This is a genomic window from Acanthopleuribacter pedis, assembly GCF_017377855.1.
GTDB lineage: Bacteria > Acidobacteriota > Holophagae > Acanthopleuribacterales > Acanthopleuribacteraceae > Acanthopleuribacter > Acanthopleuribacter pedis.
In genome coordinates this window covers 173,014-403,699 of the sequence record NZ_JAFREP010000004.1, presented here as the reverse complement: position 1 = coordinate 403,699, position 230,686 = coordinate 173,014, and the positions used below count along the sequence as shown (strand labels likewise).

160 protein-coding genes (2 of these 160 running past the window's edge) are annotated in these 230,686 nt (G+C 57.1%); 79 read left to right on the top strand and 81 right to left on the bottom strand.

What is annotated here, in order from left to right; all coding sequences use genetic code 11:
- The 5 genes in view from cmr5 to cmr1 are tightly spaced (each overlapping or abutting the next) and all read right to left on the bottom strand, a layout consistent with a single transcriptional unit that may run on beyond the window.
- Window positions 1-23, bottom strand: partial view of a type III-B CRISPR module-associated protein Cmr5 gene (cmr5, locus tag J3U88_RS06380; RefSeq protein WP_207857666.1) — the 5' portion only. It extends 406 nt beyond the left edge of the window; the window shows 23 of its 429 coding nt (coding positions 1-23); the start codon lies at window positions 21-23; its stop codon lies beyond the left edge, outside the window.
- Window positions 20-865 carry a type III-B CRISPR module RAMP protein Cmr4 gene (cmr4, locus tag J3U88_RS06375; RefSeq protein WP_207857665.1) on the bottom strand — a complete coding sequence of 282 codons (846 nt, stop codon included), beginning with the start codon at window positions 863-865 and terminating at the stop codon, window positions 20-22. The genes cmr5 and cmr4 overlap by 4 nt, the downstream gene beginning before the upstream one ends.
- Window positions 862-1,977, bottom strand: a complete 1,116-nt coding sequence (locus tag J3U88_RS06370) for a type III-B CRISPR module-associated Cmr3 family protein (protein WP_207857664.1) — start codon at window positions 1,975-1,977, stop codon at window positions 862-864. The genes cmr4 and J3U88_RS06370 overlap by 4 nt, the downstream gene beginning before the upstream one ends.
- Complete coding sequence (gene cas10, locus J3U88_RS06365) at window positions 1,974-3,941, bottom strand: type III-B CRISPR-associated protein Cas10/Cmr2 (protein ID WP_207857663.1); 1,968 nt, start codon at window positions 3,939-3,941, stop codon at window positions 1,974-1,976. The genes J3U88_RS06370 and cas10 overlap by 4 nt, the downstream gene beginning before the upstream one ends.
- Window positions 3,938-5,143: a type III-B CRISPR module RAMP protein Cmr1 gene (gene cmr1 / locus J3U88_RS06360; protein ID WP_207857662.1), complete on the bottom strand. Its 1,206-nt coding sequence runs from the start codon at window positions 5,141-5,143 to the stop codon at window positions 3,938-3,940. The genes cas10 and cmr1 overlap by 4 nt, the downstream gene beginning before the upstream one ends.
- Window positions 5,144-5,632: 489 nt before the next feature.
- On the opposite strand from cmr1, the gene J3U88_RS06355 reads away from it, so the two are divergent.
- A complete protein-coding gene (locus tag J3U88_RS06355; protein WP_207857661.1) occupies window positions 5,633-7,507 on the top strand; it encodes a CHAT domain-containing protein in 1,875 nt (624 codons plus the stop codon).
- Here J3U88_RS06355 and J3U88_RS06350 read toward each other — a convergent pair.
- Together J3U88_RS06350 and J3U88_RS06345 are read right to left on the bottom strand one after the other, a co-directional pair.
- A complete protein-coding gene (locus J3U88_RS06350) occupies window positions 7,504-8,205 on the bottom strand; it encodes a LytR/AlgR family response regulator transcription factor (RefSeq protein WP_207857660.1) in 702 nt (233 codons plus the stop codon). The genes J3U88_RS06355 and J3U88_RS06350 overlap by 4 nt on opposite strands.
- On the bottom strand, window positions 8,183-9,844 hold the full coding sequence (locus J3U88_RS06345) for a histidine kinase (RefSeq protein WP_207857658.1): 1,662 nt from the start codon (window positions 9,842-9,844) through the stop codon (window positions 8,183-8,185). The genes J3U88_RS06350 and J3U88_RS06345 overlap by 23 nt, the downstream gene beginning before the upstream one ends.
- Window positions 9,845-10,040: 196 nt before the next feature.
- On the opposite strand from J3U88_RS06345, the gene J3U88_RS06340 reads away from it, so the two are divergent.
- Window positions 10,041-12,140 carry an alpha/beta hydrolase gene (locus J3U88_RS06340; protein WP_207857657.1) on the top strand — a complete coding sequence of 700 codons (2,100 nt, stop codon included), beginning with the start codon at window positions 10,041-10,043 and terminating at the stop codon, window positions 12,138-12,140.
- Window positions 12,141-12,425: 285 nt separating this feature from the next.
- Window positions 12,426-13,328, top strand: coding sequence for an SDR family NAD(P)-dependent oxidoreductase (locus J3U88_RS06335; RefSeq protein WP_207857656.1), 903 nt, complete (start codon window positions 12,426-12,428; stop codon window positions 13,326-13,328).
- Window positions 13,329-13,583: 255 nt separating this feature from the next.
- On the opposite strand, the gene J3U88_RS06330 is transcribed toward J3U88_RS06335, so the two are convergent.
- Window positions 13,584-15,023, bottom strand: coding sequence for a sphingomyelin phosphodiesterase (locus J3U88_RS06330; RefSeq protein ID WP_207857655.1), 1,440 nt, complete (start codon window positions 15,021-15,023; stop codon window positions 13,584-13,586).
- A 743-nt stretch (window positions 15,024-15,766) separates the two neighbouring features.
- On the opposite strand from J3U88_RS06330, the gene J3U88_RS06325 reads away from it, so the two are divergent.
- Window positions 15,767-17,524, top strand: a complete 1,758-nt coding sequence (locus J3U88_RS06325) for a hypothetical protein (protein WP_207857654.1) — start codon at window positions 15,767-15,769, stop codon at window positions 17,522-17,524.
- Between the two features lie 52 nt (window positions 17,525-17,576).
- Here the strand turns inward: J3U88_RS06325 and J3U88_RS06320 are convergent, their stop codons facing one another.
- The 4 genes from J3U88_RS06320 to J3U88_RS06305 form a co-directional block, all read right to left on the bottom strand.
- Entirely contained in the window at window positions 17,577-19,403 is a 1,827-nt protein-coding gene (locus J3U88_RS06320; protein WP_207857653.1) for a cytochrome-c peroxidase, read from the bottom strand.
- A gap of 802 nt (window positions 19,404-20,205) precedes the next feature.
- Window positions 20,206-21,363, bottom strand: a complete 1,158-nt coding sequence (locus J3U88_RS06315) for a MupA/Atu3671 family FMN-dependent luciferase-like monooxygenase (protein ID WP_207857652.1) — start codon at window positions 21,361-21,363, stop codon at window positions 20,206-20,208.
- Between the two features lie 12 nt (window positions 21,364-21,375).
- Window positions 21,376-25,890 carry a type I polyketide synthase gene (locus J3U88_RS06310; RefSeq protein ID WP_207857650.1) on the bottom strand — a complete coding sequence of 1,505 codons (4,515 nt, stop codon included), beginning with the start codon at window positions 25,888-25,890 and terminating at the stop codon, window positions 21,376-21,378.
- 162 nt (window positions 25,891-26,052) lie between these two features.
- Entirely contained in the window at window positions 26,053-28,713 is a 2,661-nt protein-coding gene (locus J3U88_RS06305) for a serine/threonine protein kinase (RefSeq protein ID WP_207857648.1), read from the bottom strand.
- A gap of 1,019 nt (window positions 28,714-29,732) precedes the next feature.
- On the opposite strand from J3U88_RS06305, the gene J3U88_RS06300 reads away from it, so the two are divergent.
- Both J3U88_RS06300 and J3U88_RS34950 read left to right on the top strand, forming a co-directional pair.
- Window positions 29,733-31,538, top strand: a complete 1,806-nt coding sequence (locus J3U88_RS06300; protein WP_207857646.1) for an EAL domain-containing protein — start codon at window positions 29,733-29,735, stop codon at window positions 31,536-31,538.
- Between the two features lie 5 nt (window positions 31,539-31,543).
- The gene (locus J3U88_RS34950) at window positions 31,544-32,506 is read left to right on the top strand and encodes a glycosyltransferase (RefSeq protein WP_207857644.1); all 963 of its coding nucleotides are present in this window, start codon (window positions 31,544-31,546) and stop codon (window positions 32,504-32,506) included.
- A gap of 6 nt (window positions 32,507-32,512) precedes the next feature.
- On the opposite strand, the gene J3U88_RS06290 is transcribed toward J3U88_RS34950, so the two are convergent.
- Window positions 32,513-33,229 carry a pyridoxamine 5'-phosphate oxidase family protein gene (locus J3U88_RS06290; protein ID WP_207857642.1) on the bottom strand — a complete coding sequence of 239 codons (717 nt, stop codon included), beginning with the start codon at window positions 33,227-33,229 and terminating at the stop codon, window positions 32,513-32,515.
- Window positions 33,230-33,323: 94 nt separating this feature from the next.
- On the opposite strand from J3U88_RS06290, the gene pdxR reads away from it, so the two are divergent.
- Window positions 33,324-34,826, top strand: coding sequence for a MocR-like pyridoxine biosynthesis transcription factor PdxR (gene pdxR / locus J3U88_RS06285; RefSeq protein WP_207857640.1), 1,503 nt, complete (start codon window positions 33,324-33,326; stop codon window positions 34,824-34,826).
- Here pdxR and J3U88_RS06280 read toward each other — a convergent pair.
- Window positions 34,823-35,221: a MarR family winged helix-turn-helix transcriptional regulator gene (locus J3U88_RS06280; RefSeq protein ID WP_207857639.1), complete on the bottom strand. Its 399-nt coding sequence runs from the start codon at window positions 35,219-35,221 to the stop codon at window positions 34,823-34,825. The genes pdxR and J3U88_RS06280 overlap by 4 nt on opposite strands.
- A gap of 789 nt (window positions 35,222-36,010) precedes the next feature.
- On the opposite strand from J3U88_RS06280, the gene J3U88_RS06275 reads away from it, so the two are divergent.
- On the top strand, window positions 36,011-37,003 hold the full coding sequence (locus J3U88_RS06275) for a heme-binding protein (RefSeq protein ID WP_207857637.1): 993 nt from the start codon (window positions 36,011-36,013) through the stop codon (window positions 37,001-37,003).
- A gap of 22 nt (window positions 37,004-37,025) precedes the next feature.
- On the opposite strand, the gene J3U88_RS06270 is transcribed toward J3U88_RS06275, so the two are convergent.
- The 4 genes from J3U88_RS06270 to J3U88_RS06255 form a co-directional block, all read right to left on the bottom strand.
- Entirely contained in the window at window positions 37,026-39,107 is a 2,082-nt protein-coding gene (locus tag J3U88_RS06270; protein WP_207857636.1) for a low temperature requirement protein A, read from the bottom strand.
- A 213-nt stretch (window positions 39,108-39,320) separates the two neighbouring features.
- Window positions 39,321-39,950: a response regulator gene (locus J3U88_RS06265; RefSeq protein WP_207857634.1), complete on the bottom strand. Its 630-nt coding sequence runs from the start codon at window positions 39,948-39,950 to the stop codon at window positions 39,321-39,323.
- Window positions 39,951-39,953: 3 nt separating this feature from the next.
- Window positions 39,954-43,076: a sensor histidine kinase gene (locus J3U88_RS06260; RefSeq protein WP_207857632.1), complete on the bottom strand. Its 3,123-nt coding sequence runs from the start codon at window positions 43,074-43,076 to the stop codon at window positions 39,954-39,956.
- Window positions 43,077-43,137: 61 nt separating this feature from the next.
- Window positions 43,138-47,898 (bottom strand): glycoside hydrolase, encoded by a 4,761-nt coding sequence (locus tag J3U88_RS06255; protein ID WP_207857630.1) that lies wholly within the window; start codon window positions 47,896-47,898, stop codon window positions 43,138-43,140.
- Window positions 47,899-48,423: 525 nt separating this feature from the next.
- Between J3U88_RS06255 and J3U88_RS06250 the strand changes: the two genes are divergently transcribed.
- Entirely contained in the window at window positions 48,424-48,939 is a 516-nt protein-coding gene (locus tag J3U88_RS06250) for an RDD family protein (RefSeq protein ID WP_207857628.1), read from the top strand.
- On the opposite strand, the gene J3U88_RS06245 is transcribed toward J3U88_RS06250, so the two are convergent.
- Window positions 48,936-49,346 (bottom strand): GFA family protein, encoded by a 411-nt coding sequence (locus J3U88_RS06245; protein ID WP_207857626.1) that lies wholly within the window; start codon window positions 49,344-49,346, stop codon window positions 48,936-48,938. The two genes, J3U88_RS06250 and J3U88_RS06245, sit on opposite strands and share 4 nt — an antisense overlap.
- Window positions 49,347-49,387: 41 nt before the next feature.
- Window positions 49,388-51,283 (bottom strand): tetratricopeptide repeat protein, encoded by a 1,896-nt coding sequence (locus J3U88_RS06240; protein ID WP_207857625.1) that lies wholly within the window; start codon window positions 51,281-51,283, stop codon window positions 49,388-49,390.
- A gap of 255 nt (window positions 51,284-51,538) precedes the next feature.
- On the opposite strand from J3U88_RS06240, the gene J3U88_RS06235 reads away from it, so the two are divergent.
- On the top strand, window positions 51,539-53,668 hold the full coding sequence (locus J3U88_RS06235) for a prolyl oligopeptidase family serine peptidase (RefSeq protein WP_207857623.1): 2,130 nt from the start codon (window positions 51,539-51,541) through the stop codon (window positions 53,666-53,668).
- A gap of 71 nt (window positions 53,669-53,739) precedes the next feature.
- Here J3U88_RS06235 and J3U88_RS06230 read toward each other — a convergent pair whose 3' ends face one another.
- From J3U88_RS06230 to J3U88_RS06220, 3 genes are all read right to left on the bottom strand, one after another.
- Complete coding sequence (locus J3U88_RS06230; protein ID WP_207857622.1) at window positions 53,740-55,758, bottom strand: methyl-accepting chemotaxis protein; 2,019 nt, start codon at window positions 55,756-55,758, stop codon at window positions 53,740-53,742.
- A 361-nt stretch (window positions 55,759-56,119) separates the two neighbouring features.
- Window positions 56,120-58,477, bottom strand: a complete 2,358-nt coding sequence (locus tag J3U88_RS06225; RefSeq protein WP_207857620.1) for a hypothetical protein — start codon at window positions 58,475-58,477, stop codon at window positions 56,120-56,122.
- A gap of 3 nt (window positions 58,478-58,480) precedes the next feature.
- Window positions 58,481-59,497 carry an ROK family protein gene (locus J3U88_RS06220; RefSeq protein ID WP_207857618.1) on the bottom strand — a complete coding sequence of 339 codons (1,017 nt, stop codon included), beginning with the start codon at window positions 59,495-59,497 and terminating at the stop codon, window positions 58,481-58,483.
- Between the two features lie 268 nt (window positions 59,498-59,765).
- On the opposite strand from J3U88_RS06220, the gene J3U88_RS06215 reads away from it, so the two are divergent.
- The 3 genes from J3U88_RS06215 to J3U88_RS06205 all read left to right on the top strand — a co-directional run bounded on the left by J3U88_RS06215 (window position 59,766) and on the right by J3U88_RS06205 (window position 63,037).
- Entirely contained in the window at window positions 59,766-61,349 is a 1,584-nt protein-coding gene (locus J3U88_RS06215; protein ID WP_207857616.1) for a sodium:solute symporter family protein, read from the top strand.
- Between the two features lies 1 nt (window position 61,350).
- The gene (locus tag J3U88_RS06210) at window positions 61,351-61,521 is read left to right on the top strand and encodes a hypothetical protein (RefSeq protein WP_207857614.1); all 171 of its coding nucleotides are present in this window, start codon (window positions 61,351-61,353) and stop codon (window positions 61,519-61,521) included.
- Window positions 61,522-62,596: 1,075 nt separating this feature from the next.
- The gene (locus J3U88_RS06205; protein ID WP_207857613.1) at window positions 62,597-63,037 is read left to right on the top strand and encodes a thioredoxin family protein; all 441 of its coding nucleotides are present in this window, start codon (window positions 62,597-62,599) and stop codon (window positions 63,035-63,037) included.
- A gap of 59 nt (window positions 63,038-63,096) precedes the next feature.
- Here the strand turns inward: J3U88_RS06205 and J3U88_RS06200 are convergent, their stop codons facing one another.
- The 3 genes from J3U88_RS06200 to J3U88_RS06190 all read right to left on the bottom strand — a co-directional run bounded on the left by J3U88_RS06200 (window position 63,097) and on the right by J3U88_RS06190 (window position 66,381).
- Window positions 63,097-63,864: an enoyl-ACP reductase FabI gene (locus J3U88_RS06200; protein ID WP_207857612.1), complete on the bottom strand. Its 768-nt coding sequence runs from the start codon at window positions 63,862-63,864 to the stop codon at window positions 63,097-63,099.
- A gap of 552 nt (window positions 63,865-64,416) precedes the next feature.
- Complete coding sequence (locus J3U88_RS06195) at window positions 64,417-65,550, bottom strand: DapH/DapD/GlmU-related protein (protein WP_207857611.1); 1,134 nt, start codon at window positions 65,548-65,550, stop codon at window positions 64,417-64,419.
- A gap of 348 nt (window positions 65,551-65,898) precedes the next feature.
- On the bottom strand, window positions 65,899-66,381 hold the full coding sequence (locus J3U88_RS06190) for a hypothetical protein (RefSeq protein ID WP_207857610.1): 483 nt from the start codon (window positions 66,379-66,381) through the stop codon (window positions 65,899-65,901).
- Between the two features lie 406 nt (window positions 66,382-66,787).
- Between J3U88_RS06190 and J3U88_RS06185 the strand changes: the two genes are divergently transcribed.
- The 5 genes from J3U88_RS06185 to rfbH all read left to right on the top strand — a co-directional run bounded on the left by J3U88_RS06185 (window position 66,788) and on the right by rfbH (window position 71,942).
- Window positions 66,788-67,657, top strand: a complete 870-nt coding sequence (locus J3U88_RS06185) for an Hsp33 family molecular chaperone HslO (protein ID WP_207857609.1) — start codon at window positions 66,788-66,790, stop codon at window positions 67,655-67,657.
- Window positions 67,658-67,819: 162 nt separating this feature from the next.
- On the top strand, window positions 67,820-68,593 hold the full coding sequence (rfbF, locus tag J3U88_RS06180) for a glucose-1-phosphate cytidylyltransferase (RefSeq protein ID WP_207857608.1): 774 nt from the start codon (window positions 67,820-67,822) through the stop codon (window positions 68,591-68,593).
- Window positions 68,590-69,552 carry an NAD-dependent epimerase/dehydratase family protein gene (locus J3U88_RS06175; protein WP_207857607.1) on the top strand — a complete coding sequence of 321 codons (963 nt, stop codon included), beginning with the start codon at window positions 68,590-68,592 and terminating at the stop codon, window positions 69,550-69,552. Before rfbF ends, J3U88_RS06175 begins: the two co-directional genes overlap by 4 nt.
- Window positions 69,549-70,625, top strand: a complete 1,077-nt coding sequence (gene rfbG / locus J3U88_RS06170) for a CDP-glucose 4,6-dehydratase (RefSeq protein WP_207857606.1) — start codon at window positions 69,549-69,551, stop codon at window positions 70,623-70,625. The genes J3U88_RS06175 and rfbG overlap by 4 nt, the downstream gene beginning before the upstream one ends.
- 12 nt (window positions 70,626-70,637) lie before the next feature.
- A complete protein-coding gene (gene rfbH / locus J3U88_RS06165; protein WP_243435805.1) occupies window positions 70,638-71,942 on the top strand; it encodes a lipopolysaccharide biosynthesis protein RfbH in 1,305 nt (434 codons plus the stop codon).
- Here the strand turns inward: rfbH and J3U88_RS06160 are convergent.
- From J3U88_RS06160 to aspS, 3 genes are all read right to left on the bottom strand, one after another.
- A complete protein-coding gene (locus J3U88_RS06160; RefSeq protein WP_207857605.1) occupies window positions 71,939-72,454 on the bottom strand; it encodes a nucleoside-diphosphate sugar epimerase/dehydratase in 516 nt (171 codons plus the stop codon). The genes rfbH and J3U88_RS06160 overlap by 4 nt on opposite strands.
- A gap of 30 nt (window positions 72,455-72,484) precedes the next feature.
- A complete protein-coding gene (locus J3U88_RS06155; RefSeq protein WP_207857603.1) occupies window positions 72,485-73,663 on the bottom strand; it encodes a glycosyltransferase in 1,179 nt (392 codons plus the stop codon).
- Between the two features lie 221 nt (window positions 73,664-73,884).
- Window positions 73,885-75,684: an aspartate--tRNA ligase gene (gene aspS, locus J3U88_RS06150; RefSeq protein WP_207857602.1), complete on the bottom strand. Its 1,800-nt coding sequence runs from the start codon at window positions 75,682-75,684 to the stop codon at window positions 73,885-73,887.
- A 424-nt stretch (window positions 75,685-76,108) separates the two neighbouring features.
- On the opposite strand from aspS, the gene J3U88_RS06145 reads away from it, so the two are divergent.
- The 7 genes from J3U88_RS06145 (at window position 76,109) to J3U88_RS06115 (ending at window position 83,483) form a co-directional block, all read left to right on the top strand.
- The gene (locus J3U88_RS06145; protein ID WP_207857600.1) at window positions 76,109-77,419 is read left to right on the top strand and encodes an OmpP1/FadL family transporter; all 1,311 of its coding nucleotides are present in this window, start codon (window positions 76,109-76,111) and stop codon (window positions 77,417-77,419) included.
- Window positions 77,420-77,561: 142 nt separating this feature from the next.
- Window positions 77,562-78,455, top strand: coding sequence for a transketolase (locus J3U88_RS06140; RefSeq protein WP_207857597.1), 894 nt, complete (start codon window positions 77,562-77,564; stop codon window positions 78,453-78,455).
- Window positions 78,452-79,414: a transketolase family protein gene (locus tag J3U88_RS06135; RefSeq protein ID WP_207857596.1), complete on the top strand. Its 963-nt coding sequence runs from the start codon at window positions 78,452-78,454 to the stop codon at window positions 79,412-79,414. The genes J3U88_RS06140 and J3U88_RS06135 overlap by 4 nt, the downstream gene beginning before the upstream one ends.
- A gap of 21 nt (window positions 79,415-79,435) precedes the next feature.
- Window positions 79,436-80,176 carry an SDR family NAD(P)-dependent oxidoreductase gene (locus J3U88_RS06130; protein WP_207857594.1) on the top strand — a complete coding sequence of 247 codons (741 nt, stop codon included), beginning with the start codon at window positions 79,436-79,438 and terminating at the stop codon, window positions 80,174-80,176.
- A gap of 25 nt (window positions 80,177-80,201) precedes the next feature.
- Window positions 80,202-81,437: an ATP-grasp domain-containing protein gene (locus tag J3U88_RS06125; RefSeq protein ID WP_207857593.1), complete on the top strand. Its 1,236-nt coding sequence runs from the start codon at window positions 80,202-80,204 to the stop codon at window positions 81,435-81,437.
- A gap of 324 nt (window positions 81,438-81,761) precedes the next feature.
- Complete coding sequence (locus J3U88_RS06120) at window positions 81,762-82,763, top strand: 2-hydroxyacid dehydrogenase (RefSeq protein ID WP_207857592.1); 1,002 nt, start codon at window positions 81,762-81,764, stop codon at window positions 82,761-82,763.
- Window positions 82,764-82,865: 102 nt separating this feature from the next.
- Window positions 82,866-83,483, top strand: coding sequence for a YigZ family protein (locus J3U88_RS06115; RefSeq protein WP_207857591.1), 618 nt, complete (start codon window positions 82,866-82,868; stop codon window positions 83,481-83,483).
- A gap of 11 nt (window positions 83,484-83,494) precedes the next feature.
- On the opposite strand, the gene J3U88_RS06110 is transcribed toward J3U88_RS06115, so the two are convergent.
- Entirely contained in the window at window positions 83,495-84,262 is a 768-nt protein-coding gene (locus J3U88_RS06110) for a hypothetical protein (RefSeq protein WP_207857590.1), read from the bottom strand.
- A gap of 296 nt (window positions 84,263-84,558) precedes the next feature.
- Window positions 84,559-84,987, bottom strand: a complete 429-nt coding sequence (locus J3U88_RS06105) for an Rrf2 family transcriptional regulator (protein ID WP_207857589.1) — start codon at window positions 84,985-84,987, stop codon at window positions 84,559-84,561.
- 1,191 nt (window positions 84,988-86,178) lie between these two features.
- On the opposite strand from J3U88_RS06105, the gene J3U88_RS06100 reads away from it, so the two are divergent.
- The 5 genes from J3U88_RS06100 to J3U88_RS06080 all read left to right on the top strand — a co-directional run bounded on the left by J3U88_RS06100 (window position 86,179) and on the right by J3U88_RS06080 (window position 92,291).
- Window positions 86,179-87,138, top strand: coding sequence for a glycosyltransferase family 2 protein (locus tag J3U88_RS06100; protein ID WP_207857588.1), 960 nt, complete (start codon window positions 86,179-86,181; stop codon window positions 87,136-87,138).
- Complete coding sequence (locus J3U88_RS06095; RefSeq protein WP_207857587.1) at window positions 87,135-89,516, top strand: hypothetical protein; 2,382 nt, start codon at window positions 87,135-87,137, stop codon at window positions 89,514-89,516. Before J3U88_RS06100 ends, J3U88_RS06095 begins: the two co-directional genes overlap by 4 nt.
- Before the next feature lie 85 nt (window positions 89,517-89,601).
- Complete coding sequence (locus J3U88_RS06090; RefSeq protein ID WP_207857586.1) at window positions 89,602-90,084, top strand: DUF1203 domain-containing protein; 483 nt, start codon at window positions 89,602-89,604, stop codon at window positions 90,082-90,084.
- Entirely contained in the window at window positions 90,069-91,241 is a 1,173-nt protein-coding gene (gene ada, locus J3U88_RS06085) for a bifunctional DNA-binding transcriptional regulator/O6-methylguanine-DNA methyltransferase Ada (protein WP_207857584.1), read from the top strand. The genes J3U88_RS06090 and ada overlap by 16 nt, the downstream gene beginning before the upstream one ends.
- A gap of 60 nt (window positions 91,242-91,301) precedes the next feature.
- Window positions 91,302-92,291: a protein phosphatase 2C domain-containing protein gene (locus J3U88_RS06080; RefSeq protein ID WP_207857582.1), complete on the top strand. Its 990-nt coding sequence runs from the start codon at window positions 91,302-91,304 to the stop codon at window positions 92,289-92,291.
- On the opposite strand, the gene J3U88_RS06075 is transcribed toward J3U88_RS06080, so the two are convergent.
- Entirely contained in the window at window positions 92,278-92,871 is a 594-nt protein-coding gene (locus J3U88_RS06075; protein ID WP_207857580.1) for a hypothetical protein, read from the bottom strand. The genes J3U88_RS06080 and J3U88_RS06075 overlap by 14 nt on opposite strands.
- Window positions 92,868-93,491 carry a class I SAM-dependent methyltransferase gene (locus J3U88_RS06070; RefSeq protein ID WP_207857578.1) on the bottom strand — a complete coding sequence of 208 codons (624 nt, stop codon included), beginning with the start codon at window positions 93,489-93,491 and terminating at the stop codon, window positions 92,868-92,870. Before J3U88_RS06070 ends, J3U88_RS06075 begins: the two co-directional genes overlap by 4 nt.
- A gap of 188 nt (window positions 93,492-93,679) precedes the next feature.
- On the opposite strand from J3U88_RS06070, the gene J3U88_RS06065 reads away from it, so the two are divergent.
- The 5 genes from J3U88_RS06065 (at window position 93,680) to J3U88_RS06045 (ending at window position 99,180) form a co-directional block, all read left to right on the top strand.
- Window positions 93,680-94,516: a phytanoyl-CoA dioxygenase family protein gene (locus J3U88_RS06065; protein ID WP_207857576.1), complete on the top strand. Its 837-nt coding sequence runs from the start codon at window positions 93,680-93,682 to the stop codon at window positions 94,514-94,516.
- A 173-nt stretch (window positions 94,517-94,689) separates the two neighbouring features.
- Entirely contained in the window at window positions 94,690-95,790 is a 1,101-nt protein-coding gene (locus J3U88_RS06060; protein WP_207857575.1) for a DegT/DnrJ/EryC1/StrS family aminotransferase, read from the top strand.
- Between the two features lie 59 nt (window positions 95,791-95,849).
- Window positions 95,850-96,398: a WbuC family cupin fold metalloprotein gene (locus J3U88_RS06055; RefSeq protein ID WP_207857574.1), complete on the top strand. Its 549-nt coding sequence runs from the start codon at window positions 95,850-95,852 to the stop codon at window positions 96,396-96,398.
- 25 nt (window positions 96,399-96,423) lie between these two features.
- Window positions 96,424-98,118 (top strand): TIGR04372 family glycosyltransferase, encoded by a 1,695-nt coding sequence (locus J3U88_RS34945; protein ID WP_207857573.1) that lies wholly within the window; start codon window positions 96,424-96,426, stop codon window positions 98,116-98,118.
- Between the two features lie 150 nt (window positions 98,119-98,268).
- Window positions 98,269-99,180, top strand: a complete 912-nt coding sequence (locus tag J3U88_RS06045; RefSeq protein ID WP_207857572.1) for an RpnC/YadD family protein — start codon at window positions 98,269-98,271, stop codon at window positions 99,178-99,180.
- A gap of 11 nt (window positions 99,181-99,191) precedes the next feature.
- Here the strand turns inward: J3U88_RS06045 and J3U88_RS06040 are convergent, their stop codons facing one another.
- Window positions 99,192-101,624, bottom strand: a complete 2,433-nt coding sequence (locus J3U88_RS06040; RefSeq protein WP_207857571.1) for an endonuclease MutS2 — start codon at window positions 101,622-101,624, stop codon at window positions 99,192-99,194.
- A 324-nt stretch (window positions 101,625-101,948) separates the two neighbouring features.
- On the opposite strand from J3U88_RS06040, the gene J3U88_RS06035 reads away from it, so the two are divergent.
- The 3 genes from J3U88_RS06035 to J3U88_RS06025 all read left to right on the top strand — a co-directional run bounded on the left by J3U88_RS06035 (window position 101,949) and on the right by J3U88_RS06025 (window position 104,107).
- The gene (locus tag J3U88_RS06035) at window positions 101,949-102,341 is read left to right on the top strand and encodes an OPT/YSL family transporter (protein ID WP_207857570.1); all 393 of its coding nucleotides are present in this window, start codon (window positions 101,949-101,951) and stop codon (window positions 102,339-102,341) included.
- A 29-nt stretch (window positions 102,342-102,370) separates the two neighbouring features.
- Window positions 102,371-103,516, top strand: coding sequence for a UDP-N-acetylglucosamine 2-epimerase (gene neuC, locus J3U88_RS06030; RefSeq protein WP_207857569.1), 1,146 nt, complete (start codon window positions 102,371-102,373; stop codon window positions 103,514-103,516).
- A gap of 156 nt (window positions 103,517-103,672) precedes the next feature.
- Window positions 103,673-104,107, top strand: a complete 435-nt coding sequence (locus J3U88_RS06025; RefSeq protein ID WP_207857567.1) for a hypothetical protein — start codon at window positions 103,673-103,675, stop codon at window positions 104,105-104,107.
- Window positions 104,108-104,174: 67 nt separating this feature from the next.
- Here the strand turns inward: J3U88_RS06025 and J3U88_RS06020 are convergent, their stop codons facing one another.
- Window positions 104,175-105,206: an N-acetylneuraminate synthase family protein gene (locus tag J3U88_RS06020; RefSeq protein WP_243435803.1), complete on the bottom strand. Its 1,032-nt coding sequence runs from the start codon at window positions 105,204-105,206 to the stop codon at window positions 104,175-104,177.
- Window positions 105,207-105,246: 40 nt separating this feature from the next.
- A complete protein-coding gene (locus J3U88_RS06015) occupies window positions 105,247-108,078 on the bottom strand; it encodes an NHL repeat-containing protein (RefSeq protein ID WP_207857563.1) in 2,832 nt (943 codons plus the stop codon).
- A gap of 388 nt (window positions 108,079-108,466) precedes the next feature.
- On the opposite strand from J3U88_RS06015, the gene J3U88_RS06010 reads away from it, so the two are divergent.
- On the top strand, window positions 108,467-109,360 hold the full coding sequence (locus J3U88_RS06010) for an SDR family oxidoreductase (RefSeq protein WP_207857561.1): 894 nt from the start codon (window positions 108,467-108,469) through the stop codon (window positions 109,358-109,360).
- A 21-nt stretch (window positions 109,361-109,381) separates the two neighbouring features.
- Entirely contained in the window at window positions 109,382-110,056 is a 675-nt protein-coding gene (locus J3U88_RS06005) for a TylF/MycF/NovP-related O-methyltransferase (RefSeq protein WP_207857559.1), read from the top strand.
- A 215-nt stretch (window positions 110,057-110,271) separates the two neighbouring features.
- On the opposite strand, the gene J3U88_RS06000 is transcribed toward J3U88_RS06005, so the two are convergent.
- From J3U88_RS06000 to J3U88_RS05990, 3 genes are read right to left on the bottom strand one after another with little or no spacing between them, the layout of a single operon-like run.
- Complete coding sequence (locus J3U88_RS06000) at window positions 110,272-110,973, bottom strand: acetyltransferase (protein WP_207857557.1); 702 nt, start codon at window positions 110,971-110,973, stop codon at window positions 110,272-110,274.
- Entirely contained in the window at window positions 110,964-112,061 is a 1,098-nt protein-coding gene (locus J3U88_RS05995; protein WP_207857555.1) for a DegT/DnrJ/EryC1/StrS family aminotransferase, read from the bottom strand. Before J3U88_RS05995 ends, J3U88_RS06000 begins: the two co-directional genes overlap by 10 nt.
- A gap of 9 nt (window positions 112,062-112,070) precedes the next feature.
- A complete protein-coding gene (locus tag J3U88_RS05990) occupies window positions 112,071-113,093 on the bottom strand; it encodes a radical SAM protein (protein WP_207857553.1) in 1,023 nt (340 codons plus the stop codon).
- 351 nt (window positions 113,094-113,444) lie between these two features.
- Here J3U88_RS05990 and J3U88_RS05985 point away from each other — a divergent pair, with 351 nt between their 5' ends.
- From J3U88_RS05985 to J3U88_RS05970, 4 genes are all read left to right on the top strand, one after another.
- Window positions 113,445-114,446, top strand: coding sequence for a radical SAM/SPASM domain-containing protein (locus tag J3U88_RS05985; protein WP_207857551.1), 1,002 nt, complete (start codon window positions 113,445-113,447; stop codon window positions 114,444-114,446).
- Complete coding sequence (locus J3U88_RS05980) at window positions 114,443-115,327, top strand: thiamine pyrophosphate-dependent enzyme (protein ID WP_207857549.1); 885 nt, start codon at window positions 114,443-114,445, stop codon at window positions 115,325-115,327. Before J3U88_RS05985 ends, J3U88_RS05980 begins: the two co-directional genes overlap by 4 nt.
- On the top strand, window positions 115,324-116,349 hold the full coding sequence (locus tag J3U88_RS05975) for an alpha-ketoacid dehydrogenase subunit beta (RefSeq protein ID WP_207857547.1): 1,026 nt from the start codon (window positions 115,324-115,326) through the stop codon (window positions 116,347-116,349). Before J3U88_RS05980 ends, J3U88_RS05975 begins: the two co-directional genes overlap by 4 nt.
- A gap of 291 nt (window positions 116,350-116,640) precedes the next feature.
- Window positions 116,641-117,756, top strand: a complete 1,116-nt coding sequence (locus J3U88_RS05970; protein ID WP_207857545.1) for a biotin/lipoyl-containing protein — start codon at window positions 116,641-116,643, stop codon at window positions 117,754-117,756.
- Here J3U88_RS05970 and J3U88_RS05965 read toward each other — a convergent pair.
- The 14 genes from J3U88_RS05965 to J3U88_RS05900 all read right to left on the bottom strand — a co-directional run bounded on the left by J3U88_RS05965 (window position 117,753) and on the right by J3U88_RS05900 (window position 133,366).
- Entirely contained in the window at window positions 117,753-118,433 is a 681-nt protein-coding gene (locus tag J3U88_RS05965) for an acylneuraminate cytidylyltransferase family protein (RefSeq protein WP_207857543.1), read from the bottom strand. The two genes, J3U88_RS05970 and J3U88_RS05965, sit on opposite strands and share 4 nt — an antisense overlap.
- A gap of 10 nt (window positions 118,434-118,443) precedes the next feature.
- On the bottom strand, window positions 118,444-119,112 hold the full coding sequence (locus J3U88_RS05960; RefSeq protein WP_207857541.1) for a class I SAM-dependent methyltransferase: 669 nt from the start codon (window positions 119,110-119,112) through the stop codon (window positions 118,444-118,446).
- 44 nt (window positions 119,113-119,156) lie between these two features.
- Entirely contained in the window at window positions 119,157-119,579 is a 423-nt protein-coding gene (locus J3U88_RS05955; protein ID WP_207857540.1) for an LIC12192 family sporadic carbohydrate cluster protein, read from the bottom strand.
- A complete protein-coding gene (locus J3U88_RS05950) occupies window positions 119,580-120,392 on the bottom strand; it encodes a sporadic carbohydrate cluster 2OG-Fe(II) oxygenase (protein ID WP_207857538.1) in 813 nt (270 codons plus the stop codon).
- Window positions 120,393-120,409: 17 nt separating this feature from the next.
- Window positions 120,410-121,378 carry a transketolase family protein gene (locus J3U88_RS05945; RefSeq protein WP_207857537.1) on the bottom strand — a complete coding sequence of 323 codons (969 nt, stop codon included), beginning with the start codon at window positions 121,376-121,378 and terminating at the stop codon, window positions 120,410-120,412.
- Window positions 121,371-122,216, bottom strand: coding sequence for a transketolase (locus J3U88_RS05940; RefSeq protein ID WP_207857535.1), 846 nt, complete (start codon window positions 122,214-122,216; stop codon window positions 121,371-121,373). The genes J3U88_RS05945 and J3U88_RS05940 overlap by 8 nt, the downstream gene beginning before the upstream one ends.
- A 34-nt stretch (window positions 122,217-122,250) precedes the next feature.
- Window positions 122,251-123,915, bottom strand: coding sequence for a hypothetical protein (locus J3U88_RS05935; protein WP_207857533.1), 1,665 nt, complete (start codon window positions 123,913-123,915; stop codon window positions 122,251-122,253).
- A gap of 7 nt (window positions 123,916-123,922) precedes the next feature.
- Window positions 123,923-125,446: a PfkB family carbohydrate kinase gene (locus tag J3U88_RS05930; RefSeq protein WP_207857532.1), complete on the bottom strand. Its 1,524-nt coding sequence runs from the start codon at window positions 125,444-125,446 to the stop codon at window positions 123,923-123,925.
- Window positions 125,443-126,036 (bottom strand): D-sedoheptulose-7-phosphate isomerase, encoded by a 594-nt coding sequence (locus J3U88_RS05925; RefSeq protein ID WP_207857530.1) that lies wholly within the window; start codon window positions 126,034-126,036, stop codon window positions 125,443-125,445. Before J3U88_RS05925 ends, J3U88_RS05930 begins: the two co-directional genes overlap by 4 nt.
- Window positions 126,033-127,025, bottom strand: a complete 993-nt coding sequence (locus tag J3U88_RS05920) for an SDR family oxidoreductase (RefSeq protein ID WP_207857528.1) — start codon at window positions 127,023-127,025, stop codon at window positions 126,033-126,035. Before J3U88_RS05920 ends, J3U88_RS05925 begins: the two co-directional genes overlap by 4 nt.
- Window positions 127,026-127,455: 430 nt before the next feature.
- A complete protein-coding gene (locus tag J3U88_RS05915; RefSeq protein ID WP_207857527.1) occupies window positions 127,456-129,204 on the bottom strand; it encodes a cytidylyltransferase domain-containing protein in 1,749 nt (582 codons plus the stop codon).
- 125 nt (window positions 129,205-129,329) lie between these two features.
- Complete coding sequence (locus tag J3U88_RS05910; RefSeq protein WP_207857526.1) at window positions 129,330-131,336, bottom strand: hypothetical protein; 2,007 nt, start codon at window positions 131,334-131,336, stop codon at window positions 129,330-129,332.
- A gap of 5 nt (window positions 131,337-131,341) precedes the next feature.
- A complete protein-coding gene (locus tag J3U88_RS05905) occupies window positions 131,342-132,196 on the bottom strand; it encodes an N-acetylneuraminate synthase family protein (RefSeq protein WP_207857525.1) in 855 nt (284 codons plus the stop codon).
- Between the two features lie 135 nt (window positions 132,197-132,331).
- A complete protein-coding gene (locus J3U88_RS05900) occupies window positions 132,332-133,366 on the bottom strand; it encodes a class I SAM-dependent methyltransferase (RefSeq protein ID WP_207857524.1) in 1,035 nt (344 codons plus the stop codon).
- Window positions 133,367-133,537: 171 nt separating this feature from the next.
- On the opposite strand from J3U88_RS05900, the gene J3U88_RS05895 reads away from it, so the two are divergent.
- Together J3U88_RS05895 and J3U88_RS05890 are read left to right on the top strand one after the other, a co-directional pair.
- The gene (locus J3U88_RS05895) at window positions 133,538-134,776 is read left to right on the top strand and encodes a class I SAM-dependent methyltransferase (RefSeq protein WP_207857523.1); all 1,239 of its coding nucleotides are present in this window, start codon (window positions 133,538-133,540) and stop codon (window positions 134,774-134,776) included.
- A 15-nt stretch (window positions 134,777-134,791) separates the two neighbouring features.
- On the top strand, window positions 134,792-136,399 hold the full coding sequence (locus tag J3U88_RS05890) for a hypothetical protein (protein ID WP_207857522.1): 1,608 nt from the start codon (window positions 134,792-134,794) through the stop codon (window positions 136,397-136,399).
- Window positions 136,400-136,494: 95 nt separating this feature from the next.
- Here J3U88_RS05890 and J3U88_RS05885 read toward each other — a convergent pair whose 3' ends face one another.
- The 5 genes from J3U88_RS05885 to J3U88_RS05865 all read right to left on the bottom strand — a co-directional run bounded on the left by J3U88_RS05885 (window position 136,495) and on the right by J3U88_RS05865 (window position 147,493).
- Window positions 136,495-136,848, bottom strand: a complete 354-nt coding sequence (locus J3U88_RS05885; RefSeq protein ID WP_207857521.1) for a hypothetical protein — start codon at window positions 136,846-136,848, stop codon at window positions 136,495-136,497.
- A 533-nt stretch (window positions 136,849-137,381) separates the two neighbouring features.
- The gene (locus tag J3U88_RS05880; protein WP_207857520.1) at window positions 137,382-137,642 is read right to left on the bottom strand and encodes a hypothetical protein; all 261 of its coding nucleotides are present in this window, start codon (window positions 137,640-137,642) and stop codon (window positions 137,382-137,384) included.
- Window positions 137,643-137,707: 65 nt separating this feature from the next.
- On the bottom strand, window positions 137,708-143,224 hold the full coding sequence (locus tag J3U88_RS05875; RefSeq protein ID WP_207857519.1) for a polymorphic toxin-type HINT domain-containing protein: 5,517 nt from the start codon (window positions 143,222-143,224) through the stop codon (window positions 137,708-137,710).
- Between the two features lie 4 nt (window positions 143,225-143,228).
- Window positions 143,229-144,416 carry a hypothetical protein gene (locus J3U88_RS05870; protein WP_207857517.1) on the bottom strand — a complete coding sequence of 396 codons (1,188 nt, stop codon included), beginning with the start codon at window positions 144,414-144,416 and terminating at the stop codon, window positions 143,229-143,231.
- The gene (locus tag J3U88_RS05865; RefSeq protein WP_207857515.1) at window positions 144,413-147,493 is read right to left on the bottom strand and encodes a YVTN family beta-propeller repeat protein; all 3,081 of its coding nucleotides are present in this window, start codon (window positions 147,491-147,493) and stop codon (window positions 144,413-144,415) included. The genes J3U88_RS05870 and J3U88_RS05865 overlap by 4 nt, the downstream gene beginning before the upstream one ends.
- 972 nt (window positions 147,494-148,465) lie before the next feature.
- On the opposite strand from J3U88_RS05865, the gene J3U88_RS05860 reads away from it, so the two are divergent.
- The 5 genes from J3U88_RS05860 (at window position 148,466) to J3U88_RS05840 (ending at window position 159,149) form a co-directional block, all read left to right on the top strand.
- On the top strand, window positions 148,466-148,834 hold the full coding sequence (locus J3U88_RS05860) for an Imm51 family immunity protein (RefSeq protein WP_207857513.1): 369 nt from the start codon (window positions 148,466-148,468) through the stop codon (window positions 148,832-148,834).
- 514 nt (window positions 148,835-149,348) lie between these two features.
- The gene (locus J3U88_RS05855) at window positions 149,349-150,455 is read left to right on the top strand and encodes an efflux RND transporter periplasmic adaptor subunit (RefSeq protein WP_207857511.1); all 1,107 of its coding nucleotides are present in this window, start codon (window positions 149,349-149,351) and stop codon (window positions 150,453-150,455) included.
- Between the two features lie 32 nt (window positions 150,456-150,487).
- Window positions 150,488-153,985: an efflux RND transporter permease subunit gene (locus tag J3U88_RS05850; RefSeq protein ID WP_207857510.1), complete on the top strand. Its 3,498-nt coding sequence runs from the start codon at window positions 150,488-150,490 to the stop codon at window positions 153,983-153,985.
- Window positions 153,985-157,218: an efflux RND transporter permease subunit gene (locus J3U88_RS05845; RefSeq protein ID WP_207857508.1), complete on the top strand. Its 3,234-nt coding sequence runs from the start codon at window positions 153,985-153,987 to the stop codon at window positions 157,216-157,218. The genes J3U88_RS05850 and J3U88_RS05845 overlap by 1 nt, the downstream gene beginning before the upstream one ends.
- Window positions 157,219-157,310: 92 nt before the next feature.
- The gene (locus J3U88_RS05840; RefSeq protein ID WP_207857506.1) at window positions 157,311-159,149 is read left to right on the top strand and encodes a motility associated factor glycosyltransferase family protein; all 1,839 of its coding nucleotides are present in this window, start codon (window positions 157,311-157,313) and stop codon (window positions 159,147-159,149) included.
- A gap of 76 nt (window positions 159,150-159,225) precedes the next feature.
- Here the strand turns inward: J3U88_RS05840 and J3U88_RS05835 are convergent, their stop codons facing one another.
- Together J3U88_RS05835 and J3U88_RS05830 are read right to left on the bottom strand one after the other, a co-directional pair.
- Complete coding sequence (locus J3U88_RS05835) at window positions 159,226-159,648, bottom strand: hypothetical protein (protein ID WP_207857504.1); 423 nt, start codon at window positions 159,646-159,648, stop codon at window positions 159,226-159,228.
- Window positions 159,645-160,388 carry a hypothetical protein gene (locus J3U88_RS05830; RefSeq protein ID WP_207857502.1) on the bottom strand — a complete coding sequence of 248 codons (744 nt, stop codon included), beginning with the start codon at window positions 160,386-160,388 and terminating at the stop codon, window positions 159,645-159,647. Before J3U88_RS05830 ends, J3U88_RS05835 begins: the two co-directional genes overlap by 4 nt.
- A gap of 865 nt (window positions 160,389-161,253) precedes the next feature.
- Here J3U88_RS05830 and J3U88_RS05825 point away from each other — a divergent pair.
- Window positions 161,254-164,505 (top strand): ligand-binding sensor domain-containing protein, encoded by a 3,252-nt coding sequence (locus tag J3U88_RS05825; protein ID WP_207857500.1) that lies wholly within the window; start codon window positions 161,254-161,256, stop codon window positions 164,503-164,505.
- A gap of 8 nt (window positions 164,506-164,513) precedes the next feature.
- On the opposite strand, the gene J3U88_RS05820 is transcribed toward J3U88_RS05825, so the two are convergent.
- Entirely contained in the window at window positions 164,514-165,719 is a 1,206-nt protein-coding gene (locus J3U88_RS05820; RefSeq protein WP_207857498.1) for a nucleotidyltransferase domain-containing protein, read from the bottom strand.
- A 290-nt stretch (window positions 165,720-166,009) separates the two neighbouring features.
- On the opposite strand from J3U88_RS05820, the gene J3U88_RS05815 reads away from it, so the two are divergent.
- The 3 genes from J3U88_RS05815 to J3U88_RS05805 are packed head-to-tail and all read left to right on the top strand — an operon-like array spanning window position 166,010 to window position 168,704.
- Window positions 166,010-166,552, top strand: coding sequence for a hypothetical protein (locus tag J3U88_RS05815; RefSeq protein ID WP_207857496.1), 543 nt, complete (start codon window positions 166,010-166,012; stop codon window positions 166,550-166,552).
- Window positions 166,528-167,331 (top strand): hypothetical protein, encoded by an 804-nt coding sequence (locus J3U88_RS05810; RefSeq protein WP_207857495.1) that lies wholly within the window; start codon window positions 166,528-166,530, stop codon window positions 167,329-167,331. The genes J3U88_RS05815 and J3U88_RS05810 overlap by 25 nt, the downstream gene beginning before the upstream one ends.
- A 2-nt stretch (window positions 167,332-167,333) precedes the next feature.
- Window positions 167,334-168,704, top strand: a complete 1,371-nt coding sequence (locus J3U88_RS05805) for a serine/threonine protein kinase (protein WP_207857494.1) — start codon at window positions 167,334-167,336, stop codon at window positions 168,702-168,704.
- A gap of 126 nt (window positions 168,705-168,830) precedes the next feature.
- Here the strand turns inward: J3U88_RS05805 and J3U88_RS05800 are convergent, their stop codons facing one another.
- The 4 genes from J3U88_RS05800 to J3U88_RS05785 all read right to left on the bottom strand — a co-directional run bounded on the left by J3U88_RS05800 (window position 168,831) and on the right by J3U88_RS05785 (window position 172,497).
- Window positions 168,831-169,730, bottom strand: coding sequence for a hypothetical protein (locus J3U88_RS05800; RefSeq protein WP_207857493.1), 900 nt, complete (start codon window positions 169,728-169,730; stop codon window positions 168,831-168,833).
- Between the two features lie 65 nt (window positions 169,731-169,795).
- Window positions 169,796-169,990, bottom strand: coding sequence for a hypothetical protein (locus tag J3U88_RS05795; protein ID WP_207857492.1), 195 nt, complete (start codon window positions 169,988-169,990; stop codon window positions 169,796-169,798).
- A gap of 730 nt (window positions 169,991-170,720) precedes the next feature.
- Window positions 170,721-170,945 carry a hypothetical protein gene (locus J3U88_RS05790; RefSeq protein WP_207857491.1) on the bottom strand — a complete coding sequence of 75 codons (225 nt, stop codon included), beginning with the start codon at window positions 170,943-170,945 and terminating at the stop codon, window positions 170,721-170,723.
- Window positions 170,926-172,497, bottom strand: coding sequence for a tetratricopeptide repeat protein (locus J3U88_RS05785; RefSeq protein WP_207857490.1), 1,572 nt, complete (start codon window positions 172,495-172,497; stop codon window positions 170,926-170,928). Before J3U88_RS05785 ends, J3U88_RS05790 begins: the two co-directional genes overlap by 20 nt.
- Before the next feature lie 1,301 nt (window positions 172,498-173,798).
- On the opposite strand from J3U88_RS05785, the gene J3U88_RS05780 reads away from it, so the two are divergent.
- Both J3U88_RS05780 and J3U88_RS05775 read left to right on the top strand, forming a co-directional pair.
- On the top strand, window positions 173,799-174,320 hold the full coding sequence (locus tag J3U88_RS05780; protein ID WP_207857488.1) for a hypothetical protein: 522 nt from the start codon (window positions 173,799-173,801) through the stop codon (window positions 174,318-174,320).
- 67 nt (window positions 174,321-174,387) lie between these two features.
- The gene (locus J3U88_RS05775; protein ID WP_207857486.1) at window positions 174,388-174,657 is read left to right on the top strand and encodes a hypothetical protein; all 270 of its coding nucleotides are present in this window, start codon (window positions 174,388-174,390) and stop codon (window positions 174,655-174,657) included.
- A gap of 272 nt (window positions 174,658-174,929) precedes the next feature.
- Here the strand turns inward: J3U88_RS05775 and J3U88_RS05770 are convergent, their stop codons facing one another.
- Window positions 174,930-180,263 (bottom strand): DUF5719 family protein, encoded by a 5,334-nt coding sequence (locus tag J3U88_RS05770; RefSeq protein ID WP_207857485.1) that lies wholly within the window; start codon window positions 180,261-180,263, stop codon window positions 174,930-174,932.
- A gap of 953 nt (window positions 180,264-181,216) precedes the next feature.
- Entirely contained in the window at window positions 181,217-181,645 is a 429-nt protein-coding gene (locus tag J3U88_RS05765) for a hypothetical protein (RefSeq protein WP_207857483.1), read from the bottom strand.
- A 1,109-nt stretch (window positions 181,646-182,754) separates the two neighbouring features.
- Here J3U88_RS05765 and J3U88_RS05760 point away from each other — a divergent pair.
- From J3U88_RS05760 to J3U88_RS05745, 4 genes are all read left to right on the top strand, one after another.
- A complete protein-coding gene (locus J3U88_RS05760) occupies window positions 182,755-184,302 on the top strand; it encodes a long-chain-fatty-acid--CoA ligase (protein ID WP_207857481.1) in 1,548 nt (515 codons plus the stop codon).
- 137 nt (window positions 184,303-184,439) lie between these two features.
- Window positions 184,440-184,706 carry a type 1 glutamine amidotransferase family protein gene (locus J3U88_RS05755; protein WP_207857479.1) on the top strand — a complete coding sequence of 89 codons (267 nt, stop codon included), beginning with the start codon at window positions 184,440-184,442 and terminating at the stop codon, window positions 184,704-184,706.
- A 32-nt stretch (window positions 184,707-184,738) separates the two neighbouring features.
- Window positions 184,739-185,986 (top strand): sensor histidine kinase, encoded by a 1,248-nt coding sequence (locus J3U88_RS05750; RefSeq protein ID WP_207857478.1) that lies wholly within the window; start codon window positions 184,739-184,741, stop codon window positions 185,984-185,986.
- Between the two features lies 1 nt (window position 185,987).
- Window positions 185,988-186,545 carry a response regulator transcription factor gene (locus tag J3U88_RS05745; protein ID WP_207857476.1) on the top strand — a complete coding sequence of 186 codons (558 nt, stop codon included), beginning with the start codon at window positions 185,988-185,990 and terminating at the stop codon, window positions 186,543-186,545.
- A gap of 83 nt (window positions 186,546-186,628) precedes the next feature.
- Here the strand turns inward: J3U88_RS05745 and J3U88_RS05740 are convergent, their stop codons facing one another.
- The 3 genes from J3U88_RS05740 to J3U88_RS05730 form a co-directional block, all read right to left on the bottom strand.
- A complete protein-coding gene (locus J3U88_RS05740) occupies window positions 186,629-189,235 on the bottom strand; it encodes a purple acid phosphatase family protein (RefSeq protein ID WP_207857474.1) in 2,607 nt (868 codons plus the stop codon).
- Between the two features lie 407 nt (window positions 189,236-189,642).
- Window positions 189,643-190,677 carry a hypothetical protein gene (locus J3U88_RS05735; RefSeq protein ID WP_207857473.1) on the bottom strand — a complete coding sequence of 345 codons (1,035 nt, stop codon included), beginning with the start codon at window positions 190,675-190,677 and terminating at the stop codon, window positions 189,643-189,645.
- A complete protein-coding gene (locus tag J3U88_RS05730) occupies window positions 190,674-191,705 on the bottom strand; it encodes a DUF2169 family type VI secretion system accessory protein (protein WP_207857471.1) in 1,032 nt (343 codons plus the stop codon). The genes J3U88_RS05735 and J3U88_RS05730 overlap by 4 nt, the downstream gene beginning before the upstream one ends.
- A gap of 411 nt (window positions 191,706-192,116) precedes the next feature.
- Here J3U88_RS05730 and J3U88_RS05725 point away from each other — a divergent pair, with 411 nt between their 5' ends.
- The 3 genes from J3U88_RS05725 to J3U88_RS05715 all read left to right on the top strand — a co-directional run bounded on the left by J3U88_RS05725 (window position 192,117) and on the right by J3U88_RS05715 (window position 196,179).
- Window positions 192,117-193,619 carry a HEAT repeat domain-containing protein gene (locus J3U88_RS05725; RefSeq protein ID WP_207857469.1) on the top strand — a complete coding sequence of 501 codons (1,503 nt, stop codon included), beginning with the start codon at window positions 192,117-192,119 and terminating at the stop codon, window positions 193,617-193,619.
- Between the two features lie 285 nt (window positions 193,620-193,904).
- Window positions 193,905-195,338, top strand: coding sequence for a DUF4150 domain-containing protein (locus J3U88_RS05720; protein WP_207857468.1), 1,434 nt, complete (start codon window positions 193,905-193,907; stop codon window positions 195,336-195,338).
- Between the two features lie 76 nt (window positions 195,339-195,414).
- Window positions 195,415-196,179 carry a hypothetical protein gene (locus tag J3U88_RS05715; protein ID WP_207857467.1) on the top strand — a complete coding sequence of 255 codons (765 nt, stop codon included), beginning with the start codon at window positions 195,415-195,417 and terminating at the stop codon, window positions 196,177-196,179.
- A gap of 77 nt (window positions 196,180-196,256) precedes the next feature.
- On the opposite strand, the gene J3U88_RS05710 is transcribed toward J3U88_RS05715, so the two are convergent.
- The 4 genes from J3U88_RS05710 to J3U88_RS05695 form a co-directional block, all read right to left on the bottom strand.
- Window positions 196,257-199,331: an efflux RND transporter permease subunit gene (locus tag J3U88_RS05710; RefSeq protein WP_207857466.1), complete on the bottom strand. Its 3,075-nt coding sequence runs from the start codon at window positions 199,329-199,331 to the stop codon at window positions 196,257-196,259.
- Entirely contained in the window at window positions 199,331-201,136 is a 1,806-nt protein-coding gene (locus J3U88_RS05705; protein WP_207857465.1) for an efflux RND transporter periplasmic adaptor subunit, read from the bottom strand. The genes J3U88_RS05710 and J3U88_RS05705 overlap by 1 nt, the downstream gene beginning before the upstream one ends.
- Before the next feature lie 90 nt (window positions 201,137-201,226).
- Window positions 201,227-201,715, bottom strand: a complete 489-nt coding sequence (locus tag J3U88_RS05700; protein ID WP_207857464.1) for a hypothetical protein — start codon at window positions 201,713-201,715, stop codon at window positions 201,227-201,229.
- 121 nt (window positions 201,716-201,836) lie between these two features.
- The gene (locus tag J3U88_RS05695) at window positions 201,837-202,430 is read right to left on the bottom strand and encodes a hypothetical protein (RefSeq protein WP_207857463.1); all 594 of its coding nucleotides are present in this window, start codon (window positions 202,428-202,430) and stop codon (window positions 201,837-201,839) included.
- 969 nt (window positions 202,431-203,399) lie between these two features.
- Here J3U88_RS05695 and J3U88_RS05690 point away from each other — a divergent pair.
- The 4 genes from J3U88_RS05690 to J3U88_RS05675 all read left to right on the top strand — a co-directional run bounded on the left by J3U88_RS05690 (window position 203,400) and on the right by J3U88_RS05675 (window position 209,429).
- Complete coding sequence (locus tag J3U88_RS05690) at window positions 203,400-205,595, top strand: TonB-dependent receptor plug domain-containing protein (protein ID WP_207857462.1); 2,196 nt, start codon at window positions 203,400-203,402, stop codon at window positions 205,593-205,595.
- A 486-nt stretch (window positions 205,596-206,081) separates the two neighbouring features.
- Window positions 206,082-206,993 carry a serine/threonine protein kinase gene (locus tag J3U88_RS05685; protein ID WP_207857460.1) on the top strand — a complete coding sequence of 304 codons (912 nt, stop codon included), beginning with the start codon at window positions 206,082-206,084 and terminating at the stop codon, window positions 206,991-206,993.
- Window positions 206,994-207,004: 11 nt separating this feature from the next.
- Window positions 207,005-208,198: a hypothetical protein gene (locus tag J3U88_RS05680; RefSeq protein ID WP_207857459.1), complete on the top strand. Its 1,194-nt coding sequence runs from the start codon at window positions 207,005-207,007 to the stop codon at window positions 208,196-208,198.
- A 328-nt stretch (window positions 208,199-208,526) separates the two neighbouring features.
- The gene (locus tag J3U88_RS05675) at window positions 208,527-209,429 is read left to right on the top strand and encodes a DUF4097 family beta strand repeat-containing protein (RefSeq protein WP_207857458.1); all 903 of its coding nucleotides are present in this window, start codon (window positions 208,527-208,529) and stop codon (window positions 209,427-209,429) included.
- A gap of 81 nt (window positions 209,430-209,510) precedes the next feature.
- Here J3U88_RS05675 and J3U88_RS05670 read toward each other — a convergent pair whose 3' ends face one another.
- On the bottom strand, window positions 209,511-210,149 hold the full coding sequence (locus tag J3U88_RS05670; RefSeq protein ID WP_207857457.1) for a hypothetical protein: 639 nt from the start codon (window positions 210,147-210,149) through the stop codon (window positions 209,511-209,513).
- Between the two features lie 281 nt (window positions 210,150-210,430).
- Here J3U88_RS05670 and J3U88_RS05665 point away from each other — a divergent pair, with 281 nt between their 5' ends.
- The 3 genes from J3U88_RS05665 (at window position 210,431) to J3U88_RS05655 (ending at window position 214,107) form a co-directional block, all read left to right on the top strand.
- Entirely contained in the window at window positions 210,431-211,183 is a 753-nt protein-coding gene (locus J3U88_RS05665; protein WP_207857456.1) for a hypothetical protein, read from the top strand.
- Between the two features lie 50 nt (window positions 211,184-211,233).
- Window positions 211,234-211,605 carry a hypothetical protein gene (locus J3U88_RS05660; protein WP_207857455.1) on the top strand — a complete coding sequence of 124 codons (372 nt, stop codon included), beginning with the start codon at window positions 211,234-211,236 and terminating at the stop codon, window positions 211,603-211,605.
- Between the two features lie 426 nt (window positions 211,606-212,031).
- A complete protein-coding gene (locus tag J3U88_RS05655) occupies window positions 212,032-214,107 on the top strand; it encodes a bifunctional serine/threonine-protein kinase/formylglycine-generating enzyme family protein (RefSeq protein WP_207857454.1) in 2,076 nt (691 codons plus the stop codon).
- A gap of 278 nt (window positions 214,108-214,385) precedes the next feature.
- Here the strand turns inward: J3U88_RS05655 and J3U88_RS34590 are convergent, their stop codons facing one another.
- The gene (locus J3U88_RS34590) at window positions 214,386-216,998 is read right to left on the bottom strand and encodes a TonB-dependent receptor (RefSeq protein WP_207857452.1); all 2,613 of its coding nucleotides are present in this window, start codon (window positions 216,996-216,998) and stop codon (window positions 214,386-214,388) included.
- Window positions 216,999-217,182: 184 nt separating this feature from the next.
- Between J3U88_RS34590 and J3U88_RS05645 the strand changes: the two genes are divergently transcribed.
- The 6 genes from J3U88_RS05645 (at window position 217,183) to J3U88_RS05620 (ending at window position 223,494) form a co-directional block, all read left to right on the top strand.
- Window positions 217,183-217,359, top strand: coding sequence for a hypothetical protein (locus J3U88_RS05645; protein WP_207857451.1), 177 nt, complete (start codon window positions 217,183-217,185; stop codon window positions 217,357-217,359).
- Between the two features lie 765 nt (window positions 217,360-218,124).
- Complete coding sequence (gene msrB, locus J3U88_RS05640; RefSeq protein WP_207857449.1) at window positions 218,125-218,529, top strand: peptide-methionine (R)-S-oxide reductase MsrB; 405 nt, start codon at window positions 218,125-218,127, stop codon at window positions 218,527-218,529.
- 312 nt (window positions 218,530-218,841) lie between these two features.
- Window positions 218,842-219,258, top strand: a complete 417-nt coding sequence (locus J3U88_RS05635) for an Hsp20/alpha crystallin family protein (protein ID WP_207857448.1) — start codon at window positions 218,842-218,844, stop codon at window positions 219,256-219,258.
- A gap of 21 nt (window positions 219,259-219,279) precedes the next feature.
- Complete coding sequence (locus tag J3U88_RS05630; protein WP_207857447.1) at window positions 219,280-219,699, top strand: Hsp20/alpha crystallin family protein; 420 nt, start codon at window positions 219,280-219,282, stop codon at window positions 219,697-219,699.
- A gap of 300 nt (window positions 219,700-219,999) precedes the next feature.
- Complete coding sequence (locus tag J3U88_RS05625) at window positions 220,000-220,506, top strand: TrmH family RNA methyltransferase (RefSeq protein WP_207857446.1); 507 nt, start codon at window positions 220,000-220,002, stop codon at window positions 220,504-220,506.
- Window positions 220,507-220,854: 348 nt separating this feature from the next.
- Entirely contained in the window at window positions 220,855-223,494 is a 2,640-nt protein-coding gene (locus J3U88_RS05620) for a tetratricopeptide repeat protein (RefSeq protein ID WP_207857445.1), read from the top strand.
- A gap of 214 nt (window positions 223,495-223,708) precedes the next feature.
- On the opposite strand, the gene gatA is transcribed toward J3U88_RS05620, so the two are convergent.
- The 5 genes from gatA to J3U88_RS05595 form a co-directional block, all read right to left on the bottom strand.
- On the bottom strand, window positions 223,709-225,142 hold the full coding sequence (gene gatA / locus J3U88_RS05615; protein ID WP_207857444.1) for an Asp-tRNA(Asn)/Glu-tRNA(Gln) amidotransferase subunit GatA: 1,434 nt from the start codon (window positions 225,140-225,142) through the stop codon (window positions 223,709-223,711).
- Window positions 225,143-225,186: 44 nt separating this feature from the next.
- Window positions 225,187-225,483: an Asp-tRNA(Asn)/Glu-tRNA(Gln) amidotransferase subunit GatC gene (gene gatC, locus J3U88_RS05610; protein WP_207857443.1), complete on the bottom strand. Its 297-nt coding sequence runs from the start codon at window positions 225,481-225,483 to the stop codon at window positions 225,187-225,189.
- Between the two features lie 276 nt (window positions 225,484-225,759).
- A complete protein-coding gene (locus J3U88_RS05605; RefSeq protein WP_207857442.1) occupies window positions 225,760-226,236 on the bottom strand; it encodes a hypothetical protein in 477 nt (158 codons plus the stop codon).
- 313 nt (window positions 226,237-226,549) lie between these two features.
- Window positions 226,550-226,768 carry a hypothetical protein gene (locus J3U88_RS05600; RefSeq protein WP_207857440.1) on the bottom strand — a complete coding sequence of 73 codons (219 nt, stop codon included), beginning with the start codon at window positions 226,766-226,768 and terminating at the stop codon, window positions 226,550-226,552.
- Window positions 226,769-226,874: 106 nt separating this feature from the next.
- Window positions 226,875-227,333, bottom strand: a complete 459-nt coding sequence (locus tag J3U88_RS05595) for a hypothetical protein (protein WP_207857438.1) — start codon at window positions 227,331-227,333, stop codon at window positions 226,875-226,877.
- Between the two features lie 876 nt (window positions 227,334-228,209).
- Between J3U88_RS05595 and glpK the strand changes: the two genes are divergently transcribed.
- A complete protein-coding gene (gene glpK / locus J3U88_RS05590) occupies window positions 228,210-229,691 on the top strand; it encodes a glycerol kinase GlpK (protein WP_207857436.1) in 1,482 nt (493 codons plus the stop codon).
- 193 nt (window positions 229,692-229,884) lie between these two features.
- A protein-coding gene (locus tag J3U88_RS05585) for a TerD family protein (protein WP_207857434.1) crosses the window boundary here: on the top strand, window positions 229,885-230,686 show its beginning. The gene runs 1,364 nt beyond the window's last position; the window shows 802 of its 2,166 coding nt (coding positions 1-802); its start codon is at window positions 229,885-229,887; the stop codon falls past the right edge of the window.

The following is a 230,686-nucleotide window of genomic DNA, read 5'->3' as shown; positions in this document are numbered from 1 at the left end:
CGGTCTTGTGCCAAGGTTTTCATGCGCCACCTCCTTGGGCGGGGTAAGGCGCCACGGCAAACCAACCCTGACCAACTGTTTCGTTGCCACCGACCTGCAGGTAGGGCCGCGACTCGGGGAACCATGTTTCGGCAGCGGCGCCGGCCGCCCCCGCACGATCAAACAACATGGTATACATCAGCGTGTCGGGTGGCAGTGTTTCCTCGTACCACAGACTTTTGCTTTGTTTGGTTTTGGCCTCCAATTGGTTGCGCGCCTGAACAGTGAGGCCGTAACGCGCGAACCAAGCAAAGTCCTTATCAGTAAGGATCACCATGGTTTTTGCCAAGCGCTCCCGGGTGAGCTGATGCCGAATGAGCGGGGCGACGGCGGCAATCCATTCCTCGGGTACAGACCCCGCCCCCTGAAACAAGCGCTCTTCCAGAAAAAGCTTGCCTACGTTGCACCCAAGAACCTCACCGTCCTTCACGTCCGGCAGGGCATGGTTCAACTTCACGCCAATCCGGCCCAAATCCCGCGTCAAACGTTCCAGTAATTGCGGGCAGGTCGCCCAACGAACGGCGCCGGTCAAACTGCGAACGGGCAAGAGCAACAACCGGCCCTCGGTGATCAAAAACCCACCGGCGCATTCGCGGCTCCCAAACCAGTCCTCAAGCCGCTTCTCACGTTTTTCTTCATGTCCCTCGCTTTCCGGCAGACACTTCGTCGCATGATCGCGCAAGGCGCCTTTGAGACTGGATCCCACCAGCACCGGGTAATCGGTGCCCGCCTCGCGTGCAACCGGTAAATCAATCACGCCGTCGCCGCGGCCGCTGCCGGGGTGAATCGGTGTTTCGGCCAATAAGCCCATCATCATACCTTTCATCGTTGACCCTCCTCGGTCCATGTTCCCAAAGCGACGGCACCGTAACCCAGGTTGCGGCGTCGTCCGATTTGCAGTCGGCCGGCTTGATTGGTGCGCATCGGCCCGAGCTTTTCTTTCTCAGGCAGCTCGCAAAAAAGCACGCTTCCCGCCGGCAACAAACACCGACTGCCCAGGGGTTTGCGGTTACGGGCATCCCAGCCGCCGACCCGTTGCGCCCGGTTCAGGCACGCCGAAACCACGCGGACGCCGCCCAAAGTAGTTAGGGTGCGGCCGATCAACGGCGTTTTCTCTTCCAAATCCAGCGCGGTCAGTGCCGTCACGGTCAAGCGTCCGTTTTGGGGCGGCTTTTCCGGTAGCGGGCAAAAGGCCGGCGCGTCCCAAGCTTCGCAGGTCACCAAACGACGTTCGCCGCCCAGGATCATCGCGGTGCCTACAGGGATCCGCCAATCCGCGGGCAATCCGAAACACTGAACCCCAAGCGAAACCTCGGGTTTGAGGCGGATGTGGCGCGCGCTGTAGAGTTTGCGCCGCTCCGCGGTGCGGGTTTCAGGATCACGGGCAATGCCGACCCGCCGTTCCTCCAACCAGAGTTTGTCGCGCGGGATCAAGGATTTGGGATCGGGCAGTTGTCCGTTGAGCACGGGGCCGAGGTGGCGTGCGCGAATCCAAACGCCTTCGGCTGCCTTGAGCTTGGGTCCTTCTTGACGCGGCCAAGCCGGCAGGCGCACCGCCGACCCCAAATCACAGGTAACTGCTTCGCCGGGTTGTGCCACGACCTTCGGTTGCCATGTGTCCTTTTCCATGCAGCCGAGCACATGACGCGGCAGCGGGAAAACGGGTTCATTTTTGAACAGTAAATAGGGACCGGCGACGTGCAGGGCGCCCAACTTTTTAGGGCCGTCACCCAGCACGGCGCTGATCTCACTCGGCCATTTACGAGAACCACACCACCCGTTTTCACGGGCGAGGCAGGCGCGAATCGCCCCCGCCATCGTGGTCGGATAGGGTGGAAACAGGCCGCCCGGCTCGGATTGCGCGGCGGTCCCGGTTGAAAACGGGGTGTTGTCGCTGAAGAACAAAACGTCGTGGGGTATCAATTTGAGACTGATCACGGTGCCACCTCCTGAAATTCGGGAAAAGCCAGGAAACAGGCCGTCATCAACCCGTCCAGGCCGACCTTTTGCGGCGCCGCCGTCTCGGTCTGAGCAGGCGCGGGCGCCAGGCAACGGACGATCAGGTCGGTCAAATACCCCGCGCTGTTTTGATCCACGTCTTCACCGCGAATGGTGAACCCGCGCACGATTTCCGCGTAGAGGAATCCGTGGAGATCGGTGCCTTCCGGCAAGTCAACCCAATCGCCGGGATGCCAGGTCGCCCCCGCGCACAACACCGTTAAGGTTTGGCGCAAACGGTAAACCAGCGACGTAGAGAGTTCGCCACGCCGATCCGTTTGCCCGTCGGCCGCGCCCAAGGCAACCGCCAATTCTTGGATCAAAGCAACAGCCCCCTCACAAGAACCGTCAGCGCGCAATCGCTGCCAAGTACTGACCCAGAGGGCACGGGTACCGCCCCGTTTGGCAACGGAAACCGCGAGGGAATTGCGGCCGTTACGGTTTTTGGCAACATCGTCGAGACAACGATGGGCCTCGTCCAAAGCCATGGTGATCGGCTGGCGGAGATGGGCAAACACCACCGCGGCGGAAAGCGTTGGGTTGATTTTGAGATCTACGCCTTCTTTATTACAAACGGCTGAAAATGCAGCACGATAGGCTTCGGCCAAGGCAGCCGCACAGGCAAGCGCCTTCGGAACCGGCAACATGGCCAAAACATCGTCACCACCGGCGTAAATCGCCTGACCGCCATGGTTAGCTACAGTTTCTTCCACCCCCTGGGTGAATTTCTGTAACGCGGTACCAATTTCTTTTGCCGACAAGCGTGCGGCGAGTGTTCCCAATTGATCGCCGTCAGCCAGCAAAATCGCGTAGGCGTTGGGCGGCGTGCCGGCCGCGATACCCGAAGGCCCCGGCGTCGCCTGGAGCCGATTGAGTTGTTCAGCCCAGTATTGGCGCCGCTTTTTATCCGCATCCTCACCAATGGTCGCCTGGTCCTTCAAGGGGCATAATTCGGCATCCTGAAGCGAGTCCTCGTAGAGGTAATTGGGATCGAGATCTTCGAGAACGCCGGTCGTGGCTTTGCGCCCGACACGGAGGGCCTGATCTGCCGAGGCCTCGCGGATGTGTTTGCGGAAAACAAGCGCTTCCTCGGGCGCGGTTTGGTTGATTCGCGCCAGCCAAGGTTTGAGGGCCAGGTCAACCGTGGACGGGTATTTGTTGGGATCGAGCCGCCAACCCACGGCTTTCTCGGCCACCAAGGGAAACAACCGTTTGACCGCGGCAATAGCACACAGGCGTTCGTCCGGGCGCAAGGTCCCGCGGGGCAAGCGCTCCCGAACCCGTTCCCAGAACACATCTTGTGCTTTTCTTTCTTCTTTTTTGGTGGCGCGAACCAAACCGGACAGTTCCTGGTAGTCGTACATCATGGTGCACTTGGTACCCTGCTCGGGAGCCAGCAAACGGGCCGCCCATTGTTTACGGCGGCTCCGCTTTTCGGCCAATTCGGCTGGATCGGTGCCCGCCTCACCGGCAACCCAGGAAATATCCCAGAAGGTTTCAACCTGCCGCCGCCAAATAGCAGGGCCGTCCCAGCCCGCCATTACCTCAGGTGCAAAGGCTCGTTGCCAAACAGCATTACAGATTCGACGCCAAGCGCCGTTCACGGCCCGAATGCAGGCCTCGGCTACCTCGGCCGCGGGTGCTTCGACCTTTACCGTGAAATGGTTGGGCACCGAACCAATCGCGGGCGGTTCACCTTCCCGTTCGCCGCAAACCCAGTCGTACAACCGGTCACCCTTCACCACGGGTTTGATAATTTTCCCATTCCGATCAAGCGCGGCTTTGATCGCGTGCGCGGAGAGGTAGGCGAGCAGGTAGGAACTGCCCCAAAGGTCACCGGTCCGCCGCGACTGAGCCACAAACTGCTGAACCGGGCCGATGGAAACATCCAATATTTCGGTCATGTCAGCACCTCCAAGGCTTCACCAAAAGGCTCCTGTCGTGCTTTCCCGGTTACCAAGCGATCCAGAAACCGAACCACCGGTTTGTAGATTTGGTCCTCTTGTTCAAGTCGATGCTTGCGACCCCCGACGGAAATCATCCGAGCATGTTTCGGGAGAAAAACGCTCGGTAAAAACGAGAGGATCGCGACAACGCGGCCGGCCAGGGGATGAACGTGAATCAATAACGGGCTCGCACGACGATCCAACCGAGGATCCGCCGGCCCAACTTCATCCTTTTTTTCCGCACCATAGTTATGCGGCAACCCAAATGCGATGCGCTCCGGGTAGGTGTCGCGCGGACCAATGCGCATGATGTCGTGATCCTGTTGGAAGTTTTTTTCGCTCGGGATTTTGTTGAGAATGAGGCCGTTTTTTCCATAACTTCGATAGCGAACCATTTCCCGGCCGACGAGGTTCAACAAACCGAGGGGAGAAAGTTGCTTGCCGGCGGTGATCAACACAATCCTGGCTTGGTTGGAAAAAGCGGTTATTTCGGGATAAGCGTCCCCCGTCATGGGCTGAAGCACATCGCGGAGACAGTGTTTCAGCGAGACGAGGTCGGCCGGCGGCGTCCAGATCGTTTCCGTTTCTCGCGCTAGCAGAGACATAGCTAAGGAACCGTAGCCTTTGCGACTCTTGGCACCCATGCCTCCAAGCAAACCGACAAGTTTCAAGGCAGCGATGACCGAATCTTCCTCGGCGGTCTCTAAATCGCGACACCGAAGGTGAACGGTCATCGTCGGCAATTGCGGAGCAGATGCCGCGAAACAACCACGCGTCAACTGTCCCGCCTTGGTTCCTTTGTTGTTACTGCCGAACGCCTCCATGACCCCGTAACCAAGGTAACGGGCGCCGTCACCCACCACCTCGCGGGTTTGGGAATCCTCAAGAACGGTTCCGGGCGCAACGGTTGCAAGCGGTTCGGTTTCTTCTCCCCATCGCAGCAACACACGGCCTTGCCCGCCGGCGGCACTTCCAAACAATTCATCTTCGAGTCGTTTTAATTCATTCAGATCACCGCCGCAACGGGACCAGTACCAAGCGCGCCACCAGTAACGCAGCACCCCTTTAAAGCTCGGCAACCGCAATTCGGGTGCTCCGTCCGCGCCGCCGCAGAACATCGGCGTCACCACCCGATAAGTCGCCTTGAAATTTACGATCATTCACCAACCTCCCGAGCGGGGTTGGCAAGCACACTTTGATGCATCATGCATTGCTCCTTTCGTGGAAAAAGCTCGGCTGAAATCCTCCGGGGTATGCCATCGCCACCCCGGGTTTCAATTCCGGCCTGCCAGGTGAAAGGGAAAAAGCGAGATTTTTTTCGGTGTTGTGCCCATTTTTTTTAGAAAAAATCTAACCCACACTTCTCACCACAAGCCTCCATCTTGCATTTAAATACCTGATATTAATTAGCTTGATCGACCACCCCGTTGAAAAACAATGGTAGAACAGCCTCGACTTAGCACTGCTAAGCCGAGGGTCGGCCCCGCTACGTTTGCATTTGGTCGTAACTTGTTTTTTCACAGTGATTTCAAAGCCTCACGACGAATACTGGTGAGAAATAGGGGCTAAAACCAAAGAAGCAGCAGCAATGAACCCAACACCAAAAAGGGTTTTTTCAAGATCAAACCCACTGATCGAAGGAACACCCCATGGAACAGACGACCCAAAATTTTGTCCTGGCCTTAAGTTGGCAAAACCCATCCTGGCAAGCCCAGGTTCTCGAAAGCCCCGCCGGCGAAGCGCGCGCACGCTTTGAGTTGCCGTTTAGTTTTCACGCGCTCATGCACTGGGCGAACAACCATACCGATCTAGAAATGCTGGTCGAGCCCACCGAGACGGAACAGGACCACCAACTTCACAACTTAAGCGCCACCGATATCGGCGTCCTGCTCTACAAAACCCTGTTCACCGGCCGTGTGAAGGAAGTGTTCGATAAAACACGTACTTTTTGCGAGGAAAACGGCCAAAACCTGCGCATCGTACTGCGTTTTGACACCCATTCAGAAAAACATCTCATCCTCTCCAGCATGCCCTGGGAAATGTTATGTGACCCCAGTACGAATGTGTTCTTTTGCCATGAAAAACACGTCACGCTCGTGAGGCACCTGGAGCAAGCCCACCACGAGGTCGGCCCACCCTTGCCGGCGCCGCTCAAAGTTTTGGCCGTCATTCCCAACCCAACGGGCGACAAGGAACTACAGGTCAATACGTTTGACAGAAATGAACACCTCGCGTTACTGCAAAAAATTTCCGAGGAAGAACCCTTTAGCCTCCACATTCTCGAAAAACCGACCCTGGAAGCCCTTTACCTTCACCTTTTGGATCACGAATATGATGTGCTCCATTTCACCGGGCACGGTGGTTTTTACAAGGACAATGCCGTCCTATTGTTTGAAGACGAAAACGGTCGCTGTGATCCTGTTGCGGACCGACGATTTGTTAGCGTGGTGCGGAGTTGTCCACGCCTGCGTTTGGTTCATCTGGTCTCATGCCAGACCGCGAACACCGCTTCCGGCAAACGCTTTAGCCCGTTTCACGGCTTGACCCACGCCTTAATTGGGGCCAAAATTCCCGCCGTCGTCGCCATGCAGTTTCTCATCAACGTTCAAGATGCCTATGACTATGTGACGACGTTTTATGATCGAATCGCCAAGGGCGAACCCTTGGATAAAGCGGTTGACGACGCCCGCATTCGTTTGTGGGTGAAACGCAACAACAACCTCACCTGGGCCACACCGGTTGTTTTTCTGCGCAACAGGGACGCGCGCCTTTACACCCTACCGGAATCCCAACGCCTTCACATTAACGCTTTCGAATTGTTGCACCCAAAGGATCAGCGCGCCATGCGATCTCAGCAAATTGAGTATTGCAACCTCACCCCTTTTTTCACCCAAGGCGACGGGGCGCGCACACGGCGCATCGTCCATCCAGACAATTGGGCCTCCGTCAAATCCGAACTCAAATATTGGCGCAGAACCCTCAGTACGGCATCACCGGTTCATTTTGAGGGAAAATGCCCGCTCTCGGTTTGGTTTACCGTGGGTTACATCTTTCAACAATCCACCCGATTCATCATTGCCTACCAACAATTCAACCAAAGAACCAAGAAACTGGAATGGTGGCATCCCAATCCCCAGGCCAAGCCGATGGCGATTGAAGCATCTTGGCCAGGCAACCGACATGGCGATGAAATGGTGGTCTCGGTGAATTCGGTTGACCCCCATATGGAACAAAATGTCGGCGTCTATTTAGCCGAAATCCGCCACGATCACCTCCCGTGGCTGCAGCTCAGCATCGCGGATGCCGACCGCCGCATCTTTAAAGATGGACAGCAAGCCAATGGTTTTTGCAATGCCGTCATCCAAAAAATCACCGCGCTGAGAGCGCAAAAAATCCACCTGTTCCTCGCGGTCCCCTCCGCTGTCGCACTTTTTATCGCGAGGGAGTTACACGTGGGCAAACAATTCGAGATCTACGAGTATCAAAACCCCGGCTACACCAAAGCTTTTTCCTTGGGTAGCTAACCAGGTTCGGTCACGCGCCGCTGGACCTCGGGCCAGCGGCCGCGGCCGATGGGGATTTCGGTCCCGTTTTTCAGCACCGCGCCGTAACGGCCGCCGCCCGGTCGTTTGAGGCTCTTTATTTCACCAAGACAGACGATGTAGGACTTGTGCACCCGCAGGTAGGTTTCGGGAAGGACGCGCGACAGTTGCTCCAAACTTTTGGCGTGTAACAGGGTTTCCCCATCGCGGGTCCAGAGTTCGGCGTAATTGCCTTCGCTTTTAACAGCTACCACGTCGGCGATGTCGACCAGTTGAATGCGGCCGTGCTTTTTGATGGTCAGGGTGCGCACCGATTGTTCGCGCCGCTGTTTGACCCGGCCGAGGGCTGTCGCCAACCGCGCCTGATCGAAGGGTTTGGCCACAAAATCCACCACGCCCAACTCAAAGGCTTCCAAGGCACGTGCCGTGTTGGCGGAAATAACGATGGTTTCAAAAGCACCCGCGGTGCCGCGTTTGAGCAGGTCAAAACCATCCTCACCGGCCAGGTTCAAATCGAGCAGCAACACCTCCACCGGGTTTTCGGCCAAATAATGTTCCGCCTGCTCGAAGTCCTCACACCATGGGATCGCCTCGGGCGTGACGTCCAAAATCGCGGCGACGAAACGGCGAATGCGTTTGGCCACCATGGGGTAATCTTCAACGACGAGGATGTTTAACATCTTCGGGAACCTCCAGCAGGGTCGTCCAGGTTTGATCCGAGACCGCGGTTTCCAAGTGCCACCCCTCGCCGAACACCTGGCGCAGGCGCGCTTCGATGTAGCGCGTGCCGGTGCCGATACGCGGCGACGCGGTCCCGTTCTTCAGCAGCGATACCACGTGGTAGCGGGCCGAGCCGTTTAACGGCTCGCGACGTACCGACACAAAGGGCCGCGCGACATCGTACCGGCCGTGGGTGATCGCGTTCTCCAGCAAGGTCAAGAAAACGCCCGGCGGCATCGGTCGGCTAGGGTCCAGATTCTGTGTTTCCAAGCGCATGGCCCGGTCGGTCACAAAGTTCATCGTGGCCAGGTGCGCCTGACAGAGTTCAATTTCTTGCGCCACCGTCACCACCTCGCGATCACAGAGATCCAACATCAGCCGGAAGGCGGCGCTCAAGGCGTCAACCATGACCACACCTTGTCGCGGGTTCTCTTCCATATACTCCATGGCGGTGGTGAGCGAGTTCATCAGGAAGTGGGGGTGAATCTGTTTGCGCAGCAGTTCGCCCTTGAGTTGTTCGGCCTGAAGCCGGGCCTGGAGCACTTCTTCGTTTTTGGCACGAAAGCGATGGATCAACAAACCCATCACGGTGATGATCAGCCCCAGCAGACTGAGAAAAAAGGTGTTGTCGTGAAATACGCTGTTGGCGAGGATGAAACTGACGAGAACGGTCGCCAAACCCAGGGCCATGACACGGGCGCCGACCATACGCCGCTTCATCCCTTTGAAGGACAACACCAGGGAAGCGATCAGCGCCAGAATCACGGCGATGGTGCCCTTGGCGTCGTAGTAGGGTTCGATCCAGGCGATGAACAAGGTAGCCGCGATAAAACCGCCGTAGTACCGCGGCGATAAACGCAATCGGTAGAGCAGGGTAAAAAACAACGGCAGCAGCCAAGCCAGAGCCAGGGTGACCACCACAATCGCCTGGAGACGGGTGAAGTGCCAATCGTAGGTGTAGTTGATCAGGAACTTGCTGAACTCGAGCAGCAACAGGATGGGAAAAAGGAGCGCGATCCCGCTGAAAATCAAGTATTCCCAGCGTCGTTCTACCCACACGAACAGACCCAGGAACAGGAGCGCGGCGGGGAGCGACCCACTGAGCAGGCTCATGTAAAACACGGTTTGGGGTACATCCGCCCGCGCCAAACGGCGGCTGTCGCCCGCATCAAAATCGAGGAATTGTTTGCCGGGCGGTGCGTGGAAGCTGGAAATTTTGGCGCTGAGAAAATGCTCGCCGGGTGTGAGCAGGTGCGGTGGCACGACGAAGGTATAACGCAGGCGACCCGGTTGCTCGCCACGCCGGTCATTACCGGGTAGACCGTTGCGGGCAATCAGCACGCCGTCCCAGTAAACCTCGTAGGCGCCCAACAAGGACAGGTAAACGCCAAGCGGTTCTACCGGCGTGGTTTCGGCTTCGCCCACGGCAATCCGACAGCCCCAAACCCAAGTCGCCGAGGTGCGCGGCAGATCGTGGGACCAGCTCGCCCAATCCGGCGGCGGGGCCGCGAGCGAAGCGGGCGGGGCGGTGGTCGTCCGTTGTTCGATCACCCCGAATGGGGGCACCGCGAACCAAGTCAGCAAACACAACCAAAACACGGCTTACCGCCGCCAGGGGTGCAAAGAAAAGCGCATTGGAACCGCCGTCAAAAGAGAATGGCTCATTATAACGTGGCGTGGGTGACGATCATCCCGCGCTGGGTGACGTTCGTCATTTGTCGCCGGCATGGGCCGCGGCCGGCCGGTAACTTAAAGTGCGACGGGAATCTTCCCGGTTTTTCAGGAGGCGAACCCCATGTTCCGTTATTTTATGCTTGCGCTGCTTTTCACCTTCACCTGCACCGCCCAAACCCGGTTCATCCCCCACGTGACCCGCGCGGGCGGCGGCTTTGATACCCATATTTCGATCAACAATGTGGCGACCGGACCGCGCGCCTACACCCTAACGGCGTTCGACCAGAGTGGCCTAGCAACGATGGTGGTATCCGGTAACCTGGCCGCGGGCCAAAGCCTGCAACGGGACCGCACCGAACTGTTTAACGGGTTCCCGGTATCGCATCTGTCGGTGTCGGGCGTCGACATTCACGTCGGTGTGGCCTACCGATCTACCGCGGCCCAAGGGACCCCGGCCGAGGTCTTTGAAACCACGGGCACCTCAACCCATTGGCGCCTCATTCCCGGCAACGTCAACCATGCCTGGGACGGGATCGCCCTCGTCAACACGGGCACCGTCCCAACAGCGGTGGAAATCGTGCAGGTCGACGGGCGCGGCGCGGTGGTCCACCGCACCACACCCGACACGTTGCAAGCGGTCGCCCCCAACAGCAAGGGCCTCTACCTGTTCGAAACCGATTTCGCCCCCGTCGAGCAGGGTTGGTTCGAGATCTTGAGCGAGGTCCCGCTGGCAATCACGGCCCTGCGCGGTAGCCGAGACGGCGCGGTGCTATGGCAAAGTGAAGCGGTGGATCTGCAAACGGCGGATCTGGCCAACCCGGTGGACCTGACCACCAAACCGGTGATCTTCACACCCGATTTCGGCGAACCCATCGACGCCGAACTGGGCACCTTCCATGTCAAAGAAAACCGGGACAACCCGAATTCCCGTTTGATCCCGATTCATTTTGTGCGCCTGCCGGCCACCACGTCCCAACCGGGCCCACCGATTGTTTACCTTGCCGGGGGACCGGGTGGTTCGGCGGTCGCGGCGGCGTCCGGCGTGCGTTATGAAACCTTTGACCGCATGCGCGCCGCGGCCGATGTGATTCTGTTCGAGCAACGGGGCACGGGTCGCTCCGACAGCATCCCAACCTTTACCGGCTGGTACCAAACCCCGACGGATCAACCCACCACCGAGGCATTGCTTACTGAAACGGTGGGCGCCTTCGCCGAAGCGGCACGGGCCTTTTGGGAAAGCAAGGGTGTGGATTTACAAGGTTACACCAGTGTGCAGAGCGCCCACGATTTGGATGCGATGCGCCGCGCCCTCGGGGTGGAGCAATTGACCCTGTGGGGCATTAGCTACGGCACGCACCTGGCCATGACGACGGCGCGTTTGTACCCGAACCGCATTCACCGCATGATTCTGGCGGGCGCGGAAGGCCCCGACGACACGCTAAAACGGCCCCTCGACGCGGACACGGTGCTGGAGCACATCCAAACCTTGATCGCGGCCGATCCCCTGGCAGCGCAACAGTTTCCCGATTTTCGTGCCGACCTGCGCCGGGTTCTGGCCGAACTGGCGACGACTCCCGTCAGCATCGCGGCAACCAATCCCCATAGCGGCGCGGATGAAACCATCGTCGTCGGCCCCTACGACCTGCAACTGTTGCTAGCGGGTGCGCTTTCCCAAGGGGACACGGTGCGTTTGGTGCCCCAAATCGTTGCGGCCGCGGCGGCCGGACAATACACGCTGCTGGGTCGCTTTTTCCAAGAAGCCCGCACCGGTACCTTGCACGCGATGGGTTTGGCGACGGATCTGGCCGCGGGTGCCTCCAAAACACAAAGGGCCCGTGTTGATCGAGAGGCGGCCTACAGCTTGCTCGGCAACGCGCCCAACGTCTGGATGCAAGGTGCACTCGCCGAAAAATGGCTGCCGGCCCTGCCTTTTGAAAACCGCTCGCCATTGCAAAGCGACATTCCCACCTTATTTATCGGCGGTACCTTGGACGGCCGCACCCCAATTTCACAGCAGGAAGCGTTGGCCGAGGGTTTTGCCAATGCCTATCACCTGATCCTCGAAAACGGCGGGCACGGCGACGATTTGATCAGCGGCGATCCAGGCATCGCCACGACCATGATCGAATTTCTCGCGGGCCAAACGGAGCCGACCCAAACCATCGTCTTACCAGCCCCGGATTTCCTGAGCCCCCCGAACAAATCGGTCGCAGGTCGCTAACCCGCATTTCTCACAAGGAATTCTGCTACGAAGCCGAAAGCCATGCGATTACGAGGGGGCGGCCTTCCGCGTTACTCGGTCGAGCCGCCTTCGCCTCAGCTGCTACGCCGAAGGGTCGGCCCCGCGAAAGGTCGGACCCCTGTGCCGTCTCTCGGTCGCAATCTTCGTACTCACAAGGCTTTCTGCTTCTCGCGACGGATCTTTGTGAGAAATGCGGGCTAAAGCAGCTTTTTGATTGTCCCGATAACGGCCGTACCAGCACAGGTTACCAAGTCGGGGCGAACGATGCCGTCACAGCAACCAAAATCTAAGGTGGTCCTCGTCACCGGCGCCGCCGGCGGGATCGGTTTGTCGATTGCGCATGCGCTGCTGGCGACAGATCACCGCCTGGTCCTGACGGCCCGGGCCGCATCCCTGCCCCGTTTCGCCGAGGCGGGCATCGCGGAAAACGAACGGGTGCGTCTGCGCGCGCTCGACCTGCTGGTCCCGGAAGAAGCGGACAGCTTGGTGGCGGAGATCCAGCGCGATTGGGGCGGTGTCGACGTGCTGATCAACAACGCGGGCATCTGCTACCGCGCGGTGATCGAGCACCTAACCGACCGCGACGAACAGCACCAATTCGCGGTTAACTTTTTCGGCGCCATGCATTTAACCCGCTTGGTGTTGCCTGGCATGCGTCGGCGGAGACGGGGGCACATTATTAATTTGTCGTCGGTGGGCGGCATGATGGCGATGCCGACCATGGGCGCCTACAGCGCCTCAAAGTTCGCGCTGGAAGGGGCCTCGGAGGCGTTGTGGTACGAAATGCGGCCCTGGGGCGTGTCGGTCTCACTGGTGGAGCCGGGGTTTGTACGCAGCAGTTCCTTCGAAAACGCCTTGTTCACAGAAAAAAGCCGCGCGGCCTACGCGGACCCGAAGCGGGTTTACCATCCCTACTACGCCAACATGATCGGCATGATTGCCAAATTGATGTACGGGTCATTCACCACCCCGGAACACATCGCGCGACGCATCGTGCGTTTGATCAATCGCCGTCATCCGCCCTTGCGCGTGGCGGTTACCTTCGACGCACACCTGTTCGACCTGATGCGCCGCCTGCTGCCAAAACGGCTGTACCACCGCATCCTGTGGTGGGGCCTGCCACACCACCGCGACTGGACCACCCCCGGCGAGGACCCCAAGATTTAACCGTCGCGTTAAGGCGATCACCTTTTCGAGAGAGCAAGGAGCAATTATTTAAAAGACGAAACAAGAACACCTGCAATGGCCGGCCAAGGAGCTTCTCAGTGAAAACCCAATGGCCGCCGCTTTGGCTACTTTTCAATGTCGAACAACATGAACACCTTTTTGCACATTAAGGAATGAATCGCCCAGGGGCTCTGGGAAAAACCGGGGCTCGGACCCTGTCTTGCGGCGAGCCCCGGTCGTTTGTGGCCGGAAACGTTAGTTGCTGAAATCGAAGTAGGCGAACACCGGGTAGTGGTCCGAGTAATTGCCCATGACGTCCATGTCCTGGCGGCGTTGGCCCTCGCTGGTCGCCATCATGGCCGGCGCGCTGGAGCGCAACACCAAAACCGCGGTTTCGCCGTAACTCGGTTGCGGACCGAGCTTGTCAACCAACACGTAATCCAAGAGTTGCGGGGTTGCACCGGCGGCGAAGCTGTTGGTACGTCCGTCCAAGGAATAGGCAACCCCATGGTTTTCCGTTTCGTAATCATTCGCCTCGAGGCGGTTCAGCATGTCCGCGTATTCGCCCGTATCACGATCCACGTTGAAATCGCCCGCCAGAATCACGGGTTCGTCGTCGGCTATGGCCTGTTGGTCGATGAAACGGCGCATTTCGTCGAACTGGGAACGGCGCACGTGGCTGTTGTTGTCGTTGTCGTAATCGGCTTGTAGGTGGCTGCCAAATACATGGTACACCCTGCTTTGGCTGCCGACCTGTTTTTCAACCGCGGCGTACATCACCCCTTTTTCGGACAAACAATCACTCGCGGCACACACGGATTCATCGTAAACCAAGTCGTTCCACGTGATGATCGGCCAGCGGCTGACAATAAACACACCGCCGTCCTGCTCCAAGCCCTCGTCCTTGCCGACGATGTCGGTTCGGTAGGGATACAAAGCGCGCACCAGTTGCCACAAGCTGTTGCCGTCGGAAAGATCGCCCTGTTCGTCGAAGCCGCGCACGTCGTCGGCAAACGCCTCGCTAAACACAATGACATCAAAACCGGCCAAAGCTTCGGCCACGTGGCGGGCCCGCAAGCGTTGATCGGTGTTGCTGATGCTGGTTGGCAAAAGCTGCAGGTTGTAGGCGAGCAAGGAGAGTTCATCGACGCTTCCCGCCAAGCCACGCAAATCGTCGTAGACGTTTTGTTGATGAACGACGTACACCAGATCGTCGTACCAGCCGGTGTAGGCCGATTTAAACGAGGTCAAGATCCCGGAACTTGATTGACTTTGGTGAACGGCGCGATCTCCATGCCAGCCGAGCCCGTCGGCGGTATGGGACAGGCTGGAACCAATCCAGTTACCGCGAAGCTTTTGGTGCAGGGTCGCAATGAGGCGACCGGACTGGAAAACGCGGGTTTCGAAATAAAAGGTACGCCGCCAGGTGATGCCTTCGTCGCGGTTGAACCAAAGGTAAGGGGTTGATTTTTGCCAGGGCTCGAGCCGGACCACCGTTTGGTTCCAGTGACGGCCTTTGCTGAGGCCGCCGTTGACGGAGACCTCCAGGGTCAGCGGTTCGGGGGTATCGTTTTGCAGGTATACATAGGTTTCCGCCTGAACCACAACGGGCGCGGGGAACCAAAAAACAAGAAACAAGGTGGTTTTGAACAGGGCGGTCAGGACCGAAATGGACAGAAAACGCAGGGCAACCATGAACGCACTCCTTCCCATCACCCGAGGGATGGGTCTGTGTAATTGGGCATAGCGCGGCCTCGCGCCGAAAAGCACAAGCCTCATGAGATCCAACAACTTGGAGAAAACCAAAACGCTGTTAACAGGGTGTGAGCAGGCGGTGCCGCGACGGAGAAGGACGCGAATTTCGAAAGAGGCCAAGGATGGGTAATTTACTGATGCTTTACATTCTACAAGAAATAACGTGACAATCAATCACGTTTTACCCCGGAACAAAAAAAGCCCGTACCCAAGTTCGGTTGATTCAAGAGCGATCCACGGGAAAGCGAGGCACCGGGCCGGGTTACTTCGCGCAGTCCAACTGGAGACTTAATCCGCATTGCGCACAAGGGCACCCATCAAGACAACCTGTAACGCGCGGGGTGACACCTGTATCTGCAAGCGGTACGGGCATGCAAACCGGGCGGTCGCCACCTTTGGCCGCTAACCCTTCACAATCAAGGTGATACAGGTCACAGACCATGCCGCGACCGACGCAGCTTCGGCCGGCATCAATTTCGCTCTATGTCCGCTAAGGTTCCGCGCCGACACTCCCGTTTCATTGCCACCCACGGGCCACCTCTTAACCACTATTGGCGCGGCGTCTTTCCCGCCCCCCGCCGGATTACCCGCACCGGTTCGTTTATGGCTCGCCTCTCTCTCTTCGAACCGCCGGCTATGTCTTTTCTCCTTTGGCTTAAACCCATTTCTCAAAGGAGTGTTCCATGAATATCACCGAAGAGGTTCGCCTCTTTGCCCAGGCCTTGCACGAACGAGACCCCGATCTCGGCCGCATGTTCACCCACGGCGACTGGGCCGGCTTGAATCAAAGCGAAAAGCCGGCGGCCGTTCGCCTGCGCCGCATCCTGAAATACAATTTCAAACAAGAATACAATCGATCCATTTTTCGCGAGGTAAGCAGTTCGTCCACCGCGGTATTCAAAAAATTTTTTGTGGACCCGGATGGACACAGTGCCCAAATCAACACCCACTACGCGGACCGGCTTATCCGAGAAAAACGAGGGGCCTTGCTCCTCTGTCAACGCATGATGGTTCCCTGGGATTTGCCCGGCAACAAAAGCAGTCTGGCCACGATGCGCGCCAATATGGCGGGCTTCATCAGCGGCCAACTTTTCCTGCCGGCGGTTAGATACCTCGAAACCGCGGTCCAAATCACCACCAACCTAACCCAATCCGTGGAGCGCGCGGAGGAACGGGTCAACAGTGTCTGGAGCCAAAACTGCGCCAAGATTGACGCGAAAAAAGGTATAGCCCGCGCGCTCGCGGTCGGTGTCGTCAAAACCTTTCTTCCCGCCTTTCTAACCACCCCGATGGCGCAGTTCATCAACACCTATCTGTCCCACTGGGCCGATGTGGCGGGTGCCAATGCGCTGGAGGAACAACCCAGCGCGGCCGTTACCTATGATCAAGCCCAACAGTTCGCCGGCCTACAACCCGGCCAAACCCTCGCCGTCAATTTCTCCAAGGGCCCCAACAAAAGGTTTTACGGCGGCAACTGGAACAAAGACGGTGATGATGCAATTAACGGTGCTACACAATGGTTTATGGAAGGACTGGTCAACGCCGGCAACAACTTCTTCGGCCAATGCAGCGACGGCGCCAAGGATTGGTTGATCAAAAAAATTCAAACGGTGCAAACCCCCAACAAAAACACCGAACTCGGCATTTCTACACTGGTCCAGCGTTTGACCGAGGTGTTATGCGGCATGTCGGATGAGTTCAAGAGGATTCAAGACATCACCAAAAACGACCTTTGGTTGATCCGAAAATTGACCCATTACGCCGTGTTTGAATCGCGCGGCATTTGGCAAGGTGTGTCGGTTCCCCGCGCCGGCGCCCACCTTTTCGATATTCTCAACAATGCACAAGATCAACAGCCGGAACAGTTTCTGCCAAAACTGCCGCACTTGCCCCGCTGGACACAGCAAATGGGCACCATCGTTGAAACCAACTTAACCCGGCTGCTGCTCCGCGAACGCATGGCAAGGAACCATCCGTATTACGTGCAACCCGTGGCCGCGCGGGGCATTCAAATCACCAACCCCACCCAAGTCGACCTAAGCCGGTTTGACACCAAATGCTTGGATCACAAGCACGATATCAATGATGCCTTGATTCAAGCCTTGGTTGCTCTAAACGTGCTCACCATCGACAAAAGCGTCAAACAAGCCGACCGCGACAAGATCATGCATCACAACTTCGCCGAAGGTGAAATGTACTTCGGTAAAAAATGCCGCGCGCACAACACGAAACTGCTGTTCAAGGATTGGGTCTTCAGCCAGGCCGTTGAGGAACAGTATTTGGCAGCCCTGCATACCGGCTTAATGGGGCAACAGCCGCCACCCCGTCCCCCGTTGGTATTCAACGAATCCCGGCAAGCAGGTGCCGCCGGGGTCGTACCCCGTCGGCAACCGGCGATGCACGGCGGGCCCCCGGCCCGTCCCAGCCAATCAGCTTGGTAAAAAAAAGACCGGTGAACGCCGCAAGCGCCACCGGTCTTTTTTCAACCAAAGATCAGTCACAGGCGTTCCAGCGAGGCACGGCGATGGTGAAATCGGCCGTATCGTTGGCGCCGCTCGCGTTCAAATCGCCCTGACACGGCACGGGACAATCGCCGCGGCTGTTCATCAGGGAAACCAAATCGCGAACGTCGCTGTAGCCGTCGCTATCAAGGTCCAAACCGCACCAATCTTCCGAGGCGGGCCGCAACGCTTGGAAACGGATCAGCTTACTGACCGCCACACCGCCACTCGCCACCGGATCACGCACGTACCAACGGCCGTAATAAAAACCCTGGCTGGGCGAGGCGGTGGGCGCGATGGCAACATTGACCGAACCGTAACCCTGACCCGCACCGGAACCCTGCAAGGTGATCTCTTCCACATGGTAAGCGGCGCCGGCTGGGATGGTGCTCGTTACACCGGGATCCTGATTGTCGATGACCAATACGGCGCCGGAACCGCCGAGACCGCCTTTGACACCCACGGTGAAGGCGGTGGTGCCGGCGAGGGGCGGTTCCATGGCAATGGGTTCGGGTGCCAAACCACCGGAGCCGGAACGGCCGCTACCTTCAATCGACGGCACACGGTTTGAGTTCGCATACAGATCCACGGAATCAAAAGGCGCCAAGCCGCCACGCACACGGGGATCGGTCAACGGTCTTTTGAGGAACGCAACCAAGTCGATTTTGTCCTGCTCGGGACGGTTGGGCCGGTCGCGAATGAACAACGGTTTGTTGTCGCCGTCGAAATCGCCGCCTCGGAAGTAAAAATCAACGACTTCGTCCAAGGTGTCGAAGGCGCCGACGTGGAAAAAGGGCGGTCGCAGTTCGACGTTGCGCAACATGGGAATACGGAAAGAACCCAGGTTTTGGGTATCGCCGGATTCGTTAAAACGCCCAAAATCGTCGTTTTGGTCGCGCACGCCGATGAACCGGAAACCGTGCAGCGACATGTGCTCACCGCCGTGGCAAGCATCGCAGGCGGTGGTGTCAAACACGGCCAAGCCACGCAACTCTTGTTCGGTCAGCGCGGTTTCGTCGCCGCGCAGGTAATTGTCGAGCGGGGTCTGGTCCGAGAACAACACCCGTTCGTAGGTGGCAATCGCATAGGCGATGTGAATCGCGCTCACCTCTCGGGTCCCAAAGGCTTCCTCGAAGAGGTCGGGATAGGAACGGCCACCAATCCAGGTGGCAAGGCGAACGGGTACTTTTTGGGCCAGCGCCAAGGGTTTGGCGATGGTGAGTTCGGCCTCAATTTCATCCCAAGTCCGGCCGAGAAAACCCATTTCCACCTCATTCACGGGTGGTCCAAGTACCTGGCTTTCAAGGGCCGCGCCGGCGGCGATCAAGACGCGGTTGGTATCGGGATCACGGAAACGACCACTGGCACGGCCGTCCCAAAACAAGCTGCCAGGGTAACCGGCGTCGATGGTGGGCGGGGTTTTGCGGCTGGTTACCTGAACGTCGAAACCAAAGTAATCAACCGTATCCAGGGAACCGTCGTCGCCGTGGGCGGCAACACCGGCGGAACCGACAATGTCGTCGGCGGAACCGTATTCACCATCGGGCCCGGGGTGGACCAAACGATTTTGTGGGTCCAGCACACGGGGATCGGAACCGCCGGCGGTGGGGAGGTGGCAGGTGCCGCAAGCGACCGTTCCGGTCGACGAAAGTTGCTCATCCCAAAACAACACCTTGCCTAGGAACGCCTTGGCCGGGGTGACCGGGTTTTCAGCGGGCGCGACGGGTGGGTTTAAGGGCGCGGGTGGATCAAATTGTTGTGCGGGAAACAGGATGGTGAACCCACAAAAGAAAAACAGACAGACGCTAGCACGGGCCATGAAAACACTCCAATCGAAAAATCTGTCCTTCGATGGTTCTTCGGAGTGTCGTTAAATGAATTAAAAGAAATCAAACTTCAACCAGAGTAGTTAACCACAGCAGGACCCGCCTTCGCGGTGACTCCTATCAAGAAAACAAACACGGGTCCAAACCGCGCTTTTTCGAGCCGATTGGGGGGCGAATGAGAGAACCCCGGCGCCAAAGCCGGGGTTTCTTATTTAAGGTTCGGGGTCGCCTGGGGAAATAATCGGCCGACAATGATCGTTTTCATCTCGGCTGTAGAGAAGGAACTCGTTGCCGCGATCATCCTCGCCCTCAATAAACGCAACTGCGCTGGGCCCAGCAGTCGAAGCCCGGCCCCAAAAGGCTACGGGCGCGGGTGTGATTGGCGTCCTTACCACCACGCTCATCGCGCTTGTAGACATATTGGCCGTTTACACTAACGCGAACAACAAGTGAGCCTTCGCCACTATAGGGGCTTTGGTAGCGGATGGGAGGTCGTGCGGTGGAAGTGAGATTTTCGCGCGCATCAAATACTGGCCGGTCCAATTCTCTGTTGGCCGATCCAGCCCCTTTCCGAATGGTTGGCCAAGGTCAAGCGCATCTTGTTGGGGGGCGGATCTCGCAACCGCTCCCACAAGCCAAAAGGAGGGGGGCACCCCGTCACCCTTCACGGCAACCAACCCGCCGCAAGCGGAACCGGACCCGCACACCAAAAAAGCAAGCCTGGGAAAAGCACTTCGAACCGCCTTTCCCGCGGAAGACCTCCCCGAATAAGCAAAAACCAAGACGCGGGATGGGTTATACCGCGGCGGGCTGGACCTTTTTCCCGGCGCGCGTTGCAAACCGTGAACGCACCGCGTTTAACGCTTCCAAACCCGCGAGCACCCTGGTGTCGTCGAGGCCGAAATCGAGCAGGCACGCGATTTCATTGACGCCGGCGGCGTGCATGCGGCGCACCATGGCGGCGCAATCGGCGCGGGTTCCCAGGAGCGCGCGGTCGCGGAAGTAACGCTCGAACGCAAATTCGAGCAGGGTTTCCTCGTCGTGGTCGGCCTCGCCAAAGGCACCCATGGCGCGGAACTGGTCGAGGTATTGCGCCAAGTAACGCTTCATCGGCGCCCGCACGAGCTGACGCACCGCCTCGCGATCCTCGCCAACGTAGGTGTGCAGCATCAAGGAAACGACACCGGTGCGCGGGTCGTGCCCGTTTTTCGCGCGCGCCTCACGGTACAAGGCGACGCGTTCCGCCAACTGATTCGGTTCGAGCGCGATCAGGGCGGTTAAGATGTTGGCCCCGACGGCGCCGGCACGTTCCCAGGTAGTTGGCGATGTGGCGGTAATCCACACGGGTAATTCGGCTTGACGCGGGCGCGGCAGGGTGGCCACCCGCGTGGTTTCGCCGTCGACGCCCGGCAGTGAGACGGTTTCCCCGGCCCACAAGCGGCGAACCAAGGCGATGTTGCGAAACATGGCGGCGTTGCGGTCGTGGAATTGGTCCGGGTTAATGACGTAGTCGTCCCGGTGCCAGCCGGTCGCGAACGAGACCGCGGCCCGACCGCCGGAGAGGTTGTCGATCACGGACCAGTCCTCGGCAACACGGACCGGGTGGTGCAACGGCAAGACGAGGCTGCCGGCGCGCAGTTGCAGGTTTTGGGTCACCATCGCCAGCGCGGCGGCGAGGACGGTGGGGTTCGGGTACAAGCCGCCAAAGTCACCAAAATGGCGTTCCGGCGTCCAAATCGCTGAAAAACCATGGGCATCGCCGAAACGCGCGGTTTCCATCAGCAAATCGTAGGGGGTTTTGCCGGCATCGCGCCCGTCGGCGGCGAAGAAAAACAGCGAAAAATCCATTTGAACCGAATCGGCATGGGTTTCTTGATTTTTCGCTTCCAGTTTGGCCGACAAACGGCGCTGTTGCTCCGGCGACAATCGGCGCAGGCGTTCTTGTAAATCCATGATCGTTACCTCTTAAACGTCTTCAACCTCGGCCAGCATCGCCTCAATTTCTTCGGGAGATAACCCTTCGATTTGATCCAGCAAGGAGGCGGTCAAGGCGGCGTCTTCCACCTGAAGGCTGTCACCGGTCACGATTTTGGCCATGGCGGCGATGGTTGGGTTGGCAAACAACAACTCCAGGCTGATGGTCATTGAAAAGACCTTGCTCATGCCGGCGAGTAAATCGACAGCAAGCAGTGAATGGCCGCCGAGTTCGAAGAAATCGTCGTGGATGCCGATGGGTTGGATCGCAAACGCGGTTTCCCAAAGTTCGACGAGCAATCGCTGCACATCGTCGCCGGCCGGGAGATAACCGGTGGTCAGGTCGGGACGAGATCCGCTCGAAACCGGGCCGGCTTGTTGTTTGAAGTAGGTGGTGGTGAAGACGCGGCGCTGAGCCAAGACCGCGGGGTAATCGCGGGTACAGACTATGGTTTCGGGCCAATCGGTACCGAGCACACGCTGCAAGACGGTCAAGCGATCGGCCGAATCCAAGCCGAAGCGCGCCTGCTTTTCAGCGAGCTGTCCGCCAAGCCCGGGCTCGGCCCCCTGTTCGTGTTCATCGGCGGCCCGCCCCCAGGAAATAACCTGACAGCGACGTGCGATTTCCGGGGACACACCGCGCAACGCAGCATGAAGCCAAGCGTAGGCCGCGGCGAGTTCGGACTGGCCGATGCCGCCGGCGTCGTCGGCGTTGGTGGTGAACACCACCAAGTGTTCCAAGTCGCGAAAGGCATGGGTGACCGCGAGTAATTCGGTTCCTTTTTCGCGAAGCACGGGTGCCATATCGCCCGCGGATTTGGCAAGCACCAGACCGGCGCGAGCCGGACGGTCGAGGAGGAACACGCCGTCGAGACGTCCCTGCTCAGCACGCACGGCATGGGCGAGCTGGGCCAGGGCGCCGTGGTCGCTGGTATCGGCGGTGTGCACGCGGAGGTCGGGGCCGAGCGCGTCAAGCTGGGTGATCACCGCCGAGGTCCAATCGTCGGCGCCCTGTTCTTGTTGCCAAGTAGGCCATTCATCGCGTGACGGAAGGAAGGCGCGATCAACAAGAATGGGGAGGGCACCTTCATCCTGGAGCAGGCGGTAAAGATCGTAACCAAAGGATTGGAAACCGTTGAGGATGAGGTACACGCCGCCCCTGGTTACGCCGGCGGGTACGGGCGCGGGCACGCGGGTGATGTCGCGATGCCAGTGAAGGCCGTGGGCGGCAACGGTGGTTTCATCACGCCAATCGCCGTGGAAGCGGCCGAGCACATCGCCCACGGCGGTTGCTTCCTGTTGATCCCCAATATCGAGGCAGCAGGTTTTGAGGAATTCACATTCGAGCGGCAGCACGGACAGTGCACCTTCCAAGGTAGCTTGCCAGGCCGCCCCCGGCCGCGCGCCGTCACCCACCGAATGCATGCCGCGGGTGACCACCGTTAGCCGGGTTTCCGCCGCATGCGCCTCGGCCAAAGCTTGGGCCAGATGCACCAGATTCGCGTAACCTACCGCCACGGCGGGCGCAACCGCATCGGGATGCGTGACCGGCGCTTGGGCAAGCGACCAACCGTGGATGATGTGGGTCGGCAGCCGGTCCATGCGGGCCAGGTGCCGAATCAAGGCGGTGGTATCCTCGCCGCGACACGGATCGATGGTGAAGTGGTCCGGCGACATTTCGGCAAAAGCGCCGCCCCGCACGGCGGTAATCACGCGGAAACCCCCATCAGCCAGCGCTTGCCGGATGTTTTGCAGCAACAAACCGTCGTCCATCAGGAGCAGCCACACGGCCCCCGGCGATTGCACCGCGAGTTGGGCGGCGTCGGCGCGTTGGTTGACGATTTGACGCCAAACCGGACGGTAAAACCAATGCTCCGGTGGTTGCCGGGTTTCCAGCAGGGCACGCGCGGACGCCGCATCAACCGCCTCGGCCTCCACCCAAAACCGCCGCCGTTGGAACGGGTAGGCGGGCAGGGTGACTTTGCGGGCGGGCGCATGGGCGAACCAGGCGGACCAAGTTACGCCAACGCCCGCCGTCCAAAGCGCACCCAGTGCCTCGGCAAATGCGCGCGGTCCCGGTTGTTTGGGCGGCGCGGTAGCGTAGGCGGGCCGGTCGAGATTGCGCTGGATCAGACGGGTGAGGGTGTGGCCCGGTCCAATCTCCAGAAAAATCGTGTCGTCCAGGGACGCGGCGGCAACCGCGGCGTCGTGGAACCGAACGGGTTCGGTGATTTGCCGCGCCCAATAGGCGGGGTCGGTCGTCGCGTCCCCCCTCAGCCAAGAACCGGTCACGGTGGAGGCAAAAGGAAGCGTCGGCGCTTTGGCAAAAATCCGGCCGGTATGGCTCTCAAGCGCGGCCCGGACCGGCAGCATCATCGGTGAATGAAAGGCGTGGGTGGTGGTGATCGGGATCGGGTTGATTTGGGCGGCGCGGGCACGTTCCGTCAGCTCGGCGATTGCCGCCTCGGCGCCTGAAAACACGCATAAGTTGGGCCCGTTAATTGCCGCCAGGGAAATCGAATCATCCATCCAGTGGGTGGCCTCGGCCGCCGGAATCGGCAACGCGATCATCGCGCCACCGGGTAAGGCCTCCGTTGCCAGGGCGCGGGTCGCCACCAACAAGGCGGCATCCTCAAGGGAAAGCATTCCCGCAACCACCGCCGCGGCGAACTCGCCCAAGCTGTGCCCGAGCACGGCGGCGGGTTGAACACCCATCGCCCGCCACAGGGACGCACCGGCGTAACCCAAGACGAAGAGTGCCGGCTGGTAACGACACGGCCGTACCAAGTCAGGTTCCACATGGAACATCTCCGCGGCAAGGTCAAAACCGAGGTGGGGTGTTAAGGCGTCACAGGCGGCGTCCGCGGCGGCGCGAAAGACCGGCTGCTCACGATAGAGCGCGGCCCCCCAATCGCCGCCGGCCACACCTTGACCGGTAAAACAAAACACCACCTTGGCGGTTTCGGTCACGGTCGCCGCGGTCGGTGGTTCGTTCTGCAGCCGGCGCAAGGCACGCACGGCATCGTCGCGATCCTCGGCGGCCACCCAGGCGCGCATCGCAAACGCCTTGCGCGCACCGGTCAGCGAAACGGCCGCCTCGGCCAAACTCGGGGCCGCATCCCCGGCCAACGCGTCGGCGAGGTTGCCGGCGTGCCGCGCCAAGGCCGCCGATGACTGAGCCGAAAGGGTGAGCAGGTGCGCGGCGCGCGGCACCTCGGCGACGGGATGATTCCCCGCCGGCGCCGGCGCCAGTAGCACGTGGCAATTGGTGCCGCCGATGCCGAAGGAGCTAACCCCCGCAAAAGGCAAGGCGGCGGGCCATGGGCGCAGCGCGGTGTTGACGTAAAATGGAGAACCTTCCAGGCCGAGTTTGGGATTGGGTGTTTTGAAATGGAGCGTCGGTACCAGGGTGTTGTGCCACCGGCAGAGCACGGTTTTAATCAGGCCCGCGATACCGGAAGCGGCGCCCGCGTGGCCGATGTTGCTTTTCACCGCGCCCAAGGCACATTGACCGCTGGGCAACGGCCCGAACGCTTGCCGCAGGGCCTCGATTTCGATGGGGTCGCCCAAGCGGGTACCGGTCCCATGGGTTTCAACGCTCCCGATCTGTGCAGGGTCAAGGTCCGCCACGGCAAGGGCTTCTTCGATCACATCCCGCTGACCCGCCACGCTGGGTGCGGTAAAACCCACCTTGCGCGCGCCGTCGTTGTTGACCGCGGTTGCGGTAATCACGGCCAACACACGGTCGCCGTCCTGTACCGCATCTTCCAAACGTTTTAACAGCACCAAACCGACCCCGCTGCCTGGCACGGTCCCGCTTGCTTCAGCGTCGAAACCGCGGCAGAAACCGTCGGCGGCGTAAATATCATCCTCACGGTAGGCATAACCACCCGCTTCCAGATAAGGAATCGCGCTCCCACCGGCAAGCGCCGTGTCACACTCGCGGCTCAGCAAGCTTTGGCAGGCGAAATGGACGGCAACCAAGGACCCGGAACAGGCGGTTTGAACGGGAACACTCGGCCCGCGCAAGTTAAGTAAATAGGATAGGCGCGGTGCTGAATAATCTTTTTCATTGCCAATTTCGAGCTGCAACATGCCGGCCGATTCACGTACGGCGGCATTCTGCCACAGGCGTTGCGCGTAGGCACCGCCGCCGACCGCGGTAAACACCCCGGTCGCGGCACCTACCTGATCGGGGTCCAAGCCCGCATGGTCGAAGGTGTGTAAGGCCGTTTCCAAAAGCAGCCGTTGCTGCGGGTCCATCAGCAAGGCGTCGCGCGCGCTCATGGAGAAGGCGTCGGCATCGAACGATTCGATATCGTCGAGAATGCCCCGCGCCGGAACGAAGTTGTCACGCGCGGGTTCTTCCGGGAAAAAAGTAATGCCGTTTTCCGCGGCGCACAAATTGCGCCAAAAGGTTTCGAGATCGGGGGCGCCGGGAAATCGGCAAGCCATCCCAATGACGGCAATGCCGCCCTCGACATCGCAAGCGGGCTCATGGCTCATGGATCAGCTCCAAAGAGAAAAGGTGAGAAATGCGGGCTATAGAAAAAGCGCCCCATTATAACAGGACGCACGCGGGAGAAAACCAAGGCACTCCGGAAATTTAAAACCTGAGCGTTCGGCGTTTCCCGGAGAATATGGCGTTTGTTTGGCGGCAAAACCTGCCTAAACAGCCTTGGCGGAGTTATCCGGGTTTCCTCTCAAGATTTTGACCGCGCGTTCTTCCTCGGCGGTTTCGGCGCCCAATTGGCGCAACTCACCCAGGTAGTATTCGCAACCTTCTAAGGCATGGTTCTGGAAGGCACGCAAAAACTCGCAGCGGAATTGATCGATCATTTTGCTTTTCAGTTTTTCCTGGAGATCCAAGTCGGCTTCGCTATTTTTCCGTTGGCGCAGGGAAGCCCGTAACTTGGCCAACAGCCTGGTTTCCTCGCGAACCTCGGCCCCAAATTCCTTGAGCACCCGCAGGTAGTGGTCACATTGGTCCACGTCGTTCTTGTCCAAACCCGTCGCGAATTTAACCCGAGCCTGTTCAATCATTTTTTGGTGTAACTCGGCCTCCGCTTGAAGCCGGCTTTCCAATTTCCGCAAAGCCTGCTTTTCGTTGCGGGTATTCACATCCAGGGACACCAATTCTTTGAAGTAGTAACGCGCCGAATCCAGGTTCTTGGCGGTCACCGCTTTTTTGAAATCCTGGCGAAGATGGGCCGCCATGTTGCGCTTGAGTTTGAGCGCCTCGGCCTCTTGGAACCGCTGCCGCAACAACTTGACCGCTTGTTCCTCCGCGCTGTTGTCGCCGGCGTACTGACGCAACTCGCGCAGCGCCTTCTCGGCATCCGTTAGGTTCTGCTCGGTAAGCGCCTGGGCCAATCGCTCGCGGACGCGGTGTTTGATGGATTCGCGAAGCTGCTGCTCTTCTTTGTCACGAACCTGCTGCAGCAACACTTCGAGCGCCTTGGTCTCGCTTGCCACGGGCTGCCCCAATTGTTGCAACTCCTGGATGTGCTGCTTGCAGGCGCGAACATTTTCGCGGCTCAACGCGGTCACGAACAACTTTTTGATTTCACCGGCGCGCTGCTGCTTGACTTGGCCGGCCTGCTCTGCCCGGAGCTCCTCTTCCAAAGCCTGTAAGTCGCGCACTTCCTTGGTGACATTGACCTGGAGATCGTTTTCCAATTCGTAAATAAGCCGTCGGCAGGTTTCGACGTCGGCTTTTTTGAGGGCGTTGAAAAAACCCAGCCGTGCTTGGTGGATCCGCACCCGCACCTGTTCTTCCTGACTTTTGATGGCTTTTTCCAGGGCCGCCAGCGCCTTGGTTTCCTCGGTCACATCGGCTTGCAATTGCTTCAGCGTTTCCAAGTGACGCGCCGCCGCTTCCGTTTTTCGGTTGTCCATGGCGGTTTTAAACAGCTTACGTGCCTGTTCTGTTTTCTGGCGGGCCAAACTGCGTGCCTGCTCGACCTCCTGCAATCGGGCTTCCAACGATTTCAGCGCACGCTCTTCTTTGTCCACGGAAGCGCCCAGCTTGCGCAACTCCTCGAGGCAAAAACGGGTCGACGCAAGATTCGCTGCCTTGTAGGCAATCAAAAACTCTTGGCGCGCTTTATTGATGTGGCGGTCTAGGTTGGCTTCTCGGGTCTTAACTTCTTTTTGTTCAATCTCTTGGCGGAGTTTATGGTAGTGGCGGCTTTCCTCGGTAATATCGACACCCAGGTCGGTGAGTTCCTTGAGGCAATAACGCACGGAAGACAAATTGCCGGTGTGGAACGCCTGGGAAAATTGCTCGCGCGCCTGGCGAACCTTGCGCTCCTCCGCGTTTTCCGCCTGGGCGAGCGGGGAGGGGTTGCTGTCGGACAACTTCGGTCGCGGCTTAGCGGGGGATGCCTTGGGATCAGCTTTTTTGGGTGCGGCCTTTTTGTTTTTGGCGGGTGCACGCTTTTTCTTTTTACCCTTCGGCTCACCCAACAGCTTGAGCATGTCGAGCGATTTGATCGGTCCGAGCAGATCGGAAAGGTCCTCCGCGAATTCCCCCGCGCTTTGGTAACGAGAATCCAGGTCCTTGGCGAAAACACGCGCAAAAACCTCGGTCACAGCGGGAATGTCAAGGATGTCGCGGTAAGGATCAAACGCGAGTTTGGGCGGCTCGTTGGCGATTTGGTAAAGAATGGCGTGCAGACTGTCGGCGTCGAACGGAAGCTTACCGGTCAGCAGTTCGTACATGACGGTACCGAACGAATAAACATCGGAGCGATGGTCAATCCGACCGGAAATGATTTGTTCGGGACTGGAATAGCTGGGTGTCCCAAGGAATAACCCGGTTTGGGTGAGCTTGGAATCCTGCAGTTTGGCGAGCCCGAAATCGACAATTTTGGCGCGGCGCTTGTGGTTGATGAGGATGTTGCCGGGTTTGATGTCGCGGTGGATGATGCCCTCTTCATGGGCGTAATCCAGACCGTCGGCAATTTGGTGCAGCAGCTTGTTGAGAATTTTGCCCAAATCCTGCAAATGATGCCGCACGAAGGCGTCAAGCGGCATCCCTTTGATGTATTCCATGACCAGGAACGGCTTATCGATCTCAATGCCGACATCAAAAACCGAGACAATGTTGGGATGATTAAGGCGCGCGTAAACCTTGGATTCTTGAAAAAAACGCTCTTTAAAATCATTGAGTTGGTCGTCTTCGCCACCACCTAAGTTCTTCATGGTTTTAATGGCGACATGTCGTTCCAAGTGAGGGTCAAAGCCACGATACACGCTACCCATGGCGCCTTCGCCGAGAATATCTTTAATGATATAGCGTGAAAATCGTTTTTCTTCTGAAGTCATGGCGCTGAGGAAGCTCCCATTGGATTGGATTCAATGAATAAAGCTATGGTTTTAAATGGGGTGCGTGGGATTGGTATCAATCAATTATTCGGACATCTCATCAATGGTGACAAACGAGTTGGGGGTAACGTTACATTGTACCTAGGAAGACTTTAAATGAGAAGTAAGAGTGTCGACAGGCCCGGAGAAAGGAAAACCCACCGCGATCTGCGACGCGGAGGGGACTTGCCAAAAGCGGTGTCGGCCCCCGCTTCAACCCGGTGTGTCGCCAAATCCTTGACACCCACTGCACCGTTTTCCGACTCGCAAAGGCGTGGTTCAGCCTAAAAGGGGTCATCAATTAAGTGAAGATGATCCACCAAAAGTTTTGCTCCAGCTAAGAAAAGGTCGTAAAAAGGGGGCGAACCCGGTCGCCGACAGCACCGAAATAGCGCATTTCTTCAGGCGAGGGGCAAAGGGTAACGGTGGCCGATTCCCCGAACTGAAAGGCCTGAAAATAGGTTGCTTACCGCGAAGACCGCGCACGGAAAAAAAATACACGGAACAGGCCGCCTCAGGCACCCAAAGCCCAGAATCCCATATACTTAACGCGCTTTGTCCCGCCCAAACCGAAACCAGGTTTTTCCCCTTGCCGGGCGCCTGAAGCAACGGCGGCAACTCATGTTCCTCGTCAGCAGGCCGATGGAGAGGATACCGGGAAAAAACCGGCCGCGCAGGGTCGTTTATCCCGGATCCATGGCGGTTGCTATCCCAGGTAGACTCAATGCTTGATAAAAATTTGGGGGCCCTGCTATGATGTTTTGTACGTCCCACAGCAGTACAGCTTCGAGCTTGGTAACGCGCAGATGGTTTTCTCTAAAGGGCTTATGCTCAAAGAGATGCTTTTTGTGCCTCGTGTAAGGTGTTTTTGAATGGGCTGGGTCAACCGCCGGATCCTCATCGTCGACGACAATGCGGACATCCACAAAGATTTCCGGAAAATTCTCGGTTCTTCACAGAAGAAATCGAGGCGTTCGCATTTGGACGCCATTGAACAACAACTGTTCGCCGACGAACAGGACGAATCTGACGAAGCACCCAAGACCGATTACAACCATCCCGGTATCTACGACGTCGAATACGAAATCGATTCGGCCTACCAGGGCGAAGACGCGGTGACTATGGTTGCCGAGGCCAACGCACAAGCGCGCCCCTACGCGCTCATTTTTATGGACGTGCGCATGCCGCCGGGCATCGACGGCATCGAAACCATTTATCGTATTTGGGCCGAAAACCCCAATGTCGAGGTGGTCATCTGTACCGCCTACTCCGATTACAGCTTCGAAGAGATTCTCCAAAAGCTGGGCACCACCGACCGACTGCTCTTCCTCAACAAACCCTTCGACAGCATCGTGGTCAAACAAATGGCCCTGTCGCTAACGCGCAAATGGACCCTGCACGAGGAAGCACGCCAACACGTACGCCGGCTCAAAACCGAAATCGACCAACGTCGCGAATCGGAAACCCGCCTCAACCACATGATCAATCACGACGATTTGACCGGACTCGCCAACCGCAACCAGCTCCAAATCGAGCTGGCCAAGGCGATTGAAGAAGCGCGGCGCCAAAACACGCGTTTCGCCTTGTTTTTTGTCGACCTCGACCGGTTTAAGGAAGTCAACGACACCCTCGGCTACCAAAACGGCGACAAACTACTCGCCAAAGTCGCCTCGCGCCTGCAAGCCACCTTCGGGGAAATCGGCACCGTGTTTCGCCAGGGTGGCGATGAGTTCGCCATTTTGCTGCCGCGCATTACCTCCATGGCGCAAACCTCCAAAATCGCCCACCATCTGCAACGCGTGTTCGAGCCCCACTTTGATTTGGGCGATCTCAGCATTGAAATCCATCCCAGCATCGGCATCGTGATTTACCCCGACCACGGCTGCAACATGGACATGTTGATGCGCCACGCCGACATGACGCTGATTAGCGCCAAAAGCACCGAGCAGGGTTTCCGCTTTTACCGCGACAACATGAACCTGTTCACCCCGCAACGCCTGCTGCTCCTTAGCGAATTACGTCGCGCGATCTCCTCGGACGAGCTCATGCTGTACTTCCAGCCCAAGATCAACCTGGTGGACGGCTGCGTGGAAGGCGTCGAGGCGCTCACGCGCTGGCCCCACCCCAGCCACGGCTTTATTCCGCCAAGCGAATTCATCCCGCTCGCCGAACGTTGCGGCATCATTCGCCACCTCACCGCTTGGGTCCTCAAAGAAGTCCCTCGCCAATGGCGCCTGTGGAACGATCAGGGCATCGACTTAGCCGTTTCGATTAACCTCACCGCCCAAGACGTGCTCGACCCGCAACTGCCCAGTAAGGTCCGCGACGTCTTGACCGAATACCAAATGCCCCCCTCGCGGCTGGGTTTCGAGGTCTCGGAACGCGGCGTGATGGAGGACCCGGCCCAAGCCATTCAAAGCCTGCTCACCATTTCCCAAATGGGCATCTCCATTTCCATCGACAACTTCGGCACGGGTTACTCATCCCTGGCCTACCTCAAAACCATGCCGGTCAGCCAAATCAAAATCGACCAATCCTTCGTCGAGGAAATGGGCCACAACCTCAACGACATCGCCATCGTTCGGTCCATGATCGACCTCGGCCACAACCTCGGCCTCAAGGTCATGGCCGAAGGCGTCAGCTCCCGAGAATCCTACAACATGCTCAAAGAGTTTGGCTGCGACGCCATGCAGGGTGCTTACGTCAACCATCCCGTTCCCGCGGGTGAACTGTTATTGTGGCTGGAATCGTCGGAGTGGATGGTTGCAACCACGGCCGCCGAGTAAAACCCGTGACACCACCCCGCATCATTTCGTTTTGCGCCCACCAGCCCTACCTTTTCCAGTTTAAAGCGCTCGATTGGCAGCTCGACTTGGTGGAAATCAGCGGTCATCAGCGTTTTCTACAGAACTGGTCCGATTCCGTGCGTCCTCTGCCGGAGGGCTGGCGATTGATCTCGTGGGATGAAGGCAAGGCCGGCCTGGAAGCCGGTGCCTACCAACTGGCGATTGCCCACAACATCAGTGATTTCATTGATTTCCTTCCTTACCCGGTCAAGCGCATCCTCGTCATGCACACCAGCCTTCACAGCCGTTTCACCGAGGATGAATCCGACATGACCCCCGACCAGTACCGCATGCAATTCGCCGAGCTGGTTTTTCGTGGGCAAGGCGAGATGGTGTTTATTTCGGAACACAAAATGGTGGATTGGAACCTGCGTGGGCACCTCATCAAAACCTACGTGGACCTGGATGACTACCAGGACTGGCGCGGGGAAAACGCCGCGGTCTTACGGGTTGCCAATCACCTGGTCGAACGGGGTGAAATCCTCGATTACCCCGCCCACCAAACCCTCACCGAGGGTTTCCCGGCGACCCTAATCGGACACAATCCCTCGCTACCCGAGGCCCGCACCGCCGCGTCCTGGGACGACCTGCGCCAAGCCTATCGCGATCATCGCGTGTACCTCCACACGGCCAAGGTCGGTCTGGAGGACGGGTTTAATTTCGCCATGCTCGAGGCCATGGCGACCGGGATGCCGGTGGTCGCCACCGCGCACCCCAGTTCACCCATCCAAGACGGCGTCAACGGTTTCATCAGCGCGGACTTGGGTCTGTTGCGGGAACGCATCAAGCTGTTGCTTGACAATCCCGAGCTCGCCCGGGAAATGGGCAAAATGGCGCGGCGCACGGTAAAAACCCTGTTCCCCAAACAACGCTACATCATGGCTTGGCAATCGCTGTTGCCTCAATAACCCGGGTTAGTGAGCCGACTCGGTCCCGACGGCGTCGCGCTGGTAGTTGCGCGTGTACGCCGGCGGGGCGCTGACCAACGAATCCTCGGCCGTAACGGGTTCACCCGCGGTGAGCTTGAGGGGAATGGTGCCGGCCCAGACATCCAAACCCATATCGGCGCTATCGTCCTTGGGTTCGCCGCGACGAATTTTCGCCGAAACCTCGAGCAGATCAAATTCAATCAAACGGGTTGCTTTTAACTCGGTTGGGTTGGCGGGGCGCACGTCGGCCCCACGTCCGGGAATCACGTGTTCCACAAAACGCGCCAGCACATTCTCTTTTTTGGCGGGATCCTCAACCGAGCGACCACACCCAAAGATCACCACGGAACGGTAATTCATGGAATGGTGAAAGGCGGAACGGGCCAACACCAAACCATCCACCAGGGCCACGGAAATGCAGGCCGGAATGCCACTTGCCAGATGCTGCATCAAGCGGCTTTTGGACGCGCCGTGCAGGTAGAGGTGGTTGTCGATGCGCCAGTGAATGGTGGGAATGAGCGCCGGTGCCTCATTCCAGGTAAAGGCAACATGGCACAGCAGGGCCTCGTCGAGAATTTGGTAGACGGTTTCTTTGTCGTAAACCGCCCGTTGCGGCGCGCGTTTGATGCGGGTTTTGTCGGTGACCGAAAAGGCCTCGGTTTGCGATTTTTCGCTCTGACTAAAAGGTAGTTGGTTGTTCATAATCTCCCCATGTAAAGCAGATATGCTTGATCCTACCGACAAATTGGATCTAAAGTTAGATCCACTTCCGTTATTTGATTGGAACCAATTTGCCATGAAAAACAAGCGCCTCCCCATCGCCGAGCTACACGATTTTGATTTGGATTCAGGCCTCGATAAACCCCTGTACCTGCAACTCGCCGACGCCATTCGCACGCGTATTTTAAGTGGCCGGTTCCCCGCACATTGCCATCTTCCGCCGACGCGGACCATGGCGGGCATGCTGGCGCTGGGCCGCAACACGGTCAACAATGCTTACGAAGTCTTGCGTTCCGAGGGACTTCTAGAAGCTCGTCAGGGTTCGGGTTTTTATGTGAGCGCCAACTTGGACCCTATTTTGGTACCCAGCGGCAAAAGGGCGACGAGCACAGAGCCGACCCCGATGAAAGCGTCCCCCAAGGTCTTGGACATCGACCAGCGCCCCACGCCGCGTGAAATAAAACCCTTCACACCGGGTATTCCCGATCTTGACGCCTTCCCCCTCGATTTATGGGCCAGGCTGTCGGCCAAGCAGTGGCGCCAGGCCAGCCGAGCGATGTTAACCTATGCAAGTCCAACCGGTTACCAGCCGTTACGCGAGGCAATCGCCGCCTACCTCAAAGCCTGCCGCGGAGTCGTTTGCGACCCGGATCAGGTGTTGGTGGTCAGTGGTTCCCAGCAGGGACTGGATTTGACCTGCCGGCTCCTGTTGGCGCCTTACGACGCGGTCTGGGTGGAAAACCCTTGTTACCAAGGTTTTCTGGGGACCCTTCGTCAATGCCAAGCCCATGTGATTCCCGTCGAGTTAGACGGCGAAGGTTTGGATGTGCGGGCAGGCCAACGGATTCACGGCAACCCCAAGTTGGTTTTTGTCACCCCGGCACACCAATACCCAACCGGCACCGAAATGACGATGCCGCGACGGCTTGAGTTACTGAACTTTGCCCAAAAAAGCGGTTCTTGGATTTTGGAAGACGACTACGACAGTGAGTTTCGCTACGACGGACCGCCTTTGGCCGCCATTCAGGGATTGGCACCGGAAAGCCGCGTGATTTACACCGGCACCTTTAGCAAAGTCCTTTTCCCCGCGCTACGCATTGGCTACTTGGTGGTTCCCAAAAGATTGGTGGGCGCGCTCAGCGAGTTACGCTACTTGGTCGACAACTCATCGCCGACGATCAACCAGGCGGTTTTGGCCGATTTCATCGATCAAGGTCATTTTGCCTCGCACCTGCGTCGCATGCGCCAGCGCTACCGCGCGCGTCGCGATCAGGTTTGCGAGTGGCTGAGGCATAACCAAGCGCACCATTTCGAAACCGGACCGCATTCCGGTGGGATGCATGTCACCTTGTTTGCCAAGGTTCCTTTTGACGATACGGCCTTCGCGGAGACGGCGGTTCATTGCAACTTGGAAATCCGACCGCTGTCGCCTTATTACCGCGGCAAACGAAAAAGTTCGGGTTTGGTGCTGGGTTTCGCCGGCTTCGACGAAACCCGCATCAAGCAGGCACTGGGCCGTCTGGACCAGTGCCTGAATCATTACTTTGCGACGCCCCAAGCCTCCTACATGGTGCGTTAACGGCGACATTCGCCGAGACAGGCACGGAAAAGTTCAATGTCGTCCATGCCGCGTTGGTTAATGGGTAGCGACATGAGTGTATCGCGCAAAACCCCTTGGGTATCGTCCAATAAGGTACGACCGCCGGTGGTTAACACGGCGCGGCTTTGTCGGGCGTCCCGACCTCCTTTTTCGGTGGTGACATAGCCTAGTTTTTCGAGGGGTTTAAGCGCACGGGTTACGGCGGAAGGGGTGAGCCCGACCGCGCGGGCCAGATCGATCCGGGGCGCACCGCCGGAATAGACATTGGCCAAAGCGCGCAAAATTCGGTACTCGCTAAAGCTGATCCCACGAGCAAGCGAAAGGGCGTTGTCCAAATCGCGCTGCAAGGCGTGGGCGGTTTCGAGGAATTGCAAAACAGTTGCTTCGGTGTGGTTTGAAAGTTCTTGATGTGACATGCGTGCATGTTACTTGATCACTCACGCATCGCGCAAGCTTTTTCTCCTGCCCCTTTCAATAAATCCAATCGAAGCGCGCTCGACCCAACCCATACACGCATTGCCCACAAGGCTTCAGCTTCTCGCGACGAATCCTCGTGAGAATTCCACCTAAGAAGCGCGATAACTCGCGGTGATTTTGGCTAAACCTCTGGGCTGCAACGGTCTGTGAAAATGCCCACCGCACCCAATGGGTGCGCTTCCGCTTTTCCCAAACCATTTCGCTCCAGATCTTTAGCCAAAATCCCTCGCTCTTATCGCGCTTCTTAGGTTCCAGGCTAAACGCGAGACGAAACAAACAAAAGATAACCACAAAACAAAAAAACACTATTAACATACACATAATCGTCACAACCCTTCTATCACTAATAAAAACCACCAAACTCAGACACTTACCACAACCAAAACAACATCCTCTTGGCATCATTTTTCCATTGATGTACATTGTAAGCAATCACGGCTCCAACCCCTTAAATCCGCCCATCCCCACGTCAAGGTTATTTCGCCTGTTCACCCGCCTGGGTCCCGAACACATAAACCTTTCACGTTTATAGCCATTATTTCCAGCGGTTTCAGGAACCCCTCAGCCGTTAAAACAAATTTAATACCCGTTCTTGAACCAATTCCGCGATGAATCTTGCTTTGTTTTATGAGTGCAAGATTCTGTCTTTTTTTGCACCAACAGCCCCTAAGCGAGGAGCATTTAAAATGGTTGCTAAAGATTTTGAAAAATTAAAGAATAAAAACCGTTCTATTGTAGATCCTAAAGGTCACACACCGGAGGGCTTGGGTCCCCTCGAAGATTTGGTCGGTGTTTGGAATAACGAGGAACTGCCCGGTCGCGGCTGGAACATGATCGCCCTCCCGTTCCACGCCCCACCCAAGGACAAATTCCCTTTTAATTACCGTCTGCTGCTGAACCAGTACAACGAACAGCTTGTCTTTTCCACGGTTGACGGCCCCATCCCCAACCGCGGCATCAAACCATTGCCCCCACAAACGCCCAAGGCCAACAATGATCAGTTTTTGATGGCCTTGAGCTACGAACAAAATATTAAACAAATCGCCGCCGCCGATTTCCCCGACAGCGGTCTTGCCGGTCCCAAAAACCTGGATATCCACCACGAGCCCGGTTTGTTTCTTCGCATCTTGAACGAAGAAACCAACGAACTGGACATCTGCCGCCTGGCCACGATCCCCCACGGTGATTCGGTGTTGGCGATGGGTCGTTCCAGTGAGGAAAAAGGCAAACCGACCATTCCGGTTACCAGTGGTTTGCCTACCGGCGTCAACGACGACTTCGAACGCAATCCCTACCTGGAACCCTACAAACACTTTCACAACAACCTCTTCGAGGGGTTGTTCGACCCCACGGCGCCTCAGGCTCTACTGGACGCGGCCAACCAAGGTGTGGACATCATTGAATCAACGGTATTGACCTTCGATTCCACCCTCGAAACCGGGGGCATCAAAAACATCCCCTTCGTCGTCCGCCAAGCAAACGCGGCCTCGATGAAATCCACTTTCTGGATTCAAAAGGTGAAAGACGGCGACACAATCAAGCTGCGCCTGCAATACCTGCAAGTGGTGATGCTGGACTTCTTCGGTCGTCGCGACGGTCTGCCCGGCCTGATCGGCTGGCCGCACGTCTCCATCAACACCATGACCAAGTTAACCAACGTCCATTCCGACCGCTTTTAGGCAAACCCGGTCCCCAGCCGACTCATTCGGGGGGGGACCCTTTGACGGGCTGGGTTTGGTGGAAGCGATGGTAATCAACCACCACCCGGCCGTCATCCAAACTCGAGAGAACGTCCACAAAGGTATGGTCGGCCTTCACATCCTCCGGGTAATAGGTATGACGCGCATAAACCGATTGGCTGTAGGTTCCATCGTGGCCTACGATCACGGCGCAAAAAGCGGACACCCGCGCCGCTATTTGATCAGGTCCCAACCCGAACAAGGGACTGTCCTCGTCAACCGGATGGATGACCAGCCAGGTCATCGAAAAAAAGGGCGTGCTTGAGCGGGTTAGTTTCAGGTCTTTGACCGCGCGCAGGTGGTTGCCCTCGTCGGTGACCTCGTCGATCAAAACGGTCAGGTTAAGCGACGCATCAATAATGTCATTGCCGCGGGCGTTACCAACGCGAAACATCAGAACCGGTTGGCTGTTGTGTCGGGTCAAAAGGATGGGTTCACTAAACAGCACGGCGTGTCTGGGGCGCGAGGCCTTGGCAAAAATGAGTCCGGTGACCAGGGCGACACAAATCCAACTCACACCGGCCTCAATGGTCGCAATGATATGGCCGTAATCCGAGGTGGGCGTCAAGGTGCCGTAACCAATGGTCGACATGGTTTGCACGCTGAAATAAAAAGCGTCGGCAAAGGAATCGGGGCGTGCGTTGGCGATGGTGTCGGGAACCATGAGATAGAGGGCGGCAAACAAAACATTGAGCAGGAAAAAGAACACGGCAATAGTGATAAACAATGCAATCCAAGAAGCTTGCATGAAGTAGGTGAACAGGTCTTGCCGTAAATTCGACGGCGCTCCTCGCGAAACAGAATGACCCGAGCCAACGGTTCTTCCCGGTTTAGGCGCGGGTGCCGGTGGGTGCTCGCCACCGTGGTGCTTGAGCAAATTTCGCTCGTCAAAGGGCGCGGTCATCATGTCGAACCCAACTTGGATCAAACAGGCGCCGGCGAGGAGCACCAAAAACCACAGTGAGGGCATGGTCGCGGCCGCGGCGGGCAGCACCACCATCAAGAATCCGAAAAGTAAACGCACATAGACGCGCAGTTGATCGCTCAGCACGGCGTTTTTGCGCTCGGTCACCGATTCAACCAGCGCGGTGGCGAAAAAAACCAAAGCCAAGGCACCGCACAACAGCCAGCGGTATTTGGGATCGCCGGGCGCCCAAAGATCAAAATAAATGACCTTCTGTAAACCAACCCCAACAGCAATGGTGCCGCAATGGAGAGGAAGGTGACCAAACAACCACAAGGGATAAGCAAAGGGAAAGCGACGCAAACGGCTGTCGGCGATGTCGTCAAAGTAAATCCACCACAAGGCACAGGTGACGATAAGGGCGAAACTCGCGTGGGCCAGGGCCGGAAGACTGGGTTCATTGGCGACCAAACCACCCAACATTTTCACGAAGGACTCGCCCAGAACGATAATCGTCATCAAACCATAGCGTTCGCTAAGGTGTTCCAAGTCAACGGGGTAACGCATTTCAAAGGCGCGGACACTGCGGCGCAGCGGCGATCCAATAACCAACAGCAACCCCAACACCCAGGCCCCATAGGCGTACGGGGTGGGCAACCAGGCGGAGATCAACCACAGCAGGGTGCCGGCCAACCAAACAAGCGCCCAATGGGTGGTGGTTTCACGGCCCTCCTTTTGGTGAAAACGACAACGCAGGTACATCAAGAAAATGCAGAACTGCGCGCCGGCGTAGGCGTAGGCAAAGAGCTGGTGCTCGCCGCGTAAAGCCTGAGGTACGGTGACAGCCATGGCACCCACGGCAAACATTTGGCAGTAGACAATGGAGCGGTGCAGGAAGTCGTCCACATCGAAGCGGTTGGCAAAATGGGTGAAGCCGTACCAAACGATCCAAATAGGCGTAAAGAGGGCGATGAACCCGAAAAAGCGTTCGATGGACACGTATTCGCTGAGTGTATTACCGAGCTGGATAAAAGACGCAACGAAAATCAGGTCGTAGAACAGCTCGAGCCAGCCAACCCGTTTTTCCATATTGCTTTGGATGGTGTGGAACTTTGGGATATGAAACCAGCGACTGCGCATCGCAACTCCTCATCAAGCAACCCTTGCATCAGAGCTATTCTTTCATGAATTGGGAGAAAGCGCGGGCGAAGGGGCTGAAGTTTGTCGCCCATGTTTCGCGAAGAAAAGGAGCAGCGGCAAGCTTAATGAGAGGCCGACAAACAGGATCCCGATGATCACCCAGCGGTTGCCCTAGACGGGCACGGTGCGGGCCACATACCCATTTAAATGGGGTTACAACTCGGCGCGATGGTCGAGGGCGAAGTGCAGCAAGCTGTTGTGCCCGGTTAGTTCCAATTTGCGACACATGTTGGTGCGGTGGTTTTGCACGGTGCGGTAGCTGATGCACAAGGCATCGGCGATTTCTTTGCTGGTCTTCTTTTGGGCGATCAGCTTGAGGACGGCGGTTTCTGAAGGGGTTAATTGCGCCAAAGGTTTAGGTCCCGCGGTGCCCTGGATCAGGTAACCACTGAGCGCGGGGCTGATGTAACATTCGCCGCGCACCACCGCATGGAGGCAGGCTGGCAAATCGGCGACGGCACTGTCTTTGAGCAAATAACCTTTAATGCCCAGCGCCATCGCTTCATCAAAATACTCACGGTCGCGGTACATGGTAAGCATAATCGGGACACAGGTTAATTGCTGGGCGCGCATCGCCTTGGCGACCTCTAGTCCGTTGCGTTTCGGCATCGCAATATCGAGCACGGCAATATCGGGCTGGTACGCTTGGATGAGGGCCAACGCTTCATCACCGTTGTCCGCCTCGGCCACCACCGCAAAGGTATCGTCCCGCTCGATAATGCGAATAAATCCCTGGCGAACGATCGGGTGATCGTCGGCCAGAACGATTGTCGTTTTCGCCATGGTTCACCTCACCGTAGAAACCGTAAGCGTCAGCCGGGTACCGCCGCCGGGTTGTGATTCGAGTTTCAGGATGCCGCCCATGAGATCGGCCCGTTCAGCCATGGTGCGCAAACCCATGCCTTTCCCCAAACGTTCGGCGGCTTTGACATCAAAACCGCGGCCGTTGTCGGTCAGCACCATGGTCAAACGATCCGCCGCGTGGGTCAGGTGCAATTCGATCTGATCGGCTCCCGCGTGCCGCACCATATTATGCAGGCCTTCCTGCACAATTCGGAACAAATGGGTTTCGCGTTCTTTGTCCAGCAAACCCTCAATGTCATCCAAAACGAGCTTCAGTTGAAGATTGCCACCGCGGGTCAGCAGGTTGGCCATGGAACGAATCGCACGTTTGAGGCCCAGCCGATCCAATTGATGGGGACGCAGGTTGTAGGCGATGCGGCGCACTTCTTCGACGGCATCAACCACCCAATGGGACATTTGCATCAGATCTTCTTGGAGCGCCGCCGCGTGTGGCATTTGGGCCTGGAGTTGCAGTTCATTATTAATGACCAACAGATTTTGGCCCAAGCTGTCGTGGAGCTCGTCGGCAATCCGTGCACGGTCCCGCTCCTGGGCCTCAATTAAACCGCGCGCAAAGTCACGGCGCCGTTGCTGCTCCCGTTGCAAGGTATCGAAACGCCACCAAATCACGCCGCCAATCATCAATCCCACGGCCAAGAGCAAACTCGCCCGGAACAACCAGGTTTGGTGGAAAGCCGGTTCAATGGTCAACGCCAGGCGCAGTTCACGCCCACTCAGGTCACCCTCACGATTGAGCGTGTAGGCACGCAACACGTAAGATCCAGGATCCAAATTACTGTATTGCAAAGAGTTTCGATCCTCGGCCTGATGCCATTCGGCATCCACACCGTCCAAACGATAGGCGTAATGATTGCGGCCGGGCGCGGCGAAATTAAGCGAGGTAAAGGCAAAACCAATCATTCGGGTTTCCGGGCCGAAGCTTAGCTCGGAAAGCTGGTGCAGCGGTTTTTCAAAACGACGGGAGCGGCCGTTCACAAACACATCGCTGAGCACCACATCGCCGGCATCGATGGGTTCGTTCATGGTGCTTGGATCAAAAAGGTTAAATCCATTAATCCCACCCATGACCATCCAACCGGCGCGCCCTTTGAAAAAAGCACCGCGGTTGAACTCCTGGCTTTGGAGCCCGTCGTGTACGGCGTAACGGCGTATGGTGCGCCGTCCCGGATCGTCGGCATCAGCAATACAGGCAATACCGTGGTTGGTGCTGACCCAAAGGTCATCGCCATGAACCAGGATCCCGTAAACGGTGTTGTCCGGCAAACCGTCGCGGGTGGTTATCGCGGTGAAGCGGCCGGTGGCCGGATCCAACGCATTAAGGCCGCCGCCATAAGTGGCCACCCAAATCCGATTGCCGCGAGCGCTCTGAGCCAGGGCGGTGATGGTATCCTCACTGAGGCGGTCAGGCCCAACCCCACTTCGAAAGGTGGTGAAGGTACCCTCGCGCTCATCCATGCGATTGAGCCCATTTCGCCAAGTACCCACCCACAATTGCCCCAAACGGTCGCGGAATGCACAGCGGGTCAAATGACTGCTCAGCGAACCGGGTTTTCCAGTTTGTGTAAATCGCTGGAAGCGATGACTGTCGCCACCGATTTGGGTACGCAACAAGCCGGCCCCAAAGGTGGTCACCCACATGGTGTCGCCATCTTCAAAGAAACCACTGACATGGGCGAATCGACCTAAATCACGGGCATGATAGCGGCGAAAATTGCGGAACCCGATGGTTCCGGCAAGGGGATCAAAATCGGCGGGGGTCACCACGAGCAGTTGACGGTCGCCGCCGATCCATAAATCACCCCGTTGATCGACGTGGAGCGCAACCACGCGGTGATTCTGCAAAATAGTGTCCAAGGCGGGATCACCCACGAGTCGCAGGAACCGGCGCGCCGAAACCTGAAACGCGGAAAGCCCGGGCCGGGATCCAATCCACAATACATCGGTGGGTCCCTCGCTGAACGAATTGACGAAACCACCCTTTAGGGTCGCCTCAAGAAACGGATTGGGTTTGAAATGCTCGAAAACAGGCTTGTGGGGCACGTATTTGTTGAGACCACCCAAGAGGGAACCGATCCAAACGGTACCCTGACGATCCTGAAACACAAAATGGGTGGTGTCGGTGGAGAGCGAACCTGGCTTTTTTGGATCGTGATAAGCGCGGGTCCAAGCCATGGTTTTGGGTTCAATCAGCAACACCCCGGCAGAGGTCGCCAACCAAAAAAGACCGTCTCGATCCTGGATACCGTCGTGCACCACCAACCGCCGGATGTTGATCATTAAGGGTTGGCTTTCGGAAACATCCTCGGGAATGAGCACCATACCGACCCCGGGAAAGGCGGCCCACAAATCGCCGGCGGCATCGTGAAACAAACTGGTCACATGGTTGATGGGCATGAAGGTATCGGTCCGGCAACGCCTGCCATACAGCCCAAACAGGGTAATGGGTTGCCGCGCGACATCAAACATCACCATCCCGTGAACGGTGGCAACCCAAAGACGCCCCCAGCGATCCTCGGCCAATCCGGTAATTTGGTAGTGGGGCACGGAAAACCGTTCAAAATCATCATGCGCCTCACGGTAACGGTGCAACATACCGCGGCTCGCCACCCAAATGTCACCGCGGTGATCTTGTAAAACATGGGTGATGTCGTCCCCGAACAACGCGTTTTCATCGTCTGGATTCACGGGAAACCTGTGAAAACGGGGTGCCGAGGTATCGCGACCATCGTAACGGCAGAGACCACCCATGGTGGCGATCCATAACCGGCCGCGGTGGTCTTCCATCAGTGCGTTGACATGGTTGGAAGGAAGCGATTGAGGATTAGCGGGATCATGGCGAAAGGTTTCGAAGCGGTAGCCGTCGTAGCGGTTCAACCCGATAAAGGTACCAATCCACAAATAGCCGGCTTGATCTTGAATCATGGTCTGAGCCGTGCTCTGCGACAAGCCGTGTTCCACGCTAATGTGCTCGAAACGAAGGCGCTCCGGCAAAACCGGTTCCCCGGCACCATCCCAAACCATCAACCACAACAAAGCATGCAACATGTTGCCACCGTCCCAGAACCCAATGGCGCGGGAATAGCGCTCCCCGCGCCACGGTTCTCAACTAGTCAATCACGTTGACATTGCCGATGGCCGGTTCGTTGCCGCCGTTGAAGACAAAGGCAACCCCGGTGATCGGGCCGCCGGAAGATCGGGCCGTCATCTGGACGTCCTGATTCAAACCGGCAATGAGTTGTTGGACCACCACCGCATAGGGTTGGTTGGGACCCAGGTTTTCCAAGGTTTGCGTGAACAACACCTCGCCGACTCGGTTGGTAAAGGTCAAGGTGACATTCACCGGTTGGTCGTGCAGGTTCACCACAACCGGGGCGGAGAAAAAGCCGTTCTGTCCTGGCAGATAACCAAACAACACGACTTCACCGGAGCGTTGACGCGGACCGTCGCCGGCACGGGGCACCTCAACGGCGATCCCTTGTGCCGGTGACTGACCGGAGGCGGCCTTGAGGTTGTTGGTCACCCAAGCCCCGTAGAGGTTCCCGGTCGCGGCGGTCAAGGTCACGGTGTAACCGGGACCCTTGCCAAGCGTGGGAAACAACGAGGAAGCTTGTTCGGCAAGGAAACCGCCCGCGCCGATTGTGCGAGAGACGCTTTCCTCCGAACCATCGGCGCGACGCGCGGTCAAGGTAACTTGCGCGGCCGTTTCGGCCAGGTTGTTGGCCACCACCACACTTTCGAAGTCATCGCTGTTGGAGACCCAGGCATAAACCAAATCACGCGGCCGATCAGCGGCCCCGAGGGTCGCCGCGGCGTTGCCGATCGCGGTTTCGCCTTGCTCGTTAAAAACAAAGGTCACCCCGGTGATCGGTTCCCCACTGGATTCAGCCACCAGGGTCACATCGCGGCCCCCGCTGTCGAGCAAATCGCCGACCACCCGTGCAAAGGGTTGGTTGGGCTGCAAACCCTGCAAGCTTTGGGTATCACGCAGCAGCAAGCTGCCGTCGGCGGCGTAGAAAGACAGGGTCACATCGGTGGGATTGTTACCGACATTCACCACCACCGGCGCCGAGGTCATGCCCGCGCTTTGCGGTAAGTAGTTGAAGATAATGCGGGTTCCCGCCTGCTCCGAGTTACCACCCTGGAGCGCATTGAGATCGACACCCACCCCTTGGGACGGGGAAGCGCCGGTCGCCGCGCTCAGGTTGTTGGTGACCCAACGACCGCGCAACGCGTCCGATTCAGCCGACAGACGAATGCTGAGGCCGGTCCCGTTGTTGATGCTGGGGAAGAGTTCGGCGGGTGTTGCCGCGGTGAATGCGCCGGGTGCCAAGGTGGTCAGCGCGGTGCGTTCACCACTACCGCCCTCGCGTAAGGCGGTTAACTGGTAACGAACGGGCTGATCGGAGGGGTTGTTGATGACCAGCACACTTTCAAACACCTCGTTTTGGGAGACCCAGGGGAACAGGGTGTCGTTGCCAAGCGTGGCGGGGGTGCTCCCCGGAAAAATGGTCAAGTTGTCGATGAGCCAACCCACCCCGGTCACCCCGGCGTCGCTGTGGAGCCGAAACCGAATTTGGATTTGCTCCCCAGCCGAAAAGGTATCGAGCACGTTGATTTCACGAGACTTATAGAGGTCGACCGACACACTGCTCCCGTTGTTGTAGGCGGCCAGCCAATCGGCGTGCGCCCGCGCATCGTAACCCGGTGCCAGCGCTTTCCATTCCGCACCGTCCGAACTACCTTCCACGACCACATAATCCCAAAACTGGGGATCGCCAAAAACGCCGGAACCGGTACCCGGTTCGACCAGTGCAATTTCGTCGAACCGTATCACCGCGTTGCTGCTCGGCACAATCAGGGGCGTGGCCAAGGTGGCGGTCAAATCGTTGTTGGTGGGGTAGGGCGTGACTGTGCTCAACAGGGACGAATCAAACCCGGCGGGGATGTTCGCGATAAAACCGTTGAGCAGGAAATCGCCGAAATCGCCGCCCGTGTCAAAGGTGGTGCTAAAGGTGGTCACCGGCGCGCGGGCCACCACATTCACCTGTTTGGTGGGGGATTGATAAACACGGCCGTCCTTGGTTGCGACCACCCGCGCGGTGACGGTTCCGTCCGTGTCACGCGGGAACAATACCAAATCGCTGAAGGGTGCTGCATTGGCGGCAAACCGTAATTGCGCCTCACCGTTGATCAGCAGTTCAACCTGATCGTAAGCCGAACGCGCGTCAAAGCCGATTTGCACGTTGCCGCGCGCATCGAGCGCGAGCGTGCTGAGCCGCGGCGACAGGGTTGCCTCGGGATATTGGTAGTCGGCCATTTCCGGCACTCGGGCGGTCCAAATGCCGCGACCTTGGGTCGAAGCCAGAATTTGCTCTTCTTGGATTTTTAGCTCGAAAATCGCCACATGGGGCAGGCCGGGATCAAAGGCCCAAGTGGCGCCGTCGTCCTCGCTAACGAACAAACCGATTTCCGTGGCCGCCCACAGGATGTTGCGATCAAAAGGCATCACCTGCAAGTCAAACACGGCAACATCGGGGAAGCCGCGATCCGCGCCCTCGGCAAAACCGGACAGGTCGGTCCAGGTTTGCCCCAAGTCATGGGTACGCATGACTTTGGCACGGCCGGGCGCAGAGAACAGAATGTAACAGGTTTGGGGATCAACCGGGTCCGGGGCCAAACCCGAGGGTTCGGTGAGGTCGCTTGGCAAATTGGCGGAGATTTCGGTAAAGGTCAAACCGCTGTCGGTCGAGACGTGTACCCCGCCGCGGGCGCCGCCCGCGGGATCCACATCCAAGCGCGAGGAAATCCAGACCACTTGCGGATCGGCCTCGGAAACCTCGACGTTGTCAAAGGGTCGGTAACCCAACCAGTTGCCATTCACCGGGGAAAGCGTCCACGTTTTGCCGAAATCGTCGGAGCGACTGACGCCGTTGGTGCTGACCGCAAAAATCAAATCGGGATCGGTATTGCCGTAGCCGATTTTGGTGATGAAGGGGCCGAAACCGGCACCGGTCGGCCGGGCGGGCACGAAACTCAATCCGGCATTTTCGGAGCGGGCGATGCCGTTAAATTGCGAGTTGCCCAAAACCAAATTGGGATTGGCCGCATGCCAAACCGCCTCGAACCCATCGCCGCCAACCACCGCGCGCCAGGAAGAATTGATGTCGGGATCCGAACCGGAAACCCAAGTACCGTTGTCTTGCGCGCCGGCGATGTACACGTTTTCGCCGGGTTTCTTGGCGGCCCCGTAAAACTGGCTGGTCCGCATGCCGCGAAATTCGGTCCAACTCACGCCGCCGTCGTCGGAAAGCGCGACCCCGCCGTCGTTGCCGTTGAGGATGCGAATCCCGTTGGGATCGGTAGGATGCGGCAAGATTTCCAGCCAGTGGTGGTCGGCGTGAACATTGTCGACCCCGAAATTGTTGACCAGCCAATAGGCGGACAAGGTGCTGGTGCGGTTGGCCGCATCGGGATTAATGATCAGTCGATAGATGTTCACACCACCGACAAACACCATGTCGGGATTGGTGGGGTGAACCGCGATGCAGTTGTCAAACCAACCGGCGGTATAACCGGCGGCGCCGCTCTGGCCGAAGGCGTTAAACCAGTTGGGATCGTTGCCGGTATCTTCGACCAACACCCAAGAATCCCCGCCGTCGCGTGACATGTACAGATCAGCGATCCCGCGTGGCCGTTCCACCGCGGCGTAAAGGCGGTTGGGGTCGGAAGGCGCCACGGCCATCTCAACCCGGACTGAAATGCCGGCCAAGCCGAACCCATTGCCCGAGGGTACGCCCACATCGGAAGGGTCGGCGAAATGGTCGGCAGAAATCGACCAGGTTTGCCCGGCGTCGTTGGAGCGGACCACGCCGACCTCGTTCACGGTGGCGTAGAGCCGGTTGAAATTGGTGGGATCGGCCACAATTTGCTGCACGCGGTTGTCGGTGGTCGTCCCTAGGACAGCGTCCGCGTCGAAGGTTTGCGTCCAGCTCATGCCGCCGTCGGTAGAACGGAAAATACCGGATTTGCGTTCGCCGCCCTTGGGACCCATGTGACTGAAGCCGTCGTTGCTGCACACAATCACCAGGTTTTCGTTGTTGGGATCTACCACGATACGGTTAATCGCTTCCAGGAGTTGACCCTCGGCGGTGGACGCCAACTGGGTCCAGCTCTCGCCGCGATCCGTGGATTTCCAAATACCGCTGCCGATCAAATCCACCACGCGCCCGTAACCCATGCCGGTCCCGGCATAAAGGACGTTGGGATTGGAACGGGACTGCACCAAGGTGGTGATGCAAAGCGTGCCCAAATCAGCCGTGAGATGACGCCAGGAAGCACCACCGTCGCTGGTTTTCCACACACCGCCGCCAATGGATGCCACGAACCAGGTATTCATCGTCGGATCGTCGGGGTCAACCACTACGGTGCGGATGCGACCGCTGACGTTACCGGGTCCAATTTCAGTCCAATCGGCCCGTTTCTTGGCAACCACCCCACGCGTGCGTACTTCCTTGACGGCCTCGATGCGATAACCCGCTTGGTAACCTTGGCCGTTGATGTCTGTTTTGAGTTGGGCAAAGGCTTCGATTAACATGCCCGGGTTTTCGGGTCGCGCCGTCTGCCGCATTTTCATTTTTACTTTTTTGATCAGGCGCGCGTAGTTCATTGCCTCGGGTGAACCCGGTTCGGCGGCGGCCATTTGCCGCGACAAATAAGCGGTTAATGCGTGAGGATCGATGATGGTCGGCGTTGGCGCCGACCCTTGCGAAAGGCCGGCCGCCCCCGGTGGCGGCGGCCATACCGACAGCATTGAAATCAAAAACAAGGCCGCGAGGGCCGAAACATACAAAACACGACGAACGATCATAGAGCCTCCATCAAGACACGGGTTGACCCGCCCGCGAGACAATAGGGCCGGGAGGCTTACCGCGGGTGTTCACGGGCAGGACGGAACACGGACGAGCATTCCGGGCCGGCGCCGCGGAAGGAATAAAGGTGAAGCAGCAGGACAAACATGAATGCGTGTGATAAGCCTAGCGCCCCACGGCTCAAGTCACAATGGAGGCGGCTACTCAATTTAAAAAAGCCCAACTAAGTACAACTACCTAGCCAGAAAAGCAGAGAAGCCTTTCAGCGTTTTGGTTGCGCCAAGGCGCCAAGCGATTGGATCGGCCGGAAACCACATGCAAACCCTCGCAAAGACCCAAAATCACCTCTTTTTCATTTTTCTTTCACCAGATTTGCGCCAAAACCGCGCGAAAGATTGGTGAGCAGGCAAATCCAACGTTTGCCGACCCGCGTTGAGAACGCGGAGAATCCAGAGAAAAGCGATCGCCGGGCCAATGGGTTTGGCCAAGTTGTCCCGCTTTTCTCCTTTTTGAGGTATCGACCCATGGAAAATCCCTATATTGCCGACAATCTAAACGCCACGCCCTCCGACTATGCCCAAGGCAGCGGTATTGACGCCGACCTTTTGATCTCGGCATCATTGGGCCGTCGTTTCTGTAACAACTTACTCGACATCCTTGTGAGCCAAGTTTTAATCACTGCCTTTTTCTTTGTTTCCGGCATGGTCGTCGCGGCAGCGGCGGGCCCTGAATCCGCCGCTTTTCAGAGCTATTTCAGCCTGGTTGACCAATTTGCGTTCCCCATCACCCTTTTAATGACCGTGGCTTATTACGTTTTCTTCGAAACGCTATTCCAGCGTTCACCGGCAAAATGGCTGACCGGGACCATGGTCGTCACGCAAGACGGGGACAAACCCTCCTTCGGTCAAATCGTGGGTCGTAGCTTCGCCCGCAACATTCCTTTCGACCACCTTTCCATTCTCTTTTCCGATGAGATCCGTGCTTGGCATGACAGCCTCTCGAAAACCAAGGTCGTCATGGTCGCCAAAATTGCACCTTAATCCATTCCAGGAAAGGTGTTGAAACGCGGGCATTGTGACAGCGTTTCCTCCCACGCGGCTTTGTCGGCGGTAAAGATGTGGCCGTCCGGCTGTTTGGTGATCGGACTATCCAAAGAACCCGCGGGGACCATCAACACCGCGTCATTCGAAATGCGCTGTGGCATCGCGGAACCGCAGATCTCACAAAAACTTCGGGTGTGACGGGTTTCGGGTAGGTGGAAATCACGAACCCGATCCTCACCGCGCCGCCATATCAGCGTGGCCGAGGAAGAAAACAAGTTTGCACCATGGGCCGAGCCGGAATTCTTGCGGCACCGGCTGCAGTGACACAGGAAAAATTGTTCAAAATCACCCTCGATTTCAAATGAAACAGCACCGCACAGACAAGATCCCTGATGATTACCCATAAGCCACCTCGGTTTGAAAATAAGTGCTCATTCTAGCAAGGTTAAGGGTCGATTCCGATGCGTTCGCACCAGGACACAAAACGGGGATCGGGGCGCAGACCGTCGAAACGCGGATCAACCCGGAGAAAAATCAGCCAGGTATTGTCGGGCGTGCCTTCCAGCCAGGCAAAGGCTTCGTCGAGACGGCCGAGTTGGGCCAGGGTCATGACCGCATCAAGGGGGCGTACCCCCGAGGCCGGAGCCTCGGGCGTCCCGAATTGGGTCGCCCGTTGTTCGAGCCAGGCGCGCCAAGCCGCATCGGGATCGGAACCGTCGAGATAGGCCGTCTCCGTGGGCGACATCCCGTTAAGATGCAAGTCGTTGCGCAAGGTGAATACCGCTTGTTTGGCCAGGCCCAAGCGCCGATAGGCAACCGCCAAGCCGTGCATCGCCCATCCGTAATCGGGGTTCAACGCCAGGGTCGCTTTAAAGGCTTCCACCGCCGCCTCGTCGCGATCCGCGAACAGGTAATACCAGCCCAAATCGGAGGCCACACTGAGTGAAACCGGGTCGAGGGTTAAGGCTTGTTTCATGGCGGAAAGTGCCTCGTCGTGCCGTTCGCGCGCTGATAACAAGCCGGCGTACCAATGATGGGCCATGGCATAACCGGGATTGAGATCAAGTGCGGTGCGAAAATGGCGTTCGGCCTCGGTAAAGTCACGGTCGTGGTACAGCAACACAAAGGCCAGCGCGTTGTGGGCCTCGGCTGAATCGGGATCGAACCGCAAGGCCTGGAGCGCGGCCTTTTTGGCCTTGGCAAAGGCTTCCGCTTGGGGAAGGTGATCGGTAAACGCCAGCAAATTGTAGGTGTCGGCCAAACCCGCGTGGACCACGGCCGCCTCCGGCGCCACGCTTAGGGCTTCCTGGAAATGGGCCTCGGCGCGTAGGTAGGCCTCGCGGTTAAAGGAAAACCAGGCGTGTCGACCGCGTAAGTAAGCGCGATAGGCGCGGGTATCGCTCAGTTCCGCGCGCGCCACGGCCGGCATGGCACCTTCCAACAGTTCAAGGGCCATGGTTTTGGCAACCTTCACCGCAATGCGGTCTTGGACCGCCAACCAATCGCTGTCGTCAAAGTCATAGTGTTCCGACCAGAGTTGGGTTTGATCCTCTATTTGAATGAGTTGAAGGTTGATCCGACCGCCGGCGCGACCGCGTCGCAAGGCACCCTCCAACACAAAGTCCACTTGGAGTGCACGCGCGATCTCGGCAACAGACGTTTCGCTGTCGCGGTAGGTCATCGCGGAGGTCCGGGAGATCACCCCGAGTCGCGCGGGCTGTAATCGGCCCAAATGATTGATGAGTTCTTCGGTCAAGCCGTCAACAAAAACCCCTTGCCCCGGGTCGCCCGTGGTGTTTTGCAAAGGCAATACCGCGAGCATTATTTTTCCAGTGGGCAAACGCGCCGTGCGCTCGGCCTGGAAGGCCACCAGCACCCAGGTAAAGGTCAACACCAACAAGGAAACCGCGAGCGCCTGCCACCAAGCCGGCTGGGCAGGAAACGGGGCTGACGCGGTTGGGACGTTCTTGGTTTCCGGCGGCTTGGGAGCAACCGGTTGGGATGGTGCGACAACACGGCGCTCCGCGGTCACCAAAAAACGGTACCCCTTGCGCGGCAGCGTTTCGATGTAGGTTGGCTCGGCGGCGCGATCACCCAAGGCGTCGCGCAAACGCTTGACCGCCGCGTTGAGGTTGTTGGCGAAATCGACATGGGTCTCGTCCGGCCACAACCGTCCCTGCAGGGTTTTGCGCGAAACCACATCGCCGCCCGCCTCGACCAGGGTTTCTAAAACCAAGGCGGGCTTTTCGTGCAGGCGTTGCGTCCCCGCCGGGCCGACAAGGTTACCCGTGGCGGGATCGTAAGAAAAGACACCGAAGTGCCAGGTAAAACGCGGGCTCATTGGGGTTGATCCTCCGCGGCCACGGCCGTGTTTGGTTGGTTTTCCGACCCCATTCTAACCGAAAAACTGAGGATTCAAGAATCACAGCCTGCCACCACAAGGAAAGCATAAATCATTTAAATTAAAATACTTACGCCAAAGCCATCGCTATTTAAGCGCCGTTTAAGCTTCATTTAAGCCGCGATTGATGGTCGCAGCGCCACCAACCCCTTAGGCTGCGATTCAGCACCACCCATTCAGACACGGAGGATTTTCATGATGCATCGCGCTGTCCTTTTTCTCATCGGCGTTTTGACAAGCGTTTCTTTTTTACCGGCATTTACCGATCTCAAACAGCCGGTTGCCCCACGCAAGCCGGTCACCCAGCACTATCACGGAACCGAGGTAGTGGACCCTTACCAGTGGTTGGAAGCCATGGACACCCGTGAAGTGCGTACCTGGGCCATGGAGCAAGACGCTTATGCCCGCCGATGGAACCAAGCCGTCCCCACGCGCGACGCCTTGCGCGCCCGGCTGAAAACCATTAATGATGTGGACCGCCTCGGTTCCGCGACCTTAATCGGCGACCGCCTGTTTTTTGCCAAATCAAGGCCCGACTCCGGCATGCTGGGCATCTGGATGCAGGACGGTACCAATGAACCACGCCGCCTGCCGGCCGACCGTTTTCCCGAGGGCCACACCCTCAAAGGTTTTGTTCCCAGTCCCAACGGCAACTTTTTGGCTTATTACCACGGACACCCAGCGGGCCGCTGGGTCACGGTGAATATTTTGGATATCGCCACCGGCAAACACTTACCAGACCAATTAACCGGACTCAACACCCGTGTCAGCACCATCCACTGGTCTCGCGACAATCAATCCTTTTTCTATGAACGCTACCAAACCCCGAAACCCGGCGCCGAGCAAACCGAAACCTTCACGTTCCTGGGTTTTTACCGCCACCAACTGCGCGGCCCCCAAAACCGCGATTCCCGAATCCAAACCCCAACCCCAAGTGACAGGGCATACGCCGCCAAAACCCTGGCGGGTGAACAACGCTATTTGGTCGTCCTCTACCGCGAAGACCAAAAACACAGGTTTCTCGTCGCCGACGCGCGCCGCCCCGATACACCGGCACGCCCCCTGTTCACCATCGACCAAAACACGGTGTACCTGGGCGACTGGCAAGGACGGCTCTACTTTCGCACCCATCACGCGGCACCGCTCGGCCGGGTGGTCGCCGTCGATCCCCAACAACCCCAACCCGAACATTGGCGCGATGTGGTGGCGGAGGGCGAACACAGCCTCGTCGGTGCCGCCCTCGAACAAGGTGTGGTGCTGCTCTCCTATCGTGAACACGCCCGCCCCGTCCTCCGTCTGCAACGCATTAACGGAACCCAACGCCGCGTCGCCTTGCCCAACGGGGGTTTGTTCGCGCTGCAGCCAGGCCGTTTCGGCGACGGCACGGCCACCGTTTCCGTATCCAGCCTCATCGAACCGGGCACCATCTACCGCATCGACCTCAACACCGCCAAAATAACCGTCGCGGCCCGGGCAAATTGGACCCTCGATCCCAACGATTTTACAATCGACCAAACCTTTTACCAGAGCTACGACGGCACCAAAATTCCGATGTTCATTGTCGCAAAACGAAACCTACCGAAGAACCAACCGGCACCCATGCTGCTCTATGGCTACGGTGCGGGCAATTGGTCGGCTTATCCCTGGTACCAACCCCATCTGGTCGCCTGGCTGGAAATAGGCGGCCGTTACGCGATCCCCGGCATCCGCGGCGGCGGTGAGTACGGTCAGCCCTGGCATCAAGCAGGAATTAAACACAACAAAACCAACAGCATCAACGATTTCTTGGCGGCGATTAAGTATGTGGTCGATGCGGGTTACACCACCCCCCGACAACTCGCCGTCAACGGCGGCAGCGCAAGCGGTCCACTCGTCGCGGCGGCCCTGATCCAACAACCGCGGTCATTCGGCGCCTGCCTCATCGAATGGCCGATGATCGATATGCTCCGTTTCAAGGATTATCCAGGCGGCAAATACTGGGTCTGGGGCAACGGTGATCCCGATAACGCCGCCGATTTCGCGGTCCTGTACCGCTGGTCGCCCTACCACAACCTCGGCCAAACCCAATGTTTTCCGCCCACGATGTTGCTCCTCGGCGAAAAAGACGAGTCCACCGCGGCCTCGCACGGCTACAAATTCCAAGCAGCGCTCCAACACGCGCAGCGCTGCGAGGCACCCATCCTAACCCGTATCATCTGGGACGGCGGCCATTACCAGTACGGCAACAACAACCACCAAACCCTCGACTCATGGACCGACGTCCTGTGTTTCCTCATCCGCACCCTCGACCTGAACCCCAAAATCCCCGGCAATAAAGCTTCATAGCCCGCGGGCCTAACCCGTATTTCTCACAAGGCTTTCAGCTTCTCGCGATGAATCCTCGTGAGCAATGGGGGCTAAGCCGCGCCGCGGTTGCGGTCGATTTGCTCCAGAAAGCTACCGACCTCGTCCTGGAGGTCCTGAGATTCGCGGCGTAGCAGCTCGGTGGCTTCCAACAACTCCGCGCTAATTTCACCCATGGTTTCGGCACGTTGGCGGGCCTGGTCAAAATTGCTCACAATCTGAACCACGGCCGCCGATGCTTCCTGCACGTTCTCCGCGATCAAACGATTGGTTTCGCCTTGGCGGGTAATGCTCCCCGCCATGGTCTCGGTAATTTCGTCCAGGTCACCAATGATGGTATCGACTTTGCTAATGGCGGTCACCGCGTGGTCGGTTTTCTCCTGCACGCTGTGGACCTGTTCGGTAATTTGGTCCAGGGCCGCCGAGGTTTGCAGCGACAGATTCTTGATTTCGGTGGCCACCACCTCAAAACCCTTGCCCGCCGCGCCCGCGCGCGCCGCTTCAATGGTTGCATTCAGCGCCAACAGGTTGGTTTGACCGGCAATTTTGTGGATCATGCCGACCACATCCCCAATCTTCAGCGCTGCTTCGGCCAAATGTTCGATGATGGTGGTGGTGGTACGCGCTTCCTCCACGGCCTCACGGGCAACATCGGCACTGCGGTGGACTTGCGTGGCAACCTCCTCAATCGAGGTTGCCATGGCATGGACCGAATCAGAAGCCTCGGCGACCTTGTCCTGGGTAACCTTGGAGGCTTCGCCCACCACGCGGTTTTGTTTGCGGGCCAGATCGGCGGTTCCAGTCGTGGTTTCCGCGAGCTGCTGGAGATGCTGAAATTGCGTTCGAAAATCATTGAGGATCGCACTGACCCGTTGCTGAAAAGCTTCAACAAGCTGATGGGTCTGCTGATGTTGTGTCGCGGCGGCGGCATGGCGTTTTTCGCGCTCCTCAGCCTCAGCCGCCTCACGGATACGCTCTTCCTCGCGCATATCGACCATTTCAACCGCGGTTTTCTGGAAGGTCTCGGTGGCACGCGCCATACGTCCGATTTCATCGGCCCGTTCCGTGCCCTGAACTTCGACATCCAAACGGCCCTCGGCCAGATCACCCATGGTACGCGCCAAATTCGTAATAGTACGACGCATGTCGAACCCAATCGCACGGGCAATCAGGCTGGTGGCAATCACAATAAAACCAAAGGAAACCCAGATCGCGGTTTGACTGGAACGACGCACTGATTGGTAGCGATTCCTGGCTTGTTCGTACGCCGCCTGGATATCAGCACCTAATTGGTTAAGCGTCACCGGAAGCCCGTTAAACAAGGCATCCAGCTTATCGTCCTGATCACGAATCAACAGCCAACCCTCGGCCATTTTTTTGAAGTCGGCGTGGTAGGTATCCATCAAGGTGGTTATTTCCGCGACATCAGAACTTCGGAGGCGGGATTTCCCCAACAAATCTTTGAATTCAGCCAAACGCTCGTCCATGCGCGCGACATATTTCTCGTCCAAACGCATCAGAAAATCTTTTTCGTGGCGGCGCATCATCAACATCAAGTAACCAAGACGCGGTTTATCGAATTCGTTGAGCTTGGTTTCCACCGAACGAACCGAAGCCCGCAACGACCCCTGCAAGCCGGAGTTCTCATCCAAACCGACTGAAACATAGGTATCTGCGATGGCGTTGAATTGGTCCACGTAGGCGCGATAGGTTTGTCCCAAACCCGTCACTTGATCCTTCTGTTTCCCATCGGTAACCAAATGATCCAGGGCACTGAGCTCAGCAAGAATTCGCCCATGTAACCTATCGCGAAATTCAGCCAGTGACGCTTGGGTCCGGCGCAACTGAAATTCTTTTTCGAGGCGACGCGCCTCGAGTAAAAGCATATGCAGCCGCCCAAGTGAGGCACTCTTCTCGAGCTGAGCTACCTCGCGGAAGCGCGCCTGATCCTCAAGGGTTCGAAACCCAAAAAAAACCAGGCCGATTAGGGAACAACCTCCGAGGGTCATCCCAATCATGATCCACATTTTGCGTCGAATCGGAATCCGGGAAAGCAACTTCTGAAAAACCAAAACACGCTCCTTCCGAAAAGAACATGAAAACCCGGCAACCTAAGTTCAGGCACAAAGCGCCAAGGCATGCTGAAAATACTGTTTACATGGATTGATCAGAGCCTAGCAGATCCACGCATCCTTGATAACCCCATGGCAACAACCCACTGCACTTTCGTAGCCGGCAGGTGGAAGGAGCAACAAAAAAAGCCGCTGAACCTCTAGGAGAACGAGGTTCAGCGGCAAGCCTGCACGAAAAATCAAGCGAGGAAAATGAACAAAGAAAGAAGGATTCACCCATATTGCTCGCCCGGTTTCGACGCGGCGGTAGAAGGCCGGACGAGCACGATGGGTTAGGACAAGGTCTTGGTCGGAAAGGGTTTTAGCCGATGGAGCGTTTGAGAGCGCGGGTTTTGCCGAAAAAGGTATCCAGGTCCATTTCGACCAAATACTGGAAACCACGCGCCGCGCGGACGCGGGGATCGGGGTGGTTTTGAAGCCACTCGGCCCCTAGCAGTTGTTTTACGTGTTCGTATTGTTCGACCAAAATTTGGGCCGCCAACTCCGAAAACGGACCCTGGTAGGCGTAGCTGGGGAATGAGGCTTCCCGTTGTGAGGCGAACGCGTTCATAAACAGGGTGTTGAGTTCGGCGATTTGGCCGAGGCTTACCGGCACGATCAGGTCGGTTTCCTCCGCGTGGAAGCGGTACCACACATTGCGGTAACCCCAAACGCGGATTTGGTTGTCGCCGGTTTCGTCGCGGTAGCGTCGCAACGCCTCCGCGACGGCCTGCATCACCTTGTAGTGGGTGTCGGGGCCACTCCCCTCGGGATCAAAGGCCACGGTGACCACGGTTGGTTTTTCACGGCGTAACCGCTCCAACAAGGGTTTGACATCGCGATTCACCTCGGGCTCCTCGGTAAAAATGTCGCCTTTGTAGAACCCCAGGCGCTCGTGGCGCACATGACCGAGCCCAAACCCAAGATGACCCCACAACACCTCTGCTTCCCATTCGCGCAAGGCCCCCTTGAGTTTTTGGATCGGGGCGGCGTCTTTTTTGCCGGGATAGGTGGTCTTGAAGATAGTTTCCAGGGCATCGAGTTGATCGCGAACCGGGGTAAGATCGTCGGCCACCCCCCAGCTATCCCCAAAAATCTCTTGGACCAGATGCAGGAACCGCAAGCCCACCTGGGTTTCACACAAGGTTTCGTCCTGATTGGCCAAGCCGTCGAGGTAGCGCTGAACCTGAACCTGACGTACACCTTGGTCCGCGGCGGCGTCACCCAGATGCAACCAAGTCGCGGCCGGTTCGGTCACCAAGGCGCGACGGGCCCAGCGGCAACGCGTCGCCATAAAGTCATTGGTCACCGCGTTGAAACCACTGGTTAGGTAGTTAAAGCTGTGGCTGTTGGCGGGGTCGTGAATGAACTGCAACAGGTAGGGCAGGTAACCCAGCATGATGTCGTCATGGTGGGGCGCGGTGTGAAAAATGCGTTCACCGGTCGGATTGGTCAAACCTCTGCGAATTTTTTCCTGAAGCCGGAGCTGGACCGCCTCGCGAGACACCTCAAAATCGGTTCCGAGTTTCTCCAGGAGGAGTGGGCCGGAACGCAACCGCGCGGTTTCCTCGCGGGTCACCCGTGCCACCGTCTTGTGACTTTGCAGGGCGGCGTCGATAAGAATGCGCCCGTGTTCAGCAGGGTCCTCGGCGTTGGCGGCAAACTCGCGATGACGGCGCTCCGTCAAGCTCTTGGCGGCGCCGGTCGTGATGAAAAAGCAGGCGTTTTTGAGGGGCTGCAAGGCGGAAGCGGGAACTTGGTTGCCGGCTTCGCTTTCAATCGCGGTTTTTACAATCGGCGCCTTGGCCTCCCCGGCCGCGATGATGAGCGCGGCCGCCTCCGGGTTGTAGGTGATGGTGCCGAGCCCGATGGTAATGACCAAGCGTTTGCCGGACACCTCAATGCCGCCCAGATCACCCGCGGCCGCGGCTTGGGTTTCATAGTTGGTTTCGCACAAGCGGGTTGTGGAATAGTGGTCGGATCCACGCACATTAAAACCAATGTGTCCGTCGGGCCCGATCCCGCCGAGGAAGAAACCAATCCCGCCCAAGGCGCGAATGCGGCTTTCGTAATCGCTGCAAAAATCGTCAACCTCGGCCAGCAGGCGTTGGCGCCGCTGCTCGGCGGCGTTGCGAGGCGCCCGGGTGCGTAGCGAAAGGTCGACCCCGTCTTCGCCCCAAACCGATTCCAAGGTTTCACCCTCGCGCAGGCCGATTTCATCGGGATTGATCAGCAAGGCTTTGTTGGGATCGAAGCCAAAGGGGGTCAGATAGTATTTATTGACGTAATGAAAGAAGCTGTTGGTTTGCCAACCGTGAATCGGATAAAACTCGTCAATTTGGACGAAATGCAAACCGTCGAGGCGCGGCTTGAGCCCCGGCTCAATGCCGTAGGTTTCCAGCAGAGACCGCGTTTCGGGGCGCTCCCAGGTTTCGAGTAGGTGTTGGGTCCATTTGATAAAGTGTTCCGGTGTTTTACCGGTCGGAAGGGCAACACTGCCCTCGGGATGACCCTGAACCCATTCCAAAAATCGCAGCGCGGTGACCTTGCCGAGCGCGGGAAAGTTCTCGACCACCAAGGTGCGCAGTTTCTCAGCCGGCGCGTAGCGGTCCTTTTGACCGTAGTGTTCTTGGAGCGCGCGCTCCACAACCGAACCGGTTGACGCGAGACAAACATCCATGGCTCAAACCTCCTGAATCTGGTGGAGAAATTCTGATATGTGACAGGCCCCTAACACGGCGGCTTCGCCGTGGGGCACACCGGACAAGACCACGGGAATCGGATCCCGAAGAAAGTTGGAGAGGGCTTTTTGGAAGCTGCGCTGAACGGGATCGAGCAGAAATTCGCCGGCTCGGGTGAGGCCGCCAAACAGAATAAAAGCCTCGGGATCGAGCACGGTGGCCCAATCGGCCATTTTCTTGCCGAGCACCGCGCCGGTTTTTTCAAATGCTTCCAAGGCGAGAATGTCGCCGTCGGCGGCGGCGACCCCAACGCGTTCGGCGCTGAGTTGGTGAAAATCGAGGTGGGCCAGGGCACCCGCGCTTTGTCCGTATTTGGCAATAAGTTCCATCACCGTGCGGCGCAGACCCGTGGCCGAAACATAAGTTTCCAAACAACCCATTTGACCACAGCCACACAGGCGGCTTTCGTCGGAAATACGGGTATGGCCCAGCTCACCGCCAAAACCGGAGCGGCCCAGCAGCAGGTTCCCGTCGACAAAAATGCCGGCGCCAAGCCCGGTGCCGAGGGTGAGCAACACGAAGTTGTCCATATCCTTGGCGGCCCCATATTTTTTCTCGCCGAGCGCGGCGGCGTTGGCATCGTTGGTGACATAGATCGGAAAAGGAAGGTAACGGCCGAAGGCCTCGGTTAAATCAACGTCGGGCCAACCCAGGTTGGATGGGTCGCTAACCCGACCGTTGCGCGAATTGGCACCGGGAGCGGCAATCCCCATGGCGACACATTGATAGGTGGGAAGTTGCCGCAGTTGCTCGCGAATCAAACGCAGGGCCGCATCGCGAAACCCCTCGAAGGCGGTGCCGTTTTGGGTTGGTAGTGAAAGGTGTTGCAAACAGGTACCATGTTGATTGACAAAACCAATATCACAATTAGTCCCCCCGATATCCATACCGATGGTAATCGTGTTTTTATTGGAATCAACGGGGGAAGAACCCGTCTTTTTGAGGGAGGGGGAAAACATGTGCTACCTCGTAGTTTGTTTTTTCATTTAACAAACAAGATGTCGCATTGTAACCAGGCCACATCACCTTGACAAGGAAAAAATCAAGGCTTTGGGGGGGCGTGACCTCAAAAGCGCGACAAAAAGGCCAATTATTCGGCAAAAAAGCAAAACCTAGCAGCCGTAACTTTATTCAGACACGAAAGATCAAAAAACCGCAACAATCGGACCTTGACGAGCGAGAACCATTTTTGTATTTTCAATTAACTAATTCGCTAAGGAAGTTACGATGCAGGACTCCACCGTCGCCGTTCTCGGCCAAACCAACTTCACCCCCCTTGATTGGGGCATCGTCCTCGTTTATCTCAGTATTTCCCTGGTCATCGGGCTCTTCGTTCGTAAATACGTCGTCGACATGACCAATTACATTGGGGCCGGCCGAGCCATCGGCACCTGCCTCGGTATCGCCACCATGACCGGCACCGAGATGGGGTTGGTGACGGTCATGTACAGCGCCCAAAAGGGGTTCACCGGCGGTTTCGCCGCCTTCCACATCGCCCTGGTCGCGGGAATTGTCACCTTCTTGGTGGGCATCTCCGGGTTTATTGTCGCCAAGCTACGCGATACCGAGGTCCTCACCATTCCTGAATATTATGAAAAACGGTTCGACCGCAAAACGCGGGTGCTGGGCGGGATCATGCTGGCCCTGGGCGGCATTCTCAACATGGGTTTGTTTCTCAAGGTCGGTTCTATTTTTATCGTCGGCGTTACCGGCCTTTCGGCCCAGGGCTGGGCGCTCCCACTGGTCATGACCACCTTGCTGATTCTGGTTTTGGTCTACACCACCCTTGGCGGCATGTTCTCGGTCGTCGTCACCGATTACATTCAATTCGTGGTGCTTTCGGTGGGTTTGCTGGTCGCCACGGCTTTGGCGATTCAGTTTATCGGCTGGGACAACCTGTTTAACACGGTCGCCGCCGAAATGGGCCCGGCCGGCTTCGACCCCTTCGCGGCGGAAGGTAATTTTGGGCTGGAATACGTGCTGTGGATGGCCTTCACGGCGGGCCTGGTGAGTTGCGCGATTTGGCCGACGGCGGTCGCCCGTGCGCTCGCGGCCAAAGATTCCCAAACCGTTCGCAAACAATATATGTTCTCGTCCATTTCCTTTATGGTTCGCTTCCTGGTCCCCAACTTTCTGGGTATCGCGGCCTTTGTGTACATTGCAAGCCAGGCACCGGAACTCAAAGCAGCCTTTTTCCCAGCAGCGGGCGGTGAGGCGGTCAACAACCTTTATGCGATGCCGATCCTGCTGGGCCGCATGATTCCGGCCGGCCTCCTGGGTTTGATTTCAGCAGCGATGATCGCGGCGTTTATGTCCACCCACGACTCCTACCTGCTGGCCTGGTCTTCCGTCATCACCCAAGACATCATCGCCCCCTTGCGCCGCGAGGACATGAGCGCGGCCGCTCGCATCAAATGCACGCGCATTGCCATCGTCGCCATCGGCGTATACATCCTCTACTGGGGTTTGGCCTACAAGGGTCGCGATGATATTTGGGATTACATGGCGGTAACAGGGGCGATTTATTTCACCGGCTCCTTCGCGGTGCTGGTCGGCGGCCTCTACTGGAAACGCGCCAGCTCAACCGGCGCCTTCATGGCTTTGCTGAGCGGCATCTTCGCCATCACCGGCCTGGGCCCGGTTCAGGAGATGTTGGGCTGGAATGTTTCCGGTGAACGCATCGGCCTGATGACGGTCCTGTTTTCGATGATCGTGATGGTGGTTGGATCGCTGCTGTTCCCAGACCGCGCCGAATCCACCCAAGCCCTACAAGAAACCAACCTGTACCGACAAACCGCCGAGGAGGTCTAAGATGGAAAGCTGGATGTTGTTTTGGAAGGTCATTTTTTTCATAGTACTGGCGCTCTTCGCGATCCTTTCGGTATGGGTCACCATCGGCGGCTTCCGCGACCTTCAATACCTGTTCCGCAAGATGGAGGAAGAGCAACAAGAGGCGGCCAAAAAACAAGCGTCACAAACCTAAGTCCACATTTATCACGAGGATTCGTCGCGAGAAGCCGAAAAGCTGGTGAGTACGAAGGTGACGACCAAGCGCAAACGGGCCGACCTTTCGGCGCAGCTGCGCGACGTCGCGTATAGCTCGACTGAGTAAAGCGGATGGCCGCCCCGCGGCTGTGGCCGCGCCGTAAACGATCCACGGTTTTTCTGAGCAAACCAAAAATCGGGCACGGGGAAAACAACCTCAGGCGTTTCCCCAAGGCACCCAAATTCATCCTCAACCTAAAATCTCGATAGAGGTTCCCAAAAAGCGAGGGCATGCCGCGACGGACGACCGCCGCGCGGCATGCCCATTTGACGTCACAAAGGCAGAAAGACACCAACCGAACCACGGTTCATTACACCCAAAAAGACGATTAAGCGACCCTTACCTCGCCCCTTAGCGACGACAAACCTGTCAGCAGCGTTTTTCAGCGCACACAGCGACAATCCCCCTTTCGACGACCCTCTCGAAGTCCCTCATGCGTGTTAAGTTCTTTACTACCACGGGGCGATTCATCAAGAGGATTGCCTCCACCTCGTTGATCAGCGGCCATTTTTTTGGGCTAAGAATCGGGACACGATGGGACGATCTCAGCGAATCCATGTTTTTCCGATTTTTTTGGAAAAGAGGACTTCCAACAGCACCCGATCCGTGCGATTATTTGTCGGCTGCCGTCACGAGTCATCGTATCTTTCACAAGAACGCGTGCCTCAGCTTTATCCCAAAGCGACGGCAAAACAACAGAATCTTAATCCATAGAAGTTCGGATTACATAAGGCTCGGGGCTGCTCCCCCGAGCTTTATTTATTTAGGAAGCTTTTTAAGCGTGGCACGGGTCCTGCTTAAGTTAGCCGGCGTGGGATTTGCGCGGACCACCGTATGCGCCGAACCTTTTTTTCGGGATTTTGGAAGATCATGTACAATATGGGTGTTTAAGATGGGAACCACCACGGGTTCACCCTCGTCAATCGCCCGGCCGGCATGGTTTTCCGCCCAAAGGCGAACGAGCAACCCACCCGGAGCCGCGGCTCGGGTTCACCATCAACGGGAGAAGCTTATGAAACGAATTTGGAAAGCCCTCTTGCCGGCATTGCTTTTTTTGGGCGCTTCCGCCGTCGCCGGCGACGATGCCTGGATTACCGACTACAACCAAGCCTTGGAAATCGCGAAACGCGAAAATAAGGTTATTTTAATCAACTTCACCGGCAGTGACTGGTGCGGCTGGTGCAAACGCCTCGACCGCGAGGTCTTCTCCAAGGACACCTTTGACGATTACGCCGAAGAAAAGCTGGTCTTGCTCAAGGTCGACTTCCCCAAATACAGCAAATTGCCCCAAGAACAGATGGTCCAGAACGACAAATTGGCCAGCCGCTACCGCATTCGCGGTTTTCCCACGATCCTGATGATCGACGCCAAGGAACAGGTCCTCCTGACCACCGGCTATCGCCCCGGCGGCCCACTGGATTATGTCCAGCACTTGGATGAAAAAATTAAATAATCGAACCTGAATCAAATCACAGAAACCCCGGCAATCGCCGGGGTTTTTTGTTTTCCAAGCTACATTCCAAGGATGTGATAACCCGCATCAACGTGAATGGTTTCACCGGTCACCGCGCTCGCAAAATCACTCAACAAGAAGGCGCTGACGTTACCCACATCGTTGGGGTCGACATTGCGCTTCAATGGGTTGCGTTCTTTCACCTCGTCGAGAATGGAGCGGAACCCGGCAATCCCCGAGGCCGCCAAGGTTTTAATGGGACCCGGCGACACGATGTTGACACGAATGTTGTGCTCACCCATACTCGCCGCCAAATATTTGGCCGACATTTCCAGAGAAGCCTTGGCAACACCCATCACGTTGTAATTGGTCACCACACGCTCGCCACCCAGATAACTCATACAAAGAATGCTGCCACCCCGTTCCGCCATAAGCGGCTTGGCATGGTTGGCCAACAACGGCAATGAATAGGCCGAAACATTGTGCGCCAACAGGAAACCGTCCCGGCTGGTCTCTTCAAAGGAACCTTTTAAGTCGTTTTGATCCGCGAAGGCAATGGAATGGACCAAACCGTCCAAATGACCCCATTCCTCCTTAATGCGATCAAACAAAGCGACCACCTGATCGTCTTGGTTGACATCACAAGGCAACAATAAAGGGTTTTCAAAGTCGGTGGCAATTTTTTCAACAGACTTCAAAAAACGATCATTGAGATAAGTGAGGGCAAGCTGTGCGCCTTGGGCGGCACAGACCTTGGCAATACCTGCCGCGATGGAGCGGTGATTGGCAATACCTAAAATTAAAATCTTCTTCCCTTTCAGCAACATAAATCCTCCGTTATTTCCCGCCGCCTTCAGCACGAACGCCGCCCAAGCGTCGCACCAACCCACCGAACGCAACCTTCGGTTTCGCAAGGCGCTCTTCCCGCGGCACCCGCGAGAAAAGAGCTAAAGGCGCCGCCCACCATCGTGTAACACACGGGATGAAGCAATTTCATTCGCGACGATTCTGCCGCAAAAACAAGCGTGCAGCGACCCCGATGAGGGGTCCACCCACAAGCCCTGGAAAACAAACCCCGCGGTACCGGCAAAAGAACCCTAACATGTTCTCGCGGCACGACTAACCCGCATTTCTCACCAAAAGCTCTGCTCCGGCGCTGAAAGAACTGCGATTACTTAGGTTACTTGGTTGCACCCTTGCAAAGCAACGGTGGGGCAGCCTCGACGTAGCGCTGCTACGCCGAAAGGTCGGCCCCGCGATAGGTCGGCCCCGCGATAGGTCGGCCCCGCTGCGTTTTCCTTCGGTCGCAACCTGTGCACTCACAGTAATTTCAAAGCCTCGCGACGAATTCTGGTGAGAAATGCGGGCGAAGCACGGGGTTATTCGCTATCCGTTCGCGCTGCTTTTTTGCGCGCCATGCGGCGAATGGTTTCAGCACGGTCTTCTTTATTGGCCTGCTTGGAACGGGCAACGGCCAAGGCATTGGCGGGAACATCATGGGTAACGGCACTGCCCGCGGCGACATAACTGCCGTCCCCCAGCGTGACCGGCGCCACCAGCTGGCTGCCGGAGCCGATGAACACGCCCTCTCCCAGCTCGGTTTGATGCTTGCTGAACCCATCGTAGTTGCACGTAATCGTGCCCGCGCCGATATTGCAATGCCGACCAATCACAGCGTCCCCTAAATAGGTCAAGTGGCTCGCCTTGCTGCCGGCTCCCAACGTCGCTTTTTTGGTTTCCACGAAGTTGCCTACCTTGACATCCTCGCCCAAGTCAGTGCCCTCTCGCAAATGTGCAAAGGGACCCACGGCGGCACCTGCCCCCACCTTGCACTTTTCCAACACACAGTAGGGCTTAACCTGTGCACCGAAGGCAACCACGGCGTCGCGCAAGACAGAACCCATCTCAACCCGAGCGCCCGTGGCCAAGTAAGTCGTCCCACCAAGGTACACATTGGGTGCGATAACGGCACCAGCCTCAACCGTGACAGTCTCCTCAATAAAGACCTGATGGGGCACGGGAATAATGGCGCCCTCGCGGAGGACCTGGGCCATCTTCCGGTCAAAAGCATACTGATTAACGCTGCTCAGGGAAACGGGCCCGGTTACCTCTTGCAAACAATGCTGGTTGTCGATATCGGCCAAATCGAACAGACGATCTAAAAAGGCGGGAAACGAATCGGCCTCGACCGGGGCGTGGTTAGCGGGTAAAAAAGCAACACCTGCATTTTGGTTTTTATCAGGGAAGGCAACCCGGGGCTCGCCATACTTTTTGCCCTCGCAAAGCTGCAGGAGCAAACCCCTACTGAGAAAAGGAAAAGCACCGCCCAGGATAAGGTAATCGCTGTGATCGGTGCAGGAAATCGGGGTATCGGGCTCCACGAAGGCAATGGGTGCCTCGCTGAAAGATTGCAAGACACGGGTGAGCCGCTCACGCAGGGTCAAACCTGCAATCGGCCAGGCGAGCCATTCTTCGGTGACACGCACTTGAATCTTGAGGTTAGTGATATGCATGGGGGATCCTCGCTACTGAAACAAAATCGGCCCCGGCGGCGATTTGGAAACAGAACGCGATCCAAACCAGAAACGGCCCGGATAAGGGTCGTATGTGCTGAGATGCGCGGTGAAAGCATTCGCCAACCAGGAAGGAAAGGTCATCTTCACCAATTAAAGGCAAGGGGTCAAGCAGGAGGCGGCAAAAGCGAAAAAATAAAACGGCACCGACCTGATGCCACCGAGCAGACAGGGGGCGTCGCTCGGTCGCTTTCCAACCGAACGAACCCAATAAAAAGTTGATACCCGCGGCCAAAAACAGCCAAGCGGCGGAGCCGACGCATCAAAGACGGACCGCACGCGACACGATTAATCTTCTTGCGGTTGCTCTTCCCCGCCCTGGCGCAAAAATTCGAACTCGGGCTGGTTGACGACGGCGGCAAAAACCGGCGAGTTTAAAGCATAACCACGGTTGTCGGTGGAGATCTCAATCGCTTTCTCCAACAGAGAAACCGCTTCTTCCAACTGCTCCTCTTCCACGGCCATCTCAGCGAGCAAGGTCAACTTGGCGCCTTCGTCAATAGAACTGGAATTGTTGAGGATTTCACGAGCGCGGTCGCGCTCACCCATGTTCATGTGGTAGGACACCAATTTCATATCACTGGCTTCATCGTCGGCGGAGGAACCGTTGAGCTTGCGATCAACAATCACCTGGTATTGACGGATGCGGTGTTTAATCTGGTTGGTAACCGATTCATCTGCCAAAAGCTCGTTAAACGCCTTGGCGGCCTGCTCCCAATTCTTTTTGTTAAATTGCTGAACCGCTGAGTCAAGTGTTTTGTTTTCTGTCATATGTCGAAAAACCCCGTGACACTAAGGTCTTATTTGTCAAGAACAGATGATTCTATTACAGATTGAAACGAGGATAAAGGTAAAAAATGGCTTGGCACGAACGGCGCCCTTGAACCCAAGAAGCGCGATAGCTCGCGGTATCTTAGCTAAACCTTTGCGTTGCAACAGCCTGCAAAAATCCTCCCCCGCACCTGCCGGGTGCGGTCGTGCGCCTCCGCTTTTTTCGAGCCATTTCACTCAAGATCTTTCGCCAAAAACCCATCCCTCGGTACTTCTTTTGGCTGAAGCGCATGGACAAAGATCCCGAAAACCAAGATAATGTTGGGCCGCCGGACGGCGCAAAAGGGCTGACACAGGCCCCCATCGCGCGATTTATCGCGCGTCAAAGACCGAAGGAATGGGAACCATGACGGAAAAAATCAGACGCTACATGCACGAAGACGGAACCTTTAAGGTGGTGCTGGTGGAAAGCACCCTGATCGGCCGCGCGGCATACGACCGCCTCGCCTGCTCCCCAATTACCCTCACCTTGCTCACCCAAGCAATGACCGGCGCCTTGCTGCTTATTTCCGACCTCAAGGTGGAAACCACCACGCAACTCAAATTTGAAGGCGACGGCCCCATGGGTTACCTGGTCGCCGAGGCCAACAGCCTCGGCGAGGTACGCGGCACGGCCAAAGACCCCGCCACCGCCTTTGACCCCAAACCCGACGTGGGCTTATTTCAACAAGCCGTCGGCAACGGCCTACTTCAAGTGACCCGCCGCATCAAAGGCGTTGACGACCTGTACAACAGCGTGGTCCACATCGAAGGGGAAGTCGCCCAAACCCTGTCCCGTTATTTCCTGGACAGCCAACAGATCCCCACCGGCATTCGCCTCGGCTGCAAATTAGATCCCGAGATCGGTGTCAAAGGCGCGGGCGGCCTAATGATTCAAGCCATGCCGGGCGCCAACGAAAACCTGCTGTTTGTGCTTGAGAACCGGCTGATGGAATTGGGCGATTTGGGCGAATTGTTCGCGGCGGGGAACGGCGAGGAAGCGATTATGGATTTCCTCTTTGAGGATATGCCCATCAAACACCTCGCCGATACCGAAACCCGTTTCCACTGTGGCTGCAGCATGGAGCGCATGGTGCGGGTCGTCGCCGCCTTACCCAAGGACGAGCTGGAAGATCTGGCCAAAGATCCGGCCGGCATTACCATTAATTGCAACTTCTGCCGTACCCCGTTCCAAATAGACCGCGACACCTTGCTGGTGCTCCGCGACGAAAAATAGCCAACGATTCACGAAGGGGTTTAGAACGCACCATTGTCACTGCTGCATTTCCGGCACTAACTTGATAAAATCCATCAAGTTCCAGTAATGCATCATTCGATGACCCATTGCTTCAGCGCCATATGCATGGCCTGCCACGCAAACCCCTTTTAAGGAAACGCCATGAAAGTCGTGATCCTGGCTGGTGGTTTTGGGACGCGCCTGTCCGAAGAAACCCAATTTCGTCCCAAACCCATGGTGGAGATCGGTGGAAAGCCGATCCTATGGCACATTATGAAAATTTATGCCGCTTTTGGGTTTCGCGACTTTGTCATCTGCCTCGGCTACAAAGGCGCACTCATCAAAGACTACTTCCTCAACTACCACTATTTACAGAGCGATATCACGGTTGAACCCGCCAAAGGTGCGGTCACCTGCCACCAAAAAGAAGTGGAGGACTGGCGCGTCACCCTGGTCGATACCGGCTTGGAAACCCAAACAGGCGGCCGCCTCCTGCGCGCCGCATCCTACCTCGAAGGCCAACCCTTTATGATGACTTATGGCGACGGCGTCGCCAATGTCGACATCGGCAAACTCGTCGCCTTCCACCAACAGCACGGCTTGCTTGCCACGGTCACCGCCGGCCACGCGCCCGGTCGCTTCGGCGCCCTCACCCTTGGCGAAACCGACCGTGTCGAACAATTCCGCGAGAAAGTGGTGTCCGAGGGCGCATGGGTCAACGCAGGTTTTTTCGTGCTTGACCCCAAGGTTCTGTCCTACATCGGAGGCGACCAAGAGCCTTTTGAATTCAAGCCTTTAACCGCACTGGCCAAGGACCGGCAACTCGCAGCCTTCCGTCACCCCGGTTTCTGGCAACCCATGGACACCCTACGTGAAAAAAATCAGTTGGAAACACTATGGCGCGGTGACCATCCACCCTGGAAGGTGTGGTCGTGACCGCGACGGCCACGTTTTACCGTGGAAAACGCTTTCTGGTGACCGGCGCAACCGGCTTTATCGGCGGACACCTGGTTAACCGCCTGCTGGAATACGGCGCCACGGTGCGCGTCACCATTCATCAACGCGGTTGGTCGGGCAGTATCCAGGGTGTCGAAGTCGTTCCCGGCGATTTAAAAGAAACCGACATACGCCTTTGGGAAGACGCCTGCATGGGATGTAACGGTATTTTCCACCTTGCCGCCGCGGGTGTTACCGAGGATGCCAAGGCCGCCGCGCTGCTACAACAGCACGTGGTCGGCCCGGCGGCGATGCTCGAGGGCGCCGCGAATGTCGGCGTCAAGGGACTGGTCCACACCAGTTCTTGTTTCGTTTACGGAAAACGCGAAACACCGGCCGACCGCTTCGCCCACACCAACCCGCTCAGCCCTTATGCAGCATCTAAATTGGCGGCCGAAACCTGGCTGGCGGGCCTCGGCCGCGCCCTAAAGGTCCCGGTCGCCTGCGCCCGGCTGTTTCACGTCTACGGGCCGGGCGAACACGCACAACGTCTGATCCCCTATGTCCTGCACAACTTAAGCCGCGGAACCCCGCTGGAACTGACCTCTGGGAACCAGATCCGCGATTTTCTTTACGTTGCCGACGCGGTAGAAGACTTGCTTCTCCTGGGCGCCGCCCTGGAACAACACGCCGGAACCGTGATCAATCTAGGCACCGGCCAAGGCACCTCGGTCCGCGATCTGGTCAGCGCGGCCCAAGCGCTGTTTCAAACACCGGGCCAAGCTCGCTTCGGCGCGCGGCCCGACCGCCCCGACAGCTTGCCGTTCTTGGTCGCCGACGCCGCCGAAACCGAACGCTTGCTGGGCAGGCGGGCGCGCTTTTCGCTCGCCGCGGGTTTAAGAGCAACCGCGCATGCCTTGGTCCCGGCGGCAACCCATAAAACGGAGGCGAACCGATGAGCCGATTGGAAAACCTTCGCGGTCGCCGTGTTTTGGTCACCGGACACACCGGCTTCAAAGGCGCTTGGCTCAGTTTATGGCTTCACCTGCTGGGCGCCGAGGTGATCGGCTTCTCCAAATACGGCCATCCCAACGACACCGTCTACCGCGGTATTTTTGACTGTATCGACGAGGAAGCGTACGGCGATGTCGCCGACTTCAGCATACTGCAAGCGGCTGTCAACCGTTTCAAACCCGAACTCATCTTCCACCTCGCTGCTCAGTCATTGGTGCAAACCGGTTACCAACAACCGTTTCTTACCTTTTCCTCCAATGTCACCGGCACCCTCAACTTGCTAGAAGCGGCCAGACGCCAAACATCCGTCAAAGGCGTGGTGGTGGTGACCAGCGATAAGTGCTACCGCAACCTGGGCAAAACCCATGCGTTTGTGGAAAACGACCCGCTGGGCGGTAAAGATCCCTACTCGGCCGGCAAAGCATGCGCGGCCTTGATGACCCATTGCTACCGCGACTTGGCCGCACAACGCCCCCAACCTCTGCTGATTGCGGAAGCGCGCGCGGGCAATGTGATCGGCGGCGGGGACGATTCAGCCTTCCGCCTGATTCCCGATATGGTGCGTGCGCTACAAGAAGGAAAACCCATCGGCATTCGCAATCCCGACCATATCCGACCGTGGCAACACTGTCTCGATCCACTTTACGGTTATTTGCTGCTGGGAACCGCGCTGCTCGCAGGCAATCACAAGGCGGCCGACGCCTGGAACTTCGGACCCACGCCGGAGAGCTGCGTTTCGGTACAGGAACTGGTCAACCGCTGGCTCGCATTGTGGGGATCGGGAACCTTTGAGGTCGTGGGCCGACAGCAAGGCCAAGGCGCCGAGGCCCAAGTACTGCAACTCAACAGTCAAAAGGCGGAACAACACCTCGGCCGGCGTCCAATCTGGTCGCTAGCATCGGCGCTATCACACACGGCCGATTGGTACCGAAACCCCAAAAATCGAAGTATCCGAGAACGTTGCGAACAAGATATCGCCGACTTCGAGGCCGACTTGCAACAACAAGTTCCCACGTGAGGTAAACCCGCCTTGGAAAATCCCGAACTGATCCGACAGGAAATCATGGCGTTGGTCGCCAAATACCACCGTGCCCGCTTCGGCGGGGAGGCGGCGATCAAACGGGTTCCCGTATCCGGCAAGGTGTTTGATGAAAAAGAGTTGCAGTACGGTGTCGGCGCGGTCCTCGACGGCTGGTGGACCGAGGGAAAAATCAGCCGGCGCTTTGAAAAGAGCTTGTCGCGGTTTTTGGGCCTCAAACATTGTTTGGTCGTTAACTCGGGCTCATCGGCCAACTTACTGGCGCTCACCGCGTTAACCTCCCACGTTTTGGGCGAACGCCGCATCCAACCCGGCGACGAGGTCATCACCGTGGCCGCCGGTTTTCCCACCACGGTAAATCCCATTTTGCAGGTGGGCTGTGTACCCGTTTTCTGTGACGTGTTACCCGCAACCCATAACCTCGACCCGTCTCAATTGAACGCGGCGCTCTCCTCGAAAACCAAGGCGGTTTTCTTGGCACATACCTTGGGCAACCCTTTTGATTTAAAAGCGGTACGCGCCTTTTGCGACCAGCACGATTTGTGGCTGATTGAGGACAACTGCGACGCGCTTGGTTCCCGCTATAACAACCGGTTCACCGGAACCTTCGGCGACCTCGCCACGGTGAGTTTTTATCCCGCGCACCACATCACCATGGGTGAGGGCGGCGTGGTGCTAACCCAGGACGATACCTTGGCCAAAATAGTCCGCGCCCTACGTGACTGGGGTCGCGATTGCTATTGCCCGACCGGCAAAGACAATACCTGTGGCAAACGTTTTGGTTGGAAACTGGGCGATCTACCCGAGGGGTACGACCACAAATACATCTACGCGGAGCTTGGTTACAACCTCAAAAACACCGATCTCAACGTGGCGCTTGGTCTGGCTCAACTCGATAAACTGCAAGGCTTTATCGAGAAACGCAAAGCGAACTTCGCCGCCCTTTCAGCACTTTTTGAGCCTTGGTCTGATCGCTTCGAATTACCCCAGGCAACCCCAAACAGCGATCCTGCCTGGTTTGGCTTCCCACTTTCGTTGCGCGCGGATTGCGGTTTCAGCCGCAACGCGGTAATCAACCACCTGGAGGGCGACGGCATCGCGACCCGACTCGTTTTTGCCGGAAACCTGACCCGCCAGCCCTATTTCGCCCGCGGCGAATACAGCTATCGCGTGGCGACCACGCTCACGCAAACGGACCGCGTCATGAACGACGCCTTTTGGATCGGCGTTTACCCTGGTCTGGATCAACGGCATTTCGAAATCGTGGCCGAAAGCCTGCGCCGTTTTTTCAATTAGCCCGCGTTTTCCAGCAGGGCCGCACCAATTAAATCGCGCAAACAAAACACCTTGGCGGGCAAACCCAAATCTTCCAATCGGCGTTTCATGGTTTTGTCGCCGTCGTTCATGAGGGCAACCACAATCCCGTCGCCATAATCGTCGCGTGGGTACATCCCCATCACCAACAAGCCGTCGATTTCGCGTTCCTGTACATTGGGATTGCGATCAATAAAATAGGCCAATTCCATTTTGCCTTTCAGCTCCTTGGCCAACAAACGGCCGGCCGTGTCGGCGCTGTAAATGCTGAGTTGGGTCACCCCGAGCTGTTTCAAGGTCACGGCTATATCAAAACCTTGCAGCTTGGCCTGGTGCCAACGCAACAAATCCTCGCTCAAAACGCGTTCCTTTTCGAGCGCCTGAAGCTGTTCCGCACCTTGCAATTGCTCGCGCTGCACCGCCATGTACATGTAAAAGGCCAAGATCAAAACGATCAGCGAGACAATACTTTGCAAGACAATGGCGAAAATCATAGCGGGATTCCTTGTTTTCGATGCAGGTCGTCAGATGCGTTCACCACGCAGACGTTGCCCCATCCAACTTTTGGCCGAGTATTTCAGCATCTGAAATTGATTGCTTTTCTGGGCAAAACCCTGGATGTTGGCAGCCAACACACGGCGGCCGGCCGCGCCCCGGGTCAGGTCAAAATACAGCTTTAACAAGATATCGAGCAACCGCCGCGGCAACAACCAACACAACAAAAACACCGAAGCCGTCTGGAGAAATCGTTTAAAGGTAAAACCACGCAACAAGCGCAGGAGAAAATGAAACGGCCGGTGGCAACTAAATTTCCCGACCATTTTATTACCGATCATGACCCATAAAAAACCGAGGTAGCCGCTGTCGCTAATTTGCTGGAGCAAGCCGGCGGCCTTGTCGAAACCCTGCGCCTTTGCCAAACGGACCATCCGGCGATAAAACACCATGTTGCCAAGGTAGGACAGGTCGAAAAACTGGTCGACCGGGTTATAGCCACGATCCACCTTAACCATGAGAATGATGTTGCGGTTCATCACGCGGCAGCGCATATGGGGAAAATGGAGCGCGACCAAACCTTGTAGCCAGGCGTGCATGTAGAGCAAGCCAACGCCTTGGGCGACTTGGTCTTGGTGGTGTTCGAGCACATGCCACAGTTTCTCACGGTTAAAAATCGAATCGTTCATCCCGCGCATGTTGATCCGCACCGAGAGCATGTCCTCGGCGGGCACGTCGAAGGCGAGCGGGCGGTTGGGGAAAATAGTGTAAACCGAGACATCGTGGTTCCCAAAACGGTCGGGGGGATGGAATTCGATCCCACGCGGCGCCACCCAAGCGTAAACCTCGGGATCGGTTTCTTGTAAAACCTCACAGACCTGGCGAATCGCGTCGGGAAAAAGACGATTGTAGTCACCGCAAGTCCAAACCCAAGGGGTCTCCGCCCCTTTCAGGGCCTGCACCACGTTCCGGTCAAAACCAAGGTTGGTTTCATTGCGATGGTAAAGCAGCGGACAAGGCGCCGTTTGTTGCATCTCGGCGATACGTTGCGGTGTTTCATCAGTCGAAGCATTGTCGGTAATTGAAATGGCGACTTTCTCGGTTAGGTCGCCCGAGGTAATTTGATCGAAAAAAAATTGAATGGTGCCGGTGAGCAGATCCACGCGGTTGTAGGTCGGAATACAGATGGTCAGGAGACGTTGTTGCATAATCCGCTTCTTTGGGCAACGACGGGAAACCGCCCATATGGTCAATGCTTCTGGAAAATTCTGAAATCATGAAACTTAGACTCAGCCTAGCAAAGCCAAATATGATTGGCAAGCGACGCGATAGCGGCGGGCCGACCAAACCCAAACCCAAAAAATAAAAAACGGGGCTGTTGTCTTTTTCAGACAACAGCCCCGCCTCGGTTGTTCCGTAAAACGAACGATTAGCTTTCTTTTTTCGGTGCGTGCAAGACGGTTACACCCAGATCAACCAGCTGATCCACGGCCACCCGCGACGGGGATTCCGTCATCAAGCAATAAGCCGAAGTGGTTTTGGGGAAGGCGATGACCTCACGCAAGCTCTTCTCGCCGGACATCAACATGCAGATGCGGTCGAAACCCAGCGCGATCCCCCCGTGGGGCGGCGCACCATAGCTGAGCGCGTTGAGCAGGAACCCAAACTTTTCTTCCGCTTCCTCCGGGGACAAACCCAGGGCCGCGAACATCGCGTCCTGAACATCGCGACGGTGGATCCGAATAGAACCGCCGCCAATCTCAAAACCGTTAAGGACCAAGTCGTAGGCTTTGGCGCGCACTTTACCGGGCTCGTCCTTGAGAAGGTTCATGTCTTCGTCGTTGGGCGAGGTGAAGGGGTGGTGCAAGGCAACATAGCGACTGGCTTGGTCGTCGAACTCGACCAGCGGGAAGTCGGTAACCCACAAGAATTCGAAGGTGTTTTCGGGAATGAGGTCGAGCATTTCGGCCAAGCGACAGCGCAAGGCGCCCAAGGCTTGGTTGGCTTTTTCGCGGGTATCGGCAACAAAAAACATAATGTCGCCCTGACCGCCGCCCGCCTGTTCGAACAGCTTGACGCAGAGTTCCTCGCCGAGGAATTTTTTGATGGGGCCGGTTACACCGTTTTCACCATACTTGAGCCAGGCCAAACCGCGAATCCCGTAATCTTGCTTGAGCCAAGACTCTAAACTGTCGATTTCTTTGCGCGACTTGGAGGCGGCGCCGGGGGCGCAAACCGCCTTGACCACGCCGTTGTTGGCGACACAATCGGCGAACACACCGAAATTACAACCGGCGACGGCCTCGGACAAATCCTTCAATTCCATCGCGTAACGGGTGTCGGGTTTGTCGCTGCCGAAACGGTCCATCGCATCGGCGTAAGGCAGGCGCGGGAACGGCGTTTGCACATCATGGTTGAGCAACTTCAACACTTCAACCATCATGCCTTCCAACAGGTTAAACACATCGTCGGGCTGGACAAAGGACATTTCCATGTCGATTTGGGTGAACTCGGGCTGACGGTCGGCGCGCAGGTCTTCATCGCGGAAGCAACGCGTGATCTGGAAATAGCGCTCAAAACCGCTGACCATAAACAACTGTTTGAAGATTTGTGGCGACTGGGGCAAGGCGTAAAAAGAACCCTTGTGGACGCGGCTGGGCACCAAGTAATCGCGGGCACCCTCGGGCGTCGACTTGGTCAGCATGGGCGTTTCGAGTTCCAAGAAGTCTTTGGCATTGAGGTAATTGCGTACGGTCAACCCAATCTGGTGGCGCAGGATGAAATTCTTTTGCAGCGCGGGACGACGCAAATCCAAGTAGCGGTGCTTGAGGCGTAATTCTTCGCCGACGTCGTCGATATCGTCTTTAACCGGGAAAGGCGTGGTCTGGGCGTTGTTCAGAATAAAAAGCTCTTGGACGAAGACTTCGACTTCGCCCGTCGCCAATTTATTATTGACGGTTTTGGCGTCGCGGGCGCGGACCTCACCGATCACACCAAGCACGTATTCCGTGCGCACGGACTTGGCTTTGGCGTGGCTTTCGGCTTGGTATTCGGGATCGAGCACCAACTGGGTCAAACCCCAGCGGTCGCGGATGTCGATGAAGGTCAAACTCCCCAGATCGCGACGTTTGGCGACCCAGCCTAACAGTGTTACTTTTTCGCCCACCTGCTCAGAACGCAGTTCTCCGCAGTGATGGGTCCGTTTCAAATCGCCTAAATGATCGAGCATGGCAAACCTCTTTGGAAGGCGAACACCTTCCCATAACGATGGATTGGGGGGAACAGGACCGAAACCCGGGTTGCGGGGTCTGATCCCAAACCGTAGCGAAACGCGATCCGGCGGTTCTCTGTTGCAACCGAAAAGGAATAACCGCGCTGGGAGAAGGAACCCGGCATCGGTTCGCGACGAGCCGTTTTAGGTTCTCGCGGTCGAAAAGCCCTAGTACGGCGCCCTGCTAGGGCTAAATGACGCAGTCTAACCAAATCACCAAAGTGATTCAATGGGAAAAAGAACAATCGTCGCAAAGGTCGCGCGCGCCCGCTTTAGTCATGGCCGATATTTTGCTATGCTAGCGCGTCGCCTCGCACGCCGGCCCCGGCGCGCGCGCGTTCCTTCGCCGACACGGAGGGATTCTTTTTTGAGGAATGGTTTGATGAATTTACGCTCACGATTCTTTTTTCTTTTAATCACAATGATGGTGTCGCTGACCACCCCTCTGGCCGCCTCCGGCTTCGGCATTTACGATCAGGGTGTGCAATCGACCGGTGCCGCGGGTGCCGTCGTCGCCCGCGCCGAGGACGCCTCGGCCGTTTTTCACAACCCCGCCGGTCTGGCGCAACTGCCTTACCAAGAGCTGGCTTTCTCAGTTCGTCCCCATTTCAGCAAATCGTTTTACAGCAACGCGGGCCAGACCACTTTTGACTCAGAGGGCAGCATCGACGCCTTGCCGTCCCTGTTCTACGCCAAACCCATGGGCCGTTTCGGCCTCGGCCTCGCCACCACCACCACCAACCACTTCCGTCTTGACTGGGACGAGCCCGATTTCCCCGGCCGTTTCCTTTCACGAGGTTCCGAATTTTTGACCCAAGACATTCTCGCCGGTATCGGCTTCCGCCTGACCGACGCTTGGTCCATCGGCCTCAGCTACCGCTACGTGCTGGCCGACTACAACTATGACCGCGTCCTGAATCGGCCCATCGACGGCAACGCCGATCCGCTATTCTTCGAAACGCACCAGAAAGTGGAAACCGACGGCGACGGCACCGGCTTCATTTTCGGCATTCAGTATTACCCCGGCCGCAAGTTCAGCATCGGCGCCAGTTACCAGTCCGCGGTCGACCTCGACCTGGACGGCAACAGCCGCGTCAGCCAACTGACGCGGCTCAACGACCAGCGCGCGGTGGATGTGTTTAACAACAGTTTCAACGACACCAACGCCTTAACCGCCTGGGAGCTGCCGGAGCGCATTCAAGTGGGTTTCGCCACCAAGGTCACCGTGCGGACCCGCATCGAATTCGACGTGTCTCGCGAGGACTGGTCCGGCAACCAAACCCAAGTGATTTCCGTCGGCGGGGAAAACATTGTGGAACCACGCGGCTGGGAAGAGGTCTACAGCTACCGCTTGAACGGTGACTTCCAGCAACGCAAGGCGCTGCTGTGGCGCATCGGCCTCGCCAACGTACGTCGCGCCATGCCCAGCGAAACCGTCGAACCCAGCTTCCCCGACGGCGACCGTTTCTCCTACTCTTTCGGCGTGTCCTACACCTACCAACGTCGCTACATCCTGGAAGCCGCGATCCTATACACCCAGAACCGCGACCGCCAGGTAACCAACCTTGATTATGTGCCCTCCACCGAAACCGACGACTTCGTCATCGCGACCGGGGAAAGCGGCACCTTCGAAACCCAACGTTGGCAGTTTAATTTGGGCGCACGCATTCGTTTCGGCGTCCCCACGGATTAAACCAAGGGACAACACCGGGGAAACCGCATCGAACCGGATTTCCACGCAATCACACTCGGCACCAGAAGCAATTCCTGCTATCCTTCGACAAACCTCTGTCAACCACGGTTTGTAAACACCTTCTCTTTCAGGAGGTTTGGCTTTGGATGCACCTCAAACCAAACTTGCATCAGCCGATTTAGAGCGGCGCGCATTGCAGGCGCGCCGTCTAAGTCTGGCGATGATCTACCATGCGAAGTCCGGGCACCCCGGTGGTTCCCTTTCGGCCGTTGATCTGCTTACAGTCCTTTATTTCCAAGAACTTCAGTTAACCGACGCGGCCTTTTCCGATTGGAATCGGCCGCGTTTTGTTTTATCCAAAGGTCATGCCTGCCCGGCACACTACGCGGTGGCGGCGCTGGCCGGGTTACTGCCGATGTCCGAACTGGGCGGATTGCGCAAAATCAACCGCGCCTTGCAGGGGCACCCGCACGTCGGTGCCACCCCCTTCGTGGAAGCGAGCACCGGCTCCCTCGGGCAGGGTTTTTCCATCGCCCTCGGCATGGCGCTCGGCTTCCACCATCGCGGGGTCGACTTGCCCGTATTCGCCATGCTAGGCGACGGTGAACTCCAGGAAGGTCAGGTCTGGGAAACCGCCATGTTCGCGGCACATTACAGGCTCAACCGCTTTTGTGCCGTTATTGACTACAACAAACTGCAAAGCGATGCGCGCAACAGTGAGATTATGGGTTTGGAACCGCTTGGTGATAAATGGCGTAGCTTCGGTTGGGCCGTTCAGGAAATCGACGGCCACGATTTGGAGGCGATCCAGGCAGCCTTTGGCGCCTTTCACCAAGAAAAAGACAAGCCCACGGTGATCATCGCCCACACTATTAAAGGCAAAGGGGTCGGTTACATGGAAGACATACCGGCCTGGCATGGCAGCGTTAAGTTAACTGATGACAACTTGTTAGATGCACTGGCTGCCTGTGGTGTGACCCGTGAACAAGGGGCCGCCTACCTGAGCGGCGCCGTTTTTGAGGAGGCGAACCCATGAGCGCCGCACCCCAACTCATCGGTAGCAGCGGTGATTCGTTGCGCGAGGCGTTTGGTAAAAGTTTGGTGGATTTGGCCGAACGTTACCCCGACTTCGTGGTCTTGGACGGCGACGTGGCCGGCGGCACCGGCACCCATCACTTCCGCAAACACTACCCGCGCCGTTTTTATCAATGCGGCATTGCCGAACAGAACATGGTTTCACTGGCCGCCGGCATGGCGACCGTGGATCTTCCCGTTTTTGTGACCACCTTCGCCGTGTTCAGCCTGCGCGCCGTGGAACAGGTGCGACTTTCTGTCGCCTACGCCCGACGGAACGTCAAAATCGTTGCCAGCCACCCGGGCCTGGACGTCGGCCCCGACGGCGCCAGCGCCCAGTGCTTGGAAGACTTGGCCATGTACCGCGCCATTCCCGGCATGACCGTGATTTCACCGGCCGATCCGCTCGAGGTCGCCGCCGCCACCGAGGCGATGCTCAAATACGACGGTCCCGTTTACATGCGCTCCGGTCGCAGCCCCGCCCAGCGGATTTTTGAACACAAACCCAACTTCACCATCGGCAAAGCCCAAGTGTTGCGCGAGGGTTCCGACGTGACCCTCGTGGCCTGCGGCAAGATGGTCGCCCAATCGCTTGAGGCGGCGGCGCACTTGGCCGAAAAAGGCATTTCCGCCGAGGTCGTCAACGCCGCCACGCTCAAACCCTTTGATCACGCCACCCTCGAGACCTCCGTCACAAAAACGGGCGCGGTGGTTTCCGCCGAGGACCACAATATCTTTGGCGGTCTGGGCGGTGCGGTTGCCGAATCGCTGGCCCTTCACCGCCCGGCCCCACTGGAAATGGTCGGCGTCCGCGATACCTTTGGCGAATCCGGCGAACCAGATGAACTCAACCACAAGTATGGTTTAACCCCGGCCGCGGTAGCCGCCGCCGCGAAACGGGTCATCGCCCGCAAAGCCTAAGCAAGCCGAAAGAGGAAACTCATGGAATTAAAGGGAAAAATCGCCGTCGTCACCGGCGGCAGTCGCGGCATCGGTCGCGCCATTATTGAAGCCTTCATCACCGCGGGCGCCAAAGTCGCCTTCTCTTACCGCGAAAACAAAACGGAGGCCGACAAGGTCACCGCCTGGATTGAAGAAAACGGGGGCACCGGTCGTGGTTTCCAGGCGGATGTCTGTGATCGCGCCGCGGTTTCGACCATGTTCACAACCGTCCAACAGCAATGGGGCGCGGTGGATATCCTCGTCAACAACGCGGGTATCAACAAACCCACGGATTTTGATCAAATTACCGACGAAGACTGGGACGCGGTGCTGGGCGTCAATTTAAAGGGCCCCTTTGTGGTTACCCAAACCGCGCTGCCCTTTTTACGGGACGGCGGCTCGGTGATCCATATCGGCAGCGTCAGTGGTCAGTACGGTGGACCGCGCACCGCCCATTACGCCGCGAGTAAAGCCGGTTTGATCTCCCTGGGCCAAGTCATCGGACGCTTCCTCGCCCCACGTGGGATTCGCAGCAACACCTTGGCCGCCGGTCTGGTTCAGTCGGAAATGGCCGCCGCCGGACTCCAGAGTCCGGCCGTTCAAAAAGCCTTGGAAGGCATTCCGCTTGGTCGCATGGGTTCACCCGCCGAGATCGCACAAACCGTGGTGTTCCTGGGTTCGGACGCCTCGCGTTACATCACCGCCCAGACCATCAACGTCAACGGTGGTCTGTATTTTTAACCAGGAGCCGCACCGGGAGGAAGCCGTGAAAACACTTCTATTTGTCGGTGGCGGCATTGAAACCGTGCCCGGCGTCCAAAAAGCCAAAGCCATGGGCTACAGGGTTTGGGTCAGCGACCGCAATCCCGAGGCCCCCTGTTTTGCGCACGCCGACGAGGCCTTGATCGCCGACACCTACAACGGCGCTCAAACCCTTGCCGCGGTGCGGACGCTGCTGGCGCAAGGCAAAGGCCTCGACGGGGCCATGTGCCTGGGCTCCGACGTGCCCGCCACGGTGGCAACCGTCACCGAGGCGCTCGGCCTACCCGGTATTTCCCTGGCCACGGCCCGCGCCGCCATGGATAAATTGGCCATGAAGGATCAGTTGGCGCGCGGCGGGGTTGCCTTGCCTTGGTACCATGCCGTAAGCGACGCCGCGCATTTGAAGGCCCTAAGTGAGGCGCACCCCGAACCCTTGATCCTAAAACCCGTCGACAGCCGCGGCGCGCGGGGCGTTTTACAGTTGGGCGACGCCGCCAACCGCATCGATCTCGACTGGGCCTTTTCCTACGCGCAACCCTTCTCGCCCACGGGTCGCGTGATGGTCGAAGCCTTTTTGCCAGGTCCTCAGATATCCACCGAATCACTGGTGCTCAACGGCGCCGTGCACACGCCGGGTTTTTCAGATCGGAACTACGAACTCATGGCGGCCCTGGCCCCCCACGTGGTGGAAGACGGCGGCAATTTGCCGAGCTTTTTGGCTGAGCCCGAGCAAGCCTTGATTCGCGAGGAAGTTGCCCGCGCCGCCCTAGCCATGGGGGTCCAAAACGGTGTGGTCAAAGGGGACATGGTTCTCAGCGGCGGGCGTGCCTATGTCATTGAAATAGCCACCCGCTTGAGCGGTGGCTATTTTTGCACGCACTCGATTCCGCTCAATACCGGGGTCGATTTTGTCGGCTGCGCCATTCGCCAGGCCTTGGGCGAAGCCGTCACCGCGCAAGCCTTGACCCCCCAATACCAACGCCACGTTTGCCAGCGCTACTTTTTTCCAGAGCCGGGTCGGGTCGTCAGCGTGTCCGGCGCCGAAGCCGTCGCAGCACGGGAAGAGATTCCCTTCTGCGAGGTCCGCGTACAAGCGGGGGATGAAATCGGAAGCATCGAAAACCATCCGGGTCGGCCCGGTTTGGTGATTGCAATCGGGTCAACCCGGGCCGAGGCCCAAGCAGCCGCCGAACGGGCTGTCGCGGACATCGTCATCGAAACCGAGCGATCCAACCGGTAAAAGCGGCGAGGGGTCACGAGGCGCCAGTTCCCGCAAATCGGATCCAAAACCCCAACCAACCAGATCATTTTAGCAACCAATTTGTTGCTTATTGATAAGTGCACACATAAAGCAATGCAAAACTGAGTGAAACTGGACTCAGTTAAAGATTGTGCAACAGATTTATTGCATCTTGAACTATTTTAACCAATTTTTCATCCTAAGCGACAAACTAATTGCGCAATAGGGTACAGCAACAGGCGCTCTGATTCACAATGCCCTCACTTGACATCCCTCGCTAGAAACGCTGAAGTGAAGGTATTTTCGACCAGCGGGGAGGAAACCATGCGTTTACTCATCTTCGGCACCCAGCCATACGAACGAACCACCTTTCTCAAACACCAGGATCCCGACCAGCACCAACTGGTGTTTCTGGATGCACGCCTCAGTCAACACACGCTTCCTATGGTCGGCGAAGGCGATGCGGTCTGTGTCTTCGTCAACGACGACCTCAACGCCGAGGTCGTCGAAGGACTTCACCAGCTCGGTGTGCGCTTGATTCTCCTCCGCTGCGCCGGCTTTAATCAGGTTGATCTTAAAACCGCCGAACAATTCGGCATGACCGTGGCACGGGTTCCCGAGTACTCGCCCTTCGCCGTGGCGGAACACACCTTGGCTTTAATGCTCTCACTCAACCGCCGCATCCACCGCGCTTGGCTGCGAACCCGCGAATTCAATTTCAACCTGGGCGGTTTGATGGGTTTCGATTTCCACGCCAAAACCGTGGGCATCGTGGGATACGGTCGCATCGGTCAATGTGTCGCGCGCATGATGCACGGCCTCGGCTGCCGCGTGTTAATAAGCGACCCGGTCGCCCAACCCGATGATCAGCCCTATGAATGGGTCGGTTTCAAGGAACTCATCCGGGCGAGCGATGTCATCACGCTTCACTGCCCACTCACCCCGACCACCCATCACCTGATTAATGAAGCGGCCTTCGCGGCCATGAAAAAAGGCGTCATGCTGATCAACACCAGCCGCGGCGGCCTGGTGGACACACGCGCCGCGATTAAAGCACTAAAAACCGAAAAGCTCGGTTACCTCGGGCTAGACGTCTACGAGGAAGAAGCCGATCTCTTTTTCCAAGACCTCTCCGACCGGGTCATTCCCGATGATGTCTTCGCCCGCCTGATGACCTTCCCCAATGTGCTGATTACCGCCCACCAAGCGTTTTTTACCCAGGAAGCGATGGACCGAATCGTGCTAACCACCTTGGACAATCTGGTCCAATTCAGAAAGGGAACAGTGGATCCCCGCAATTTGGTACATGGTGAGCACCACGCTTGATTAGGCCGCCACGCCTCACGGTTCGCGGTTTGAATGTGCTAGCCTAGCGAACAGGACGCCCTCGCAAGCCGAATCCATATGGTGCGCCCGCAAAGGAAGCACGTGAGTGATCGTTTTTTAATTCCTGTCGACGAACACCAAGTCGAAGAGGAAATCCAGCGCAGCCGTTTCATTACCACCCTGTGTCATGCACCGGACCCCGCGGCGGCACAAGCTTTTATCGCCCGCATGCGCGGACAATACGAGGACGCCACCCACAACTGTTGGGCCTATCTGGCCGGTCCGCCCGGTAGTTCCGCCTTTGTGGGCATGAGCGACGACGGCGAACCCCACGGCACCGCCGGTCGCCCGATGCTCCTGGTGCTCACCCATTCCGGGATTGGCGAAATCGCGGCGGTGGTGACCCGCTATTACGGCGGCACCAAACTCGGCAAAGGCGGTTTGGTACGCGCTTACAGCGGCGGCGTCCAGGCGGCCCTCGCGACCTTGCCCACCAAGGAAAAAATCACCTATACGGCCCTTGAGGTAGTGCTGCCCTATTCCTTCGTCACCCAGTTCAAGCTCCTGTTAACCCGCTTTGAGGGCGTCATCGACGAGGAGCACTACGAACTCGACGCCCAATACGCGCTACGCATTCCAAGCCCAAAAATTGCTGATTTCGAACAAGAACTGGACAGCCTCACCAACGGCGCGGCCCTGGTTTCCAAGGAAGAACCTTAATTCAAAGCGCTTTAGTCGCCTTGGCCCGCGGCTTCCATAAGCTTGGCGCTTTTATCGCGCTGGAGCAGAAAATCCAAATGTTCTTGGGCCTTGAGGGCCACGGGCGAGGGGCGAACCTTGACCAGTTCGCGAAACAGCGGAATATCGTCGGAAAACTCTTGGATACCGCGGTTAAACACCGCATCGCGAACCATTTCCGAGCGATCACGACCCATGGCGCGCAAGCCGGCCAAAGGCACGTTGGGGTGGGCCGCGACCGAGGCACGGATTTCAGCCACCTTGTCTTTGCTCAGCCGTTCCAGAATCCCCACCGACAATTTGAGGTTTTTGGTCAAAGCGAGGCGAATTTTTTTGTCGCGCTCGCGGGCCAGAACGGCCTGGATTTGACGCGGCAAAGCCGGATTGCGGGTGAGCGCCATACGTACGTCACGATAATCCGTGGCCAACCTCTCCATAACAAAAATAGGAATACGCGGATTCGAAGCCAAGGCCCGGCGCAACTCGCGAATCTGTAACTTCAGCAAATGACCCGCCGTCGACTCGCGTAAATTGGGATGCCCCGCCACCGCCACTTGAATTTGAAGGTTGTTGATCATCGAAAGCTTAGCCAGCAATTCACCCGGGGTTGAACGATGCCGCGCCACGCGCAGGCGAATCTGGGTTTCCGACGGCTGGTTGATGGATTCCCAATAGGCGGCGTTTTCCAATTGATCGCCCGAAGCACGGGGATCGGAAACAAGGCGCATCCAGGATTTAATCATTTCGGTTTGAGAAGGCATAAAACTCTCGAGAAAGAACAGTGTTTTCGATGGTGACGAAACGGAGGGCGAAGGACGGGGTTCAGCCATTATATCGAAGACAGGGGAACACGCTAAGTGATAACCCTCGGCCCTTAAGATGAAAACCGGAACCCTCGCGGGAGCCCCGGTATTTCAGCCGCACGCCCGAAGGATGCAAACAAAGCGGGTATTTGGGTGTATCGTCCACGACGCCAAAAGATTAAACTTTTTCCCATGCGAACCGGCGGCAAGCCTACAGCCGGCGGGATTTCGCAAACCCGAATTCACCCTTTCGGTCAGAGGCTGGGTGCCTGATCGGCCATGTCAATCAGATCCATAATGGTGGTGGCTTTTAGATACTCACGGAAAATATTGTTGTAATCGTCGTATAGCCGCGCCAGCGTGGGGGCAATCACCTTACCAATCGGATCTTTGCGGTTCGCTTCATGGGGCGTTAACGCAAAAAAATTGAGATCTTCAATACAAACACATAAATCGAGCAAAGAGACTTGGTCCGGCGTCAGAACAGCCTCAATGCCGCCCTTCGCCCCTTTATAGGTACGAATATAACCACCTTGCGATAGTTGGCTACACAGTTGCCGCAGACGGGACGGATTGGCGTTGGCACTCTTGGCGATGTCGTCAATACGCACGCGATCACCTTCATTCCAAGCCAGATACATCATGATGTGGGCAGCAGTCGCAAGTTTTGTCGACCGACTCATGAAAACCTCCCCACGTGCCTAAGCCTATCGGAGAATCGCAGAAAAGCTTGATACCTAAGAAGCACGATACCTCGCGGTGATTTTCGCTAAACCTCTGGGCTGCAACGGCCTGCAAAAATGCTTAGGACCAACGGGTGCGGCTCCGCTTTTCCCAAACCATTTCGCTCCAGATCTTTAGCCAAAATCCCTCACGCTTATCGCGCCTCTTAGGTAATACCAAAAACAGCCCCACGAGGGGATCACCACGAGATACAGCTACCAACAACTCAAGCATTTACACCCATCGATCCACTGAGATAAAGAAGGGCCGTGGTTGCATCCCCATGCCAAACCCAATCACACGCGGTAGGGGGAACGAACCAACAAATCACCCGCTCCTGAACCGAGCGCCCCTGTTCCTTGATCAGTCGGGATCATGCCAATCACACAAAAACAAATTGCAACCAGGGATAAGAAGGAAACGGAAACGGTTTCGATATCCAGGCCGTTCAACAACACCTTTATCAAGCGTCATGTGTCACGGTGACCAAGCAACAGTGCATGGTTAATTGGGTAGAACGTTTCAAACAAAATACCCTGCCATGAGAGGAAACACCGCGCACCAAAAACGGCAGAAAAAAGGGTTAGCCCGCATATTTCACAAGGAATTCTGCTACCAAGCATTGTGAGATCTGTGGGTTAGATCGGGAACAAGCCCATCAACCGAAAGGCAAAACAAACACTGCTTTAACCAAGAGTAACTTCATTTTTTAAAGATGCTTAATCGATTCTAACGGCCCCTGTCACAAGGTAAAGAGACAGCTTCCGCCGGCACAGGGGTTGCTCTAAGGTCGGCATGAGCGATGGTGTTTCACCGCAAGCCGCGAACATGGGCAAACCCATCGGAGATTACTACCTAAGAAGCACGATAACTCGCGGTGATTTTCGCTAAACCCCTGGACTGCAACGGCCTGTAAAACTGCTCACCGCACCCACCGGGTGCGCGTCGTGCGCCTCCGCTTTTACCAAGCCATTTCGCTCCAGATCTTTAGCCAAAATCCCTCACGCTTATCGCGCTTCTTAGGTAATAGCCAACAGCAAAAGCGGCCGCCGCGGATCGTCGGGTTTTCGACAGTCCCTTGTCGATGCGGCGATCCGTTCTATCCCCTTTTTCCATCACTGTCTTAGTGCGTTTAACCATTGAGGTCGATCATGAATGTTGTCAATCCCGGCCAACCCATCCTTAGTGTGGTATTGCCGTTTTATAACGAAGCCGATCATGTGGGCCGGGTCCTGACCGCAATCCCGGCCGCAATTGAACCACTGCAACTGCCCTTTGAAATCATTATGGTGGATGACGGCTCCACTGACGGGACTTGGTCCGAACTGCAAACACTTTGTCACCGCGATGCGCGTCTGCAAGCGGTGCGGTTCAGCCGAAACTTCGGCAAGGAAGCCGCCCTTTCGGCAGGCTTAGCCAAGGCCCGCGGCCAGGCCGTGATTACCATGGACGGCGATTTGCAGCATCCACCCGAGGTCATCGCGCGTTTGGTCGCACGCTGGCAACGGGGCGACGTCGATATTGTGGATGCGGTCAAACGCCACGCCAATCGCGGTGGGCCGCTGAAAAACCTAGCCGCCACGCTGTTTTACACGCTACACCGCCGCCTGACCGGCATGGAGATGAACGGTTCTTCCGACTTCAAGCTCTTGGATCGTCGCGTCGTCTCCGTGCTCAACACCATGGGCGAACGACGGCTGTTTTTCCGCGGCTTGTGCGACTGGCTAGGCTTTCGCCGCGACCTGGTCACCTTCGACGTCGCGGATCGGGTCGGCGGCCGGTCCAAATGGTCCCTCAAACAACTGTTGCGCCTGGCGCTCAACGGCATTACGGCCTTCACCTCGGCCCCGCTCCACGTCACCACCGGCTTGGGATGTCTCTTCCTGGCTTTTTCCGCGCCGCTTGCGGTGCAAACGCTGTACATGAAGCTCACCGCTCAGGCGGTTTCGGGATTCACCACGGTAATCCTGCTGCTGCTGATGCTGGGCAGCGCCATCCTCATCTCCCTTGGCATTATCGGCATTTACATCGCCCAAATCTTTGACGAGGTCAAAGCGCGACCCCGCTATTTGGTGAGCGAACAAAGTGAAACCGGTGAGGGCCGCTCATGAGCAAACCACGGTATCCCGCGCACTACCACTACGGTGCAGGCTTCCTGTTCCTTCTTTTTTACTTATTCGGTTTCCTCGGCTTACATCAAGATTGGTGGTTCGAGGACGATACCAGCCACCTCAGCTACCTCATTGATCATCCCCACCCGTGGTTTTACTTCACCAAAGAGGGCCTTCACGCCTTTAGCTACGGCCGCACGGTGACCCCGATGTTGCCCGCGAGCTTCTGGCTCGACGGCCTCCTCGGTTGGGCTGATCCCCAACTCGCCTACCTCCACCAAGGCCTGGCCACAGCCGCGGCGGCGGGGTTGTTTTACAACCTGCTCACGCGCCTCTGCCGCCGCGGCACGGCCCTGGTCACCACCGGGCTGATGTTGTACCTGCCCACCACCATCTCGGTGGTGGAGTTTCTCTCCACGCGCCATTATTTAGAGGGACTGGTCCTGAGCCTGGCGGCCTGGACGGCGGCGCTCAAAGCACTCGAAACCCGAACCGACAAGGCTTGGCCCTGGGTTTGGACCTCGGCGTTGCTCTGTCTTGCCGCCGCACTCTGCAAGGAAATTTTTGTAACAAGCGGTTTCCTCCTGCCCGCGTGTCTGTACCTATGGCGCGGCCGGATTCCCTTCATCGTCCCCGGTTTCCTTACCGGATCACTTTATGCAATTTACCGACTTTGGAGCATCGGCCTCACCCAAAAAGCATTCGACGGAACCGCGGCCTTTTGGGCGGATTACCCCGCGTTTTTAACCCGCCTTCCCTTTATCTTCACGGGAAATCAAGGCGGTTACCTCTTGGCCGCGTGGCTGCTGCCCCCGCTGCTTTACCGCGCGCTAAAGGGTCCCCGTCACAAGCTGCTGTTCTTCCTTTGGTTCCTCAACGGGTTTTTCGTTTTGGCGACAGTGTTTCCGGTTTCGGTACACCTTCACCACGGTTACCGCGCGTTGGGCACCTGGTACCGGGTCGGTTTCCTGTTTAATCTGTTTTTCCTCGCGAGTGCGGCCTGGTTGGTTGATCAGCAGCGCACCTGGTACCGCGTCGTCACGGCGATCCTTGCGGTCGCGGCGGTTGGCGCGGGTGCATGGGAGACGGCGGAACGCTGGGACACCGGCAAACAGCGCTATCAGCAAGAAGCCGCGTTCTACCTCGCCAACCCGGACAAGTTACTTTATTCCAACCTGCCCGCGCCCTGGTTCATGCCAGGCGTGCAACGGCTGTATGGGGCAGACCGCAAACCCCACGTCATCACCCACCACATGTTCCTCTCCGGTGTACGCGAACGCCTCCAGCGTTTTGATACCCTATGGGCCTGGCACGAGGACGGTTACCGTCGCAACGACGCCCTGTACCAAACCGTCTCTCTGAACGCGCGCGACGGGGTAATGCCCTTCCACCAAGCAGTACCGGACGGCCGCCGTTTCGCCGAAATCAACGGCGCGGACAGCTTTGTCCACAACCACCGTTGGATGTCGCGTTATGGCTTGGTTCCGCTGCCAACCCCCGCGGACGTGGCTTTTTTCAGAACCAAACCACGGGGCTATAACGATTTACTTTGGTTGCTCCACAACCCCAACGCCCAACCGACGCGGGTCCAACTGCAAGCCGTCGACACCGCCGGCTGCCCGCACAGAACCCAAACCCTTCTATTGCCACCAAAGCAGTGGTTAACCTTTCCCAGCCCGGCAACACCAAACGCGATACGCTATGAAGTCGAAGCGGAACAACCGATCAGCACCCTGCTCCTGCACCAAAAGCAGTTCCTGTTCGGGGCCGCCCCCGCCGCCGCGCCGCTCGTGGTTCCCCATGTGCCCCGCGACCAAACAGTGTGGCAAGCAGGCTTAACCCTCTTCAATCCCGAACCTTTTGCCCAACGGGTAACCCTTTACACCGCGCCTTCCCATCGCAAAACCATCCAACTAGGGCCCGGAGAACAGCACACCCTCACCCATCCCTTCGCCGCCAACACGGTCTATGCAACCGCGGCGGGAAGCAGTGGCAACCTCGCCGCCTGGATGGATTTAGGTTATGCCGATCAGCCGCCTACAAGCCTTCCCCTAAACCCCGGCTCAAACCATCCCATCACCCCAACGCGGTTACCGGGGGAATGGACGCGGCTGGTTGTGTGTGGCACCCGTCCCGAACCGACCCGGATTCAACTAATCGACGGCAGCGGCCGAGTTCAGCAAAGCTGGACAACCCAACCAGGCAATCCACTTTTCCTGGGCGAGCCCGTCACCGGCCTTCTCAGTCAAGGCTACCGTCTGATCAGCGAAGGCAGGATCGCAACCTATACCGTCGGCCGAGACCAGGACAGGGTCTGGGTGGCGCCCAACGCGGTCCAGGGGCCAAACACCTCACCCGAAGAGGACGCCCATCCCTAACACTTGATTTGAAGCGCAAGAAGCGGATGGCGGGCGCTCGGATTTGGCGACAAGATAAAGGGCATCTCACCTTTGGAGGTCCACAATGGCCCATTTTCGTGTAATGCCCCTTCCTTCCGAACCCTTTGAGGCTTTGTTCAAAGCGGACCAAGCGACGCGTGCCAAACAGGGCGCGATCACCATGGTTGCCGACACCAAACCCGGTTATCCCTGCCGCATCCGGCTACAGGACGCGGAGCCGGGTGAACGCCTGTTGCTGGTCAATTATGAGCACCAATCGGCTGACAACCCCTACCGCGCCTGCCACGCGGTCTTTGTCACCCTCGGGGCGGTGCCCACCTATCCCGCCCCGGATCAGGTACCGGCGATGTTAAGCGGTCGGATGTTGTCGGTGCGCGCTTTTGACATGGAGGATATGATGGTGGATGCCGAGGTTGTCGCGGGGGAACAGGCCGGCAACCTATTCAGTCGATGGTTGGCGCGGGCCGAGGTTGGCTATTTGCACGTCCATTCCGCCAAACGCGGTTGCTTTCTGGCGAGGGTCGTCGCGGCATGCGTCACGCACTGACAGGCGGGGTTTGTACCTTCCCCATTCATCAAACAGAGGAAGCCATGGACGAAACGGGGTTTTGGCAAGCGGTGGTGGATCGCGACGCGACCTTTGACAACCGGTTTGTGTTTGCCGTGAAAACCACGGCCGTTTATTGCCGGCCGTCTTGCCCGTCCCGCCGCGCCAAACGCGAAAACGTGGTTTTTTTCGAGAACGCACCCGCCGCCGAGGCCGCGGGTTTCCGCGCCTGCCTTCGCTGTGCGTCCAAACACGGGCAAACCGGGGAAAAAGACAAAACCCTGATCGCGGTCGCCGACTACCTCAGTGAGCACGCCGCGGACACCCTGACCCTGCAGGCCTTGGCCGCCCGCTTCGGCCTGAGCCCATACCACTTACAGCGCCGCTTCAAGGCAGCGTTCGGTGTGAGCCCCAAGGCGTTCCAAACCGCCAAGCGCTTTGAACAGCTGAAGCAAGCCTTACGCGCGGGCGACCATGTAACCGGCGCCATTTTTGAAGCCGGTTTCGGCTCCACCAGCCGCGTTTACGAGACGGTCGACCGACAACTCGGCATGACGCCCTCCACCTACCGCGCGGGCGGGGCCTCGCTTCAGATCCACTATGCGATCCGCGACACCCACTTCGGTTTGCTCCTCATGGCCGCCACCGAGCGCGGCGTGTGTTTGGTTCATTTCGGCGAAACAGAGGCGGCCCTTACGGAAACCCTTAGCCGGGAATTCCCCCAAGCCGCGCTTCAGGTATCCGCCGCCCGCGAAAGCCGGCAGTTGGACCAATGGATCACCGCCTTGGAACACCACTTGCGCGGCAACAAACCCTTACCCCACATTCCGCTACACCTAAGCGGCACCGCCTTCCAACTCAGCGTGTGGCGGTTTTTAACAACCCTTGAACGCGGCCAAACCGCCACTTATAAAGAAGTCGCCGGCGCGATTGGGAAAACCAAAGCCCATCGCGCGGTTGCCAACGCATGCGGCGCGAACCGAATCGCGCTCTTGATTCCCTGTCATCGCGTCTTGCGCGGGGACGGCGGCGTCGGCGGTTATCGATGGGGCACGGATCGCAAGCAGCAGCTTTTGGCGTGCGAGCAGTCGCACCCCACCCCTGAAGCCAATGGAGGAAACAAGCCGACTTCGGCAAGAATTCCCAACCATAATTAAGCGCACGCCAGCGGGGATTGTGTAAGAATCGCAGCAACCCATTTTGCGATAGAGGATCTTGTGGCAGCTTCTTTCACTCCCTTACCCGCCCTGCTTCAGGGTACCGACTACACCAAAGCGGGCGAAATCCATCATTTCCAGTTCAATGAGCGCCTTGTCGCGGCCATTACCGCGGGTAAAAAAAGCAGCATCCGCCGCAAACAGGACGCGAATGAAGACGCCTTGGCACTGATCCCGATGGACGGGGCCATGTTGGTCCTTGTCGCGGATTCCCACTACGGGGCCGTGGCCGCCAATGTCGCGATCTCGCGTTTCGCGGACCAGTTGGCACAAACGAAGGGGACCTGGAAACAGCGTTTGTTCCAAACGATGTTTCTCATCGACAACGCGATTCAGGAAGAAAAGGACCGGGTCGGCGGTCGGCCGGGATGTGCCACCACCCTCATCGCCGCGGTCATTGAACAAGAGCGGCTCCACTATGCCGCCTACGGTGATTCTCGTTGTTGGCTGATGCGCAACGATCAGCTCCAAGACCTGATCCCCGTTCAGCAAGGACTTTTCCTCGGCGAAGACAACTCGCCCTTGAACCGCATCTATGATTTATTGCAACGCGCCCAATTCACCGACAGCTTGTCGGAACCGGCGCACAAATCGCTGACCTGTTTCGCGTTGCTCGAGCTGTACAACCAAAGCCAACGGCGTCCCCTCACCGACGAAGAGGTCGCCAAGGTATTGACCGGGCTCCATGGCCTGACCGGTCTCCAAACCCAGATCCCCGCCGGCGAGTTCAAGAATTCGTGGCTGGACCTCTACATCGGCCTGGAACGGGTCGCACCACGCTATGGCGCCAAAAACCTCGAACCGGGAGACCGCTTGTTTTTTGCGACCGACGGGATCGAGGAAAACCAAAGCGCCTTAAGCCTCGAAAAGCTAGGCGACCTGTTGCGCACCAAGGATCCGGCAGCCAAGGTGGCGCAAAAGATCATGAAAGCCTGCATGGGTTGGCGTGGCGGTGGCGATAACTTGAGTATCGTCCTTATCGATTGTTAATACCGGCACCCAAAAACAGCAGCGGACCTTGGGCGGCGGGAGACGCCGGACGAATGACCGCGCCGGAAACGAAAAAGGTGAAGCATTTTTTGAAACGCGGCTTCAGAACGGCGGCTTGGTCCTGGTAAGCAACAGCGTCAGGCGCCTCTAAGCCCCAGCCGATGAGGACGGTTGCCATGGGAGCCAGTTTGGGGAGCAGCCGTTCGAACCGCGTAAAGGCATCTTCCGGCACATCCCCCGTCAACCAAACCAGCGCCGGCCAGATTTGATCGCGGGTTGCCAAAGCGGCTGATCCGCCGAAGGAAATCCCGTCGCCCCGCCAGGTAGCCTCGGCCTTGAAGCGCGCTTCGTTGTCATCGACCACAGCGTGGCAGGCCCCGCATTCCCGCGCCAAAATCCAGGCGCCGAAACCATCTGAAGCGTCGAGGTTGAGCACCGGTCCGGTTTCGCCGAGCATTTTGGTCGCAAATTTAAAACAAGCGGCCCGTTGCAAAAAAGCACGCGGCTTTTTGACAAACGCCTGGGAAAACGCCAGGCCGTCGCCGAACCGGGACTCGTAATCGTCGAGGGTTTGGGTCATGAATGCACCTTCTTGTTACAGGCCAAAGCGATCAGGTAATGGCACATATTGTGGTAACCGGTGTGAACCAGTTCATCGTTCATGCCAAACAGGAACACATGGTGAAAATACGTTTGAAGGCAGGCCTTGAGGCGTTTGGCGCTAAACAGGTTGATGTGTCCGATGCGGCTGGATTCCGACTGGTAGGCCTCGGCGGAAAGGTTCGGCGTGCCGACCACGGCAATCCCGGTTTCAGCTGTGTTTTGATGGACCGCCTCGAAAAAAAGATGCTCGCGCGCCTGCTCGATGTGCTCGACCACATCCAAACTAAACACACAGTCAAAGGTACCGAACTGTTTGCCCAACACATCGTCCTCAAGGAAGGTAAAACGCGGATCGGGCCAGTTCTTGCGGGCAAATTCAAGCGCGGGGCCGTCGATATCGACCCCGGTATAGCGGTCGGCTTTCTCCAGCAGCAGCGGTAAACCAATGCCTTCGCTACAACCCAGCTCAATCACGGAACTGTTCGGCGTGCACATGTCGACCACGAACTGGTAACGCGCCATCACAAAAGCAAGCCGTTTTGGATCGTCCATTAGGTTGAAGGTCCAGTGTTGACTCAAGGTAAAAGGCGTTGCCATAAACGAACCTCGTGTTAGAAACCGCGCGAATCACATAGGGGAAGGGTGAGGTTAACGATAACCCGTTTGCGAGCAAGGCTCCAGCAAATTTCCCCGGCGATTGCGACCCGGAAAAGGTGTAGAATCGGGTCATCCCGCGTAACAAACCGACGGCAAGCAAACCCTTACCCCGCCAAGGAGCGACCGCCATGGACATCACGGACGCCTATTTCGAGACAGCAACCGGTCCCGAGTTTTTGGATTATTTTGTGCAAAACGGGTTTGTGGTCGCCCGCGGTTTATTCGATGCAACCCACATCCAATCGATAGAAACCGACATTCGCGAGGGTTACGCGGCACTCAAAGCCGACTACACCGCCCAAGCAGGCGCCGACACCGTTCCCCCGGTGTTGGGAATGTCGAAACGCCTGCTCAAGAAACTCAAGGGATCGGACGCCTACGACAGCTTGATGCAGCAGCCCCGGTTTTTGGACACCATCGAGCGCTTCATCGGCCCCGACATCATGGTGTACAACAATTGCGACTTGTTCATCAACGATCCGGTCGACACCAACCCGGCCACCCTCAAAACGCTGCACCAGGAGACCTGGACGGGCCTGGCCGTCCACGAAATCGTAACCTGGATCCCGCTGCACGCCCCGGAAAAAGGCAACACGATCACGGTGGTACCCAAGTCCCATTTGTACGGGATGATGCCCAACCGCAACCGCAACCTGTTGCCGATTGAAGGGTTTGAACCGGAACCGGTGATCCCGGTGTGGCACTTACAGCGCGGCGATGTGCTGTTTTTCCACCCGCTGTTGTTGCACGGTACCTCGGGTCGTAGCACGTTGCGGTTCTCGCTGGGGTTCGCCTTCAAGAATGCCTACATGGAAGCATCCAGCATCAACACGCCCTGGGGTTATACCGGGCTGCGCCAAGGTCCGATGACCCGCGTTCGCACCATCCTCGGCAACGATCTGCTTACCCCGCTGCGCACCTACGGCGGCAAAACCTCCAACGCGCAGCAATACGAACAGCCCTAGGCGACGCGCATTTTACCTGTGCTCCCAAGGCTTCGTGATAAACTAAGCCATTCTGAATAATGCCAACAAATCCAACACGTTTCCCGACGAAAAGCCCGTTGGGCCAAGCGCGTGATCTGTTGCGAGGGACGGTCGCGCCCCGCGTTATATCTTCGAACCCACCGAGCACGCCTATGACAACCCCCTGGAAGGTTTCTTTTTTAGATTTAAGCGTTCACGACGACGAAGAGCGCGCTGAACTTTTGGCCGCGGTCGAACGCGTTTTGCGCCACGGCCGCATCGTCCTCGGGCCGGAACACCACCAACTGGAAACGCGGCTAGCCCAACACCACGGTCGCGCCTACGCGGTCGGCTGTGGTTCCGGCAGCCAAGCACTGTTCCTGGCTTTTCGCGCGGCGGGTTTGGGTCCGGGCGACGAGGTGATTGTGCCCGCGCTTTCCTACATCGCCACGGCCAACGCGGTATCACTGACCGGCGCCACGCCGGTTTTCTGTGATATCGGCGACGATCTCAACCTCGACCCCAAGGATTTGGCGCGCTGCCGAACCGAAAAAACCAAAGCCGTGGTCCCGGTCCATTTCACCGGGAAAATTGCCGACATGGCGGCGATTAACGCCTTCGCCCTAGAACACGACTTGAGGGTCATCGAAGACGCCAGCCAGGCCTTCGGTGCCAAACGCAACGGCAAACCCGCGGGCACCTTCGGCCACGCCGCCTGTTTCAGCATGAACCCCATGAAGGTATTGGCGGCTTGTGGCGAAGCCGGATTTATCCTCTGCGATGAGGAGGTCTTTAAAGAACGTCTGGTGACGTTGCGCTACAACGGCACGGTTAACCGCGAAACCTGCGTAGAACCCGGTCCCAACGGCCGCCTCGACACCTTACAAGCCGCCATGCTGCTGGTTCGCTTGGACCGCTTCCACCTGTTGGAACAGCGCCGCCGCGCCATCGCGGCTTATTACCACGAACGTCTGGCGCCTTACGTCCGTGTCCCGCGCGAGGACCCCGACTGCCACGACATTTACTACACCTACACCATTCAAACCGACCGACGCGACGCCTTGCTGGCCCACCTGACGGAACAAGGCATTGAGTGTAAAATCCAGCACCCAATCCTCATGCCGCATCAGCCTTATTACGCGCCGCTCAACAGTTCGGTGCCCCATGCCGATCAGGTCATCAAAAAGGTGCTGTGCATTCCCGCCAATGAAAAGCTGACCGACGCACAGATTGAAGTGGTCGCCGATGCGATCATCGCCTTTTTCGAAACCTAAACCACCGGATTTCAAAAGACACCGCACCCGTTTAGGTTTGGTTACAAAGGATAGGTTGCATGACCGCTGTTTTTTTTGTGGAAACCGACATCGCCCTGATCGAAAAACACCATTACGCGATGTTAAAACGGCTGGCCGTGGAAAGCCCACTGCGGCGTGCCCGTATCTGCCTGCACCCGGATCGCGAGGATCCGTTGCACGAGATGATCATCGCGTTTTGCCGAGATTCCTATGTGGCGCCGCATCGCCATCACGATAAATCGGAATCGTTTCATTTAATAGAGGGCCAGGTCATGATTGTGACCTTTAACGAGGCGGGGGAGCCAACCTACCGGGTGACCCTCGGTGACCCAAGTACGGGCAAACCATCCATTTACCGGCTAAACTGTAAACTGTGGCACACGGTGATTCCTTTGACGGAATTTGTGATTCTACACGAAACAACCAACGGTCCCTTCATTCGCCACCAAACGGATTACGCACCTTGGGGACCCAAGGACGGGGATATCCCGGCGATTGAAGCCTTCCTCCACCGTGCCCAGACCCAAACCATGGCGGAACCGCCCCCACGGGTCCTCAAACCACCCATGCCACGTGAGGAACCCTAGCACACCCCCGAAGAAGGCCTTTTCCGTGAGTAAACCCCGAGCCGGTTTTTGGCAGCGCTGGTTCAAATCTCTGAACAATCTGCACAACCAACTCTTTTTCCACCGCATCGCCCGCCTCGCGGCCACGGCGTCGCACCCCATCGCGCTCGCACCCATTAATCGTGCAACCCGAGCCTGTTACCAAACGCTGCGGCAGGAAGTTCCCGATATCGACAGCAAGGTCCACCTCTACGACGCCGATCCCGAACGCCATCCCCATTATCCCGGCCGCTCGTTTTCCCAACTCACCGAAGCAACCTATCCGCTGGTGGTCCTCTTCTGTGACGGAGACGGTGCTCAGGCGGCCCAAGCGTTCGAACACATGGCCGACACCCGGTTCCTTTTCAGCCCCCGCACCTTCATGCCCCTGACTTGGATCGATGACCCCGAACAACGCTACGGAATGCGCGCCTACCTGCACGACCTCTTTGCCACCAAAGGGAACCTGTTGACGAGCGCGCCCCAAGCAACCGCAACCAACCTGGCCTACCACGTCGGCGGCATTTTGATGCGGCTGGTGAGGCCCTTGGTTCACGTTCGGATATGGCGCCTTCGCTGCGACCGCATCGGCCACTTTGCGGCCAATACCGATGTCCATCTCGCCACGCTTGCGCATCAAGGAACAAAGCGCACGCTGCACTTTTACACCTATCCGGTGGGTCAACCCGTGGCCAACCACGCCTTAAAAACCATGTGGGACCGCCGTTTGTCGATCCTCAAGTTCGGCGCGCTGGCGATCGCGCTCAATGCACATCGCCCGGACCAAGACCGTTACTTCGGCAGCTTGGCCACGGACCGCGACCCACACGGCATGCTCCACCACAACGGTCCCTTCCTGCAACTCTCACGGGCCGAACATGCGGAAGGGCGCCGGTTATTGCATAACCTGGGGATTCCCGAGGGCGCGCCGTTTTTTATTTTCCACGCCCGCGACGCCGGCTACCTGAAAACCGCCGACCCCAACACCAATTACAGCTACCACCGCTTCCGCGATGTGGATATCAACAGCTACAAGGTTGCGATCAACATGCTCCTGGCGCGCGGCTATTACGCGGTACGCATCGGCGCGGTGGTAGAACGCGCTATGGATTTAAGCCATCCGAACTTCGTGGATTACACACAAAGCCCCCATCGCACGCCTTTCGGCGACATTTACCTCTGCGCCGCCTGCGCTTTCATGCTCGCCAGCAGTTCCGGGATCGATTCCGTGGCCCGTCTGTTCCGCCGCCCCCTTGCCTGTACCAACGTGGTCCCCCTCGGTTCCATGCGGGAAAAACCACTCGGGCTGTTCATTCCCAAACGCACCTATTCCCAACCACTGAAACGGTTCTTGACCTACGACGAAATTGTGAACGGTCCCTCGACCCAGTATTTCCGAGCGGAAGAATACGAGGCGGACGGTTTGGTCTGTCACGAAAACAGCCCGGAAGAGATTCGGGCGCTGGCCGAGGAACTGGTGCAACGGGTTGAAGGCGCGTGGGAAACCAAACCAGAAGACGAAGCTTTGCAAGCTCAGTTTTGGAAACTGTTTTCCACCCCACCTGAAAACCAAAACTTCTGCCGCATCGGTGCGGATTTTCTTCGCAACAATCCTGATCTACTGGGTGCACCGCGACCGTCCGAGCCCCCTGAGCCTTTGCAACAACACAGGAAATCACACAATGACGTAAATTTCTCATAATCGCAAACAGCAACATAAAAAGTATCTTCACTTTTGATGTTGGAGATTCTTTTTTCTGTTTTAGATTGGGCGCCACCAACCCAAAGAACCTATGCGCCCGCCCGAGATTGTCGCGTGAACTGTCAACGCCGGGCGTCCATGGAGGCACCCGTGAATGAGTACGACAGTCCTTGGAAACATGTTTGCGACGACTTTTTTTCCGACCTGCTCAGCCTGTTTCTACCGCCTGCTTTCAGAGGCGTCGACTGGACGAAACCGGTCACCTGCGCCGACAAGGAACTACCTAAGCCCGATGTGGACAATGCGACCGGTTTACGCATTGCCGATAAGCTCTACCGTGTTTATGCCAAGGAAGCAGACGACGCCCTTTACTACCTTCACATCGAGATACAAAGCCAACCCGATCCCGAACTCCCGGACCGAATGGCGGAATACAATTTCCGAATCAAAGACAAATTCAAAAGGCCGGTGATAAGCATGGCGATCCTGGATCATCCCGAAAAAGAGCCCGTCGACAATGAATATCTCTTTGAGAAATGGACCTTTTCCTTGTCGATGCGTTTTCCAGCAATTAAGTTATGGGAGTATAAGAATCAAAAGGACCGGCTTTGGGATTCCCCAAATCCGGTGGCGGTTGTGGTCCTCGCTCACCTGATTGCTCAGGACACAAGCGGCCTACCCCGGCAACGATTCACTGAGAAACTCGCATTGGTTCGGCACTTGTACCAAAAACCATTCTCCGAAAAGCAGTTCGTCCAAATTTTTCGCTTTTTGGACTGGATCCTTACCCTACCCGACGAACCTAAAGAACGTTTTAAGACCGAATGTGCAAAGCTGGAAGGAGCGCACGATATGACTTTTTTGAGCACTTACGAACTAGATGCGCTTAATGACGGAAAACTCCAGGAACGCCGCCACAACCTCACCAAAGTCATGGCCCACCGCTTTACCGTCACGGACACCGTTCGCCAAACCATTGACAATGCCGACTTTGAGCAACTCGGCATTTGGTTTGATCGGGTGCTGGTCGCCAACAACCTAGAGGAAGTTTTCGCCGGCTAAAACACGCCGGCTCAATAGTCGAAACGCAACTCGGTATAGCCGTCGTTTTCTAAATCGACCACCACCTCAAACATGGAACGCGCCTCGTGTTTGCGCAGATGTTCGCGAATGGCGTTTTTGAGGGCGCCGGTTCCGTGCCCGTGAATCACACGCACCATCGGCATTTGTTTTTGCAGCGAGCGATCAATCACCAGGTCCAGTTCAATTAAGGCGTCGTCCACACGGAAACCCAACATTTTCACTTCCATGCTCAGCGTATGGTCCTCGGCCGTTTCCAAGTGATTGGTGATGCGCGGTGCCTCCGCCGCCTTTTCCTGTTTCATATGCAGCAGATCACCCAAGGAGACCGTCATCAATTTGCCGTTGCAGTTGATGCGCACCTTTTTTCGGTCAATGCTTTGGATCATGCCTTCCATGCGCCAGGTTTTGAGCCAGACTTTGTCACCGACCGACCACTTATCCGGGGTAAGTTCCGAGGTTTCCACCTGAACCGCGGGCAGCTTCTCCGTGGTGAGCGGTTCCATCAATTCGTTTTTCACCGCTGAGAATTTGGCGAACCCTTTGCGCGCTTGCTTGGCGCTGCCGACATCCGACAACATTTGGCGCAATTTGCGTTCGGCCTGCTCGACCGCCTTGGTCACGCGTTTCCGTTCTTTCTCTCGGTACTCGTCCTGCATTTTTTGCAGCTTGTCGCCCTCGGCACGCGACTCTTGAATGCGGCGATGCAAACGCAACTCGTCTTTGCGCACCTTCTTTTTCTGTTTCTCCAACTCGCGGTGCTGGGCTTGTAACTGACGAATCGCGGCCTGGACATCCACCTGATCCTCGTCGATCAAGGTTTTGGCGCGCTGCAACACCACGTCCGGTAAACCGGCACCGGAGGCAATTTCCAAGGCGTGGGAACGGCCGGGAACCCCTTGCGTAAAGCGATAGGTGGGTTTGAGCTGACGGGGATCAAAAACCATCGAACCGTTTTCCATGGCCGGATGGGTCAGCGCCAGCGTACACAAAATTTGTTGGTGGGTCGTGGCCAAGAGGTGTTCGCCGCGCTCCATGATCACCTCCAACATGGCTTGGGCAAGGGCGTTGCCTTCGTTGGGATCCGTACCGCTGCCGAGTTCGTCGAGCAGTACCAAACCGGTCCGGCTCGGTCGCTCCAAAATTTGGCGCATGTTCACCAGGTGACTGGCATAGGTCGAAAGGTTGTGGCTAAGCGACTGGTGATCGCCGATATCCGCAAAGATGATGTCGTAGAAGGGAATTTCGCTGCCTTCTTCAACGGGAACCGGCAGGCCGCTGTTGGCCATCCACGCCATCAGCCCGGTGGTTTTGAGGGTGACCGTTTTGCCGCCGGTATTGGCCCCGGAAATAATCAGCCCGCGGGTATCGGCGTCGAGCCGCAGTGTGAAAGCGATCATTTGGTTCTCATCGGGTTCATCTAAGGAAAAATGTTTTTGGCGTGCCTTGGCGAACTGCTGATCAAGAAAGGGATGGCGTGCATTGAGCAGGAACAAGTCGCGTTCGTGGTTGGGTGTAATCGGGCGCGCGTCGAAGTTTTTGCCGGCCAGGGAAAGGGCTTGGAACATGTCCATCATCGCGAGCAGCGGGCAGATCGCCGCGCTTAGCTGGGGAATCGCCAGAATTTCCCGCGAGATTTCCACCCGAATGCGCCAAAGTTCTTCTTCAATCTCCGCCGCGATTTGGGCCAGGGCGTTTTGCAAACCCACACTGGCCTCCGGCTCGATGAACACCGTGCGCCCGGAAGCACTGTAATCTTGCAAAATGCCGCGCACCTTGCCGCGGAAGTCCAATTTTACGGCCAGCACTTGGCGGTGGTTGCGCTCGAAAATAATCGGTTCACTCAGAATGTCGCCGAAACGCTGGAGCGCTTGCTGCATGGTTGCTTGGAGTTGGCCGTCGGTACCGCGAAACTTGTGAATCAGCTTCTTATACAGCGGGGAAATGTCCTCGCGCCAATCGCCGTCTTTATCAAATAGGGAACCCAGACGTTTTTTGAGGCGCTTGAGTTCCAGATTCAAACCCTCGGGGTCCTCTTCCACCACCAGCAAGGCGTTGAGCGCAAAAGCCATTTGATCATCGTCGCCGAGGTCGAGAAAAAACTGGAGGATGCGCGCCAGAATACGCAACTCTTCGCCGTCAAACGGTTGCACCTCGGCTTTGCGCGCAAAAAAAGTGCGGTCGGGAATGGTGGGAAAACGCAGGGGGTCGCGTTGCGCCAACAGGCGAAACCACTGGTCGAGCTGGGCATAAAAAGCAGCCTGTTCCACGGCGGGCATCAGATCCAGGGCCATCACCCGCTCGCGGCCGACGCGGGTCTGCGCGAATTGCCCGTAAAAAGCCAAAATCGTTTCAAATTCAAGCGCATCGCGGGTTTGGCGGCGCAGGTCGGGAGCAGTCACGGATTTTTTACGGGGTGCATTCATGGCGAAATCTCATTTCAAAAAGGAATCGGGCACAACAGCGCGGTGGTGCATTGGGGCCGGGTGGCATTTTGCAAATTGGAGGCCAACCGCGAATTAAAAACAGCCGCCGGGGCCGCACGCCACATGCTAGGCTAAGCGACAGCCCTTACGGAACGCCGCTCTCCCAAGCGCCCACGGCATTTTACGCCAAATCAAAGGCCGCTGCATGAGGGAATCCAGATCGGGCAAACGGGCGCCCTTATTCCCGAAAATTTCTATACAAAGCAATCGCCCTTTAGACATCTGGCGCGTATTTACCCATCAGCGTTGCATGGTTCCCATTGCTTGCTTGTTCGTATAACGATGAAAAGCGCGGTCGGCGTCTACCTGCCGCTAAGCACCAGGGCGGCCGTGTTCGCCGGTGGTTTAGTTCGTCACCTGGTATGCCGAAAGCAAAAAGAAGAGGAAAGCGAACGCCGCCGTGAGCAAGGTACCTTGTTCGCCTCGGGCCTGGTCGGCGGTGAAGGTTTGACCGGGGTGCTTCTGGCGGACACCATCGTCTTTTCCAACACCGAAAACCTCAAAAGCATAGGTTTCGGCATAATCTACGGACCCGTGGTCGCGGTGATCGTCACCAGCCTCGGCATTTTGGCGCCGGCCATCTGCAACTTTGGCAGGCAAACCGTCGCTTCGACTAAGGGCATTGCCGGGATCGGTCGCGGTCCCGGCTGCTTTTGATACCAACCCACGGGGAGATCACCAACCATATGGCCAAACGCATTTGTTTTGTAACCGGGACCCGCGCCGATTTCGGCAAACTCAAACCGTTGATCGAACGCATCGACCAGTCTCCCACCTTCGAATGTTTTATTTTTGCAACCGGCATGCACGCCCTGCGCCGCTACGGCAACACGGTTAACGAAATCAAAAAAGCCGGGTTTGCCAACATCTTCCTGCACATCAACCAGTTCGCCGACGGCGGTTCTGCGATGGACACGGTGCTGGCCAACACGGTGCAAGGCTTCGCCCATTACCTGCGCGAATACCCGGCCGATCTGATTGTGATCCACGGTGATCGCATTGAGGCCATTGCCTGCGCCCTGGTCGGCGCGCTCAACAACGTACTTGTCGCCCACATCGAAGGCGGCGAACGCAGCGGGACCATCGACGATTCCATCCGCCACGCGGTCAGTAAAATGGCGCATTTGCATTTCGTCGCCAACGAGGAAGCCAAACAACGGCTGTTGCAACTGGGCGAGCGGGAAGCATCGATCCACGTGATTGGCTCGCCCGATATCGACGTCATGCTTTCGGAGCATTTGCCCAGCCTGGAACAAGCGAAAAACCGCTACGAAATCCCCTTTTCCGAATACTTCATCTTCATGTACCACCCGGTCACCACCGAGTTGGAACAACTGCCCGCCAACCTCGAGGCGGTGTTGTCGGCCGTGGTCGCCTCACAACAAAAGTTCATCGTGATTTACCCCAACAACGACGCGGGTTCCGAAATCATTTTCACAGAACTTGACCACCTTAAGGACAACCCCAATCTCAAGCTCTACAGTTCGTTGCGGTTCGAATACTTTCTCGTCCTGCTCAAACACGCCAAAGCCATTGTCGGGAACTCCAGCGCGGGTATTCGTGAGGCCCCGGTTTACGGGGTACCCACACTGAACATCGGCACCCGCCAAAGCGCACGCGCCACCACCGAATCCATCACCAACGTCCCGGAAGACAAGGATCAAATCCTGGGTTACCTCACCAAACATCCACCCCACCGGCCCGGTAGCTTTCATTTTGGCGACGGCAACAGCGCGGACCTTTTTGCCAAAGCCTTAAACAAAGACACGTTTTGGCAGACCCCTAAACAGAAAACATTTCAAGACCTTCCCCTTGAAGCATTCCCAAATTAAGCATTTCTCCATCGAGGCTAAACAAAACAAAAAACCGGAATAGTACGATTTTTTAACGAACTTTTGACTTCCAAAAGCCCCTTCCGTGTTGTAATTTTATTCAAGCCGAACAAATCGGCCCAGGAAATGTCCGTGACTAAATAAGGAAGGTCTATCTTGAAAACTTTCAAAATCATGTCTTTACTTTTTGTGCTCAGCAGTGTTTTTTCCGCTTTTGCCGGCAGCGGCAAAGCGATTGTCCCCATGTGGTACAGCCATACGTCCCAAGTTACCGCACTTTATATTTCCAATATTGCCGGCAACGATGTCGATGTCACCGTCACTTTTTACAAAAAAGACGGTACCGTCGCGACCTCAACCATTACGCAAAACAACTGGATCAACAGCAACCTTTCTATCGCCGCCAACACCACCGCCAACATCATCATTACCTCGACTACTGAGGAGTACGGTTACGCCGTGATTGAATGGGTCAACCGCGGTTCCGACGACGACACCATCGCACTGGTCGCCCACGGTTTCTGGGGCAAGGCCCTCAGCACCAAAGAAAGTGGCTACGCCATTCCGGTAAACGACGGCAAACCGTTTTAACCCAGCACCCTTTACCGAACAACCAGGGCCACGCATGAAGCGTGGCCTTTTTTTTGGGACGCCTGAATTATTCGAACATGTCCCAGGTTAAGGCGGTGTTGTTGGGAATCGCCTGCCGCGTGGTTTTGCCCAACAAGGAATCAAAATCTTTGGCCAAGATCTGACCCGTGCCCGGCCGTTTGCACCAAATATTGTCCTTGGACAGGGTTTCGCCCGCCTCAATCGGACGAATCGAAACCACGCAGGCGTAAGCAAAATCAATAGTCGGCTGCTCTTCCGGCAAAATGTCCTTGCCGCCGCCCAAGGCACGCCACACGGCCTCCGAGCCCACGACCAATTGGTTCAGTTCGCCGGGATCAATGGAAATCGGTACATCCGGCCCCGGCCAAGATTTGTCGGAGGTGAAGTGTTTTTCCAGGATACGGGCGCCAAGGGGAATCGCCGCCAGGCAAGTATAAATACCCAAGGAGTGATCGCTGAGGCCCAGCACCGCATCGGGGAAAGCTTGCGCCAGCTCGGAAACGCCGCCCAGACGAACTTTTTCATAAGGGGTCGGATACATCGAGGTGCACTGCATGAGGGCAAAAGGCACCTTGGCGGCACGTAACATCGCAACCGCGGGTTCGATGGACGCCAAATCGTTCATGCCCGTGCTGAGGATGATAGGTTTCCCCATCGCGGCAATATGTTCGATCAGGGGATAGTTGTTGCATTCACCCGAGCCAATTTTAAAAGCCTGCACGCCCATCTTGTGGAGGCGGTCGGCGGCGGCCCGTGAAAACGGGGTCGACAGGTAGAAAAGACCTTTTTCTTCCACATAGTTTTTCAGGCGAATTTCCTCCGCTTCACTCAAGGCGCAGCGTTTCATGATCTCCCAAATGGATTCGTCCGCGTTACCCGGCACCACCTCATTGGGGATCATTTCATCTTCGATCACATGGCATTGGAACTTGACGCAGTTACAGCCGGCGGCGGCGGCGTCGTCAACCATCTGAAGTGCCTTGTTGAGTTCACCCTCGTGGTTAATGCCGATTTCGGCAATCACCAACGGCGGCAAATCGTCGTGTCCCTGGTCCGCGAGAAAGAAGAGAGGTTTCAAAGACAGGCTCCTTTTCGGCATGTGGCCGGCAAAAAACGGATTAAGTCAATCGGAAGAAAGGATGGACCAGGTTGAGATGAAGGGCGACGGCGTCGGCGGCGAGATCCGCACCCCAGGTTCGGGCCGTCCCTTCAGCAGCGACCATTCGCCGCAGCATGGGAAAGAAATCGGGATCTTTGCCGTGCAGGACACCCTCGCGGGTAAACAACCATGCCCGCGTGGCGGCGCGAAGCTGTTCGGCCGCCGTGTCGTCGCCGGCCTTGAGCCAGGTCATCATCTGCTGAAGCTGCATCAGCATGTCGCCGGGACGGTCCTTCAGCGCGACAAGCGCGTGTTGGGCCGCGCCGGTTTCGTCGCCGTTCGCGCGAAGCAAGGCAACGTGGTGGGTATCCAAACAGGCAGCGGTACCCCGTGGCAAGGCTTGCAAGCGAGCCAATGCTTCGTCCAGGCGCCCCAAGGCCCAGAAACTGTTGGCCGCGACCCAATGCCGACTCCATTCCGGCTGATCCGCTTGGGTGGCTTGGAATTGCAGGGCCTTTTCGGCCGCGCCGTTCAGGTTAAGTAACCCGTTGTAAACCAAAAACAGGTCCAGGGAAAAGTCCGTGCAGCGGGCTTCAATGACGGCGACTGCCTCATCGATTTTGCCGAGGAACGGCGCGGCCCGCCCGTAAAACAAAGGGTAAGCCGGATCCTCGCTCAAAGCCGCAAAGCGCGTCTCGGCGGCGGCCTGTTCACCGGCCGCCGCCTCCAAAAAGGCGAAATGGAGGAGGGCAACCTTGGCGCTGCCGTCCGAAATCCACTTAGCGAGCCAGGATTTGGCGCTGGGAAAACGACCCAACACCGTCTCAACACCGGCCATTTCCAGCTCATGGGTTTTGCGGTTGGCGAAGAAAGGCTCCTCGCGGAATGCGACCACCGTATCGAGCAGGTCCGTTTGCCCGCACCGGGCCAAAAAGGATCCGATACCGTGAACCGAGAAGCGGGAAGGAAGCAAAAAGAATTCCCGCAACACGAGCGCTTGCGGCTGAAAATAAACTTGTTGCGCTAAAAATACCAAATTGCCGGCGGCCACCGAGCAAACCCGCGCGCGGGCGCGCTCCACCTGATCCACGGTCCAGCTTTCCACGGAGCCGGCCCAAACCGCCGCGGCATAATAAGGCAGGCAGGCCGGGGTAAAGGCGGTTTCGGGATGCGTCGGGTCAAAGGCCTGCAGCACCGGTTCATTTTCACGGGCGGCCTTAAAGTAAAAGTTGCTCAGCGCAAAGGCTTGGTGGCGCGACACCGCGATTTCTGCCGAGGCGGGCCAATCCGCCGGAAGGTTTTCCAAGCCGGGTCGTTGGGAAATCGCCGTCAACAAACGCTCGAAAGCGGCCAGCACTTGATCGGCGGCCATTATGATCGCATCCTGCTGGTGGGCTACGTCCGACTGCGCCAACCAAAAATCGGATTGGAGCGAGGCCTTGAGCGCCACAGCCGTGGACACCCCGCCGAGTTCCTCTTTAATCAGATCGTACACGGCGACCAAGGCGTCTTTTTTTACGGTAAATACCCGCTCACCGCTTTGGATCAGCACGGCCCAAGCCTCACCCAGGAAACCCAGCGCGGTTTCGTCGCCTACTTCCTTGGGGAGTGCGGTCACCAGCTCGGCCAAGGCGGCGATTTGGTTTTCAAGATCGGCAAAGATTTTGGCGGCAGAATAGGTTAGGTAACTCTTCTTGATGTTTTGGTCCGGCGCGATCCATTCGGACATCGGCCCATAGTAACGGATGTGCGGCAGGTAAGCCACGGGGCACGCTTGAAGCGCGGCCAATGCCTGATCGATCCCGCGCAAACAGGCGTTCATGGTCTCGCGAACCAGGGCGAGGTCTTCAGCGGCCAAAACACCGCGATCCAAACGCTGGAAAAACGCGCGCTGCGCGGGCGAACAATCCCGGTCATGCAAAAGCGCTTGCGGTCCATCGCCCAGTAAACGAACCAGGGCGCGTTTGTTTTGTGGATCGACGGGCACCGCCGCAACGATATCGCTTAATTCGGGTACGGGTTGGGGGTGGATACTTAAGGTGTTGTCACAACGGTAAAGGCCGTCACCGCGGCGAAACACCGCGACGGTATCCTCGGGCAAAACTTGCACGGTCACATGAACCGCCCCGCTAAAATCAAGCACGACCAAACTGTGGTCGACGCTGTAGTAAAACAAACCGTGCGAATCAAACAGTTTTAGCGGTTTTAGGTAGCAACTGTACAAATTGGTAAACCGCGCCGAGGCACGCCTCTCCTGGATCAGCGACCCGCCGTGGTTGTCGAGAACCAACCAGCGGTTGCGGTCAAGCAACAAACGACGGGGATAGTGTAAAGCGGGTTTCTTTTCCTCCGGGTTGGCTTTCATCGCCAGGGCGGCACCCAAACGCGGCGGCGCCAGGTCCAGGTTGTTTTGATCGAGCACGTCCTCCAATTCATGGTCGCGGTTAAATATTTTGACGGCATGGTTGCCGGAATCCAGTACCCAAAGGTGGTCGCCGTCCGGGGCTACCGCCAAATCCAAGGGGCAATCGAACTGGGCCCTCTCCGGGCCGTAGCTACCGAAAGCGGTCACCGGCGTGCCGTCAAGCGTCAATACTTGGACACGATGGTTCCAGGTATCGCTCACGTAAAGCCGCTCTTGCCAAAAGGCGAGCCCGCTCGGGTAGCGGAACTGACCCGGTTCGGTCCCTTCCCCACCGACAAAACGGGTTTCCCCCGTTTCATCGGTCAAAAACCCCAGACGGTGCTGAAACTCATCCGAAAAACACAAAATCCCAGGGGAACACTCGGTCACGGAATGGATTTGCAGGACTTCTTTGCCTTGTGCGGCAGCGGTGGACGTGGCATTCATCGGGGATTCACCTCGCGTCGGAATCACGTGGGTTCGGCAGCGGTCGGCATCGCGCGCGAAACAGCAATCCAGCGGCGGATGCGGAACCCGGTTGGGGACACCCGCCGGGTGGTGCGGTTCAAACCTATGCTCGGAAATTGGGCCAATCATAGCAAAGTCGGCGGACGAGGAACAGCGACGACAGGTAACCCAAGCGCCTTGGCAAAAAAGAAATCAAGCATTTGCCCCAAAAGGGTTTGCGGCCAAGGGACCGCGGCAACAGAGCCGGCTAGGGGTTCATGAAAGCTGCCGGCCGCAACAAGAATCGGTTAAGATAAAGCCATTCCACCTCGTTTGGTTTTTGCCCCCGATCCCTATGCAATTTTTTGTTGTCCCGGAAAGGTCCACCATGCCGGCTCCGCCACCCACCGTCATCATCGGCGCCAAAGGATTCATTGGCAGCGCTTTATGGCAAGCTTATCACCAACGCTCGCCCCTTCATCGCGGCACGACCCGCACCGGCGACGGCGACGCCCTGCTCGCCTACGATCTCGTTCAAACCCCACCCGACCACCTCGATCAGCTCGGCGACACCGTTCGCGAAGCGGTGCTGATGGCCGCGATTTCGCGGGTAAACGTCTGCGAAAACGATCCCGAGGGATCCCACCGCGTGAATGTCACGGGCATTGAGCGCTGTGTTCGTTGGCTGTGGCAACGGGGCATTCGCCCGATTTTTATTTCGACCGATTACGTTTTCGACGGGCGAAAAGGCAATTATCGCGAGGACGACCCAACCCATCCGATCACAGCCTATGGACGGCAAAAACGGGCGGCGGAAGAAGCGGTCTTGGCGATCACGGGCGGCGCGGCGACGGTGCTTCGTCTCAGCAAAATTTACGCCGCGGTGGCCGGCGACGGGAGTTTGCTTGACGAAATGGTTGCAACCCTTGCTCGCGGACAAAGCATCCGCGCGGCGGTTGACCAAATCTTTTGCCCGCTCTACATCGGTGATCTCATTTCCGTGATCCAAACCCTTCAAACCTCAGGCGTTACCGGCATCGTCCACGTCTGTGGCGACCAACCCATCAGCCGCCACCAATTGGCACAACAGGTCACCGCGCGTTTCGGCGCCGATCCAGGTTTGGTTGAACCCATTTCCCTCGATGACTTGCAGGCGGGCCCGGTTCGCCCCAAAAACACCAGCATGTGCAACACGTTTCTGCGCCGTTTTTACCATGCGCCCTTTACTCCGGCGACCACCATCGTCGATCAACTGGCCGCCACCTACCGCGCCCATTCCTAAATCATCACCGCCGAGTTTGCCATGATCCAACTTCCCGACTTTCAGCGCGCCTTTGATTACGAAAACAACTTCTACCTCTCCGCGCACCCCTCACGCTTCGCGAAGTTCCTTGCCCACGCGGATTTATTCCGCAAGATCCAACACCTCAAGGGAGCCGTGGTTGAATGTGGCGTTTTCAAAGGCACCTCGCTCATTGGCCTGGCGACCTTGCGTCACTTGCTGGATCAAAACGCGGCCCGGCCCATCATCGGTTTTGACACCTTTGACCTGTTTCCCGAAACCCAATTTGAGGCCGATCAGGCCAAACGCCAAGGTTTTATCGACGAAGCCGGCGACCAAAGCATCGGTGTTGACCAATTACACCAGGTATTGCGTCACAAAGGGATCGACCAAAACATCGCCCTGGTCGCAGGTGATATTTTGCACACCCTACCCGCTTGGTGCAGCGCCAACCCCGACCAAATGATCGCCCTCATTAATCTCGATACAGATATTTACGAACCGGCCCAGATCATCCTCGAATACCTGTGGCCGCGTCTGGAACCCGGCGGTATCTTACTCCTCGACGACTACGGCGTCTTCCCCGGCGAAACCCAAGCCGCGGACGAGTTTTTCGGACCACTGGGCCTAACCATCGCATCCCTGCCCTATCGCGAGACGCCCCGTTACGTGGTGAAACCCCACACCGATTCGTAATCGTGGTGCCGTCTCTTTTAAATGGCCTGTTGACAAGGACCATCCCGTCGATCACGGCGCAGCTCCGAAAAAATATAGCACCCGCGCCATCTCGGCGAGCAACAAGGCTTTTCCTTGCGCGGAATATCGTCTAACCCGCAATTCTCACAAGGATTCGTCACGAGCAGCTGAAAACCTTGGGAGAAATGCGGGCTAGATGACGGATCTTGGCGCTGTCAATTCCCCGCTTTCGTTTTGATGATTTCGGCGGGAACCCCCACCGCCGTCACGCCCGCGGGAATGTCGCGAATCACCACCGCGCCGGCGCCGATGATGGAACCCGCGCCGATGCGAATTCGGTTTTTCACCACCGCGCCGGTGTGGACCCGCGCGCCCGCACCCACCGTCACGTTGCCGGCCAGAACCACGCCGGGATCGATGGTGGCACAGGTTTCTATGACATCGTGGTGGTCGACCTGGGCGTTGGTATTGAGAAAGGCACCGTTGCGAATTTCAGCACGGTAACCCACGTGGACCCCGGCGTGCAGGATCACGTTTTCGCCAAGTAGGGCGTCCGCCATCAGCCGCACGCTGGGATGGATTGCATTAATTAAGGTCAGCCCCGCCGCTTGGGCCTGCTTCAACGCGGCCAGACGTTCAAGCGCATCGTCCAAGGTCACCAATACATGGTGAATCCCATCGTGCCGCAATACCTCGGGCCAATCCGCCCGGCAAACCAACGGCAAGCCTTTAAAGCTGTTTTCGGTGGGATAGTCGAATTGAGACGCGTCGCGCGCAACCGAGGTCACCCGCGGCGGCGAATCCTCGGGATGAACAAAACAAGTTACGCGGTACGGCCCACTTTCCGCCAACCACGAATGGACTTGGCCCGCGAGCCCCTCGTGCCAGCCGATAAGGGCGACGTTTTTTACGACCAAGACGGTAAATCCGTGCAGATGGTTTGCAGCTTTGCCACCACCTTCTCGACCCGTTCTATCGGTTGATCCGGGCCGCACGGCAAGGTCAACAAATGATCGGAGTAAACCATCGAGTTGGGAAAATCACCGACCGCATGCAGGTGCGGTGAAAGGTGGAGCGAAGGAATTTGAGGAATCGCCTGGATCTCGTGTTCCAACAAACGCGCCAAAAAACCCTCGCGGTCGCGGCACAAGAACTCGGCCCGCAACGGCAACTCACCTTGGTCCACGTTGACGGCGACCTGTTCGAGGCAGGCCACCCCCGCCAGGCCGTCGCGGTAGGTTTCGTAGATGCGCCGCTGATTCACCATGCGCTTTTCGAGCCGCTCCATTTGCGACAAACCAATCGCCGCCTGGATGTCGGTGAACTTAAAATTGCCCGCCAACATCTCGTAAGCCTTGTCGACACTGGGGTTGTATACGCCTTGGTTCTTCATTTTTTGCAGGCGTTCGTAGTCGGCACGTTCGTGAACCACCACCAAGCCACCTTGACCGGTGGTCAGCAACTTGGCCATCCCCAGTGAAAAACAACCAAAACGCGATTGCGTGCCCAAAAAACGACCGGCACCGTCACGGGACATCAGCGCTTGGGCCGCATCTTCCACCACCATCAAGCCGTGTTCGGCGGCAAAGGCGTTAACCGCGTCCATGTCCACGGCGCGCCCATTCAAATGCACCGGCACCACCACCTTGGTTTTCGGCGTCAGCACCTGCTTCAAATTGGCCGGGTCCATTAACGGTCGGTCCGCGCGCACATCCACCAACCGCACCTTGGCACCCAGTAACATGGCCGCGTGGGCGGTGGCAATATAAGTCCGGTCCGGCAGGATCACCTCGTCGCCGGGCCCCACGCCGCAAGCCAGAAAAGCCAGCATCAGCGCATTGGTGCCACTCGTGGTGACCACCACGTGGGGTACGCCCAGTTGCGCCGCCATCGCTTCTTCAAACGCTTGGCTAACCGTGCCTTGGCTGATTTTGCGGTTGCGAATCGCATGGGTAACCGCATCAACCGCCGTTTCACCCAAATCAATATTCCACCAATGGATCATACAACTTCCTTAAACAAGCTGACTTAGGGCTTTTTCGATGGTGTCGTTATCGTAAGAAACCTGACACCACTGACGGCAGTTGGGAATGTCGGCACCGCTGCACACGGTTTGGAACACCTCTTTTTTCTTTACCGATTCCAACCAAATCTCTTTAAAACTTTGTTCGTGAATATTGCCGTAAACACTGTCTTTAATCAAGTTCCGGTTACAGGTCACCAGGTTGCCGCGGTCGTCCATGTTGGTTTTAAAGTGAATCGCCTGACATTGCGTCCAGTTCAAACTTTGTTTCGGCGGCGCAAAGGTATCCCAACGGACCTGAACCCGATCATAGCCTTCCGCTTTCTTCAAACGTTCGCGGACCTCGTCGGGAATCACCGAAAGCGAACCGTCCGTTTTGCCGACATTGCGGAAAATCAACAAATCGGTACCCGCGTCAAGATGGCGCTCGACCATCGGCTCAATGCTGTCCCAATCCAAATCGTAAACAATGAATTGCAACGCCAGATTGACCTTCAAATTCTGTTCTTTTTTGAGCCGCGCGGAGAATTTTAGGTTTTTCCACAGAATATCGAAGTCTTTTTCTTTGCACTTGTGGACCCGAACATAATCCTCAACCGTGCCGCCGTTCACGCTAAAGCGGATCCATGCCATGTGGGGCAAAATCTGGGTCGCGTTCTTAGGCGTCAGCGGAATGCCGTTGCTGCTCATCGCCATGTCAATGCCGAGTTCGTTGCCGGCCTTGACCCATTCCGCCATGTGGGGATTCAACAGGGGTTCGCCGTTGCCGGCAAAGTAAACTTCCTGCCCGCCCAACGCGCGAAAATCGACCAAAAACCGCAAAAATGCATCCTTATCCAGGAAGTTGCGTTTCTTTCCGTAGGGGTTGTACTGCTGAAATCCGCAGTGAAAACAGTCGTGATTGCAGCCGTAAGTCGCACCAACTTCAATCGTTAAGGGGCCGACAGGGTGACCCTGTTGCCATGACGCAAAATGCTCTGGGTTTTGGGAAAGCTTCCCACCACCGATTTTCACAAAAACGCCTCCCACATCCATTTGGGGGGAAATCACGGGGCTTTCGATTTCCAATAAAGGGTCTTTTCCAGTTAGGATGGCTCATCTTAACAGGTTAGACATGCCTTGGGCTTCTCGCTGTTACAGCGGCGCGCCCTCCCTGGCTACCTTTTCCTAAACTATCGGCCGGAAAAGCGGCGAACATAAGGCATTCCGCCCCACGCAAAAGCGGCCTTTTCCCGCCTTACCCAGATGACAGAATCGCAAAAGCGCCTTTAAGCATTTGAAAAAATGGTGCTTGTCGGTTCATGCTCAAGTTGGCACCTCGCGGAGCAGATAAGAGGAAAAAGGAAAGAATTAAGGACGGACCCGATGATCTTTTCCCAAGAAGCTTGTAGCAGTGCGCAGTTAGACGCCGAACTTAAGGACATCGCCCGGCGCCTTAACATCGAAAACATTGAAGACGCACTTTATTTCCCCAAATACTTTCAGATCGAAACCATTCGTGTCTGCAACGCCAAATGCCCGTTTTGCGCCGTCGACCAATGGGACAAATCCACGCCGTTGATGCCGGACGAACTGTTCGAAAAAATCGCGGAAGAAATGAGCGATTACAGCGATTGGATCGAATTTGTGTCGATTCAGCGCGCCGGAGAACCGCTGCTCGATAAAAAAATCGTGCCGCGCGTGAAACGCCTCAAGGACGCCGGCGTCAACATGGTGACCATGTCCACCAACGCCTCCTTCCTCACCGAGGAAAAAAGCCGCGAGTTACTCGACGCGGGGCTGGACGAGGTGATGATGTCGATTGACTCCATCGACCGCGCCAGCTACGAAAAGATGCGTGTCGGTTTGGATTACGACGCGGTCATCGCCAACATTCGCAATTTTTTCAAGTTACGCAACCAGTTGAATCCTAAGGTGACTGTGCGTGTGCGCGGCGTTTCCTTCCACGATTTCGAAAACGAGGAATCGATGGACGAATTGGCCCGATGGACCCATTTTTGGGACGAACTCAAGTTACCCCACGACCGCATTTACATGAAAAAACCCCACAACTGGGGCAACCAAAAAGCGTGGGACGACGTGCCCGAATACGCCGACATTTTCCACCCCTGCGTGTTGCCCTGGTCCACCATGCACGTCACCGCCATGGGCACGGTGCCGCTCTGTCCCCAGGATTACGACGCAAAGGCCAACCTCGGCAACGTGTGGCACAACTCCATCGCCGAGATCTGGCGTGGCGACGGCTGGAACAAAATTCGCAAATTGCACAGCAGCGGTGAACGCAACGAAATCGCCTTCTGCCGCGGCTGCCGCCTGTTCGACGAAGCGTTTCACATGGAAGCCGATATGCCTGTAGGAAAGCGGTGAGTCAAGAACAAACCGAGCAGTTTTTTCGAAAACTCTCGTTCATTCGTCTATTCGAATCCCATCTCCTGGAACAATTTTCCTGGGGCAAATTGAGCGGCACCACCCATACCTGCATCGGCCAGGAAGCCAACGCCGTCGGGATCACCGCGTCCATGGGGCGTGGCGACGTCGTATTTTCCAACCATCGCTGCCACGGTCATTATTTGGCCTTTACCGACGACGCCTTCGGTTTGTTGGCCGAGATCATGGGCCGCGAGGAAGGTGTGTGTCGCGGTTGGGGCGGTAGCCAACACCTCTGCCGTGACGGCTTTTACTCCAACGGCATTCAGGGTGGCATCGTCGCCAACGCGGTCGGCGCGGCTTTGGCCGAAAAACACGCGGAAACGGGCGCGGTCACGACGGTATTCCTCGGTGACGGTACGCTCGGTGAAGGGTTGGTCTACGAGTCCATGAACCTGGCCGCGCTGTGGTCGCTACCGGTCCTGTTTGTGATCGAACACAACGGTTACGCCCAATCCACGCCGACAAGGTTGCAACTGGCCGGTGAATTGGAAGCCCGCCCGCGCGCCTTCGGCATCCCCACGCTTTCCCTGGCGAGCAATGATGCGGACGCGGTCCACGCGGCCGTCGCACCCTTGTTCGAACAGATCCGCGCCGGCGAAGGCCCGCGCTGTTTTGTGTCGCACACCTACCGCCTGGGACCCCACAGCAAAGGCGACGACCACCGCGATCCGGCTGAAATCGAGGCCCGGCGCACGTTCGACCCGATCCGTTTGTACCGCACCAAATTACCGGAGACTCGCGCGACGGAAATCGAGCAGGCAAACCAAAACCGCTTGGCCGAAATCGTCAACCGCCTCGCCGAAAGCGAGGGATCATGAAACCGCAAGAACGCCTGCTGGTCCACCACATCAACCGCGCGCTGACCCGCATCATGGGCGAGGACGAACGCGTCCTGATGATCGGCGAGGATTTGCTCGATCCCTACGGCGGCGCTTTTAAGGTCACCAAAGGGTTGTCGACCCAATTCCCGCAACGGGTCCACACCACACCGATCAGCGAGGCCGCCATCGTCGGCGTCGCCACCGGCGCGGCCCTGCGCGGCATGCGCCCGGTCTGCGAAATCATGTTCGGCGATTTTTTGGGTTTGGCCTTTGACCAAATCCTCAACCACGCCACCAAGTACCCCTTGATGTACGCCCAAGAGGTAGGCTGTCCGATCACGATCCGCACCCCGATGGGCGGTCGTCGCGGCTACGGGCCGACCCACAGCCAATCGTTGGAAAAGTTTTTTGTGGGCATCCCCGGTCTAGAAGTTACCGCGCTGCACCGCTTCCAACCGGTTGAGGCCTTTTACCGGCGCGCCATTTTGCAACGGGATCAGCCAAGCTTAATCATCGAAAACAAAATCATGTACGGCCAAGAACCGCTGGACACCGTTGCCCGATACGGCGATTTCCAGGTGCGCCGCCACGGCCAAGATGTGGTTGACGCCGAGTTGTCCCTCACCGATTTCGCCCACGAGGAGGTCACCCTGATCACCTACGGCGGCATGACCGATCACTGCCTGGAAGCGGCGCGGCGGCTGCTGCTCGACGAGGAAATCGCGAGCAACGTCTTGGTCCTGGGCCGCTTGAGCCCGGTTCAACTGGAAGCCACGGCGGCGGCGTGCGCACGTACCGGCCGCGTTCTCATCGCTGAGGAAGGCACCGGGGCTTGGGGGATCGGCAGCGAATGGGCCGCCCAACTTACGGACGCGCTGTGGGGGAAGCTCAAGGCGCCGATCCAACGGGTAGCCTGCACGGCCCCGGTCCTGCCCAACAGCCGCGCCTTGGAGGAACAGGTTCTCCCTTCCACCGACACCATCATTCAAGCCGTGCAAACCCTGATGAGCCGTACCTAACCCGCACTTCTCACAAGAAGTTCTGCTACGAAGCCGAAACCCATGCGATTACGAGGGGGCGGCCTTCCGCTTTACTTGGTCGAGCCCCCTTCACCGTAGCGCTGCTACGCTTGTGCCGTCTCTCGGTCGTAAACTTCGTACTCACAAGGCTTTCAGCTTCTCGCGACGAATCCTTGTGAGAAATGCGGGCTAAAGCCTTGGTGCTCCAAGCGGTTTGGGTTATGTTGACATCATTGAAACCCCACCATCCTATTCCTGAACCCTCACCAAAACCCGAAAGAGAGCGTTGCCATGTTTGAAGTGATCTTGCCGCAATTGGAAGTCAACAGCGAGCGGGCGCTGCTGGTCACCTGGATGGTGGAAAAAGGGGAACGGATCAAAAAAGGCCAGGTTCTGGCGCACTGGGAAACCGCCAAAAGCGTGCATGAACTGGCCGCGCCCCACGCGGGTTATTTCTTCCCACGGGTTGAAGAAGGCGACGAGGCCGACTTTTTGTCGGTGATCGCGGTCATCAGCGAAACGGACGCGGAACCCGCGCCGCCCAAGGCACCCGAGGCGAAACCCAACAGGGAGGCGGCGGGCAACTTCACCAAAAAAGCAGCGGCACTGGCGGCACAAAACGGCTTAAGCGCGGCCGATTTCGACAAAACCGGCATCATCACCGAACGCGACGTCCAAAGCCGGCTACGTCAATCCGCGCTTCCCGATCTACCCAAAACCTCCTCCCTGGACAACCTAAAATTACCCGACGGTTTAACCCGTGTTTTGGTGATTACGGGCGGCATCGGTGCCATGCACCTGATCGCGATTTTGCGCAAGGATCCGCGCCTGGATTTGGTCGGCTGCTTGGACGACGATCCCGCGCTTCAAGACCATCGCCTGTTCGGCGTGCCCGTGCTCGGCCCGCTTTCGCTCCTAGAAACCTTTTGGCGCGAAGGTCGCTTCGACCAGGCGATTATCGGCGCAACCGCGGTGGTCGCCACCCGCCAAAAACTGTGGGACCGCTGCAAGGCTCTGGGCATCCCGATGGCGAATGCGATTGACCCCTCGGCCGTGTTGGGCGCGGGCGTGGTCTTGGGTGAGGGCAACATCATCGGCGCCCAAGTCCACATCGGCATGGCCACCCGATTGGGCGACAACAACTTCATCGCGGCCAAGTGCAACATCGACCACCACAACCAATGGGGTTCGCACATCCTTACCGGGCCGGGTGTGATGAGTTCGAGTTTCGTATCGGTGGCGGATCGGGTTCGTTTCGGCACCGGCATTTTCATCGAACCCCTGGTCACCATCGGCGCCGGCGCGGTCATTTCCTCCGGCGCCTTGCTACTCGGCCCAGTCCCCGCGGACCATTTGGTCAAAGTCCGCGTCAGCACCGAAACGGTCCACCTCAAAAAAGAAGGCTAATCCGCGAGGTCAACAGCCGCTTGGTTTAGGTCGGCTAGGGTGTCAATGTCGATGCTTTGTTCGGCGCCCATGGTGAACAGACGCAACGGCGGCAGGAAGAAGCGTTTTTCGGCTTGGAAGGCGGCACGGTCCACGATGTAAATCGCGCCGTTGGGGCGCTTGGCCGCGGGGAGCTGTTGGCGCGGTTGTTCGAGATCGGCCCATTGGGAAATCGGTTGGGCGACGCCCTCTTCGTTTAGGAGCAAGGTTTTAAGGGGATGGTGGGCGACATCGCACACGCTGACAACGCTTCGGGTGGTGCCGTCCGCGAGCAAGGCGTGGCAGGCGTCGATGTGGGCGGCGGTTCGCAGCGGCGAGGTGGGTTGGAGCAGCACGACCCATTTCGGGACGCGACCCGCCGCGGCCAAAACGTCCAAGGCGTGCAACACAACGTCGCGGGACAAGGCCGCGTCCGTGGCCAGGGGCGCCGGGCGCGCGATGACCTGGGCGCCGTGGGTGCGTGCCACCGCCGCGATCTCGTCATCCTCGGTGGATACGTAGGTCTCGCCTACCGAGGTCGCCCCCAGCGCCGCTTCGACCGTCCACGCCAACAGCGGTTTCCCATTGAGATCACGCACATTCTTGTGCGGCAACCCCTTCGAGCCGCCCCGTGCCGGAATGATCGCGACCATCTCCATCCGCGGACGCCTAGGTGAAAAAGGCGAACTCGAAATCGCCGGTGTAACCGAAGTTCTCAAACACCCAGTGCCATTCCTTCACCGAGAACATGCTTTCGCAGGTCAACTGCCAATAGAGTAAGTTCACCTTTTCTTGTTCGTTGCGGTAAGACTCGATGTACAGGTAGGCGTCGCCGCGTTTCACCCGCTCCATCTCCTGCAGCGCCTTGCCCAAATCGTAAATCGGCAGGTTGTGCAGCGTCATCAAACTGATCACCAGGTCAAAGGAATCGTCTTCGAAGGGAAGCGATACCGCGTCGCCCACCTGGAGGTAGTCCTTAATTTCCTCTTTCCCGTTTTCCACGGCGTATTCACTTATATCCAAACCGACGACGTCCAAGCCTGGCAGGATCTTCTTGAGTTCAAACAACAGGTAACCTTTGCCGCAGCCGATATCCAGCACCCGTTGGCCGTCTTTTAAGCCGTAATAATCAATCAACAGGCGCGCGACCTTAGCCCAGCGACCGTCGTAGCGGTAACCGCCGTAACCGTGGTTGCGGTCGCCGTCCCAGTATTCTTTGCCCCATTGCTTGGCAATTTCAGCACAAGCCGCTTTGTCCGCGCCGGTCACCCGCGCCACGTAATCGCGTTTGGTACCCTCGTGGAGCGGGGTCACAAAATGAACCAAACTCTTGACCATCGCTTTTCTCCTTGTGTTTCTGTTTACCAATCAATTTAGAACGCTTATCTATCTACTAAATCAAAATCAGATCGATTTTCGGTTAAATCACGAACCAACAGCAAATCTTCCATCGCGGTAATTCCTTGCGCATCGGCCACCACCAGCTCTTCCAGGGCGAAGCGCAGGGTGAAATCCCGTTCACGCACCTGTTGCCAAAGCTGCTCGCGCACAACCGGGTCTTTTGGCAACAGATGGGTGCTGTAAAACAAAATACCAGCCAAGCTGTCGGCCTCGTCCACCAACGCCCGCAACATCATGGTGCAATCGTCCATGTAGTATTCAACCGCGCTGAGGAGAAACAACAACCCGTGGCGCGCCGCGTAATCGCGGATTACCAAATTCTGCACCCGTTGCGGGATGAAATGCCCGCCTTGTTCTCGGCTGGAAATGTAACCGCGCCAACCGCGTTTGGGAACCTCGCCCATCTAAGACTCCCGCTTGTGAATGCTGGGTTTGCGGTAGGCGTAGCCGAAGCGGGTGGCGGGCCGCAGCGTGATCGGCAAAAAACTTTCGCCGAGTTCCTTGGTGCCGTAGGGAGAAAGCAAGCTTTTAAAACGCGTGTTCATACTCCAGCGGGTGTCGTTTTCCTCGTTGATGCGGTTGCCGTGAATCAACCCATGCCAGAAAATCAGCCCATGCCCGCGCGGCACCTCCATCCAAACCACATCCGCTTTGATCGCTTGGAAAAAGGCCTCGGCCGAAAGGTCGGCATAGCGGCCAAAATCGGCCAGCACCGCGTCGGTTTGCGGCTTGGGCAAAACGTACATGGATTTGGTGGCGTAGCAATCCACCAGGGGCAACCAAAAAACCACCTCGTAGGGCGAGTTACCCGACCACACGTCTGAGTGAAGCGGCAACAACGAACTCGCGTCCTTGGGAAACTGAATGCTGAGGTTCAAAGATCGCTGCATCGCCAATTCGTTGCCGACAATCCAACCCAAGGGCTGTTTGGCTAGCCGGTACAACAGCGGACGAACGCTTGGATCGCCGTTGAGGTGGCGAATGAAACCCAAGCGCACGCGGTTGAGGTCGGCAACCGGCACCCAGGTGTGAATTTGGTCGAAAAAGGCGTCGACGCTGAGGTCGGCGGGCAGGTCGAGCAAGGAACGCGCCCCGGTAAACAGCCGTTCCCGCAAGCTGTCGAGCAGGGTCGCATCCAGTTCAAACGACACAAACCCCTGCTGGAGATACTGATCAATCGCTTGTTGTTCGTCGGCTTCAAAAAAAGTTTCGGTCATGTGGCGAATATCCCTGGCTAACGTGTCTTTTTGCCGGAACCGTTAACACTTTCGGCCACATCGAGCTTGAGAAAACCCAAGGCGGAACGAATCACGGAATCCAGGTCCAAACCAAAATATTCAAATTGGTTCTCTTGGCGACCGAAACGGTCGGGGAAGGTATCGGGAATCCCCAATTGGCGCAGCACCCCACGTGGATGACGCTCGCCGGCGGCCATCAACGCGGCAATCGCCGAACCCAAACCGCCGATGGTGCTGTGTTCTTCCAGCGTCATCACAAAACGGGCTTCACGCAGGCGCGGAACCAAAGTATCCCGGTCGAGCGGTTTAATCGTGGGCACGTGGACGATGCCAACCCCGATGGCGAGGTCGGCCAACCGTTCGGCCACACCAAGCGCCACTTGCAGGGTCACCCCGGTAGTAATTAGCAGCAAATCCTCGGGTTCGGCAAACACCAGCGCGCGGCCGATGGCGAAATCATGCTCGGGTTTGGACACAATCGCATCGCCGCCACGCGCCACGCGGAAATAAATCGGGCCCTTCCAATCGTGGGAGGCGCGAATCGCGCGTTCCATTTCGTCGGCATCGCACGGGGCGATCACGGTCATGTTGGGCAGCGCCCGCATCAAGGCAATATCGTCAACCGCCATGTGGGTCGGGCCGAGCGGGGCATAGACCGTGCCGCCGCCGTTGGCGTACAGCCGCACCGGGTGGTTGTTCATACACATGTCGACGGCGATTTGCTCGTAGCAGCGCCGCGTCAAGAAGGTGGCGATGGTGTTCACGTAAGGGATGAAGCCGTTCATCGCCAAGCCGGCCGCCATACCGATCACGTATTGCTCGCTGATGCCTTCCACAAAAAAACGGTCCGGGCAGGCCTCGCGGAAATCATCCATCGTGCCTTGACCAACGTCGGAACCAATGTAAACCACATCTTCAAATTGCCGCGCCAAATCGGTCACGGTCTGCAAGCCGCGTTTACGCATGGGCTTCCTCCAGGTCGCGGATCATTTTTTCAATGTCGTCATGGCTGATCTTGGACTTGTGGTGCCAGCTCAGGTTGTTCTCCATGTAGGGCAAGCCGCGGCCTTTGATGGTGTGGCAAATGATCGCGGTGGGCTGGTTGGCGCCCAAGGGGGTTTGCTCCAGCACCGCGCGCAGGCGTTCCGGCGTGGCCACCATGTCGATTTCCTCGACGGCAAAACCGAAGGCACGCCATTTCTCGGCAAAAGGTTCCAGGTCGCACACCTCGTGGGTCGGGCCGTAGGACATATATTTATTGTAATCAACCAGGACCACCAGGTTCTCGAGGCGGTGTTTGGCGGCGGCAAGGGCGGCTTCCCAGACCGAACCTTCACCACACTCACCGTCGCCCAGCACCACGTAATTGCGGAAGTGGCGTTTTTGCAAACGCGCGGCCAGGGCAAAACCCACCGCAATCGACAGACCGTGACCGAGGGAGCCGGTGGTGGCCTCAACGCCCGGGTTGCGTTCTTCCGGGTGGCCGCCCAGTTCGCCGTCAAAATGGCAAAAACCCTTGTACCAATCTCTGGGAAAAAATCCTTTGTCGGCCAAAACCGCATACAAGGCCAAACAGCCGTGGCCTTTGCTGAGAATGAAGCGGTCGCGGTCGGCCCATTCCGGTTCATCGGCACGGTATTGGAGAATGTGATCGTAGAGGGTTACCAAAATTTCGACCAAGGAAAACGCGGAAGGAATGTGGCCGCGTTTGCCGTGACGTACCATCTGCAGCACTTCCTTGCGGATGTGCAGGCATCGGGCGCGAAATTCAGCGTCTCGCGGCGGTGCCGGAATTTGGCTCATAAGTCCTCCCTAAGGTCACCAACCCTTTGAAATGTCACACACTTATCGATGTTTCTTGAAGACGACGAAACCCAGATTGTAACAGTTTCGCCCGTGCGAATCGTTGAGAAATGAGTTCGATTTCATCGTCGGTTCCGGCGGCGGCGCCCAACTTGCGGGCGCGTTCCTCCGGCAAGGCGACGTTGAGCACGATCAGGATCCATTCGAAACCCACCAAATCGTGAACGGCCTCGAAGCGGGTCCACAGGGTGGGGTCCTCGCTTTGTGTCGCGGCGAACCGGCGCACCAAGCGCAGGCGCTCGCCGTGGGGCGTTTTGAAGCCGAGATGGTGCACGGTGTCGGCGAGTAATTTGACGAGGTCGTCCCAACCGGCGTATTCAAAATCCAAAAATCGAAGGGCACCGTCATGGGCCAAGGCGTTGTGGAAACCAAAGTCGGAGGGGCTGGGAAACCAGAGTTCAGGTGCAAGGGGTTGCCGCGGGTCAAGCCCGTGTTTTTGGCAAAAGGTTTCGAAATCGGCGATTAGCTGCAACAAATCTGTTGCTAAAATGGAAGAAACAAAATCGTTCACTTCTCTGAGCATGGCATCTGTTGCGCAAGCTATCGATATTGCATCAAAACGCGCTTGAATCTGGACAACAAAATCCTGAAGCCGGAAACGCGCATGGGCGGCGTGGGGCAGATCCGACGTTTTTAGACCGCGTCTCATTCGTCCGAGGCGATCTAAAAATGCGAACATTTGCGCCCAGGCATCCTCGGATTCCTCGGTCACGGGTCGGCCGGGTAACCAATCGGACAGCAGCCAGAACGGCCCCCGACAGCGCGGTGGGGCCACGGCGGTTTCGCCTTGCTCGGACAAAACCCGCGCGAAGGTTTCCTCGCGATGAACCCGTTCTTGGGAAGCCGCGAGGCGGGGATAAGTCTTCAAAGCAAGGCGTTCACCGGTTTCCAGACCGAGGGAAAAAAGTCGGTTATTGCCGCCGGCGCGCAACGCATGCCAGAAGAGGGTGGCGGGCAGGGCGGGTTCGGCGCCGAGCATTAATTCGAACCAAGCTTGAATGGCGGACCAACGCGCAAAGGTGGGCGGTTCGCCCGGTTTCGGTTGGGCGCGGGTGCCGTCCGCGGCAGGCGGCCGAAACCAGATCGGTTGAACCCTTTCTGGGAAACCGGCACAGGTAAACACCTCGGCGAGGTCGTCGACGAACACATCGACGTTTTGTTCGGCGATGCGGCGCACCTTGGCCTCGCGGGTCGGCTCAAAGAACACAGCGGCGCGGGAAAACCCCAAGCCGCCCTCGGCGGTGGGGCGAAAAAAACCACGCGTTTCGAAAAACCGCAGCGCGGCATCGTGCAAACGGGCCGATGGATCGTAATTGGAGACCTCGGTTTTGTGGCTGACGATCACCAGTTCCACGTGGAACGCGCGCAGGGCTGCCACGCAAGCTGCAAAACCCTCAAACACATAAGCCTGGTCCAAGGCGTCGGCATAAGCCCACGCCTGCAATTGACGCCAGCGCTGTTCGGCCAAATCGGCGTCCCCGGCCAAATCGCGCAAACCCCGCTTAACGGCATGTTTTTCGGCGACACAAGCTTCGTGAACCCAAGCCTCGCGCCGTGCCAACGCCAAAAACAGGGCGCGGTAATCGATGATGGTGTTGTCCAGATCGAAACCAACCCGCTTGGGTCGAACCGCGCCCATTCCCGCCTCACTTCAACAGGGTGACGATGTACTTAAACAAATCGGCGGGTTCCACACTTTCGCGGTTACACACGATTTGGACATCGATGGCGGCGGCGGCACTGCCGATAAATCCGGCGACCTCAGGTTCCAATTTGCCGGCGATGCAAATTCCGGCCAAGGACAGAAAGGCGTCACCGGCGCCGATGCGGTCAACTACTTTAAATGACAGCGCGGGGACCTGGTAACTGAGGGTGTCGTGCATGTCGCGCAACAACAAGCCCTCGCGGCCCAGGGTCGTGACCACGTAATGGGCCTTGACCCGCTCGCCCACCTGACGGGCAACGACGTCGATGGGATCGCTGCGATTGTGGACGGCCAGCCGTAATTCGGGTTCGTTCAAGGACACGAAATCAGCACGGGGATAACGGTTCACGGTATGAAAACCGCGGTTGCCGCTGTTGATCTGGGTATTCACGGCGAGGAAGGGCGCGTGTTCGCTCAACGTCCGCGCCATATTACGCGAAATAAACCCATTGCCAAAATCGGGCACAATCACACAGTCGTATTCCGGCAGATGCTGACACAGCCAATCGCAGAGTTCTTCGTCCAAACGGGGCGGCAAAGGCGAATCCTCGTAGTAATACACCTCAAAAAGTTTGGAAGAGGCGCCGTCGACAAAACGGCTCTTGCGCACGGTCGGTGCGTCCTCGCGGTAGAAAAAGGTCGGTTTGATGTTGTCTTTTAGCTTCTCGCGTATAAAGGGTTCGAAACTCTCCCTACCGCCCAACAGGGTTAACAGCGAAACCTGATCACAATAGCCGGCCACATGGTTGGCCACGGCCAGTGAACCGCCGGCAAACTGCTCTACTTCTTGGTGTTTCACGGCCAGAATGTTGCCTTTCCCGGTTTGGCCCATCGGTTGGGTGTAGTGGTATTCGTCGACAATGGCGTCACCCACCACCAACACCTTGAGTCCCTGCAAGGCCTTGACCTGCTCAATGATGTCCTTGGCCTGGTAGCGCTCCCCGAAATGGCGCAGGTAATCCTTCACATCGGGCGAAAACACATTGAAGTGTTCGTTAAGTAACTGACTGGAGCTAAACACGATGTCGTCGGTATAAACGGTGCGGCCGCCCCCGGCGATCACCGCGTTTTGTTCCTTGACGATGTTGCCGGTCAGGTCGTCCTGGGGTTTTTGGTAATCGCTGCCTTTGGCGTAGACGGTCGGTTTCACCGCTTCAATCGCGGGGATCGCGGTACGGTCATCCACAATCGCGACATGGGCGACCACTTCCAGCGCGGCCAAGTTCTCGGCGCGCAACTGTTGGTTAAAGATGGGTCGGCCGGGTCCTTTGTTGACAAAACGGTCGGCCGTAATGGTGACAAACAAACAATCGCCCTCGGCGCCTGCCCTTTGTAAATGGCGGACGTGGCCGATATGGATCAGATCAAAAGTGCCGTGGCACAGCACCACGCGCCTTCCAGCGGCACGGGCCTCGGCGGCCAGCCGGCCCAACTGATCCAGATCGACAATTTTGTCCGCTTTCATGGTGTTTCCTTTTCCACCCGCAGGCGATCCGCCATGTGGTGCAGTAAAAATAGATGGCCGACCTCGACCATGCCGTAATCGCCGCTGTCGAGCCAGAGGTTCAGGTCGCCCAATCCCCGCAAGGGATTGCCGGGTTTAAAGCCGGACAAAGTCAGCGCCGCACCGCCGTTTTGTTTCATTTGAGCGACGGCGTTGCGAATGTTGGCCGAGTTGCCGGAACTGCTAATCGCGATCAGCAAATCTTCCGGCCGCGCCCAGGTGCTGATCATGCGGGCATAAGCTTGGTCGTAGCCGTAATCGTTGGCCATGCAGGTCATCAGCGCGGCGTCGTGCAACACGGTGGCGCGCAACCCGCCGACATTCACCAAATCGTTGACGATGTGGGCGGCAATGGCCGCGCTCCCACCGTTGCCAATGACATAGACGGTGCCGCCCGCGGCGCCCACGGCGTGCAACATCGCATTTGCACGATCAAAACCCAAGCTCGTGGCCAGGGTTTCGCCACCGTGGTCGCGAAAGGCGACGGAAGAGACAATCTGTTGGAAGGCAAGGGCCTTTTCGGCGAAGGACGGAAGGGTTTGGGTGTTCATGACGTTTCCCCCAAGTGACGGAACCAGGTCGCCGTCGCTTTTTTGATACCGGCCTCATCCCACACCGGTGCGCTCGACCAATCTTGAATCGAAGCCAGCATGCGGGCGACGCCGTCCTCGAAAGACACGTCCGGCTGCCACGCCAGGTCGGCGCGAATGCGGGTCGTGTCGGCAAAGGTACAGTCCGGTTCCCCGGGCCGTTTGGGAATGTGGGTGACCGGCCCCTCCAAGAGAGAAACCAGACGGTTGATGCTGTAGTGATCGCCGCTGCCGACGTTGTAGACTTCGCCGGAACGCGCACTCGCGGCGGCGGCGTAAAAGGCACGGGCCACATCGGTAACAAAGGTGAAATCGCGGGTTTGTCGGCCGTCGCCGACGACGGTAAAGGGTTTGCCGTTCAGTTTTTGTGCGAGGAAGACACCAAACACGGCACCGTAGGCCCCGGTCGTGCGCGAGCGCGGGCCGTAAACGTTAAACAGGCGCAGGGAAAGCGCGGGAAGTTGATAAACCTGAGCCCAATGCAACACCAGTTCTTCGCCCATACGTTTGGTGAGCGCGTAGGGATATTGTGGGCGGATTTCGGCGCTTTCAGGCGTTGGAAAGGTGTCGGGCAAACCGTAACAGGAGGAAGAGGCGGCGTAGACGAGGCGTTTGACGTTGTTGTCGCGGGCGGCCTGTAAGACGTTGAGGGTGCCGGTCACATTGCAGGCAAAATAACGTTCGGGTTTTTCGATGGACGGCACAATGTCGGCCAAGCCGGCCAAGTGGAACACCCAATCCGCGCCGGAAAAGATCGCGGAGAGCCCATCGGCCTGGCAAATATCATGGGTGACGAGTTGGAAATCGGGGTTATCACCGAACGTGGCCAGGTTGCTTTCGCGGCCGGTTTCGAAATTGTCAACGGCGGTCACTTGGAGACCCTGTTGCAGGAGCAACTCGCATAAATGGCTACCAATGAAGCCGGCACCACCGGTCACTAAAGCTTTCATGTTTTACCTCGCGGAAAGGCTCATTCTAACGTAAACGTCAGTTGGCGGAAAGCTTACCGAGCCCTCATCCGTCCACCCGCGGCGGCGCAACCCCCATCCGGGAGGCCGGACGGCGGGAATGCTCCGAACACAACCTTTGGTTGCGTTCAGCGCTGTTCCGCGGCAACCGCGAGGAACGCACTGAAGGAACACGGAAAAGGGACACCCATTGCACAGCTCGGCCGGCAAGCCGGGCGGCGCGCAACGCGGAAACCACGATTGTCCCCCCGCGCCGGCCCACCCTTCCGTGGGTTTTCATGGTCGGCAACTGAGAAGCGAGTTTCGCTTCCCATTCTAGGATTTGGATCAATCGCTTTTATGCTGATCGGCTCGGTCGCGCGCAACCTTGAGCGAGGATTTTTTTGGACGTCGTTCGATCCCGAGGCACCAATTAGCGCGCATTGATTTTTTCGAGGATTTTTTTGGCGAGGCGGTGGGGGCCGAGGCCGTCGAGACGCTGGCGGCCCGCCTCGGAAAAGGATTGCGCGCGGTGGGGATCGTAAATGAGCGAACACAGGTGGTCGACGGCGTGTTCCAGGTTGTGACCTACGTCAGTTAACTCCGCCTGTGCCAACGCCTTAAGCTCGCGATCTCCCTTCTTGCGACCTGGCGCGAAGGTGACCGTGGGCAGACCGAGGTGCAGGCATTCGAAAAGGGTGACGCCGTACAAGCTGAGGCCGTAATTGGCCTGCATAATGAGCTGCTGGACGTTGGCGGGATTGTTGTGAACCACCCATTCGAGGCGACGGCCTTGCGCGGGCGGAAGATCCGGCTCCTTGGCGAAGGGGCCGCGTACCCAATGGATGCGAAAATGGGCGGGTAGGCGCGCGTCGAGGATCGCGGGCAAGGTATCGCCGACGCGGTGGACATCGCTGCCGCCGGTAAAAATGATCACATCGGATCCGGGTTTCCAGGTCCGCGCGGCGGCGCCGGCATCAATCAGGAAACACTCCCAGCCAAATACCACGTTGTTGGTTTCCTCATCTTCGCCGCGCAGGTAAAAAGAGGGCACCCACTGGAGATCAACCAGGGTTGAATCGCGAATGGCGAAATCGAGGGAAACGATCAGCACGCCTTGGGCGCGATGACGGGCCAAAAAGGCACGCCACCTGTCGTCAATGGAACGGCTCGGTAGGTCGAGGATCAAAACGTGGCAAGGCCGTTCCGCTAAAACGCCGTCAAGCGTGTTGATCGTGTGTTCCGGTTCGGTGAACTGATGGGGCAACAAATTCAAGGCCTTGCGTTCAAAGGGTTCACCCTGAATGACCATCTCGATCCCGGCGGCGGCGACGTCTTGCACACCGGCGGCGGCCACCAAGGTACGCGAAATGTGGCCCAGACCAACGCCGGGTCCGCCCGCGGTGGCGAACAGAACACGCAACGAGGATTCACGTGCTTTTTTCTGACGAACGTGGGCATTCAAGAAACGCAACTCGGGATCGCGCGCAACTTCATCCAAAACCCAACGCAAATCGACCAGCTCATCGGCGCCGTGGTGTTGGTACCAACGCCGGTAAATTTCGGCCATAAAACGGTAATCACTCACGGTATCGACCGACAAACGCTGTTTCGGTCCGTAAAACCAGGGTTCGTCCGCCACCTCAACCACGTTAAAATCCGCGGCAAACTTTTTAAGACTCTGGCCAACGTGCTCCCGTTCAAAGGGTTCCTCGGCTTCCAACACCAATTTGTTCCAAATTCGGAAGGGGTAAATGTCAATGCCTTCGTGCACCACGCCTTGCCCGTCGCGCGGCGGAACCCGCACCACATCGGCCCCGCGCGCAAGGGCGCGAATCATTTTGGTGATGATGCCGGGTTCAATTAGCGGACAATCCCCGCAGATGTACACCACCAAGTCGGGTCGCTCACGGGCCACGATGTAATCGATTCGCCCGACGAGGTCGTTGACATCGCCGTCGTAGGCGGTAACGGGACGGCCGGCTTGCTCGGCCCAGGCGACCAAATCGCGGTTTTCCGCGTCGGCGGTGGTTGCCAGAATCGATTTGCGGATCAACGGCACGGCGTCCAGCCGCTCAAAGATGCGCGCAATCAAAGGCTTTCCCTCAAGGGGAAGCAAGTGTTTGCGGGGGAGACGGCTGGAACTGAGCCGCGCCCCAACGACGGCAATCACATGGACCATAAATCTGACCTCAACGGAGAAAACGGGACCCCAACAGCAATCCGGCGGGCCTGTCTTGCCCGCAATTCAAAATCCGAGAACATCGGTCATTCACAAAAAGGCTGGGATCAACCACAAAAACCCGTTTATTGTAGCGCATTTAAAAAAGACTGATAGGGCCGAAGTACAAAGTTAATATTGGGCAAAACCCCACCAGTCTTGCGGGTTTCATCCCACTCGGCCATGGAAAAAATGATGCGGGTCAAATGACCCGGCGCGTGGGGCGTATGGCGAATCATGGGGAACACGGCGGCCTGGCCGGGACACCAGGAGATGCAAACACCGCGGTTTTGATCGCCAACGGCCAGAACCCCCTTCGTTGCACCAAGGCCTCCGGAACAGGACACAACCGAGCTAAGCGCCTGGCTTTGGTCCACTTCTCTATCCAGAATAAAGGTTTCCGGCAGCGCGCCTCCCTGGTGACACTGGAGTTGCAACGGGCCGGCATAGGTTTCGGGGACCAGGGTGAAATGACCCAAACGCATGGTGCCGTCGGGAATCGACCATTCCGGGAATGAATAGCTCAAGGTTATCTCGGGTTGGGCCAAGTTCAGCCGGTACCGCTTAATCATCGCCCCCAGATCCGTGCGAATTTCGGCTTCCACCACCAGGAACGGGTCCGGGCCGGCTTGGTCCAGGTAGAACTTGGGCCGCACGCGGTTGAGATCGGTGATGCGTCGCTTCCCGGTGGGTTCAATCACCAGGTGGCCGGTGAAAAAGTCGGCACCCAAATCAATCCCATCAAAATACCCATGCGCCAAGGTGCCCAACAAGGGCTGAAAATCGTGCCCGGCAAACCCCAAGGCCTGTAGCGCCAAACCTCGGCGCAGATTGAAGATCACGCGAAGATGGTCGGTTTCGAGGGACAGGAAAAAATGTTCGCAGTCCACCGATTCGCGTACGCCGTAATCCGCCAGGCGATCCACAGCCACCGGCGCCATGGTGGGAAAGGGTTCTTCCTGGGTGAACACGGGGTTCCCACCCAGTTGGTGCAACAGAATCGACAGTTTCGCTTTGGCTTGGCTAAGCCGTTTTTGCAGGATGTGGGTGCGCAAGTCGCTCGACCACAACAGGCACAACGCACGCATCAGCTCGGGCGAAGCGGTCTCATCGGCGGCCAAAAGGTCGGCGGCGCGGTGGCACAAGGTGTTCATATGCAGATCGGAATGGCCGGTGACCGACCAACGCGCCACATTGTACTTAGGTTGTTTCTTCACCAAGATCGGGTGGGCGGCGGTCTGTAGCGCAAACGTCGGGCCGGGCGGTTCCTCGGGAACGAGCAGGGCTTGCGACGGCAGACACCAGTCGAGGCGGTAACCCTTAAGGAAATCGGTAAAAAGAAAGGAGATTCGGTCCCATTCGTCAGGCGGCGCCGCCTCGGTTTCGTAGCTGTAGCGTTTGGGCCGAAACCCAAAAATCTCTGCATCGCTGCTGTACAGCGGCAAAGCGGCCGGCGCACGCGCCAGGCGGCGTTCCAAATATTCGCGGTAATCAACGGACGTAATATCGCGATGGACCCAGCGCTGACATTTTTGGAACAGGATCGAATCGGACCAAAGCACGGGCAGGCAGGCGCCCCCCGGTCCCTGCACAACCCAAGGTCCGTGCTCCGGCAAAGTGGGCAGCGCCAGTCGCGCGTTGTCCCAATCAATGATCAGCCCTTCGAAACCCACTTCGTGGTAGAGGTCCACCAAGCCGGACGAATAGGTCATCTCATTCACCATAGCGATGCGCGGTCGTCGTCCCAACACCCGTTCGTAATCCGCCATGCCCAAGGCGAGGTTGGCGCGATTCACCGAGGCCGGCACCAACGGACCGATTAATTGGATGAGGCCGCTCCCGATGAGTTCGCAGGCACCGCGATCAAGTAATGCCCGAAAACGGACCACCCAATCGGGATCGAATTGCTGAATCTGGGCCAGGGTCCAAGAAGACATTTCAATGCCGACCGGTATTTTGTGGGTTTCCACCAAATCCAAAAGCGGGCGATAACAACGTTCGATCACGGTTGGGCGCAATTCCATCGCCAAGGCGGAAAAAGCCAAATTCAAGTGGAATACCGCATAAGCTTTGGTGGCTTGGGCCTCAGGCATCAGACTTAACGCTCACTTTTCAAGGGTCTCAGGCCGTCGCTTGGATCGGCGCGCCAATTGCGGTCCGGCTGCTCTGCAGGGTTGGGTTGTTTGATACCGTCGCCGTCGGCGGCGGCACCCAGGGTGGCGGCTTGAATCACCGGCCGGATCTCTTCCGGCAACCAGCAATGGCCGGTTTGGTACTCGGCGCCCTCGCGGTCTAGGTCGAGATGGAATTCGACAAGATGCGCCTGCCAGCGGTGGACGGCGCGTATCACCACGCCGGGGTGATGGGAGTGATCGGACCAGCCGACGTTGCAAACAAAGGCCTTGCGCATGGTTTCGATGGCGGCGAGGTTGCAGTGTTCGGGCGGCGCGGGATAGGCGGAACTACAGTGCAGCAAACTCCAGTCCTTGCAATCGGTTTGGCGCAGGACGGAGACCGCGTGACCGACCTCGGTCATATCGGCCATCCCGGTGGAGAGCACCACGGGTTTGCCGGAGCCGCCGCAGGCCCGCAACAATGCGTCCCAGAGGAGTTCGTAGGACGCAATTTTGTAGAGATCGACATGGGGCTTCAAAATCTCCACCGCATGCAAATCAAAAGGCGTGCAACAGAATTGGATCCCTTTGAGCCGACAACGCACGGCAAGCTCGGGAATAAATGCGGCCGGTAGTTCCCAAGCTTTACGGCGCCGGTGCGCCTCGGAGCGCGCCAGAACCTCGGGCGAAAATAGCTGTTCGATGCGAAACAGTTGAAACTTAACCGCATAACAACCCAAGTCGGCGGCGCAATCGATAAAGGCCCGACAGCGGTCTAAATCTTGGTTGTGATTGCTGGAGACCTCGGCAATGAATCGGGGCGCAACGGCGGTGTTCATCGAGGACATAACTCCTTGAACGGGTTCAATCAATTAAGGGGTATTTGGAAATTTTAACCCGAAACCTACGCGGGCAGATATTGAAAATGTCGCGACGGCGCCTGAATAAGCGATTCCCCTAAACCCTGCTGTCGCTCATTCTCGCAGAATATCGCTTAACTTAATTAAGGCGGTCACGTCCTGATCGAAATGCCCGCGCAGCTCGGCTTCGATCTCGGCCTCGTAGTCCAGCGAGGCAATCAGCACCGCGGTCGGTCCCAGAGAACGCAGAATTTCCGGCGCGTAAACGGGGATCCCGTCCAGCGAGGAGCCCTGCTTGCTGGGATCGCGATCAATCACGGCTTTGATATGAAACGCGCGCAGGTGGGGCAGGATCAACTCTCGGGTCATGCCGCCCGCGCCCCAAATGACCAAGCTCTCAATTCCTTCAGGTAGGCGCGGTTGCCAGCGGTCCGGTCGCAACATCGGGCGCTGGTAGAGCTGCGCCAACACGCGCAAGCTGTCGGGGTAACGCACGCTTTCCCAGGCATTCGAGGCAATGTGCACCACTTCAAAACCGTGTTGGGCCAGCAGTCGGGAGAGCGAGGCGGTGTTGAACATGTGGAAATGGCCGGGGTTCAGGTCCATATCGACCCAGGGGTGACCGGACCGGTTGGGTACTTCAATAAACAACCAACCATTGGGTTCCATCAGTTGCTTAAACAGGGCCAGGCAGTGGTTGGGATCTTCCAGGTGTTCCAAGACGTGGCTGGCGATGATTAAATCGTAGCCTTCTGAAAGCGCCTCCATCTCCTGCCAGCTCCGATAAACCCGTTCCAAACGCCCCTCGGCGTCGACGGCGTTGGGCGAGACTTCCAATCCCTCGTAGCGTTTAATCGAAGGCTGCATTGCTTTGAGGTAGGCCGCGAAGGACCCGTCGGCACAGCCCAACTCAAACACGTGGAACACCTCTTTCAAGGCGGGTTTGAGGAAACGGTATTGGTCGGCCAAGCGCGGGGCCGTATAGGTTGGGGCCAGGTAGCGGTTTTGGTAGGGCAGGGGCTGCCAATCGTGACGGCTGAGATGAAAACAGGTTTTGCAGAACAGAAACTGTTGGTTTTGTTCGGTGACGGGATCGGTGGCCCTCGAACTGCAAACAGGGCAGACCAAAGAAATGGGTTGGCTCGCCATCACCCTACCTCCCGCGAAAAGTTGAAAAAATATGATAGCGTCTCCGGGGAAGGGCGAACAACGCTAAATCAAACGAATGAAGCAACAAAGCGGCACGATTCCGCAAAAAGGCACAAGCATCACGGCAAAATGCCGATAGAGCCCACAACCCGCCATCACCCAGGAGCTGTTTTGAGCGAACTTTTATTTGCGCATGCCGATACAAACACACCCCTGCCGCGGGACCCGGCCTACCTCGCGGATCGGCCCTGCCCGGTTTGCGGCGAACAGGCGGCGTCCCCCGCCCCCCAATTATGCTTGCCCGATTTCCAGTTTTTCGGGGACCACCCCCACCTCGCCAAACGGGTCGACCTGCACCAGGTCCAGTGCCGCCGTTGCTTCGCGCTGTACATGAACCCCTGCTACACCCCGCGCGGGTTCGCGGTTTTGTTCGCCGACGCGGGCCGCTCCTACGGCGCAACCGACCTGCGCCCCGGCGAGCAAGTGGCGTGGCTACAGAACTTTGGCTTGCTCAAACAGGACCACACGCTGTTGGATGTCGGCTGTGGCGCGGGTGGCTTTATCGCCGCCGTTCCCCCATCGGTCCGCTGTCTCGGTGTCGACATCGACCAAGCCTCTATTGACGCGGCACGGGAGCGAGTGACCGCGCCGCAACGCCGGTTTTGGGTGGCTGATTTTGAGCAATTCACCGTCGAAGAGCGGGTCGACGTGATCACCATGTTCCACGTACTCGAACATTTGCCCAACCCCATCCGCGTTTTGCAAAATTTGGGCAACCGCGCCCAAAAGGAAACCCGCCTGGTGGTCGAGGTTCCGGTCCTCGAGAAGGCCAAAACCAACGACATCAACGGATACCTCACGCCCTCGCACCTAACCCACTTCAGCACCGCCTCGCTGCGGCAGGTGGTGGAGCAGGCGGGCTGGCGCATCGAAGCGGAGGAGGCGCAAGCGGGTTACAACGGCTACCGCATCATCGCGGTCCCCGGTCCAGTCCAGACCGAAGCCAAAGGCGATCCCAACGACCACGGCCTGCTTCTCGATTACCTTTCCGATTGGCGCGGGCAACTGCACCAAATCCACCAACGCCTGCAAAACCGGCTGACGGCCCATGAAATCATCCTGCGCGGCGGCGGTTTGCACACCGAAATGCTGTACCAACTGACCACCCTTTTCCACGCCGATCCCCAACGTCGTTACCACATCGTGGACGGCGATCCCCGCAAACAAGGACAGCGCTGGCGCGGCATTCCCATCAGCGGCCCGCAAGCACTGGCCGAGCTGGACCGGCCGGACCGCCAAATCGTGATCAGCAGCTACGGCCACCAGGACGCAATGGTCGCGGAAGCCCAAGCCCTGGGCATACCGGACGACCGCATCATTCGCTTGTACGACCACGTCCGCCGTTATTAATTGGGGAGCCGACCCTTGCCCAAAAGCCCACACCACGTTTCCCGTTTCCCCGAATCGCCCTGGACCCTGATTCCCGAGGCACGTTTGCAGGATTGGCCGCAACAGGCGGCGGCCGAGGCCGAGCGGGTCACCGCCAATTTCGCCCATCCCCGCGATCCCGACTGTGTGAAACGCTTCCTGCGCGCGGCCGCGCCGCGGGGACGTTGGCTGATCCACGGCGCCGGCAGCCACACCCGCGACCTGCTCCCCTTGCTCCAACAAGCACCTGACTTTAAACCGGTTGGCATCATCGACCGGCTGGGCGACCAAATCGAATCGCGTTTCGGGATGCCCGTGTTCACCCCGCGCCAAGCCCGCGATCAAAACGCGGACGGCGTGTTGCTGTCACATACCTGTCGCGAATGGGACATGGCCGTCACGCTCGCGGAGGCCGGCTTCCCAGCCGAGCGCATCCACGCGCTTTACCGCCACCCGGATTACGCCGCGGCCTGCGCGCCTTGGTACGCCGATCTAGAGCAACGCATCCCCGCCGGCATCGAAAACCTAATCATTCGCTGCGGCCGCTCCACCGTTATCGATGACGCCCATCTGGCCCGTTGCTTCAACCCCGACACCACCCTTTCCGTCTTCGCGGGGCGCCGCGATTACTTCGAACCGGCCACCCGCTTCCCCCAAATCAATGTCGCCCAATCGCTGCAAGCCGTGTTCACCATCATCCGCCGGACCGGCGCCAAAACCATCTACCTCAGCACGGGCTGGTTCAACAACGAACTGGCGCTCGCCCTTTACCAGCAGTTCCCGGACCGCCGCATCATCCACGAAATCTTCGACTGGAACGTCTTGTTCCCAAGCGACACCACGGTCGCGGCCTTCGGCCACCACCCCGGCACCATCCAGCGCAACCTGTTGGGCGAATACGTCAGCCTGCAACGGGCGGCGGCGGTGGTCAGTAAACGCGACGGTCCCTACTGGGCGCGGGTCGTCTCGGCGGGGCCCCGTCCTTACCTTGCCTTTCACGCGGGTTTTTTGGAAAACACGCCGACCCACACCCCGCGTAGCGCGGACGGGACCCACCTCATTTACGGCGGCATCCTCCCCGACCCCGAGTTCCTGGCCAACTACCAAATCGACTACGATTTCCTGCCGCTCTTCGAAACCCTGGCCACAAAACCGAACCTCAGCATCTCGCTGTTTAATTCGCTGGACGACGGCGACCCCCGTTTCCACCCCTACCACGAACGTTTTGCCGCGGGCGCCTTGCGCTACCACGCCCGCCTACCCTACGCCCAGTTCCTGGAACACGCGGCCCGGGGCGACTACGGCTGGCAGGCCGTCATCCACCGCAAGGAATTCGCGCCGGACCAAATCTGCGTGTTGCCCAGCCGCGCCATCGGGTACCTCGCCGCGGGATTGCCCCTGATCCTCGATTCGGGCTGGCACTTCCTCGCCGAGCTGGTGAACCGATTCGACGCGGGCCTGATCCTCGACGATTTCCGGCCGGATGCGGTTCTCGCGCGGATCAAGGGCGCCCCCCACGCACATCACCGGGCGGGCGCGGCCCGGCTCTACCAATGGATCGGGCAACACAACGAAAAAACATTGGCCCAGCTCCATTTCGCGTAAGCGTGGCAGATTGGTTTTACCAAGGGGCCGGGGTTGGCTTTCCGCAATATTTTCCAGCTCCAAGAATAAGATTAGACTCGCCTACAAGCGGTTTCTCAAAGAACAGTACATCCTTGTGATGTTTCGGGATGTGCATCTGCCAATGCCTGAAGTTCCTGGATCAGACGAGAAGGTTCTTCGCCATAAGCACTTTTACTTACCTCAGAGGCGAGGAACTCATCACACTGCCAACTTAAGAACCGCAAATCACTTTTGGTTATTTGGTCCTTTTCGCACAGCAACAGATGGGGGATATGATGGGTAAAACGTAGTATGTCAAACACATCTTGAGCAATCGCCTTGTTTTTCTTCGCCTGAAAAACAGAACCGCGGTTAAGATGAGCAAGCAGGTTTCTTGCCGCGGGCAATAGGCTTCTCAATAACTGAATGTAAATTTCTTTCTTGGTCACGACTTCTCCAAAAAGTGAGAGGTACAAGCAGTCTCATTGTAAAATTTAACTGCCTGGTTTGATGTTAAGCACTCAGGTAACCTGATTCTCTTCAAGATCGCTTGAAATTTGACATCCGGGAAAGCGTAGAAATCCTTCATGTTAAAAAATCACCTACCCCTTCTAAGAAAATCAAGGCTTGCATTTTTTTCTCAAGCTTACGATTTAATCATAGAGCCTTAGCTCGACGCGAGGCTAAAAGCCCCCGCATCTAACTAATCCTTGCGAGAGGCCCTTCCATCCGGTAGGGACCACTTATTAAAGTATAACTTTCACAGACACTATCCCGATTTTCTTTTTTCCTTCGAAACAGAAAGCAGAACCTACCTGCTTTAAACAACCCTTATTCGAAACATCGGAAATTGCGGTGACCTTGATGCTTTTTCAAAGAACAGCCTTCTAACTTTCTTGATTTAAGATATTTAGCGGCCGCCACGATCTTTTTCACGGCGGCCGCTTATCAGACAAAAAGCAAATTGCGTCAGGGTTTAGACTTAGTCAAGGAGCCTAAAGCAGACAGTAGGTACAGGGCTATCTAATCCATAAATCTGAATCTCTTTGATTTTCCAACCATGTTTAGAGTTAGGCTTTGTTATTTCAAGATCAAACAGTTCAATATTGTCTGATACTTCGTCAACCAAAGATAAAATTTGATTTTCCACCAGCTTCTCCATTTCCAAGAATAACGCCACCAAGTCCTTTGGAAATCGATTAACAATTAAGTTGCCATGCCACCAAGAATTCTTGAATTCCATTACTAAGACTTCTCCTATTGGCTCTTTAGTATTGTTTAGAATAGTAATAGTTTCATTTATCACGGTCAATTCCCTTTTGAGTCTTTGAATGCGTTAGAAAGTTTTTCAAGATTGGCATCCGAAAAACCATCCACGCCCTCTGGATGAGTAATTCTGTTATGGTTTGGAAACTTTTTCGTTGGATCTTTCATGACACTAAATCCTGCTTCTTGAATTTTTTCAGCACTTGAAGATCCTACAGTTTCACTCGCTTCATGAAGTTTAGTTGCTTTCGGAAAGGCCGATCTCATTTGCTCGGCGGCTTCTTGGGGTGAATCTGATTTTAAAACAGAAATTCCCGGAGGGCTCAAGTTTTTCTCGGCTTCCTTGAGTCTCAAATTGTCAACACTTGAGCCTCCAATACGTTGAATGTCATCACAGGAATTATGCACCCAGAATCCAAAAGCACCGACGAAATACGTATGAAAGTTACGAACTTCGAAATTATAAACCCCCTTCTCCACTGATTTGGTTCGATTTACTTGAACTTCAGTCCAACCCAACCGGGTCCACACTTTTTGACCCCGAACGAGATCACCAGCGGAAACCCACAACCCAGGCTCTGCCCAGAAGGGGTGTTCCGCCGTTGCCTGAATTTCGAAGAGCGATCCGTCAGCATCGATAAAGCTCAGCACTCGCAGTGAGTCCGTTTCACGTTGAAATACGCGTATCACTTGTTGCCAGTCTTCTATCCCAGTCTGATCGTCACGACTCCAAACCCAATCGCCGACCTCGATTTCCTCAATCGGAATGAGTCCGTTCTCCGCTAAAACCAAGGTCCCGACCGGGAAACACTCGGATTTCGAGGGTTGGTTCCTGGGGCCTTTTTTCGGGGCACCTTTGGGTTTCCGCGAAGGAATTGGCAAGGGGATCACTTCGTCGGTTAGGTTATCGATCATTTGCTTTTTGAACTCATTTCCTACGACCCTAACGACGGAGCCACCGAGTTTGGCTGTCGCGCGTAATGCGCCGCCACCGAAGGCCCCCGCGACCGCGCTTCCGCCAACACTGGCCCAGGAGACCTTGTCAAAATCTCCGCCATTGAGAATGAGTTGGGAGGCTAAATCTGCGCCGCCGCCGACTAAGGCTCCGGCGACGTGCCATACAGCTTCACCATCAGGATCGACACCCAAGGTTGGGCTGTTGTCGACATAGGTGTAAAGGTTGAGTTGGCCGGGATCCGCTAAACGGCCCAAGGTAATGGTGATAGGGTCTGGTTGCAGAAAACGGCCGTAACGGTTCGAGTAACTCCGCGCCTTCATCCAGGTGAGATCGGAATCGGCCAAACCTTGGTGACCGGTGAAGCCACGTCCAACCGGAACGCATTCCATGTCGGATGTCCACTTCTGCCCAAAGGCCGCAAAGCTCTGGAACCCAGCCAGGGAGCCGGAATCGTCGGTGTAATCGGTGGGCGAGCCCAGGTAATCCGCGTGGAACCACACGCGTTCGTGGCAACTGGAGCCTTCAGATTCATAAATATCTGACGCGACGGGTTTACCACCGAAATAATAGGTTTCTTTCGTCAGGGTCAGCGAGGAACCATCGAACCGGTACTCGGCAATGGGATCACCGGAATCATTGAAAAGCGTGAACTTCTTCGCCGAATCGCCGTCGCGCCATTCCAGAATGCGGTTGCTTTCGGGGCCGTAGGCCAAGCGTTCGTTGTCCCCAAAGCCCACAAGTTGGCTCCAGGTGTTGTATTGGTAGCGCTTACCGTCAGGCGTTTGCGTGACATTGCCGTCGTCGGTGTATTCCCAGCCGACCAAGCGATTGGTTACCGGCTCCTCCGGCGTCGCGAATGGTGCCACGTTAATGCCTTGTTTGGCGGCATCGAGCAAGGTGACCTTTCCGTCTCCGTCTAAGTCGCGTGCAAACTCAGCTTCACCATCCTCGACCGAACCAAACGCGAAGCCATGCAGATCGGCTATGCTGATTTCGCCGTCTTCATTGAAGTCAGCCGTCACGGGGTACTGCATCGGCGTGTTTTCGCCGTTGCCGCCATAGGCCAGCAGGTTGTTGTCGACGTCGTAATAAAACTCATCGAACTGACTATGCCCGCTTTGTTGATCGCGGTAATCGGCGCGAACAAGACGGGATAACGCGTCATAACGATATTCCGCCACCTGGCTGGGGACACTGCCTTCGCCGGAAAAAGACGCGTGTGTGGTTACGCGGCCGAGGATGTCGAAGGTTCGCTCCTTGCGGATCACACGGGCGCCATCCAGCCAGGTTTGACGGACTTCTTCGGCGAAGGGACGGCCGTAAGGACCGAAGAAACGATCTTCCCGCGTTTGGTTACCCAAGTTCCAGGCACGAGGCACCGGGTTTGGCGATTGGCCGAGGCCCGGCGCGTATTCAAGATCTTCGACCAGGGGGCCGGCACCAAAGCCGGTTGCAACCGTCGCGCCACGAAGGTGTTTCCCTTCGTCAAAGGTCTGCGTGACACGGGAACCGGACGGGTATTCCATCCACTCCAAGTGGCCCTCGTCGGTGTATCCGTAGCGCGTGATTAACGGGCCGCCACTGTACTGTCGCAGTTGGAACCGACGTGCCTCAAGCCGGTTTGCATCATCGTAATCAAACACGATGTCGGCTTCTTCATTGTGGATCGACACCAAGTTCTCGTGATCGTATTCCCACCGGATGAAGGGCGCGTTTGAGACCGGAGAATCAGCGGTTTGGTGCTTGATCCGTCCCCGACCGTCGTAGCTGAAGCGGTGAACTTTATAAGGGTTGTTACGCTGTTCGGGATCGGCAAAAAACCGCGTGATACGCACATCGCCCGTGCTGTCGTATTCAAGCGTTTGCAGCCCTGTTTCGGGGTGAACCTCTTCCAGCAAACGACCTAAGCCGCTGTATTTTCGGGTTCGAACCGCGGTGCCGTGCGCTACCCGGACCACCCGTCCAAAGGCGTCGGTTTCGATGTCGGTTTGATTGCCCGCTTGATCGACAAACAGCAAGGGGAAACCGCCGCCGTCATCGGCCTTGTAGGTTGAACCACCCCGCGCGTCCGTGTGAAGCACACTCGTGCCGGACAGGTAACGCCATCGTTGAATTTCCTCCCGGTCGTCACGCTCCCGCTTCAGCTCGGTGACCCGACCAATTTCATCAAAACGCCAGGTTTCGACGCCGCCGTTGGGATGGGTGAGTTCGACCAAACGATCTAATTCATCATAGACATAAGTAAATTGTGCCGAGGGAATTTCACTCTTGCGGTGGTCCGTCTTGCGACCATACACATCGAAAGAGATCTCTTCCCAGGGCCCCTGGCCAATCTGGCGGCGCACGACACCACCGTTTCCGATGCTGTATTGGGTTTCGGTGGGCACCATGAGCGGGTAGCGTTCAAAGCGGATGCGGCCGGTGCGGTCGTATTCAAAGGTCGTTTCTTGGCCCAAGCTGTTGCGCCAGGCAATCATGTTGCCGAACAGGTCGTAGTCCGCCGTTCGGAGCGTGATCCATTGGCCTTCAACCAAGTTCTCTACCTGCCACGCTAAACCGGCGCGGTAGTTCACGCGCATGTCGTCGCGGTTGGGTTCTGAAACCGTGACCCGGAAGTTGCGGTATTCCGGCGTGGTGATCACGGTGTGCTCTTGGTCGGTTACCCTGTCGCGGGCGGTGCTTGTGGTTTGATCGCCGAAGTCGTTGTATTCCCGAATGAGGACGGTGGCCGGCGTGTCTGCTTCCGCTTTTTTGGTTGGAAGAATCACGGTGTCAACGGAGGGGTTCCGCCCGTTGTGAAACAACCGGTCCTCTTCCACCAAAAACACTTGGTTGTGGGTTTTCTGGGCGTCGGTTGTTGCATAAACCAATTCACGTCGGGTGACATGGTTATTTTCAGGCGCCTTTTGGTTGAAACGTTTGGTCAAAACTTCCTTGGGCCGCGCGTAAGGGTCGTCAAGCCACATGAGCACCGCGCCTTTCGGCAGTTCCGTCTCGCCGCGCTCCTCGAACCGGTAAGACGTCTCGTTGAGGATCAGCGGGTTTGGACCGTCGCCAACGCCCGGGAATTCATCCTTGGGGTGGAACCCGTCCGCCGATTTGGCCGAGAGGAACGCGTGGGGTTGTTTACCGTCCTCCGGGTGGGCCGCGTGGGTGAAATAAAGGGACGCCAGTCGTCCGTCCTCGGTCAACCCGCTTGCGATTTGATATTGCCCGCCGGTGATGGGTTCAAGGTTCCAGTATTCGCGGTGGTAATCAATCGAACGGATCAGTCGCCCGGCATCGTGCGCCCAGGTGGTCAGCGTTTGGTCGTCTACGATGTCCCCGCTGTAGGTGTTGAAATGGTACTGCTGCTTGGTGTTCTCGGGTCCCGTGACCGTCGTCAACAGCATCACGTCGGTGGCAACGTAGAACTGACGTTCCTGGTCGTAGCGATCAACTTGCGGGTGTTGGTAGTCATAGTTCCAAACCTGATCACCGCGCCGCCATCGCGAGATCACCCGTGTGTTGTATTCACCGGTGGGCGATAGAAAGTGGTAATAGGTCTCATCGCCGTATTCATAGGTGTATTCCCCACCCATCGGCGTGGTGATCTTGTCCAGTTCCGCGTAGCGGTTCCCGGTCTGGGAGCCGTAATCGTATGCGGTCGTCTCGTTTTCACTGTTGGTGAAACTTGTTAAACAGTTGCGCTCGTCAGGATCTTGCGGATTGCCGCCGCACCGCGAGACTTGGTAGCGCAGGCTGCGATTGCCCGCGCGGATTTCTTGCAGCACCCCATTGGACAAAGAAACCATGACTTGATTTTGGCTTTCGGGCGCGGGCCGGTGGGTAATTCGAATGAAACCCGGTTCATAGGCGAAACGGATGTCCGTCGACGGCGACTTGGGGTGCCAGATGCGCGTTGTTGCATAGCCGCCCACCGCGTGGTCTACTTTCTCGATTTGAAAAAGCTTGCCGGCGGTATCTTGCACATACCAAATGGGATCGCCCTCGATTTGGCTGGGTTCCGTCCATGCACGCCAAAAGTTTTTCGACATGTAGGGCTGAATTTGGTCGCCGGTAATCGGGGAAGCGAAGCGGTAATCGTGGGTCGGGTTACCGGCCGGATCGGTTCCGGTCCCATCGGTGGCCAAGTACATGCGCTGAATGGGGTAACCGGAAAGCTGGAAAACGACCGTGGGTTCGGTAACGGTCAAAATGCCCCAGTTGAGGGACCAACCGACGCCAACCCACGAATCCGGCGCGCGAACACGCTGATCATCCGCGCGGGGTACATACACCTTGCCGTTGAAGTCGCGGTTCACTTCCAGGTTGACACCGTAGGGACCGGGCATGAAGAGGTCTTGGGCTTGGATGACCAGGCCGCCGCTGTAAAGGTCCACGCTCGCATTGGGTGAAGCGCCGTCGAAGGCGCGTGCCAAATCAAATTCAGGTCGGTCAAGATTGGTTTCAATATCGCCCGGCGCTTTGTGCGCGGCCGGATTGTAAACGCTAAAGGCAGCAACCCTTTGGGAAGGACGCTCTGGATTAGCAGCCCTCTTGGAAGCATGGACCGGCAATAAAACAGCCCAGCACAAAGCCAATAAAATCGATAAACGCATGGTCTTACTCCTGTTCTGATAACGATAGGTCGGTGTGAAGCGGGGTCAGGGTGAAGGGCTGAACGCGCGTGCTTTCGGCTGTCCAAGTGAGTTGGTCCGGCAGGTCGCCTTCACCGGGTTGCGGCGTGAACACCACCAGCATCGCCATGTTCGGCTGATCCAGAACCACCGCATGCCACTTGGGCAAGGCATCCACCGCCGCCAAAAACGGCTCGATGTTTTGTGTATCGCGAGGCGCTTCGATCACCAACCCGTTGGGGTAACCGGCCAGGCTCAAACGAAAGGAACCCTGCTCTGATTTCAAAACCAAAGCCTCGCCTTTCTTGGTTTTTGCAGTCATGGCGGAACGCTCAATAAGCACACGTAGCGACTGGATATCCGACCAATTGGGGTCGCCACCGCTGCAATCGATGTCCGTCAGTTGTTCGTACTCGGCCACGCTCAAAGCGACCAGGCCGCAGCCACGTTGGTTGGTGGCCATGCAGCGGAGCAGCACCGCGAGATCGTCATAGTTGAGGGATTGATCCGAACCGCCGGGAAGGTAGCGTGTCAGGTTGCCCTTGTGCATCGCGCCTTCGTGAATCAGTTGGATCGCTTGGTTGCGTTGCCAGTCGACAGCAACCATCTCGGCACGGTGGTTCAGCACCATGCTGCCGTATTGTGGGTCCATGGCGGTGGGCCGAAGCGAAATCAACCCATTTGCTGAACTGCACGGTGCCTGGCTCAACCCGACCGCCCGAAATCGCATTTCGAACAAAACTTGCGGATCGACCGAGGGCGAAAGATGACTTTGAAAGTCACCGATGACCATCATCGCGCGCCAATGTCCACGGGCGTTATCGATCAGGGTGTCTTGGTATACGCCATCCTGATTGCTCGGCAAAAAAGCGACGACCTCCGTGGATAAGTCGGCCCCGCGTCTCAATGGCGCGGTGCCCTGCACTCTAGGCCCTTCCACGAGGACCCAGTTGGCCGGATAGACGATCTCTACCTGGGCGGCCGAGATGGGCTCCGTGTTATTGGCAACCATCACCTGAATCCAGAATTCACCGTTGCCGGACAGTTCATGAATCCGTATTTCCCGGGCCCGCGGATCATGTCCCGCCAGATTTGGCTTGGGACGTAGGAACAACTCGGTGCCCATGACTTGGCAGCCCAGCAGGGCAAGCAGAAAAAGGGATACGCGTTTCACAGGGAACCTCCGTTGCGAATGTGTTGGAGCAGCGCGCCAAGGTTTGGACGCTGCTTGGACTGTTTGCTCGCAGAGCATTGCGGGCCGTCGTCGGTGAGGTTTCCAATCGCGATATCAAGGTCGGGACGTTGGTCCGCCAAATCCGCGAATTGCGCACAAACCCTTTCCGTCAGCGGGTTTTGGCTAAGATCTAAAAAGATCAAGTTCGGCATCGCGGCGACATCCGGCACGATGCTGAAACGGTTGTTAACCAGGTCGAGATAGCGAAGCGTGTCGAGCTGGAGGTTTTCCGGCATTTGGCTTTGGTCCCAATCGGAAAGACCGAGCCACCAGAGGTGGGCGAGTTCCGTCGTCGGCAAAGCTGCATTCCGGCTGTTCGTGAGTACCAAGATGCGCAGTGCCTCGGGAACCGCGGGCAAGGTCGTCAACTCCGTGTGCGCCAACAACGCCGCAATCAAGGTGCTGGGCATGGCGCCCATCGCCGTCAGCGGGTTGTGCGAAAGATCAAGGATGCGCAGGCCTTCGGGCAGACTGCCGATCTCCGAGAGTTGGTTCCCGGAAAGATTTAGCTCCGCCAAACGTGGCGGTAACGCTCCCACTGCCGTGATCTCGTGGTTGGTAAGGACAAGCCGCTCCAGGTTCGGAAACGTGTCTAATCCGCCAAGGCTTGTCACTCTGTCGGCCGATTCGGGATCGGCGGGAAACTCAAGCACGGACAGGGGTTCGATCTCGGCCGGTGACAACGCCTCGTCGCAGTTGAGGTCATAGAGCGAAACGAGGTGACGTTTCAGGATCGGGTCGGCAATGGCCAACATCTCGCCACTGGAAGCATCCGCTTCGCTGAAATGGATCGCCTTGGGACCCGGCACGGTGGGGAAGGTTGCCAGCGGATTGAAGGTGCGGCCGTCATAGATGAACAGCTCACCGGCACCATTTCGGCCCAGGTCAATCCCGACGTAAACCCGTTCACCGCCCGGTGTAAAAGAGACCAAACTCGGCGCGACCGACAAAGCATGCGAATCGATCAAAGACCATTCGCCGGTCATCGCGTCTGCCCCAAACAGCCGCACTTCACGCGGACTGCTCACCCCAAGGAAAAGTCGGTCCCCGGCGGGATTCAACTGAAAGAGCGTGACCCGCGTAGGAACAATCAGCTCCTGGCGAATCTGCCCCGTGGCAACATCGATGACACTTACGCGACCATCACTGTCATGAAGCACCAGTAGGGTTTCGCCGTCCGCCGCCATTTGAATTTTAGAAGGCCGATAGCTAAATGGAATCGTGCTCACCACCGAGGCAACATTCAGGTCGATCACGCTTAATGAGCGACCGTAATAATTGAGCACGTAAGCAAACGTATCGTTTGCAACCAGCGCACGCGGGGAATCGCCCACGGGAATGTGCGCGATCAAGCTTTGGCCGGCGGCATCGATCAAGGTCACCGTGTCCGATGAACGATTCGCCACCAGGACAAACTGGTCATTGGGCGTCACGGCCATGTCTCGGGGAGCGCTGCCAACACGCACGTCGCACAGCTTCTGTCCCGTCCCGCTATCGAAGAAACGGACTTGCGCGGAATCCATGCCGATGATGCGATTCCCATCACGGGTGCGGACCAGCTTGGTGAGGTAGCTGCCCATGGGTGTTTCGGAAACCTGGCAAAGGGCACCTGCTTCGACGGTGTAAAAGCGTCGACCGCTCTCGGCAAAAAGCAAAGTAGGGTCTTGATGATCCACGAACGCTGCATGAAGCTGATAATCGAAGTGGTGTTGCTGTACGTGAGTGAACTTCTTGGTCGGCAGCGACAACACCAGGTTCTCTTCGTCATTGCCGGTCGAAGAGGTTGTCAAGATGAGATCGCGGCCATCTTGGCTAAGCGCCATGTCGGTGGTCAATGCACCGATAGGAAACCGCAACGTGCGACTGCTATCAGCCTGGTTAAAGCCAATCACGGCATCTTGAAAGCGCGCGTAGATCATGTTGTCAGTTGGGTTGTACAAAGCCTGCTTGAACAGGCGCCAACTGGCATTTCCTCCCACAAAAGTCGCATCGCCGGCAATCCATACCGGCCCGCTCGAAAGCTCAATCAGACGGAGCGAGACCTGCCCAAATGAATCGCCGTGGTACACCATCATTTGATCGCCGGGAAACCATTGGAGTTCCTCAATGAAGGAATTGGCACGATAAGGGCGACTCAGCACTTCGTCGGATTGGGTATCAATGAAATAGACCAGGCCGGTTGGTCGTGTGGACCCGTAGGTATCAAAGATCGCCACCGCCAACCATCGGCCGTCAGGGGAAATCGCCAGGGCACCGGGGTTTTTCTTTACAGGGATCTCGGCAACCACCCTCTGTGTTGCCAGGTCGATCTTGGTCACCGTTGTCCCTGGCATATGCGTCGAGGTACCGAAGTTGCTCAGGTACATGCTGCGCCCATCTTGGGTGAACACCCAATCCCGTGTCGCGGTTGACAGGGTGAGTTGGTTCACCGTGCCCGCGTTGGGATCGATGAAATACAGGTTCCGAGCATTGCGAACGATTAAGGTTGATTGGTCGGGGCTCAGGATCAAGTCACCGGGCTGCGAGAAACGTGGCAAATCCATAAACCGCCACTGATTTTCAACCAACTGGAAAATGAGAAGCTGGGAAGGCCGACCCCAGGGCCCTTCACTCAATGCATACACGGTTGCGCCGTCCGGGTGAAACAACACATCCATACCGGCACCTGAAAGCGACAAGCGGCGCCGGATGCGCAAGGTCGCCCGGTCCAAGAGCAGGAACTGGTGGCGATCCTCGGTCACGACGGCAACGGTTTGACCGTCCGGCGACACATCAACCGCATAGGGCCGAACCGCATTGCGGTCATTGGTTTCCGTTTGGATCAAGGGCTCGAGGGCAAGGGCTTCTTGAAAGCCGTGGATGGTTGTGGGGCCGGACCCGGCAACCGCGACCCGATAAGCGGGATCTTGGGCTGAAAGGTGGATCGACACACATAGGCCGACCCACATTGCGAGTCCGGTACATAAACCGGGACGCAAGAAGGCATAACGATGCCCGAAGGCGAAATCGCAATACATAGATGCTCCTAAAAGGGCGTGTGATTTTTATAAAACTAAAGAAACAAGGACAGTAAAAAAACAGCCGCTCAACCTTTTTAGATGCAGATCAAGTACAGTGTGTTTTTTTTGCAGGACGACCCTTCCTGGTTTCATACAAACCAGCGGGTAAAAAAAATGCGAGGACATCCAGATTTCTGGAGTCAACTCAAGCAAGGTGCCTGGTCAACGTGCTGAAGGACAAACTCCCACAAATGGTGGGAATGCGAAAGGACAAAGGCTTGGTGTCAGTCAGTTTCCGACAAGGACGGAGGCCGGGTTCATCATCGTTCTGGGCGGCAAGGCTTGCTTGCTCGCGCATTAAGATGGTTTCAAAAGTGTGCTCCCAAATCAAAGCGCAATTCAGTCGAAAAACCGGTGAACAAACATGAACATTTTGGTGTAAAAACAGAGATGGTCCAGCAAGTAATCGTCAATACTGAATAGCATCAAGACCTGTAGCCCGTTTTTCCCTAAGAGGCGGGATAAGAGCGAGGGATTTTGGCTAAAGATCTGGAGCGAAATGGTTTGGAAAAAGCGGACCGGGGTCGCGCCCGACCGCACCCGGTGGGTGCGGTGAGCATTTTTACAGGCCGTTGTAGCCCAGAGGTTTGGCTAAAATCACCGCGACTTATCGCGCTTCTTAGGTTTTCGGCACATGAGGGGTGCCGCTTGCTGAAGTACCAACCAGATGGCGGAATTCAACCTAAGAAGCGCGATAAGAGCGAGGGATTTTGGCTAAAGATCTGGAGCGAAATGGTTTGGGAAAAGCGGAAGCGCACCCATTGGGTGCGGTGAGCATTTTCACAGACCGTTGCAGCCCAGAGGTTTAGCCAAAATCGCCGCGAGTTATCGCGCTTCTTAGGTTCAAGTTCCGAGTGTGTCTTCAGAGTTCCCTCTGAGCGAGAAACCATCACCATACAGATTTTCGACCACCTCTTTTAGGAGAACGGAATGTACGACGAGCGTGTTGCCCTTATCGAAATGCCCGAAAACGATTGTATTTCGGTCTGTTTGTATTGCGAAAATGACGACCTCTTTGCGCTGGGGGAGCGCATCAACGCAAAGTTTGAAGAAGCCTACATGAACGGGTACAACTGGGACGCATTAATCCGCTGCTACATTGGAAAGCAAGACGCCCAGCTCATGAGCGAAATCGAATCGGACCCCGAAGCTGGGATGTACTCCGGCTACACATCCTTCTCGCCGGAGAACCTGGAAAAGATGAAACGCTTCGAAGCGTATTTGCGGGACATGCTCACAAATGAAACACGGCTAATGACGTTCATTCGTGCGCATCAAAGTGAAATCGAATGGGATTAGCCACCTGAACCCTTTTCCCGATGCGACTGACGCAAGGTTAGCGCAACCAGCGTTTGTCGCGCCGGCTCCTCGTTACCTCTCGAGCACAAAAACCCAGCCTCAAATAGCTGAGATTCCCGAATAACAGGACCAACTGCCGTGGCCGATGGCCCACCGAAACAGCCCCCGGCCACGGCCGAGACCATGGGTTAATTTTTTGCATCCAAAAGGTGTTGCGCCGGCGAATGCTGGGACAGGCCTTACCATGCCCGTTAGCGTACCTGTTCACCTCAGCGGTAAACCTTCCCCTGCCACCCACCGTTCCAATGGTTCCTAGATGAAAAGAAGCCCCTTCACCTTGTTCTCATTCTCTGGGCTTGCGCCAACCGGGTTATGATAATGCCGCACCACGCTTGCCTTTTTCCCAGCCATCGCCCCGTCAGCGGCCCCGATTCCGGCATCCCCGCGCCTGCAACAACCTTGGTGCCTGTTTGATTCCCCCCATTTCCCCATGAATTTTTCTTGGATGGTCAACATGAAAACTGAAAAAACCCCCTTTCATTTCAGCATTCCGGCTTGTCTGCTCTGCCTGCTGCTTACCCTGGTCGCCTGCGAGGCTCGCTTCGGCAACAAAAAAGACGACGTCAAAGAAGAGAAAGCAGAAGCCGTGGAAGAAGCGGTCCCCGTTGAAGTCGCCACCATTCGCACCGGCGAAATTGAATCGATCCTGAAAATGACCGCCACCCTGATCGCCGAGGAAGACGTCAAAGTCCTCGCCAAAGCAGGCAACGAATTGGTTGCATTGAAGGTTGAAGAAGGTGATCGCGTCGAAGTCGGCCAAATCCTGGCCCGCCTCGACAACCGTAGCCAAAAGCTCCAAGTGGAAAAAAGCAAAGCAGCCCTGGCCAAAGCGCAACGCGAATTGAAACGCCAGGAAAACCTGTTTAACCGCAAAATGACCACCGAGCAGAGCTACAACGACGCCAAAACCGAGGTGGAACAACAACAGATCAGCCTCGATGAGGCCCTGCTCCAGTTGGAATACACCGAAATCAAAGCGCCGATCACCGGCACCATCACCATGCGCGCGGTCAACCTCGGTGACGAGATTTCGGTCGGCAAAGAGCTGTTCCAAATCGTCAACTTCGATTCCATTGTGGCGCGCATCTACGTTCCCGAAAAATACCTGCCCCAATTAAAAGTGGGTTTGATGTGCCGCATCGATTCGCCGGTTTTCGGCGAACAAGCTTTTAGCGGCCGCATCCGCCGCATCGCCCCCGCCGTCGACGACAAAACCGGCACGGTGAAAGTCACCGTCGGCATGACCGACATCGGTCCGCTGCGCAAAGGCATGTACGTCAACGTCAACCTGGTGTTGGACGTCGCCGAATCAGCGGTGCTGGTCCCCAAAAAAGCCTTGGTTTACGACAACGACCAAACCTACGTCTACCGCCTGGGCGACGACAGCCGGGTGCAGCGGGTTGAACTGACCCCGCTGCTGAAGAACCGCGATTACGTGCAACCCGCCGCCGGCATTCAGGTCGGTGACCGCGTGGTTGTTGCCGGCCAGGCCGGCTTGAAAAATAAGGCCCTTGTAAACATTGTCGAAAGCGAAGCGGACGAAGCGCCCGCCGCCGAATAGAGCCGCGCCGACTCCCACCAAGCGAGCACCTCATGAAAAAACACGACGCCCTCTCCCTCCTGACCACCACCCGCCCCGTCGCCGTCACCATGCTGTTTGTCGCCGCCACCGTGTTTGGTTACTTCTCCATCGCGCGTTTGCCGCTGACCCTGATGCCCGAGCTGAGTTACCCGACCCTCACGGTGCGCACCGAATTCACCGGGGCCGCGCCGGAAGAAGTTGAAAACGACATCAGCCGACCCATTGAAGAAGCCCTGAGCGTGCTTGGCGGCCTCAACAAAATTTCCAGTATCAGCCGCTCCGGCGTGAGCGATGTGGTCCTCGAATTCGTCTGGGGCACCGACATGTCGGAAGCCACCCAAAACGTTTTGGAAAAGCTGGACCTGGTCTTTTTGCCTGAGGACGCGGAACGCCCGCTGATCCTGCATTTCGACCCCTCGCTCGACCCGATCATGGAACTGAGCTTGGCCGCGCATGGCGATGACACCCGTGAGGAGCAAGGCCTGCGCCGCCTCAGGCGTTTGGCCGAACTCCAGGTGAAACGCTCCCTTGAGAAGGTGCAAGGCGTGGCCGCGGTGCGCGTGCGCGGCGGTTTGGAAGAAGAGATCCACGTTGCGCTCAACGAGGAAGCCCTGCGCCGCGTCAACCTCTCGATTCAGGACGTGATCACGCGGCTGGAGAAGGAAAACATCAACGTCGCGGGCGGTACCATCAAAGAAGGTCGTACCGAATACATGGTGCGCACGCTCAACGAATTCGTGTCCATCGAGCAAATGCGCGAAACCATCGTGGCCAAGGACGGCGACCGGCTGGTGCGCGTCAAAGACATCGCCACGGTCAAAGCTTCCCACAAAGAACGGGAAATCATGACCCGCGCCAACGGCGGCGATTCGGTCATCATCGAGATTTACAAAGAGGCCGACGCCAACATCGTGTCGCTGGCCAAGTTGATCAAAAAAGAGGTGGGCACCTTCCAAACCGAAGCCGAGAAAGCGGCTGAGGAAGAGAAAGCCAAAACGGATGAAGCGGGCGGCCGCCGCCGCCACGGCCGCCCGGCACGGGACGCCGGGGTCAGTGCCTTCCGTTTGAAGCAGGATTTGGCACAACGGCTGTACACCCAAGAGGGTGTCGAACTCAAAGTCGTTGCCGACCGCTCCTTATTTATTGAGAGTTCCATTAACGAGGTTCGCAACACCGCCGTGCAGGGCGGCCTGCTGGCGGTCCTCATCCTGTTTTTGTTCCTGCGCAACTTCAAATCCACCGTGATTATCGGCGTAAGCATCCCGGTGTCGATTTTGATGACCTTCGCACCCTTGCACCTGATGGGGGTTTCGCTCAACATCATGTCACTCGGCGGTTTGGCGCTGGGCATCGGAATGTTGGTCGACAGCTCGATTGTTGTGCTGGAATCGATTTACCGCTGTTTGGAGGAAGGCGATTCCGTGTTCGAGGCCGCCATTCGCGGCACCAAGGAAGTGCGCGGCGCGGTGTTCGCCTCGACCCTGACCTCCATCGCCGTCTTTTTCCCGATGGTGTTTGTCGAGGGCATTGCCGGTCAGGTGTTTGGTGACCTGGGTTTGGCCGTGGTCAACTCGCTGACAGCGTCACTGGTCGTCGCCCTATTCCTCATCCCTATGCTCGCCAGCCGTCAAGGTTTCGACAACCTGTTGGCAGACAGCGGCGGCAAACCCATGTGGCGTTTTCAATCGATTCGCGACCTACAAAACATGTTCCGCGAGGCAAGCACCGGCATGCGCTTGCTGGGGATCCTAACCCTGTTCATCCCGCTGCGTTTCCTGGTGACCCTGATTTTCGAAGGGCTCTTTAACCTCTTCTTCTTCCTTATGTATTACCTGGTACTGATCGTTCGTCGCGTGCTGGTCCCGGTCCTCGGCTTGCTGTTCGGGGTGATTTTCTGGTTACCGCTGCGCATTATGGACGGGTTGCTCTATTGGGCGGGCCGCATCTACCCGCCGATCATTCGCTGGGCGCTGGCCAACAGCGTGGTGGTCGCCCTCCTCCTGGTTGGCTGCCTGGCCTGGACCTGGCACATGGCGCAAGACCTGGAAAGTGAACTCTTGCCCGAGGTTCACCAGGGCGAATTCACCATCGAAGCCAGCCTGCCCGTCGGCACCCCGATTGAGCAAACCGCCGCGGTGTTTTCCCCGATTGAAAAAGCGATTCTGGCCGAGCGCGAGCACATTGAAGAGTTGCTGGTGACCTTCGGCTACGATGTCACCAACACCAAACGCTCGGACGAAGGAGAGCACTCGGCCAAGTTCAAGGTGCTGCTGCAAGCCTCGGAACAACCGGCCCTGTTGGAAGAAGAAGTCATCAGCCGCCTGCGTGCGCGCTTCGAAAAACTCCCCGATGTCGGCATCCGCGTGGTGCGGCCGGTGCTGTTTAGCGCCGCCACCCCGATTGAGGTGGAATTCCACGGCACCGACCTCAAGGAACTCAAACAGGTCAGCGACCAGGCGCGCCGCATTTTTGCGGCCATCCCCAACCTCAGCGACGTTGAGTCGACGCTGAAAGCGGGCGCCCCCGAAATTCAGATTCGCTTCGACCGCGAAAAAATTCAGCGCTACGGCCTCAACCTGCGCCAAGTCGCCGACCTCGTCAAAAACAAAGTTAAAGGCGAGGAGGCGACCAAGTACAACCTCCAGGACCGCCGCATCCCGATTTTGGTTCAGTTGGAAGAACAGGACCGCAAAGGCGTGGAAGACGTGGCCATGCTGACGATTAACCCGCAAGGCGAGAACCCGATCCCGCTGGAATCCGTCGCGGAACTCTACCTCGACGAGGGACCGAGCGAGGTGCGCCGCATCGACGGCAGCCGCGCCGCGGTGATCAGTGCCAACATTCGCGGCGGCTCGCTGAGTGACGCGGTGGCCGCGATTGAAGTGGCCGTCGCCGAGCAGATCAACCTGCCCGAGGGGATGACCTTTTACATCACCGGCCAAAACGAGGAAATGGAGCGCAGCGCGGCCAGCCTGTACACCGCCTTGTTCCTGAGCATCTTTTTGGTGTACGTGATCATGGCGTCGCAGTTCGAATCGCTGGTGCATCCGCTGGTGATTATGTTCACCATCCCGCTCGCGTTTTTGGGCACGGTGATCGCGCTCAAGGTGTTGGGAATCAGCCTGTCCGTGGTGGTGTTCCTGGGCATGATCATGTTGGCCGGGATTGTGGTCAACAACGCCATCGTCCTGGTCGATTATATAAATACGCTCAAAGCCAAAGGCCTGGAACGAACCGAGGCCATCGTGCAAGCCGGCCAGGTACGCCTGCGGCCGATCCTGATGACCACCGCCACCACCGTGCTCGGTTTGTTGCCCATGGCCTTGGGCCAGGGTGACGGCGCCGAAATACGCACCCCGATGGCCGTCGCCGTCATCGCCGGTCTGATGAGTTCCACTTTCTTAACCTTGATTTTTGTTCCGGCCGTTTACGCAATGGTCGACAGCGCAATCGCCCGGCTCATCGGCCGCAAATCCCGTCCGATAGCCGAGGCCGCGGAGGGCACCTAATGGTCGACACACACGAACCCCAGCCGGAAGAACCCGCCGTCCCCTCGGCACCGGGTGAAAAGGACGGCGATACCAGCGAACGCATGAGCAACTTCCTGACGCGGTTTTCCTTGGAACGTCGCGTCACCGTGCTGGTGCTGTTTTTTACCACCTTGGTGGTGGGTTTAATCGCGGTGATGCGCATCCCGCTGGAACTGATCCCGCGCGGTTTTGAGGGCGATTCCATTCGGGTCGACGTGCCCTGGCGGGACGCGCCGGCGCGCGAGGTGTTGGACAAACTCACGGTTCCTCTGGAAGACGAACTCAGCACCGTCAAAGGGTTGAACCAAATCCGCAGCCGCTCCAACGACAACGGCGCGGCCGTGTTCCTCACCTTCAAACAAGGCGTCGACATGGACGTCGCCTACCGCGAGGTGCGTGACCGCGTCGAACGGGCACGCGCCCAGTTCCCCGACGATGTGGAGCGGGTGTTCCTCAGCAAACAGGACACCAGCGGCGTGCCCGTCGCCGTAATCGGGGTCGCGGTGGATCCCAGCATCAGCGACGCCTACAACCTGATCCAAAAAAACGTGGTGTTTCCCTTCAAACGGTTGGAGGGCATCGCCACCGCCAACATGGACGGTTTGGAAGAAAAGGAAATCCTGATTGAAGCCGACCGCGGTTTGCTGGAGGCCCACGGCCTCAACATCTACCAACTCTCGCAACAGCTCAGCGGGGACAACTTTTCCCAAGCCAGCGGTCACGTGCGCGAGGGCAGCAAAAAACTCCTGCTGCGCACCGTCGCCCGCTACGCCGATATCGAAGAACTCAGCCAACGGCCGATTGCCGACAACCTGGTGCTCTCCGATGTGGCCCAAATCAAATACGAACAACCGGAACGGGATTACAGCATTCGCGTGAACAGCAAGCCGGCGTTTGCCCTGGTCCTGCTGAAGGAAGGCGAGGCCAACACCGTCGATGTCTCAAAACGCATCGCTTCAACCTTTGAAGAAATGCAAAAAGACCCGCGCCTGTCCGGCTTGGAAATGGCGCTGCTGTTTAACCAAGGCGACCTCATCGAAGAATCACTTTCGAGTTTGGTGTCGAGCGGCCGCATCGGCATTTTGCTGGCGATGGTGGTGCTGTTCTTTTTCCTGCGGCGCTTCCGCATGACCTCGATCATCGCCTTGTCGATTCCCCTCAGCCTGGTGATGGCGCTGATTGTGATGTTTTTCGTCGGCGAGACGCTCAACATCCTCACCCTGCTGGGCCTGGTCATTTGTATCGGTTTGCTGGTGGATAACTCGGTGGTTGTCGCCGAAAACGTGCACCGCTGGTACCACGACGGGGCGAGCAAAAAAGACGCCTGCATTCGCGGCGCGGGGGAAATCGCCCTGGCGATTACGATGGCGACCCTGACCACCGTGATCGTGTTCCTGCCCGTCTCGCTGGTAGAAGGCAAAGCCCAGTTCTTTTTGCTGCGGCTGTCGATTCCGATTTCCGTTTCCCTGCTTGCTTCGCTCGTGGTCGCGCTGGTTTTCATTCCGCTCTGTACCTACTTGACCCTGTCCGAAAAAGATTTGAGCTACGGATCGGCGACCTTTAAGACGCTGCACCTCAAACTCAACGCCGTTTTGCGCGGGCTGTACGACCGGACCCTGGAACCACTGAACCACGGCTACAACCAGGTGCTGGCTTATTTCCTGCGACGGCGGGTCGACCTGTTGCTGTTGCTGGTGATCGTGCTCGGCGCGACCGGTCATGTCGCCAAAGAGGTGAAGGTGGTCGCGGGCGATCCCGAGGAATCGAACCGGTTTGAAATTGAGATCAGCCTGCCGCAGGGCACCAGTTTCGTCGAGGCCCAGGCCTTTTTTAAACGCGTCGAGAAGGTTCTGGAAAACAACGAGGAAAAACTCAACCTAACCTTTTATATGGTGTTCCATCGCTCCCGCTACGGGCGCGCCCAAGGCTCGTTCGACGGCGACAAAATGCCCGACGCCAACGTCAAAGAAATCGTTAAAGATCTTGCCGCACAAATGCCGAAAAAACCCGGCGTTGAATACTATTTCGGCGAAAACGAAAACAGCGAAGAGATCAAGGAAGACATTTACAACGTGGTGTTGTACAGCGACGACATCGACCAATTGGACCAAACCGCCGACGATCTGGAGCGCGCGCTCACCAAGGTGGAAGGCGTGATCGGCGCCAAACGCAGTGCCGAGTTGCCACCCAACGAAATGGCGCTGCAAGTGGACCGCGACCGTGCCAATCAGGTCGGCGTGGAACCCGACGTCATCGCCGCGGTGGTGGGGTTCGCCCTGCGCGGCAGCGCCTTGCCGCGGTTCCGCGACGAATCGCGGGAGATCCCGGTGCGGGTGCGTTTTAAGGAATCGGACCGCGAAACGCTGGACCACCTCAACACCTTCTCCGTACCCACCGACACTCAGGGCTTTTTGCCGCTTTCGGCGCTGACCGAGGCACGCATGTTACAAACCCCGACCAGTATTTTCCGCCGCAACAAACAGATCTCGCGGGTGATTTCCCTGGAGCTGGATTCCGAGGACGTCGACAAAACCCGCACCCGCCTGCGCAAGATCCTGGGGGACGTCGATTTACCCGAGGGCCTGAGCTTCAGCATTCCCACCACCTCCAGCAGCGACGAGGAAGATTTGCGCAACATGGCCATGGCCGCCCTGTTCTCCGTCGTTTTTATCTACCTGCTGATGGGCCTGTTGTTCGAGAGTTTCATCCTGCCGCTTTCAATCATTTGCACCATCCCCATGGCGTCCATCGGCGTGTACTGGATCCATTTCCTGACCGGCAAAAGCCTCGACATGCTGGGCATTATCGGCATGATTCTGCTGATCGGCGTGGTCGTCAACAACGGCATTGTGTTGATCGATTACGTGATTCGCCTACGCGGGCGCGGGTTTGACCGCTCAAAAGCCCTGCTCACCGCCGCGGATCGCCGCTTTCGGCCGATTGCGATGACCGCATTAACCACCATCATTGGTATGATTCCACTGACCTTCGCCAAACAGAGCAGCATGGGCTTGGATTACATGAGTTTCGGCATGACGCTGATCGGCGGCATGACCACCGCCACCGTCCTGACCCTGCTGGTCGTCCCCTGGGCCTACACCATCTTCGACGACTTCCGCGAGCGCTTTACCGCCGTGTTCGCCGAGGCATGGTTGGGTCGCCGTCGCCAACCGAACGAACCCGTCGGAGAAGGATCGGAGGCCGCGCTTTAACCTGAGTTGCGTGATTCGGGTTTCGGCTTCGTAACAGAATTCCTTGTAAGCAAGGCGGGTTAGCCCGCAATTACCAAACGAGCCAACCCACCATGGAACTCTTGTCCCTCAATCGCACCGCCCTCGCCGAATACGACGCCCCGGCATTGGCGGTGCTCGCCGGCCTCACCCCCGACCCCGGCGTTGCCATTCAAGCCGCGCGCCGCAACGGCCTGACCCTTGCGGTCGACGGCGTTTACGTCCACAGCAAATACGACCCGTTCAAGGAAGCAACCCAGCTCATCCAAAAAGCCGCCGCTGAGAACCAAACGGAAGAAGCGGCCTCGCACCACGTCCATTTCGGTTTTGGTTTGGGTTTTCTGGCCGAAGCCGACGCGGCAAGCTTCGCCGGGCCCATCCTCATCTATGAGCCCAACCCCACCCTGCTGTTGGCCGCGCTTTCGTCCCGTGACTTAACCGACCTGTGGCGGCAACGGCGGGTCTTTGTCCGCACCACGGAAAAAGGCCTGCGCGCATGGGTGCGCCGTCACATGGGCGCCATGAAACAAATCCAACTGTTGTTTTCACCCTACCACCGGCGCGTCCACGGCAAGCAACTCGCCTTTTTGCTGGAAACGCTCAAAAGCGAACGCAACCGCGCGGGCGTGTTGCGCAAGGCCGAGGAAACCGTCTACAAAACCTTCATCGCCTCGACCCTTCGTTCCTTCCCATGGTGGACGCGAAAACGCGGCGTGGGCCTGCTGACCGACCGCTTTCTCGGCAAGCCGGCGGTCATTGTCGCGGCCGGACCCTCGCTGGAACAGAACCTACCGGCCCTACGTGCCTACCGCGACCGCGTGCTCATTTTCGCCCTGGCCCGTTCGGTACCCTTGCTGGAACGCCACGGCATCCGCCCCCACTTTCTGGTCCACACCGAGGCCAAGGATTACCTGCCCTTGATCTACGGCTGCAGCAACCTGGCCGACACCGTGTTTCTCTTGTCCGAGCAATGTCACCAGGGCTTCTACCGCTTCCCCCACCAACTCACCCTCACCTACCAAAACCCCGCCAACCTGTTCTCACAATGGGTGGTCGGCCGTTACCAAGGCCTGCGCCGCAACTTCATCCCAACCGCCGGCTCGGTCGCAACCGAGGCTTTTTCGCTGGCGACCCTCTTCGGCTGTTCGCCGGTGGCGCTGATCGGCCAAGACCTCGGCAGCCGCCAGGGCCGCCATTACGCCGACGACGGACGCAACCGCAACTTTGTGGCCGGCGAGGCCGACACCCGCCGTACCAAAGGTTATTTCGGTGGTCAGGTCGCCACCTACGCCCATTACCTGCATTTTCGCGACTGGTACGCGGAGGCCGTCGTCAATTACCGCGAACGACGCCCGGATCAGCGGTTCGTCAATGCCACCGAAGGCGGCGCCGCCATTCCCGGTTTCGAACAAATCACCCTGCGCGAACTCCTCGCCACAGAGGCGGCACCCGAACCCATCCGATTCGAACCACCGACCTGGCTAACCGGGGAAATGACGGAAATGGTGGCCGACACCGCACTGCAACGGGGCTTAATCGAAGAAATCCAAGCGGCGCTGACAGCAGCCGAGGCGACTTTGGACGGCTTCGCGGCCGATTGCCGGCACTGGCAGAACGAACCGCCGACCACCAACCTAGCCAACCTCCAACAAGCCTTCGAAACCCTGAGCCGCTTTAGCGCGGCCTTCGTGCGTTTTTTCGAGCAGCTCCCGTTCGGGCGCGCCTTCTTGCCCGAATCCTTCGTCAAAGCGGAGCAGGCGGCGGCTGAGCTAGACGAAAACGACCACCTCGCGGTCTTTGGTGAAGAGCGCGACAAACTCATCGAAACGGCGGCGGCCTGGCGAAGTTGCATCGAAACCATGGCCCCGATTGTCGCGGCCACGCGCGCCGATCTTGACCAACCCATTAACTAGTGTGGTTTCCCACCATACACAGACAGAGCAACCGCGCCGACTTCGGTACCCAACGTCTATCCGACCGGCATGTTTGTTAAAACCGGATCGGTTCCCAACCGGGAGGCGGCACATATTGTGGATGTTTTTTCAAAAAAGCTTTAACCGGTTTGGATGAAAACTCAAAAACCTCAACCACTTCTACCTTGCGATGGTGTTTAATCGGCCCACAGCAATGCCCAAAAGGACCACCCTTTTCGTGGATAATCGCTTTACCCCGAAACCAAAGCGCCTCTTGGAAACCTTGGTAGTTGTAAATGAGTTCTAAGTGTTTCCCCATCTCACGCTGCTGTTCAAGGGGAACTTGAGTTGTAATTTCAAGCCAAGTTCCTACGGTAAGAGGCTCCAACGAGACGGTATAAGCTGAATATTCAGGCGCCAAAATATAAAAACCTTCAATAGGCACAACCTCGCCCTTGAAATAAGGAAGGATCGCCAAGAGAAAAAAATACGTCGTCAATAGAACCGGTTCCTTGGTTTAATGTGGTAGACGGTCTTTTTCCGAGGAATCAACCGAGTCATGTTTTTGTGATGTTTCTCCATGGCGGGTTTGAGAAACATATGGATATTCTTTTTTTCCACAACACCCATCATAGCAGGCATGCCCATGATGTTGCCGTCCCAACCCTTAAATGGGGCCGTACTCGTGTACTTGTCATCCAAGCCGATTAGGTGGCCAAACTCGTGGGGGGCGGGGTCATTCTCTGGGGAAACTTGATCATTACCCTTCCAGATACCCTCAAAACCATTCCCGAAGGTTTCGCTACGCCGAAACTCTTTCCTCAACTCAACATAATTAAGCTCTGGATTTCTTTTGGCTTTCTCCTTGTAATTCGTAGGACGCTCTTTTTCGTAAAGAACCTTCACATCAAAGACAACATTGTAGGTTTTATTTTTATCCGTATCCTCGTAAACGTGCCCATTCCAAGCCGCATTGATATTTTTTTCCATCATCTTGGCCGTTTTTTCATCTGCCGCGTCACCCCACACCACGATTTTGGCGGATACGGTGATCGTCTGGGCTTTCTCATCAACAACCACCTTGGCATTTTTTCCATCGGGATCAATTGCTGTCAGCGGTTGGTTTGCAACGTAAAGGTAGGGACTGAAATTTTCCCGCTCGGGGTCGACGTTTATGAAACGTGTGCCAAATACAGGGAAACAAAAACAACATAAAATCAAAACATGCCTAAAGTTCATAAGGACCTCAACACAAAATTATCCAGCCCATCATAGACAGACCTCTCTCAGTCGTCAACACAACGCGACTAGAAGGTAAAAAATACGACAAGCCGGCTTTTCGGAAAGGCACGGCCCGCGTGGGCGATTTTTGGGCGGGTAAAAAAATCCACCGTATCGTTTCGGCTTTCAACCCGCGGCTTTGGGGAAAAGCCTCATTTCTCACTTCATGACGGCCGGACGACCACTTCTCAAGCTAGCCCGCATTTCTCAGAAGGAATGCTGCTACGGGGCAACCGATGCGATTACGAGGGGCTCACCGTATGACTCGGCCAAGCCGCCTTCGCCTCAGCTGCTACCCCGAATGATAGGCCCCGAGAAAGGTCGGCCCCGCTGTGCCGTGGCTTGGTCGTCATTTTCGTACGCACAAGGTTTCAGCTTCTCACGACGAATCCTTGTGAGATTTACAGGCTAAAAGGTGCAAGCCAAACTGGCAAAACCCAAGCAACCCGGCGCTACATCCTAGCCGACGCCGCAAGCCGGATGTTTGCCTTGGGGACCACTTTCACCGAAAGGCCGTAAACCATACTGGAACCGCAAGAGCATCTGTTTCGAAGTACAACGCTTGGTCAGGAAAACCGGATATTTTTCAGGCAAAGTTTATCATTTGGCGCCAGGCACCGATAGGTGACCTAGACGAATCCCTTATGCACCGCATGCCCGCCGGGTCATCCCCTTACAGCGATTGTGGGCGGCGCGGCTTCGAATTAAAATCGATTGTTCTTCCTAAAATATAGCGCTGAGTCTTTTGGATTAATCGCGCGTTTTAGATGATAATCATCCGACGGAGTTCCTTGGGATTGACGGCGGGCAGGACCTTATTTTGATGATGCGACAAAACCACCAACCTCGGCCGAACCTCGCCGACCTGCATTTTTTATCCGGTTTTGCGGATCGATGGAACAGCGACAAGACCCGGCGCCGCGTCGGTCTGTGGTTGGCGCTGATGGTGTTTCTGGCCGCGCCGCTATGGGCTCAAAAGCGCAACCTACGCAATTACTCCACCGACGAAGGTCTGCCCCAATCCCAGGCCCTGTGTCTTTTTCAGGACAAGCTGGGTTTCTTGTGGGTTGGCACCTACAGCGGTTTGTCCCGTTACGACGGCTCGCGTTTTAAGAACTACACCAAAGAGGACGGGTTGTCGCGCAACTACATCACCCAAATCAACCGCGACAACCTCGGCCGCCTCGTGGCCGGGACCCGGTTTGGCCTTAACGTTTACCAAGACGGCCGCTTCACCATTTACCCCGGCCATCCGTTTTGGCGGAATTGCAATGTGAACGACATGTTGCTGGACAGCGAGGGGCGCCTGTGGGTCGCCGCCACCCAAGGTTTGGCCATGATCCAAAACGGGGTCACCTACATTCTCGCCATCCCCGCCACCGTCGCGGAAACCCCCGCGTTTCGTCTGTACCAATTACGTTCCGGCCGCATCATCGTGGCCACCACCAAACGGGTTTTCCAAATTGTCGACAACCAACTTGCCCCGCTCATCGCCAACATAGCCACCCCGTTCCAAATCCTAGCATTGGGCGAAACCCTGGACGGCCGTTTGTTGGTGGGCTCGGATCGCGGATTGTTCGTGCTTGAAAATGAGCAAATGACCCTGTTCACATCCGGCGAAACCATCTTCGACATGCCGGTGACCAAGGTACTCAGTACCCAAGAAGGCATGCTGTGGGTCGGAACGCGCGGCCAGGGGGTCGTGGGTTTGCGACAAAGCGATGGGACCGTTTTTTTGATCGACAAAAAGTCGGGCCTCATCAACGCCTCGGTCGCCGCCTTGCTCCAAGACCGCGAGGGTAATTTATGGATCGGCAACGACGCCATGCTCACCAAATACACGCCCGGTCCGTTCTCCGTGTTCAGCAGCGAACACGGTTTGGGCAATGATTTTGTTCGCGCCATTTTCAAGGACCACAATGACCTGATTTGGCTGGGGACCCGTAACGGGGTAACCACCATGACTCCCGATTACCAATTCACCCCGCGCGACGACATCGTGCTTCCCAGCCCACGCGTTTTTTCCATCAGCGGCAAAAAAGACGGCACCATGTTTTTCGCCACCTACGCCGGACTCACCATTGTTAAAGACGGCGTTTCTACCGCCTATAATTCGCTTGACGGGTTGCGCACCGATTACGTGCGCTCGGTGTATACCGACAGCAAGGAACGCGTTTGGATCAACACCCTCGGTCTCGGCTTGTGGCAGGGCGAAGGCAAGGTTTCCTCCTTACCGGAAGGGCACCCGCTCCACCTGTGTTTCATTTACGACATGATCGAAGACGCCAAGGGTTGGTTGTGGCTGGCGACCGGGCGCGGGTTGATTGGGTACGAACCCGACAGCGAAGAAGTGGTGACCTTTGACGCCTTTAACGACGTCACCGTCTGGTCCGTGGACATGGATCGCGAGGGGGTGATTTGGGCCGCGTCAAACGGCTACGGCCTGCTGCGGGTCGAGAACCAGAAAATGACCCGCCTTTCCACCGAAAACGGGTTAACCAGCATCTATGGTTGGCAGATCAAGTGCGCGAGCGACGGCTCCGTGTGGTACGGCCATAACCGCGGCCTGGACCGCCTGATCGGCGGGCGCATTGAACATTACGATACGTTGGATGGGATTGCCGAAAACGAGGGCACCGCCACCGCAACCATGGAAGATACCGCCGGCAATGTTTTGTTTGGTTCCAGCGAGGGAATCAGCCGCTTTAACCCGAGCGAGGTCCATCCCCGCACCACCCCTCCGACCCTGTACCTGGAGCAGGTGATGGTCGACGACATCGCGCTCCTCGACCAAAGCGAGGCCGTGGTTCCCCGCGACATGCACCAAATGGTGTTCACCTTCGCCGCGCCCCATTTTGCCAAGGAGGAAACCCTGCGTTTCCGCTGGCGTATGCTCGGCTTGGACCCCCGCTGGGCCGAATACACCGAGGATTACCAGGCACGTTATTTCAAATTGCCCGCCGGAAACTACACCTTTGAGGTCCAGGCCCACGCCGACTACAAGGACAGCAACACCGTGCGTTTTTCCTTCCAGGTACCGCGCATTTGGTGGCAAAAACCCATTTATGCCGTGTTCATCGTGTTGCTGGTCATCGGGACCGTGGTGACCTACACCCGCATCCACGTCTTCCGGCTCGCCAAACAGCAGCAGGCCTTGGAGCAATTGGTCGACGAACGCACGTCCGAGTTGCAAACCGCCAATGCCGACCTCTTCGAAACCCACCAGCGTTTGGTGGAAACCGCGCACCGCGCGGGCATGGCCGAAATCGCCACCGGCATCTTGCACAACGTGGGCAATATTCTCAACAGCATCAACGTGTCGGTTGAGGTCATGGACGAAACCGTGCGCAAATCTAACGCCTCCGGCTTCATGCGCCGTTTATTAGAAGTCATTCAAAACCAAGGTGAAGAAACGCAACCTGGCCAAAACCTCAGGCTGGCGGAGACTTTGGAAAAAACCATGACCTTGATGGAGCGCAACCAAAGCAAAGTCATGAAAGAGGTGAACGCGCTCAAGGATCAGATTCACCACATCAACGAAATCGTCAGAACCCAGCAGAGTTACGCCAAAATCGAGTACTACGAGCGCATGGACCCCAACATCGTGGTGATGGACGCCTTGCGCATTCTGCGCAACATGTTCCGCAACCGATCCATAGAATTGATCGAGGACCTCAAACCCCTGCCGTTTGCTTCCGTGGCAAAAATTAAGTTGATGCAGGTGGTGATCAACGTGCTCAAAAACGCGATTGAGGCCACGGAAAAGAACCCCATCGTGGTGGAGCGGGTGGTTTCGGTCTGGACCGATCTCAATACCGCGGGCGAAATCGAAATTCACATCAAGGATGCCGGTTCAGGGATTAGCGACGAGAAGGCGCAACAAATTTTCTCCTACGGCTACACCACCAAACGCAAGGGTCACGGCTTCGGCCTGCACTACTGCGCCAACGCCATGACGGAAATGGGCGGTTCGATTGCGGTCCGCAACAACGAGTCGGACAAGGGTACCACCTTCACCTTGAGGTTCCCGATCCACCGACAAGAGGCACGTGGAGAAGACGAGGAGACCGCCTAGCCCATCCATCAGCGCCGAAACAGATTTTGGTAAATCAACCGAAACGGGCGAATCAGGTAATAGGCCGGAAACAACGCATCCGGCAAGCGCAGCCCGCGCAGGTCGCCCTCATTGGGCACAAACATAAACTGGGCCGTGGTCGACCAACGAATGCGACGGCTGTCGTTGAGGTTGGTCAGCCAGCGAATCGCAAACCCGAGGGGGAGCTGCAGGGGAAAAGCCGAGGCATCGCGTTTTTTGGGAAAAATCCGCGGCAGGATGCTCCGCGCGCGTCGCTTCAGCTTGGGTTCCGCCGCCAGCGCGCGTTCAATCGGTTCCGGGAGCACCAGCTCAAACAGGAGCGCGCACAGGTACATCCCCATCAACACCGAGCGCCGTTGGCGGTGTTCATCCGCCGCCGCGAGCACCTGTTCCCAATCCGCGACATGCCCGCCGCGGGTGAGCGCCACCAAATCGTTGAGCCAGAACAGCCGCAACCAGCCATGCCGGGAACCGTGGGTCGCCAAATAGACAAACAAATCGTCGCCGCGAAAATAAGGCACTGTCAATCCCGCGAAAGGGACCCGTTCCGCGCGGGCGAACAGCGGTTCGAAACGGGCAAACTGGCTCAGTTCAAAACGAGACGTGCGCCAGTGTAAATCAAGCACCAAGTTCCATTGGGAATGGGCCAAACAGAGTTCGTGGCTGTAGGCCAGGAAGTGCCGGCGCTGACGCGGCGAAAAGCGGTCCAATTGATGGGCGTCGATGTCGAAACCAAGCGCTTGTTGTAAGTGGCGATGGGCACGGTCGCGATCTTCCGCGCGAACCATGATGTCCAGGTCATTCGAGGGCCGCAGCGCCATATTGCCAAAGGCGCGCTGACCAAGCATCGGCCCCTTCAACACCATCGCGTCAATACCCGCCTGTTGCAGGCTGGTGATCACCTGCTTTAGGTAACCCACCAACCGCATCATGTGAAGCGCGCGCTCGCGACCGTGGTTCTCCAACGCCACCCTGGCCGTCCCCGGCAACAGGTCGGGTGTTTCGCGCGTCAGCCAATGGAACAGGAGCGGGGCCAGCCGGTGTTCCACCGCCGCCGCCACCACAAAATCCCAGTCCGAAACCGCCGCCGCCGTGTCGCGGAGTTGCGCCGGGTCCGGTGGGTGTTTCGGGTCGTTGGCGCAGACCAACAGGATGCGGTACTCGGGGGGCAAGGCGTTGCGATCAAATGACATGCGCGATGGGTACCTCTGTCGGATCGACACCCGTGCGTCGGCGAGGCGGAACCCGCGAAGGGGCCGAAAACCACCGCCGGCGGTGCAGCGCGGCGCGGGCGAGAAACTTGACGAACTCGATTAATTAGAGGATGATGACTCTATCGTATTTTAACCGATACCACCAGTGAAAACCGTGTCGTTTCGCCCGCTCCCGGCCCCCGCTCTTGCCGCGGCGTCTCTCCCACGTTTTCCATTGCCATGCGCAACCGCGATTTCTTCCCGCGCCCATCCGCTGAAGCGAGGCCCGAATGACGCAAAAGCCTGGTTACCTTGTCACTTTGTGCGAGCAAAACGCCTACGTCGGCGGCGTGATGATCACCGATCACCATGCCATTCCCGTCGATTTCAAGTACACCGATCCCGTGATCCCCACCAAGGTACAGCGCATTATCTACGGGTCGGTGCTGGAACAGTACATTCGCAACCACGTCATCATCGGCGCCTTGATCAAAGAAATCAGCGTGCCGCCGCCCTTTTACGTCGTGTCGCAACACCAACTGTTTGATATCGAAGAAGCCAACAGCCTGACCCTCGTCGCCATCCAGCGCACCCAATTCGCATCGCTTGGCGAGCAAGGCTCCGTGACCCGCGCCAAGGACAACGAAATCCTGCTCCAGGGTTGGAACGACCAGCACCCGCTGCGCATCGTGTTCGGGCGCATCCCCGCCGATCAACAGGAAGCCCTGATCAAAGACCTGATTCAGCTTTCCAAAACCATGGACCTGGTTGAACCCGGTGAACGCTTGGAAAAGGCGCTGAAAACCTTATGTTTGGAAAAGATTCAAGAATAAATTCGGGCCTGCGCAAAATCATCGCCAAAATTTCGCGCGAGTTCCACTTCCCCCGCGTAACCGTCGTCCGCTGCCGCATCGACACGGGCGTGGTCACCTGGCGGGACAGAGAAACCGTTCCGATCCAGACCTTGCCGACGCCAAGCACGGCCGTCAACCAACGCGGCGAGCTGGTCACGACCGAGGTGCAACACGCGCGCCTCGACCCGGCCACCGTACTCACCGCGCAACCGCTATCCCAGATGGAAGCCACCGTTCGCGGTGCCGACTGCTGGCAAGCCGAATCCTTTCCCATCCACAACGGTTTGGGCGAAGAGGCCTTCGACCCCGCCGAAATCCACGACCAAGACCTCGCCGTTGAGGCACCGCGCGTGCGCGCCACCCGCTACCGTTTCCCCCCAAAAAAAATCAAATCGCCCCGCCTCACCTTCAACATGCGTTTGCACAGCAACTTAGGCTACGGGCGCATGCTGCCGATGTTGTTGCCGGTGCATACCATGGACCAGCTCCCAAAAAAGTTGGTGATCCGCTTTCGTGCCGGCGTCCTAAAAACATTGCAAGTCAAACCCAATCAAGTTAAGTTTGTCGGCGCTTGCCTCATGCTTCCCGCCGCCCCTTTAAAGTTTGTCCGATTCGAACCGAAGAGGTTGGATAGTTTGTACCGCGCCCACGCGGTCATCAGCGGTGCCCCGAGCACCTTACACGCGGGACGGTCGTGGGTATTTATTCAGCGCGAAAATCAGCCGGGCATTTTCCCGGTCATCGTTCGGGAGGCGTGAATTTGATTCAAATCCCCGGTTTTCAAATTCACGAAATCATCGGCGAGGGCGGCTCCTCGACCGTGTACCGCGCCACCCGCCTCGAAAACCAGCAAAAGGCCGCGCTCAAATTGCTCCACGAAAAGTACTCGGGCGACCCCGCCATGCGCAGCCGTTTGCAGCGCGAGGCCCGCGTCATCGGCAGCCTCAACCACCCGAACATCGTCAAAATTTTCCAATCGGGCAACTACGAGCGCCGTTTCTACATGATCCTGGAATACCTCTCCGGCGGCTCGCTGGCCCGCTACGAGGATTTTTCGTTGCGCCGCCGCCTCGAGGTGATGATCCAAGTGTGCGACGGCATCGCCTGCATCCACAGCATGGGTATCGTGCACCGCGACCTCAAACCGAGCAACATCATGTTCGGCGAGGACGGCTTACCGCGCCTGGTCGACTTCGGCATTTCCCTATTCTCCAAGGAAAATTACACACGCCTGACCCACACCAACATGGTGATGGGCACGCTCAGCTACATGTCGCCGGAACAACAGGCCGAGCCTGGCACCGTCGACCACCGCACCGACATTTATTCAATTGGTTCGATGCTGTACGAGGTGTTCACCGGCAAAAAAACCGTGGGCCGGTTCCAGGACCCCACCGTGCTCAACCCCGCCTTCCCGGTCGACCTGGAAAAAGCGATTCTCACCTGTTTGGCCCACGATCCCACCAAACGTTACAAGGAGATCATCGACCTGCAAAGAGATCTCATCGCCTTGTACCGCGACGGTTTGTTTAGCGAGGAAGGCGGCGACCTTACCGCCCAAGATTTCGTCAACCGCATCGGCATTTGGATCAAAAAGTTGGAGAGCGGCACCGCGGCGCAACGCCTGGAGGCCCGCCGCCAAATCGCGCAAAACGCGGTCATCGGCGACGTGCCGCAACTGATCAGCATTTGCGAGTCATCCGCGACCGAAATTCGCGCCGCGCTCATTCCGCTGTTCGGGAAACTGCGCGCCAAGGAGACCTACCCCTTCCTGGTGGACCAACTGGCCAACCCGCTACTGGCCCGCGACGCCTCGATTGCGCTGGCCTTTATCGGCAACCCGGCGGCGGTGCAACACCTGATCCCGGTCGTCAAAAAACAAGCCGCCTATTCCTACGGGGCGTTGCTACCGCTGGCCGTGCTGGGCGAGGAAAAAGACCTGAAGTGGATTGCTCCCTACCTACGCAGCAAAGACAGCACGGACCGCGAGGCCGCGATCAAAGCCTTCGAGCACGCCAAAAGCGCCAAATACCTAAAACCCCTCAAGAAGCAGCAAAAAATCGAACCCGAAGCCCATCTCAAAGACCGCCTCACCACCCTCATCCACAAACTAGAGCACGGCGCTCGGTAACACGGCACTCACGTAATAAGCTTGACTTAGGAATTCCGTATTGAACCCAAGTTTGTGGCCGGGATGATTCTTAGAGCCTTGAAGCATACTTCGCCAAACAGCCTCATTCCAAAGTTTAAGCCAAAATCACCGCGTTTGTGAACTTGGGGGAGTGATAACCAAAGTACCTTCCTCGGTATCCAAAGAAAGGTGTTTCTCCTCAAAACGTGCGAGCGTTACGAGATTGCTGGATACAGCGTGCAATTTCCCACCTTCCAGCTTGTAGCGCTTGCGTTCAATGTCACCGGTGCCTAACTCCGTGAGGTAAATATCGAACCATACGGCGGTCGCATCGGAAAAGATATGGTTAATCAGCGAGTGGTTGGGGTTTCGCCGGTAAAGCCGACTGTTTTTGCTTCTTTTCACAAGCGGGAGTTCGGGCAATAATCGGCGAACAGGTTTAAAGGCTGAATCATGCTCTACAACTGAGCCTGTTTTGTTGTGAAAAACAAAAGGCACATGTTCGTTTATCAGAAGGAGCACGGTGTAGTTTTTCTCTGTGGCTATATCATGCAGTGGAAGAAAGCTCTCCGCCTCTAGGTCTAGAATCTTGAACACATGAAGGCCTTCTTTTTCTATGAAACGGCATAGAAATTGACCATTTTGAATTGGCTGAATTCCCGACCAAAGCATTTGGGGCATAAATCCTTCAAAAGTATCAAACTCAAGGATTTTTCCGATTTTCAGATCGTCAGTCACCTGATAGCCCGCATTATTCCTAATGACCAAAAATCCAGTTTTATATGCTATGACCTTCCTCGATCCGAATATTTTCAAACGTGGATCATTAATTTCATACGCGAGATAGGTTTGAATATTCACTATTAGTAACTTGGTCTTCATTTGAGAAAAATTAAGAATAGCTACTTGTTTTTTTTGTTTAGCTGCCCCGTGAAATCTTTCAATAAAGACGTCAGAAAGCGGGATCTCTGTTTTGTACAAATCAGAGAACAGAAGGTTTGTGAGTAAAACTAGAGTGATAACCATAGTGAATCCTGCTGTGTGTTTAGAACAACTGGGCCTCAGCAAGCCAAAGCCCAGCATGAATAACCTTATAGATCTTGCAACTCGCACTCGGCCCAGTCTCGCATGATATAACGCCAGTCATCTTCATCGCAAGGACCTGGGTAGGTTTGAACCGAGCAGTCGTAGATCTCTTCTAGGATATCGAGACAATCGGGCGTGGTCGCAAAAGAAAACGAGGAAAGGGTGTACGAGGCCAAGAACAAAACTAAAACCTTTTTCATATGAATCTCCAATATAAAACACGCGAGCAAAACCAGGGGATACCCACGCAGTTTTAATTTATTTTAGTCTCAAAGCGTTGTTTTCAGCAATAGCAGAGCGATTTCACCATAGCGTCCAGAAACTGTCTAGGTAAAAAATCACTAAATAAATTTCTGACCCTACTTGCATTTAATAAAGTAACGACTCAAGAGTAAATGACAACATCAAAGATCAAGGGAAGCACTAAAGAAATAACAAAAAATGCGCAAAACGCAACCTTGACGCAAGTAACACCTTGCGTCAACCAAAAAGAGATCTGACGATAGGCCCAAGTGCGTATTTAGCGCACCTCGCGTAACAAAAAGTTGCAACAGGTCGTAGATTTCCCTTTAGATTAATAGAGTCGGCTCTCTGTTTTTGTTGTTTCCTCAGTGGTCTCTCTAGCCTTCGTTAGGATGAGGTGGGTCACTAGGTTTAATAGGTGCATCATCGACTAAAGGGCTCTCCAGCGACACGTGCAATTCGAAAATTCCTCCGAAGCGTCCGCGGATAATTCTAGAAGTTCTCGTGGTGGCTCTGTCGCCCCCTACATAGTATTTATTAATCCTGACTGTCTATATGCTTCAGCAATGTAAAAAAGAAACACTCCCGTTTGAATCAGTTTTCATACTCTATCTCCGATATTTTTTTCCTATGTAACCTAACACGTTCACGGGAACACCACTTAACTTTACAGTAAATGCTCCCATTCTAGGATCCTCCGTCTGGCTCATCGCTAATAGGTGGATCGGAGCCAAGTGTCCCATCTTGCGAAAGAACTGATTCTTCCAGTTGTTTTAAACCCTCAATTGATATGCTTACGGTGTCTTGCGAACTCTGATTTGAAACACTATTTCTATTCAATCTTCCATCGATATTTTCAGTTTCCGGCTTAAAAAAATCGACAAAAACCCTATCAATTCTTGGTATCTCCATGAAGTGACTCCTCTTTGTGGAATTGTGTGTTTTTGGTTCTTGTAAAGTTCAACAAGGTGTTAACGTAGTTCCCGTTCACCGGATCCTTAGAGCGCTGCAATCGATTGGCCAGCGCGCCGGCAGGTAGCCCCATTTCTTCGGCCCATAACATTCTTATGCTTAATACGAAATCTTTTAGTCGGCTATCTTTTGTTTTTTCCGCGATCTCTTCAGCCAAGAGCAAATGATGGTACGCCTCATTAAGTTCACCAAGAGGAACTAAGACTGAGGCGAGACTTGCGTGCGCAACCCCTGTTCTGCCGACATCTCCCTCAAGCAGTGATAGCCGAATTGATTCCTCGAAATCGACCCTGGACTGTTCCAATTCTCCTTTCATTAAAGAATGAAAACCTTGAAAACGATAAATCAAGCTCTCGTATTTTTTGGTATTTACCAGCTTGGCTTCTTCAAGGTGTTCGAGAACCATTTTTTCATCGCCCAAATACAAATAACACTCCGCTATAAATAGCACCGAGCGACGCAATACGTCCCTTTTGCGAGACAGTTTCTCAAGCAAGTCCCTACTGTTAGCAAACGACTCAATTGCTAAATGCAACTCACCTCTATAGAGGTACCCAAGTGCAAGGTTGTACCAACCAGCCGCCTGGTGATAAACATCCTGGTCACTAATCAGTGGGTCAACCTGCTTTTGAACGATTGAAATATCCACTTCCAGATCTAATGCTGTGCGGTATGTGGCAATAATAAGTTCACTTGAGCTCTCTGGCGCTCGCTTTGGAATTTGATCAAAAGCAGCAGGTCCGTTTTCCATCCACTTTTTCTTGAAGTTAAGTAGAATTTCTTGTTCGGTTTTTTCAAAATGATATTTTCCACTTACCAAACCCGCTGATACGCCGATAGCTAGCAGCAATGTTCCTTTAATCAAGCTCTTAGGTATGGCGATAGTTGAATTTTCTGTTTCAAAACCAGTTGCTAAAACTGAAGCGGGTCGCCACAAGCCAAGCTTGCCAAATAGCTGTTGGAAACGCGTGTGGGGAACCACGGAAACGCCATGGCGGCCCTTGTAAACGCCCCGTACAAAGTGAGACTTGTCAAACCGCTCGTTACGTTCTTTCGCTTGAGCAATCAGGGCAAGCAATTCACGGGTTGTTACGGTGACCTTGCGGCCAAGCTGGCGCTCAGCAAAATAGACGAATTGGGCGCCAAGATACAAGCGCTGGGCACCTCTTTTCCCCCGGTAAGGTTCTTTTCGAATGGGCTGAAGGACCTCTTTCACATGAACGGCTAACTCTGGGTCCGCTTGGAAAAATCGCTGGAGCGCCCCTTCCCTTTGCCACAGGTAGCGCCCTAAATACGACTGAACCCGAGCCCGCCGGTCGCGCAGTTCGGCTTTCTCTGGTTCGGGCACTCTCACGTCAAACTGCCAGTGATCCAATATGTCTCCGGTCGAGTAAACCACATTCAAATCCAGTAAAACCAAAAGTTCTTCACAGTCCAAATCCCGTTTTTCAACTGCCGCCGTTTCGTTGATAGGTTGGTTGTTTTCCGGCATGCGTCCTCCAATCATTTATATAGGCAGGAATAAAACCTAAGAAACTCGATGTATCGCGGTGGTTTTGACTAATCATCTGGGCTACAACGGCACGTGAAAATGCTCACTGTACCCAGAGGGTGCACGTCGTGCGCGACCCCGGCCCGCTTTTTCCAAGCCATTTCGCTCCAGATCTTTAGTCAAACCACCTCACTCTTAGCGCGCCTCTTAGGTAAAAAGCCCCTATCGGTTTTGCCGTTTGAAGCAGCATGAGCAAAAACCGAGACCCTCAGGGGATTCTGTTCGGTTCGGAGTGCAACCGTTCCTTCGACCTTTTGGAAAGTCAAACTATTTTAGGCAGACATGTTTTCTGCGTCAACCAACCTACTGAGCGATACCGAAGCAGCGCAAACCTTCCTTCTAACGCACACGTTCGCATTCGCATGTTTTTTACAAGTATTTATTCACGCTGTGAAACCGCAACACGCCCAGCTTACTCTTTTCGCCCCCAAAGGGATAGGGTAAACCACAAATTCGTTTTAATTTCAGCTACTTACGCTTTATTGGATGCTTTCTTTTCACCGAAGTTTTATGCATTCTGTCTGAACCATGGCGTCGTTCCCGGATATTCTGCTTTGATTTTCTGGAAGTTCCAAGCGGGTTTCCAGAAACCAGCACTCTACCCCCAACCTTCTTAAACACCTATATACAATAGGCATACACGGATTACCGGTTGAATTTCCTATATTTTTCCTCCACCGCTGCCAAACGTGGTTGGCCTTTGGCTGCCTTCAGACCTACCCGCCCCCCTCTTAAAGCACTCAAAATAATAAGCATAACGATATATCGATATTGGCAAGTGGATATTTACAACCTACCTCATCTGTCAACAGTTTAAAAAAAACTTAAATTACGTCCATGTTGAATATTTCCGTTGCAGGCACTGTTTTGCATCGTGTAAAACTCACTCAACAAGCGGCGATCACGGCTTTCTCAAGCAGCCTCAAACCTGCTCCCTACCTCAAAAGGCTGCGCGTTCCTTGAAGTCGCGGGGTACTTCAAAAGCCCATAGGTTTGTTTTCGAAGTGCTTTCCATCAGGCAATTACTTGGCACAAAGCTGCTCAACTTGCTTTCCGCCAGCCCATCCAAGCCAAACAAAAGAATCCACCGTTTTCGGGCCTTCATGGCTCTTTGTCGCGGCCGAAGTTCGACTAGACGTTCTAATCAATGCCTGCCCTATCCAATAGCGCGCTACGAACATTAGCCGATGCGACCGCGACCTTTTCACATGCGCCAAACAGAAACCATTCAAGGAGATATTATGACCGAAGAGGTATTTTCATTCGATGAAATGGATTTAAAGAAGCCGGACCCATCATGGACCAAACAACAACTGCTCTCATGTGAAGGCATCTTTTACCTGAAGGACATCGCGCCACAACTGGAACTGAACATGGTAGCTTTAAAGCGAAAGGTAAAACAAATCCAAAACCAAGGCCAAAGTGCTTGGAAAACAACTGGAATCCGAAAAATTTGGAATCACTGGCTTGTAAAAATGACCACCTTCGCACCCTATTATCAAGAACACTTGGTTTCGCGCGTTAGTAAAATTGACCCCAAGTGGGATGGAAACATTTTATTACAACAGAAAGGACTTTTTGTCCTAACCGATGTTTGCAAACTAATACCGTTTAGTTCCCATCAGCTTAGGTATCAGGCAAAACGCGTTAACAATCCACAGACTGTCATAGGCGTGTTTAAAGATAAGGAACTGAAAAAGTTTCTTGTCGATATGCAAATTTTTGGTCCATGGATTACCCAAAAGTGGCGAGAAGAGGAATGATCACTATTCGTGGCAGCCGTAGGCACAGTAGGAGTCTGATAAGATGCTGAGACCAACGGGCCGACCTATGAAATACAGTGAACTCATCGAACAATTAAATGAAGACGAAATTTATACACCTGCTACCATTGCGGACTATGCTGAAACGATCGGTTACATTTCGGGTCAAGATCCAGAGGAAGTACGGCTCGTCAGGCAGAGAATCAGAATCGCAATGGGGCGATTCTCCAACAATCATAATTTTCCTGACGAAGGTGATGGTTTCGTTACGCTTCGCGGGCAACCGCCCACGCCCGGTTGGTTTGGGTGGCGCTGGATATCCGCGATTCACGACTGACGCGACTAATAGCAAAGAGGAACCGAGACAGCCTTTAACCTAAATTGAGCGATTCTTGGCGACGCACTTGCCTAACCCTCGGCGCATCCTGCGCCGTTACTAGAACAATTGCATCCACCCGAATCGCAAACTTTAGGTTTAAACCGCTTATCCCGCCGATTAGGATAAACGCCATCGCCATTGCCCTTCGCTCAAAAAATTACGGGTGGCCGGATCTTTTAGTTAAGACCCGGCCACCTCGATTTTTCCTTAATCGCTTGTCAAGTTGCGGGTTACTTCAGTCCTAGCGGGTTGGTGGTGAGGTTGTCGTTCAGCAGGTCGCGGTGGATGCTGTAACCGTTTAAGCGAACGCCGTCGCCCGCGAGGATTTGGACCTCGCGTAATAAGGTGATGTCGCTTTCCGGGAGCCGGCCGAGCAGGGTGGTTTCGTCGATTTCGAGGCGTCCGCCTTCCGCGATGGGTAGCACAATGCGATGGATCGGGTCGAAACCCTCGCCTTGGAAGAACAGGTGCACCGTTCCCGCTTGGTTGGCGGTGTTGATCAGCCAGAGCGCGCTTTTGTTGGTTGCGCCGAAGTTCAGCGACGCCGCGGTCAGGATGGGTTGCCCTTCGCCCAGCGGTTCGATGCGTTCCGTGATTTCGTCGACCTCGCTGGTGAGGCCGTGCAGGTCGAATCCGCTTATCTCCAGCGCGACTTGGACCGGATGCGATGCCTCGAATCGCCACGACAGGTTGCGGCTCAGGCGGTCGTCGCGACTCTGGTCCATCCAGTGGGACGACGTGTTCCACAAGGCGCTGCTGTTGGCGGCGAGCGTTGTGGCGCGCGTCGAGACCACGCGACCCTCGTGGTCGATTAAGTCGAAAGTCACCACCGCCGTTTGGCCGCCTGGGTTGGCGATACGCACGAAGTGGCCCTGTGCCGGGAACCAACCCTTTAAGCGGGCGCGGCCGTTGGCGCGCGCCACGAACAGGTCGCTTCCGTGGAAGTTGGTTTCGGTGAAGATGGCCGCGGCCGATACCGGTTCGTCCGATAACCAACGCATCGCGCCGACGGCCGCTCGGTCAACATCCTCGGGAACTTCCGCGAGGGCGTCGCGCTGGATGGTTTCACCCGCGTCCAACAAGAACTCGCTTTCTCCCAAGGTCGCGCCGCTTTGGTCGTACCAGATTTGGCGGATGGTTGCGGCGATGTCGCCGGGGTTGGTGATGGTCAGAACCGCTGATTCCTCGGCCAACCATTCAGGGGCCAATCCCAGGAAGCCGCCGTGGGACGGGGCACCCTGGTTCGGCACATGGCACGCATCCGTTTCGCTATGGGCGACAAGCCGGACCTGGCTGGGAATGAGGGTGGTGCATTCGAAACGCGCGGCGCTCGCCACCGTTTCGGGTGAGAACAGGGTTTCCAGTGCGACGGTGTCGTCCGCCAGGCCGAGGTTGCCCCACACGAAGGTTTCGGCCAACAGGGTGCCGGCCGCGTCGATGGCCGCGAGGCGACCGCCGAGGAAAGGGCTGTTGCCGGGACCGCGCAGCTTCAGTTGGTGGCGGGTCACGCCGAATTGGGACAAGGCCGGGAAACGGTGGTGGTTGGTGGTGGGCATGGTTTGGTTGACGGCGTTTTTGGGCAGGGTGCCTGCCAAGACGTCGTATTCGTTGTTGGCGCGATCAACAGGAACAACCACCCAAAAACGCGCGTGGCTTTTGCCAGGTAAGGCATGCACGACTGCTTGGGTTTCTTGGGTGAAGGCGATCTCGTGGCGGGTGCCCTGGTGTTCCTCGTAAATCCGATAACCGGCAAGGGATACACCCGCGGGGCCCGCCGGTAACCAGCGCAGCGTCACTTGGTTGAAGCCGGAGCGGGTGGCGGTAAGGCCGGCCACGGCTTGGTCCGAACCAACCGCTTCGCATCCGAGGAACACGCCGTAGTGATCGCGCGTGGCCAAGAAGCCGTCGAGCGGGTCGAAGGTGGGGCTGTACATGTCGTATTCGCCAAAGGCGCAGCCGTTTGGATTCAGCGCGGCGATGCTGTCCAGCGCCGCGCAACTCGCTTGGTCGAAGGGGTTTCCTTCTAGGTTGATGCACATCCAGCCGGCGCCCTCGGGCAAGCTGGGCGGTTGGCTGAATTGGTTGCCGGCCAGGTTGAGGAACGCCAGGTTGATCTGGTCCGGCCAAGGTGGGAGTTGGTCCAGTTGGTTGTCGGCCAGGTTGAGGTAGGACATGTAGAAGGGCATAGCCGCGATGTCGGTGAGTTGGTTGCCGGCGAGATTGAGCTGGTCCATGGCGCGCGGCAGTTGATCGGCCGCGCGCAACTGGTTGTACGCGGCATTGAGGTGAACCATGTATTCCATGGCGCTGAAATCGGGCAATTCGGTGAGCTGGTTGCGCGAAACGTCGAGGAAGGCCATGTCCTCGGCCATGGGGGGCAGGCTGGTGAGGCGGTTACCTTGGGCAAAAATGAAATTGAGTCGAGGCGGCAAGGGATTGGGCAACGCGGTCAGTTGGTTGTTGCCCGCGAAGAGTTGGTCCACCGTGTCCGGCAAAACGGGTAGCGCGGTGAGCGCGTTCTCGCGCAGGCTGAGACGACCGACCATCGGGGGTAAGGCACCCAACTGTTTGAGGTTCGGGTTGAAGTCAAACGCCAGGTCGGTGACCTTGGTGAGGTAATCGAGATCGGGGGTGGCTTCCAGGGCGGTGCGCAAAACGTACAACGAACCCATGCCGCTAGGGAACACCGGCAAGCTCGTGAGCGGGAGATTCTCCAGGAACACATTGCCACCACGTTGGTGGAAATCGGGCAGGGAACGCAGGGGCAGGTGGGACAAAGCGGTGAAACCGATCTGGTCCGGCCAGCGGTTGATGGTTTGCAGGGGGACGGTGTTGAGCAGGAGTGAATTGAGTTCCTCCGGCAGGTCCGGCAGGTTGGTCAGGTTGAGATTTTGGAAGGCCAATTCTTTGACCGACGCGGGGATCGGGGCCAAATCCACAAGGGGAAGATCTTGGATAATAAGGTTTTGTACCGAGGGCGGCAAAGCGTCCACGCTGGTGAAATCGCCGTTGGCGAGGACCAGGGTTTGAACTTTTTCGAAGCGCGCCAAGTCGGGCAGAACCCGTGCATTTTTGGAGATCAAACCCAAGAAGGTGATTTGGTCGGCCAGTTGGTTGAGGCTGGTGTAATCGAGGATGGCATCATCAAACACGGCCAGCGGCCCTTGGTAACGCAAAAACTCTCGTTCCGAAAGGTGCTGATCGTTGTTTTGGTCCAGGTTCTCGGTGAGGAGCCTAGCCAGGCCTGGATCGTTGATTTCGGCAGCGACAAAGGGTTGGATGGCAAAGACCGCGGTTTGTGCGGCGGTGTCGGCGGTTTCCAATTGCAGTTGGTAACCGTCGCCGGCAGGCACGGCGGGTACGTGCCAGAGCAGCATGCCGGCGCTGTCGGTGACGGACACGCGGGTTTCGGGAAGCGGTTGTCCGTCGCGGAGTAAAACCATTTCGGTGACCGCGTCCGGGGCGGCCAGGTTGGACCAGAGCAAGGGATAGCTGTCGCCGAGGCGGATTTCGTTGGTTTCAATCCTGTTGACCCATTGCAAACCACCGCTTGCCGACAAGGCCCTGGCGGCGTTGAGGCGGCGACCACTGAGGGTTTTGTGGTGAAGCGCGGGTAAGGGGTCACCAGTGGTGGCCAGACGCATTTTCAGTTCATTCAAACCCATGGCCGGGTTTTCGGCGAGGAGCAGCGCGGCCACGCCGGCAACGTGGGGGGCGGCCATCGAGGTGCCGCTGTAAACGCCGTAGGCTTGATCAAAGTCGGCTTGGCCGGCGAGGCGGTGTCGCTCTCTGGCGACCTGGTAGATGCGCAGGTTGTCGATTTCCAGGCCGAAATGGTCGGCGCCCGCGGGGGCGGCACGCCAGTGCAGGCGCAGGTTCATGGTTTCGAAGCTGAAGTTGGGCAAGCGGCCTTCGATGCGGGCATAGTTGTCGCCGTCGAAAGCGTGGAAGGATGAACCGAGGTCGATCCACATCGAGGTGCCGTTGTCGCGCACCATTTCGATGGTGAAACGCGTGCCTTCGCTCATGGCGGCGCTCACGTCGAAGGACACCCAAATCGAAGCCCCGAAATCGTAGAGGAACTGGTCGCCGGTCATTTGGGGTAAATCCAACCAACCGTCGCCGGTGCCCCGGTAGGGAAAGGCAGCGGAAGCATCGGCCCGCAAGGCACGATTGCCATTGCCGGCTAAGGCGTCGGTCACGCCCCAGGTATTGTCGGCACCGCCGCGACGGTAGCCGGCGGGCAGGGCACCCTCGGCGATGCTGTCGAAGTTTTCCTGATAAATAACAAGCATCCCCGGTAAGGTACTGAGCACGGCTGAGCCGGGCGCGGCCAAATCCACGGCTGATTCGCCGAAATTAGAGTAAGGCGCGAGTTGGTCGGTGTTGTCGGTGGCGGCGACAGTGAGGATGTTGGGCAGGTCGAACTGCGCGGGATAGGCGGACACCTCGCTAAAGCGCGAGCCGAGGTAAAAGCCGGCGTTGCCGGCGGAGGCGACAAACAACACGCCGGCGTCGGCGGCGTTGCGCACGGCGGTTTCCAGCGCGGCGCCGGGACTGGGTCCGCCGAGGGAGGCGTTGATGATACGCGCACCGTTGGCGACGGCGTATTCGATGCCCTGACTGAGGATGAAATCATCGGTATAACCGCTATCGTCAAAGACCCGGCAGGCCATCAAGCTGACGTTGCGGTTGACGCCGCTGATCCCAACACCGTTGTCTGAAACGGCGCCGATGGTGCCGGCGACGTGGGTTCCGTGGCCGATTAGGTCGCGCGGCAGGGTGTCATCGGAGAAAAAACGGGCGGCAAAATTGTGACCGTGGACATCATCGACAAAACCGTTTTGGTCGTCGTCGATTTGGTTGCCGGGAATTTCGCCGGAATTGTGCCACATGTTGGCGGCCAAGTCGGGGTGCTCGTAATCGATGCCGGTATCGAGCACGGCAACGATCACGGTGTCGGAACCGGACTGCTGTTGCCAAGCGCCGGCCAGATCAATGTGGGCCGAGGCGAGCGGGGCACCCGCGCCGGGTTGAAGGGGTTTGCCGTGGTTGCGCAACGGCCACTGTTGGTCGACGAGCGGATCGTTGCCGGGGAAGGCGGCGTTGAGGCGGTAGCGCTGATTGGGCACCAAACGCATCCGGCCTTGTTTGGCGAAGCGCCGGGTCAAGCCGGCGCCATCCGGTTGGGCGTCACTGTCGAGCAGGGCGTAGGTGGTGCCGTTACGGCCGCGGAAACTGTGTCGGATGCGGGCGTCAACAGCCTTGGCGGCTTGGGCGACAAGGTCGTGGCTTTGTTTGGCGGCGGCGCGGCTTTGGTGGCGGTCGTCCGGTTCATAAATCAGGATCCAGCCGTTGGATCGCTCGGTCGGCGTGAGCTGCATGGCCGGTCCCTGGCTGTTTCGCGCGACGGCGGCAGGCAAGTCGGCCGGTTTTAAGCGGGTGGGTAGTTGGGTGATCGGCCGACCTGTTTCGGGTTCGGGTCGATCCATGGCGTGAAGGAAGGGAGACGCGGCCAGGCATAACGCGGCCAAGATAGCCCCAAATAAACGAGTACCGTTCATGGTAAATGCTCCATTTTTTTCGATTTGCTAGCCCATATTCCTCACAAGGAATCCTCGTGAGCAATGGGGGGAATGAAGAAGCGAGAACGGACCGTCGCAAAAGGAGACAGAAGAACCGGGAACCTGAAACAGGTGGGGCGAGAAACCGGTCTGGCAGAAGGCCCTCTCACGGCGGGTAGGCATAAATAAAAAAACCACGCGATTCAACGCGCGGTGAACCTACGGTCGGTTCGTGCTTCCAACTCGCATGCCAAAACGGGAGGAGCGGCGGCTTTGTGTGGGATGGATCACAAAAAACCCATCTAAATGCCGCCTACTCGACAAAGCATTATCAAATGAAAAAAATACAAGACGGAAAACACACACCTGTTTCTTCTCCAGGTAACAGCACCCACGAAACATCCAAAGCATCATGTGCGACAAAATCGTATATCTAGAAATTATTCAAGGATCGTCTTTATTTAAACCTAGAAGCGCGATAACTCGCGGCGATTTTGGCTAAACCTCTGGGCTACAACGGCCTGTAAAAATGCTCATCGCACCCAACGGGTGCGCCTCCGCTTTTTCCAAGCCATTTCGCTCCAGATCTTTAGCCAAAATCCCTCGCTCTTATCGCGCTTCTTAGGTTAAAAACCGTTACCGCGGGCATTTTCCAAGCAGCAGGCTAGCCCGCATTTCTCACAAGGATTCGTCGCGAGAAGCAGAAAGCCTTGTGAGTACGAAGATTACGACCGAGAGACGGCACAGGTGTCCGACCTTTCGCGGGACCGACCATTCGGCGTAGCAGCTGAGGCGAAGGCGGCTCGACCGAGTAACCGAAGTAATCGCATGGGTTGCCCCGTAGCAGAATTCCTTGTGAGAAATGCGGGCTTGGATGTGGGCACATAACGCAAAACGCGGTCGCCCCAAACATGGAGCGACCGCCCGTCGCGGTAAGGGTTAGCGCTGTAGGTTTAGGCGGCGCGGTAGAAACTGGAACCGGCGTAAAGCGATTCGACGCGCGGTGGTAGGGAAGCATTGGGCCGGTTCTGCACGGTATTTTTCAAAAGGCACACGTCGTCGTCTTGGAGGGCGAAAGCTTTAACCAGGCTGCCAAAGGTAGTGGCCGTATCCTCGGTGGCGGGACCGGTGAGGGTCTGGGCCGCAAAGGCGTTCATCGCGATAAAAAAGCGGTCCTCGTAGCAGGAAACCCGGTTGATCAGTTCACCCGAGGGCAGGTCGCGCACCTGGTTAAGCAGCTCGCTTAAATCGGCTTGCGGGGCGTGGATCGCCAGCAAGTCGTGCAGCAAACGGCGCCCTTCGTCGTCCAAAGTTCCTTGTTCCAAAGTCATTTTGGCCCACAACTGAAGTGCGGCTTGAAGTGAAGGCGATAAGCGTGACATGACATCTCCCGAAATGATCTCAAAGGACGGCACAAGTGCCAAAAGATTGGTTACGACTGCAAAGGGCGCAAGCGCTATCGAGTTGGTGCCAAAAAAACGCAACAGGTTTCGTTGACTGTACCTTTTTTATATAAGCGGCGCGAAAACCACCGCGAGTTATCACGGTTCTTAGGTTTAAGGGGACGGGCGTACCGGGCCGGCTACTGGGCGCACGTGAAGGCAACAGGTGCGGGTTCGGCATGAAAAAGCAGCACAGGCTGGGAATACTAAATCCATCGGTCCTCGGTCGTCAAAACCTAAAAAAATGTCTTAGCATCAACGCGAAAACACGGCTTCCTCCAGACGTTCATGCAGGGTAAAACGCAGATTTTGAATCCTTTATTTCAAAAAACCGCGGCGCCGGCTGCAAGAAAGTTATCTTACATTTTTGAGGCGAAAAATTTCAAACAGGGTCTTTTTGACCCTTTTCCCAGGGCAAACCCGCGATCACTTTCTTTTGGACGCGGTGTTCGACCCTTGGTTCGCTTCTTTAACCACGACCTTTTGGTGGTTGGGCGACGGTCCCGCGCACGGCCTCGGCCTGATGTGGATAGCCGCGTGCGGTTTGGTCGTTGGGCTAGCACGGGTCGGGTCCCGCCTCCAAACCCTGTGGCGCGCGGAACCGGAAGACGCCGAACCGGCGCTTCCCCAAACTGAGACCTCTCCAACCAAACCTAAACAAACCAGCCAATTACAGCCTTCGCAAAACCCACCGACCGGGGGTGCAACAATTTGCTGCATCCTCAAGTCGCGTTTCTTCGACTAGAGTTCTCCCCATCACGACGGCGGCAACCCCAACGGCCGCCGGCCCTGTCTCTCCGTTCCACCCCCCGTGTCGTTTTCCCAACAACCTCCGCCCCGTCGTCAAGGAGGATGCTGGGTGAAACGACGGAAAAGCGCGTCGGATGGAAGTAATCCCAAGCACATGAAGCGCAACACGACCTCGCCAACCCGGTTGAGAAACCCAACCTGACCCGTTGTGCTTCTAGCCCGCATTTCTCATCTGAGAAAGGCGGGCAAGCCGCTTCGATCCGACGCGCCCGGGGATCTTTGTCACCGGAGGTGCGGTTTTGTACCAAACACTGTGTCAGGTATTGACCGATCACGTCAGCCGACAACCCGAGGCGGTCGCTTTTTTTGACGGCGACCACAGGATTTCCTACACCCAATTCGAGGCTTCCGTTGCCGAAATCGCGGCCGGCCTTCAGGCGATGAATCTGCCGCCCGCCTCGCGGATTGCGTACCTTGCCGACGACCACACAACCGCCTACGCGCTGCTGTTTGCCTGCGCCCGCCTCGGCCATGTTTTTATGCCGTTGAACCAACGGCTCTCCGCGGAAGAGCTGCACACCCTCTTGGATCACGCGCAAGCCGCGCTCCTGTTTACCCAAGAAGCCGGCAGGAAACGGCTGCGGTTCGTCCTGCCCAGGTTAGCCAACCTCCATACAATAACCCTGTCGTCAGACCGGGCGATAACCACGTTCCAAACCAAATCGCAACCGGTTGCGGCGCGAAGCGGGGGCGACGGCGGCCAGGCCTGCGTGCAGCTTTACACCAGCGGCACCACCGGGCGACCCAAGGGCGTGGTCCTGCCGGAACGCTGTTTCTTCGCGATAACCAACGCGATGCGCGCCCAAGGCGATCCCTGGATGGGACTGCAAAACCACGACCGTCTGTTGCTCTCGCTCCCGGTTTTCCACATCGGCGGCATGTGGTGGGCGGTACAGGGTTTGGTGGCGGGTGCAGCCGGGGCCTTGCTTCCCCGTTTTTCCGCGGGCGCCGCCCTGCAGGCGATCCAACAACACCGCATCAGCCAAGTGGCCATGGTGCCCGCCATGTTGCACAGGGTGTTGTCCGAACCAGAGGGTGAGCAGACCGATCTGATTTCGGTAAAGGGGTTGCTTTACGGCGGTTCACCCATGCGTCAATCCTTAATGGCGGCGATTCAGGCACGGCTCGGTTGCCGTTGCTTCCAAATGTACGGTATGACCGAAACCGGTAACATGGCGGTATGCCAACGCCCGGAGGAGCATCAACCGGACAACCCAGGCCGCCGTTTCATCGCAGGGCGTGCTTTGCCGGGGGCGTCTTTGAAAATAGTTCTGGCGAAGGGGGACGAGGCCGCCGTCGGCCAAGTGGGCGAGGTTTGGATTCACTCGCCGGCGGCGATGCTGGGTTACCACCGCGATGCCGAGGCAACCGCGGCGACCCTGGTCGATGGCTGGGTTCGCAGCGGGGACATGGGCTTTGTGGACGAGGACGGGTTCCTCACCTTGTGCGACCGCCTCAAAGACATGATCATCTACGCGGGCGAAAAGATTTTCCCGGCAGAGATAGAGGCGGTTCTGACCCAACACGGCGCCGTGGCCGAGGCGGCGGTGATCGGCGTGCCCGATCCGCGCTGGGGCGAATCGGTCAAAGCCTTTGTGGTGCGGCGCCCCGATACGGTGCTTCGCAAACGCGACCTGCTCGCCTTTGCCAAACAACAGCTCGCCGATTTTAAGGTGCCCAAATCCGTGGATTTCGTCGAATCCCTACCGCGCAACGCAAGCGGCAGAATTTTAAAACGGGCGCTGCGCGCACCCTACTGGGCCGGCCAATCGCGGCAAGTACATTGAGGAAGTTAGGTTTTACCGGCACGCCTTTGCGGCGACCCGGAGGAGGCCGTCACCCCCCCTATTGCGGTACGGCCAAACCGCGCGCGGCAAGCCGGCGGTGGACGCGCGCAACCGCTGGTATACCGAGGGATACGAAGGTGAATCGAGGGATGCTGGATCGCGACCGCATCACCGGTGGCAGCGTCACCGCCGGCATCGATTTCGGTCTGTCGCCGGCGGCGCGGTTGCGGGGCGAAGGTTACGCCAAGGCGGTCCAGCTGTTTCCCGAATCCGATCCGCAACCGCCCTTGGACAGAGGCTCCCCGGGAAAAGCCGACCCCGCCGCGGTGGCCAGGTTGCAATCGATGATGGGCGGTTTTATGGTGCAGTTACGCGCCGCCGCCAAAGCCGACCCCGGCTTGTGATTAAATAGAGCGCCGTACCAGGAGGCGATGCGATGGCACCTGTAACCCCGAACCAAACACCTTTGATCCCCGAGGATTGGGACCAGCCCCTCATCTTTGCTTGGATCCTGCGCTTCCGCGCCGCGGCGGTGTTGGCACTGAGCGGCGGCCTGGCGGCAGGTTTCGGCCTGGAAATCGTGGCGCGGCGGTCGTTCTGGTTCGCCGCGGCGATCCTGGCGTGCGCGGCGGTTTCCTGGATCTACGGCCAACTGGCACAACGGGCCAAGGTACGCCCCGGTCCCTGGTCGCTGTTCCTGCAAATGGGCTTGGATCTCGGCGTGTTTGTCAGTGTGGTGTTGCTGACCGGCGCCCACACCAATCCCTTCCACGCCTTTTATTTTCTCTACGCCGTGCTCGGTGCCTTTTGGCTGACCCGGGCACGCGCGGCGGCGTACCTGCTGCTGTGGAGCAGCGGCCTGTTGTTGCTGGGTCACCATTATTTGTCGCCTCTCTCCAAACCTTTTGTCGAGAGTTGGTTGCTGCCGCGTTTGGTGGTTGGCTGGGTCGTTTTCGCCGGCGTGTTTGCCGTCGCCCATTTGGTGCGACGTTACCGGTTTCACTTGGAGCGGGTTCACCGCCGCCAAAGCTACGCGGAACATCTGCAAAGCTTGGGCGCGCTCACCGCCGGGGTTTGCCACCAACTCAACAGCCCGCTCAACACCGCGTTGCTGCGGCTGAACCGCCTGAAACGCGGTGGTTTGACCGAGAACGCGGATCTTCAAGCGCTGGAACGCGCCCTAGAACAATGTCGGGACGCCTTGCAGGGTTTACAGGAGAAACGTCTGGTAGCGGACGGCTTGAACCAGGTTCCCATTGATGCCGCGACTTTTTTAGAGGATGTTTTTCGCGGCTGGTCTCAGGCGCGACCCGATCAAAAACTGACCGCGGCATTCCAAATCGGCCGACACGGTGCCCTGCAATTTCCCGCGCTGCCCGTGGCCGAAATGATTTGGGACCTGCTCGACAACGCAAGCGAGGCCGTCCAAGGTGAAGGCCGCATCATGCTTGCCGCTGAAAACGAAAACGGGGCGGTTACCTTGTCGCTCCGTGACAATGGTCCGGGTTTTCCGCAACGGGTGCTGCAGTCTCTGGGCAAACCGTTTAACTCGGAAAAGGCCGACGGTGGCGGTATCGGCCTGTACAACGCCTTCCTGCTGATGAACGCGCTCGGCGGCAACATGCGCCTGGAAAACCCAAGCGACGGCGGCGCCAAGGTGTCCTTGGTGTTTACGGGCGCTTGAGATGACAAGCCCGCCAACCGCCCAACGGGTGCTCCTGCTCGAGGACGACCAAAACCTGGCCGAGACGCTGGCCCTAGAATTTGAGGACGTCGGCATCCTCGCGGACATCCTTCCCAACGAGACCGGCTTATCGGATTACCTCACCCAGCACCAGCCGGACTGGGCGGTGATTGATCTGCGGCTGGACGGCGGTTACGGGTTAACCGCGCTGAAGACGCTGCTTGCGGCGGTCCCCGATTGTTTTGCGGTGGTCTTAACCGGGTACGGTACCGTCACCGCCGCGGTGGAGGCGATGAAACTCGGTGCCCGTGATTTCCTCACCAAACCGATTCGTTTCGAGAACCTTTTGGCGGTTTTGCAACAGGCTCAGCCGGTACCCGCGCGACCCGACCCGGATCAGGCCGACTTGAACCGTCAGAGTTTGGCGCGCAACGAGCAAGAATACATCGCATATGTGCTAAACCGCTGCAACGGCAACATTTCTCAAGCAGCCGCCTGGCTGGGCATCCACCGCCAAAGCCTGCAGCGCAAGCTAAAGAAGTACCCGCCGCACCAGTGAGCCATGCAAGGTTAAAACCGAAAAAGCGCCGCGGCTTGCCGCGACGCTTCGGTTGGATCGGTTCATTTATATAAGGATGGGGGCTAGCGGACAAACCGCAGGTCGAGGCTGTCGACGTAGGCATCGTTGTCGGTGCCGGCGTGACGGGTCCCTTCCAGGTGAACCTCGATGAAACCGGTTTCAACCGGGAGGGTGGTCGATTGTTCGAGGACCCGCCAGACCGCCTGATCATGTTGCAGGGGCACGGTGGTTTGCAGTTCGTTGCCCGCGGCATCCAGGAAAACCAGGTAAGCCGCGGGGATGTCGTTGCCGGACCAGTTGCGCAGCGCGGCCTGGAAACGAACGGTTGCACCCGCGCCGATTGCCTCGGCATAGGTGCGCAGGTCGATGCGTTGGACGGCGTGGGCAAAAGCAGCCTCACGGCACAAGGCACCGACGGCGAAATAACGCGCGCCTTCAAAAGGATCCGTCCCCCGGCATTCCCCGGCGCTCAAGCTCTCGAGGTGACCGGCGCGTGTCTCCCAAGCATCGGTCTCGTTTTCCGCGCCGCCGTTGGCGACAAGGTTACCGCTTGGCAAACCCGGACCGGAACCGTTGGGGAGCAACAAACGCAGGTCGAGATCGTCCACGTAGCTGTCGTTGTCGGTACCCGCAAAACGTTCGCCCAGCAGTTCCACTTCCAACCAACGGGTGTTGGCGGGCAGCAGGGTGCCGGCGGTTTGCGCGGCCCATTCAGGCGCTTGACGGCTCACGCTGAGGCCCTCTGCCAACACAACACCTCCGCTGTCGAGAAAACGCAGGTGAACGCTGGGCCGGTCGTTCCCGTTCCAGTCGGCCAGCCACACGCTCAAGCGTAGCCGGGCTTGACCGCCATCGATGGCGGCGGCATAAGCGGTCACATCAATGCGTTGCGTGGCACGCGCCCGCGCCGCTTCCCGACACACACCACCGACGGCGAAGTAACGGTCACCGCTTTGGGGATTGATCCCATTGCATTCGCCCGCGCTCAGCGATTCCAAGAAACCCTCGTGAACCTGCCAGCCGTCGGTGCCCGCCTCAGCGGCGCCGTTGCGCACCAGGTTGGGTGTGGTTTGCAGCGCGGGCGTCGAGAACACGGCGTCCTGGGACCAGGGCGACCAACCCCAGCGGTCGTCGCGATAGCGCACGCGCCACACGTAATGGGTAGCAGCCGCCAAATAAGGCGTGCGCCACCGGGTCAGGTCCGCGCCGGCTTGGGTATCCGCATCGAAGTAAATGTTTTCGCGGCGGGTTTCGTTACCCCAGGCCTCGGCCACCAGGGCACCGTCCTCGGCCCGTTGCAGTTGCCAGTGGCTTTCCAGGTGCGGGTCGTTGTCGGCATCGTCAAAAGGCGAAGCCACCAAGGTGGTTTGCAAACCGACGATTTCGCCGGCCGGCGCCAGCGGGATCGGTCGTTGCGGCAGACGGTTGAGTCCGCCGATGATGAAATCGTCCCGTTGGCTCTCGTCGCTGTAGCCGTGATAAACCGAATCGTCGCCGCCGGTCCGTCGGCGAACGGCCAAGCTGGGTTCGCCTTGGGCGCTGAAGGTAAGGATTGAGAACCCATATTCGTCGTAGGATTTCTGAAAATGGTCGTAGTCTTTTTGGGCGTACTCACCCCAATAGTCGATGTCGCCGGCGGTGGTGGCGGCGTTGAGCCACAGGTGGCGCACATCGCGGGACTGGCCGCGCGAGTAGCCGTGGGTATGGCCGAACAGGTGACCGGTGATTTTGCCGGTTTGGGCCGACAGGTTCTCCAGCATGCCGACATACTCACAGGTCAGATCGCTTTCGCCCGGGGGCCAGAGTTCGGATTGGCAGGGATGGTGGATCGAAACAAACAGGTAGTCGAGGGCCGGATCTTGTTGGGCCTGCTGCAGCAGTTGGCTGAACCAGGCCCGTTGCTCGCGGTTCAGCGTGCTGTCGCGACCGTCGTTGGAGTTGAGCCCGACGAGGCGGAAATTGGCGTAGTCCAGGTAATACCACTGCTCGTTGTAGGAGCCGCTGCCGTTGTCAGGTAAATCGAAATAGGTCAAGAAGTTACCTAATTCGTAATCGTGGTTGCCGATGGCGGGAATGATCGGAACGTAGGGCAGCACCGCGGCGGCCTTGCCGAAAAAGTCACGGCGCCAGTGGGTGATGTTGCTGCCGGTGCCCACCAAATCGCCGGGGATGATGATGGCGGCCAGATCGTCGGGGCAGGCGGTGACGCGACCCTGCGAACACTCTTTGCCGATGACGCCGTTTTCGATGACGTCGCTGAAGCGGTCGGGCCAATCGCCTTGCGCATCGCTGAGCACGATGAAACGAAAACGGTCCACGCCGTCCGTCTCCGTCGGCCAGGTTTTGAAACGGAACCAGGGACTGTCGCCCGCGCTCGTGGTAACGCGGTATTCGTAGCGGGTGGCGCTGTCGAGGTTGGTGAGGGCCGCGCGGTAAACGGCGCCCAGCGGTTTGACGCGTTCCGCGTTTTGGGTTTGGGTGGTGGTTGCGCCGAGGCGGCGGAAGCTGACGCGTGGGTTGAGGTCATGGGTTTCGAACATCACGGTCATGCTGTTCGGGGTTGGGTTTTGCAGATAGGGGGCGACCAACCAATTGGGGTCGGCCTGAAGTAAAAAGCCCTGCATCGCCAGGACGGCGACGAGGAGCCGGTTCAACGAAAAACGAAACATGGAATCTCCTGAAGTACGCCCGCGCGCCACTCGGATGAGGGCACGGGAAACAACCTTAAAATCGGACATTCCCGCTCACGTCGGTTTTTGAAAAGCGATGAAAAAAGGACAAGGACCCCTTCGGCGGGGATGGTGGAAATGGGGAAAACGCGGGGGATCAGGGCCGGTAGGCTTGAAGGAAACAGCAAGCGTTAAGCGGTGAAAAAACAGGCCGCATCCAATAGAACAGGGCTCAAAAACCTGAGGACACAACCGGTGCGGCCGCCAAAAAAAGTGACGCATCAACAACCACCGGTCTGACCTGAGAGCGAGAATACCGAGGCACAGGTATAGCATCTGGTCAGACCCCCGACGCATGAGCATTTGGTGAAGCGGGCTCAAGTTACGGTGAGGTTTTTACCTAGCCCTCATGAAACGGCACCCTGTTCAAGCATTACAACAGCACCCGCGTCGCTGTCGCCGGCGGCCACCACCAGGGCGCGCTGCCGCGTCCCTTGACCCTGGGTTCGCTGCATTTGGAAATCGGCGAATAACATTTGGATCAAAGTACCGGCGGTGCCGGTATCACCCAGAACCGAGGCCGATTCAAAGACATCCAGGGGTTCCGGCCACCATTCGGGATGGCGCAGGTAGGCATGGTTGATGTCTTGCGCCAAAAATCCCTCGCCGGTGCTCGCCACATAGGCACGGCCGGCGCACCGCGGGGCGAGCGCCTGAATCCGTTCATCGGCAAAAGCCGCGGTGAGGTTGTTTCGTTGGCTCAGGACGGTTGCGGAACCGTCGTCGGCCCGCGCGGCGGCGGCGAGAAGCCGTGTGCCGGTATGGGTCGGCTCCGCGGGACCGAGCAGCACACAACCGGCGGCTTCGCCCGGAATCACACCTTCCGAACCTTTCTCCAACAGGCGTTTTGCTTTTTGCAGCCTGGTCAGTTCGTCGGGATCGCACAAGCTGTCGACCGCGGCCACGATCACGGGCGCACCACCGCGCAGCAGGGGCAGTGCTTGGACCAATGCTTCACCGGCCGCCTCACGACCGCCAAACACCCAGCGCGGGGACGGTAGGTTCAGGTTGTGGCGCGCCGCGGTTTCGGCAAAAACCTGGCCGAGCAGCTCCTGTTCCGCGGTTTTGAGATTACGCGGCACGGCCACCAAGACCGTCGGCGGATTTTCCGCGAAGCCGGGCGCAACCGAGGCAAGGGTTTCGTCCAAGGCGCTGACCAAAAGGTGCGCCAAGCGGGTGGCGCGCACGGTGGCGCGTTCGAACAAACGCACGCCGGCGAAGGGGAACGAGAAGTCGTCATCCTCCGGGTACTCGGCCCAGAACGAATAACTGTCGAACACATCACTTTCGGCCTGGAGCTGCAGGCAGGTCAAGCGGCGTTCCAATCCGGCGGCGGAACACAAGCCGCCGGCAAGCAGAGGAAAACCTAAATGCTCGGTCATGCGGCGGTCTCCCATGGTTCGCGCAGGCGGTATTGAATGCGTTGCATTTGGTAGGCACGCTCTCGTAAGGAAAAAGAAGCGCGCCACACCATTTGGAACTGTCGGGTTTCGGTGTCAAAGATCAAACCGTCCAGCGCCATATTCTGTGATTCCCGCTTCTCCCCAAAATTCACACTACAACGTGGCACGCATCCTGGCAAATCGAACTGGCTTGGGCCTTCGTGGGAGAAACCTTCTAAGTACACGGACTCGTCACCGCGCAGCGGATGGGGCGAACACAGGTTGGGATGGGCGGCGTGGAGAAAACGGGTGTCGAAGTCTTTCGGCCACAACGGCGCCCGTTCCCGTTGCCAGCGCGCATCATAGGTGCCCGCGTAAGCCACGCGTGGTTGCCAAGACCGGGCGATCAGACCGTAACCCGCCGGTTGGGGACGGTCCTGAATCGAGGTGATCGGTTGATCTGGGTCTTCCAGCAGGGGGAGCGGCTGATTGATCGCATGGCCCTTACCGGAATAGAAACCCATGCCAATGGGATTGCGGGCATCAAAAGGCGCGTTGCCGTTCTCGCCGGCAGCGCAGATTCCCCCAAACGCATGGGAATAATCGAGGGGTTGGTCACAAAAGGGTTCGGGTTCGCTGGGCCGGAAACCCCAAAAGCCGTTCACCCAGGTGCGTTTCCCGAAGACACGGACCCGCTGCGCCACGGAGCCGACCAGCAGACGGGTGTCCAGAAAAGCCAGCGGTTGGGCGCCGGGCGTGCGCGCGACGCCGTACAGGGCGATATCGGTGCCGGGCCGGCCGGGCAGAGCCTGGCCGTCGCGGTACAAGCTGCTCCAGCCGGGTTCACCGGTGTATTGCTCGTGTTCCAAAATGGGCCACGGATTTGGGGAGGGCGTCGGCGCTTCGCCGGCGGCCCGGGGAAAATCAAAGGTCGCGGACAAAACCGCGGTGAGCCAGGGCTCGCCGTCTTGGTCGGCCGTCATAAACCAGCGGTCTAGGAAAGGGGTCAGGTTCAAAGATTCGGTCATAAAGCCTCTCATTCATCGATGAAACGCATAGCAGATCGCTTTCGCATCTCGGGCAGAGTGACGCGAAAATCCATTTTTACGGAACTCGATGTCGCATTATTTGGCGAGATTCAAGAACTAGAGGGAGAAGCTTTGTCGGCAAGGCTGCTATAACGCGCCTAACTTTATTGAATAAAATAACTTACAGCCATTTTTGGCATTTGGTTGAAGCGCAGAACCAATCAAGGTCCAGCCGAGAAGGTAATATTAAAGCCGGTTTCGGGTCCTTTATGACCCAAAGCACTGCATTTTGTACCAAGAATCACAATCCTAAAACAAGTGTTTTTTCGCGTGTCCAATTTCTCGTCTTTTTTTCGCTATGCCAAATACAGGCTCTTCTCGCGGGCCTTGTTTTTCAAGAATGAGGCTTTGATGATGACCCCTTTGCACGCGCACGCCGGCGCTGCTGATTTTTACGATGACTTGCTCAGCGATCACTTCGAGGAAATCGAGTGGTTGCTGGAACACCGCGACGCCCTTTTCCGCGACGGCGATTTGGATTGGCCCGAGGTGGACACTTTTGAAGAACGGCTTTGGCCCAAGTTAGAAGTGCTGCTGGGCCACGGTGAACGCGGCCTCGCCATAGCTGAAGAGGCGGCGGAAGGGGTGGTTGAAGACAGCGCCCGCGCGGGTGTCTTTATCCTGGCCCATCGCCGCGAGGGCTTGGCGATGCTGGCGGCCCACGCGGATCACGATGAACTGGAGGAGGACCAGGAGGCGGATTTCCTGATCGCCCATTGGTTCCGCGGTCTGGAGGTAGGCGACGCCGACGCGGTGGCCGCCCTGCTCGAACAAAAAGCGACCTCTCCCCATCCCTCGGTTCGCCGCCATTGCGCACGGCTGATTGGGTACCGCCGTTTACAAAACCGCGACCTGCTGCAACGCCTGCTCGCCGACAAGGTGGTGGGCGTTCAGGCGGAAGCCACGCTGGCCGCGGCCAAGATGGGCCTCACCGGGGTGCTGGAATTCGCGGAACGCGGTCAGCGCCACGCGTTTGATCGAGGCGACACCCATAGCGCCGACCTTTTCGCCCTCGCGCAATTCTTGCTCGGCGGCAAGGGACCCATCCACGCGGCGCGCACCCGTGTGAAGGCGGGCGAAACCTTGTCGCAACTGGAATGGGCGCTTATGGCGATGGCCGGTGATCCCGCTGATTTGCCGCTGCTCCAGCAACAGGGCCAACAAGGTGAAGACGCGAACCTCCACTATCTGCTCCTGGGCATCCACGGTGACGCGGCCGTGATTCCCAAATTGATCGCGGCCTTAGCCTCATCCGCGGCAACGGCTGAAGCCGCGGCCGACGCCCTGTACATCCTAACCGGCGCGCCGCTGTTCAACGAACGCTGGATCGCGGTACCGGACAACCACGTGGTCGCCCTCAACCGCGACCTCTTCCCACCGGATCCCACCGACCTGGCTTGGCAGGACGAGGATGAAGCGGAGGACGAAGAGGAAGAAGAACCAGAGGAAGACGAAGACGCGGATTCGCCTTGGGACGACGCGGAGGATGCCGAGATAGAGAGTTCGCTTGCCCGCGCGGACCACGACGACGCGGCTTTCGACGCGAACGATGGTTTCCACCGCCGCGGCATCGATACCGATGCAAGCCGCTGGCGGGTTTGGCTGGAACAAAATGGATCTTCTTTCCAGCCGGGACGCCGCTATCGCCGCGGCAAAGCCTACGGGATCGCGCCGCTGATCGATGAAATCGTCGATCCAACAAGTCCCTTCGATTCGCGACGCCGGGCCCTGTGGGAACTCGCCTTCTTGCAACAACCGTCGCCAGGCCTGCTTTTTGAGCCGGATTGGTGGATTCGCCAACAACAACCCTTCGTCACCTGGCTAAAACAATGGCTGGAACAGCAATTGCAGTAAAAAGCTTCGTCAAGGGATTCTCGCGGTACCGTCGCGGCGCATAAAGCCGAGGTACCTCCCTTCACCTCTCCCAACGGCATGCGCCGGTTATCTCAAAGGTTCGCGTCTGCCCACCGAGCCACCCCCAACCGATCGCGGTCCTCCCCAACTTACCGCATCGGTCCCTACACGACCCGCAAGGGTTATCAGTGTCTTGCGTCCGTTTCACATCTGCCGTGAAACAGGCAGGGACCTTTATCCCCTGAACCACGAAGTGGCAATCGGCCGCTTCTTATGGATGGAATTATGTCAAAAGGAAATGTTTACGCCAATTCACGATCTGTCGTCCACAAAGGCGACAGCCTCACCAACGTGAGCGCGGTCCCGGATGTGTGCAAAACACCGACGCCGGGCGGACCGATCCCTATTCCCTATATCAACGTGGCCTTTGATCGCAACTTAACCAAAGGCACCAAAAAGGTGCGCATCGCCGGCAATTCGATTGCCATCTCCAAATCGAAACTGTCGACCAGTACCGGCGATGAGCCGGGCACCTTGGGCGGCATTGTTTCGGGTAAGTTCAAAGGCAAAATGGCCTGGGGCACCTCGAGCATGAATGTGAAAGCCGAGGGCAAAGGGGTGGTGCGCTTCATGGACATCACCATGCACAACGGCAACACCTACAACACGGCCTGGACGCAGATGGGCAATCCGGCGGTGGTCACGGCGACCGCTTACGGCGACGACACTCCGTGTGACGTTTGTGGCAAAGATCCTTTGACACACCGTACGCACGAAACCGTGTCCGCGGCCGCGGATTGCAGCAAGCTTTTGAAAAAATTGGAGGAACAAGCCGAAGCAGTAGACAAAAGAATCAGTGACCTTTCTATAGAAGCAGCGGCCATCGGTAAGAAGATGGACGAGCTCAGTGAGGCCCATGACCAGGCGATTCAAACAGCACATGACAACCTCAAGGGGTTCGTGGGCAAAGACATCGCCGCGTTTTTTAAATCCGCCTCAAAGGAAGATAAAGCGGAATACCTACGAATCAACAAGATCAAAACCGACCTGCAAAAAAACAACCCTAACCAAGCCGAACTCGACAAGATGAAAAAAGATCAGAAAGCGAAGATGGCGGAAGCCAAAGAGCTAAACGAAAATGGAAAACGCGTGTACAAGGATTTTCCAAACGGGTTTATGGTGGGCGTGTTGGTGTGTAAATGTGAGGAGAAACCCAAGAAATGGGCATCGATGTCAGGTGCTTTTGTCACACCCGGTTTTAAAGAAGTTGCCGAAAAAGAAGGGTTTATCGTCGTCGGCCCCGAGGCTTTGGGGAGCAATGACGCTACGTATTCCGAGGCGACCAGCCCACGTCTGCAGATGGCGCAAAGCCAAGAAGAGAAAGACCAAATCCGCAAGGATATGAGCGCAAAGTACAAGGACATGGCCAAAGACCCGGCGCCCGCTTCACCGACCCGCGGCAACTGTGCCGCGCCGAAACTGATTCAAGCCTGTCTCAAAGCGGGACACGCGGTTGGTACGGTCAGTGAGAAATGGTTTGCTCCCTTCCAATCCGACAAGTACAAGGTGGAACAATCGCGTTTGGAACACCAGCCCAACGGTAGCTTGAAAAGTGAGGATCGCACTTTTAGCCACGGCGATACGGTACCCTCCTGTGATACCTGTAAACGCGAATTACCACCGATGTTGTGTGACAGCGACAAACACAAGTGCAAGTAGGTCTTACGCCAATCCCCGCGACGCCAAGGTTTCCAAGTCGCGTACAATGTTGAAGCAACCCATGAGGAGCATTACCATGTCGGTTCTCACCCAACCCATTCACGATTTTTTGGCTTACCTCGACCGAATCGCCCCCGGCTATCAGGACGAGCTGGCCGGCGACGCTTTGTATATTTTGCGTTTGAACCGCGTTCACGAAAATGCGGAGCTGCCACCACTCTACGAGAGTTTTTTGCGGGTCATGGGGACTTCGGTCGGCGCGTCGCTTTTTCACGATCTCAACCTCAACGCGGCCGACATCATCAACTGGTACCACGGCGTTTATCCGACCTTGTGGCCGGTTGGCGACAACTACCATCTTTTGGCATTTCCCAAGCAGGATGAAATGCATTGGTTTATGGCCCTGGATGAGCGCGTCGGCAAAGACGATGTGATGATTTTCCAAGCAGAGGGCACCCAACCGCTGGAAGACGCACGCAAACAGAATTTTTGCCATTACGGCTTTCGGGACCTGCTTTATTTCGAGGCTTTTACGAAGCTGCACATGAAGCGTTGGAACACACCGACCCAGGTGCTGCGCCAGATCCTACCAGCCGATGAAACCCGCGTTTTGCACGAACGCTTGGCGGCGACCTTCGCCAAAGCCGGCTTCCACGAGATGGGCGCGACCAGCGAATACCTCGACCTTTACGAACGCGACGATTGTTTGGTCGCCCTCCAGCGCGAGGTAACGCGACCCGGTCATCTGATTGTGCGTTTGGCGGGCGCCGAGGCAAAGGCGACCGAAGCCTTTATGCACAGCTTGGTCGACACCTACGATCTCACCATCGCGCAATGTTAAGTCCGTCCGCCACGCGGCGTGGCTAACTACCACGCGGGGCAGGCCGAAACCCCGTTAGGCGGTTCCGGCCTGTTTTTTTAGGTTGCCGCCGCGGTTTCCTCGCGGCGGTTGAATTCGGCGTAGAGCAGCGGCAACACGAACAAGGTCGCCACCGTCGCCGTGGTCATGCCGCCGATCACCACCAGCGCCAGCGGGCGTTGGATTTCGGCACCGACCCCGGTGTTCATCGCCATCGGCACAAAACCCAGGGCGGCCACCAAACCGGTCATCAGAACCGGCGCCATGCGCGTCCGCGCCGCCTCGCGAACGGCGGTGAGCAGCGGTTGCCCCTGTTTTTGGAGCTGGGTCACGCGCGACACCAACACCATGTCGCCCAACACCGACACACCGGATAAAGCGATAAAACCAATACCGGCCGATACCGAAAACGGGGTATCTGTCAGCCACAAGGCCGCGATGCCGCCCACCGCACCAAACGGAATGCCGGTGAAGATGCGCAGCACGTGGCCGATGCGCCCATAGGTCAGGTACAGCAGCGAAAACACCAGCAAGAAACTAAGCGGAACCACCATACTCAAACGTTGCATCGCCCGTTCCATGTTTTCGAATTGGCCGCCGATTTGGGTGGTGTAACCCACCGGCAGTTGGAGGTCCTGATCCAGGGCGGCCCGCAGCTCCTTCACAAAGGAACCGATATCGCGGTCGCGCACATTGGCCTGCACCATAATGCGTCGCTTGGCCCATTCGCGGTTTACCGTGGCGGGACCCTCCACGGTTTTGATGGTCACCAGGTTCGACAGGGGGATTTGTTTCCCCGACGCGGTGAGCACGGGAATGCGACCGACGGTCTCAACCGATTCGCGCGCCGCATCTTGCCATTTGAGTACCAGGTCGAAGGTGCGTTGCCCCTCGACGACACGCCCGACCCGGCGTGTGCCGAGGCTGTCGATGTAGGCCAGGATCTCTGCGACCGGGACACCGTGGCGACCGGCCGCGGCGCGGTCCACCTCCAACACCAGCATGGTCCAGCCGGTAAGCTGTTCCAGGGTAACGTCCGCGGCGCCGGGGATGGCTTCCATCCGTTCGCGAATGCGGTCACCCTCGCGGCGCAAAACCTCGAAATCGTCGCCGAACAGTTTGACCGCGATATCGGCACGGACGCCGGCCACCATTTCATTAACCCGCATTTCAATGGGTTGGGTAAAAATGCTGCGCATGCCCGGCAAACCGTACAACGCGCCTTCCATGGCCGCCATCAGCGCGTCCTGGGTTTCGCCTTTTCGCCATTGGTCACACGGGGTGAGCGTGATGAACACGTCCGACACTTCCAGACCCATGGGATCGGTGGTGATTTCGCCGGTCCCGGTGCGCGTCCAAATATGGGCAATTTCGTCGGGAAACGCCGCCAGCAGCAGTTTCTCGATGTGTGTGCCGTAACGCACCGATTCTTCGAGGGAAACACCGGCCATCCGCACGGTGTTGATCACAATCGCTTGTTCCCGCAAACGCGGCACAAACGCGGTGCCCAGTTGGGTGGCCAAAAAACCCGCGCCCACCACGATCAGCGCGGTGGTAATCAGAACGACGCGGCGCACCTTGAGAAACCGGCCCAGCAGCGCGGCGTAGCGGCGTTCCAACCACAATGCGAAACGCGGTCGGGTGTGGCCCGCGCCCCGTTGCAGGGCGTAACTCGCCAGTACCGGCATCAGCGTGACCGACACAATCATCGAACCGAGCAGTGCGAAGATCACGGTTAAGGCCATGGGCCGGAAAAGTTTCCCCTCCACGCCTTCCAGTGTGAGCACCGGTAGATAAACGATGGCGATGATGAGCTCGCCGAACAGGGTGGGTTTGCGAACTTCGACGGCCGCGTCGCGAACCACCTCCAGCACCGACCGTCGGCCGCGGTCTTCTTCCAGCCGACGCGCCGCGTTTTCGATCATAATCACCGAACTATCGACGACCAGACCGAAATCAATCGCACCCAGGCTCATCAAACTGCCGGCGATGCCCACCTGCAACATGGCGTTGAAGGCGAACAACATCGAAAGGGGAATGGCGAGGGCGACGATCAGGCCGGCGCGCAGGTTGCCGAGCATGGCGAACAGAATCGCCACCACCAGCAAGGCGCCCTCAAACAGGTTTTCGGCGACGGTGTCGAGCACCTGGTCGACCAAATCCGTGCGGCGGTAAACCGGTTCCAGGGTGACCGTATCCGGCAGCCCTTTTTGTACCTCGGCCAGGCGTTCTTTTAGGCGCAACGTGATCTCGCGGCTGTTTTCGCCCATGAGCATAAATCCAAGGCCGAGCACGACCTCGCCTTCGCCGTCGGCCGTGACCGCGCCGCGACGGATTTCGCTGCCCAATGCGATGTCGGCCACATCGCGCAGGTAAATCGGCGTGCCGTTAACCTGCGCCACGACCATGCCTTCCAAATCGGCCACGCTGCTTACCAAGCCGCGGCCTTGGATTAATTGGGCCGCGCCCGAAACGTTCAGAACCCCGCCGCCCGCGTTGCGGTTGGCGCGCTGGAGTAAGTCGGCGAGATCGTCGAGGGTCAGCCGGTATTTCGCCAGGCGCAGCGGATCCACCAAGACGTGGTATTGCTTCTCAAAACCACCCCAGGTATTGATTTCGGCCACGCCGGGAACCTGCACCATTTGGGGGCGCACCACCCAATGGTGCAAGGTGCGCAATTCCTGGGGCGACAAGGTTTCGGAGCGGATCAGGTATTGAAACACCTCGCCCAATCCGGTCGCCACCGGCCCCAGTGTAGGTCGATCAATGCCAGGTGGTATCTCGGCGGTGGCGATGCGTTCGCCGACCACCTGCCTCGCCAAATAAATGTCGATGCCGTCCTCGAAAATGACCGTTATTTGCGAATAGCCGAATTTCGAAATCGAGCGCACCTGCTGCAAACCTGGCAAACCGGCGATGGCCTGTTCCAGGGGGAAGGTGATTTGTCGTTCGATTTCCAGCGGCGCCAGCGCGGGCGCGGTGGTGTTGACCTGGACCTGGATCGGCGTGGTATCGGGGAAGGCGTCGAAGGGCAGGCGGCTGAGGCTGACCAGCCCGAAGGCGGCCACAATGAAGGTGATCAGCAGAACAATGGGGCGATGGGCCAAACAGGCCTCAATGAGCCGTGTCAGCATTAACCACCCCCACGTGTTTTACCCAGCGGTTCCACCTCGCAGCAGCCGGCGCCAATGCTCCCCGGCAACATTTCGGTCAGCAGCAGCACGGCACCGGTGGTCACCACCTGATCGCCGGCGCTGAGGCTGCCGCGTACCGGCACCCAATCGCCTTCGCCGAGGCGTTGCACCTCGCGCGGTTGGTACAAACCCTGTTCGCGGCGCACAAAAACCACGTCCCGTCCTTCAATAGTTTGTACGGCCTCGCGGGGCACCATCCAGGTTCCGCGCGTGTGCGGCAGGATGATGCGGGCGCGGCCGAATTGGTGGGCCCGTAGGCTGCCGTTGGGGTTTTCGATTTCGGCACGGACGGGAATGGTGCGGGTGACTGGATCCACCTCGGCGGCAATCCAGGTGATGCGGCCTTGGGCGCTTTGACCGTCGTCGCCCTGGAAATGAAGCAACGCGCCTGGTCGGATGCGGCGCCCATCGCGCTCGGCAAGCTCACACAGAACCCACAAGTGGCTGGTGTCCACGATTTTGGCGAGTGAATGCTCCAAATCCGCGTGGGAACCCAAGCCGGCCTCGCGACGCACCACGATGCCGGACAAGGGCGCACGCACGGTGAAATAGCCGGGCACGCCTTCGGCATCGGCACCAACCGCGTCCAGCGTGGTTTGGGCGGCGGCCAGCTCGGCGCGGGCAACGTCCAGCGCCATCTCCGCCTGTTCGACGTCCCAAGCCCCGACGATATGTCGCGCGGCCAGGGTTTGTTGGCGTTTCAGTTGCTGGGTTTTCACGCGGACTTTGGTTGTGGCCGCGCGCAGGGCCGCTTGGATTTCACCGATTTCGGGACTCACCAAATCAAACAAGGGATCGGTACCCTCAACCCGGTCACCCTGAGATATGTAGATGGCCTGCACCAAACCCGGTACCACCGCGCGCACCTCGGCCACGCGGTTGGCGTCGAATTCGATCCGTGCCGGTGCCTCAAGCACGGCGTCGTGGTCGCCGCGACGAATGGGGAGAAACCCAATGCCGGCCTCTTGTTCTTTTTCGGGATTGAGGAAACGCACGATGCGCTGCTCGATGGGTACCTGATCAATGCCGGGCGGCTTGCATTGCGGGCACACGGATTCGGGGAGTTCGTGTTCCGCGCACCAATCGCCGGCTTCTTTAAAGCCTGGGATCAACTCGGGGTTACACAGCGTGCACTTGGATTCGGGCACCATGTGGCCGGCACACCAGTCGTTGCCGGCAGGCACGGTTGGCGAGTCGGTATCCGACAGCGCGGGGGCGACGCTAGCACCCAACAGTGGGCCGCCGTTGCAATGGGGACAAACCGATTCCGGCAGGCGTTTCTCCGCGCACCAGTCGCCCATGGCTTGGAAGCCGGGCACCAATTTGGGATGGCAGATCGTGCAGCGCGATTCCGGCACCTCGTGGCCGGCGCACCAATCGTCGGCGGTAATCGGCGGCGGATCGGGCACGCCATGGCTGCACATCGGACAGATCGATTCGGGTAATTCGTGGCCGGCACACCAATCATTCACGGCCTGGAAACCGGGAATCAAAGCCGGGTTACAGAGGGTGCATTTGGATTCGGGAACCTCGTGTTCGGCACACCAATCGCCGGCCTCGGCCGCGGTTGATGCGGGTTCCGCTAACAGTGCCGCCGTTAAAAAAGCGGGACTTGTCATCATAAAACACAGAAGCAACAAACAACCCGAGGTGATGGGTCGGGTGGTTGCAAAGAGGGTTCGGCCAAACGACCGGACCTCGGTCGCCGCGCGCGGGGTTGGCGCGGCAGGGACCGTCAAAAACATAGGTACTCCCTTAATCGGAGAACGGTAGAAACCGTTCCCCCCAATCGGAAAAGCGCACGGAGCGGCGCCTTTCGGTTCAACCGTTATGGGTTAAATCAGCGGTTGGTTTGGGAGCCGTGGTGGTCGAAATAATTCAAAAACCGAACCCTCGGAAAACCCGAAATGGGGCTCGGGAATAAACGCGGCCAGGGGTGAAACCATGGGTGGCGAAGCGGTTTCCGCCAAGTCGGCAATCGCGACACCGGCGTGGCAGTGACAATCGGGACAGTCACCGGGACACGGCGGCGTCGGTTGGTCGGGTTCCAGGAGGGGTCGCGTATCCATGCTGGGCACGAGGTGATCGCCGATATGGGCGACAGCCGGTTCGGCGGCGCCGTCACAAGCAGCCTCGCGTTCCTCGCAGGCCGTTTGGCAGGGTTCGACCGCAAGGGGAACCAGGGGTTCGGGCGCATCGCAAGGACACGCGGCTTGACAGGGACGGACGGTCTGGAGCGCGACGGCATCGAGCCATTGGAAGCCGGCAAGCGTGCTCACCGCCGCCAGACAGATCGTTGTCCAAAAGAAAAAGTGTCGCCACATGTGTCCGTATGCCCTCGTTTAAGCACCTTTTTGAAAAAGCGCGAACACCATGATACACCAACCTGGCGGCCGCGGCGGCGGCATTTCTCACCAAGCGCGCACGGCCGACAAGAGGATAAGGCTAGTTGGCGACCTTGAGGGTTTGGGCCCAGGTTGCGGCGTGAATCTCGCCGAGGTACTTGGCAAAGTAGTGACCGGCGTTGCCGCGAATCACCGCGAGAATAATTTCGAGACCGTTTTCCATCAGGCCCAATTCAGCGAAACGCAGGAAACGGATGGCGTAGCGTTCGTAAAGGGCGAACAGGGCGTCGTTGACGGGATCGACCGGACCGGGTTGGTAGGCAAAATCGGCGGGAAACTCGTCGAGCGCGGGCAGGGGTTCTTCGGCGAGGTCGACCACCTTGTTGGGCAAGTCGAGGTCGACCAGGGAACGGGTCCAAGCTTCCAGATACGCTTTGTGCAACATGGCGGTGTACACCGAGGCCAGGCAATCTTCGGTGGATTGTTCGTGTCCGGCGACGCCTGCCAAAGCCGCATGCAGCGGTTCGGTGGGTCCTTGTAGCAAGGTAATCGCGGTGAGCAACGAGGAGCCGCCACCGGGAAAAGCAAAGCGCAGGACCACTTTTACGGTTTGAGAGAAGGTGACATCATCACTGGTTTCCGCGCTAAAGCGACGGTACCAGGCACTGTTGGAGATATGACGCAGTGAATCCAAAGTACAACCTCTTTTTCGCGTGGGATAGCGTGAGGGGACAGGCGTGTTTTAGAGAGATATCGGGCCGGCGATTTACAAACTTTAAGCCTTGTGTACTTTTCAGCACAAACGAACCAATTTCCGTTTTGCATGAGAAGAAACGAGCGCGCGTGGCACAACCATTGTAAGAACCTTACGACCAAGGGTGAATCAGGTGTACCCGAGGGCAAGCGAGGTGGCGGGTTAAGTGCAAACAATGCAGCGCATTGCAAAATATGCCCAAATGCAGCAACCCCAATTAAGTTTACCCTTAGTCGTTTTAATTACCGGTCAGGAACACCGGGATCACGTTGATTTTGCCATGGCCTCGATGTGTCCTTCCTCGTTGGCCGCATCGCTTTAGCTGACCCGTTGCATTTCAACCGTTTGGTTGATTTGTAAAAGACGTCTCGATTGCAAAAAAGGAGCGTACCTTTTCCTCTAAAAGGCTTCAAACTCGTGCGTTATCGCGTGCCACCCCACCCTTACCGGCGGATTTCTAATGAAGCCGTTAAGAAAATGCGAACTCACACCGATCAATAAGTTATCCATTGTTGATAACTTGTTGTTCAGCAATTTCGCTGACGCCGACTCGGCCTATTTCGTAGCCTTGTGTTCCCAACTTCGGTTTCACGGACACCACCCTCGGGATGGTTACGAAAAGTTTGGTCGATTTGATTTTGAGCCACGGGTTCTCGCCACGGGCTAAAGACACACCGCATTTCGACGCACCAGATTCCGTCGAAATGCGGTGATTCAGCCGGCGCCTGCCCATTTTTAGGAATGCGTTCCACAATCCGCCTCATTTTTTAGAACCCACCGATCCCGCGGCGCCCGGTTTAGCCCGCATTTTTCCCAAGGCTTCCCAGCAGAATTCCTTGTGAGCAATGCGGTTTAGGCGTTGGCTTTTCTCACCGCGCCGCGGCCTTGCCCTTGCCGGAGGTTCGACCCATGTCCTTTTTTCTGCTTACCTTACTGCTTCTTGAATCCGCGCTTGAAGCGGACAAGTTTCTCGATATGTCCTTGGAACAGTTGCTCGATATAGAAGTCACCCTCGCCAGCGGTGTCAAAGAAACCCTGCGCGAAGCACCCGCCGCCATGATTGTCATTACTGCCGAGGACATCCGCAAACGAGGGTATACCAGTCTCGATGAGATTTTCCCCGATCTCCCCGGTTTCGACACCATCATCTCCAACGGCACCGAATACATGACCGCCTACCAGCGCGGTTACCGTACACCCTTCATGCAACGAACCCTGCTCATGATCAACGGCAAGGTCGACAACAATTTATGGTCTCATTCAGCGCAAATTACCCGGCAATACCCGGTTGCCAATATCAAAGCGATTGAGGTGCTCTACGGCCCCGCCTCCGCGGTTTACGGACCCAATGCCTTCCTCGGGATCGTCAACGTGGTTACCTTTGACGGCCGCGACCGCGACGACTTCAACGCGGACATCCACTTTCAAATCGGCCAACACCAAACCACCTCGGTTGATGCGCTGGTCACCGGCAAGGTCGGTGAGATCGCTTACGCCTTGTCCGGCCGGGTTTATCAAAGTGACGAGGCGGATTTGTCCGGGCGCTTCGGTTTTAGCGATGCAAGCCTCCTGGCCAACCGAGAAACCTGGGGCCCGATTTTGGATTTCCAAGTCAACGGCGAACAACTGGGTGGCTACCACAACCCGACCGATGATTACGGGATGGAAGCGCGGGTTCATTACAAAAACATGGAGCTGGGTTACCGCGAATGGGAAAAGGTCGAGGCCTACGGTCCCTATTACGCCTTTGATCGCGCTCAGAACAATGCCAACTGGGGCGCCGATGTTTCCGAACTGTACCTGGACATCGGTCACGACCTAAACGACCGCATGAACACCAAGATTTCCCTGCGCCTGCGTGAAGACAGCATCTTTGGTGATTGGATCGAAGCGACGCCGGATTGGAACCCGGGCATGGAAAACTTCTCTTACGTCAGTTTCACCAACTGGCGCAGCGTCAACGACAGCTTTTTGTTCAAACAAAACCTCGATGCCGAAATCAACGATTCGGTACGGCTCAGCACGGGCATCAAGTACGAACGCAAAGACCTTACCCGCAACTACGACATTCCCGGTTACTGGGACGCGTACAGTTCAACCATCCCCAACACAACACCCGGTCCCCATGGCCAAGGCGCCGGTATCTTCCACAGCACCGACGAAACCTACATTCGCCCACAACATCCCAGTGGTCCGATGCCCGCCGACAACCGTTTCCAGATGGAAGATTACGGTGGTTTTCTTCAGGCCATCATCGACCGCAATGCATGGCGTTTCAACCTGGGGATTCGCTACGACGAGAACAGTGAATACGGTAGTTCGGTGAATCCACGCGTCTCGGTGGTGCGGGACAGCGATTTTGGGACCTGGAAATTCATGGCCGGAACCGCCTTTCAAGAGCCGGCCCCACTCCAATTGGGCGGCGGTTGGAACGGCCGCCAGGCCAATCCCGACTTAGAGCCGGAAGAGGTCACCAACTACGAAATTCAATACCTGCGCGCCGGCGCGGTCTGGAACCACGACTTTTCGATTTACTTCGCTCAATACGAAAGTGTCATTAAAGAAGAAGCCGAAAACGCGGGTGAACGCGATTCCTTCGGGATTGAGTACAAGGCGCGTTTTGCGCTCCCCCTTGAAATCAACAGCCAACCCATCGAGGGTTACTTCAACGCGACCTACGCCGACGTCACCTCCTCGTTAACCTACGACCACGAAACCGGCGCCTGGGAAACGGTAGAATCGGAATTGGGCGATATTGCCGACATCAAGGCCAACCTCGGATTTAACCTTCCTTTCAGCCGATATGGGTCCTTGTTTGTCCGCGCTAACTACGTCGGCGAACGCACTTTGTACAGCCGCAACCCGCTACGTGACCGCGTGCAGACAGCGTCCCATGTGGTCGTTAACACCAACCTCATCTTCTCCTACAAACAATTTGAGATCGCCCTCAAAGTAAAGAACCTCTTTGACAAGGACTATTTCCACCCCGGTGTCGAGGGTGCTTCATCCGGCGATAATTTCACGCAACGCAGCTTGGGATTCCCCAATTCCCTGTTGCCCCAAGACAGGCGTCGTTGGTTCGTCACCTTAACCACCCGTCTTTAAAAAAGGGTTCCGAAACCGCCCCGCTCCAGCTCGGTATTTGAAAAGTAACTGCCTCGGGTTGAACGTGTTGGGTCAATCAGCTCTAGGTAGTTTGGAAAAGGCCGAAGCGGCCGTGAACGTTTCGCGCTCCTAAAATCGCTTGGCCCATTTTGGCAGTTCCACGCACCTCCGACGCTGTCTGCTTGAAAGATCAGGTCGATGACAGGCCGTCCTTCGGGAGATGGAAGCTCCAACGCCCAACACCCTTTTTATGGGTTTCCGTAGATTTTCCGAGGCGCCGGTCAGAACATCTTCCCTATAGGCGCTAACCAACTTAAATTATTAAACTTATATCACAATAAAAAATTCGAAAAAATGTGTTCTTTTTTGCATGGCATGACAAGGGCTGTCTGACTAAAGTGCGATAATAGGTTCAAGGCAGCAGGGGGGGTCACTCGGATCGTCCCCCGCACGTTGCGAACCATTCCCCATCGCGGAGGCACCCCCATGAACGTTCCCGAGCTTTCGGTTGACGATGTCGCCTGTCTGTTCCCTTCCACCCAAAACATTCAGGACCCCATCAAAGGGGGCCAAAAAATCGTATTTCCTTGTCAGGTAAACAACCGTCCCACGGTGATTAAGTTTTTATCGGCCAGTATTGGTACCGTGTTTGATGATTTGGCATTTGAAGTGAACGTAAGTGAAGAGGTGATGGCGCGGACGCAACGGGAGGTGGATATTATTGCACGCTGCCGTTCACCGCATGTGATTAAGTTGGGTCAGATCCCCTTGGGTTCGGCCAAGCACGGGTCTCATGATTTGATTTATTTTTCTGAAGAATATATTGAAGGAACAAGCCTTAAAGATTATTTTCGTCAAGAGCAGAAGCTGTCACTTGAAGAAGTATGTCGTCTTGGTTTGGAGATCACGCGTGCGATTGCTGAGTTATGGCGTTTTGGCAAGATTCACCGTGATATTAAGCCAGGAAATATTATGAGAAGAGAGAATGGTCAGTTTGTGTTGTTGGATATGGGATTGGCGTTTGATGTGATGGTGGAATCGTTGACGATGACGGGTTTAATCAGCGGCACCGCGATGTATATGTCCCCGGAGCAGACCGAATCTTACCGTAAGCGGCAACTTGATTTTCGTTCAGATATGTTTTCACTGGGCATTGTGCTTTACGAAGCCCTTGCCGGTCGTCATCCGTTTTTTGATCCAAAACAGCGCTTGAGCCATTGTGACATATTGCAAGCGATTCTCTACGATGATCCCGAGCCACTGGAGATCCATCGGCGGGAGGCCCCGGATGAATTGATTGACATTGTTAATCGTTTGCTGGGTAAAGAACCCCATCTTCGCTTTCGCTCTTGCAACCAACTGATCCAACGCTTCGAGAATTTGCTCGAAAAGCTTTAGGAGGCCTTTATATGAAGATTTTTGCACAGCACGGCTATGGTCGTACTACCAAATTGGAACAGGGTTTGGCGCAGAATTGCATTCAGGGTGTTATTTTTTCGCCAAAAGATGAAAGCCCAACCGATTTAACGAATTTGGTCATTAACCTGCGTAAAGAGCATCCCGATGCGGAGCTGATGATCGATCCTCAATTTTATGTATCGACCACGGTTCCGGCCAAAGACGGGCACCTACCCACCTATCCGTATTACCGTTCGCCCCTCTCGCGAAAGGATTTGTTACCGGCGCGTAACCTGACCAAGTTTGCCCGACAAACCATGGATTTCCAGCGGATGTTGCCGGTGGACCACCTGTTATCGGCGACGGTTCCTTTTGATGATTTTACCGATCCCTGGTGTCAAACGGCACTGTCATTGGCACAAGAATCATTGGAGTATGGCTACAAGTTTCCGCAAAAACCTTTATTACTTTCATTCGTCATCGACGAATCGGCATTCCGCCATCAAAGTGCGATGAAAGAATTTTTGGACATGATCACCTTGTTCGATGTTGCGGGTTTTTATTTTATTATCAAGCGTCGTGATGCGTATTATTCCCAACAAATCGAAACCAATACCTTCGAGAACCTGTTGTATTTTACCCATACATTGGGTTCTTTGAATCGCTACAAAATCGTTTACGGTTATACTGATTTGCTGGGTTTGCCGCTTCAGGCCGCCGGTGCCAGTGCCACGGCTTGTGGTTGGTATCAATCGCAGCGTTTCTTTTATGCCGACAAATTCCGGCCCAGTACACGTGGCAGCCGTCCGCGTCCGCGTTACACGTCATTGCCGCTGATGAATTCGGTTCTTTTGGTACCGGAACTGTCGGCGATCGAGCATCAGGGAAAATTGCAACGCGCATTATCCGATACTGAGGTTGACGCCCATCTCGCCGAAGATTTTTCTAATTCCTCCGCGGAGTGGTCGCTGAGCACCAGTACCATGCATCACTGGTCCTGCATGAGCAAAGTGATTCAACGTATGAAACGCTTTGATGATGCAGGTGAGCGTCTTGACGTGGTTCAAACGATGATCAGTCGTGCGGGCGCGCTGTACGATCAATTGCTGGAAGAAGGTATTCAATTTGAGTACCGTTCCGGTAACAGCCATCTTGCTCAATGGAACATTGGCATTGAAAACTTCCGAACCCAGATGCGTCTTTAACCTAAGAAGCGATAACTCGCGCTTCTTAGGTTTAACCATCCTATCCGTATTATATAAACCATAACACTATAATCATATAATCATGCGGCAACCCGGAAAGGGTTGCCGCACTCCTGCTCATTCAAAACTCGGTTTATCATTGAGGAAAGCATAAAAAGAACCTATTAAAACCCAACTTTTTATGCTTCCCTGAGCTATAAACCCTGTCCCAACCACACCGCGATATTGCGTCAGCCCCTCTTTTTTTCGTCCAAGCCTAAACCGAACCCGGCCGCGCATCGTATCCTCACCTCAGACGATCTAACACGGGTGTGAGGGAGTTTTACCAATGAAATGGCTAGTGAGTTTGTGTTTGCTAACAGCGTCCTTGACCGTCATCGCGGCCGAGCGGGTTTTTGAGGAACGTTTCCCCGCCGGGGAAAACGGCTTGCTCAAGGTTCGCCTTGATCGCGGCGATATCGACGTCATCAGCGGCGGCGACGAGTATGTGGTGAAGTTGGTGGTCAGCGGGCACGAGGAACCGGTGAATGATTTTGAGGTCACTTTTGAAGAATCCGGCGAAGGCCTGAACATCCTCGGTAAAGGCGCCCGTAACTCGAGTGGCTGGTCCTTTTTTAACTGGAGCTTCGGCAAACACGTTCGCGTTCATCTTCACGTGACCGTACCCCGCACGACCCACCTCGACCTGGGCACCAGCGGCGGTGACATTAGCGCGAGCGGCACCGAGGCCTCCGCCTCGGTAAAAACCTCCGGTGGCAATATCACCCTGAGTGATCTCAAAGAACGGGTTCATGTCAAAACGTCCGGCGGCAATATCCGTCTGAGCAATTCTTCCGACAAACACGAATTGCGCACCAGCGGCGGCGACATTGACATTGTCAATGCAGCCGGCGACTTCACGGCCAAAACCTCCGGTGGTGACATCGACTTCAAAAACGTGCGCGGCCCCATTGTTTGCGCCACCTCGGGCGGCAGCATCGACATTGAATTGACCCAAGATTTTGGCGGAATCCGCGCCTCGACCAGCGGTGGCGACATTCGCCTGCGCGCACCCGCGAATATCGCGGCCAACTTAAAGGCCGGCACCTCCGGTGGCTCGGTTCGCATGGACCTGCCACTGCAAGTACAGGGCAAAATCAAGTCCAACCGGATTCAGGGCACCCTTAACGGCGGCGGTGAAAGCATCCATCTCAGCACCAGCGGCGGTGACATCCGCGTTTCGGAGCTGTAATCGCGCCAAAACCCAGGACACCAAAACCAAAAAGGCCCGCGGAGGACATCCTTCGCGGGCCTTTTTTGTTTCACTCCTTCATTAAAGGCGGCGTTTGGCAACCAGGAACGCCTGTTTGACACGGCGTTTATCCCGCTGGTGCAACACAATTTGTAAACGCGGGTGGCGATTGCAGGCGTCCTCAAAGGCGGGCAATCCTTTCTTAGCGGCATCCAGATCACGCCATGCAACAAATTCAAAAAACTCGCCGGTCGCCGGATGGCGGGCGGTTGCGCAAGAAACGAATCCGTCGAGGGCGGGCAGCAATTGGGCCTGGGCAGCGCGGATCAGGGTGATGTGATCTTCAACGGCCACCCCGGGATGGGTGAACCAGGTCAACAGCGACCAACATCCGGTCGCATCAAGGCGAAAATCTTCCTTACGGTAGCCGCCAAGTAATTCGGCGGTTTGCAAATGGATGGTGTCGCTTTCAATACTGGTCGCCCAAGCCATGGCGCCCGGATCGTTGGTAGCGGCGGGCGCGGCGGCATCGTAACTGTTCTGATCGGTCCAAAACACCATATCAATCCATTGCCCCGGTTCACCGGCACCACACAGCATGCGGTCGCGAAAACCTGGCAGCGACTTGACGCCCACACGATGGGCGGCCTCGGCGTCGCGGAGATGGGCGGCTTCGGAAACATTGGGTTTGGTAGCGTAGTTCAACAACTCGATAAACATAAGTTCCCCTTGTGGTTGGGTGCGGCGAACAACGCAAGCGGTCACCGAAACCCGTCTACTGAATACGATGGGGTATTGTCTCAAATCAGGACTACCGAGCAAAGCCCAACCCGAAAGCGAAGAAGCCGGGGTCCTTGGCCGGCTCTTGCCAAATCAGCCTCAAACGGAAAAATCAAAATCAACCCGAGACTAAAAACCCAACATAAACCGAAAATACAAATTGACGAAAACTTCACAAAACCCTAAGATATCGGCTGATTTTTACTTATGCCGAGGTCCTTGTGAATTGTCATAGAACCATCTCGATGTTTTTTCTTGCCTGTACGCCTTTATTGGCAGCACGATTTATTAACGTAGATCCCGCGCGCGAGAACCACAGTCCCTACCTCTATGTTGCCAACCAACCGCTTATGGCCATCGACCCCGACGGCAAAAATGCCAAAGTGGTCATTGATGAGAAACAGAAAACCATCACCGTGTCCGCCAAAATCGTGGTGTGGGGGGAGTCGGCCGACGACAAAACCGCCAAGATGATGGAAAAAAACATCAACGATGCCTGGAAGGGCCATACTTACGAGGACAAAGCCAACAAGAAAATCTATAACGTGGTGTTTGCTGTAACGGTCACCTACCAAAAAAACCGGCCCGCTGATTATGAAAAACAAGCGAAAAATGATTCCGAACTCAACTTCATTGAGCTACCAAAAGGCCACAAACGCAGTTTTGTATACAAAAACCCCGGCTATACGGGACAATGGCGCGGCAACGACCAGATCACCGCGAGCTGGGGCGATCCGGCCCCGCACGAGTTTGGTCATTTGATCGGCCTAAAAGACCGCTACACCAACGGCAAGCCCGACGCAAAATGGAAAGGCAACATCATGGCTGAACCGGCAATGAAAGGTACCGTTGAAAAACGGAACATTCACACGGTGCTCGAACCCGCTTATAAAGAACACCTCAAAAATCAAGCCCTGGCAAAACCCAAAAACACAACCACCTTCGAACTCCGTCCCAAAGGAAACCTGCGTTGATGCTGCTGCTCTGCCTATGGACGATCTTCAACCACGAGGCAAAAGAAACCGTGAGAACGACTGAAATCCAAGGGTTTTTGCTCCTTGGCCGGGAAACCTATGTTTTTTCCGAGGCACTGGACCCGCTGACGTCGGGAACCTGGCTGGACTACACGGACGGCATGGTCTACGACCGCCGTAAGGTGCTTGAAGACGCCTTGGTACCGTTAAATTACGCGGGCTATCAAGAAGCGGCTTGGTTTCGGGCCAAAGCCAAGATCTACGTTGGCGCCGACTACGGGGGCGGAGGCGGTAAAACAACCTACCGACGCCGGGTTGAGCTCCTGGAAATTCTTGAAGCCTCATCCGAACCGGTCCAAGCCTTTTTGAAAAACAACCCACAATATGTGCCGCCGCCCGGCTGGAATCCGCCCCCGGATTAAACCGCCACCGTCTACAAGCTGACGCCGTTCCACAACGAACCGCTCACCTTGAGGGAACGATAAGAAAAAAACTTGCGGTGGGTGAACGCGGGACGGCTGGGATACAATGGACGTCCTTTGACTCGGATTGAGTCGCTCTACCGCGACCGTTGACGTTATGCCACTGTTTCGCGTCTTTCCTCGATATAACCTAAGAGGCGCGATGAGAGCGAGTGATTTAAGCTAAAGATCTGGAGCGAAATGGTTTGGAGAAAACGGAAGCGCACCCTCTGAGTGCGGTGAGTATTTCTACAAGCCGTTGCAGCCCAGAGGTTTGGCTTAAATCGCCGCGATTTATCGGGCTTCTTAGGTATGAGTATGGAAGGCTCCGGCCGTTGACGGCGGACACGCTCCGCGCGTGATTCGTATTGACCCTTGGGGGCCCCCTTGCAATGCAAGAATTGCCAAGCTACCTGTGATGATCAAGCGCCTTTTTGCCACGAATGTGGGCTGGCCTTGGCGGATGAAGCGGACATCACCGATCCCGCGTCTTCCCCTTCACAGATTTGGCGCCAGGCCGCGCCCTTGTCCGAGGCGCATTTCATGCAAAACAGCCAACAGCGCCTCAAGATTCAGCGCAAGCTGGGCGAAGGTGCCATGGGTTTGGTTTACGAGGCTTTTGACACCACCTTAAACCGAAAAGTCGCCGTAAAAATCCTCCCGCTGAATCAGAACAAAGACGGGAAAGCGGTCAAGCGGTTTCAGCGCGAGGCCCAAATGGCCGGCGCGCTCCAGCACCCCAACATCATCGCCGTTTTCGACATTGGCTTCTTTGAAGAGGTCCCTTACTTCACCATGGCACTCATGGAAGGCGGCAGCCTGGAAGAGCGTCTTGAACAAGGTCTGGATTGGGTAGAAAGTTGTCGCATCATTCGCGACCTAGCCGATGCGGTGGATTACGCCAATCGCAAAGGCGTGATTCACCGCGATATCAAGCCGGCCAATGTGATGTTCGACGGGCAAGGCACCGCCACCCTCGTCGATTTCGGCATCGCCAGGGTCGTGGATCAGGCCAAACTCACCGCGACCCAGGCCATGCTGGGGACGCCTTATTACGTGAGCCCCGAGCAAGCAACCGGCGGCACCATCGGCCCGCCCTCGGACCTCTATTCACTGGGCAGTTTGTTTTTTCAAATGTTGACCGGACGGCCGGTATTTCAAGCCGACAACTCGCTCCAGGTCATCTTCAAGCACATCAAAGAAACCCCGCCTCGGCCCCGTTCTTTTCGGCCCGAACTTCCCGCCGCCTTGGACGACATCGTGCTGAAGCTGCTTCAAAAAGACCCCAAAAAGCGCTACCAAAGCGGGGGTCGACTGGTGCGCGATTTGGAGGCGCAATTCCCGGAAATCTTCGGGCATCGCGATCTAACCGCCGAGGAACACACCAAAACATGGTCCGGGGTCGATCTGGAAGGTTCCGACCTGGAAACCGATCCCTCGGTGTACCAGGAAGCCATGCGGTCGATTGATGAAGCCGCGATCCCGGAAACGGCCGATACGGGAGAAACGCCCGCGCCACGCCGGGCCGAAGCCACCACCAAACGCCGCGTCCTCGCCCCGCTCCTGCTTGTTGCCCTGCTCGCCCTGCTGGGGATTGGCTGGGTGTTCCTGAAGCCTTGGCTGGGTGATGCCCCAACCGTCGAACCGGGCACGGGTTCCGATGGCGAAGAAACGACCGAAACCATTGTTTCCCAGGCGGAACTGGAACAGGCGCGATGGCGCAAACAGGTTGAATCCGCATTAGAGGAACTGGCATGGGTTGAGGTTCAGCCCGGCCAATTTCTCATGGGCAGCCGCGCTAAGTTGGAAAAAGACGAGCGCACGGTCCACCGGGTCCACCTCAACGGCTTCGGCATCATGCAAACCGAGGTGACCCAAGCATTGTGGCAACTGGTGATGCGCGAGGATCCGAGTTGTCGCCGCGGGACCGCGTTACCGGTGGAGCAGGTCTCTTGGAACGAGGTTCAAGTGTTCATCTCTAAGGTGAACCAGGTGTTGCCCTATGAGGTTGCGTTACCCACCGAGGCCCAGTGGGAGTTCGCGGCGCGGGCGGGCTATAAGGGCAATATGATCACGGGCATGTTCGGGCGTTCCCCGAAAAAAGAAGCTTGGTACGCGGATAATTCCGACGGCCGAACCCATGCCGTGGCGGGCCGAGAACCCAACGCTTGGGGTATTCACGACATGCTGGGCAACGTATGGGAATGGTGCAGCGATTACTATGGCGAGGATTACTACGAATTTTCGCCCGAACGCAATCCCACCGGTCCGGCACAGGGATTTGAGCGCGTGGTGCGCGGCGGCTCCTTTCAGGAACCGCAGGGGCGCACCCGTTTTGCCAACCGACATCATCTTCCGCCCGATACCAAGGATTGCGCGGTTGGGTTTCGCTTGGTGCGTGTCGGCGCTGAACAACAGCCGGCGATCAACACACCGGCGCTTAACCGGGACACGGGGGATTAACCCGCCAAACGGACCCGATCTCGGTTAAGTAGAAAGGCTTTGCCTGGTGGCACCGGATGAGGTTCCCCTCCGGCCCACATTCAATGTAATGGTGGACCATAGGCGATGTGCGAACCTGCTCCGGGGCCCGCCGGGCCGGCCTTTTTGTTGGAGCCGTTATTCAGGGGCAGGGATCAAAAGGGTGCACCCTGCCGGGCACAGCACAAAAAAGGCCGGGCGCGGCATGATTGCCGGCCCGGCCAGGTTGCGCTTGGGTTACGCGTTTTAGCCCGTTTTGGCTAGAACTGCATTTTGTAGGACAAGGACACACTGCGGCCTTGCAACAAAACGCGATCCTTGATCAACGAGGTGTGAACGCGGGCGGTTTCGTCGCCGAGGTTGGTACCGCGCAAGACAAACTGGTGTTTGGTGCGGCCCATCAGCAGGCGGTAACCGGCGGTGAGGTTCAGCAGGGTGTAGTCCTCGGTTGGGGTTTCGTTTTCAGCAATGCGATCCTGCTCCTCGGTGTAGCGCGTCTCGCCTTTAATCCAGTAGCGGGGCGTGCTGTACTCCAAGGCCAGGTTGAGACGGGAAGGCGTGATCCGGGGCAGGTTGCCACCGTCACTGAGTTCGCCGCGGACATAGTCGTAGGTAACCTCGAAGTGGACATGGTGGGGATCGCTGTGAAGCAGATCGATGTCGAGGTGCAGTTCGCCACCCCAGAAATCGGCGTCTTCTTGCTGGTAGAACAATTCCACCAACTCATCCTCGTCTTCGACGGCTTCGAGTTGGTACTGGTAGATGTAATCGGAGAAACGGTTGGTGAACAGACTCAGCTCGCCGGTCACAATTCCTTTGTTTTTGCGGAACAGCACATCAATCCCGAAGCTGGACTCTTCGTTTAGTTCGGGGTTCCCGAACTCGAAGGAATTGGTTGCCAAGTGCGGCCCGTTGGAGAAGAGTTCCTCGGCGGTTGGGGCACGTTCGGTGAAGGTCGCGTTGGCGGCAAAACTCAGTGGATCGTTTTTGCCGTAAACCACACCGACCGAGGCGGACAAGGCGTTGAAGCTGCGATCAAGCGGCATGGGTGGCGTTTCGTCGTCGTCGCCATGGTCGTCATCGCCGTGGTCGTCGTCGTCGCCGTGGTCGTCGTCGTCGCCATGATCGTCATCGTCATCGCCGTGGTCGTCGTCGTCACCATGGTCATCGTCGTCGCCGTGGTCGTCGTCGTCATCGCCATGGTCGTCGTCGTCACCATGGTCATCGTCGTCGCCGTGATCGTCATCGTCATCGCCGTGATCGTCGTCGTCGCCGTGATCGTCATCATGGTCGTGGTCATCGTCATCGTGCCCGTGATCGTCATCGTGATCATGGGTACCGCGAATACGGTAGGAGGGGGTGTCGTTGGTCTGGCGGCCGAAGCGCGAACCCATCACCAAACTCCAATTATTGCGTTCGATTTCGCCATACACAAAACCGGAGAAGTTTTCCGTTTTGTTCTCGGGAACAAACGCCTCTTCACCCACCGCGCTGAAGTCACGGTTTTTGTGGTGCAAACCCACGGATGCGTTGGTGAAAGGGCCGACATTGGCAAAAACACCTTCCACACGAACTTCCTGGAATTCGTTGTTGAAGGTGGTACCAACGGCACCGCCTTCCAGCTCCACGTGTTCGTAGTCTGAGAAACCCGCGCGGAGGTTGATGGATTTCAGGAAATCGTGGTCAAAACGCAACTCACCGCGAAGATCGTACCGGGTTTGGTCGAGGTCGATGGTAACCAGCTCTTCCTCTTCTTCATCCCCGTGACCATGGTCGTCGTCTTCATTGAACTTGTCGTGATCGTGGTCGTCGCCATGACCGTGGTCGTCACCCTCGTGGTGATGGTGGTGGCCCGGCACGCCGTAATCACTTTGGTAGTCGGTTAGGGCAACACCGAAAAAGCCGCGGTCGGTTACATAAGAAACACCAATGTTGGCTTTGGTGGTCTCAAGGGCGCTGTTTTCAAGCACACCGTTAAAAGGTTCGTCACTATCGGCCTCGGCGGCCTCGGGAATTTCGTAGTCGTCCGTATCGGTATAAGCGTAATCCATGTGATAGGCCAAACGCCCACTTGCTCCGTTGAGTGAAACCGCACCATTCTGTTTTTCAGATGCTTGGTCGTAGCTGAGGTCGATGCTGCCCGCAAATGGATCCGTGGGGATAAATTCGGGGATACGGTTGTCGATGATATTTACGATCCCGCCAATGGCGTTGCCGCCATAACGCAGGGAAGCCGGACCTCGCAGGATTTCAATGCGTTCGGCCGTGGTCGTGTCAACGCTCAACGCGTGGTCAGGGCTAACCGTAGAAACGTCGCCCGAGCCGATCCCCCCTTCCAACACGCGAATCCGATCCCCACCCAAGCCGCGAATGATGGGACGGCTGGCGGCTTGACCGAAGAAGGTCGAGCTGATGCCCGGTTCATTGGCCAAGGTTTCGCCAAGGGTCGGTTGACCGACGCGCAGGATGTCGTCCTCGTTGAGGACACCCACCGCTTGCGCCACATCGGTGATGCTTTTGCGAATCGGCGACGCGGAAATCGTCATCGCCTCGTGAATGGTCAGGTCGAATGAAACCGAAACCTCGGTGGTTTCGTTGTCGGAAATCGTGATGGTTTTGATGCGGTGCCCAAAGTTGTTGTGGGAAATCTGGAGGCGGTGTTCGCCCGCGGGCACATTTTGAAAGGAAAAAGTTCCCTCGGGATTGGTTCTGGTCGCACGGTTCAGGCTAAGCAGCAAAACATCTGCTTTTACCACGGCGTGACCCTCTTGATCCTGGATTTTTCCGGTCAGGGTACCGCCGGCCCAGGCAGGTAAGGCGGCGCATAGATAAAGGCACAAGAGCAGGGCGCCGTTACGATGAAATAAGGACATGGTGTTCTCCTAATGTTCTGATTTTCACGAGTAAAAAAGACGGAAAATCAGCAGGGGGTGCCCGTGAACGGAAGTTAGATCTTTTGAGGATCTTCCGGCAGGACGCCGTGCCCAAGCGGGCCGCGGATGATTGAGCCGGTAGGTAGGCAACTGTTGGCGCGGTACCGGCCCAATGAGGCGCTAGGTGGCAGATCGCACAACGTTCGTGCAGGTGCGCGTTGCCTATTTCGGATTGATAAAAACCGAAATTCGTCGAAGCATCGGCCTGCTCGGCTTCAGCATGAAACGTGAATGCCTGGTCGCTTGGACAAAAATGGGTGTGTTCATCGAGATGAAACCCCTTCTCGAGGAGATGAGGTAACAAAAGCGACAAGGACAACAACAGCCGAAGCGTTGTTGGAAAAGGACGAGACAGCATGGCGGCCAAAACTCAGGAAACTGGAAGAGACGCCCCCGCGTGGGATCCGACAAGGGTTTGAAAAACCGGGATCAAGCCGCGGGAAAGAAGCTTCGACGATGAATAGGGATTGTGGTTTAGGTCGGAACGGGTGGAATGCGTCAAACGCGACGATTGATTTTAAGAATTCGCTATCAAAAAGTAAAGATAAGGCCGGCAAAAAGACAAGTCAAATGCCGACTACCTCACGGTTTTGATTTTCGAAAACGGCACTATCCAACCTAAGCCATTTAGATCGGGCACCTTACCACCTCGCAGTTCAATGGGTTTGTTTTGATGGAATCTGGTTGGTTCAGGCGCAAACGCTTACCAAACCTTCACTTAGGAAACGACAGGTTAAAAATTCACCGGGTTACATTTTTTTCGCCCTATCTTTTCCCTTTACCTTCTCAAGCGGCCGGCATTGTCCATGATGCGCAAGCGGGAAGCGAGACCCCGTGAAATAGAGCGGGGTGTTTGTGCTGTTTGTTACATTGCGGGTGCTTGGACGGCCACCGATTGGCGGTATGCTTGAACAACGCCGACCTGAACGCCGAGACATGCTTTCTCAATCATCCAGCCGTTCCTTCATGCAACGCTCACCCCGTTTTGGCGCCCCGTTAGAATCCGTGCCGGCAAAAACCAGCCACAGCATGCAAGCACGCTTACTTCACCAGAGGAGGTCCGCTCATGTCCGATTCACCAAAAGTTGTTAAAAGCGAAGCCGAATGGCAAGCTCAGCTTGATCCCGAAACCTATTACATCACCCGCAAGAAAGGCACGGAGCGGGCTTTTACCGGCAAGTACCATGACCATAAAGGCCGCGGCGTCTATACCTGCGTATGTTGCGAGACGGAACTGTTCCGCTCCGACGAAAAATACAACTCCGGTTCCGGCTGGCCGTCGTTTTGGCAGCCGGCGATCAAGGAAAACATCGCCACCGAAACCGACATGGGTTTTGGGATGGTGCGCACCGAGGTCTTGTGTGCGAAATGCGACGCGCATCTCGGTCACGTTTTTAACGACGGCCCCAAACCCACCGGTTTGCGTTACTGCATTAACAGCGCCTCACTCAAGTTTAAAGGTGATACCTAGCCGAAAGCAGTCCTGTTCCTACTTATATAGGTGAAGCGAGGCACCGGCCCCATTTCAGTCAACACGACAAAAACAAGCCCCTCCGATCCGCAATGCGCGGCTCGCGAGGGGTTTTTTCTTGCCCACTTACAGAAATATGAGCCTAACTCACTCAAAAAACGAGCACCTCTTTCAAAACATGAGCGCATAAGACTCAAATTAACTGAATAATTTTTTAAATTTTTTCTTCACAAAACTTGACATCATCAAAGTCAGGTTATATTATTCACCGTGACAGACGGCCCAAGGGCCTAGAACACAAGGAGGCACCACATGCTTCAGCTCTTTGACGCTTTCCCCAGACACTGGGTCTCTTCATTCGACTTTGACTTCTTCGACCGTGAATTGAACCGCCGCTTCCCCGCCTTCCAGCAAGCGGGACGCGCTGCCGCGCACCCCGTCAATCTTTACCTTGCTGATGAAGGCGCCAGGGTCGTGGCGGAAGTTCCTGGATGGCGCGCCGAACACCTGGACATCTCCGTGGACGGCAACAAACTCCACCTGGCGGGACGCATTCCTTCCGATCAAAAAAACCCGCTTTCCCTTGGCGACTTCCAACGCGTGGTCAACCTTCCCTTCCGCATTCGCGAGGATCAGGTTTCCGCCGAATTGCAAAACGGCCGCTTAACCATCGCCCTGGAAAGACGCGAAGAAGACAAACCCAAACGCATTCAAGTCAACGTTGCTTAAGCTGAGCAAGGAGGTATCACCATGACGACCGCTACCTTAGAAAAAGAGTCCCAATCGTTAGCCAAGCCCACGACCACCCAGCCCGCCAAGGCGGCCGCCGATCAAAGGACACCCGCCGTGGTACCGCGCCACCGCTTTGATCGCAAGGACGAACAACTGGTCTTCACCGCGATCATGCCCGGCATTTCAGCGGAGGCATTGGAAATTGAAGTAGAAAACGAACGCTTAACCCTCAAAGCACAAACCCCAGAACTTGGGTTTGAGGGCTACCGCAAGGTCTACGGCGAGTTTGGGCGCAACCGTTACGAGGCGAGTTTTAAAATCCCACAACAATACGACCCGTCCTCAATCGAAGCCAAACTCGACGCGGGCATCTTGACCCTAACCATGGTTCCACGTGAAACCGCCAAACCCGTTCGCATCGCCGTAAAAGGCAACTAACCCCTCACAAATTCCTCTCTCCTTGGCCGCATTGCTTATCAGAAATGCGCCACAGACCCTGACCTTCAGCACATTTCTCGCGGCTCCCGCGAGATTGGTTTTCTTCGGCACCCCAACCCCGCCACACGGCGGGGTTTTTTTTGCTTCGGCCGGCCAGGATAGCGACCGAGCGCGGGCGCCCATAAAAAGCACCCCAGCGGCGGATGAAGCCGTCCCCCTGATCAACTCACTTGAAGAACCACTTCACCAAAACGCCCTCCGACATCCTTGATGTATGATGGGCCGCGAGGGTGGTGGTAGATGAAACGACGTTTTAAGATCATTTTATTTAATGTAGAGAAAGATAATAATGTCGGCATGATTGCGCGATCCGCCTATGCCTTTGGCTGCGATGAGCTGCTCATCGTCGGCCGTCAAAGGGTGAAAGCAACCGGCGCGCAAGGCACCTTTCAAGCGCTGAAACGACGCCACTTTTTCAACCTTCCCGCGGCGGTTGAAGCCTGTCGCGCCGAACATTTTGCGATTTGCGGCCTGGAAATCGGCGGCGAGTGTTTAACCGAGGCTCCCTTCCCCAACGACGTTGCCTTTATCCTGGGTAACGAGGGACGCGGTTTGGCCGACGCGGTACCCTTTTGTGATCGCATTGTGTCCATCCCTCAATGGGGCGGGATCCCTTCTTTAAACGTTGCCGTGGCGGCGGGCATTTTGATGTACAGCTTCCAAATCCGACAGGATCACCCAAAAGCCTCCCGGGCGGGAACCCGCTATTTCGACCAAAGCTTCCCACTTTCCGACCAATCGCAATAAAGAAGTTGTCTTTTGAGATCTTTTGGCGTTTAATCAGTTCTTTTGCAACAGAACTGTTGCGAAAAGAACCGTTGCATCATGAAATTGCCTTCAAATATTGATTTTGCATCACACTTATTGTGTCAATTACGTGTAAGAGGTAAGCTGAGTAAAGAATCACCCCGTTTATCTCTGTTCCTTGAACCAGTCCTCGCACTTTCTCCACGACGCTCGGCTGTCGCGCGCGTGGCTGTTCCCTTTTCCACGCGCCGCGTTGGTGCTAACGCCTCGTGACGGGAACCAAGCGGGCAAGATTCCTTACGGCCCGTCATTGATGCCGGCTCATTGTGTTGTATGGAGATCCTTCCCATGGATATGTGCCACTTCCAACTTCACCACCCCGATAGCGTGCCCCGGCACGTCTTACTAGAGGAGCTGGTTGGACGCGAGCATTACCTCGAACAAATTTTGCTGCCGCTTAAAGAACAGCGGCCTGTCCACGAACGCCCCCCGATTCTCCTGTTGGGTCCCGCCGGCCTGGGCAAAACCTCCCTGCTGTGGGCATTGAAATACGGCGTTGAAGCCGATCCCCAACTACAGGCCGACTGGTTGCCGGTCCTTTTCCCTGAAGAGCCCAACGCCATTGGCGATCACGCCGATTTTTGGTTAACCGCCATTCGGTGTTTGACTGAATCCGCCGGTTTGGTCAACGACCACGCGGATCGTTTGCTTGAAGAAGGCGGAAAACAACTCGCCAAAAAAGCGCGCGCGTTGTTTTTTAAGCTGTCCCAAGATGTACTTGGCAAAAAGGTGTTGTTGCTGGTGGATTCCTTCGACCAAATCGCACGGGCCTTCATGAACGAGCAAGATGCGTGGCAATTCCGTGAACACCTGGTCCAACATGCCGAGCTTTATGTTGTGGCCGCGGCCCCCGCTTATTTCAAAGCAGTTACCGACATGGACGGGGTTTTTTACGACGTATTCCGTTTTGTCCATCTCGATCCCTTTCGCCGCGACCTCGCCCAGCAAGCCTTCCGCAAGTGGGCCGGTTTTTACAAAAGTGAGGCGGTTCAAGCCCTCATAAAGGAAGAACCGCAACGGTTTCATACCCTCCGGGTGCTCTGCGGTGGAAACCCGCGTTTGTTGCGCCAGGTGTTCCGCATTTGGCACCGCGGCGAAAGTCGCGACGTCCTCGGTGATTTAGAGCGTTTATATGATGATTTAGGCGCCGATTACAAAAATCGTATCCGTCGCCTTAAACCCCTTGTGCGCCGAACCTTCGACGCCATTGCCCGCCACTGGCGGCCGGTGGGCGTGGGTCCGCTAACCCGGCAACTGCGCAAACCCTCCAATTATGTCAGTGCCCAGATCAAACGATTGACCGAGGAAGGTTACATCGAGGAAGTAGGCGGCTCGGAAAAGCGCAAAACGTACCAACTCGTCGAACGGTTTTACAACCTCTTCTACCTGGCCCGTTACGACCGTCAAAATTACACCAAGGTCACGGATCTAGTTGATTTTATGGATCTTTTCTATCGGCCATCCCTGTTGATCGGCGCCCAAGCGCCCGCACCCGCCAACGATTGGAAACCGGAACAACCACGCGCGATGCGTTTCGCCTACTACAACGCCTTCGGTGGTTGCCTCGGATCCCCAAAACGGCGCGGTTTGGTCGCCCGACCTTTTCGCGATGACGAAAGCAGCCGACGGTTCCAAATGCTGGAAGCCGATTTGACCCAAAACTTGCCGGACCATGTACGAGAAGACCGTCCGGTTGAGGCGGCCGAAACCGCCGCGTGGTTTTCACGCTGGGTCGGCCCCTTAATTGAACGGGTTTACGGCGAACATCCCGAGGCTTCAGCCTGGAGTGACGCCGTTCTGGTTTTACGGCAATTGCAAGCGCTCCCCCTTGCCGAAGCGACCTGCCGTCGCGCGCTTGCCGCCTTCCCGGAAGACGCGCGGCTGTGGAATTGGCTGGGCGCGCTATGTGAGGAACGGGGTTTGCCGGAAGAAGCACTGGAAGCCTATCAAAGCGCCTGTTCCCATGACGACCATTACGCCCTGGCCCACGCCAACTTGGCCAGGCTTTATGCCGCCTGTTTCGGCCGTTTCGACCGCGCCGAGGAACACGCGGAAAAGGCACTTGAAAAAGGCGACCGCGAACCCATTTATTGGTTTTTAATGGGAAATCTCTACGCCTTTCATCTCGGCCGCTACGAGGAGGCGGAAGAAGCCTACGGACAGGCTATCGACCTACGAGAAAACTTTTTCACCGCCTGGAACAACCTGGGCATTGCCTTGGCCGAAATGGGTCAGATCGAAAACGCGGAACACGCTTTCCGGCGCACGCTGCGTTGGCGCAATCAATCGGCGTTACCCTGGAACAACCTGGGCGTCTTGTGTGGTGAACGCATGGACCGCGCCGCCTACGCGGAACACGCGTTCCACCGCGCGGTGGATGCCGACAAAACACTCGCCCTAGCCCACGCCAACCTGGGCCTTCTCTACCGCGGCCCACTCCAGCGACCGCAACAGGCGGAAGACAGCCTGATGCAAGCGATTGAGCACGCGGGTGAAAGCGGCCTTTATTACTTGGATCTCGGCTCTTTATTGATTGGCGGTGGTCGTCGCGCCCGAGCCATGGAGTACTTCATCATGGCGCTGAAACTGTCGCCGGAGGAACCCCTCTGCCGCGAAGCGTTCCTCAAAATGACGGGCGACAATCCTTATCCCTGGTCCGAGGTGTTGCCGAGTTTGCTTGATTACCTACCGACGTTGATACGCGGCTCCGATTTACAGACAATGCGCCATTTCATCCTACAGGGTTTTTTCTGCTTAGCGCGCGCGGGTCGCGACGACACGGTAACGGAATTGCTGGAACACGAGGCAGTCCACACCTGTTTCCAGCCTCTTCGTGAGGCGCTTTCCCTCAAGCAAGGCAAAATCTCCATCGATCAATTGGCACCGGAGCGGCTGGCCCTCATCGACGAAGTAAGAGACATGATCTAACCCGGCGGATACAACAACCCATCGGCGCTTCTAGCGGCGATGCCGGCCTTATGGAATTCAGCCCAGATCAAAGGGTTGTGGCACCACCATTTGATCTGGGTCCTCGAAGGTTTCCGAGATGCAGGCCGCCGGAGAGGCCGGCCAAACAAGCGAACCAACACCCGGAATCATTACCCAACCCAAGCATAAACGCCGATGAGCCGGCACAGGCGCGTTAACGCAGAAGCTGTTCGGCTTGGTAGGCCGCTTGAAGCAACCGGTTTTCGCCAAGGTGGGGTGCGAGCAGTTGCAGGCCGATAGGCAGACCGTCGTTGTCACAACCCGCGGGCAGGGACAAAGCCGGAATACCGGCGAGGTTGGCCGTCACGGTAAAGATATCGGCCAAGTACATCGCCATAGGGTCGTCGAGCTTGGCACCTGCTGCAAAGGCGGTGGTTGGGGTGGTTGGGGCCAGCAAAACGTCGACGTGTTCAAAAGCCTTTTGGAAATCTTCGATAATTTTGGTGCGAACCTTTTGCGCCTGGAGGTAATAACCCTCGTAATAACCACTTGAAAGACAGTAGGTTCCCAACAAGATCCGCCGTTTGACTTCCATGCCGAACCCCTCGGATCGGGAGCGCACGTACATGTCACGCAAATTCCCGTCTTCTTGGGTGCGGAACCCATAGCGAACCCCGTCGAAACGGGCCAGGTTGGAGCTCGCCTCGGCCGTGGCGATTAAGTAGTAGGCGGAGATGGCGTATTCGGTGTGGGGTAGGCTGACATCGACGATGGTGGCACCGGCCTCGCGGTAGCGGGCAACCAGGTTGTTTAACGCGGCTTGGATTTCGGGTTGCAAACCGCCGTCGAGGAACTCGCGCGGCAGACCGATACGAAGGGGCGCGCCGGGTTCGGTGAGGCCTGGGAAGGCGGGGGTATGCGCGACCTGGGCCGAGGTGGCGTCGCGGTCGCAGGGGCCTGCAATCGCGTCGTAGAGACGGGCCACACCGGCGACATCGGCGGCGACGGGTCCGATTTGGTCGAGGCTGGAACCGTAAGCAACCAATCCGTAGCGAGAAACACGTCCATAACTGGGCTTGAGCCCGACAACACCACAAAAGGCGGCGGGTTGACGAATGGAGCCGCCGGTAGAACTGCCTAAGGCGAGCGGGACCATCCCCGCGGCGACGGCCGCGGTAGAACCGCCGGAACTGCCGCCGGGAACGCGTTCGAGGTTGTGGGGGTTGCGGGTCGTGCCCAGCGCGGAAAATTCGCTGGAGGAGCCCATCGCAAACTCGTCCATGTTGGTTTTGCCGAGCAACACGGCGTCGGCTTGTTTGAGTCGGGTAACCACGGTGGCGTCAAAGGGCGCGGTGAAGTTTTCAAGGATTTTGGAAGCGCAGGTCGTGCGCCGGCCCTCAATATTGATATTGTCCTTGAGGGCGACTGGCAAGCCGGCAAGGGCGCCGACCTGCTCACCCGCGGCACGACGACGGTCGATATCGCGCGCTTGAGTAACGGCCGCCTCTTCATGCACCTTGAGAAAGGCACCGACTTCGCCGTCCCGGGCCTCAATGGCGCCCAAAGCTTCTTTGACCAGCGCTTCGCTTGTCACGGCACCGCTTTCCAATTGTTCAATCAGGGTGTTACACGACGCAAACATATCCATAACCCTATTTTCCTTCGACGTCCTGTCGCCTAGCAGCGAAACGCCTATTTAACGTTGATAACCTTGGGTACCAGGAAGTGGTGGCTCTCGGTATCGGGCGCATTGGCCAGTGCTTGTTCGGCGCCAAGACTGGGGCGCACCTCATCTTCCCGATGGGCGGGCTCTTGCGGTAACACAAAACGCGTGGCGGGCACATCGTCCAGATTCAATTCGGCGATTTTTTCGACGTGCGACAAAATGGAGCCCAGTTGGCGCGCCAACAGTTCGGCGTCGGCCGGATCAAAAGCTAAATTGGCCAGTTTGGCGTAATGTTCCACGGTTTCATGTGTGATGTCCGTCATGGGGATAACCCTCCCGCGCTGGAGCGACTAGAATGGCTAAGGTTTTAGCAGGGGGTCGCATAGGGGGTCAACCAGGAATAAAAGATGGGCTCCAATAAGACATGCCCCGGCGCGGCATTTCACGGCCGGCTTGAACGGACGACGGCGAGGTTTCGGGAAAAGCGTGGGGGCGTCACCCTTGCTTGGTCGGGGACGGCTCAATGAACCGGCCGGCCAAACCAAAAACGGACGCGGCTGTTCCACCGCGTCCGTTTTTGGTTGTGTTGGCTTGGGGATTTATTGGTCGTCGGCCAGTTCCAAACCCAGTTTGCCGTCACGCATGGCGATGCGTCCGCTCACCTTTACATCAAGGGTCTCGGCGTCTGAAAACGTCATGAAGTTTTTCTTCAACCCCATTTTGACGAAGTATTTAACCGTACGTGAGTTGGTGACCAATTTTTTGCCGTCGTCGACCAAAAAAACAGCCTGAATTTCATAGTTGTTGAGTACCTGGTTCAACGCTTGGGAAACATCGCGCAGGGAAGCCAGGGGAACTTTGATAATGGCCGCACTCCCCACCAAGTTGGGAATTTGGTCCGCCGAGACTTGGTCCTTATTGAAATAAACCCCGATCTTTTTGATGTCGGGGTTCTTGTCGACGACCAGTTTAATTTTGGAGCGGATGTCGCCCTGTGCAAAGGCGGTAAGCGAACCGAACAGGAAGCCGGCCACCATCGTCATCGCCAGCAAACGCGTGATCTTGGATCCTTTCATTCTTGTCACCTCGTGTCCATCAGCCGCTTCGGCGGATCCAAGGCAAGGCAAGGCAAGTCGTCAGGAGGGCTGTAAGGTGCTCGGGAACAGCCGCTGTTCGGGATGCCCATCGTCACAACGCGCCGATTTGCTTTGGTCGCGGAAGGTCACTGCGAAATAAAAAGCCGTGTGTAGGAACCCTATCGGCTTTTAGGCATCGGAACTCAAGAAAAGGATCGTGCTTCGGCAGCCCAAAACCACATCTGCTTATCGACCGGCTCGGCCCGGGGAGAACCGCGACCGGGTTTCAATTTTTACGCGTCCGCATCCGCGCTTAGACAAGCAGGTCGATAATGCTGCGCTGGGCATCCAGGGTACGCTCTAAGTTGGTGACCTGGATGTCTTGAATTTGCAGGGCGATATCAAAAGCCGAGGCGGTTGGTGGCAAGCCGCCGCCGCTACTTTCCAACGGCGCTGACTGAGGTTGGCTTTGACTTTTGAGTTGGGCGTATTGGGCGCTCAGGTTGACGCCGCCGCCGACTGATTCGATCATGGGGTCCATCACTGTAGGACAAAATAAAACAGGCGCTGAACCCTTAGAGGCCACGCCTGTTTCTCCTATCGGCCGCGGCCGACATCAAGATAAGGTGAAATTTGGATTAGCCGTCCGTTCCCAGTTCGTAAACCAACTCCCATTGGGACCCTTTGCGCACCACCCGACCGTGGATCGCCCGGCTGCTTTTGGCTTGGGAATCGGAGTAAATTTCCAAATTAAATTTTTTGGACTGTTTCATCAGGTAGGTAACCGTTCGTTTGTTGGTTACCAACTTTTCGCCGTCATCGTAAAGCAACATCGCTTGGACCGGCTCACGTTTCAGGATGTCGTTCACGATGTTGCGGCTCACGTCGGAGACGGACTTGATGCCGACTTTGATCACTTTGGTCGATCCCATGGTTTCAGGTACGGGGATCTCGTCCATGTTGCGGGCATTAAAGACGACCAGGACGGTTTTGACGTTGCTTCTGTTCTCCAGCAACGTGCGCAACGGCGCGACATAGTCGGTTTGCGCGAAGGCCGACATTCCCAACAGTAGACAGCATAGTGACCAGTATTTCATGGAGTTCCTCAAGCTAATTTTGGATAACCGGCTGCAGCATGAAGCAACGGGTGATCTCTGTTTTTCACGCGAAAAATTCGCAAATCGAAGATTGCATCATCCTTACATACCCGTGCAAAGCGTGACATCATTCGCTTCCGATCTTTTCAAACGCAGCAAAAATCTTACCATCACCCCGTCTCGGAAAAAAGCCGAGCTGTGTAAGCTAAATCAACCAACGCCCATTAAACTGGGCGGTAGCAAGACATTTCCGCCGGTACCGAGACCGTTCAGGTGACCTTTCTCGGCCGGCAAAACCCGCAACCCGTTCAATAACTAACACGTATTTTTCTGGAAGAATTCTGCCAGAGAGCTGAATTTGTTGCGCTTTTTTTCACCCACAACCCTTTCACCTAAGAAGCGCGATAACTCGCGGTGATTTTGGCTAAACCTCTGGGCTGCAACGGTCTGTGAACATGCTCACCGCACCCAATGGGTGCGCTTCCGCTTATCCCAAACCATTTCGCTCCAGATCTTTAGCCAAAATCCCTCGCTTCAGCGCTTCTTAGGTTTCAACCCATTCCTCGCGGTTCCCGTGAGAAAGCGCGAAGCGCAAGCCGCTCATGCGTTAGACGCACCAACTCATCGAGTCCGGCACGAGACGTTTCCTTTGGCCAAGTCTTTCTTTTGGTTTTAACGTTGGCGCGCTGGTTTGGGTTGCCGCCGGGGCGCTGACACCGCATGAAACGGATGGCCGCGATCCCTACAGAACAGGGGGCCGCATCCCGAGTGGCGACTTTGTCACGGTGTCTGGCAATCCACCAGCCAAGGCGGGTTAGAATAGGGGACCTTTTCTTCCTGCTCGCTAACTTTTATTCCGACGCACAAGGAACCTTTATGTCCGAACTGATTCTTGCCATTGATCAAGGCACCACCAGCAGCCGCGCAATTTTATTTGACCGCCAGGGCGGCATACGGGGAATGGCCCAACAAGAATTTCCTCAAATCTTCCCCGCCGACGGTTGGGTCGAACACAACCCGGAAGATTTGATCCAAAGTACCCGCGCCGTGTGCCATGGTGCCCTGGACGCGGCGGGCGTCGACGCCGCGCGGATCGCCGCGGTGGGCATTACCAACCAACGGGAAACCACCTTGGTTTGGGATCGCCTGACGGGCAAGCCGATTTATAACGCCATCGTTTGGCAGGACCGCCGCACCGCCGAATATTGCCGTCGCCTGAAACAACAGGGCCACGAGGCAATGGTTCGCCGCAAAACAGGCCTGTTGTTGGATCCTTATTTTTCCGCGACCAAATTACGCTGGATCCTGCGCAATCAACCCGACGCCTCGCAAGCCGCCGCGGCGGGCGGGTTGTGTTTCGGCACGGTCGATACCTGGCTGCTCTGGCATTTAAGCAAAGGACGGCGTCATGCGACCGACGCCACCAATGCCTCGCGAACCTTGCTATACGACATTCACCAAGGCGCTTGGGACGACGAACTGTTGTCGCTTTTCGAAATCCCAAGAGGCATATTACCCGAGGTTTGCGACAGCGCCGCCGACTTCGGCACCTGCGATTTCTTGGGCCGAGAAATCCCCATCTTTGCCATCGCCGGTGACCAACAAGCCGCCACCATCGGCCAAGCCTGCTTTAAGCCGGGCATGGTTAAAAGCACCTACGGCACCGGATGTTTTATGGTACTCAACACCGGCGACAAAGTGGTTGAATCCCAACATCGGCTACTGGGAACCGTGGCGTACCAACTCGACGGCCGCCGCACGTACGCCCTTGAAGGCAGCATTTTTGTGGCCGGGGCGGCGATCCAATGGTTGCGCGACGCCTTAAAGGTCATCGATACCGCGGCCGCCTCCGAGGCGCCCGCATCCGCTTTATCGGACAACCACGGGGTTTATTTCGTTCCGGCATTTACCGGCTTGGGCGCACCTTACTGGAACCCAGACGCACGGGGCGCTGTTTTGGGGCTCACCCGTGACGCGGGCGCCGACCACCTTGTTCGTGCCGCGCTTGAAGCGGTCTGTTACCAAACCCGCGATCTCACCGACGCCATGGCCGGCGACGGGATTCACGCGCGCGAATTACGCGTCGACGGGGGCATGGTCGCCAACAGTTGGATGTGTCAATTCCTCGCCGACACCCTCGATATGACCGTCAAGCGCCCTCACGTGCGGGAAACCACCGCCCTCGGCGTGGCCTTTCTGTGTGGGCTCAAGCTGGGGTGGTACCAGTCCCTCGATGAAATCGCGGCCCTCTGGGGTGAGGAACGCGCCTTCGAAGCCGGCATGGCCGGCGAACAACGGCAACGAAACTACGCGGGCTGGCGCAAAGCAGTGGCCCGTGTGAACCAAATCATGGATTAATGCGCGTCTCGGCGGCGGAAACTGAAGCACCATATCTTTTTCGATAAGAAACGCTGCTTTTGAATAGGTTCTCTGGGGTCCCTTTGGGCCTCAAAAAACCGTAACCAATTTATCCGCCTACAAAAAAACAACTTATCACTTCTGGCATCGGCATTGCTCTATGCGTTTCCCGTCCGATACTTTGAGGTGAACCATGAACTTTATCGCTTTAAAACGACTCTTTATCTTATCGGTTTCCGAGGGGCCCGGCATCAGCACCGCCAATAAATGTGTGCTCCAGGCCGAACTCGCTTCCATGGGTTATCGCCTGACCAACCCCGAGCTTTTGGATCGTGCCTCGGAGACCTTTTTCCTAAAGTATCGGGACACCATGAACTTCCTCAAAAGCTTGCGCGGCGGTGACGTGGATTACGTGCCCCTTTTCACCGGTTTCCCCGATCAGGTCCCCGAGGACAATGCCTATTTCGCCCGCCGGGTGATGGGCTACCTCGGCAACCGTTTCGACATGTTCGAGGACGGCACCCTGTTGGAAAGCGGCATTCGCGTTCCCGAATGGTTGTTCGATTTGAATGCCTTTGGCGCCGACCCAATCACCCAGTTCCAAGTGAACAGCTTGTGGGAACAGGGCGTTACCGATCAAAACGCACGTGAAACCGAAGAACGGGTTCAATGGATCGACCTTGAATTGGTGTTTGAAGACACCGCTTCGGATCGGTTGCGTGATTGGCTGCGCGCGGCTTTGTACGCCAATGCTTCGGTTAAAGAGGAATGGCACGACGATTTAAGCGAACTTTTGACCTTGTTCGGGGCAAAGGCCCTTGATCCAAACCAAATTGCTCAGAAAGAGAATTTGGCCTTGGTCATGCGGCTTTTATGGCGGGAAGGCTACCACGAGGACGCCGCGGGTTTGGCACAAAACGCCACCGATCTGCTCCGCCTTTTTGCTGCCTTGACCGATTCCAATATCAGCCTTGCCACCAAGATCACATTTCCCA

Coding starts and splice junctions, on each gene's coding strand:
- J3U88_RS06270 (WP_207857636.1), bottom strand. CDS start 39,107: ATGCGCAGTCGCTGGTTTCATATCCCAAAGTTCCACACCATCCAAAGC.
- J3U88_RS05810 (WP_207857495.1), top strand. CDS start 166,528: ATGTTTGGAAAAGATTCAAGAATAAATTCGGGCCTGCGCAAAATCATC.
- J3U88_RS06210 (WP_207857614.1), top strand. CDS start 61,351: ATGGAAAGCTGGATGTTGTTTTGGAAGGTCATTTTTTTCATAGTACTG.
- J3U88_RS05800 (WP_207857493.1), bottom strand. CDS start 169,730: ATGGTTATCACTCTAGTTTTACTCACAAACCTTCTGTTCTCTGATTTG.
- J3U88_RS05855 (WP_207857511.1), top strand. CDS start 149,349: ATGAAAACTGAAAAAACCCCCTTTCATTTCAGCATTCCGGCTTGTCTG.
- J3U88_RS06120 (WP_207857592.1), top strand. CDS start 81,762: ATGCGTTTACTCATCTTCGGCACCCAGCCATACGAACGAACCACCTTT.
- J3U88_RS05670 (WP_207857457.1), bottom strand. CDS start 210,149: ATGTTTATCGAGTTGTTGAACTACGCTACCAAACCCAATGTTTCCGAA.
- J3U88_RS06100 (WP_207857588.1), top strand. CDS start 86,179: ATGAATGTTGTCAATCCCGGCCAACCCATCCTTAGTGTGGTATTGCCG.
- J3U88_RS06310 (WP_207857650.1), bottom strand. CDS start 25,890: ATGAGCCATGAGCCCGCTTGCGATGTCGAGGGCGGCATTGCCGTCATT.
- J3U88_RS06215 (WP_207857616.1), top strand. CDS start 59,766: ATGCAGGACTCCACCGTCGCCGTTCTCGGCCAAACCAACTTCACCCCC.
- J3U88_RS06205 (WP_207857613.1), top strand. CDS start 62,597: ATGAAACGAATTTGGAAAGCCCTCTTGCCGGCATTGCTTTTTTTGGGC.
- J3U88_RS05940 (WP_207857535.1), bottom strand. CDS start 122,216: ATGAGCCAAATTCCGGCACCGCCGCGAGACGCTGAATTTCGCGCCCGA.
- J3U88_RS06090 (WP_207857586.1), top strand. CDS start 89,602: ATGGCCCATTTTCGTGTAATGCCCCTTCCTTCCGAACCCTTTGAGGCT.
- J3U88_RS05985 (WP_207857551.1), top strand. CDS start 113,445: ATGATCTTTTCCCAAGAAGCTTGTAGCAGTGCGCAGTTAGACGCCGAA.
- J3U88_RS05955 (WP_207857540.1), bottom strand. CDS start 119,579: ATGGGCGAGGTTCCCAAACGCGGTTGGCGCGGTTACATTTCCAGCCGA.
- J3U88_RS05850 (WP_207857510.1), top strand. CDS start 150,488: ATGAAAAAACACGACGCCCTCTCCCTCCTGACCACCACCCGCCCCGTC.
- J3U88_RS05685 (WP_207857460.1), top strand. CDS start 206,082: ATGAACGTTCCCGAGCTTTCGGTTGACGATGTCGCCTGTCTGTTCCCT.
- J3U88_RS05930 (WP_207857532.1), bottom strand. CDS start 125,446: ATGAAAGCGGACAAAATTGTCGATCTGGATCAGTTGGGCCGGCTGGCC.
- J3U88_RS05745 (WP_207857476.1), top strand. CDS start 185,988: ATGACAAGCCCGCCAACCGCCCAACGGGTGCTCCTGCTCGAGGACGAC.
- J3U88_RS05595 (WP_207857438.1), bottom strand. CDS start 227,333: ATGAAATACTGGTCACTATGCTGTCTACTGTTGGGAATGTCGGCCTTC.
- cas10 (WP_207857663.1), bottom strand. CDS start 3,941: ATGACCGAAATATTGGATGTTTCCATCGGCCCGGTTCAGCAGTTTGTG.
- J3U88_RS05720 (WP_207857468.1), top strand. CDS start 193,905: ATGTCAAAAGGAAATGTTTACGCCAATTCACGATCTGTCGTCCACAAA.
- J3U88_RS05915 (WP_207857527.1), bottom strand. CDS start 129,204: ATGGTCCATGTGATTGCCGTCGTTGGGGCGCGGCTCAGTTCCAGCCGT.
- J3U88_RS06195 (WP_207857611.1), bottom strand. CDS start 65,550: ATGCATATCACTAACCTCAAGATTCAAGTGCGTGTCACCGAAGAATGG.
- J3U88_RS05635 (WP_207857448.1), top strand. CDS start 218,842: ATGCTTCAGCTCTTTGACGCTTTCCCCAGACACTGGGTCTCTTCATTC.
- J3U88_RS06320 (WP_207857653.1), bottom strand. CDS start 19,403: ATGGCCCGTGCTAGCGTCTGTCTGTTTTTCTTTTGTGGGTTCACCATC.
- J3U88_RS05925 (WP_207857530.1), bottom strand. CDS start 126,036: ATGAACACCCAAACCCTTCCGTCCTTCGCCGAAAAGGCCCTTGCCTTC.
- J3U88_RS05815 (WP_207857496.1), top strand. CDS start 166,010: ATGACGCAAAAGCCTGGTTACCTTGTCACTTTGTGCGAGCAAAACGCC.
- J3U88_RS05675 (WP_207857458.1), top strand. CDS start 208,527: ATGAAATGGCTAGTGAGTTTGTGTTTGCTAACAGCGTCCTTGACCGTC.
- rfbG (WP_207857606.1), top strand. CDS start 69,549: ATGAGCCGATTGGAAAACCTTCGCGGTCGCCGTGTTTTGGTCACCGGA.
- J3U88_RS05875 (WP_207857519.1), bottom strand. CDS start 143,224: ATGCGTTTATCGATTTTATTGGCTTTGTGCTGGGCTGTTTTATTGCCG.
- J3U88_RS06105 (WP_207857589.1), bottom strand. CDS start 84,987: ATGAGTCGGTCGACAAAACTTGCGACTGCTGCCCACATCATGATGTAT.
- J3U88_RS06265 (WP_207857634.1), bottom strand. CDS start 39,950: ATGGCGAAAACGACAATCGTTCTGGCCGACGATCACCCGATCGTTCGC.
- J3U88_RS06340 (WP_207857657.1), top strand. CDS start 10,041: ATGTTCCGTTATTTTATGCTTGCGCTGCTTTTCACCTTCACCTGCACC.
- J3U88_RS06185 (WP_207857609.1), top strand. CDS start 66,788: ATGACGGAAAAAATCAGACGCTACATGCACGAAGACGGAACCTTTAAG.
- J3U88_RS05820 (WP_207857498.1), bottom strand. CDS start 165,719: ATGTCATTTGATCGCAACGCCTTGCCCCCCGAGTACCGCATCCTGTTG.
- J3U88_RS05625 (WP_207857446.1), top strand. CDS start 220,000: ATGAAACGACGTTTTAAGATCATTTTATTTAATGTAGAGAAAGATAAT.
- pdxR (WP_207857640.1), top strand. CDS start 33,324: ATGAAAAACAAGCGCCTCCCCATCGCCGAGCTACACGATTTTGATTTG.
- rfbF (WP_207857608.1), top strand. CDS start 67,820: ATGAAAGTCGTGATCCTGGCTGGTGGTTTTGGGACGCGCCTGTCCGAA.
- J3U88_RS05705 (WP_207857465.1), bottom strand. CDS start 201,136: ATGTTTTTGACGGTCCCTGCCGCGCCAACCCCGCGCGCGGCGACCGAG.
- J3U88_RS05935 (WP_207857533.1), bottom strand. CDS start 123,915: ATGGGCGCGGTTCGACCCAAGCGGGTTGGTTTCGATCTGGACAACACC.
- J3U88_RS05725 (WP_207857469.1), top strand. CDS start 192,117: ATGATGACCCCTTTGCACGCGCACGCCGGCGCTGCTGATTTTTACGAT.
- J3U88_RS05785 (WP_207857490.1), bottom strand. CDS start 172,497: ATGCCGGAAAACAACCAACCTATCAACGAAACGGCGGCAGTTGAAAAA.
- J3U88_RS05700 (WP_207857464.1), bottom strand. CDS start 201,715: ATGTGGCGACACTTTTTCTTTTGGACAACGATCTGTCTGGCGGCGGTG.
- J3U88_RS05715 (WP_207857467.1), top strand. CDS start 195,415: ATGTCGGTTCTCACCCAACCCATTCACGATTTTTTGGCTTACCTCGAC.
- J3U88_RS05900 (WP_207857524.1), bottom strand. CDS start 133,366: ATGGCGAGCCAACCCATTTCTTTGGTCTGCCCTGTTTGCAGTTCGAGG.
- J3U88_RS06135 (WP_207857596.1), top strand. CDS start 78,452: ATGAGCGCCGCACCCCAACTCATCGGTAGCAGCGGTGATTCGTTGCGC.
- J3U88_RS05920 (WP_207857528.1), bottom strand. CDS start 127,025: ATGAAAGCTTTAGTGACCGGTGGTGCCGGCTTCATTGGTAGCCATTTA.
- J3U88_RS06075 (WP_207857580.1), bottom strand. CDS start 92,871: ATGACCCAAACCCTCGACGATTACGAGTCCCGGTTCGGCGACGGCCTG.
- J3U88_RS06325 (WP_207857654.1), top strand. CDS start 15,767: ATGAATATCACCGAAGAGGTTCGCCTCTTTGCCCAGGCCTTGCACGAA.
- J3U88_RS06350 (WP_207857660.1), bottom strand. CDS start 8,205: ATGTTAAACATCCTCGTCGTTGAAGATTACCCCATGGTGGCCAAACGC.
- J3U88_RS05960 (WP_207857541.1), bottom strand. CDS start 119,112: ATGGTCAAGAGTTTGGTTCATTTTGTGACCCCGCTCCACGAGGGTACC.
- J3U88_RS05735 (WP_207857473.1), bottom strand. CDS start 190,677: ATGACCGAGCATTTAGGTTTTCCTCTGCTTGCCGGCGGCTTGTGTTCC.
- gatA (WP_207857444.1), bottom strand. CDS start 225,142: ATGGATATGTTTGCGTCGTGTAACACCCTGATTGAACAATTGGAAAGC.
- J3U88_RS05690 (WP_207857462.1), top strand. CDS start 203,400: ATGTCCTTTTTTCTGCTTACCTTACTGCTTCTTGAATCCGCGCTTGAA.
- J3U88_RS05775 (WP_207857486.1), top strand. CDS start 174,388: ATGAAATACAGTGAACTCATCGAACAATTAAATGAAGACGAAATTTAT.
- J3U88_RS06010 (WP_207857561.1), top strand. CDS start 108,467: ATGCCGGCTCCGCCACCCACCGTCATCATCGGCGCCAAAGGATTCATT.
- J3U88_RS06290 (WP_207857642.1), bottom strand. CDS start 33,229: ATGAACAACCAACTACCTTTTAGTCAGAGCGAAAAATCGCAAACCGAG.
- J3U88_RS06040 (WP_207857571.1), bottom strand. CDS start 101,624: ATGAATGCACCCCGTAAAAAATCCGTGACTGCTCCCGACCTGCGCCGC.
- J3U88_RS06160 (WP_207857605.1), bottom strand. CDS start 72,454: ATGATTTTCGCCATTGTCTTGCAAAGTATTGTCTCGCTGATCGTTTTG.
- J3U88_RS05750 (WP_207857478.1), top strand. CDS start 184,739: ATGGCACCTGTAACCCCGAACCAAACACCTTTGATCCCCGAGGATTGG.
- J3U88_RS06220 (WP_207857618.1), bottom strand. CDS start 59,497: ATGTTTTCCCCCTCCCTCAAAAAGACGGGTTCTTCCCCCGTTGATTCC.
- J3U88_RS06355 (WP_207857661.1), top strand. CDS start 5,633: ATGGAACAGACGACCCAAAATTTTGTCCTGGCCTTAAGTTGGCAAAAC.
- J3U88_RS05845 (WP_207857508.1), top strand. CDS start 153,985: ATGGTCGACACACACGAACCCCAGCCGGAAGAACCCGCCGTCCCCTCG.
- J3U88_RS05630 (WP_207857447.1), top strand. CDS start 219,280: ATGACGACCGCTACCTTAGAAAAAGAGTCCCAATCGTTAGCCAAGCCC.
- J3U88_RS05780 (WP_207857488.1), top strand. CDS start 173,799: ATGACCGAAGAGGTATTTTCATTCGATGAAATGGATTTAAAGAAGCCG.
- J3U88_RS06190 (WP_207857610.1), bottom strand. CDS start 66,381: ATGACAGAAAACAAAACACTTGACTCAGCGGTTCAGCAATTTAACAAA.
- J3U88_RS05620 (WP_207857445.1), top strand. CDS start 220,855: ATGGATATGTGCCACTTCCAACTTCACCACCCCGATAGCGTGCCCCGG.
- J3U88_RS06065 (WP_207857576.1), top strand. CDS start 93,680: ATGGACATCACGGACGCCTATTTCGAGACAGCAACCGGTCCCGAGTTT.
- J3U88_RS05840 (WP_207857506.1), top strand. CDS start 157,311: ATGGAACTCTTGTCCCTCAATCGCACCGCCCTCGCCGAATACGACGCC.
- J3U88_RS06015 (WP_207857563.1), bottom strand. CDS start 108,078: ATGAATGCCACGTCCACCGCTGCCGCACAAGGCAAAGAAGTCCTGCAA.
- J3U88_RS05860 (WP_207857513.1), top strand. CDS start 148,466: ATGTACGACGAGCGTGTTGCCCTTATCGAAATGCCCGAAAACGATTGT.
- J3U88_RS05975 (WP_207857547.1), top strand. CDS start 115,324: ATGAAACCGCAAGAACGCCTGCTGGTCCACCACATCAACCGCGCGCTG.
- glpK (WP_207857436.1), top strand. CDS start 228,210: ATGTCCGAACTGATTCTTGCCATTGATCAAGGCACCACCAGCAGCCGC.
- gatC (WP_207857443.1), bottom strand. CDS start 225,483: ATGACGGACATCACACATGAAACCGTGGAACATTACGCCAAACTGGCC.
- J3U88_RS05865 (WP_207857515.1), bottom strand. CDS start 147,493: ATGTATTGCGATTTCGCCTTCGGGCATCGTTATGCCTTCTTGCGTCCC.
- neuC (WP_207857569.1), top strand. CDS start 102,371: ATGGCCAAACGCATTTGTTTTGTAACCGGGACCCGCGCCGATTTCGGC.
- J3U88_RS06305 (WP_207857648.1), bottom strand. CDS start 28,713: ATGACTTCAGAAGAAAAACGATTTTCACGCTATATCATTAAAGATATT.
- aspS (WP_207857602.1), bottom strand. CDS start 75,684: ATGCTCGATCATTTAGGCGATTTGAAACGGACCCATCACTGCGGAGAA.
- J3U88_RS05880 (WP_207857520.1), bottom strand. CDS start 137,642: ATGGAATTCAAGAATTCTTGGTGGCATGGCAACTTAATTGTTAATCGA.
- J3U88_RS06255 (WP_207857630.1), bottom strand. CDS start 47,898: ATGATCGTTCGTCGTGTTTTGTATGTTTCGGCCCTCGCGGCCTTGTTT.
- J3U88_RS05740 (WP_207857474.1), bottom strand. CDS start 189,235: ATGTTTCGTTTTTCGTTGAACCGGCTCCTCGTCGCCGTCCTGGCGATG.
- J3U88_RS06070 (WP_207857578.1), bottom strand. CDS start 93,491: ATGGCAACGCCTTTTACCTTGAGTCAACACTGGACCTTCAACCTAATG.
- J3U88_RS06200 (WP_207857612.1), bottom strand. CDS start 63,864: ATGTTGCTGAAAGGGAAGAAGATTTTAATTTTAGGTATTGCCAATCAC.
- J3U88_RS06055 (WP_207857574.1), top strand. CDS start 95,850: ATGACCGCTGTTTTTTTTGTGGAAACCGACATCGCCCTGATCGAAAAA.
- J3U88_RS05790 (WP_207857491.1), bottom strand. CDS start 170,945: ATGGAGATACCAAGAATTGATAGGGTTTTTGTCGATTTTTTTAAGCCG.
- J3U88_RS06260 (WP_207857632.1), bottom strand. CDS start 43,076: ATGTTGCATGCTTTGTTGTGGTTGATGGTTTGGGATGGTGCCGGGGAA.
- J3U88_RS06145 (WP_207857600.1), top strand. CDS start 76,109: ATGAATTTACGCTCACGATTCTTTTTTCTTTTAATCACAATGATGGTG.
- J3U88_RS06095 (WP_207857587.1), top strand. CDS start 87,135: ATGAGCAAACCACGGTATCCCGCGCACTACCACTACGGTGCAGGCTTC.
- J3U88_RS05970 (WP_207857545.1), top strand. CDS start 116,641: ATGTTTGAAGTGATCTTGCCGCAATTGGAAGTCAACAGCGAGCGGGCG.
- J3U88_RS34590 (WP_207857452.1), bottom strand. CDS start 216,998: ATGTCCTTATTTCATCGTAACGGCGCCCTGCTCTTGTGCCTTTATCTA.
- J3U88_RS06335 (WP_207857656.1), top strand. CDS start 12,426: ATGCCGTCACAGCAACCAAAATCTAAGGTGGTCCTCGTCACCGGCGCC.
- cmr1 (WP_207857662.1), bottom strand. CDS start 5,143: ATGATCGTAAATTTCAAGGCGACTTATCGGGTGGTGACGCCGATGTTC.
- J3U88_RS06275 (WP_207857637.1), top strand. CDS start 36,011: ATGGTTGCTAAAGATTTTGAAAAATTAAAGAATAAAAACCGTTCTATT.
- J3U88_RS05945 (WP_207857537.1), bottom strand. CDS start 121,378: ATGCGTAAACGCGGCTTGCAGACCGTGACCGATTTGGCGCGGCAATTT.
- J3U88_RS05600 (WP_207857440.1), bottom strand. CDS start 226,768: ATGATCGAATCAGTCGGCGGCGGCGTCAACCTGAGCGCCCAATACGCC.
- J3U88_RS06240 (WP_207857625.1), bottom strand. CDS start 51,283: ATGAGCCCGCGTTTTACCTGGCACTTCGGTGTCTTTTCTTACGATCCC.
- msrB (WP_207857449.1), top strand. CDS start 218,125: ATGTCCGATTCACCAAAAGTTGTTAAAAGCGAAGCCGAATGGCAAGCT.
- ada (WP_207857584.1), top strand. CDS start 90,069: ATGCGTCACGCACTGACAGGCGGGGTTTGTACCTTCCCCATTCATCAA.
- J3U88_RS05680 (WP_207857459.1), top strand. CDS start 207,005: ATGAAGATTTTTGCACAGCACGGCTATGGTCGTACTACCAAATTGGAA.
- J3U88_RS06110 (WP_207857590.1), bottom strand. CDS start 84,262: ATGCCTTCTCAAACCGAAATGATTAAATCCTGGATGCGCCTTGTTTCC.
- J3U88_RS06130 (WP_207857594.1), top strand. CDS start 79,436: ATGGAATTAAAGGGAAAAATCGCCGTCGTCACCGGCGGCAGTCGCGGC.
- J3U88_RS05730 (WP_207857471.1), bottom strand. CDS start 191,705: ATGACCGAATCTTTGAACCTGACCCCTTTCCTAGACCGCTGGTTTATG.
- J3U88_RS05795 (WP_207857492.1), bottom strand. CDS start 169,990: ATGAAAAAGGTTTTAGTTTTGTTCTTGGCCTCGTACACCCTTTCCTCG.
- J3U88_RS05950 (WP_207857538.1), bottom strand. CDS start 120,392: ATGACCGAAACTTTTTTTGAAGCCGACGAACAACAAGCGATTGATCAG.
- J3U88_RS06155 (WP_207857603.1), bottom strand. CDS start 73,663: ATGCAACAACGTCTCCTGACCATCTGTATTCCGACCTACAACCGCGTG.
- J3U88_RS06005 (WP_207857559.1), top strand. CDS start 109,382: ATGATCCAACTTCCCGACTTTCAGCGCGCCTTTGATTACGAAAACAAC.
- J3U88_RS06245 (WP_207857626.1), bottom strand. CDS start 49,346: ATGGGTAATCATCAGGGATCTTGTCTGTGCGGTGCTGTTTCATTTGAA.
- cmr4 (WP_207857665.1), bottom strand. CDS start 865: ATGAAAGGTATGATGATGGGCTTATTGGCCGAAACACCGATTCACCCC.
- J3U88_RS05770 (WP_207857485.1), bottom strand. CDS start 180,263: ATGAACGGTACTCGTTTATTTGGGGCTATCTTGGCCGCGTTATGCCTG.
- J3U88_RS05825 (WP_207857500.1), top strand. CDS start 161,254: ATGATGCGACAAAACCACCAACCTCGGCCGAACCTCGCCGACCTGCAT.
- J3U88_RS05710 (WP_207857466.1), bottom strand. CDS start 199,331: ATGCTGACACGGCTCATTGAGGCCTGTTTGGCCCATCGCCCCATTGTT.
- J3U88_RS05910 (WP_207857526.1), bottom strand. CDS start 131,336: ATGCCTGAGGCCCAAGCCACCAAAGCTTATGCGGTATTCCACTTGAAT.
- J3U88_RS06235 (WP_207857623.1), top strand. CDS start 51,539: ATGATGCATCGCGCTGTCCTTTTTCTCATCGGCGTTTTGACAAGCGTT.
- J3U88_RS06315 (WP_207857652.1), bottom strand. CDS start 21,363: ATGGATTTACAAGAACGCCTGCGCCGATTGTCGCCGGAGCAACAGCGC.
- J3U88_RS05765 (WP_207857483.1), bottom strand. CDS start 181,645: ATGTCACGCTTATCGCCTTCACTTCAAGCCGCACTTCAGTTGTGGGCC.
- J3U88_RS06330 (WP_207857655.1), bottom strand. CDS start 15,023: ATGGTTGCCCTGCGTTTTCTGTCCATTTCGGTCCTGACCGCCCTGTTC.
- J3U88_RS05905 (WP_207857525.1), bottom strand. CDS start 132,196: ATGAACACCGCCGTTGCGCCCCGATTCATTGCCGAGGTCTCCAGCAAT.
- J3U88_RS05830 (WP_207857502.1), bottom strand. CDS start 160,388: ATGAACTTTAGGCATGTTTTGATTTTATGTTGTTTTTGTTTCCCTGTA.
- J3U88_RS05995 (WP_207857555.1), bottom strand. CDS start 112,061: ATGATCCATTGGTGGAATATTGATTTGGGTGAAACGGCGGTTGATGCG.
- J3U88_RS06225 (WP_207857620.1), bottom strand. CDS start 58,477: ATGGATGTTTGTCTCGCGTCAACCGGTTCGGTTGTGGAGCGCGCGCTC.
- J3U88_RS06060 (WP_207857575.1), top strand. CDS start 94,690: ATGACAACCCCCTGGAAGGTTTCTTTTTTAGATTTAAGCGTTCACGAC.
- J3U88_RS05605 (WP_207857442.1), bottom strand. CDS start 226,236: ATGAAAGGATCCAAGATCACGCGTTTGCTGGCGATGACGATGGTGGCC.
- J3U88_RS05965 (WP_207857543.1), bottom strand. CDS start 118,433: ATGGAGATGGTCGCGATCATTCCGGCACGGGGCGGCTCGAAGGGGTTG.
- J3U88_RS06250 (WP_207857628.1), top strand. CDS start 48,424: ATGGAAAATCCCTATATTGCCGACAATCTAAACGCCACGCCCTCCGAC.